We start from the raw sequence: 219,070 nt of genomic DNA, 5'->3' as shown, positions 1-219,070 counted from the left end.
ATTCCCACGGTATTTTTGGGGGGGTGCCCCTTAATATGCCCAGCCTGCGCCAGCGAATCCTGGGCATAGGCTAACCCCCTCCGTTGCTCCCGAAGGCTGCGATCTTTTGGCATTCTGACTGGCAAAAAAAATCCCCCGCAACCAACCATTGCGGGGGATTTTTTATGCCCGAAAAACCTTAACGCTGATGCACCAGATTCCCCGCCGCGTACGTCTGCAGAACAGTCCGGTCATCCCCCAGCGTCATCAACACAAACAACGTCTCGGCAATGTTATTGGCCTGCTTCAGGCGATAGCTCAGCAGCGGCGTCGCGTTGTAGTCCAGCACCAGGAAGTCCGCGTCGGTACCCGGTTGCAGGGTGCCGATCTGGTCTTCCAGCCTCAGTGCGCGGGCGCCGCCGAGGGTGGCGAGGTACAGCGACTTGAACGGGCTCAGCCGTGCGCCTTGCAGCTGCATGACCTTGTACGCTTCGTTCAGGGTTTGCAGCAGCGAGAAACTGGTGCCGCCACCGACGTCCGTGCCCAGTCCGACATTCAGTTTGTGCTTCTCGGCCATCGGCAGGTTGAACAAGCCGCTGCCGAGGAAGAAGTTCGAGGTCGGGCAGAAGGCGATGGCCGATCCGGTCTGTGCCAGGCGCGCGCATTCGTCGTCGCACAGGTGCACGCCGTGGGCGAACACCGAGCGTTCGCCGAGCAGTTGGTAGTGATCGTAGACGTCCAGGTAGCCCTTGCGCTCCGGGAACAGTTCCTTGACCCACTCGACTTCCTTGAGGTTTTCGCTGATGTGGGTCTGCATGTACAGATCCGGGTATTCGCTGAGCAACTGCCCCGCCAGTGCAAGCTGTTCCGGGGTGCTGGTCGGGGCGAAGCGCGGCGTGACCGCGTAGTGCAGGCGGCCCTTGCCATGCCAGCGCTCGATCAGCGCCTTGCTTTCGACGTAGCTCGATTCGGCAGTGTCAGTCAGGTAGTCCGGCGCGTTGCGATCCATCATCACCTTGCCGGCGATCATCCGCAGATCCAGTTGCTCGGCAGCCTCGAAAAACGAGTTCACCGATTGCGGATGCACGCTGCCGAAGACCAGGGCGGTGGTGGTGCCGTTGCGCAGCAGTTCCTTGATGAAAATATCTGCCACTTCATCGGCGTGAACCTTGTCGGCGAACTGGCTTTCGCACGGAAAGGTGTAGGTGTTCAGCCAGTCCAGCAGTTGCTCGCCGTAGGCGCCGACCATGCCGGTTTGCGGCAGGTGAATGTGGGTGTCGATGAAACCAGGGGTGATCAGTGCGTCCTGGTAATGGGTGATCTCGATGTCGGCTGGCAGCGTCGGCAGCAAATCGCTGGCGTGGCCGATGGCGTTGATCTGGCCGTTCTCGACCACCAGCAGGCCGTCTTCGAAATACTCATACGAGGCTTCGATACCCACTTCGGCAGGGTCGGCGATGCTGTGCAAAATGGCGGCGCGGTAGGCTTTGCGAGTCATTGGCATGGGGTTCTCAATTAGTTCAAAGCTTTTCAGTTAGAAGCTTGGCTGCGGCGTGAAGCAGGCAGCAGTTTGGCGATCGATGATCCGGCGCTGGCGGTGTGCTGGCCGAAATTCGCGTTATAGGTGGCGATGATCTCGCCGGCGATGGAGATGGCGATTTCCACAGGCAACTTGCCTTTGACTTCGCCCAGCCCCATCGGGCAGCGCATGCGTTGCAGCACGGCGCTATCGAAACCACGATCACGCAGGCGGTGTTCGAACTTCACCCGTTTGGTCTTCGAACCGATCAGGCCGAAGTAGGCGAAGTCGTTGCGCTTGAGGATCGCGGTGGTGAGTTCGAGGTCGAGCTGGTGATTGTGGGTCATGACAATGCAGTAGCTGCCAGCGGGCAGGTCATCGACTTCATCCAGCGGTTCTTCGGTGACGATTTTGCGCACGCCGTGGGGGATCTGTTCGGGGAATTCGGCTTCCCGCGAATCGATCCAGCGCACCCGGCAGGGCAGGCTGGCGAGCAGCGGCACCAGCGCCCGACCGACGTGGCCGGCGCCGAATACAGCAATCTGCGCTTGCACCTGGCCCATCGGTTCGAACAGCAGCACGGTCACGCCGCCGCAGCACTGGCCCAGGCTGGCGCCGAGGCTGAAGCGCTCCAGATGGGTGTCCTGCCGACCGCTGGCAAGCATCTCGCGGCCGATCTGCATGGCCTTGTATTCCAGATGCCCGCCACCAATGGTGTCGAATGTTTGCGTGGCGCTGATGACCATCTTCGAGCCGGCATTGCGCGGCGTCGAGCCGAGCTCTTCGATGATGGTCACCAACACACAGGGTTCACCCCGGTTTTTCAGGTCGGCGAGGGCGTCGATCCAGTTGTACATGGTTCACCTCAACATCTCTGTTGTCTGTTCGGGCCTCATCGCGGGCAAGCCACGCTCCCACAAGGAATGCATCGTACCTGTGGGAGCTGGCTTGCTTGCGATGGCCACGCCTAGGTCTTACAGCGAAGCCAACTCGGCTTCAGCCTCAACAGGCTTCAAAGCCTTTAACCGGCGCATCTGCTCACAGCCCCACAACACCCGCTCCGGCGTCGCCGGCGCGTCGATTTTCGGTTGATGCCGGTAGTCGCCCAAACTCGCCACGGCGTCCTTGATCGCGCACCAGACGGCGATGCCAAGCATGAACGGCGGCTCACCCACAGCCTTGGAATGGAACACCGTGTCTTCCGGGTTCTTGCGGTTTTCCACCAGCTTCACCCGCAGGTCCAACGGCATGTCCGCCACGGCCGGGATCTTGTAGCTGGCCGGGCCGTTGGTCATCAGTTTGCCTTTGTCGTTCCACACCAGTTCTTCCATGGTCAGCCAACCCATGCCCTGGATGAAACCACCCTCGACCTGACCGATGTCGATGGCCGGGTTCAACGAGGCGCCGACGTCGTGGAGGATGTCGGTGCGCAGCATCTTGTACTCGCCCGTCAGGGTGTCGACGATCACCTCGGCGCAGGCCGCGCCGAAGGCGTAGTAGTAGAACGGCCGACCGCGAGCCTGGCTGCGGTCGTAGTAGATTTTCGGAGTCTTGTAGAAGCCGGTGCTCGACAGCGACACCTGGGCGAAATACGCCTGCTGGATCAGCGCTTCGAACGTCAGGATGTGATCGCGAACCCGCACATGACCGTTGTGGAATTCCACGTCTTCTTCGCTGACCTTGTATTGCCGCGCGGCAAATTCCACCAGGCGTTTCTTGATGATTTCCGCGGCATTCTGTGCGGCTTTACCGTTGAGGTCGGCACCGCTGGAAGCGGCGGTTGGCGAGGTGTTCGGCACTTTGTCGGTGTTGGTCGCGGTGATCTGCACCCGGTCCATTTCCACCTGGAATACTTCAGCCACCACTTGTGCAACCTTGGTGTTCAGGCCCTGGCCCATTTCGGTGCCGCCGTGGTTCAGGTGGATGCTGCCGTCGGTGTAGACATGCACCAGCGCACCGGCCTGGTTGAGGAAACTGGCGGTGAAGGAAATACCGAATTTGACCGGGGTCAGCGCCAGGCCTTTTTTCAGGACCGGGCTGTTGGCGTTGTAGCGGCGGATCGCTTCGCGGCGTTCGGCGTACTGGCTGCTGGCTTCCAGTTCGGCGGTCATTTCCTCGAGCATGTTGTGCTCGACGGTCTGGTAGTAATGGGTGACGTTGCGCTCGGTCTTGCCGTAGTAGTTGGCCTTGCGCACCGCCAGCGGATCGAGGCACAGATGGCGGGCAATGGCGTCCATCACTTCTTCGATGGCGACCATACCTTGCGGGCCGCCGAAACCACGGTAAGCGGTGTTCGACGCGGTGTTGGTCTTGCAGCGGTGACCGTTGATGGTCGCATCGCCGAGGTAGTACGAGTTGTCGGCATGGAACATCGCGCGGTCGACAATCGACGCTGACAAGTCCGGCGAGCAACCGCAGTTACCGGCCAGCTCCAGGGCGATGCCGTGCAGGCGGCCGGTGCTGTCGAAGCCCACGTCGTACTCGACGTAGAACGGGTGACGCTTACCGGTCATCAGCATGTCTTCAACACGCGGCAGACGCATTTTGGTCGGTTGACCGGTCAGGTGCGCGATCACCGCGCACAGGCACGCCGGGCTTGCCGCCTGGGTTTCCTTGCCGCCGAAACCACCGCCCATGCGGCGCATGTCGACGACGATCTTGTTCATCGACACGTCCAGCACTTCCGCCACCAGTTTCTGCACTTCGGTGGGGTTCTGGGTCGAGCAGTAAACGATCATCCCGCCGTCTTCGGTCGGCATCACCGAAGAGATCTGGGTTTCCAGATAAAAGTGTTCCTGGCCGCCGATGTGCAGCGTGCCCTGGATGCGATGCTCGGCAGTGGCCAAGGCATTGGCCGAATCGCCGCGCTGGTGGGTATGGCTGTCGAGCACGAAATGGCGTTTGCGCAGGGCTTCGACCACGTCCAGAACCGGTTCGAGGTCTTCGTATTCGATGATCGCCGCCATCGCGGCTTTGCGCGCGGTTTCCAGGTCTTTCGCGGCGACGGCGAGCACCGGTTGGCCGACGAACTGCACATCTTCGATGGCCAGCAGCGGATCGCCCGGCAACAGCGGGCCGATGTCTTTCAGGCCCGGCACGTCTTCGTGGGTGATGGCGATGCGCACGCCTTCAAAGGCGTAGCAGGGCTGGGTGTCGATGCTGATGATCTTCGCGTGTGCGCGGTCCGACAGCCGTGCATAAACGTGCAGCTGATTGGGGAATTCCAGCCGATCGTCAATGTACTGTGCTTCACCGGACACATGCTTGGCGGCGCTGTCGTGCTTGACGCTGCGGCCGACTCCGGTGGTCAGGTCCTTGGCGAACAATTCAGCCAGTTCGGCTTGGGTCTTCTCTACGGCGTGATGATTAGACATAAGCGGTCACCCGAGTCTCGATGTGCGGTGTTTGCAGTTCGATGAAGTATTTGCGCAGCAGGTTCTGCGCGCTGAGCAGGCGGTATTCCTTGCTGGCGCGGAAGTCCGAGAGCGGTGTGAAATCTTCGGCCAGTGCGGCGCAGGCGCGTTCAATGGTGGCGTTGTTGAACGGTGCGCCAACCAGCGCGGCTTCGCAGTTTTTCGCGCGTTTGGGGATGGCCGCCATGCCGCCGAAAGCAACGCGGGCGTCGGCGACTACGCCATTGTCGATGCGCAGGTTGAATGCTGCGCAGACTGCGGAAATGTCGTCGTCCAGACGCTTCGACACCTTGTAGGCGCGGAACAGTTGTTCAACGCTGGCGCGGGGCACGATGATCTTCTCGATGAACTCGCTTTCCTGGCGCGCGGTGACCCGGTAATCGATGAAGTAATCTTCCAGGGCCAGGGTGCGGCGAGTCTCGCCTTTGCACAGCACGATCTGCGCGCCAAGGGCGATCAGCAGCGGTGGCGAGTCACCGATCGGCGAGGCGTTGCCGATATTGCCGCCTAGGGTGCCCTGGTTGCGAATCTGCAACGAAGCGAAGCGCTGCAGCAATTCGCCGAAGTCCGGGTACTCGGCCTTCAAAGCGTCGTAACAGTCGGAGAGGGCGGTGGCGGCGCCGATTTCCAGGCGATCGTCGAAGCATTCGATGCGCTTCATTTCGGCGACGTTGCCGACGTAGATCATCACCGGCAAGGTGCGGTGGAATTGCGTGACTTCCAGCGCCAGGTCGGTACCGCCGGCCAGCAGGCGGGCCTGTGGATAAGCGTCGTAGAGGTCGGCCAGATCGGCCACGGTCAGCGGCACCAGGCAGCGTTTGTCGCCACTGTTGAGTTCACCGATGTCGGTGGGGGCGATGGCTTTCAGGCGAGCGATGGTGTCAGCCTCACGGGCATCGAACTGATCCGGTTGCTTGGCGCAGCAGGATTGCTCGGCAGCGGCCAGGATCGGCCGATAACCGGTGCAGCGGCAGAGGTTGCCGGCCAGGGCTTCGTGGGCCTTGTGGGAGTCCGGTTGATCGCTGTTCTTTTGCAGGGCGAACAGCGACATGACAAAGCCCGGGGTGCAGAAACCGCATTGCGAGCCATGGCACTCGACCATGGCTTTTTGCACGCTGTGCAGTTGGCCTTGGTGCTTGAGGTCTTCGACGCTGATCAGTTGCTTGCCGTGCAGCGACGAAACAAAGGTCAGGCAAGAGTTGAGACTGCGATAGCGAATGTGTTCGCGGCCATCGTCATCCGTCTGCAGCTCGCCGACCACCACAGTGCACGCGCCACAGTCACCGCTGGCGCAGCCTTCTTTGGTGCCGGGTTTGCCCACATGTTCGCGCAAGTAATTGAGCACAGTCAGGTTCGGGTCCAGGGCGTGCTCGCTACGGAGTTCCTGGTTGAGTAAAAACTGGATCACGGATGGCCTCGCAGACTCATTATTGTTGTTAACCGACATGAACCGAATTTATCAGGTCTGACTTTCCGGTCAATGATTTTCTGACTTAAAGGTCAGGAAATAGCGTTTTGTCGATCAACGACTCGTTCCTTCATTATTGACCCTCACGGGATAGCCTGCTTTTTGCTTGAATCGTGCCAAAAACCGCTGGGTGGGCACTCCGCCATGACCCCTCAATTGCGCTACACTGCGCCGCTTGTGCAGATCGAAGAGTTTGAAGGACAACCATGACGTTCAAGGCGCCGGACAGCCTCGCCGAGCAAATCGCTCACCACCTCGCCGAACGTATCATTCGCGGCGAAATGAAGCCGGGGGAGCGCATCCAGGAACAGAAGGTCACGCTGGCCCTCAATGTCAGCCGCGGTTCAGTCCGTGAGGCCTTGCTGATCCTCGAGCGCCGCCACTTGATCGCGATTTTGCCGCGACGTGGCGCCCACGTGACCGAACTGACGGCGCACAAGGTGCAGAGCCTGTGCACGCTGATGAGCGAGTTGTACATATTGCTCGGCAACGCCGTGGCCAGCGGTTGGCAAGTCCAGGCCGACATGGCGCCATTCCTGCAGATCCAGCAGCGCCTGACCGCCAGCTACGAACGCCAGGACATCCGCACGTTCGTCGACGACAGCTTCAGCGTGATGCGCGCCGCGTATCCGTTCGCCAACAACCTGTACCTGCAGGAAACCGTCGAGAATCTGCAGCCGGCCATGAGCCGTGCGTATTTCCTGGCGTTGGAGCAGCGCAAGGCCTCGATGAGCGAGTTCCTGGAACTGTTCGAACGCCTGCTGGCCGCCGTGCTGGCCCGTGACTTTGCGCAGATCCGCGTGGTGCTGACGGCGTATGCCCAGCGCAGTTGCGATCTGGTGGTTTCTGCCTTGACGGTCGCTTAAGCGTGCGGCTCAAGTGCATTAAACTGGCGGGGTTCAAATCCTTCGTCGACCCGACCACGGTGAACTTCCCCAGTAACATGGCGGCGGTGGTCGGGCCCAATGGTTGCGGCAAGTCGAACATCATCGACGCCGTGCGTTGGGTGATGGGCGAGAGCTCGGCCAAGAACTTGCGCGGCGAGTCGATGACCGACGTCATCTTCAACGGCTCCACCAGCCGTAAACCGGTGAGCCAGGCGAGCATCGAACTGGTGTTCGATAACTCCGACGGCACCCTGCTCGGCGAATGGGCTGCCTATGCGGAAATTTCCATTCGCCGCAAAGTGACTCGCGACAGCCAGACCACCTACTACCTCAACGGCACCAAATGCCGCCGCCGCGATATTACCGACATCTTTCTTGGTACCGGCCTCGGTCCGCGCAGCTATTCGATTATCGAGCAGGGGATGATCTCCAAGCTGATCGAGTCCAAGCCCGAAGACCTGCGTAATTTCATCGAAGAAGCCGCCGGTATTTCCAAGTACAAGGAGCGTCGACGCGAAACCGAAAACCGCATCCGCCGCACCCACGAAAACCTGGCCCGCCTGACCGACCTGCGCGAAGAGCTCGAGCGTCAGCTTGAACGCTTGCACCGCCAGGCCGAGGCCGCCAAGAAGTATCAGGAATACAAGGGCGAAGAGCGTCAGCTCAAGGCCCAGCTGTCGGCCCTGCGCTGGCAGGCGCTGAACGAGCAGGTCGGCCAGCGCGAAGCGATCATCGGCACCCAGGAAATCACCTTCGAAGCCCTGGTGGCTGAGCAGCGCAATGCCGACGCGGCCATTGAACGCCTGCGTGACGGGCATCACGACCTGTCCGAGCGCTTCAATCTGGTGCAGGGGCGCTTCTATTCGGTCGGCGGCGACATCGCCCGGGTCGAGCAGAGCATCCAGCACGGCCAGCAGCGCTTGCGTCAATTGCAGGACGATCTGAAAGAAGCCGAGCGCGCGCGGTTGGAAACCGAATCGCACTTGGGCCATGACCGCACCTTGCTGCTGACCCTGGGCGAAGAGCTGGACATGCTCACGCCGGAACAGGAAGTCACCAGCGCCGCCGCCGAAGAAGCCGCCGCCGCACTGGAAGAATCCGAAACCACCATGCACGGCTGGCAGGAGCAGTGGGACACTTTCAACCTCACCGCCGCCGAGCCGCGTCGCCAGGCTGAAGTTCAGCAGTCGCGGATCCAGCAGCTGGAAACCAGCATGGAGCGATTGGCCGATCGCCAGAAGCGTCTGGCCGAAGAGCGCGCGCTGCTCTCGGCAGACCCGGAAGACGCGGCGATCATGGAACTCAGCGAGCAGTTGGCCGCATCCGAGGCGACGCTGGAAGACTTGCAGGCCAGTGAAGAGGCGCAAGTCGAGCGTCTTGAGCAACTGCGCCAAGAGTTGCAGCAAGCGTTGTCGGCGCAGCAGCAAGCCCAAGGTGATTTGCAGCGGCTCAACGGTCGGCTGGCGTCGCTGGAGGCCTTGCAGCAAGCCGCGCTCGATCCGGGCACCGGCACCGCCGAATGGCTGCGCGAACAGCATCTGGCGGATCGTCCGCGTTTGGCCGAAGGCCTGAAAGTTGAAGCGGGTTGGGAGCTGGCGGTGGAAACCGTGCTCGGCGCCGACCTGCAAGCGGTGCTGGTGGACGACTTCGGTGATTTCGATCTGGCCGGGTTTGCCCAAGGCGATCTGCGCCTGCTCAGCCCGGCCAGCGATGGCGTGCGCATGCCCGGCAGTTTGCTCGACAAGGTCGAGGCGCAGATCGATCTGTCGCCTTGGCTGGGGCAGGTCAAGCCGGTCGACAGCCTTGAACAGGCCTTGGCCTTGCGCGGGCAATTGGCTGCCGGCCAAAGCCTGATCAGCCGCGACGGTTACTGGGTCGGCAGGCACTTTTTACGCGTGCGTCGGGCCAGTGAAGCGGAAAGTGGCGTGCTCGCCCGTGGCCAGGAAATCCAGCGGCTGGGCCTGGAGCGCGAAGAGCGCGAAGCCACGGTTGAAACTCTGGAAACCCAGCTTCAGAATCTCAGGGCGCAACAGCGTCAGCAGGAAAACGGCCGCGAACACTTGCGCCGTCTGCTGCAAGACGAAGCGCGTCAGCAGGGCGAATTGAAAGCCCAGTTGTCGGCTGGTAAAGCCAAGGTCGAACAGTTGACCCTGCGCCGCAGCCGTCTCGATGAAGAACTCACCGAGCTCAGCGAACAGCGCGCCCTGGAACACGAAAACATCGGCGAAGCGCGCCTGCAATTGCAGGAAGCGCTCGACAGCATGGCGGTGGATACCGAGCAGCGCGAGTTGCTGCTGGCCCAGCGCGACAGCCTGCGCGAACGCCTCGACCGGGTGCGCCAGGAAGCCCGGCAGCACAAGGACCATGCGCATCAATTGGCGGTACGCCTGGGGTCGCTGAAGGCGCAACACGATTCCACCCGTCAGGCTCTTGAGCGGCTGGAAATGCAGGCAGAGCGCCTGACCGAGAAGCGCGAACAGCTGAGCCTCAATCTGGAAGAGGGCGAGGCGCCGCTGGAAGAGCTGCGGCTGAAGCTCGAAGAGTTGCTCGACAAGCGCATGACCGTCGACGAAGAGCTCAAGACCGCGCAAATCGCCATGGAAGACGCCGACCGTGAACTGCGCGATGCTGAAAAGCGCCGGACTCAGGCCGAGCAGCAATCCCAGTTGATTCGCAGTCAGCTCGAACAGCAGCGCATGGAATGGCAAGCGTTGACGGTGCGGCGCAAGACCTTGCAGGATCAATTGCTCGAAGACGGCTACGATCTCAATGGCGTGCTCGCCACACTGGTGGCCGGGGTCAGCGAGAAAGACGCCGAAGAAGAACTCGAGCGTATTGCCGCGCGGATTCAGCGCCTCGGCGCGATCAACCTCGCGGCCATCGACGAATACCAGCAACAATCCGAGCGTAAACGTTATCTGGATGCCCAGAACGACGATCTGGTGGAAGCACTGGACACTCTCGAGAACGTGATTCGCAAGATCGACAAGGAAACCCGGAACCGCTTCAAAGATACCTTTGATCAGATCAATGGCGGTTTACAGGCCCTTTTCCCAAAAGTTTTCGGTGGAGGCAGCGCCTATTTGGAACTGACGGGCGAAGATCTACTCGATACAGGGGTGACGATCATGGCGCGGCCGCCAGGAAAGAAGAACAGCACCATCCATTTGCTCTCCGGTGGCGAAAAAGCCCTGACCGCATTGGCCCTGGTATTTGCCATCTTCAAGTTGAATCCGGCGCCGTTCTGCATGCTCGATGAAGTTGACGCGCCATTGGATGACGCTAACGTTGGACGCTACGCGCGGCTGGTCAAAGAGATGTCGCAGACGGTGCAGTTTATCTATATCACCCACAACAAGATCGCCATGGAAATGGCCGATCAATTGATGGGGGTGACGATGCACGAACCGGGTTGCTCGCGTCTGGTGGCAGTGGATGTGGAGGAGGCGATGGCCATGGTGGACGCCTGAGTCATTGCATGTAGGGCAGGTAATTTTGAGCTGTAGGGCTTTTTTACCTGGCTTGACTTGCTGGCCAATCGACATATTCGCGCAAGCCAATGTGACAGACGGTGTAAAGTTATCTTTGGTCGTGCTAGTTTAATGTCAATTTTTCGTATGCGTGGGCAAAACGCCTGTCAGAACATAGAGTTGGCGCCACGTTTTAAAGCGGTTTACACAATGTAAACCCCTTATTTTTCAGCATTTTTTATAGAGGCACGGGATTACATGGAAATCGGTCTGCGCGAGTGGCTGATCGTCATCGGCATTATTGTCATTGCCGGTATTCTTTTCGATGGCTGGCGTCGCATGCGCGGCGGCAAGGGAAAACTGAAATTCCGTCTTGACCGAAGTCTGTCCAACCTGCCGGACGAGGACACCAGCGCCGAGCTGTTGGGCCCGCCCCGCGTGCTGGACACCCAGAAAGAACCGCAGCTGGACGAGCACGACTTGCCGTCGGTGAGCATGCCTGCCCGTGAACCGCGCGAATCGGGTTCCAAGCGTGGCAAGCGTGGCCATGGCGAGCCGTCGCAAGGCGATATGAACCTCAGCCTGGACCTGGACGGCGGCCCGAGCTTCAGCAGCCGTGACAACGATTTCCCGGATGACAGCAAGTCCGCCAGCTCGCCTGAAAAAGATCAGCCACAAGCCGAAGAAGTGCTGGTGATCAGTGTGATCTGCCGCGACCCGGCCGGCTTCAAGGGCCCGGCGCTGTTGCAGAACATTCTGGAAAGCGGTCTGCGTTTCGGCGAGATGGACATTTTTCACCGCCACGAAAGCATGGCTGGTAACGGCGAAGTGCTGTTCTCGATGGCCAACGCGGTCAAGCCGGGCGTTTTCGATCTGGATGATATCGACCACTTCAGCACCCCGGCGGTGAGCTTCTTCCTCGGCCTGCCAGGCCCGCGTCATCCGAAGCAAGCCTTCGACGTGATGGTAGCGGCGGCGCGCAAGCTGTCCCAGGAGCTGAACGGCGAACTGAAGGATGACCAGCGCAGCGTGCTGACTGCCCAAACGATTGAGCACTACCGTCAGCGCATCGTCGAGTTCGAACGCCGCGCGTTGACCCAGAAGCGCTGAGGTCAAAGGATCGCAGCCTCGTTTCACTCGACAGCTCCTACAGAAAGTCGCGAACCCTGTAGGAGCTGTCGAGTGAAACGAGGCTGCGATCCCTTGATCTTGATGAAATGAGATTGAGCAGCCTCGGCTGCTCTTTTGCTTTATGAGAGAACACCCATGACTGCCGCCGAAACCCGCATTCTAGAGCTGCGCGCCGAGCTCGATCAGCACAACTATCGCTACCATGTGCTGGATGAGCCGAGCATTCCGGACGCCGAATACGATCGCTTGTTCCATGAACTCAAGGCCCTTGAAGCGGCCCATCCCGAGCTGATCACCAGTGACTCGCCGACCCAGCGTGTCGGCAGTGCGGCGCTGTCGGCGTTCACTCAGGTGCGTCATGAAGTGCCGATGCTCAGCCTTGGCAACGCCTTCGAAGAAACCGACATGCGCGAATTCGATCGCCGGGTGACGGAAGGGCTGGACCTGCCGGTTGGCGACCTGTTCGGTGGCGGCGCAGCGGTGGAGTACAGCTGCGAACCCAAGCTCGATGGCCTGGCGGTCAGCCTGCTGTATCAGGACGGTATGCTGGTGCGCGGCGCCACTCGCGGCGATGGCACCACGGGCGAAGACATCAGCGTCAACGTGCGCACCGTACGCAATATCCCGCTCAAGCTGCATGGCAGCGGCTGGCCGGCGACCCTGGAAGTGCGCGGCGAAGTGTTTATGTCCAAGGCCGGTTTCGAGCGGCTCAACGCCACGCAACTGGAAGTCGGCGGCAAGACCTTCGCCAACCCGCGTAACGCGGCGGCGGGCAGCTTGCGACAGCTGGATTCGAAGATCACCGCCAACCGTCCGCTGGAATTCTGCTGCTACGGCATCGGCCAGGTTTCCGCCGATATCGCCGACACGCACATTGGCAATCTGCAGCAACTCAAAGCCTGGGGTATGCCGATCAGTCATGAGTTGAAGTCGGCTCGTGGCATCGATGAGTGCCTGGATTACTACCGCGACATCGGCGAACGCCGCAATGCGCTGCCCTATGAAATCGACGGCGTGGTGTTCAAGGTCAACAGCATTGCCTCCCAGCGCGAGTTGGGTTTCCGTGCTCGCGAACCGCGTTGGGCCATCGCGCATAAATTCCCGGCGATGGAAGAGCTCACTGAGTTGCTCGATGTGGAGTTTCAGGTCGGTCGCACCGGTGCCGTGACGCCGGTGGCACGCTTGAAACCGGTCAAGGTCGCCGGCGTTACCGTGGCCAATGCGACGCTGCACAACATGGATGAGGTTGCGCGGTTGGGGCTGATGATCGGCGACACCGTGATCATCCGTCGCGCCGGTGACGTGATTCCGCAAGTGGTGCAAGTGGTCATCGAGCGTCGTCCTGAGGATGCTCGACCGGTACAGATACCCGAGCAGTGCCCGGTCTGCGGTTCGCATGTCGAGCGTACGCAGCTGGTCAAGCGCAGCAAGGGTCGCGAGACTGTCAGCGAAGGCGCGGTGTATCGCTGCGTCGGCCGTCTGGCCTGCGGTGCGCAACTCAAGCAGGCGATCATTCACTTCGTTTCGCGTCGCGCCATGGACATCGAAGGGCTGGGCGAGAAGAGCGTCGAGCAACTGGTGGATGAAGGTCTGGTGAATTCGCCAGCCGATTTGTACGCATTGACCTTCGAACAAATCGTCGACCTTGAAGGCTTTGCCGAGCTGTCGAGCAAGAACCTGCTCGGCGCTATCGAAGACAGCAAGCGGCCGAGTCTGGCGCGGTTCATCTATGCCTTGGGTATCCCTGATGTCGGCGAAGAGACGGCCAAGGTGCTTGCGCGGTCTCTCGGCTCGCTGGAGCGTGTTCAGCAGGCGTTGCCGCAAGTGCTCACGTACCTGCCGGATGTCGGGCTGGAAGTGGCTCACGAGATTCACAGCTTCTTTGAAGACCCGCATAACCAGCAGGTGATCGCCAATCTGTTGAAGCACGGCCTGCAGATTCAGGATCAGGGAGCGTTGGCTGCCGAATTCGCTGCAAGCACCACGCTTGGCGGTTTTCTCGACAAGCTGAACATTCCTTCGGTCGGGCCGGGCGGGGCGCAGAAGCTTGCCGACAAATTCGGCTCGCTTGAAGCGGTGATGAATGCTGACTGGCTGGACATGCGTCAGACGCTGCCGGAGAAACAGGCAAATTCGGTGCGTGAGTTTTTTGCGGTCGCAGAAAATTGTCAGCTCGCCGAGTCCGCTGAAAAGCAGCTGCGCGATTTTGGCATGCATTGGCAGAGCGAGAAAAAAGTCGTCGAAGGATTGCCGCTGGCTGGGCAGACCTGGGTGCTGACCGGTTCGCTGGAACTGATGAGTCGCGACGTTGCCAAGGACAAACTTGAAAGCCTCGGTGCCAAGGTGGCCGGTTCGGTATCGGCCAAGACCCATTGCGTGGTCGCCGGGCCGGGCGCAGGTTCGAAGCTGGCCAAGGCCAATGAGCTGGGGTTGAAGGTGCTTGATGAAGAGGCGTTTGTCGAGTTTCTGAAGAAGCACGGTATCGACGTTTAAGATCGCCAAAAGATCGCAGCCTTCGACAGCTCCTACGGGTGTACGCCTTTCCACTGTAGGAGCTGCCGAAGGCTGCGATCTTTTGATTTTACCCAGGCAGAGCGTGGGAACGATCATTGCTGAGCAATGATCTAGTCTTGGCAGTCCCCAAAGAGAGATCGCCATGTACCGCTTCTTCGAACAGCTCAGCTCGCGCATCGCCGCGCCTTTCATGGGTGAGCATTCGCGCAACAGCAAGGTCTGGCATTGTCGCTGCGGGCAGTCGCTGTTCTTTCGCAACAGCCAGTGCCTGGCCTGTTCGGCGGCGCTGGGCTATCAGCCGCAGCAAAGTCGCTTGTCGTCGCTGCAACCCGGCCCGCAAGCGGATACCTGGTTGCTTGACGCCGACCCTGACGCCGGTATTTTCCGCCGTTGCGCCAATCTCGACTCCCCGGCTGCGTGCAACTGGTTATTGCCGGCCAATCATCACGATGGGTTGTGCATCGCCTGTAGCCTGAATCGCACCATCCCCGACCTGTCGATTCCCGAGAACCACGAGCGCTGGGGCAAAGTGGAAACCGCCAAGCGTCGTCTGGTGGCGCAGTTGCTCAGCCTGGGCTTGCAGGTCATTCCCAAAACAGTAGACGAAGAGACTGGTCTGGCCTTCGATTTCATCGGTATCGACCTCGAAGGCAAGCCGCCGACCACCGGGCACGCCAACGGTCTGATCACCCTCGATATCAAAGAAGCCGACGACGCCCACCGCGAGCAGGTTCGCGTGCAGATGCACGAACCCTATCGCACGCTGCTCGGTCACTTTCGGCACGAGACAGGGCATTACTACTGGGACCGACTGATCGCCAACAGTGCCTGGCTGGAACCGTTCCGCGGCCTGTTCGGCGATGAGCGTGCCAGCTACGCCGAGGCCCTTGAACAGCATTATCAACAAGGTGCGCCGCTCGACTGGCAGCAACATTACGTCAGCGCCTACGCCACCATGCACCCTTGGGAAGACTGGGCGGAAACCTGGGCGCGTTACCTGCACATGATGGATGCGGTGGACACCGCCCTGTGTTTTGGCATGAGTGCGCGGGAAATGGATTTCGACTATCAGCCGTTTCCACCTAGCACGCTGTTTGATCCGCAGCACCCCGGCGGTCCGGCGTTCCTGTCGTTCGTCAATGCGTGGATCGAGCTGGCCGGCATGCTTAACGAGCTGTCACGCAGCATGGGGCAGCCGGATTTCTATCCGTTCGTCTTGCCGCCGGCGGTGATCGCCAGGCTGCACTTCATTCACCTGGTGATCCAGCAAGAGGGCGGCCGGGCAGATGAAGTGTTGGTGCAATAGGATCAAAGGGTCGCGGCCTGGTCGCGATCTTTTGAAGGTCGGCGCATGTCCTTGAAGCGGCTCATGTTTTTTAATCTGCCCGAACGGTTGTAACTTCGTCTCAGATAGGTACAATGGCGCGGCTCGCCGTCAGGTGAGCGTCGTTATGGTGACCCCATCGGTCCCCCCGCAACGATTACCCGTGAACCTGGTCAGATCCGGAAGGAAGCAGCCACAGCGGGAACATTGTGTGCCGGGGTGTGGCTGGTGGGGTTGCCTCCATAACGCAACACGAACCCTCTTTCGTGTGTTCTATCTAAAAATACTGTTTTGCTTTCCCTGCCATGGAGCTCATCCAGGGCGGTTTATCGCGTTTCCGAATGAAACAGCGGGATATAAAAAAGGAGGCCGATCTGTCGCATTCGACAGGTCGGCCTCCTTTTTTTGTTTGTTAGCATCAAGGCTTGGACAAGGCCTGGTCAACCGCTGCGATCAGCTTTCCCAGATCCTTCGGGGTGGCTTTGTGTATGACGCTGAACAGGTACGCTCGCTGTTCATCTTCGTCGCCTAGATCTGCGAAAAAGGCTTTCAGCTTCACACCCAGCACGTCGGCAAGCAGGAACAATGCTTCCACGCTGGGGGTATAGGTGCCAGTTTCGAAGCGGCTGATGGTTTTGGGGTCAAAACCGGTTTTTTCGCCGAGTTCAGCCTGAGTAAGCCCTGCGACCTTGCGGTAGCGTCGGATGGCTGGACCCAAACTTGAAATTTGCATCGCTCAATTCCCATTTAGAATCAAGAACTTAACGATAGATTTTTGCATTAGGCAACTGCATGATCCATCACCTTGCTTTGCAAAATGTGATGCATTTCGTAGAATCGCCGCTTCGGAGGGGGTTTTGATGATCTGCTGTCTGAAGTTTAGGCGATATGAAACAGCCAGCATTGTCTTCCCTTGCCGGGTGTGCAGAGAAGCCGTTGGCGGTCTGAAACCCTCGCGAAATGTTACCAGAGTCGGTGTTGCTACCTTGCCCGAGACTAGTTGATCTTCGGCGGTCCGGGGGCCATCAAATGCTGTTCATGGAGTGATAACGTGTCTCTGCGCTGTACGTCTCAAAACATCTCTTCCGGGCATCCTGCACTGGTCGAGCGGTACCTCCGCTAGCGACAGTGAGCCTCACTCATGGATGAGAAATACCGCAGGGCCGTGGATGCCGCCGCAATTTTTTCCGAGACTGATCTGAACGGCCGGATTACTTACGTCAACGATCAATTCTGCGTCGTGTCCGGCTACAGCCGCGAGGAATTGCTGGGGCAAAACCATCGCCTGCTGAACTCCGGCCTGCATTCCACCGATTTCTTCGCTGCCATGTGGCGCACCATTGCACTGGGCAATATCTGGAAGGGCGAAATCTGTAATCGCGCCAAGGATGGCAGGTTGTATTGGGTCGACAGCACCATGGTGCCGGTGCTCGACGACACCACCGGGCTCGTTGATCGATACCTGTCGATTCGTTTCGACATCAGCGAAAAACGCCAATTGCTGCAATCCCTGCAATGGCGGGTCGGGCATGACGTGCTGACCGGGCTGCCCAATCGCGCGTTCCTGTCGGATTTGCTGGATCAGGCGCTGGAATTTTCCCGGCAGGAAAACATTCCGCTGGCAGTGTGCATGCTTGATCTCGACGGGTTCAAAGCGGTCAACGACGGCTACGGTCACGCCAGTGGCGATATGTTGCTGGTGGAAGTGGCCAAGCGTCTGCGTGACATTGTGCGCGGCGAAGATGTGGTGGCGCGATTGGCCGGTGACGAGTTCGTGCTGGTGTTGCGTTACGTGCGTGATCTGCCGGAATTGCGCGCGGCGTTGAGTCGCGTGCTCGGGGCGATCTCGGCGCCATACACATTGCACGGCAAGGACATCAATGTGTTTGCCAGTATCGGCGTCACCCTGTTTCCCCATGACAACGAAGATGCCGAAACCCTGCTGCGCCACGCCGACCAGGCGATGTATGTGGCCAAGCAGCGCGGGCGAAACCGCTTTCATCTGTTCGATGTGTCCCGGGATCAAGAGGTCAAGGCCACGCACCAGACCGTCGAGCGGGTGCGTCAGGCGCTGGTCGCCGGTGAATTTCGCCTGCACTTTCAGCCCAAGGTGAACATGCGTCGTGGCGAGGTCGTCGGTTTCGAGGCCTTGTTGCGTTGGCAGCACCCGCAAAACGGCATGGTGCCGCCTCGGGAGTTTTTGCCGCTGGTTGAGGATACCGACCTGATCATCGATATCGGCGAATGGGTGATGGACCAGGTGCTGGCGCAGTTGCACCGCTGGCAGCAAGCGGGGCAGGGCTGGCCGATCAGTATCAACATCGCGGCGCGACATTTTCAGCGCGCGGATTTCGTCGACCGGCTCAGAGAGGTACTCGCTCGGCATGCTCAGGTTGCCCCGCGGATGCTCGACCTGGAAATCGTCGAGTCGGTGGCGATCGAGAATATCCAGCATGTCAGCGCCTGTTTGCAGGCCTGTCAGGCGTTGGGGGTGCAGTTTTCCCTGGGTGATTTCGGCACCGGCTATTCGTCCCTGAGTTATCTCAAGCGTTTACGCACCCAGACTATCAAGATCGATAAGTCATTTGTGCGTGACATTCTGAATGACCGGGATGACCTGGCCCTGACCACGGCGGTGATTGGCCTGGCCCGCGCATTCGGTCGGCAGGTGATTGCCGAGGGGCTGGAAAGCCTTGAGCACGGTGAGTTGTTGTTGCGGCTGGGGTGCGAAGTCGCTCAAGGCTATTTCATCGCCCGTCCGATGCCGCCCTCCGAGGTACCGGCCTGGGTGGCGGGGTTTGTTGCCCCGTCGCAATGGCAGGCACTCGATCAAATAGCCTGACTCGCTCTATATAGCAGCCTTCGGCAGCTGCTACGGGGTCGGGTTACCGGTATAGAGCCGGATGATGTCATTGATCTCCCCCGACGTTTTCATTTGCTGCAACGTACGCAAAATGCGTTGTACCGGCACTTTGGGGTCATTGCGCACGTAACAACTGATAGGCTGTTCCTGCACCAGCGCTACGCTTTTCAGTTGCTGGTCGGGCAGCAGGCGCTGGTTGAACCAGTCCAGGGTCCATTGGTTGCTCACCGCATAGCGATAGCGTCCAGCCAGCAGCTTTTCCAGCACCTGTTCCTGATTGCGTGCGTCCTCGCGGTGCAGCCGGTCGGCGTCGAACAGCGGTTGCAGGGTCGGGTAGCTATAGCCGAGGACGGTGCCGATCGACTGTTGTGGCAGTTCCGCTGGATTGACAGAATCGGGTGGGCCTTGCCGGCCAATCAGCATGTCGCGCTGAACCAGCAGCGGAACGCTCCAGATATAGTCGCCGGACGGGGTCGGCAACCAGTCTTGTGAGACGAAACAGCGCACATCGGCCTCGCCGTGTTCCATGGCGTTCTGTACTCGCGGCCGAGGCAACACGTGAAATTGCGCCGGCGCGCCGACCTGAGTCGCCAGGCTAAGCATGATGTCGTGCAGAATGCCCTGGGTCGGCCGGTCGCGCTCGATTTGCACCAAGGGCATGGCCCAGCTGTCCGGCACGACAAAGCGCAACGGTACTTCGGCGGCCGCGACGCTCAGGCTGACTAATAGCAGTGCCCCCAAGGCAAAGTGCATAAATGCTCCGGTACGGCTCAAGCCTGAGCTGATAAAAGCTCCTCAAAGTGCAGCTTAGCCAGAATAGACGAGCGCACCGGATGCAATTTTGGCCTTGCTCCGCTAGCATTAGCCGCTTCTGCTTCCTTCGCTGCGACGGTTTTCGATGAGTTATCAGGTTCTTGCACGTAAATGGCGTCCGCGCTCGTTCCGCGAAATGGTCGGCCAGACCCATGTGCTCAAGGCTCTGATCAATGCCTTGGACAGCCAGCGGCTGCACCACGCCTACCTGTTTACCGGTACCCGCGGGGTCGGCAAGACCACCATCGCGCGGATCATCGCCAAATGCCTGAATTGTGAAACAGGTATCACTTCGACGCCCTGTGGCGAGTGCTCGGTGTGCCGCGAAATCGATGAAGGCCGCTTCGTCGACCTGATCGAGATCGACGCCGCGAGCCGGACCAAGGTCGAAGACACCCGCGAGCTGCTCGACAACGTGCAGTACGCGCCGAGCCGCGGGCGCTTCAAGGTCTACCTGATCGACGAAGTGCACATGCTTTCCAGCCATTCCTTCAATGCGCTGTTGAAAACCCTCGAAGAGCCGCCGCCCTACGTCAAGTTCATCCTGGCTACCACCGATCCGCAGAAACTTCCTGCAACGATTCTCTCGCGGTGCCTGCAGTTCTCCCTGAAGAACATGACCCCTGAGCGGGTGGTCGAGCATCTGAGCCATGTGCTGAGCGTCGAGAACGTGCCGTTCGAAGACGATGCGCTGTGGCTGCTGGGTCGCGCCGCCGACGGTTCGATGCGCGATGCCATGAGCCTGACCGACCAGGCCATCGCCTTCGGTGAAGGCAAGGTTCTGGCCGCCGACGTGCGGGCGATGCTCGGCACCCTCGATCACGGCCAGGTCTACGACGTCCTGCATGCGCTGATCGAAGGCGATGCCAAGGCGTTGCTCGAAGCCGTGCGCCATCTGGCCGAGCAAGGCCCGGACTGGAACGGCGTGCTCTCGGAAATTCTCAACGTGTTGCACCGTGTTGCCATCGCCCAGGCCCTGCCTGAAGGTGTCGACAACGGCCATGGCGACCGTGATCGCGTATTGGCACTGGCTCAGGCACTGCCGGCCGAAGATGTGCAGTTCTATTACCAGATGGGCCTGATCGGTCGCCGGGATTTGCCGCTGGCACCGGATCCGCGCGGCGGCTTCGAAATGGTCCTGCTGCGAATGCTCGCATTCAGGCCAGCAGACACCGAGGACGCTCCGAGGCAACCGCTAAAGCCAGTGGGGATCAGCCAGGCCACAGTTGATTCCGCAAACTCAGTGGCTGCCGCGCCGATTGTTGCGCCGGTAGTCGCTGCGGCCGTGGCACCGGTTCCAGTGGCGCCCGTGGTTGCACCAGCACCAGCACCTGTCCCGGCCGTTGCGCCTGAACCTGTTGCGCTGGTGGCGGTGCCTGAGCCCGAGCCCGTAGCGGTCGAAGAAGTCGTCGATCTGCCCTGGAACGATCCGGTAGAGCCCGAGGTTGTCCAGCAGCCCGCCGTCGAGCCGGTGCTGGAGACGGCCGGTGAACAACCCGAATTACCGCCGATGCCCATGCCGACGCCCGACAGCGTGGTGCCGGATGCGCCTGAGTGGGCCGCTGCGCCGATTCCGGAACCGTCCGTGGCCGAAGTCGATGCCGCCACGCCAGGCATCGACCTGGATGACGAACCGCCGCTGGACGAGGACTACATCGAGCCGGACATGGATTCGGCCTACAGCTACCTCGACGATCTGGCCAGTGAGCATACCGCCGAACCTGCGGCGCAGCCCGAGCCTGAACCGGCCGCGATGCCGGCCACCGGCCTGGCCCTGCAATGGCTGGAGTTGTTCCCGAAATTGCCGGTGTCTGGCATGACCGGCAGCATCGCCGCCAACTGCACGCTGATCGCCGTCGATGGCGACAATTGGCTGTTGCACCTGGACCCGGCTCACAGCGCCCTGTTCAACGCGACGCAACAACGTCGCCTCAACGATGCGCTGAACCAGCACCACGGGCGTACGCTGACCCTGAGCATCGAGCTGATCAAGCCCGAGCAGGAAACCCCGGCCCAGGCGGCGTCCCGGCGTCGTGCCGACCGTCAGCGCGAGGCCGAGGAATCGATCCATGGCGATCCGTTCATCCAGCAAATGATGCAGCAGTTCGGGGCGGTGGTCCGTCACGATACTATTGAACCTGTCGAGGCCCTGGTCAGTCAGGGCTAATAACTGAAGGCGCCTGGCCGCACTCGCCGGGCGCTGTTTTTATCCAAGTACTTTTGAGGTGATTCCCATGATGAAAGGTGGCATGGCCGGCCTGATGAAGCAGGCGCAGCAGATGCAGGAAAAAATGGCCAAGATGCAGGAAGAGCTGGCCAACGCCGAAGTCACCGGTAAGGCCGGTGGCGATATGGTCACCGTGGTAATGACCGGTCGTCACGACGTCAAGCGCGTGACCATCGACCCAAGCCTGGTCGAAGGCCTGAGCGAAGACGACAAAGAGATGCTGGAGGCTGTATTCGCCGCCGCCGTCAACGATGCCGTGCGCAAGATCGAAGCCAACAGCCAGGACAAAATGGGCAGCATGACCGCTGGCATGCAACTGCCATCGGGTATGAAATTGCCATTCTGATTCGCCAACGGGCGTCGGATGGGTTAAAAAAAATGCCAGGCATCGCGCCTGGCATTTTTGTTTCTGCCTGGTTTTTGCTAATCCCTGTGGCGAGGGAGCTTGCTCCCGCTGGACTGCGCAGCAGTCCCCCTCTTTTCAGGTAGAGAGTGGGGCCGCTTCGCGACCCAGCGGGAGCAAGCTCCCTCGCCACAATGAAAGGTATAAACATCGAACGCCATACCACCACAAAGGTCTGCTCCCTATACATCCGGATTCATCGATCAAGGGGGCGCTGCTATTTGACGCTAAACAGAGGCGCGGGTATAAACCGCGTCTCGTTGTTATGTCGGACTTTTCCCCATGAGCTTCAGCCCTTTGATTCGCCAACTGATCGATGCCCTGCGAATTTTGCCGGGTGTGGGTCAGAAAACTGCCCAGCGCATGGCGTTGCAACTGCTTGAGCGCGATCGCAGCGGCGGTTCGCGACTGGCCCAGGCGCTGAGCCAGGCCATGGAAGGGGTGGGCCACTGCCGTTTGTGCCGCACGCTGACCGAAGACGATCTGTGCCCGCAATGCGCCGATCCACGCCGCGACGACACCTTGCTGTGTGTGGTGGAAGGTCCGATGGACGTGTACGCGGTGGAGCAGACCGGTTTCCGCGGTCGCTACTTTGTGCTCAAGGGCCACCTGTCGCCTCTGGACGGCTTGGGGCCGGAAGCCATCGGCATCCCACAACTGATGGCGCGGATCGAAGAGGCGGGCACATTTACCGAAGTCATCCTCGCCACCAACCCGACGGTGGAAGGCGAAGCCACGGCGCATTACATCGCCCAACTGCTCAGCAACAAAGGCCTGGTTGCCTCGCGTATTGCCCATGGCGTGCCGTTGGGTGGCGAGCTGGAACTGGTGGATGGCGGGACATTGGCGCATTCGTTTGCCGGGCGTAAGCCGATTTCGCTGTAACCGCATCTTCAATCCTCACTTGAATACCAAGCAAGCGCTCGGTTAACTTCGCTGAACCTTCAGTGGAGTTCGCCGATGCCTGCCTTCCAGGAATACTTCGACCCCGGCCACCAATTGGTCCGCGACAGCGTCAGACGTTTCGTCGAGCGCGAGATTCTTCCGGACATCGATCAGTGGGAAGAAGCTGAAAGCTTCCCTCGTGAGCTCTACCTCAAGGCCGGCGCTGCGGGGATTCTGGGCATCGGCTATCCCGAAGCCTTGGGCGGTAGCCACGAAGGGGATGTGTTCGCCAAGATCGCCGCCAGTGAGGAACTGATGCGCTGCGGTTCCGGTGGTCTGGTCGCGGGGCTGGGCTCGCTGGACATCGGCCTGCCGCCGATCCTCAAGTGGGCCAGCCCCGAGGTCCGCGATCGCGTAGTGCCTCAGGTGCTGGCGGGCGAGAAAATCAGCGCCTTGGCCGTCACCGAGCCCAGCGGCGGCTCCGACGTCGCTAACCTGCAAACCCGCGCCGTGCGTGATGGCGACTTTTACCGGGTCAGCGGTAGCAAAACCTTCATTACCAGCGGCGTTCGCGCGGATGTCTACACCGTGGCGGTGCGCACCGGCGAGCCGGGATTCGGCGGCATCAGTTTGCTGCTGATCGAGAAGGGCACGCCGGGTTTCACCGTCGGTCGTCAGTTGAAGAAAATGGGCTGGTGGGCGTCCGACACTGCCGAGCTGTTTTTCGATGATTGCCGGGTACCGGCCAGCCATTTGATCGGTGCCGAAAACGGGGGCTTTGCCTGCATCATGGGCAATTTCCAGAGCGAGCGTCTGGCTCTGGCGCTGATGGCCAACATGACCGCACAGTTGGCGCTGGAGGAGAGCCTGAAATGGGCTGGTCAGCGTGAAGCCTTCGGCAAACTCATCGGCAAGTTCCAGGTGCTCAAGCACCGCCTCGCGGAAATGGCCAGGGCATTGGAGGTGTCTCGGGAATTCACCTACCGCCAGGCGGCGAAAATGGCAGCCGGGCAGAGTGTGATCAAAGAGATTTCCATGGCGAAGAATTTCGCTACAGACACGGCAGATCGCATTACCACCGACGCGGTGCAGATTCTGGGTGGTATGGGTTACATGCGTGAAAGTCTGGTGGAGCGGCTGTACCGCGATAACCGGATTCTGTCGATTGGCGGCGGGACACGGGAAGTGATGAACGAGATTATCAGCAAGCAGATGGGGCTGTAGTTGGTGGTGTGGCAACTGACGCCGCTTACTTATCGCTCAACGCAAACTGCGTCAGACAGAAAGTCGCAATCCCCATGTCTTCCAGCCGTTGCGAACCACCCAGCTCCGGCAAGTCAATGATCGCCGCCGCTTCATGCACCCGCGCGCCCATGCGCCGAACCAGGTTGGCCGCCGCAATCAGCGTGCCGCCGGTGGCGATCAGGTCATCGAACAGCACCACCGAATCCCCCTCGCACAGGCTGTCGGCGTGGACTTCAAGGAAGGCTTCGCCGTATTCGGTCGCGTAACCTTCGGCCAGCACGTCGGCAGGCAATTTGCCCTGCTTGCGGAACAACACCAATGGCTTGTTCAACTGATACGCCAATATCGAACCGATCAGGAACCCGCGCGCGTCCATGGCGCCGATGTGGGTGAAGTCGGCCTCGACGTAGCGATGGGCAAAGCTGTCCATCACCAGGCGCAGGGCCGTGGGCGACTGGAACAGCGGGGTGATGTCGCGAAAGATTACGCCCGGCTTGGGAAAGTCGATCACGGGGCGGATCAGGGATTTGATGTCGAAGGAGTCGAAGACCATCGTCGAAGTGTCCTGGCGGGCTGCAAACGTCGCAGTATAACGGCGGCTGAACCGTTTCGCTCAGCCACCGTTAAAGGATCAACCTTCGATCGAGCCACCGGCCAGGGCGCAGAGCTGGATCGGGTCGAGGATGTGCACTTCCTTGCCCTCGGCGGCGATCAGTTCGTTTTGCTGGAAGCGGGTGAACACCCGGGACACGGTTTCCACCGCCAAGCCCAGGTAATTGCCGATTTCGTTGCGCGACATGCTCAACCGGAACTGGTTGGCCGAGAACCCCCGGGCGCGGAAACGGGCCGACAGGTTGACCAGAAAGGTGGCAATGCGCTCGTCGGCGGTCTTCTTCGACAGCAGCAACATCATTTGCTGATCGTCACGAATCTCGCGGCTCATCACGCGCATCAACTGACGGCGCAGTTGTGGCAGTTGCAGGGCCAGTTCGTCGAGGCGCTCGAACGGGATCTCGCACACCGAAGTGGTTTCCAGGGCTTGCGCCGAGACCGGGTGCTTTTCGGTGTCCATGCCTGACAGGCCGACCAGTTCACTCGGCAAATGGAAGCCGGTGAGTTGCTCTTCGCCGCCATCGCTCAGGCTGAAAGTCTTCAGGGCACCGGAGCGGACTGCATAAACAGAATCGAACGTGTCGCCCTGGCGAAACAGAAACTCGCCTTTTTTCAGCGGGCGACCACGTTTGACGATTTCGTCCAGCGCATCCATGTCTTCCAGATTCAGAGAAAGTGGCAGGCAGAGAGGGGCCAGGCTGCAATCCTTGCAATGGGCCTGGCTATGAGCGCGCAGCTTTACTGGCTCGGACATTTCTTTAATCCTTGTGGGAAAACACGCATAAGACGTAAGGGTACCCCACGGGAGGACATTCGGGCCAGCCTGCGACAATTTAACCTCATACTCTAAATTACGCGTGAGAAACGCTGGCGATTGCTGTGTTCCAGATAAGCATCGAACACCATGCACACCGAACGCACCAGCAGCCGGCCTGCGGGCAGCACGGTGATTCTTTCATTGTCCAACACGATCAGTCCGTCCTCGGCCATGTCCTGCAGTTGTGGCCAAAGCTCGCCGAAGTAACCACGAAAATCGATATTGAAGGCCTGTTCGATTTCCGCGAATTCCAGGTTGAAATGGCAAATCAGTTGCTGAATCACCGCCCTGCGCAAGCGATCGTCGGCGTTGCACAGCAGGCCGCGGTTGGTGGCCAGTTGTGCGGACGCCAAAGCGTTCTGGTACTGGTTCAGGTCGCTGCTGTTCTGGCAGTACAGGTCGCCGATCTGGCTGATGGCCGATACCCCCAGGCCGATCAGATCGCAATGACCGTGGGTGGTGTAGCCCTGGAAGTTGCGTTGCAAGGTCGACTCTTCCTGGGCAATCGCCAGTTCATCATCGGGCAGGGCGAAGTGGTCCATGCCGATGTAGCGGTAACCGGCGGCCGTCAGTTGTTCGATGGTGCGCTGGAGCATTTCCAGCTTCTGCGCCGGCACCGGCAGATCGTTGCTGTTGATCCGCCGTTGCGGCATGAAGCGCTCTGGCAGATGGGCGTAGTTGAACACCGAGAGCCGGTCCGGTTGCAGGCTGATGACTTCGTCGACGGTGCGGGCGAAGTTCTCGGGCGTCTGCTTCGGCAAGCCGTAGATCAGATCGATGTTGATCGAGCGATATTGCAGGGTCCGGGCGGCGTCGATCACCGCACGGGTTTCTTCCAGGCTTTGCAGGCGATTGACCGCCCGTTGTACCGCCGGGTCGAGGTCTTGCAGGCCGATGCTGACCCGGTTGAAGCCCAGTTCCCGGAGCAGGCCCATGGTCGACCAGTCGGCCTCGCGCGGGTCGATCTCGATGCCGTAGTCACCGGAATCGTCGTCCAGCAGATTGAAATACTTGCGCAGCCGGGCCATCAGCTGACGCAGTTCATCGTGGCTGAGAAAGGTCGGTGTGCCGCCGCCGAAATGCAGTTGCTCGACTTTTTGCATGGGGTCGAGGTGGCAGGCGATCAGCTGGATTTCCTGTTCCAGGCGCTGCAAATAGGGCAGGGCACGGCCTCGGTCCTTGGTGATGACTTTGTTGCAGGCGCAGTAGTAGCAGATGTTCGCGCAGAACGGCACGTGCACATACAGGGATAACGGTCGCAGCGCCTTGCGGCTGTCGCGCAGGGCATGAAACAGGTCGAAAGTGCCGACCTGGCTGTCGAATTGCACGGCCGTCGGATACGAGGTGTAGCGTGGCCCCGCCAGGTCGTAACGGCGGATCAGATCTGTGTCCCAACGAATGGCGTCGAGCATGCGGGCATTCCCCCGGATAGGCTGGCAGTGTCGGCGAGTCTAGGGGGTGCGGCGTTGCGGCATCTTGATTTGCATCAACGGGTGTCAAGATCAAGAGATCGCAGCCTCGTTTCACTCGACAGCTCCTACATGGAGCGCGTATCCCTTGTAGGAGCTGTCGAGTGAAACGAGGCTGCGATCTTTTGCCCTTTAATGCCCCATCAACCAATGCTGATGCGGCCCCGGCAAGGTCCAGATGCCGAACACCATCACCAGCAAACCACCGGCCATACGCACGCTGCGTTTGCGCAATAACGCCGTGACCCGTTCGGCGGCCAGGCCTGTGGCGAGCAGCACCGGCCAGGTGCCCAACCCGAACGCCAGCATCAGCAACGCACTGTCCAGCGCATTACCCTGACTCGCCGACCACAGCAATGTGCTGTAAACCAGCCCGCACGGCAGCCAGCCCCACAGCGCGCCGAGCAGCAAGGCGCGGGGCAGGTTCGACACTGGCAACAGTGTGTTGGCCACCGGCTGGATATGCCGCCACAGGCCGCGACCGAGGCTTTCGATACGGGTCAAGCCGCTCCACCAGCCGGCCAGGTACAGCCCCATGGCGATCAGCAGCAGTCCGGCGAGGATGCGCATGAACATCGCCGCCGGGCTATTGGCCACGGCCCAGCCAGCCAGGCCGATCAGCAGGCCGGCCGCGGCGTAGCTGAGAATCCGCCCCAGGTTGTAGGCCAGCAACAATCGGAAGCGTCGGCTGCGTTGTTCCTTGGGGATCGCCAGGGTCAACGCGCCCATCAAGCCGCCGCACATGCCCAGGCAATGGCCGCCACCGAGCAAGCCGAGGATCAGCGCAGAGACCAGAAGCGGTGCCAACTCAAGCATGGGGTGGCGCCTTGTCGTCCGGTTTGACCGGATGGCCGCTGGCCTCGTCGACCGCTGCCGTGTGCTTCGGGTCCTGGTCGTCGAACAGGATGCTGTGGGCCGGGCCGTCGAGGTCGTCGTACTGACCGCTGTCGACCGCCCAGAAGAAGATGTAGATAGCGATGGCCACGATCAGCAGCGCGGCCGGGATCATCACGTAGAGAGCTGGCATCTGGACTCCATGCCCGCGCGGCTCAGGCCGGCAGCGGGCGGGTTTCTGGCGCGGCGCTGGTGGCTGGCGCGCTCGGCAGGCGAGTCAGGCGCAAAGCATTCAACACCACGGTCAACGAACTGATGGACATGCCGACCGCGGCCCACACCGGAGTGATCCAGCCGAGGGCGGCGAATGGCAACATGAGGCCATTGTACAGCGCTGCCCACAGCAAGTTCTCGATGATGACCCGACGGGTGCGGCGGGCCAGGCTGAAGGCTTGCACCAGCGCGTCGAGGCGGTTCGACAGCAACACCGCGTCGGCACTGGTTTTCGCCAGATCGGTGGCCGAGCCCATCGCCACGCTGATGTCGGCGGCGGCCAGCACCGGCACGTCGTTGACTCCGTCGCCGAGCATCAACACTTTGCGACCTTCCTGGTGCAGCTGTTGCAGCACCTGCAATTTATCGTCCGGGCGCAAACCGCCACGGGCCTCGTCGATACCCAGTTCGGCGGCGACGCTGGCGACCATCGGCGAGCTGTCGCCGGACAGCAGCAAGGTGCGCCAGCCGCGTGCCTTGCATGCCGCCAGCAGGGCGGGGGCGTCGGCGCGCAAACGGTCATCGAGGACAAACCACGCCAGTGGTCCCTGGCTGTCGCCGAGCAGCAGCCATTGGCCGGGTTCATCGGGCATCATCGGCACTTGAGCACCGCTGAGCTCGCAGACAAAACCCGGTTGGCCAATGCGCAGGCGTTGCGCGCCGACCAAGCCTTCGAGACCCAGGCCCGGCGTGCTGTGGACCTCTTCGGCGGCCAGCGGCGCGCGGCCAAAAGCCCGGGCGATTGGGTGTTCGGAGCGGTTTTCCAGGGCGGCGGCGAGGCTCAGGCATTGATCGCTCGCCAGAGCCCCAAGCGGCCGGATCGAACGCAAGGCCAGACGACCTTCGGTGAGGGTGCCGGTCTTGTCGAAAATCACCGTATCGATCTGGTTCAGGCCTTCCAGTACATGGCCGCGCGTCAGCAGCAAACCGAGTTTGTGCAGTGTGCCGGTGGCGGCGGTGAGGGCGGTCGGCGTGGCCAGGGACAATGCGCACGGGCAGGTCGCAACCAGCATCGCCAGGACAATCCAGAACGCTCGCGATGAATCCAGCTCCCACCAGAGCAGGCCGATGGCGGCCACTGCGATAAGCGTCAGCAGCAAGAACCACTGCGCGGCGCGGTCGGCGATTTCCGCCAGCCGCGGCTTTTCGGCCTGGGCGCGATCCAGCAGGCGGACGATGGCCGACAGGCGCGTGTCCTGACCCAGCGCCAGGACTTCTACGGTCAACGCACCCTCGACGTTCAAGGTGCCGGCGGTGACCGCGTCGCCCAGGGTCCGTGGTTGCGGCAGGTATTCGCCGGTGAGCAGGGATTCGTCGATGCTCGACTGACCGTCGAGGATTTTGCCGTCGGCCGGCAGGATCGCGCCGGGGTGCACCAGCACCTGATCGCCCACGCGCAGCTCGCTGAGCAGAATTCGCTCGCTCTGGCCGTCGGCACTCAGCCGCAGGCAGGAGGCAGGCAACAGATTGACCAGTTGTGCGGTCGCGGCGGCGGTGCGTTCCCGGGCGCGGCGTTCCAGATAACGCCCGGCCAGCAGGAACAGCGCAAACATCCCCACCGCATCGAAATACAGCTCGCCAACCCCGGTGATCGAGGTCCAGATCCCGGCAATATAGGCACTGCCGATTGCCAGTGACACCGAGACGTCCATGGTCAGGTGCCGGGTGCGCAGATCGCGCATTGCCCCTTTGAAGAACGGCGCGCAGCTGTAAAACACGATCGGCGTAGTGAGAAACAATGCGACCCAGCGCAGGATGGTGTGCAACTCGGGGCTGAGGTCGATGTTGAATTCCGGCCACGTGGCCATGGTCGCCATCATTGCCTGGAACCACAGCAGTCCGGCAACGCCGAGTTGGCGCAGGGCCAGGCGGTTTTCGCTGGCCAGTTGTTCGCTGGCACGGTCGGCCTGATAAGGGTGAGCGGCGTAACCGATGTGGCGCAATTCGCTGAGCACCTGGCTCAACGGCAATTGCGCGTCGGCCCAGCGCACGTGCAGGCGATGGTTGGACAGGTTCAGGCGTGCTTCGGCCACCGCCGGCAGGCTGCGAAGATGCTTTTCGATCAGCCAGCCGCAGGCGGCGCAGCTGATGCCTTCCATCAACAGGGTGGTTTCGGCGAGTTCGCCTTCGTGACGGACAAAGGGTTGCTGCACGTCGGCGCGATCATACAGCGCCAACTCGTCGACCAACTGCACCGGCAAGGCTTCGGGGTTGGCCGAGGCTTCGCTGCGATGCTGGTAATAACTTTCCAGCCCACCGGCCACGATGGCCTCGGCCACCGCCTGGCAACCCGGGCAGCAGAATTCGCGGGTATCCCCGAGGACGGCGGCGGTAAAGCGGCTACCGGCCGGGACGGGCAGGGCGCAGTGGTAGCAGGGGGTTGGAGTGGTCATGTTTGTTGCCATGGAAACCATTGTGGCAGGCCCAAAGGCCTCTGTGGCGAGGGGGCTTGCCCCCGTTGGACCGCGCAGCGGTCCCAAAGACAGTCAGCGCGAACTTCTCGATAGATCGAGTAGACAACCTGCGGCTGCTGCGCAACCGAACGCGGGCAAGCCCGCTCGCCACAGGAGATCGTTGTGACTATTTTTTCAGGTCTTCAGCACCTTGCAACGGCTCATCACCGAGCAGCAGATCCTTGGCATGGCTGACCTGTTCTTCTTCGAACATGCGCCAGATCTTGTCATCCTGCACACCCAACAATTCAACGAAACGCCGGCCTTCGACCTTGTCGCTCAACTGGCCGATGTAGCGGCCCTGTTCGGTTTCGCTGCGGGCCAGGGTGATCTTGCGATCCTTCTCCGGCTGGGTCGGCGAAATCAGGTTCAGCTCAAGGGTTTTCGGTTGGCTGTTGCCGCTCAGGCGCAGGTCGACTTCGCCGGTCAGCTCATCCAGGTGCACGCTGGCTCGCAGTTGCAGGGTCTGGGCCAGCAGTTCCCGGTCCAGGGAGCGGTTGATGCCTTTGCCCGCCTCGTAATAGTTGTCGTTGACCAGGTTGTCCGGGTGATTCACCGCGATGGTCACCATCGACAGGGTCAAGGTCACCGAGCAGGCCAGGATGGCGATGATGATCCACGGCCAAAGGTGCTTGTACCAGGGACTTGCGGCAGTTGCTGCGGGCATGATCACTTCTCTCAACGAATTTGTGGGCCGATGAATCGGCTCTTGGCTTCAACGTGGACGCTGGCGTCATCGGCATCCTTGAGGATGAATTTCACCTCGTTGGTGCTTGACGGCAGTTGCTCCGGTGAGCTGGACAACTCGACCGGCTGGCTGAAAATTTCCCCGGCCGCGACTTTGATCTCGCGCTTGCCTTGCAGCTTGAGGTCCGGCAGGCCGGTGGCTTCGAGCACGTAGGTGTGGTCGCGCTGATCCTTGTTCATGATCTTCAGGCTGTAGACGTTTTCGATCCGGCCTTCGGCGTTCTCGCGGTACAGCACGCGGTCCTTGCTGACATCGAAACCGACCAGCGAGCGCATGAAGAACGCGGTCACCAGCAACGCGATCATGGTCAGCAACACCAAGGCGTAGCCGATCAGGCGCGGGCGCAGTTTATGGGTTTTTTGCCCCGACAGGTTGTGCTCGGTGGTGTAGCTGATCAGGCCGCGCGGGTAATCCATCTTGTCCATGATGCTGTCGCAGGCGTCAATGCAGGCCGCGCAGCCGATGCATTCGATTTGCAGGCCGTCGCGGATGTCGATGCCGGTGGGGCAGACCTGGACGCACATGGTGCAGTCGATGCAATCGCCCAGGCCCTGAGCCTTGTAGTCGATGCCTTTCTTGCGCGGACCACGGCTTTCGCCACGGCGCGGGTCGTAGGAGACGATCAGCGTATCCTTGTCGAACATTACGCTCTGGAAGCGTGCATAAGGGCACATGTAAATGCACACCTGTTCGCGTAACCAGCCGGCGTTGCCGTAGGTGGCGAGGGTGAAGAAACCGACCCAGAAATACGACCAGCCATCGGCTTCACCGGTGAAGAAGTCGATCACCAGTTCACGAATCGGCGAGAAGTAGCCGACGAAGGTCATGCCGGTCACGAAACCGATCAGCAGCCACATCGTGTGTTTGCTGAATTTGCGCAGGAATTTGTTGGCGCTCATCGGCGCCTTGTCGAGCTTGATGCGCTGGTTGCGGTCGCCTTCGGTGACCTTTTCGCACCACATGAAGATCCAGGTCCAGACGCTTTGCGGGCAGGTGTAGCCGCACCAGACCCGACCGGCATACACGGTAATGAAGAACAGGCCGAAGGCACTGATGATCAGAATGCCCGAGAGCAGGATGAAATCCTGGGGCCAGAAGGTCGCGCCAAAAATGAAGAACTTACGCTCCGGCAGGTTCCACCAGACGGCCTGATGACCGCCCCAGCTCAGCCACACCGTGCCGAAATACAGCAGAAACAGTGCGGCACCACCCGTCATCCGCAGGTTGCGGAACAGACCGGTGAAGGCGCGGGTGTAGATCTTTTCTCGAGAGGCGTAGAGGTCGACGCTGTTGTTCGCGTTCTTGGCAGGTGGAGTGACGTCGTGTACCGGAATCTGATTGCTCATCATTGCATCCCACGGCAGTGGAAAAATGCCTCGGTCAGTACGTGCCGACCGCGGTCAAAAAGAGGTGTTGCAGTGGCGCAATGATACGCCTGTAGCTCTAACTCAAGGGTGCGACCTTTGGTCACGTTGGTGGAAATCAACTGACAGTGTAATGACTTGAATCAATTGACTTGTGAATTATGGACGGTTACGCGAGTGTTGGCGCTCAATCGGCCCATGGATTGATCAGGGCAACACCACTGGATTGAAAATCGCTGATGTTACGGGTGACCACTGTAAGGCCATGAACCAGCGCGGTCGCTGCGATCAGGGCGTCGCTTTCGTTGGCGCGGTCCGGAACATGCAGGCTGGCACAGCGTAGCGCCACAGCGGCGTCGACCGGCAAGATTCTGGCATCGAAAGCCGGAATGACATGTCGCTTCAGCCACGCACGCAAAACCTTCCCTTGCGCGGGGTCACGTCGCTCCATTCGTAATACCCCTGTCTCCAGTTCCTTCAAGGTAATGGCCGAAATAAACATACGTGGTGCGATGACACTTTTGGCCCAGGCGACGACGTTTACATCGGCCTGGGGTTTGCGTAGTTCAGAAATCACGTTGGTGTCGAGTAGAAACATCAGGACAGGTCCACGGGGCGATGAATGATCACGGCACGCTCGGTTTCGAATTCGATGTCGGCTGCTTCTGGCATCACCAACAGATCGACGATGTTGGCGTTTATGCCAGTCAGTTTTTGGTACTCCTCAATGCTTAGCAGTACGTGAGCGGGCTTGCCACGGTCGGTGATGATAACCGGCCCCTGACGCGTGGCTTTTTTGGCACTACTTGTGTCCTGATTGAATTCACGGCTGGAAATGGTGGTGATGGCCATCATGGTTGACCCTCTTGAAAGTACTTTGTAGAAACGTTACTACTCGGCAGGTCGTATCGCAACCTCATGGGTGACGGGTCCGCTACCACTGGTCGGTAGGGGGCAGGCAGAGTGTGTCTAAAACAAAACGGCCCCGCCAATTCTCATTGGCGGGGCCGTTTGTTTGCATCAAGCGTTTGCCTTACTGGGCGTCTGCCACCGGCGCTTTCTCACCGTGAGAGAGGCTGTAGACGTAAGCGGCCAGCAGGTGAACCTTGTCGTTGCCTTGCAGCTGTTCTTGCGCAGGCATCTGGCCCTGACGGCCGTAACGGATGGTCTGCTGCAGTTGAGCGAAGCTCGAACCGTAGATGAACGCTGCTGGGTGAGTCAGGTTAGGGGCGCCCATGGCCGGGGTGCCTTTGCCTTCCGGACCATGGCAAGCCACGCAGTTGGCAGCGAACAGCTTCTGGCCGGCAACCGGGTCAGCCTTGGCGCCTTCCGGCAGTTTGCGGCCATCGAGGCTGGTCAGCACGTAAGCGGCAACGTCGCTGACGCCTTGTTCGCCGATCACTTCGGCCCAGGCCGGCATCACGGCGTGACGACCGCCCATGATGGTGGTCTTGATGGTTGCCGCTTCACCGCCCCAGCGCCAGTCGGCGTCGGTCAGGTTAGGGAAGCCATAAGCGCCCTTGGCGTCGGAACCGTGGCAGACCGAGCAGTTGGAGGCGAACAGGCGGCCACCCATCTTCAGGGCTTGCGGGTCCTTGGCGACTTCTTCGATTGGCATGGAAGCGAACTTGGCGAAGATCGGGCCGAACTTGGCGTCCGACCTGGCCATTTCCTTTTCCCACTCGTGGACGCCGGTCCAGCCGGTCTGGCCGTTGGCGAACGCGGTCTGCTTGTCGTTATCGAGGTAGCTGTAACCCGGCAGCAGGCCTTTCCAGTTACCCAGGCCCGGGTACAGGACCAGATAGCCAAGGGCGAAGATGATGGTGCCCACGAACAGCATGAACCACCATTTTGGCAGTGGGTTGTCGTACTCCTCGATCCCGTCGAAGGAGTGGCCGACCGTCTCGTCGGTCTGCTCGGCGCGCTGGCCCTTGCGGGTGGACAGCAGCAGCCAGGTCAGGGCGAAGATGGTGCCGAGACTGAGGACTGTGACGTACAGACTCCAGAACGTAGTCATTCTTTGTTACTCCTAGAAGCTTGCTCGACGTGCTTGATGGCTTCGGGATCATCCGCGAAAGGCAGCAAGGTCGCGTCTTCAAACTCCGACTTGCGCTTGGGGCTGAATACCCACAACGCCAGACCGATGAAGGCCACCATCACAACAACGGTGCCCAGGCCACGAATCATCCCGATATCCATCTAAATCACCGTTTGCTTTTGATGATGGTGCCCAGGCCTTGCAGATAGGCCACCAGCGCGTCCATTTCGGTTTTGCCCTTCACAGCATCCTTGGCGCCGGCGATGTCTTCGTCGGTGTAAGGGACGCCGAGCGTGCGCAAGACTTCCATTTTCTTGGCGGTGTCTTTGCCGTCGAGCTTGTTTTCCACGAGGAACGGGTAAGCCGGCATTTTCGACTCGGGCACCACGTTGCGCGGGTTGTACAAGTGCGCACGCTGCCAGTCATCGGAGTAACGACCGCCGACACGGGCCAGGTCCGGACCGGTACGCTTGGAACCCCACAGGAACGGGTGGTCCCAGACGCTTTCACCGGCGACCGAGTAGTGGCCGTAGCGTTCGGTTTCAGCGCGGAACGGGCGGATCATCTGCGAGTGGCAGCCGACACAACCGTTGGCGATGTAGATGTCGCGGCCTTCCAGTTCAAGGGCGGTACGAGGCTTCATGCCCTCGACCGGCTTGTTGGTAACGTCCTGGAAAAACAGCGGAACGATCTGGGTCAGGCCGCCGATGCTGACGGCGATAACCATGAAGAAGGCCAGCAGGCCAATATTCTTCTCGACTGCTTCATGCTTCATCAGTGAGCTCCAACTACAGCAATCTTGGCGGCGGCTTCAGCTTCAGCCGGGTCCGAGGCACGAACGGTACGGAACACGTTGTAGGCCATCAACAGCATGCCGCTGGCAAAGAACGCGCCGCCCAGGGCACGAACGATGAAACCAGGGTGGCTGGCTTGCAGCGCTTCCACGAACGAGTAGGTGAGGGTGCCGTCGTCGTTGATTGCACGCCACATCAGGCCCTGGGTGATGCCGTTGACCCACATCGAGGCGATGTACAGCACGGTACCGATGGTCGCGAGCCAGAAGTGCGCGTTGATCAGGCCGGTGCTGTGCATTTGTGCACGGCCGAACAGTTTCGGGATCATGTGGTAGATGGCGCCGATCGAGATCATCGCTACCCAGCCCAAGGCGCCGGCGTGTACGTGGCCGATGGTCCAGTCGGTGTAGTGCGAGAGCGAGTTGACGGTCTTGATGGCCATCATCGGGCCTTCGAAGGTCGACATGCCGTAGAACGCCAGCGACACGACCAGGAAACGCAGGATCGGGTCGGTGCGCAGCTTATGCCAGGCGCCCGACAGGGTCATCATGCCGTTGATCATGCCGCCCCAGCTCGGAGCCAGCAGGATGATCGACATCGCCATGCCCAGCGACTGTGCCCAGTCCGGCAGTGCGGTGTAGTGCAGGTGGTGCGGACCGGCCCAGATGTACAGGGTGATCAGCGCCCAGAAGTGCACGATCGACAGGCGATAGGAGTAGATCGGACGCTCGGCCTGTTTCGGCACGAAGTAGTACATCATCCCCAGGAAGCCAGTGGTCAGGAAGAAGCCCACGGCGTTGTGGCCGTACCACCACTGGATCATCGCGTCGGTCGCACCCGAGTAGGCCGAGTAGGACTTGAACAGGCTGACCGGCAGCGACATGTGGTTGACGATGTGCAGCATCGCGGTCACGACGATGAAGGCACCGTAGAACCAGTTACCGACATAGATGTGCTTGGTCTTGCGCTTGACGATGGTGCCGAAGAACACCAGACCGTAGGTGACCCAGACGATGGCCAGCAGAATAGCCAGGGGCCATTCCAGTTCCGCGTATTCCTTGGTGGTGGTGAAACCCATCGGCAAGGTCACGATCGCGCCGACGATCACCGCTTGCCAACCCCAGAAGGTGAAGGCCGCGAGGCTGTCGGAGATCAGTCGCGTTTGGCAGGTTCGCTGCACGACGTAATAAGAAGTGGCAAACAGAGCACAACCACCGAAGGCGAAAATCACCAGGTTGGTGTGCAACGGGCGTAAGCGTCCAAAAGTCGTCCACGGCAGACCGAAGTTCAATTCCGGCCATACGAGCTGTGAGGCGATGAAGACACCAAGCCCCATGCCAAGGATCCCCCAGACCACCGTCATGATGGCGAACTGGCGGACTACCTTATAGTTATAAGCAGTCGGACTGATTGCTGTGCTCATTCTAAGGTTCCACGGTTTGGGTGTTTTATTAGGAGTAAAAATCGGCCGCAAGTATGGAGAAAGCGGGGGGTCATTGCAACGCGCCATGACCTGGGTCAATGCTTTCAAAACCTGATTCTGCGGCCTTTCCATGCGCCGCGTAAGGACAAAATTGCCCTCTGACAAAATGTCGCAGCGGATGAAAAAGGCGAGGGGTTCAAGTCAGATGTAACGGGGTGTGTTCAAACGCAACGATCGAGGGACAGACGGCAATTTGCGCGACAGCCGGTATCTACCAGCCTTTGCGGCCTGTCATCGAACAGAATCGTCGAACACATCGGGTAAAATCGACCTGGAACCGGCTCATGCCAGTCCGCACCGAGGAAGCTTAGACCCGAATCTGGTGAACCGAAAGGAAGGGGAACGGCAGGGTGCGACAATGGGTCGCAAAGAGGCAGGGAACTGCCGCATTCCGCAGAATGCGGCAGCAGAGCGGTCAAAAATTATTCGTTTTTGCCTTGTGCCTGCAAACGCTCGGTGCCGACTCCGTGGGACAAGCTGTACACATAAGCGGCCAGCAATTGCACCTTGTCGTTGCCCAGCAGTTCGTTTTGCGCCGGCATATGGCCCTGGCGGCCATGGCGAATAGTCTGTTGCAGTTGCGCCAGGCTGGTACCGTAGATAAAACCGGCCGGGTGCGTCAGATTCGGCGCGCCCATGGCTTCAGTGCCCTGGCCGTTTGCCCCATGACAGGCTACGCAGGTGGTGCTGAACAGTTGCTGTCCGGCTTGCACGTCGGCACCACTGTCGGCCGGCAGCGGCAGGCCGGCCAATTCGTGACGCACGTACGCGGCGACGTTCTTCACCCCGGTTTCACCCAACACTTCACCCCAGGCCGGCATGGCCGCCATCCGGCCACCCATGATGGTGGTCTTGATGGTCTCGGCACTGCCACCCCAGCGCCAATCGCTGTCGGCCAGGTTGGGGAAGCCGAACGCGCCCTTGGCATCTGAGCCGTGGCACACCGAGCAGTTGGAGGCGAACAGGCGGCCGCCCATTTTCAGCGCTTGCGGGTCTTTCGCTACTTCTTCCACCGGCATTGCTGCGAATTTGGCGAAGATCGGCCCGAATCTGGCGTCCGCCTTGCTCATCTCCTTTTCCCATTCGTGCACGCCGGTCCAGCCGTTTTCATAACCGGGCAGGATGCCTTTCCAGTTGCCCAGGCCCGGATAAAGAATCAGGTAGCCGACCGAGAACACCAGGGTGCCGGCGAACAGCATGAACCACCACTGCGGCAGCGGGTTGTCGTACTCCTCGATGCCGTCGAAGCTGTGGCCCATGGTCTGGTCGACGCTGCCCTTGGTTTCGCCCCGGCGGGTGCCGATCAGCAGCCAGGTCAGGCCGATCAGGCTGCCGATGGTCAGTACGCAGATCCACGCACTCCAGAAGGTGGTCATGGCCGGGCACTCCTTGTTGTTGCAGATTCTTGGGTAGTTTCGGGTTGCGGCTCGTCAGCGAACGGCAGCAGGCGCGCTTCGGCGAATTGCGGATTGCGCTTGCTGTTGAACACCCACAGTGTCAGGCCGACGAAGGCCACGAACACCACGACTGTGCCGAGGCCGCGGATCAAGCCTGTGCTCATATCAATGACCATGACTCACCTCTTGCTCTTGATGGCAGTGCCGAGCACTTGCAGGTAGGCGACCAGCGCGTCCATCTCGGTCTTGCCCTTGAGCGAAGCGACTGAGCCTGCAATGTCTTCGTCGGTGTACGGCACGCCGAGGGTGCGCATGGCGCGGATCTTGGTTTCGGTGTGGCTGCTGTCGAGCGGGTTGGCCACCAGCCATGGATACGCCGGCATCTTCGATTCCGGCACCACGTTGCGCGGGTTGTACAAGTGCGCGCGGTGCCAGTCTTCGGAGTAGCGCCCGCCGACTCGCGCCAGGTCCGGCCCGGTGCGCTTGGAGCCCCAGAGGAACGGGTGATCCCACACGCTTTCTCCGGCCACCGAGTAATGGCCGTAGCGTTCGGTTTCGGCGCGGAACGGGCGGATCATCTGCGAGTGGCAACCGACGCAGCCTTCGCGGATGTAAATGTCGCGACCTTCCAGTTGCAGCGCGGTGTAGGGCTTCATGCCTTCCACCGGTTTGTTGGTCACGTCCTGGAAGAACAGCGGGACGATCTGGGTCAGGCCGCCGATGCTCACGGCGAACACCATCAGCAACATCAGCAGGCCGACGTTTTTCTCGATTGTTTCGTGTTTCATGGCGGACTCCTCAGGCGATCTGCGCGGCAGCGACGGCTTCGGCAGGCTGCGAGGCCCGCACGGTGCGCCAGGTGTTGTAAGCCATCAGCAGCATGCCGCTGAGGAAGATCGCGCCGCCCACCAGTCGCACGATGAAGCCAGGATGGCTGGCCACCAGGGTTTCGACGAAGGAGTAGGTCAGCGTGCCGTCCTCGTTGACTGCGCGCCACATCAGGCCCTGGGCGATGCCGTTGACCCACATCGAGGCGATGTACAGCACGGTGCCGATGGTGGCGAGCCAGAAGTGCGCGTTGATCAGGCCGATGCTGTGCATCTGCTCGCGGCCGAAGACTTTCGGGATCATGTGGTACAGCGCACCAATGGAAATCATCGCCACCCAGCCGAGCGCGCCGGCGTGAACGTGGCCAATGGTCCAGTCGGTGTAGTGGGAGAGGGCGTTGACCGTTTTGATCGCCATCATCGGCCCTTCGAAGGTCGACATGCCGTAGAACGCCAGGGACACCACGAGGAAACGCAGGATCGGGTCGCTACGCAACTTATGCCAGGCCCCCGACAGGGTCATCATGCCGTTGATCATCCCGCCCCAGCTCGGCGCCAGCAGGATCAACGACATCACCATGCCCAGCGACTGTGCCCAGTCCGGCAGCGCGGTGTAGTGCAAGTGGTGGGGACCGGCCCAGATGTACAGGGTGATCAGCGCCCAGAAGTGCACGATCGACAAGCGATAGGAATACACCGGGCGTTCGGCCTGTTTCGGCACGAAGTAGTACATCATCCCGAGGAAACCAGCGGTGAGGAAAAAGCCTACGGCGTTGTGGCCGTACCACCACTGCACCATGGCATCGGTCGCTCCGGAGTACAGCGAGTAGGACTTGGTCAGACTCACCGGCAATTCCAGGTTGTTGACGATATGCAGGATCGCCACGGTGATGATGAATCCACCGAAGAACCAGTTACCGACATAGATGTGCTTGGTCTTGCGCTGCATGATCGTGCCGAAGAACACGATGGCGTAAGCCACCCAGACGATGGTGATCAGGATGTCGATCGGCCATTCCAGTTCGGCGTATTCCTTGGAACTGGTGTAACCCAGCGGCAGGCTGATGGCCGCCAGCAGGATCACCAGTTGCCAACCCCAGAAGCAGAACGCGGCGATCTTCGGCGCGAACAGCCGAGTCTGGCAAGTACGCTGCACCGAGTAAAAAGAACTGGCGAACAACGCGCAGCCGCCGAAGGCAAAGATCACCGCATTAGTGTGCAACGGGCGCAACCGGCCGAAACTGGTCCATGGCAGATTGAAGTTGAGTTCGGGCCAGACCAACTGGGCGGCGAGAAAAACCCCGAGCCCCATGCCGACGATGCCCCACACCACCGTCATAATGGCGAATTGGCGGACCACCTTGTAGTTGTAGGCGGTACTGATAGAAGTGTTCATGGTTCCCCATCCACGGTTCAGCCGAAGTGAGGGCCTGTCTTTGCGAGTAAGCCGCAAGGCAGACGCTCCCTTCGCCTGGAGTTATAGGCAGACTAAAAGCGAGGCAAGCATGGACAAACAGCACAAGGCCAGTATTGACGGGGATCAATGGGCGCAGTGCGTGCGGGATCACGGATGGCTGTGGAATGCCGCCTCGGTGCCGGCCTCGGCGACGCTGATTCTCGCCCATGGCGCCGGAGCGCCGATGGACAGCGGCTGGATGAGCGACATGGCTGCACGCCTCGCCGATCAAGGCGTCAATGTATTGCGCTTCGAGTTTCCGTACATGGCGCAACGGCGAGTGGACGGTGGCAAGCGCCCACCGAACCCGGCGCCGAAACTGCTGGAATGCTGGCGTGAGGTGTACGCCGTGGTGCGACGCCATGTCACTGGGCGTCTGGCCATTGGCGGCAAGTCCATGGGCGGGCGGATGGCCAGTCTTTTGGCCGATGAGCTGGAAGCGGATGCGCTGGTGTGTCTCGGTTATCCGTTTTATGCCGTCGGTAAACCGGAAAAACCTCGAGTTGAGCATTTGGCTGCGCTAAAGACACGGACGTTGATTGTGCAGGGCGAGCGCGATGCGCTGGGCAATCGTGAAGCCGTTGAGGTTTATACGTTGGCGCCGGGTATCGAGGTGTTCTGGCTGGAGGCAGCGGACCATGATTTGAAGCCGTTGAAGGCTTCGGGGTTTAGCCATGAGCAGCATTTGGATGCGACAGCGAAGAAAGTCGCCGGGTTTCTGTGAGAAGCAAGATCAAAAGATCGCAGCCTTCGGCAGCTCCTACGGGGTGTACGCCGTTCAAATGTAGGAGCCGGCGCAGCCTGCGATCTTTTGACTTTGTTGTCAGCGGTTAAACCGCTCCACCAACGAATACTGGGTATTCGCGGTTTTGGTCAGTTCTTCACTCAGCAGCGCCGAGTTCTGTGCCTGTTCCGAGGTCTGGTCAGCCAGTTGTGAGATGTTGCTGATGTTGCGGCTGATTTCTTCGGCCACCGAACTTTGCTCTTCGGTCGCGGCAGCGATTTGGGTGGTCATGTCGGTGATGTGGGCCACTGCTTCGCTGATGCCCACCAGCGCCTGATCCGCTTCCAATACCCGCGCCACACCTTCTTCGGCCTGGCGATGGCCGGTCTCCATGGTTTGCACCGCCGAGCTGGCGGTTTGTTGCAGCTTGGCGATCAGGGCGTGGATCTGCCCGGTGGATTCGCTGGTGCGCTGCGCCAATTGGCGCACTTCGTCGGCCACCACCGCAAAACCACGGCCCATCTCACCGGCACGTGCGGCTTCGATCGCAGCGTTCAAAGCGAGCAGGTTGGTCTGGTCGGCAATACCTTTGATCACATCGACCACGCCACCGATTTCGTCGCTGTCCTTGGCCAGTTGCGTAACGGTCAGGCCGGTTTCACCGACCACCACCGACAGGCGTTGGATGGCTTCGCGGGTTTCGCCGGCAATGTCGCGACCGCGACCGGTCAGGCGATTGGCTTCCTGAGTGGCGTCGGCGGTGCGCTGCACGTGACTGGCGACTTCCTGAGTGGTAGCGGCCATCTGATTGACGGCGGTCGCCACTTGTTCGGTTTCGACGCGCTGACGTTCCAGGCCGGTGGAGCTGTTGTGAGCCAGCGTGTCGGACTGTTTCGCTTGTTCGTTCAGATGCTCGGCGGTGTCTTGCAGGCGCGTCAGGCAGGTTTTCAGGCGAGCTTCCTGGCTGAGAATGGACATTTCCAAGCGTGCCTGGGCACCGCGGCTGTCGGTGTACATCTGCGCGATCAGCGGGTCGGACGTGGTCTGTTCGGCCAGGCGCAGCAAGCGCTTGATGCCGCGCTGTTGCCAGCTCAAGCCCATCAAGCCCAACGGCACCGAAAGACCGGCGGCGAGGGCGAAGCCCCATTGCGACGTCAGGGTGGCGCCGATCATGAAGCTCAACTGGCTGACCAGAATGAACGGCAGCCAGTCCTGAAGTACTGGCAACCACTTATCTCTTTGAGGAACGGCGGACTTGCCCTGGTTGATGCGTTGGTAGAGCGCTTCGGCACGGCGGATCTGCTCGGCGGTGGGCTTGACCCGCACCGACTCGTAACCGATCACCTGATTGCCTTCGAACACCGGTGTGACATAGGCGTTAACCCAGTAGTGGTCACCGGTCTTGCAGCGATTCTTGACAATGCCCATCCATGGCAAGCCTTGTTTCAGTGTGCCCCACATGTGCGCGAACACCGCAGCCGGGACGTCGGGGTGACGAACCAGGTTATGCGGCGCACGGATCAGTTCCTCACGCGAAAACCCGCTGATTTCGATGAAAGCATCGTTGCAGTAGGTGATCACGCCTTTGGCATCAGTGGTGGAAATCAACCGTTGCTGAGCCGGGAAGGTCCGTTCGCGTTGTGTAATGGGCTGGTTGTTACGCATGGCTTTTTCAATCCGCAAGGCTTTGAAGGGGTATCGGCATCGTCAGGCATTTATTGAAGTTTTTTTTCAATAAATCAGTAACGCGTCGCAAAACGACCGCTGCGTCATCATCCCGCGAGCATCGGATACGTGAACAAGCCGAAATGCAGCAGATTCAAACCAAAATGGGTGGCGATGGCCGCGGCCAACCCACCGAAACGGTAAGCCAGGCCATAGCCGACACCGGCCAGGCTGGCCAGTAACACCCATTGCCAGCCAGCGCCCAGATGAACGAGGCCAAATAGCAATGATGCGAGCACCAGCGCGAGGCTTTCGCCATAAGGCAGGTGTTTGAACTGCCGGCTCAGACCGCCCTGGATGTAGCCGCGAAACAGCGCTTCTTCCACCAGCGTCACCAGCAACAGATTGTTCAGCATCCACAGCCAGGCCTGATCCGGCCATTTCGGTGCCCAACTGATCACGCCCAGCAATAGCGCACCACCCAGAGCCAGTACGGCACTCACGGTCAGGGCGAGGGCGGTGGCATATACCGACAGGCGCAGTGAGCGCCGGCCGATAATCCACGGACAAACCAGCAACAGCCAAAAGCCGATCAGGGGTTTGTCCTGATTCAGGTACATGGCGAACCGCACGGCATCGTCGGTGAAACGCAGGGGATCGATAGCGCGACCGTTGTAGAAACCGGGAAGCCAGTGTGTCGCCAGCGCCACCGCCAGGACGATGAACAAGCCGTGGCCGAGGTGGCGGCCGAGGGGAATCTGTTGTTGGCGAACGGCGAAACCGGCGATCAGCAGTAACCCGAAAGAAATGGCAGCCAGCCAGCCGAGATGGCCGTAGATCAAAGCCAGGCTGTAGCCGAGCGAGAGAAGTGCCAGATAGATCCATGGCAGAGCGATCATTTGAAGTCCTTGAGGGCGGAGGTGCCTGTTTTCTTGGGGCACGCGATTATAGAGACATACACCGCCCAAACAAAAACACCGCCCGAAGGCGGTGTCGTTGTCAGCTGGCTGTTACGAGGCAATCAATTGCCGCAACACGTAATGCAAAATCCCTCCGGCCTTGAAGTACTCCACCTCGTTAAGCGTATCAATCCGGCACAGCACCTCGACCTTTTCCTTACTGCCGTCTTCACGGGTGATGACCAGTGTCAGGTTCATCCGTGGAGTCAGTTCGACGCCCGTCAGGCCAAGAATGTCCAGGGTTTCCTTGCCGGTGAGGTTCAGGCTTTTGCGGTTCTGATCCAGCTTGAACTGCAGCGGCAACACGCCCATGCCCACCAGATTTGAACGGTGAATCCGCTCGAAGCTTTCAGCGATGACGGCTTTGACCCCCAGCAAGTTGGTGCCCTTGGCCGCCCAGTCACGGCTCGAGCCGGTGCCGTATTCTTGCCCAGCGATCACCACCAGCGGCGTGCCCGATGCCTGGTAACGCATGGCCGCGTCGTAGATCGGCAGCTTCTCCCCGGTCGGAATGTAAATCGTGTTGCCGCCTTCTTCACCGCCGAGCATTTCGTTGCGAATGCGGATGTTGGCGAAGGTGCCGCGCATCATCACTTGGTGGTTGCCTCGACGCGAGCCGTAGGAGTTGAAGTCCCGCGGTTCCACCCCTTGCTCGCGCAGGTAACGGCCGGCAGGGCTGTCCGTCTTGATGTTACCGGCGGGGGAGATGTGGTCGGTGGTTACCGAATCGCCGAGCAGCGCGAGGACTTTCGCCCCTTCGACATCCTTGACCACCGGCGCAGGGCCGCCAATGTCATCGAAGAAGGGCGGATGCTGGATATAGGTCGAATCGTTGTTCCAGACATAAGTCGCTGCCTGCGGCACTTCGATGGCTTGCCACTGCTCGTCGCCGGCGAACACTTCGGCGTACTCCTTGTGGAACATCGCGGTGTTCACCTGAGTCACCGCGTCTGCGATTTCCTTGGTGCTCGGCCAGATGTCTCGAAGGTAAACCGGGTGGCCGTCCTTGTCGTGACCCAAGGGCTCGCTGCTGATGTCGATGCGCACCGTGCCGGCCAATGCATAGGCGACGACCAGGGGCGGGGAGGCCAGCCAGTTGGTTTTCACCAGCGGATGCACGCGGCCTTCGAAGTTGCGGTTGCCCGACAGCACTGAGGCGACGGTCAGGTCAGCTTTCTGGATGGCTTTTTCGATCGGCTCCGGCAACGGCCCGGAGTTGCCGATGCAGGTGGTGCAGCCATAACCGACCAGGGCAAAGCCGAGTTGGTCGAGGTAGTGGGTCAGGCCGGCTGCCTTGTAGTAGTCGGTGACCACTTTCGAACCGGGGGCCAGCGAACTCTTGACCCAGGGTTTGCGCTTGAGGCCTTTTTCCACGGCTTTTTTTGCCAATAGTCCAGCCGCCATCATCACGCTGGGGTTGGAGGTGTTGGTGCAGGAGGTGATCGCGGCAATCACCACCGCACCGTTTTTCAGCCGATGCGTATGGCCTTCGTGGGCGTAGTCCGCTTCACCGATCAGATCGGCGTTGCCTACCGCGACGCCACCGCCGCCCTCACTTTCGAGGCGACCTTCTTCCTTGCTGGTCGGTTTGATTTGCAGGCCGAGAAAGTCAGTGAACGCTTGCGCGACATCCGGCAACGAGACACGGTCTTGTGGACGCTTCGGTCCGGCGAGGCTGGCTTCGACGCTGCCCATGTCCAGGGCCAGGCTGTCGGTGAACACCGGCTCCTTGCCGGGCAGGCGCCACAGGCCTTGAGTCTTGCTATAGGCCTCCACCAGTTTCACGGTTTCCGTGGTGCGGCCGGACAGGCGCAAGTATTCCAGGGTCACCTCGTCCACCGGGAAGAAGCCGCAGGTGGCGCCATATTCCGGGGCCATGTTGGCAATGGTCGCGCGGTCGGCCAGCGGCAGGTCGGCGAGGCCGTCGCCATAGAACTCGACGAATTTGCCGACCACACCTTTCTTGCGCAGCATCTGGGTGACGGTCAGCACCAGGTCGGTGGCGGTGATGCCTTCCTTGAGCTTGCCAGTGAGTTTGAAGCCGATCACTTCCGGAATCAGCATCGACACCGGTTGGCCAAGCATCGCCGCTTCCGCTTCGATCCCGCCGACGCCCCAGCCGAGTACGCCGAGGCCGTTGATCATGGTGGTGTGGGAATCGGTGCCGACCAATGTGTCGGGGAAGGCATAGGTGCGGCCGTCCTCGTCCTTGGTCCAGACGGTGCGACCCAGATACTCAAGGTTGACCTGGTGACAGATGCCGGTGCCCGGCGGCACCACGCTGAAGTTGTCGAAGGCGCTCTGGCCCCAGCGCAGGAAGGCGTAACGCTCGTGGTTGCGCTGCATTTCGATGTCGACGTTCTGTTCGAAGGCGCTACTGCTGGCGAATTTGTCGACCATCACCGAGTGGTCGATCACCAGGTCCACCGGCGACAGCGGATTAATGCGCTGCGGGTCGCCACCGGCCTTGGCCATGGCGGCGCGCATGGCGGCCAGGTCGACTACGGCCGGGACACCGGTAAAGTCCTGCATCAATACCCGCGCGGGGCGGTATTGGATTTCGCGGTCGGAGCGACGCTCCTTGAGCCAGGCGGCAATCGCCTTGAGGTCGGCGCCGGTGACGGTTTTCTCGTCCTCCCAGCGCAACAGGTTTTCCAGCAACACTTTCAACGACATGGGCAGCTTGTCGAGATCACCCAGGCTCTTGGCGGCTTCGGGCAGGCTGAAATAGTGATAGGTCTTGTCGTCGACTTGTAAGGTTTTAAGGGTTTTCAGGCTATCGAGGGACGGCATTGAAATGACTCCTTTAAGTCCACACGGCTACGGACTGAGGGAAGGGCAGAGGTTTAAACCTAGTCCTGTTTGGTGCTTAAGGCTAATAACTGGACCCTAAGGGCAAGTCCAAGGTTCCGAACTCGGCTATCATGCGCCGGTTTTCGTGACAGGCTTTGCTTCAACGCAAGTCTGGGCATCGCGCAGTGGCGCAATTTTTCCGCCAACTGCCCAGGAGTAAGAATGAACACCCTCTTTATGCATTGCCGACCGGGCTTCGAAGGCGAAGTCTGTTCCGAGATTTCCGAACATGCCGCGCGGCTGAACGTGGCCGGTTATGCGAAGGCCAAGACCGCCAGCGCCTATGCCGAATTCATCTGCACCGAAGAAGACGGTGCCGAGCGCCTGATGCGTGGCCAGCGTTTCGCCGAGCTGATCTTCCCGCGCCAGTGGGCCCGCGGGATCTTTATTGATCTGCCGGAAACCGACCGCATCAGCGTGATCCTCGCCCACATGGCGGACTTCCCGCTGTGCGGCAGCCTGTGGCTGGAAATGGTCGACACCAACGATGGCAAAGAGCTGTCGAACTTCTGCAAGAAGTTTGAAGTGCACCTGCGCAAGGCGTTGATGGCGGCCGGCAAGCTGGTGGAAGACCCCAACAAGCCGCGTCTGCTGCTGACCTTCAAGAGCGGCCGCGAAGTGTTCATGGGGCTGGCGGAGTCGAACAATTCGGCGATGTGGCCGATGGGCATTCCACGCCTGAAGTTCCCCCGTGAAGCGCCGAGCCGTTCGACATTGAAGCTGGAAGAGGCCTGGCATCACTTCATTCCCCGCGACCAGTGGGATGAGCGTCTGCACAGCGACATGACCGGTGTCGACCTCGGCGCCGCCCCAGGCGGCTGGACCTGGCAACTGGTCAACCGCGGCATGCTGGTGACCGCCATCGACAACGGCCCGATGGCCGAAAGCCTGATGGATACCGGTCTGGTGCAGCACTTGATGGCCGACGGTTTCACCTTCAAGCCCAAGCAGCCGGTGGACTGGATGGTCTGTGACATCGTCGAGAAGCCGGCGCGCAACGCGGCGATGCTGGAAGAATGGATTGGCGAGGGGCATTGCCGGGAAGCGGTGGTCAACCTCAAGCTGCCGATGAAACAGCGTTATGCCGAAGTGAAGCGCTTGCTGGAGCGTATTGCCGAGGGATTCAAGGCGCGGGGCATTCGGGTTGAAATCGGCTGCAAGCAGCTGTATCACGACCGTGAAGAAGTGACCTGCCATTTGCGCCGGCTTGACGTGAAAAAACCGAAATCCCGCTGATTCACCCGAATTAATGTGCGGGCTTGTGTGGCGAGGGAGCTTGCTCCCGCTGGGTCGCGAAGCGGCCCCAATTCTAGCCATACGGTCTATCAGAAAGATCTCGGTGGCCGGTTTTAGGGCCGCTGCGCAGCCCAGCGGGAGCAAGCTCCCTCGCCACATACCCGGCAATGCGCGACAATGCCGGCAAGTTTCAGGAGTAAACCATGAGTGAAATGATCGATACGCCGGTTGACGGCACCCTCGACGCCACCGGCCTCAATTGCCCGGAACCGGTGATGATGCTGCACCAGCACATCCGTGACCTGGTGCCTGGCGGCCTGCTGAAGGTGATCGCCACCGACCCGTCGACCCGTCGCGACATTCCCAAGTTCTGCGTGTTCCTTGACCACGAGTTGGTGGCGCAGCACGAAGAGGCAGGCACCTACCTGTACTGGATCCGCAAGAAGCTCGCTTAACGGGTACAAAAAAATGGCCTGCATAGCCAGCTGCATAGCCAGGCCCTTTTTTGCGCTCGCTTAACCGGCCGAACGGCTGGTGCGGATCCGCTTGCGTGCGCTGCGCGTCAGGCGGATCGACAGCATCAGCGCCGCGCAACTCAAGCCGACGATCAAACCCTGCCACAGCCCGCTCGGGCCGCTCGGCGCACCGAACCAATCGGTCAGGCCCAAGGCGTAACCCACCGGCAAACCGATGCCCCAATAAGCGAACAGCGTCAGGATCATCGTCACTCGCGTGTCTTGATAGCCGCGCAGTGCACCGGCCGCCGTCACCTGGATCGCATCGGAAAACTGGAACAGCGCCGAATACACAATCAGCATCGCGGCCACGTGAATCACCGTCGGGTCGGCGGTGTAGATCGCAGCGATGGGTTCACGCAGCAACAGCATCATGCTTGCGGAAATGCACGCATAAGCCAGCGCCGTGCCCATACCGACCCCGGCGGCGAAGCGTGCTTCGCGTGGTTCTTCACGGCCAAGTGCCTGGCCGACCCGCACGGTCACGGCCATGCCCAGGGAGTAGGGGATCATGAACACCAGTGAGCTGAAATTCAGGGCGATCTGGTGCCCGGCGACCACCGTGGCGCCGAGGCTGCCGATCAGCAGGGCGATTACGGCAAAGATGCTCGACTCGGCGAACACCGCGATGCCGATCGGCAGGCCGATGCCCAGCAAGCGTTTGATCACCGCCCACTGGGGCCAGTCGAAACGGCTGAACAACTGGCTCGACTGATAGGCCGGCGCCCACCGTTCCCAGCCGGCCATCCCCAGCGCCATCACCCACATCACGATTGCCGTGGCCCAGCCGCAGCCGACACCACCCATCGCCGGCACACCAAAGTGACCATAGATGAAGATGTAATTGAGCGGAATGTTCAGCGCCAACCCGCACAAACCAAGGACCATGGCCGGACGCGTGCGACCCAGGCCATCACTGAAGCAGCGCAATACGTGATAGAACGCGACGGCGGGCAGTCCGCTGGCGATGCCGTGCAGGTACTGCATGCACGGGCCGATCAGCTCGGGATCGACCTTCATGATGTGCAGGATCGGTTCGGCGCTGAACAGCAGGCCGGTCGCCATCAAACCCACCACCAGTGCCAGCCACAAGGCCTGACGCACGATCGGGCCGATCTCGCTGTGAGTGCCGGCACCGAAGCGCTGGGCGACTTTCGGGGTAGTGGCCAGCAGCGTACCGGTCATCAACAGAAACACCGGCACCCAGATCGAGTTGCCGAGCGCGACGGCCGCGAGATCGCGAGGCCCGACCCGACCCGCCATCACCGCATCGACGAAGCCCATGGCGGTGGTCGCCAGTTGCGCGATCATGATCGGCAACGCCAGGCCGAGCAGGTTTTTCAGCTCCAGGCGAACCCGGGCCGGGCGGTTGAGGGAAATAGCGGCGGTGGGGTCAGTCACGGAATTCAAGGCGAAACGTCCAAAGGATTTTGATGCGCGAGGCGGCGCATTCTACGCCTTGACGCAATGGTCAGGAAAAATCCTGTGTTGCGGATTTGTAATCAGTTTTACGGGCATCCCCCACTCCGTGTGGCGAGGGAGCTTGCTCCCGCTGGGCTGCGCAGCAGCCCCAAAAGCAGCTGTCCAGTTCCTTCAGACACACCGCGGCATCTGTCTTTGCGACTGCTTCGCCCGGGCGCGGATCGGCCGGCGGGAGCAAGCGCCCTCGCCACAGGGGCGCAACTAAGGCGCGTAATACCTGCTGGCCCATCACCTCCATCTGCGCCTAAACTGCCGGTCCGCCAAAGGAGCCTGCCATGTTGATTGTTGCCGACGAAAATACCCCGCTGCTCGATGCCTTCTTCGAAGGTTTCGGTGAAATCCGCCGAGTGCCGGGACGTTCCATCGACCGCGCCACCGTTGAGCAGGCCGATGTACTGCTGGTGCGCTCAGTGACCAACGTCAACCGTGCATTGCTCGAAGGCAGCAGCGTGCGCTTTGTTGGCACGTGCACCATCGGCACCGATCATTTGGACCTGGACTACTTTCAGCAGGCCGGCATCACCTGGTCCAGCGCGCCAGGCTGCAATGCCCGGGGTGTGGTCGATTACGTGCTGGGCAGTCTGCTGACCCTGGCCGAAATCGAAGGAGTCGACCTGGCTCAGCGCACTTACGGCGTGGTCGGCGCTGGCGAGGTGGGCGGGCGGCTGGTCAAGGTTCTGCAAGGCCTGGGTTGGAACGTGCTGGTTTGCGATCCGCCACGGCAAGCCGCTGAGGGGGGCGATTACGTCAGTCTCGAGCAGATCATCGAGCAATGCGATGTCGTCAGCCTGCACACGCCGCTGGACAAACAGGGCCCTCAGGCAACCTGGCATCTGTTCGACAAGAACCGTTTGAACCAACTCAAACCCGGCACCTGGTTGATCAACGCCAGTCGTGGCCCGGTGATCGATAATCCCGCCCTGCGCCAAGTACTGTTGCAACGTGAAGATCTGCAAGCGGTGCTGGATGTCTGGGAGGCTGAGCCTGAAGTCGATGTAGCGCTGGCGGAGTTGTGTGTCATCGCGACGCCGCACATTGCCGGCTACAGCCTCGACGGCAAACAGCGCGGGACGGCGCAGATCTATCAGGCGTTTTGCAAATTTCTTGGGCAACCGGAACAGGTCAGCCTGAACGATTTGCTGCCAGCGCCATGGCTGTCGGCTGTTACGTTGAATGCTGACACTGATCCGGCCTGGGCGCTGGCGATGTTGTGCCGTGGCGTGTACGACCCGCGCCGTGATGACGCGGATTTCCGTCGCAGCCTTGTAGGCAGTGTGAGTGAACAGCGTGCGGCGTTCGATGCGCTGCGCAAGCATTACCCGCTGCGGCGTGAGATCGATGGATTGAAAGTGCGGATTGACGGGGATTCGCCGGCGTTGCAGCAGATCGTGGCGGCCTTGGGCGCAACCTCGGCCTAGCAAACTGACCGGATCCCTACAAAAGCCACACAAAACAGGCACCCATAAAAAACCCGGCCAACAGGGCCGGGTCAAGAAGACGGTGGCTATATCACTTTTGTTCGGCAGGCTTGACCAATCGCTTTTCCAGTTCGCGACAAGCGTCCTGGATCATGCTTTCAGTGATCGGTACTTCGCGTCCTTCCTCATCGATAATCGAGCAACCCAGAGACTGGTCTGGCTGTGTGCGGATCACTTGAATCTTGTCATCGCTGCTGTTTTGCAAGGACATGGCCTGTCTCCTCATCAGGTTGTGCGCTTACTGTAAAACCGCCAGGTGACCGGGCTGTGACAATTCCCTGCGATCTTTCAGGTCGGCCTCTTCAGTCCATCAGAAATACCCTGATGTTTCCACCCGGACTTTAGACCAATAATCTCTAGCCACTAGTCTAGGCGGTCATAATTAACCCGACTCATTGTGATTTACAGCGTTCAATCCGATTGAGCAGTGTAGGCTTGATCGGGTCAAAACCATGGGTTACGCCTTCGGATGATCTTCATGCTTTCTGCCCGTCACCGCCGCGCCATTCGCCTGGCCAGCCGTTTCATCACGCCTTATCGCTGGCCGGCCTTCGGCGCCTTGCTGGCGTTGATTGTCACTGCCGGCATCACCTTGTCCATGGGGCAGGGGATTCGCCTGTTGGTGGATCAGGGCTTCATGACCCAGTCGACGCATTTGCTCAATCAATCCATCGGCCTGTTCATGTTGCTGGTGATCGGTCTGGCGATCGGCACCTTTGTGCGCTTTTACCTGGTGTCGTGGATCGGTGAGCGCGTTGTCGCGGACATCCGCCGTCGGGTGTTCAACCACCTGGTCTATCTGCATCCGGGTTTTTATGAAGACAACCGCAGCTCCGAGATCCAGTCACGACTGACTGCCGACACCACGCTGCTGCAATCGGTGATCGGCTCTTCGCTATCGCTGTTCCTGCGCAACGGGCTGATGGTGATCGGCGGGATTGTCTTGCTGTTTATCACCAACCCCAAGCTGACCAGCATCGTAGTGGTCGCATTGCCGTTGGTGGTCGCGCCGATCCTGATTTTTGGCCGCCGGGTGCGCACCCTATCGCGACAGAGCCAGGATCGGGTTGCCGATATCGGCAGTTATGTGTCCGAAACCCTGAGTCAGATCAAAACCGTGCAGGCCTACAACCATCAGGTGCAGGACGAGCAGCGTTTTGCCGCGACCGTGGAAGAGGCTTTCAATACCGCCCGCAAACGCATTTTTCAGCGAGCCTGGTTGATCACCCTGGTGATCCTGCTGGTGTTGGGCGCGGTCGGGGTGATGCTCTGGGTCGGCGGAATGGACGTCATCGCCGGGCGGATTTCCGCGGGTGAGTTGGCAGCGTTCGTCTTTTACAGCCTGATCGTCGGTGGCGCCTTCGGCACACTGAGTGAAGTGATCGGCGAACTGCAGCGAGCAGCAGGAGCGGCGGAACGGATTGCCGAGCTGTTGCGTTCGGAAAACATCATCCAGCCACCGACCCATGGGCTGGTGACCTTGCCTGAACGGGTGAAGGGCGATCTGGTGTTGCAAGATGTGCGCTTTTCCTACCCGTCGCGTCCTGAGAGCTATGCCGTCGATGGTTTGAGTCTGACGATCAACGCCGGCGAAACCCTCGCCCTGGTCGGGCCATCAGGTGCCGGCAAATCGACGGTGTATGACCTGCTGCTGCGCTTTTACGACCCCGCTGAAGGACGCATCCTGCTGGACGGTGTGCCGCTGACCCAACTCGACCCTCTGGACCTGCGTCGCTGCTTCGCCCTCGTCTCGCAAACCCCGGCGCTGTTCTTCGGTAGCATCGAAGAGAACATTCGCTACGGCCACCCGACGGCGACTTTGGCCCAGGTCCAGGAAGCCGCGAAAATTGCCTACGCCCACGACTTCATCGAGCAAATGCCCAACGGCTACCAGACCCACCTCGGCGACGCGGGTCTCGGTTTGTCCGGCGGTCAACGCCAACGCTTGGCCATCGCCCGGGCACTGTTGGTGGACGCGCCGATCCTGCTGCTCGACGAAGCCACCAGCGCCCTCGATGCCCAGAGCGAGCACCTGATCCAGCAAGCCCTGCCCAGCCTGATGAAAAACCGCACCACACTGGTCATCGCCCATCGACTGGCGACAGTGAAAAACGCTGACCGAATCGCGGTGATGGACCAAGGGAAACTGGTGGCGGTGGGGACGCATCAGGAGTTGATTGCGAGCAATGCGTTGTATGCGCGGTTGGCGGCGTTGCAGTTCAACGATGGCAAGCTTGAAACTTCAATCGTAGGAGCTGCCGAGTGAAACGAGGCTGCGATCTTTTGATCTTGCTTTGAGACCACAACAAAAAATGCCCGCATCGATTGATGTGGGCATTTTTTTTAAAGCAAGATCAAAGGATCGCAGCCTCGTTTCACTCGACAGCTCCTACGTAGCTCCTACGCAGCTCTTACGTAATCGGCATTTTATTGATCGTCGAAGTAGCGTTCATGCCAATCCACTAACGGCTGCGGTGAATTGAGCTTCTGGCCGTAGATCACCGAATACGACAGCACGTTCTGCACGTACTGGCGGGTTTCGTCGAACGGGATGCTTTCCACCCACACATCGAAGCTCAGGTGGTCGGCGCCGCGCAGCCATTGACGCACGCGGCCGGGGCCGGCGTTGTAGGCAGCGGAGGCGAGCACGCGGTTGCCGTTGAACTGGCTATGGACCTGGCTCAGATAAGCGGCGCCGAGCTGGATATTCTTGTCCGGATCGAGCACTTGCTGCGGCGAGGCCAGGGGAATGCTGAACTTGCGTGCGGTTTCCTTGGCGGTGCCGGGCATCAGTTGCATCAGGCCGCTGGCGCCGACGCCGGAGCGGGCGTCGTCCATGAAGGCGCTTTCCTGACGAGTGATGGCGAACACCCAGCTCGAGTGCAGGCCACGGACCTTGGCTTCACGCACCAGGGTATCGCGGTGAGCCATCGGGAAGCGGATGTCCAGGTCGTCCCAGTACTGCGCCTTGCTGATGGTGCGGATTGCCGGGAAATACCATTTCAGGTCATAGGCCAGTTTCGCCTGGGCGACCATTTCGTCTCGGCTGAAGTGCTGGCTGACGTGGTACCACTCGCGTCGGCCATCGACGATCTGCCCGCGGGCATGGAACTCCAGCGCGCGGCGCACACCTGGGGTATTGCGCACCTTGTTGATCAGCGCCTGGCTGAGCACCAGCGGTTTGTTGATCAGCGAATAGGGAGACTGCGAGCGATCGGCTGCCAGGAAACCGTAGAAGTCGCGTTCGCGAGCCAAGCCCTTGTAAAGCGTTTGTGCTTGCGGATTCTGTGGCTGCGCCAGTTCCAGGGTGCGAGCCTGCCAGTAACGCCAGCGGTTGGTGGTGGCCAGGTCCTGAGGCAGGCGGCGGGTCAACTGATAGGCGTCGTCCCAACGGGCCAGACGCAACAGCAGGCGCAAGCGCCATTCCGAAACGGTGTTGTCCCGCAGCTCCGGGTCGTATTTGGTCATCACGTCCAGCGCGCGACTGTCGAAACGTCGAGCGAGGGTCAGCCCGATTTCCCGGGCGATCGCGACTTTTTCATCACGGGAGAAGTGCATGCTGCTGGCGTAACCGTCGAGCAGGGCCATAGCCCTGTCCGGATCCTGACGGGCCAGGCGGCGCAGGCCAAGGCTGACGATATCGGACATCGGCTCATCGGCCGGGATAAAGCGCGACGGCTGATTCAGCAGTTCGGGTTTCTGCGCCACATCCACCAGCAGGCGACCGCGCGGGGCGAGGGTCGTCAGGCCATTGATCAGGCTGTTGGCCAGCGGGTAGTTGCTGGCCTGGGCGGCGAGCTTGGTGCGTTCCCAGCGTTTCTGTTCAGTCAGTTGACCATCGGCGGCCCACATGCCGAACGCTGCATCGCATGCCTCGGGCCGGGTTTTGCCGCTCAACCAGAGCTTGTCGGCGCTGGCGTAGCCTTCGGCCTTACGGTTATGGCTGATCAGATACTGCGCGTTCAGGCAGTCCAGTTCGGTGAAATTGAGCTTGGGGTCATAATATTTGACGAAGGTCGCCCAATCGCCGCGTTCGGCCAGCCAGCGCAGCCAGCGCAATTTCATCCAGTTGGCTTGCGGCAGGTCACCGTGTTCGGCGAGGAAGTTCTCGATTTCGGCATTGCTCGCAGTTTTCAGCCGCGCGGTCAGTTCGTCATAAGCCAGGTAGGGGGTCAGCGGATAATCGCTGAGCGCCTGGCTATAACGGAAATAAGGGCCGGAATCGCCCTTGGCCAAGGCTCGCTTGGCTTCGTCGTAATACTGGCGTTGGGTAGACAGGTCTACCGCCTGGGCGGATTGAACGGCAGCGGCTGTAAGAAGCAAACACGAAAAAAGACTGAAAAGGCGACTGCGCATGAGACGTCCGGGCAGAGAAATCATGACAAGTGCCAGCAGGAGCGGCACTGAATTGTCTGTAGCTTAGCCTTTTGCCAGCAACGGGCGAAAGCTTTGCAGAGCTGTCGGCACAAGTTCGCAACAATTGTTGTGCAGAGTGCTTCGACATTGAAATTGCCGGCCTTCTGTAGCCTCAAGTCAGGTAGAATGCGCGCCCGGTTTTTGGAGAAGCTCATGACCCTGCTCAAATTCAGCGATGTGTCCCTTGCTTTCGGCGCTATGCCGTTGTTGGACAAGGTGTCCTGGCAGATCGCCCGTGGTGAGCGGGTGTGCATCATCGGCCGCAACGGCACTGGCAAGTCCAGCATGATGAAGCTCGTCAAGGGCGACCAGAAGCCTGACGATGGCTCCGTTTGGCGCGCGCCCGGCCTCAAGATTGGCGAATTGCCGCAAGAATTGCCGGTAGCCGACGAGCGGACTGTGTTCGACGTGGTTGCCGAAGGCCTCGACGGCGTTGGCGCGTTGCTTGCCGAATATCATCACCTGAGCCAGAACATCGTCACCGACGCCGATCTGGACAAGCTGATGCACGTCCAGCACGACCTCGAAGCCCGCGATGGCTGGCGCTTGCAGCAACTGGTCGACAGCACCTTGAGCCGTCTGCAGTTGCCTGCCGACAAGACCCTCGCCGAATTGTCCGGCGGCTGGCGTCGTCGCGTCCTGCTGGCTCAGGCGCTGGTTTCCGAACCGGACCTGCTGCTGCTCGACGAACCGACCAACCACCTGGACATCGGTGCCATCGCCTGGCTTGAAGAAGCGCTGAAGGATTTCCAGGGCGCCGTGCTGTTCATCACGCACGACCGTTCATTCCTGCAGAACCTTGCAACCCGTATCCTGGAACTGGATCGCGGCGGCTTGATCGACTGGAACGGCGATTACGCCAGCTTCCTCGTGCACAAAGAGGCCACACTGGCCGCTGAAGAAACCGCCAACGCGCTGTTCGATAAGAAACTGGCCCAGGAAGAAGTCTGGATCCGCCAGGGCATCAAGGCGCGTCGCACCCGTAACGAAGGCCGTGTCCGTGCACTGAAAGCCCTGCGCGTCGAGCGTAGCGAGCGTCGTGAGCGTACCGGCAAGGCCAACATTCAGCTGGATACCGCCGACAAGTCTGGCAAGCAGGTGATGGTGCTCGAGAACGTGAGCTTCGCTCACCCGGGCGGCCCGTTCCTGATCAAGGATTTCTCGATGGTCCTGCAGCGCGGCGACCGCATCGGTCTGCTCGGCGCCAACGGTACCGGCAAGACCACGCTGTTGAAGCTGATGCTCAACGGTCTGCAACCGACCAGCGGCACAGTGGAAGAGGGGACGCGCATCGACGTGGCCTATTTCGACCAGTTGCGCCATCAGTTGGATCTGGAAAAGACCGTGATTGACAACGTCGCTGAAGGTCGCGACTTCATCGATATCGATGGCCAGAGCCGTCACGTGCTGAGCTACCTTGGCGACTTCCTGTTCAGCCCGCAGCGTGCCCGCACGCCGGTCAAGGCGCTGTCCGGTGGTGAGCGAGCGCGTCTGCTGCTGGCGAAACTGTTCAGCAAGCCGGCGAACCTGCTGGTGCTCGACGAACCGACCAACGACCTCGACGTGGAAACCCTCGAACTGCTGGAAGAGGTCTTGCTGACCTTCAACGGCACTGTGCTGATGGTCAGCCACGACCGGGCATTCCTCGACAACGTGGTCACCAGCACCCTGGTCTTCGAAGGCGAAGGCAAGGTTCGCGAGTACGTCGGCGGTTATCAGGACTGGCTGCGTCAGGGCGGCTCGCCGCGCCTGCTGGGCGTGACCGAGAGCAAGTCCGGCAAGGCCGACCTGAACTCGGCTGTCGTGACGGCCGAACCTGCGCCGGTGGCTGCAGTGGAAACGCCAGCGCCGGTGGCGAAAAAGAAACTCAGCTACAAGTTGCAGCGTGAGCTGGAAGCCTTGCCTGGCCAGATCGAAGCCATGGAGCAGCAGATCGCGGTGGTTGAGGCGCAGATGGCGGACGCCGGCTTCTATCAGCGTCCTCCTGCCGAGACGGCTGCTGTGATCGCTCAGCTTGAGCAGTTACAGGCTGAACTCGACGTGATGGTCGAGCGCTGGGCCGAACTGGATGCCTGATTGATCCGGCTATAAAAAAGCCCGGCTTCACTCGTGTGAATGCCGGGCTTTTCGTAACGGTTTAATTGTTGCTTGTTGTCAGCTTTTTTGCAGGCGCACGGCAAGTACATCGCAAGGCGCGCCGTGCAGCACGTCATTGGCAGTGGAGCCGAGCAACAGTGCCAGGCCATGCCGGCCATGACTGCCCACCACGATCAGGTCGCACGTTTGCTCCTTGGCGAGATGGTGAATCTCCTGTCGCGGCTGGCCGTAGGTCAGGTGGCTGTATTCCTTGGAGAGCTCCGGGTATTTCAGGATCAATCGCTCAAGGCGCTCCTTGGCCTGATCGAACTGTTGCTGTTGCAACTGGGAAAGGTCCATCGGCACGTCGCCGCCAAAGGCCATGGCCATCGGCTCGACGATATGCACCAGGGACAGCTTTGCGCCATTGCTCACCGAAAGTTCGCGGGCGCGGTGGATTACAGGATCGCACTCTTCGGTTAGATCTACAGCGACCAGAATATGGTGGTAGGGCATGAGGTGCTCCTCCTGAGGATTGCAATATTGGTAAGTATGGCTGGTTTCAAGCGCATTGGTTTCAACGTGACTCAATGGGCTCATCAAGAATCGGGAGTACAGATATGACGGTCTGGATAGTGGTGTCAATCCTGCTGGTGGTGCTGAGCCCGCTGGCCTGGTTGCGACCGTCTCGTGTCCAGAGCGGTCGCATGGCCCTGCGCATGGAGGCGCGGCGCATCGGCCTTGCCATGCAATTGTCGCCCCAGGAGTGGCCGCACTGGCTGAGCCAGGAGCCGCCAAGCCCTTGCGCCCAGTACCACCGACCGCGCCGTGGCACTCAGCCGGCGTGCTGGAGCTATTGGCAGAAGGCGCCGGGTGTATGGGTCAATCAGTGGCAGGAAGTCTGCGAGGATGGAGTGCTGCTGAATCATTTCGAAAAATTGCCTGCCAACGTCTACAAGGTCGAGGCAGACAAGCAAATGATTGCCCTGTATTGGGGCGAGAAGGGCGAAGCCGAGGTTCTGCAACAGATCGACGCTACGCTCAAGGCACTCGCCTGAACCCGATCTCCCCCCGGTAGGAGCTGCCGCAGGCTGCGATCTTTTGATCTTGCTTTTAACAGGCAACATCAAAAGATCGCAGCCTTCGGCAGCTCCTACGCAGTCGTGCGTCGTCGTCTGGCAGGCAATAAAAAGCCCGACATCATCATCGGGCTGAGGTTGGCCAGGCAGGCCGGTAATTCTTTGTGGCACAGATCTTACGCTTGGCATTCGTCAAAAGCGTTCAATTTTTTCTTCAGGGTCCCGCCAGCGTAGCCTGTTAAACACAGGTTGCCGCGAATTAGGGCGACTTTTCTAACTATTGATTCTATGAATGGCCTCACATGCATCAGCGTGTTGCAGGGCTTCGTGGTACGGAAGTGACCGGAAAGTCGCGTTTCAACCAGTATTTTGGGCGATTGACAATTGCCGGAAATTCCGTGAAGGTGACATACCCAAATCAAACGGGCGTATGAATTGAGCGTTTGTATTACAGACTGCTCCTACAGAATCCCGACTATCGCGTTGGCGGGTGTGCCGGGTGAGTTGGCGTTAGCATTGACGATAAACGTCCCTGCCGAGCCAGCCGCCTGCGTCCGACGTGTACTGTTCAGCTTCCATATCGTGGAGATCAGTTGATGATTTACGAAGGTAAAGCCATCACGGTTAAGGCTCTTGAAAGTGGCATCGTCGAACTGAAGTTCGACCTCAAGGGTGAGTCCGTCAACAAGTTCAACCGTCTTACCCTGAACGAACTGCGTCAGGCTGTAGACACCATCAAGGCAGATGCTTCGATCAAGGGTGTGATCGTCAGCAGTGGCAAGGACGTATTCATCGTCGGCGCCGACATCACCGAATTCGTCGACAACTTCAAGCTGCCGGATGCCGAGCTTGTTGCTGGCAACCTCGAAGCCAACAAGATTTTCAGCGATTTCGAAGACCTCAACGTCCCGACTGTTGCCGCGATCAATGGCATCGCACTGGGTGGCGGTCTGGAAATGTGCCTGGCGGCGGATTTCCGCGTCATGGCCAGCACCGCCAAAATCGGTCTGCCGGAAGTCAAGCTGGGCATCTACCCAGGCTTCGGCGGTACCGTGCGCCTGCCGCGCATCATCGGTGCCGACAACGCCATCGAGTGGATTGCCGCCGGTAAGGAAAACCGCGCTGAAGACGCACTGAAAGTCGGTGCCGTCGATGCGGTGGTCGACTCGCAGAAGTTGCACGAAGCGGCGCTGAACCTGATCAAGGGCGCCATCTCCGGCACGTTTGACTACAAGGCCAAGCGTCAGCCGAAGCTCGAAAAGCTCAAGCTCAACGCCATCGAACAAATGATGTCGTTCGAAACCGCCAAAGGTTTCGTGGCCGGCCAGGCGGGCCCGAACTACCCGGCGCCGGTCGAAGCGATCAAGACCATCCAGAAAGCCGCGAACTTCGGTCGCGACAAGGCCCTGGAAGTTGAAGCCGCCGGTTTCGTCAAACTGGCCAAGACCTCTGCCGCGCAGAGCTTGATCGGTCTGTTCCTGAACGATCAGGAGCTTAAGAAAAAGGCCAAGGCCTACGACGAAATCGCCAAGGAAGTGAAGCAGGCCGCCGTATTGGGCGCCGGCATCATGGGTGGCGGTATCGCTTATCAGTCGGCCTCCAAAGGCACGCCGATCCTGATGAAGGACATCAACGAGCACGGTATCGAGCAAGGTTTGGCCGAAGCCGCCAAGCTGCTGGTTGGCCGCGTTGATAAAGGTCGCATGACCCCGGCGAAGATGGCCGAAGTGCTCAACGGTATTCGTCCAACCCTGTCCTACGGCGATTTCGGTCACGTCGATCTGGTGGTCGAAGCCGTGGTCGAGAACCCGAAGGTCAAGCAAGCCGTTCTGGCCGAAGTCGAAGACAAGGTCAAAGAGGACACCATTCTGGCGTCCAACACCTCGACCATTTCCATCACCTTGCTGGCCAAAGCCCTCAAGCGTCCAGAAAACTTCGTCGGCATGCACTTCTTCAACCCGGTGCACATGATGCCGCTGGTTGAAGTGATCCGTGGCGAGAAGTCCAGCGAAGTGGCCGTTGCCACCACCGTTGCCTACGCCAAGAAAATGGGCAAGAACCCGATCGTCGTCAACGACTGCCCGGGCTTCCTGGTCAACCGTGTGCTGTTCCCGTACTTCGGCGGTTTCGCCAAGCTGGTCAGCGCCGGCGTGGACTTCGTCCGCATCGACAAGGTCATGGAGAAGTTCGGCTGGCCAATGGGCCCGGCATACCTGATGGACGTGGTCGGCATCGACACCGGCCACCATGGTCGTGACGTCATGGCTGAAGGCTTCCCGGATCGCATGAAGGACGATCGCCGTTCGGCCGTCGACGTGCTCTATGAAGCCAAGCGCCTGGGCCAGAAAAATGGCAAGGGCTTCTACGCCTACGAGACCGACAAGCGCGGCAAGCAGAAGAAAGTCGCCGATCCGTCGGTGCTGGAAGTGCTCAAGCCGATCGTGTTCGAACAGCTCGAAGTCACTGACGAAGACATCATCAACTGGATGATGATCCCGCTGTGCCTGGAAACCGTGCGCTGCCTGGAAGACGGCATCGTCGAAACCGCCGCCGAAGCCGACATGGGTCTGGTCTACGGTATTGGTTTCCCTCCATTCCGTGGCGGTGCGCTGCGCTACATCGATTCGATCGGTGTTGCAGAGTTCGTTGCCCTGGCTGACCAGTACGCTGATTTGGGCGCGCTGTACCACCCGACCGCGAAGCTGCGTGCAATGGCCAAGAACGGTCAGAGCTTCTTCGGTTAAGCGCCCACACTAGAGCGAGAGTGAAAGTATATGAGCTTGAATCCTAGAGACGTCGTGATTGTCGACTTCGGTCGTACGCCGATGGGCCGCTCCAAGGGCGGCATGCACCGCAACACCCGCGCCGAAGACATGTCGGCACACCTGATCAGCAAATTGCTGGAACGCAACGTCAAGGTCGACCCGAGCGAAGTCGAAGACGTGATCTGGGGTTGCGTTAACCAGACCCTGGAGCAGGGCTGGAACATCGCCCGCATGGCGTCCCTGATGACTCAGATTCCACACACCTCGGCCGGCCAGACCGTCAGCCGTCTGTGTGGCTCGTCGATGAGTGCGCTGCACACTGCCGCGCAAGCGATCATGACCGGCAACGGTGACGTGTTCGTCGTTGGCGGCGTCGAGCATATGGGTCATGTGAGCATGATGCACGGTGTCGATCCGAACCCGCACATGTCCCTGTATGCGGCGAAAGCCTCGGGCATGATGGGCCTGACCGCAGAAATGCTCGGCAAAATGCACGGCATTACTCGTGAACAGCAGGACGCCTTTGGCGTGCGCTCCCACCAACTCGCCCACAAGGCGACCGTGGAAGGCAAGTTCAAGGACGAAATCATCCCGATGCAGGGCTACGACGAGAACGGTTTCCTGAAACTGTTCGACTACGACGAAACCATTCGTCCGGAAACCACCCTGGAAAGCCTGGCGGCTCTGAAACCAGCGTTTAATCCGAAGGGCGGCACCGTGACCGCTGGTACTTCGTCGCAGATCACCGACGGTGCTTCGTGCATGATCGTGATGTCGGCACAGCGTGCCCAGGACCTGGGCATCCAGCCGCTGGCGGTGATTCGCTCGATGGCAGTGGCAGGTGTGGACCCGGCGATCATGGGCTATGGTCCAGTACCGGCAACGCAGAAAGCATTGAAGCGCGCGGGCCTTGGCATCAACGATATCGACTTCTTCGAGCTCAACGAAGCTTTCGCTGCACAGGCCCTGCCAGTGCTGAAAGATTTGAAAGTGCTCGACAAGATGAACGAGAAGGTTAACCTGCACGGCGGCGCGATCGCCCTGGGTCACCCGTTCGGTTGCTCCGGTGCACGTATTTCGGGCACCTTGCTGAACGTGATGAAGCAGAATGGCGGCACCTTCGGGGTGGCCACCATGTGCATTGGTCTCGGCCAAGGTATCTCCACCGTCTTCGAACGCGTTTAAGCGTTTCGTCGATGGAAGCCGGGGCCAAGTGCCCCGGTTTTTGTTTTTCCGGATTTATTTTTGTTTTTATTTTGAAAAAATTTGAGTGAGGGCCAAAGCATGCCGATACAACCTGGGCTCTACCAACATTACAAAGGTCCGCAGTACCGCGTATTCAGTGTTGCGCGGCATTCGGAGACCGAAGAAGAAGTGGTCTTCTACCAAGCCCTGTATGGCGATTACGGCTTTTGGGTGCGCCCCTTGAGCATGTTCCTGGAGTCGGTCGAGGTTGACGGCGAACAGGTGCCACGCTTTGCTTTGGTGCAAGCCGAACCGAGCATTTTTCCGCAGCCATAAGGGGAGTGCGCGCAGAACCCTGCGCTTGACCTCACCTTGTAGCCACTATATATAGCGGTGCCGCGTCAGGCGCCAACCGCCTTTCACTTCTAGAATTCAGGAATTTTCTGATCCATGGGCAAATCGCTGGTCATTGTGGAATCCCCGGCTAAGGCCAAGACCATCAACAAGTATCTGGGTAACCAATACGTGGTGAAGTCGAGTATCGGCCATATCCGAGACCTGCCCACCAGCGGTTCGGCTAGCGCCAGCAAAGAGCCTGCCGCCAAGCGTGGCAAGGCCGCCGCAGGCGAAGGTCCGGTGCTCACGCCGAAAGAGAAAGCGCGCAAGCAGCTGGTCTCGCGCATGGGTGTCGATCCCGATCATGGCTGGAAAGCCAAGTACGAGATCCTCCCGGGCAAGGAAAAGGTTATCGAAGAGCTGCGCCGGCTCGCCAAAGATGCTGACACCATCTATCTCGCAACCGACTTGGATCGCGAGGGGGAAGCCATTGCCTGGCACCTGCGCGAAGCCATCGGTGGTGACGACAGCCGCTACAAGCGCGTGGTGTTCAACGAAATCACCAAAAAAGCGATCCAGGAAGCTTTCTCCCAACCGGGCGAGCTGGACATCGATCGCGTAAACGCGCAGCAGGCGCGTCGCTTCCTCGACCGCGTGGTGGGTTACATGGTTTCGCCGCTGCTGTGGGCCAAGGTTGCTCGTGGCCTGTCCGCCGGTCGCGTGCAATCGGTTGCCGTGAAGCTGGTGGTTGAGCGTGAGCGCGAAATCCGCGCGTTCAACCCGGAAGAGTACTGGGAAGTTCACGCTGACCTCGGCACCGCCAAGGGCGCGACTGTGCGGTTCGACGTGGCTCGCGAGAAAGGCGAAGCCTTCAAGCCGCTCAACGAAGCCCAGGCCATGGCCGCGCTGGAGAAGCTCAAGGCTTCCAGCTACAGCATCGTCAAGCGCGAAGACAAACCGACCAGCAGCAAGCCGTCGGCACCGTTCATCACCTCCACCCTGCAGCAGGCCGCGAGCAACCGCCTGGGCTTCGGTGTGAAGAAAACCATGATGATGGCCCAGCGTCTGTACGAAGCCGGCTACATCACTTATATGCGTACCGACTCCACCAACCTCTCGGCCGATGCCGTGACGATGGCGCGTACTTATATTGAAGGCGAATTCGGCAAGAAGTACCTGCCGGAAACCCCGAACGTCTACAGCAGCAAGGAAGGCGCACAAGAGGCTCACGAAGCGATTCGTCCGTCTGACGCCAATACCGAGCCAAGCAAGCTGTCGGGCATGGAGCGTGATGCCGAGCGGCTTTACGAGCTGATCTGGCGCCAGTTCCTCGCCTGCCAGATGCTGCCGGCCCAATACCTGTCGACCACGGTCACCGTCGGTGCCGGTGACTTCGAGTTGCGCGCCAAGGGCCGCATCCTGAAGTTCGACGGTTACACTCGCGTCATGCCGCAAATCACCAAGCCTGGCGATGACGACGTGCTGCCGGACATGGCCCAGGGCGATGCGATGAAGCTGATCAAGCTTGATCCGACCCAGCACTTCACCAAGCCGCCGGCGCGTTACTCGGAAGCGAGCCTGGTAAAGGAAATGGAAAAACGCGGCATCGGTCGTCCTTCGACCTACGCGGCGATCATTTCGACCATCCAGGACCGCGGCTACGTGGCGCTGCACAACCGTCGTTTCTATTCGGAAAAGATGGGCGACATCGTCACCGAGCGTCTGGCCGAGAGCTTCTCCAATCTCATGGACTACGGCTTCACCGCCGGCATGGAAGAGAATCTCGATGACGTGGCCCAGGGCGAGCGCGACTGGAAAAACGTGCTCGACGAGTTCTATGGCGACTTCAAGAAGAAGCTCGAAGTGGCCGAAAGCGCCGAAGGCGGCATGCGCGCCAACCAGCCGGTGATGACTGATATTCCTTGTGTGGTGTGCGGTCGTCCGATGCAGATTCGTACTGCATCGACCGGCGTGTTCCTCGGTTGCTCGGGCTACAGCCTGCCGCCGAAAGAACGCTGCAAGGCCACCGTCAATCTGGTGCCGGGCGACGAAATCGCTGCGGACGACGAGGGTGAGTCGGAGTCGCTGGTTCTGCGCGGCAAGCACCGTTGCCCGATCTGCAGCACGGCGATGGACGCTTACCTGCTCGACGAGAAGCGCAAGCTGCACATCTGCGGTAATAACCCGGATTGCGCAGGCTACGAGATCGAAGAGGGCGCTTACCGCATCAAGGGCTACGAAGGTCCGAGCCTGGAATGCGACAAGTGCGGCAGCGAGATGCAGCTCAAGACCGGCCGTTTCGGCAAATTCTTCGGTTGCACCAACACAACCTGCAAGAACACCCGCAAGCTGCTGAAGAGCGGTGATGCGGCGCCGCCGAAGATGGATCCGGTGAAGATGCCTGAGCTCAAATGCGAAAAGGTCAACGACACCTACATCCTGCGTGACGGTGCTTCCGGCCTGTTCCTGGCGGCCAGCCAGTTCCCGAAAAACCGCGAGACCCGTGCGCCATTGGTCGTCGAGATCGTGCCGCACAAGGATGAGATCGATCCGAAGTACCACTTCCTCTGCGAAGCGCCGAAGAAAGATCCTGACGGTCTGCCAGCAGTGATCCGTTATAGCCGCAAGACCAAAGAGCAATACGTGCAGACAGAAGTCGACGGTAAGCCGACTGGTTGGAAAGCGTATTACGATGGCGGCAAGTGGACGGTTGAAGACAAGCGTCCAGCAGCCAAGGCTTAAAAGCCGCTGTACATAAAAGGCCGCATGACAACCCTCGGGTTTTCATGCGGCCTTTTTGTTTTGGGCTTGCGGTGAGCTTGGGTGATCCACGACACTGTCAGACCTGCGTGAAGCAATTATTTCGCTGTGGAGGCTGCCGTCATGGCCCACGAACTCTATACCCGTACCAACCAGAAGATTTATTTCGCCGGCCTTTCGCTGGAAGCGCTCGCCAAGGCTGAAGAGGGGCGGGCGATGAACTCCCTGGCGCTGATTCAGGCCGGGCGCGAATCGGTGTTGTTTCACCTGTACGGAGCGCTGTTGGGGCTGTGCCATGAAATCGCCGGTTTCTATCGCTTGCCTCAGGCCAATGCACCGCGGGCAGAGATGCTGCTGACCCGCGAAGTACTCGAAACCATCGCTATTCCGGAAATGGCCGAGATGGTCGAGTTGGCGCAAAACCCTGAAACCTGGCTGGCCAAGCTGCTGTCGGCTTATGCCGCACTGTTTCAGCCGCCTCGTGCGCCGCACAAGCCCAAGGGTGATGTGACGCAACCGCTCATTCTGGCGGTTAATCTGGACGAAGAAGAGGCGCCTGAAGAGCTGAGCCGAGAAGAACTGGAGAGCTGGCGCCAGAGTCTGAAAAGCTTGGCGATCCGGTTTCGCGAAGGGCTGAACGAGTGCTGAAAGATTGAGTGCTCGGCGAATGGTCCGCTCAAAGAAGCGTGATGTCAGAAATTTCTCTTCGTGATGGCATCTGGTCAAGATCCCGAGCGAAGCTTGGCCGATGCCTATATAATCCCTGCCTTTCGTGGAGAACAGTCCTTTATGCCAACGTCCTTTCTAGAAATTGTCGAGTTACCAGACGGCCGAATCGAGCTGCGTAGGGCCGAGGACGAGGGTTCCCTGGTTACTTTGGATTTCTCCGAGGATGCCAAGGCTTTCCTGCAAGGCCAGCACGTGGAAGTCGCCAAGGCGATGTTGAGCGTCGGTGTTCAGATGGCAGGACGCCTGGTTGAAGGCGAATTTGATAAGGAAGAGGGGCCACGGGTTCTTCATTGATCCCGCCCGTCGGATTTTGCGGATACCTCTACAGACCGGCTTCTCTATCCTTGGAGAAGCCCCGCGCTGTTCAGTGCAAACACTGTTTTGTCAGTTAACCCAGCCGAATATTCAGACTTTGCGCATCCCCGGTACGGGCGGCGCTGATCAGCTGTTGCCGCGACGATGTGTTCAACGGGCTTAGCCAGCTGACGACCGTATGGCTGCGGCCAAGTCGCAAAGCTTCACAGGTCAGCTGTTGAGCGCTCTGAGTGCCGCGTGGTTGCAGCAGCAGAATGCGTTCACGGTTCAGGCCGGCGTCTCGCAGCCAGGCTTGGGTCAGGCTGGCGGGCGGGGCGATCAGAGTCAGCCAGCGAGCGTCCTGGTCCTGACTCAGTTCCCTGAGGATGGGGGCCAGAAGGTTCAGGCAGTTCCCGGCCGCGCCACGCAATGACAGCTCGCTGAAGACTTCGGGCTCGGCGCTCCAGGGCGACTCGACCACGTCTTTCAGGATCGGCGCCAGCGGCTGCGCCATGAATGCCTCGAACAGCGGCAGTTGGGCTTGCTGTGAAGTGTGTGGGAACTGCATAAAGCCTCCTTTAGCGGCGAATCACGCCGACGCTCAAGCCTTCGATCACCAGTTCCTGATCTTTCAGGTTGACTTCGATAGGGGCGAATTCAGGGTTTTCGGCAATCAGCCAGACTTTGCTGCCGTCGCGTTTGAAGCGCTTGACGGTCACTTCATCGCCAATCCGCGCCACCACGATCTGACCGTTACGGGCTTCGCGGGTGGTATGGACGGCCAGCAGGTCTCCGTCGAAAATGCCGACGTCCTTCATGCTCATGCCATGGACCCGCAACAGATAGTCAGCGCGAGGGTGGAAGAACGAAGGGTTGATGTTGCAGGATTCTTCGATGTGCTGCTGGGCGAGGATCGGAGCGCCCGCTGCCACTCGGCCGATGATCGGCAGGGTAGATTCGTCGGCCTTGGCTTCGAAGCCGGGGATGCGAATGCCGCGGGAGGCGCCCGGGGTCATCTCGATCGCGCCCTTGCGGGCCAGTGCCTTGAGGTGTTCTTCCGCCGCGTTGGGCGACTTGAAGCCCAGTTCCTGAGCGATTTCCGCGCGGGTTGGCGGGTAGCCGTTGTCTTCGAGGCAGCGTTTGATGAAGGCCAGAATCTCTGCTTGGCGTGGCGTCAGCTTTAGCATATTGATCGCTCTGTCTTTTTATACAGTGACTGGGATTATATACAGTGAACCGGTCTTGGCAATGCCCCTTTTTTTGCCGGCCGCTGGACGGTCATTCAGCTCGCCGATTGAAGCGCCAGTGTTGTATGGTTAAATAGCTGACCGACCATTCCCAAAACGAACCCGCCAGACTTGACAAGGCCTGGGCTGAAACGTATGTTTCAAACAAGTGTTTGTCAGGCGGAGTAGCCATGGCCCAGTCGGAAACCGTTGAACGCATTCTCGATGCTGCCGAGCAATTGTTCGCGGAAAAAGGTTTCGCTGAAACCTCGTTGCGTCTGATCACCAGCAAGGCCGGTGTCAATCTGGCGGCGGTGAACTATCACTTCGGATCGAAGAAGGCGCTGATTCAAGCGGTCTTCTCGCGTTTTCTCGGGCCGTTCTGCCTCAGTCTCGATAAAGAGCTGGAGCGCCGTCAGGCCAAACCCGAGAACAAACCGACCCTCGAAGAATTGCTGGAGATCCTCGTCGAGCAAGCCCTGGTGGTGCAACCACGCAGCGGCAACGACTTGTCCATCTTCATGCGTTTGCTGGGGCTGGCTTTCAGTCAGAGCCAAGGGCACTTGCGTCGTTATCTGGAAGACATGTACGGCAAGGTTTTCCGCCGCTACATGCTGCTGGTCAACGAAGCCGCGCCACGCATTCCTCCGATCGAACTGTTCTGGCGCGTGCACTTCATGCTCGGTGCCGCGGCATTCAGCATGTCGGGGATCAAGGCCTTGCGCGCGATTGCCGAAACCGATTTCGGCGTCAACACTTCCATCGAGCAAGTGATGCGTCTGATGGTGCCATTCCTGGCTGCGGGCATGCGTGCCGAAACCGGCGTCACCGACACCGCCATGGCCGCCGCGCAGTTGCGTCCGCGCAGTAAATCGACTCCGGTAGCCGCCAAGGTTTAACCGCACACGGGTGGGCGCGGTGGCGGACATCCGCTAAGCTAGGCGCCCATGCCGACTCTCGTTTTGAACCCCCTCATTGATATCGCCGACCTGCCGGGCTCAGCCCATGGCGGCGAATTCGTGCGAGCCGGGTTTATCGTATTCAAGGAATTTCCATGACTGCTGGCCTGCAAGGCTCGTTGATGGTGGACGTCGCCGGTACCTGGCTGACGTCTGAAGATCGCCAATTGTTGCGCCAGCCCGAAGTGGGCGGCCTGATCATTTTTGCCCGCAACATCGAACACCCGCGTCAGGTGCGCGAATTGAGCGCCGCGATCCGCGCCATTCGTCCCGATCTGCTGCTGGCGGTCGACCAGGAGGGCGGTCGGGTTCAGCGGCTGCGTCAGGGCTTCGTGCGACTGCCCGCCATGCGCGCCATCGCCGACAACCCGAATGCCGAATACCTGGCCGAACAGTGCGGCTGGATCATGGCGACCGAAGTGCTCGCGGTCGGTCTCGACCTGAGCTTCGCCCCGGTGCTGGATCTGGATTACCAGCGCAGTGCGGTGGTCGGTACCCGTTCGTTCGAAGGTGATCCCGAGCGCGCAGCCTTGCTCGCCGGTGCATTCATCCGCGGCATGAACAGCGCCGGGATGGCTGCCACCGGCAAGCATTTCCCCGGTCATGGCTGGGCCGAGGCCGATTCCCACGTTGCGATTCCCAACGACGAGCGCAGCCTCGAAGAGATCCGCGCCAACGACCTGGTGCCATTCGCGCGATTAAGCAAGCAATTGGCCGCCGTCATGCCGGCCCACGTTATTTATCCACAAGTCGATTCCCAGCCTGCCGGCTTCTCCCGTCGCTGGTTGCAGGACATCCTGCGCGGCGAGCTGCAGTTTGATGGCGTGATCTTCAGTGACGACCTGTCGATGGCCGGTGCGCACGTGGTGGGCGATGCCGCCAGTCGCATCGAAGCGGCATTGACCGCCGGTTGCGACATGGGCCTGGTGTGCAACGACCGTGCGGCTGCCGAGTTGGCTTTGAGTGCCGCCCAGCGGTTGAAGGTCAAGCCTTCGGCGCGTATCGCGCGGATGCGTGGGCAGGCGTACGCCAGCACCGAATACCGTCAAGACCCGCGCTGGCTGACGGCCGTCGGCGCGCTCAAAGAAGCTCAATTGATTGATTAAGGACTTTTCGTTATGACGGTTTACGCGATTATCGGTGGCACCGGCCTGACTCAACTCGAAGGCTTGAGCATTCGTCAGTCATTGGCGGTGGACACCCCTTACGGTGCGCCTTCGGCCGAGGTGCAGATCGGTGAGTACGCCGGCAAGGAAGTGCTGTTTCTCGCACGTCACGGTCACCCGCACCGCTTCCCGCCGCATCAGGTGAACTACCGCGCCAATCTGTGGGCCTTGAAGCAGGCCGGAGCTGAAGCGATTCTCGCGGTCAACGCCGTGGGCGGGATTCATGCCGCGATGGGCACCGGGCATTTCTGCGTGCCGCATCAATTGATCGACTACACCAGCGGTCGCGAACACACCTATTTCGCCGATGACCTGGAACACGTTACACACATCGACTTCAGCTATCCCTACAGCGAACCCCTGCGTCAGCGATTAATCGCGGCGTTGGCGGCTGAAGGCGTCGGCTATAGCAGCCATGGCGTGTACGCCTGCACTCAAGGGCCACGTCTGGAAACAGTTGCTGAAATCGCGAGGCTGGAACGTGACGGTTGCGACATCGTCGGCATGACCGGTATGCCGGAAGCCGCATTGGCGCGTGAACTGGAACTGGACTATGCCTGTCTGGCGCTGGTGGTGAACCCGGCGGCGGGCAAATCGACGGCGGTCATTACCATGGCCGAGATTGAACAGGCACTGCATGATGGCATGGGCAAAGTGAAGTCGACGTTGGCGCGGGTATTGAAAGGCTAAGCTCGACACTCTCTGGTTTCAGTCATTATCGGATCGTGAAACACAAGCGCCGTAAGGCACTTGCCATCGCCCTGACGTTAACGTAAAGATTGCGGCAGGGCGCTGATCTTCAAAAAGCGCAGGGCGGACCGATCCGGAGCGCTTGATGACGCTAATAAAAACAACCCATCCCACGTTGCACCGCGAAGCCAGGCTGGCCCGGGAGAAGCTGCATCTCGAAGGCGCCGTCCCCGATGGAGTGTTGCGTGCGGAAATCGATGCGTCGTGGCGGCGCAGCCTCAGCCACGGCGTGCATTTCAATGCCAAGCATGAGCTGGCGCTGGAATCGAGCGCCAGCCTCGACGTGCTGCTGGCGAGCAATCGGTTGTTGATCGATGCAGCGATGCCGGCCATCGACTATCTGGCCGAGCGTCAGGGCAAGGAAGGGCTGATCATCCTCGCCAATTCCGACGCCACCATCCTCGCCGTCGAAGGGCGCGCCGACCGTCTCAAGGGTAGCGGCCTGCAAGACATTACCCTTGGCGCCTGCTGGAGCGAAGCCGCTCGCGGCACCAATGCGCTGGGCACCGCGCTGGTGGAAGCCCGGCCAACCATGATCGATTGCGGCGAACATTACCTCGATCGCCTGACCGATTTTTCCTGCACCTCAGTGCCGATTTATTGCCCGCAAGGCGACATCCTCGGCGTGCTCGACCTGACCCGCGAAGGCCCGCTCGGCCGCGTTCACGACAGCACCGCGCTGCTGGCCATGGCTGTCAGCCAGATCGAAAGTCGCGTGTTCAACGCCAGTTATCCGGACCAGATCGTGCTGGCCTTCCACAGCCGTCGGCAATACCTCGAATCCCCTTGGCAGGGCTTGCTGGCGGTGAGCCTCGGCGGGCAGATTCTCGCCGTCAGTGCCCAGGCCTGCCAGTTGCTGCATGCAGAACGCTCTGCGCTGGTCGGTCGGCGCTGCGAAGAGTTTCTGGGTGTCGATGGCCTGCAACTGTTGTCGCGTTTGCATCAGGGTGGCGTCGGCAGTTTGCAAACCGCCAAAGGCGAATTCTTCTACAAAACCCTGCGCGCACCGCAGCGGTCGATCAACGTCAGCACCCCGGCGCGCACCCCAGCCAAAACCGCCAAGCCCCACCCCGATCTTGAATCCCTGGCTGGCAGTAACACCCGTTATGCCCGGGCCTTGCGTATGGCCCGCCAAGGCCTGGCCAATGAACTGCCGGTGTTGCTGCTGGGCGAAACCGGCACGGGTAAAGAAGTCGTTGCCCGGGCGCTGCACATGGCTGGAGCGCGGTGCGACAAACCTTTCGTTGCGGTGAACTGCGCGGCCATTCCCGAAGGCCTGATCGAGTCGGAGCTGTTCGGTTACCGCGAAGGCGCTTTCACCGGCTCCCGTCGCGGCGGCATGATCGGTCGCCTGCAACAGGCCCACGGCGGCACCTTGTTTCTCGACGAAATCGGCGACATGCCGCTGGTCCTGCAAGCGCGGCTCTTGCGCGTGCTACAGGACCGCAAAGTCGCCCCGCTGGGTGCCGGCGAAGAGCAAGACATCGACGTCGCACTGATCTGCGCCACCCACCGCGACCTCAAGCGTCTGGTGGAAGACAAACACTTCCGTGAAGACTTGTTCTACCGGGTCAACGGCATCAGCGTGATGCTCCCGGCCCTGCGCGAGCGCGATGACTTCAGCGGCCTGGTCGGTCGTTTGCTGGCCAGGCTCGATGCGCCGGCGGTGGTCCTGCATGACGATCTGAGTCGCTTGCTCGGTGGCTATCACTGGCCGGGCAACATCCGCCAACTGGAGATGGTGTTGCGCACCGCACTGGCCATGCGCGAGCCGGGAGACACAGTGCTCACTCTCGACCATTTGCCCGACAGCATGCTCGACGAATTGACTGCCGGCGAACGTTCCCAGAGCGGCAGTATTCGTGAACATGAATTGGAGCTGATTCGCCAGTCCCTGGAGACGCACCAAGGCAACGTCTCGGCCGCTGCCGATGCCTTGGGCATCAGCCGCGCGACCCTGTACCGCAAGCTCAAACAGTTGCGCTCGTGATGCAGCGCTTGATCGTGCGGCTTATCGACAGCCAGAACCCCGCCGCCCTGCAAGCGGCGTTGCGCTGGCTGTACAGTTTCGTGCGCCCCCATCGGCTGGCGATTGCCGGGCTGCTCGGGTTGTCGGTCTGTGCTTCGTCGCTGGTACTGGTGCAGCCCTGGCTGACCAAACTGCTGATCGACGACGGCCTGCTGGCACGCAACTTTCCAATGCTGGTGCTGATCGCCGGGTTGATGATCGTCGCCGGGTTGTTGGGCACGGCGCTGTCGGGCATCAATCGTTACCTGCACACGCGACTGTCCGGACGGATTCTGTTTGCCCTGCGCGATGACCTTTACCGGCATTTGCAGAGGCTCTCGCCGAGTTTCTACGGCCAACGGCGCATCGGCGATTTGATGTCGCGCCTTGATGGCGATGTCGCGGAGATCCAGCGTTTTGCCGTGGACTCGCTGTTCTCTGCGGTGTCGAGCGTGATTGGTCTGGTGGTCGCCGTGGCAATGTTGGTGACCCTGTCGTGGAAACTCTCGCTGCTGGCTTTGGTGCTGATTCCGCTCGACGTACTCTGGCTGCGCTGGATGCGGCGCAAGGTCGAGCGCGATGTGCGGCAGTTGCGCGAGCGTTCGGCGGACATGTCGTCGTTCATGGTCGAGACCTTGCCGGTGATGAAATTCATCCAGTCCGCCGGTCAGCAACAGCGAGAAGCGCGGCGGCTGGAGGGGTTGGGCCAAGGGTATATGAGCCAATTGTTGCGCCTGCAAGTCACCGAGTTTTTCACCCAAGCGGTGCCCGGCACACTGACCTCGCTGTCGCGGGCCTGTGCGTTTTTGATTGGCGGTTACTGGGTGGTGCAAGGGACTTGGCAGCTGGGCGCGCTGATCGCGTTTTCGACCTATCTGGGCATGGCGGTCGGCCCGGTGCAGAGCCTGCTCGGGCTTTACGTCGCGATTCAACGGATGACCGTCAGCCTCGGGCGGGTCATGGAGTTGCGCGGTGAAGAACCGACCGTCCTCACGCCGGTTACGCCGCAACCGATGCCGACCTCCGGCGAGTTGCGCTTCGACGACGTGCACTTCAGCCATCCTGGCCGCCCGACGACCTTGCGTGGTATCGAGGCGCGCATTCCCTACGGTTTGAAAGTCGCCCTGAGCGGCGGCTCCGGTGTTGGTAAATCGACTCTGATCGACCTGTTGCAGCGGCACCACGATCCGCAGTCCGGTCGGGTGTTGCTCGGTGAGGTCGATCTGCGGGAACTGGATCTGTTCCAGCTGCGTCGGCGGATTGCCGTGGTCAGTCAGGACATCGTCTTGTTTCGCGGCAGCCTCGCCGACAACCTGGCCTACGCCGTGCCGGATGCCAGTCGCGAAGCGATTGCCGAAGTCGCGCGTCTGGCGCAACTCGACAGCCTGATCGAGTCGTTGCCCGAAGGCCTCGACAGCCCTTTGGGCGAACGTGGCCAGCAGCTGTCCGGTGGGCAGAAACAACGCATTGCCATTGCCCGGGCACTGTTGCAGGATCCGTTGATTCTGGTGCTGGACGAAGCGACCTCGGCGGTCGACGAAGCCACCGAGCGCGAAGTGATCGAGGCGATCGACCGACTGTTCGCCGGGCGTACGCGGATTCTGATCAGCCATCGTCCCTCGACCCTGGCCGATGCCGATCTGCGCTTTGAATTGCTGGATGGCGTGCTCACCTCAAAAACGGTGCAGCATGAAGCCTGAGTTGCGGATTGGCGTGGTGGACAGCGGTCACTCGGCAGCACAACGGGTGCAAGTGGTTGCCGGTCGGCGGTTCTCGCTTCTGGAGGATGGGCTGGCGGAAAGTGAGTTACGCGATGATCCGCTTGGCCACGGTAGCGCGGTGATCGAGGCCATCGGCCGACGGGCGCCTTCGGCGGTTTTCTGCGTGGCCCAGGTATTCGACCAGCGCGGGGTCACCAGCGCCTTGCAGATCGCCACCGCGATTGACTGGCTGGTGGCGCAGGATGTGCGATTGATCAACCTGAGCCTCGGTTTGCGGCAGGATCGCAGCCTGTTGCGTGAAGCCTGTGCGGCAGCGGTGGCGCGTGGCGCGCTGCTCTGTGCATCCAGCCCGGCTCAGGGCGAAGGGGTGTTTCCGGCCAATTATCCACAGGTGCTGCGGGTCACCGGTGATGCGCGTTGCGCCGAGCAGGAATGGTCGTGGCTCAATAGCGCCCAGGCGGACTTCGCCGCGTGTGTTCACGGCACCTACCCGGGGCAGTCCGGCGCGAGCCTCGGCTGTGCGGCATTGAGCGGGCACATTGCGAGCTTCCTCGTGGCAAACCCCGAGGCGAGCAACGAACAGGTAGTCGATTGGCTGCGGGAGAATGCCCGTTATCGCGGCCCTGAACGGCGCTCTGGCGCATGAACGCGATTGTCATTCTTGGCGCCGGGCCAGCGGGGGCGGCGGTGGCCCTGGGGCTGCGACGGCTCGGGTACGCCGTGACGCTGGTCAGTGAGTGGCGGCGGTTTGCGGCGCTGGAAGGAGTTTCCGTACGGGTGCTGGATGCGTTGCGTGGTGCGGGGCTGCATCAAGCGTTGGCGGATGCGACGGTGCCTTCCCAACGGCAGGTGTCCTGGAACGGTCAGCAGCATGCGCAGAACATCGAATTTTTACTGGATCGCCCGAGCTTTGATCGAGGCTTGCGCGAGGATTTGCGGCTGGCCGGTGTCGAGCTGATCGAAGGCCGGGTGCTGACGGTGCAGTCGTCGGCTGCGGGGCATCGAATCGACATTGAAGGGCGCGAAGCGCTGGTCGCGGATTTTCTGGTGGAAGCCCGCGGACGCCAGGCACCGGCCCTCGGCAAAGGTCGGCGCGGGCCGGAGACGCTCAGCTTGCTCAATCGCTGGCAAGGTGCGCCGGGTACCACCGCCAGCGCCGTGGAAAGCCTTGAGGACGGTTGGGCCTGGATGGCGCGGCGGGCCGACGGTCAATGCTATTGGCAATGGACGATCGACGTGGCCAGTGCCGAGTTGCCGGGCAAGGCGCTGTTGCTCGATTACTGCCGCCAGCGGCGCCAGGCTTCGGCGGTGGCTCGGGCGTTTTTTGCCAGCGAGGCGGAAACCGATTTGCAGCTGCATGCGCGTAGCAGCACGGCGATTTTGTCGTCGCAGGTGTGCGGCGATCACTGGATTCGGGTCGGTGATGCGGCCATGGCGGTGGATCCGCTGTCGGGCAACGGCATCTTCCAATCATTGTCTTCGGCGTTGCAGGCACCGACGGTGATCAACACGTTGTTGCGCAAGCCAGAGCGGGCATTGCTGGCACAGCGTTTTCATCAGCAGCGAGTCGAGCAGTTGTTTTTGCGTTTTGCGCGGATTGGCCGGGACTTTTATGCCGATGAGCAGCGCTGGCCGGATCAGCCGTTCTGGCAGGCGCGACGGCAATGGCCGGATGCGCAAGTGGCCCACGCCGAGGCGGATTTTTCCTCAGTGAGGATTGTGCGAGCGCCGGTGTTGCGCGATGGTTTTGTGGATGAGGCCGAGGTGGTGATCACGGCGGATCAGCCGCTGGGGATCTGGCATGTGCAAGGGGTTGAGCTGGCGCCGTTGGTGCGACGGTTGCGCAGCGAGCCGGCCGAGCAGGTGTTGGCCGGGCTGACGGTGGAGCAGGGGAGGATGGTTCGCAGTTGGTTGTTGGCTCAGGGGTTCAAGCCCTGACATTTGGGTTGTCCGGGCTTGCCTGTTCGCGATGGCGCCCGGGAGGGCGCCGCTATTACAGCTTGATCAACACCGACTTCAACTCGGTGTAATGCTCGATCGCCGCATACCCCATCTCACGCCCGACCCCCGACATCTTGTAGCCGCCAAACGGCAGCGCCGGGTCCAGGGCGCTGTGGCAGTTGACCCAAACCGAACCTGATTTAATCCGCGGAATCATCCGGTGCACCGCCGCCAGATCATTCGACCAGATACTCGCCCCAAGGCCATAAGGGCTGTCATTGGCCATGCGCAAGGCATCGGCCTCATCATCGAACGGAATCGCCACCAGCACCGGTCCGAAGATTTCCTCCTGGACCAATGAATGCCGCTGATCGACATCGACAATCACCGTTGGTTTGACGAAATACCCCGGTCCGAATTGCTCGCCGCCGCAGGCGATGGTCGCGCCGCTTTCCCGGCCCATCTCGATGTAGCGGTAAACCCGTTCCTGTTGACGCGCCGAGATCAGCGGGCCCATTTCGACACTCGGGTCCAGGCCGTTGCCCAGCTTCATGGCGTTGGCAATGTCGCTGATGTCCGCGACCACATTGTCGAAATGCTTGCGCTGTACATACAGCCGGGAGCCGGCGCAGCAGACCTGGCCCTGGTTGAAGAAAATCGCGCTGGCCGCACCCGCGGCGGCGGTCTTCAGGTCGGCATCGGCCATGACGATGGTTGGCGACTTGCCGCCCAGTTCCAGGGTGACCCGGGTCATGGAGTCCATGGCGATTTTGCCGATCTGCTTGCCCACGGCGGTGGAACCGGTGAAGGTCAGTTTGTCGACCAGCGGGTTGTGGGTCAGGGCGGAACCCGCCGTGATGCCGGTGCCGGTGACCACGTTGAACACGCCCTCGGGGTAGCCGGCTTCGAGCACCAGTTCGGCGAGTTTCAGTGCGGTCAGCGGGGTTTCGTCGGCGGGTTTGAGCACCACGGTGCAACCGGTGGCGAGGGCCGGGCCGAGTTTCCAGCAGGCCAGCAACAGCGGGAAGTTCCAGGCGACGATGGCGCCGACCACGCCCACCGCTTCGCGACGGATGAAACTGTGGAACTGATCGTTGGGCATCAGCGGCAGCGACACGTCAACGCTGGAACCTTCGATCTTGGTCGCCCAACCGGCCATGTAGCGCAGGAAATCGATGGACAACTGCACGTCCATCACTTGGGCCACGGCCGCGCTTTTGCCGTTGTTCAGGCATTCGAGTTGCGCCAGCAGTTCGGCGTCGCGCTGCATCAGATCCGCGAGTTTCCACAGCAGGTTTTGCCGCTCTCGGGGGCGAGTGCGGGTCCAGGACGAATCGTCGAAAGCCTGACGGGCGGCAAGTACCGCGCGGTCGACATCCTCGGGCGTGGCCCGTGGCACCGAGCACAGCACCTCGCCGGTGGCCGGGTTGTGCAGGGGCATGGTCTGGCCGTCGGCGGCCTCGACCCAGTCACCGCCAATGAGCATGCGCGGTGCGCGCTGGATGAACGCCGAGGTGGCGGGAAGCAGATAAGGGAGGGGCATGGCAAGACCTCTTGTTGTGCGTGAAAACGGGGGCTTGCTCAATGTTTGGCAATGGCTGTGCCAAGTGCCGGGAAGGGGCTGATAGCCCAGTGTCGGCGGGGTTTTGAGTGATGTGAGGAGGCGGACGACTCGCTTGGAGGTGTCGCAAATCGCGACAGCCCGATGAGACGACGAGCAACCTGCCACGGTCTTGAGAGGTCCGCTATTGAGGATTAGAATTTTCAGGCTAAAGGGTGAAATGACGGAGCATTTGCCCGGCATCCATCTGGCGTGAGGGAGGTAGCGATGTTCCTATCACCCCTGGAAATCCAAAACATCATCGAGCAAAGTTTTCTGCCCGCCGTGTGCACCTGCAGCATGGAGGCGGACCAGTCCCTGACGATTCGGGTCTGCGATTGCATGACCGGCAAAGTGGATCTGGTGGCCACTCACATTCCGGTGTGGACACTGGACAGCCCCCATGCAATTGCTTCGCTGGTGGCTGATATGCGGTTGGAAATCGAGGCTCACAAAGGCGTTCACCCGACGTTCTACAGCTGAACCGATGTCACGCCGCACCCGTTGGTGGTGCGGCGTGCGTCCGTCATTTCATGACGGGATTTTTTGAGAAATCTCCTCGAACGTGTCGCTATCTACAGCTGCCAGCAACTTTCTTCCATCCTTGAGTGTGGCCAGAAAGGTTACCTCGGTTTCCTTGCCTGCCAACATGAAACCGGCAATCGCGCCGATCGGTCCCAGCAACATGGCCCCCGCCACGCCGAAGCCGATGACATCCTTGATGTTGTTGATCGAGTCCTCATTAGCCACTTCTACGCTCTTGAACAATGAGAGCGGGAGGGTGATGCCGGGCCACGGGTGCAGCGACGTCCTGAGCGTGAAAACGCCGTCCCTGTACTCTCCATCACCCTGCAGAAAGTCCCCCGCCAGGACCGTTATGCTTGCCATGTTCTTACCCTCTGACTGGCAATCGGTGAACCCTCATTTCGCGCCTGCACTGGAGCATCGTCAATCGCCGGGCGATGAAGTGTTCCGGTCGGGGACATCTATGCTTGTCTCACACTGCAACAGGTGTCGCGATATTAGACGCGGGCGATCTCGTTCAGGCGCGCTCAATAGCCAGTGTTTTCACGTAACTGATTGAATTTTATGGTGATCGTCAAGCTGGCACGCTCCGTGTATTGCTCATCGCAGACGTTTCGCTTGCCTCCGTCAGCGGATCAAAGCCGACGGCAGAAACCATAAAAACGATAAGCCACAAAAATAAGAAAGCACCGTGCGAGGTTCGACGTTGATGAAGAGAAAACTCCGATCAGGCATGAGCGCCAGTCTGCTGGTAGTAGCCGCCTGTATGGCGCTGCACTCACCCCATAGCCTGGCAGCCCGCGACGCCCAGACCATCCTCAAGGAAACCTGTCAGGGCTGTCACACCCCCGAAGCCGATAACGCCCTGAGCCGCATCAGCCACCAGCGCAAAACCCCGGAAGGCTGGCTGATGAGTATCGCCCGGATGCAGACCATGCACGGTTTGCAGATCAGCGATGACGACCGCCGGACACTCGTCAAATACCTGGCCGACACCCAGGGCCTTGCGCCGAGCGAGACCGATGGTGTGCGTTACGCGCTGGAGCGGCGGCTCAATACCGTCGAGAAGTTTGACGACCAGACCAGCCAGATGTGCGGTCGTTGCCACTCCGGCGCGCGGGTTGCCCTGCAACGGCGTCCGGCGCAGGAATGGGAGCGCCTGGTGAACTTCCACCTCGGCCAATGGCCGTCGCTGGAATACCAGGCGCTGGCCCGTGATCGTGACTGGTTTGATATCGCCCGCAAAGACATGGTGCCGCTGTTGGCCAAGCGTTATCCGCTGGACAACCCGGCCTGGAAAAAATGGCTGGGCAGCGCACCGAAAAGCGCTGCGCTGGTGGGTGACTGGAGCTTCAGCGGCCACTTGCCGGGCAAAGGTGAATTGGCCGGCGTGATGAGCGTGACCGCTGATGGCAGCGACACCTTCAAGGTCGGCGTCAAAGGCCAATATGCCGACGGCACGCCCTTCAATGGCGACGGCAGCGCGATTCTCTATACCGGCTACGAATGGCGCGGCAACGTGACCATTGATGGTGTGATCATGCGCCAGGTGTTCGCCGCCCAAGGCAATGCCATGCAGGGGCGGATGTTCGAAGCCGAGCACGACGAGCGCGGTCTGGACTTCGTCGCCGCCAAACAGGGTTCCCAGCGTTTGTTGGCGGTGCAGCCGGGTTATCTGAAGGCGGGCGCCGAGACAGAGGTGACGCTGGTCGGCAGTGGCCTCACCGGCAAACCAAACTTCGGCAAGGGCGTGGAAGTGCTCGAAGTCGTCGAGCAAAGCGCGGACCGAATCAAGGTCAAACTCAAGGCCGCCGCCAATGCCCAGCCGGGCCTGCGCGCGGTGACGGTTGGCAGCCTGAAAGGCCCGAGCCTGTCGGTCTACAGCAAGATCGACTCGGTCAAAGTGGTGCCGGAATTCTCGGTGGCGCGGATCGGCGAGGGCGGTGGTTCCACGCCGAAAGTCCAGGGCCGCTTCGATGCCGAAGCCTGGGGCAAAGGCGCCGACGGCAAGCCATATCGCATCGGCGTGTTCCCGGCGCAGTGGAAAGTCGAAGCCTTCGACGACCGCGCCAGGGAAGACGAAGACGTCAAGTTCGCCGGCACCATGCAGGCCGACGCTGGCGTGTTCACCCCGGGCGATGCCGGGCCGAACCCTGCGCGCAAGATGTCCACCAACAATGCCGGCAACCTCAAGGTGATCGCCGCCGTCGACGACGCAGGGAAATCCCTGACCGGCGAAGGCCACATGATCGTCACTGTGCAACGCTGGAACAATCCACCCATTCCGTGATGTTGAAAACCTGACTTTTACGGTTTCAGACACTTTTCGGAATGACCGCAAGACCCCGCAAGAAGGGGCTTGCACAGGAGGTTTGCCATGGGCGCTATCTTGAATCTGGTCGAGCGTAATCTGCACGAAGTGCACGTCGATGCCGACCGCATGCTGTTTCACATTCCCAGCAGTTCGCTGTTCGCCAGCGATGAGCTGACCGGCACCATCATCGATACCTTGCGCGGTCCCGGCTGTTCCTCGGAAGACCTGATCCAGCGCTTGGCCGCACGTTTCAACGGCGAAGAAATCACCGAGACCCTGCGCGAGCTGATCTCGCTGGAACTGGTCAGCGACGGCTCGCCACTGACGCCGGACATCGGCACCAAACGGGTCGAACGCACCGCGATCAATACTGTGGTGCTCAACGTCAACACCGGCTGCAATCTGAGCTGCACCTACTGCTACAAGGAAGACCTCGACAAGCCGTCGGCCGGCAAGAAAATGGACGTCGAAACCGCGGTCGCGTCGGTGGAAATGCTGCTGCGCGAATCCCCGGACGAAGAACGCTTCACCGTGGTGTTCTTCGGTGGTGAGCCGCTGAGCAATCGCAAGTTGATCGAGTACATGGTCGACTACTGTGAAAAGCGCTTTGCCGAGGCGGGCAAGTTCGTCGAGTTCGTCATGACCACCAACGCCACGCTGCTCACCGAAGAGACCGTGGACTACCTCAATGCCCATCGCTTCGGGCTCTCGGTCAGTATCGACGGGCCGAAAACCGTGCACGACCGCAACCGCATCACCGTGGGCGGGCAGGGCACTTACGATGTGGTGCGACGCAAGGCCGAAATGCTGCTGTCGCGCTACAACAGCCGTCCGGTGGGTGCGCGGGTAACCCTGACCACCGGCGTCACCGACGTCGAGACCATCTGGGATCACCTGTTCAACGAACTGGGATTTGCCGAGGTCGGTTTTGCTCCCGTGACTTCGGGCGATATCAGCAGTTTCAACCTGTCCAGCGATGAACTGATCGAAGTTTTCGCCAACATGAAAAAACTCGGTCGGCGGTATCTGGAAGCGGCGCTGGAGCACCGCAACATCGGTTTCTCCAACCTGCACCAGTTGATCACCGACATCCATGAAGGCCACAAAAAAGCCCTGCCATGCGGTGCGGGCCTGAAGATGCTGGCGGTGGATCACAAGGGCGAATTGAACCTGTGCCATCGCTTCACCGGTTCGAGCCTGCCGACCTTCGGCAACGTCCACAGCGGCGTGAAACAGGTCGAGTTGAACGACTTCCTCTCACAACGCCTGGACCGCACCAACACCGGTTGCGAGGACTGCCAGATCCGCAATCTCTGCTCCGGCGGCTGCTACCACGAGAGCTACGCCCGATACGGCGACCCGACCCATCCGACCTATCACTACTGCGAGCTGATGCGTGACTGGGTCGACTTCGGCATCGAGGTCTACACCCGGATCATGGCTCACAACCCTGCGTTTATCAGCAGCTACATCACTCCGCGCAAGGCTCACTGATATGAAACATCTCAAGGCAATCAATAACAAAGCGTTGAAGCTGGATCAGGCCGCGGATGAAAACCGCATCGAAGAAGTGGTGGCGATGAGTTCCGTCGCCGGCTGCGCCTCGACCACCGACCCGGGTTGGGAAATCGACGCCTTTGGTGGTGTGTCTTCGCTGTGCCAGCCGATGGAGGCCGATCTTTATGGCTGCTCCGACCCGTGCTGGTGGCCGGCCCAGGTGCCGGACATGATGAGCACCTACCCGGACTGGAACAAGGATGCCCAGGCGTCCAACGAAAACTGGCGCAACCTCGGCACTGTCTTTCCAAAAGACAAGTAATCGGACAGAGAAGGATTCCAGCATGCCTAGCATCAAAGCCTGCGGCCTGGCCGCGTTCGCCGTCCTGAGCGCTTGTTCGCTCACTGTTCTGGCCGATGAAAACACTGCACTCGAAACCGGTCACGAGTACATGTTGACCACCAATTACCCGAACAACCTGCACGTCATCGACCTGGCGACGGACACGTTGTTCAAGACCTGCAAAATGCCGGACGCCTTCGGCCCTGGCACCGTGCAGCTGTCGCCGGATCGCAAGACCGCTTACGTATTGAACAACCACTATGCGGATGTCTACGGCGTTGAGCTGGACAGCTGCAAGCAGGTATTCCACGCCAGCATCACCCAGAAACCGGGGGAGAAAGCACGTTCGATGTTCGCGTTCACCCTCAGCCATGACGGCAAGGAGCTGTACACCGTCGCCAACCCGACGTTGATGCTCAACGATCGCTACGAAGTGCAGCAACCGCGCCTCGATGTGTACGCGACCGACGCCGGCATGGACGCCAAACCCGTGCGCAGTTTCCCGGCACCACGGCAGTTGACCATCATGCAGAGCGGTGACGACGGCACGTTGTATGTGGCAGGCGCGGATGTTTACAAGGTTAATGTGAACACCGGCAAGTTCGACGTGCTGATCCCCAACCGTCACTGGAAACGGGCCAACTACAGCGCACCGGACGTGCTCTACGTGTGGAACCAGCAGACCTATCGTCATGATTTCTCGCTGCTCTACACCGCCGCGAAATTCAAGGACAAGAAGCAGGACCCGGCCACCGCCGAGTACCTCTACGGGCTGTTCAGCATCGACCTGAAAACCGGCAAGACCGAAACCACCGACTTCGGTCCGCTGACGGAAATCTACTTCAGCGGCATGCGCTCGCCCAAGGATCCGAACCTGATGTTCGGCGTGCTCAATCGCTTGGCCAAGTACGACATCAAGCAGAAGAAAATGCTGCAGGCGGCGACGCTCGATCACTCCTACTACTGCATTTCCTTCAACAAGGACGGCAGCAAGATCTACCTGGCCGGGACGTTCAACGATGTGGCGATTTTCGATGCCGATAGCCTGAAGCAAATTGGCAGCATCAAGATGCCGGGTGGGGATATGGCGATTACCACGGCGCAGGTTTTTGTTCGGTAATTGTGGTGCCTGAGCGGGTGCCTTCGCGGGCAAGTGCGGCGATCCGACTTGTCCCGCGAAGAGGCCCTCAAGAACGCCGCAGCATCAAGCCTCAGGCACCGGGCAACTCAAATCCCCTTCCTTACACTTCAAGTAAGTCTTGAACGCTTCGACCCGCGCCTTGGTCAGCTCCGTGGTGCAGTTGCTGTAGATCAGCGGATAAACACTGCCTCCCTCCACACCGGATGCCGAGAACTTGCATTCGGCATCGCGAAACGCAATCCATGAGCGCTGGGCACCGACCAACAGCTTCTTGGCGTCAGGGCTGTCCTTCAATCGCGTGGTGATCTGCTGGTAAAGCGCATTCAACTCCTTGTCGGCCGCTTTGTTCTGCTGCGCCGCGCACTGATTCATCGTTGTCTGGTCGGTGGCGTTGTCGCAGTCGACGGCATGCGCAAGAGGGGTGAACAGAAGTGGCGTCAGTGCCAGGAGCAAGCGTGGGTGCATGGGGATTCTCGCTGTGACAATTGAAAAGAGGAGGTTGCAGTGTAGCGAAGACGCAGGCTTCAGCTTGTAGAAAGGGCGCCTGAAGCCGCGAGTAACTGGTCCGCACAAGCCTGGATGTCAGCGCGCCTGTGCAACTTCGCCAACCAGCCTTCAGGGATGGCCTGCACACCATAGTGAGCCCCGGCCAACTGACCGACGATGGCGGCAGTGGTATCGGCGTCGTCACCCAGGTTCGCGGCTTCGAGGATGGCGGCTGCAAAACTGTCAGTGTGGTGAAAGCACCACAAGGCCGCTTCCAGTGATGCAACGCAGTAGCCGCTGCCCCGGATATCGTCTTTGGACTTGTCGAGGTAGTCGCCTCGGGCGATGGCCATGACTTTCGGTTCCAGGAATATTGTCTCTGGCAGGCGCTGCAAATCCGGCTTGGTGGCGCCTAGCAATGCCTTGTGGAGCAGTTCGGCAAGCAGCTGACAGCATTCAAGTGCTTCCGGCGCGGCATGGGTAGTACGCGAACTGTCTACGGAAAACGTCCTGATCCGGTCGCGGTCGGGAAAGTAGTACAAGACTACCGGCGCCAGCCGCATCAGCGAACCGTTGCCCGCCGTGTCGGGATCGGAGGAGCCTGCGAATGGCTGACCGGTTTTCTGATAACGAGCCAGCGCTTCACGTACGGTCATGCCAATGTCGAAGCATTCGCCGGTCGAACTCAGGTAACCCGATTGCCACCAGTTGAGGTAACGGCCCATCTGGTCAGCCGCATCAAAACCTTTTTTGTTCAGCAGACTTTCAGCCAGGCAAAGTGCCATGGATGTGTCATCGGTCCATTGCCCCGGCTTCAGATTGAACGGGCCGCCGCCAACCATATCGGTCAGGGGCTCGAACGAGCCGCGTGGCTGGAATTCGACACTGGTGCCGATAGCATCTGCACAAGCAAGCCCTAACAGGGTTGCGCGATAACGCTCCGTGAGTGAAGGCTGCATGAATCTTCCTTGTAAGGTTGCACGTCGTTGCAAACGTTAGCAGTTTCAATCCGTTGACTGTGCCTTTCAAACCAGAACTTATGGCCAAAATCGAGGCCGAATATTTCAGGTACGGTTGATTGCATCAGCCGTTTGATACAACTTTTAGGTTGGTCTTCTGGTCTTTACGGGCCTACTGTTCAATACAGGAGGTGACTTATGAACCCAGCATCAGATCGCATCGAAAGAAAGATCCTGCTCAAGGCGCCGCGCTCGCGGGTCTGGCGCATGCTGGCCAATGCCGAAATGTTCGGGCAATGGTTCGGCGTGGCACTCGAAGGCAAGCGCTTTGTCGCCGGCGAGTGGACCCAGGGGCAGATCACTTATCCTGGTTATGAGCACTTGTTGTGGAATGTACTGGTGGAACGGGTCGAGCCGGAGCGGGTGTTCTCGTTTCGCTGGCACCCGTATGCGGTGGAACCGGAAGTCGATTACTCCCAGGAGCCCACCACGCTGGTGAAATTCGAACTCCAGGACATGGACGAAGGCACGCTGTTGACGGTCGTCGAGTCCGGTTTCGATCACGTTCCTCAGTCGCGCAGGCTCAAGGCGTTCCGCATGGACAGCCGTGGCTGGGATGAGCAGATGAACAATATCGAACAGTTTCTGGCAGAAAACACCAAGGCCCACGAGCGTCAGGGAAGTTGATGGCTGCAAGCCGCGAAATTCGCGGCTTCGGCCAGTGATGGTTGATACGTCTAAGGGTTTTCGGAAGGGCGGCTATAGCGAATGTCTTACACGTGGTAGTAGCTATATCGTCTATTGCTGATTGGATCCGAAGCGTAATCTAGCCCCATCAACTGAAGCACAGGAAGTGCTCAGGGTCACGGATGATCGACCATAAGCAAGGATTGCTGCCGACAGGGAGTCGATATGGTCTTGGGAAAACCCGCTTCGGCGGGTTTTTTTTCGTCTGCAGGAAACTGCGACCGATCTCCCGTACCTGTACCCGTACTAGTAGCAGCTGCCGACCGCAGCCTTCGGCAGCTGCTACAAGGGCTGCTTTCAGGCGCTGAATGGTCAATGGCTTACACGCAGCCGCTGTTATGTCGTCTTTTGAAGCTTCATCGATGTGTTTAATCTGGATCCATCAACTGAACACAGGACGTGTTCAGGATCACGGATGATCGACCATACGCCAGGATGGCTACCGACAGGATGTCGTAATGGTCTTGAGAAACCCGCTTAGGCGGGTTTTTTTATGGGCGTCAGAAAAGTCCGTCAGATGTCCACGACTTCACGCAGAGTCTCCAGGGCGCGCTTCAACACGTCGAGGCTGATCGACCCCATGGCCACCCGCAGTGCAGGAGGCACATGAGTGGTCGTGGCAAAGGGATCGGCGCTGGTCACCTGCACACCTTTACGTTCCAGCTCGGCAACCACCGTTTCGGCCCGCAAGCCTTCGGGCAATCTGAGCCAGAGGTAGTAGGACGCGGGATGCGCCACCAGTTCGCAATTGTTCAGGATTTGCCGAGCCAGGTTCTGTCGCTGCCGGGCGTCCAGGCGCTTTTGCTCTTCGAGGTTGTCGACTTCGCCGCTATCGATCCAGCGGCAGGCCAGCGCGACGGTCAGCGACGGGGTGCTCCATGTCGACACGCGAATGGCTTGTTCCAGCGCCGGCATCATCGCTTTCGGTGCAACGATGAAACCGATGCGCAGGCCCGAGGCAACGCTTTTCGACAGGCCGCTGATGTACAGCGTGCGCTGCGGGGCCAGGGTAAACAGCGGTTTGGGTGCCGGTTCTGCGAGGAAGGCATAGGCGCCGTCTTCGATGATCAGAAAGTCGTAGCGTTCGGCCAATTGCACCAGGCGCTCACGGTCGGCGATGGACATCACCGTCCCCAGCGGATTGTGCATCGTCGGCATGCTGTAGAGCGCCCGCACGGGGCGCCGCTTGCACAGCGCTTCCAGGGCGTCGAGGTCGGTGTGTCCGGCGATTTGCGGCAGGGCTTCGAGGTCCAGCCGATGGGCCTGGGCCAGGGTTTTCAGGCCGGGGTACGTGAGGGCGTCGAGGGCCAGAATATCTCCCGGCTTGAGCAGTGCCATCAGCGTCACGGCAAGACCTTGCTGGGCGCCGTTGACGATCAGCACCTGATCGCCCCCCACCCGAATGTCCCGATTGCGTAAATGCCGGGCCGCCGTCTGCCGTTCATGCGGCCGCCCGCCCTGAGGCGCGGAATGCAATAGCGCATCGATATCCCCGGAGGCGGCAATCGCTCGCAAACCCTCGCGCAATAATTCGTCCTGACCGGGTACCGACGGGTAATTGAAGGTCAGGTCCACCATGCCGACGCCCAGTGGTTGCTGTTCCAGCCCCAGTCCGCGTGGCAAGGACGTGTCGCGCACAAAGGTGCCACGGCCGGTCTCGCCGACCACCAGGCCGATCGCTTCCAGCTCGTGATAGACCCGCAATGCCGTGGCCAGGGCGATCCGTTCGCGCTGCATCAACGCGCGAATGGTCGGCAATTGCGTGGCGGGTGGCAGTTCACCGCTGCGAATCTTCCCGGCGAACTGATCCACCAGGCGTTTGTAGCGAATACGGGTCATGGGTGAGCGCTCTTTGTATCTGGATCAATTTTTTGTTTGTATCAGATTGGCGCTTTAATCTACAGGCAATCTACAGGCTTTCCAGGACGGAGACTGCGCTGTGATTGACCTTGCGACCTTATCGATTTTCGTCGGCGCGGTGATGTTGTTGCTGCTGTCACCCGGACCGAACATGGCCTTCGTGATCAGCCATGGCGCCAGTTATGGCTGGCGCGGTGGCGTGGCGTCGGGATTGGGCATTGGCCTGGCCGATCTGATCCTGACGGCGCTGACCGCGATGGGCGTTACGGCACTGGTTGCCAGTTGGCCGCCGGCCTTCGACCTGATCCGTTATGCCGGTGTCTTGTACCTGCTGTGGCTGGCGCTCAAGGCGTTGCAAAAGCCATCGGCCGGCGGCATGTCGGATGTTGCGCAGGTGCCGCTCAAGACCCTGCTGATCCGGGCGATGCTCAACAGCCTGTTGAACCCCAAGGCCTTGCTGTTTTTCATGGTGTTCCTGCCGCAATTCGTTAACACGCAGCGAGGCTCGATTGCCATGCAGCTGGTGCTGCTGGGCATGGTGCTGACCCTGGTCAGTGGCGTGTTTCACACCCTGCTCGGGGTTTTCGGCAGCACGGTCAGCCGGCGTATTTCCAGCACGTCGACATTCGCCAAATGGCAGTCATTGGGGCTGGCCGCGGTATTGCTGTTGCTCGCCGTCCGGCTGGCCCTGATGACACGTCCGGCCTGACTCATTCACTGAAAAGGAACCTCTGCATGTACATCGCATCGTTTATCTACAAACCCGGGCAACGAGACGAGGAGTTCAACCGGTTGAGCACGTTGATCGACGAAGTCGCGATCAGCATCGAAGGGTTCGTCGGTACCCAGTCCTGGTGCTCGGCCGATGGCGAACTGGTCAACGCCAGTTACTACTGGCAGGACGAAGCTTCTATCCGGGAATTCGCCAGCCATCCCAGGCACCTGGAGGCCAAGCGTCAGTACCGCAAGTGGTATGCGGGTTATCAAGTGGTGATTGCCAAAGTGGAGCGGGCTTATGGCGATGACTCGTTCGAGCTGTTTGTGCCGAATGGCCGGCGTGCGGCGAATGCTTGAGCGAGGTTTTCCGCGACGGATTCCCGGCCTGAATGACTGGCTGCGGGGGGATAGCCCCCCGCGGCCATCTCTTTCACTGGAGATCGAGTTTCGCCGCTGCACGTTCGGTGATTTCCGTGCGCAATTTCAACGACCCGGCAGCGCGTTTACGGGCTTCCTCCAGCACGCTGGCTGGCGCTGTCTCGGGGCTGCCCGACGCAAACGGCGGTGCCGGGGCGTATTCCAGCTGCAATTGCACCAGTTGCGCGGTGTCCTTATCGAACAATTCAGCGGCCAGGGTCAGGGCAAAATCGATCCCTGCGGTGATCCCGCCACCGGTCAGCAGATTGCCGTCGCGCACCACCCGATCCTTCACCGGGATCGCCCCCAACAGCCCGAGCAACTCGTGATACGCCCAGTGCGTGGTGGCGCGCTTGCCCTTGAGCAGCCCTGCCGCGCCAAGCACCAGGGCACCGGTGCAGACCGAGGTGACATACCGCGCCGTGGCGGCCTGAGTCTTAATGAAGGCCAGGGTTTGTTCATCCTCCATCAACGGGCCGACGCCGCCACCACCGGGAACGCAGATCACATCCAGCGGAGGGCAATCGTCGAAGGTGATGGTCGGTTTCAACACCAGCCCGGTACTCGCGGTGACGGGCACCAGGTCCTTCCAGATCAGGTGCACCTTCACGTCCGGCAGCGAGGCCAGCACGTCATAAGGGCCGGTCAGGTCCAGTTGTTGAACCTGTGGAAACAACAGTAAACCGATCTGCAACGTCATGGCGTTTTTCTCCTGATTGGGGTGGACGGCTTCACTGTAGGCTCGTAGGATTTGGCGAATACGCCAATAACCCCACGAATTACGCCAAACATGCCAAGCCACCCGAAAACCATTCATGTGCTGGCTTTTGCCAACGTGCAAGTGCTCGATGTCACCGGGCCGTTGCAGGTGTTTGCCTCGGCCAACGACATTGCCCGCCAGCGAGGTTTGCCGCCGCCCTATGCGCCGTCGGTGATTGCCAGCGGTGGCGGGGCGGTGATGTCGTCGGCGGGGTTGGCGCTATTGGCGGAGCCGCTGCCGGATCGGGGCAGCGACACCTTGATCATTGCCGGTGGCTGGGGCGTTTACGCGGCGGCGCAGGACGCGTCGCTGGTGGCGTGGGTGCGTGAGCATGCGCGAGATTGCCGGCGAGTGTCGTCGGTGTGCACCGGGGCGTTTCTGCTGGCAGCCAGCGGCTGGCTTGATGGTCGACGAGTGGTGACGCACTGGACCCGTTGCGAGCAATTGGCACAGCAACATCCCAAACTGCAGGTCGAACCCAACCCGATCTTCATCAATGACGGCCCGGTCTGGACCTCGGCCGGGGTCACGGCGGGTATTGATCTGGCGCTGGCCATGGTCGAACAGGATCTCGGCCGAACCATGGCCCTCGAAGTCGCTCGGCAACTGGTGGTGTTTCTCAAGCGTCCGGGGGGCCAGTCGCAGTTCAGCGTGACCCTGTCGTTGCAGAAAGAAGGCAACCGATTCGACGAGCTCCACGCCTGGATTAGCGAAAACCTCACCAAGGACCTCGGCATCCCGACCTTGGCCTTGCAGGCCGGGATGAGCGAGCGCAGCTTCGTCCGTCACTACCGCGCCGACACCGGCCAGACCCCGGCACGAGCCATCGAGCTGATTCGGGTCGAGACAGCGCGACGGCTGCTCAGCGACACCGGCGTACCGATCAAACGGGTCGCGGTGCAATGCGGGTTTGGCAGCGAAGAAACCTTGCGTCGCAGTTTTCTGCGAGCCATGGGCGTGACACCGCAGGCTTATCGCGAGCGGTTTTCCGTCAGCCCTCCAGCAGATCCAGTAATGCCTTGAGCGTCGCCTCGGGCGCTTCCTCGGGAATGTTGTCAGATCGATCTGAGGCCTTACTTCTCAGGCTTCCACGTCCGCCACCTGATTGAAGTACTTCGACCGGTCCGGTGTAAACGTCACCACCATTTTGGTCCTGGAACAGGTCAACGCCCGTTCTGCGCTCAGATCAATATCCAGATCTTCCCCGCGTAATCCTTGCCATTGGGCGAGGTATTTCAGGGATCCGTATTTTTCGAGTTTCTTCAGGCTGCGGCTGACGCCACCTTTCCAGCCCAGCACCGGGAGTTCGCCGGTGAGGCATTGGTTGGCGAGGTCGGGGAAGCGGGCGGCGCGTTGGCGGCCGATCTCCCAGCATTTGATCAGGCCTTTGTCGTGGCCCTCCCACAGTTCAGTCCGGTTCAGGCCTGATCGGAGTGGGGTATCGATGCTGCGATGGATGCGCTGGGTCATTCTGGTTCCTTGAATTCGGGTTTTGTTGGACAGCTCCGCTGTGCCCGTTGAGCGTGGATGGTAGGGATGGATGTAGGTGCTGGCAACAAGGTATTTCCGGATGTAGGAATGAGTAACTGCGTGTTGATTGGGCAGGTTTGTTTAGTAAATGTAGGTGTTTGCCCTACACGATCCTGTGGCGAGGGGGCTTGCCCCCGTTCGGCTGCGTAGCAGTCGCTAAGCCAGTAAATACGGTGCTTCTGGAGGAATGTGGTTGCAGATTTCAGGGCCGCTGCGCGCCCCAACGGGAGCAAGCTCCCTCGCCACAGGAGGTCATTCCTGTCAGGCGGAGTGTGTTTAAGTTCATCGCGGGTAGGCCTTGATCCTACAAAAAGTGTCGTAAATGTGGATATTTCCGACGAGTTTTGGCGGTTGTTGATTAGGAAAGGGAGCCGATAGGCTTTGGGGGTCGTTGCAAATTCAGCGACCGGGTTTGGTCACCCGTGCAATGTCAGGCGTGCAAGCGCCAACGTGAGCATGTCGGCGCTTTTTCTTGTGCTTGTCGGTATGCTTCGCGGTGGGCTGTGCGCGGGGCACTTTCGAGTGCGCCGGGTGCCTGACTTCCCGGTTGACCAACCTGCGTACCGCCCACCACCCATCGTTTGGTCACGACGGCGGTGAGCTTCATGAATGTCAGGAGTTACACCATGATAAAAGACAGTCCCAATCCCCCAGAAACCGACAACGTTTCTCCCTACGAATCCCTCGATTCGAAAAAACTCCACGACGCCGCCGAACGTGCGCTCGACCACTACCTCAAACCCACCCCGAAAAAAACCGAAGGCCGTAAGCCAAGCAAGATGTTTCTGGTTGCGCCGGATATGGATAACGAAAGTCTGCTGGCCCATGTCTGCGAATCACTGGCCTCAGCTAGCGTAATGACCAGCGACATTGCCGCGTATGTCGATGCTCCGCAACGGCATACGCTCCTGGCGATTCAGCAGGTCATCATGCTGGCCGAGCTGGCGGTGAATCGAGTGCTGGATAACGTCGACGTACCGAAGCCCGCGCCACACAGCTGACCCTCTGTAGGAGCGAGCGGTGCGGCGATCCGACTTGCCCGCGAAGGCGATCTCACATTCAACATGGATGTCGCCTGACACACCGTCTTCGCGGGCAAGCCTCGCTCCTACAGACTCACGCTGGACCTGTGGGAGCGAGGCTTGCCTACGAAGAAGACAACTCGGTCTCAAGGCTGCCAGAAGTTCTTCTCCCCACTCAACTTCCGATCCAGAAAGCTCGCCGCGCTGATCAGCGCCAGGTGCGTCAGTGCTTGCGGTGTGTTGCCCAGGTGTCGGGCGTGGCTGTCGAGTTCTTCGGCGTACAGTCCCAGTGGGTTGGCGTACCGCATCAATTGTTCGAACTCCAGGTGCGCCTTTTCTATCTGGCCGGCGCGGGCCAGGCATTCGACGTACCAGAACGAGCACGCGGCGAAAGCGCCTTCGATGCCGGGCAGGCCGTCGATCTGGCTGTCGTCGTTGCGGTAGCGGTAGACCATGCCCGCGCGCACCAGGGTTTTCTCGATGGCTTCAAGGGTCGCGATCCAGCGTGGATCCTTGGCGCTGACGAAGCGCACCAGCGGCATCAGCAGCATCGAGCCGTCGAGGCCGGTGCCGCCGATGTGCTGGACGAAATGCCCGCGTTCTTCGTTCCAGAAGTTGCTCCAGATGTCGGCGTAGATCGCTTGACGGGTCTGGTCCCAGCGGGCGAACGGGGCGGGCAGCGAGCGTTTGGAGGCCAGCCGGATGGCCCGATCCAGCGCCACCCAGCACATCAGTCGCGAGTGCAGGAAATGATGCTGCTCGCCGCGCATTTCCCAGATGCCAACGTCCTTTTGCTGCCAGGTTTCGCAGACCTGATCGACCACTTCCACGGTGTGTTTCCAGCCCTCATGGGAGATCGCTTCACCGTACTTGTTGACCAGGTACACCGCGTCCATCAGCTCGCCGAAGATGTCGAGCTGGATTTGTTCGTAGGCCTGATTGCCGATGCGCACCGGCGTCGCACCGCCATGGCCGGACAGGTGCGAAAGTTCGGTTTCCGGCAGTTCCTGGCGGCCGTCGATGGCGTAGAGAATATTGAGTTTCATCGGCTTGCCGCGGCAATCGCTGACCCTGCCGCGCAGCCAGCGCATGTAGGCGTTGGCTTCCTCGACGAAGCCCAGGCGCATGAAGGCGTAGACGGTGAACGAGGCGTCGCGGATCCAGGTGTAGCGGTAGTCCCAGTTGCGTGTGCCGCCAGGTGTTTCCGGCAAACCGAAGGTGGCAGCGGCGAGGATGGCGCCGTGTTTGCGCGAGGTCAGCAGTTTCAGCGCCAGGGCCGAGCGATTGACCATTTCCCGCCAGCGCCCGCGGTAATTGGACTGGCCGATCCAGTCGCGCCAGAACTTCAGGGTGCGCTCCAGGCACAGATCGGCGGCGCCTTTCTTGAAGCGCGGATCGTCAACGCCGCCGAGCAAAAATTCGGCGCTCTGGCCCTGTTCGAGGGTGAATTCGGCAATCGCTGCGTTGCCCTCGACGCGCAAGGGCTGATCCGCACGCAGCTGCATGGGCGGCTGACCGGAGGCCTCGAAATACACACTGCGGCCGCGCGCCCGCGCCTTGGTGTGAGCTCGGGCATAGTCATGACGCAGGTTGCAGAGCATCTGTATCGTCGCTTGACCGCTGACCACGCGCACCCGGCGCATCAACAGCGGCAAATCATCCTCGCTGTCGCCGATCGGCAGCAGATCGATGACTTCGACCACTGCGTTATCGCTGAGCCAGCGGGTTTGCAAGACGTTGGTGTCGGGCAGGTAAATCTGCTCGCGGCGGGCGTCGGGCAGGTCCGGAGCCAGTTGGAAGATGCCGGCTTCGGGGCTGTCCAGCAGCGAGCAGAAGATCGACGGGCTGTCGAATTCCGGCCAGCAGAAAAAGTCCACGCTGCCCTTGTCGTTGACCAGCGCCGCGCTGCGCATGTCGCCAATGATGCCGTGGGCGTCGATCGCGCTTTGTCGTTCGGAATGATCAGCCATTGCCGCAGAACTCCGGGAATCGAGGGCCTTACCAGCTGACTGGTTTAAGCCACAGAGAGTTCATTTGGCGACGAACCGGCCTTCACACTCAACCAATAATTCGACGCTTTCTCCCTGGCGGGATTTACCGGCGCCGACTAATTTTCGCCCCTCGTGGGTCGTCTTCCCATACAGACGACTTTTTGAGGTAAACGTGGTGACCGAGTTGACCCTGCTGTGCCTGCCGTATTCTGGCGCCAGTGCCATGGTCTACAGCCGTTGGCGGCGCAAGTTGCCGCAGTGGCTGCAGTTGCAACCGGTGGAGCTGCCGGGGCGGGGCGCACGGTTCGGCGAACCGTTGCACACCGACATGCGCGTGCTGGCGATGCAATTGGCCCGGGAGCTGCGTTCGACGCTCAAGGCGCCTTACGCCTTGTTTGGTCATAGCCTGGGCGCCTTGCTCGCGTGCGAGCTGGCCCACGCCTTTCGTGTGTTGGGTTGCCCGGAACCGGTGGCGCTATTTGCCTCGGGAACGGCGGCGCCGACGATGCGGGCCGACTACGATCGCGGCTTTGCCGAGCCGAAAACCGATGCGCAGTTGATCGAGCAACTACGCACGCTCAATGGCACCAGCGAAGAGGTGCTGGCCAATGAAGAGCTGATGAGCCTGACACTGCCGATTCTGCGCGCGGATTTTTTGCTGTGCGGACGTTTTCAGCCAGTGCAGCGGCCATTGCTCAAGTGCCCGGTGCATGTGCTGGGTGGCAAGGCCGACAAGGCCACCACTGAGCAGTTGATCGGCTGGAGCAGGGAAACCCACGGCAGCTTTTCGGTGGACATGTTGGCCGGTGGGCACTTCTTCATTCATGAGCACGAAGCCAAGGTGCTGCGGGTGATCAAGGATCAGCTGGGGGTTCATCATCGGCGGCATGCCTTGGCGGCTGTCGGTTAACACGATGCTTCAGTTTGGTGATCTCTGTGGCGAGGGAGCTTGCTCCCGCTGGGTTGCGAAGCGACCCTAAAACCTGCGACCTCGCTGTGTCAGGAATACCGCATTCGCCGGTTTACGACTGTTGCGCAGCCGAGCGGGACGGTGCGGCGATCCGACAAGCTACCTCGCCACAGGTCTGTGTTCGGCCGTCATTTCTTCGCCGCACCGCCGATTCCAGCCGCTTCGACCTCCCTTCCTGATACTTGTTCTCAAACGCTAATTTTTCCGGTCTGCATTCGTTTCATAGGGACGACGTGCCTTTGTGCTTCCTGCCTACTGATCCGGATGCTAAGAAATGAATGCTGAAGACTCCTTGAAACTTGCTCGCCGGTTTATCGGGTTGCCCCTGGAAAAGCGCCAGATGTTCCTTGCGGCCTTGCACAAGGAGGGCGTGGACTTCGCCCGTTTTCCGATTCCGCAAGGGGTCGAGGCCGAAGACCGGCAAGCGCTGTCCTACGCCCAGCAGCGCATGTGGTTCCTCTGGCAACTGGACCCGCACAGCGGCGCCTACAACTTGCCGGGCGCAGTGCGCCTGACCGGGCAACTGAACCTGCCGGCCCTGGAGCAGGCGTTCGCCAGCCTGGTGGCGCGTCATGAAACCCTGCGCACGGTGTTCCAGCGCCAGGCCGACGAGTCCCTGCAACAAGCGCCGACCCATGCGCCGCTGGTGATCGAGCAGGTCGATTTCAGCGCGTTGCCAACCCTTGAGCGCGAACAGGCCGTGACCGAGGCCGCCCAGCAGCAATCGTTGCTGCCGTTCGATTTGGCCGTCGGGCCACTGCTGCGGGTCAAGCTGCTCAAACTCACCGAGCAGGAGCACGTGCTGCTGCTGACCCTGCACCACATCGTTTCCGATGGCTGGTCGATGAACGTGTTGATCGACGAGTTCATCCGCTGCTACGACGCCCATGATGCGGGTGCGCAACCGCAGCTCGCGCCGTTGCCGATTCAGTACAACGACTATGCCTTGTGGCAACGCCGCTGGCTGGAAGCCGGGGAGCAGGCGCGGCAACTGGAGTACTGGCAAGCCCAATTGGGCGATGAGCATCCGGTGCTGGAACTGCCCACCGATCATCCGCGCCCGGCGATGCCCAGCTATCGCGGCACGCGTTATGAGTTCGGCGTCGACGGCCAACTGGCCGAGCAACTGCGTGCCACCGCGCAGAAACACAACATCACCTTGTTCATGCTGTTGCTCGGCGCGTTCAACGCGTTGCTGCACCGCTACACCGGGCAGACCGACATCCGCGTCGGCGTTCCGATCGCCAACCGCAACCGTGGTGAAATCGAAGGCCTGATCGGTTTTTTCGTCAACACCCAAGTGCTGCGCACCCGGCTCGACGGCCAGACCCGTGTGGCGGATTTGCTCAGTGACATCAAGGAAACCGCCCTCGGCGCCCAGGCCCATCAGGACTTGCCGTTCGAGCGGTTGGTGGAAGCGTTGAAACTGGAGCGCAGCCTCAGCCACACGCCGTTGTTCCAGGTGATGTACAACCATCAGCCGCAGGTGGCGGACATTTCCACGGTGACCACCGCCTCGGGCCTGGAACTGGGCGTGATCGAATGGGAAGGGCGCACCACCCAATTCGACCTGACCCTGGATACCTATGAAAAGGCCGGCACACTGCACGCCGCGCTGACCTACGCCAACGACCTGTTCGATGCGCCGACCATTGCTCGCATGGCGCGGCACTGGACCCATTTGCTGCAAGGCATGGTCAACGACAGCCAGCAGCGCATCAGCGATTTGCCGCTGCTTGAAGCCGAGGAATACCAACGCATCGTCCATGACTGGAACCGCGCTGACGAAGGTTTCGCCGATGATCTGTGCATCCATCAGCTGATCGCCAGACAGGTCGCGGCCACGCCGGACGCGCTGGCGGTGACTTTCTCTGAGAAGCAGCTGACTTACGCCGAACTCGACAGCCGCGCCAATCAACTCGCCCACAAGCTGATCGAGTTGGGCGTGGGTCCGGAAGTGCGGGTCGGCGTGGCGATGCAGCGTTCCGACAGTCTGTTGGTGGCGTTGCTCGCGGTGCTCAAGGCCGGCGGCGCCTATGTGCCGCTGGATCCGGATTACCCGGCCGACCGCGTGGCCTACATGCTCGAAGACAGCCGCGCTTTGGTGCTGCTGACCGAGCAGGCTGTTGCGGCAACATTGAACGTCACGGCGGGCACTCAAGTGCTGTTGATGGACAACGCCGAGTCGTGGCTGGCCACTTACTCAAGCAGCGCACCGGTGACCGGCGTCACGCCGGATAACCTGGCCTACGTGATCTACACCTCCGGCTCCACCGGCAAACCCAAAGGCGTGGCCATCGCCCATCGCAACGTGCTGGCGCTGATCGACTGGTCGCAATCGGTGTACAGCTGCGACGACATTCAAGGTGTGCTGGCCTCGACCTCGGTGTGTTTCGACCTGTCGGTATGGGAGCTGTTTGTCACCCTGGCCAACGGCGGTTCGGTGATCATCGCCCGTAACGCCCTGGAGCTGCCGCAACTGCCGGCCCGCGATCAGGTGCGCCTGATCAACACTGTGCCCTCGGCGATCAATGCATTGCAGCGCGACGGGCAGATCCCGCCGAGTGTGCGCATCATCAATCTGGCCGGTGAGCCGCTGAAGCAGAGCCTGGTGGAGGCGCTGTATCAGCAGCCGACCATCGAGCACGTCTATGACCTCTACGGTCCATCGGAAGACACCACCTATTCCACCTGGACCCGCCGCCAGTCCGGCGGCAGCGCCAACATCGGCCGGCCGCTCAAACATACTGCCAGCTATTTGCTCGATGCCGATCTGCAACCGGTGCCACAGGGCGTATCGGCCGAGTTGTACCTGGCCGGCGCGGGCATCACCCGGGGTTACCTGGCGCGACCGGGCATGACCGCCGAGAAGTACGTGCCGAACCCGTTTGCCAGCAACGGCGAGCGTCTGTATCGCACCGGTGATTTGACCCGCTATCAGGTCGACGGCGCGTTGCAATACGTCGGTCGCATCGACCATCAGGTCAAGGTTCGTGGTTTCCGGATCGAGCTGGGTGAAATCGAAGCGCGGCTGTTGCAGCAGGATGCGGTACGCGAACTGGCGGTGTTGGCTCAGGATGGCGCCAGCGGTCAGCAACTGGTTGCCTATATCGTGCCGACCGATGCCGCGGTGTTGGCGAACGATGCCGATGCTCAAGCGAACCTGCGCGAAATCCTGAAAGCCGCGCTGCGCCAACATTTACCGGACTACATGGTCCCGGCTTATCTGCTGTTCCTCGAACAATTGCCGTTGACCCCCAATGGCAAGTTCGACCGCAAGGCCTTGCCTGCGGTCGACGGCACCCAGCAGCAACGTGAACACGTGGCGCCGCGCTCGGCCCTGGAAAAGTCGCTGGCGGCGATCTGGCAGGACGTTCTGGCCATCGACAACATCGGCCTGGAAGACAACTTCTTCGAGCTGGGCGGCGACTCCATTGTGTCGATGCAAGTGGTCAGCCGTGCGCGTCAGGCGGGTATCGTGCTGAGCCCCAAAGACTTGTTCCAGTACCAGACCCTCCGCAGCCTGGCGCAAGTGGCCCGCAGCGGCGAACAGAACCTGATCGATCAAGGTCCGGCCCTTGGCGCGGTGGCCCTGAGCCCGGTGCAGCATTGGTTCTTCGAGCAAGCCATTCCTGAACGCCAACACTGGAACCAGTCGTTGCTGCTGGTCCCGCGCGAAACGCTGGATGCCGGGGCGCTGGATCAAGCGTTGGCGCAGTTGCTCACCCATCACGACGGCTTGCGTCTGCGTTATGAACAGACCGACGCCGGTTGGCAGCAGGCCTATGGCGCAATGTCCGGTGAGTCGGTGCTGTGGCAACGCTCGGCGCAATCGCTCGAAGAGCTGAATGCGTTGTGCGACGAAGCCCAGCGCAGTCTTGATCTGGGCAACGGCCCGTTGCTGCGAGCGTTGTCGGTGCAGATGGCCGATGGCACTCAGCGGCTGCTGCTGGTGATTCACCATTTGGCGGTGGACGGTGTGTCTTGGCGGGTGTTGCTGGAGGATCTGCAGCAGTTCTATCGCCAGGCACGCGACGGCTCGACGCTGACGACGGCGACGAAAACCAGTTCATACCAGCGCTGGGTGGCGCGTCTACAAAGCCACCTGCCAACGTTCCACAGCAGTGTCGATTATTGGCAGTCGCAACTGCGCGATGCAGCGCAACACGACTTGCCGTGCGACCGCCCAGACGGTGCACTGCAAAACCGTTTCGAGCAGAAAGTCGAACTGACCTTCGATGCCGAACAAACCCGCAAACTGCTGCAACAGGCGCCGGCGGCTTATCGCACTCAGGTCAATGATCTGCTGCTGACCGCCTTGGCGCGGGCCGTGTGCCGCTGGACCGGGCAGGGCAGCACGCTGATCCAGCTCGAAGGCCACGGCCGCGAGGACCTGTTCGACGACATCGATTTGACCCGCACTGTCGGCTGGTTCACCAGTCTGTTCCCGGTCAACCTGAGCCCGTCCGGCGACCTCGGCGTGTCGATCAAAACGGTCAAGGAGCAACTGCGCGCGGTGCCGGACAAAGGACTGGGCTACGGCGTGCTGCGCTATCTGGGCGACTCGCAGGTTGGCGCCGCACTGGCAGCCATGCCGCAACCGCGCATCACCTTCAACTACCTGGGGCAGTTCGACCGTCAGTTCGACGAAGCGGCGTTGTTTGTGCCGTCCAGCGAAGGCAGCGGTGTGGCCCAGGATCCGTCGGCGCCGTTGGCCAACTGGCTGACGGTCGAAGGCCAGGTGTACGGCGGCGAGTTGTCGATGAGCTGGGGCTTCAGCCGCGAGATGTTCGACACCACGACCATCCAGCAGCTGGTTGATCAATACGCTGTCGAACTCAACGCATTGATCGAGCATTGCTGCACCCTTGAGGTGCCACAGGCCACGCCATCGGACTTCCCGCTGGCGCGCATCACCCAGGCACAACTCGATGCGTTGCCGGTGGCCGTCGGCCAACTCGACGACCTCTATCCGCTGTCGCCGATGCAGCAGGGGCTGTTGTTCCATACCCTGTACGAGCAGGCGGCGGGTGAATACATCAATCAGCTGCGGGTGGATGTGCAAGGCCTCGAGCCGGAGCGTTTCCGCGCCGCTTGGCAGGCCACGGTCGATGCACAGGACATCTTGCGCACAGGTTTTGTCTGGCAAGGCGAACTGGAACAACCGGTGCAGATCGTCCACAAGCAGGTGCAGTTGCCGTTCACAGTGCTCGACTGGCGTGAGCGTGACGATCAGCTTCAGGCCCTGAATGAACTGGCCAATGCCGAGCGCCAACAAGGATTCGACCTGAGTCAGGCGCCGTTGCTACGACTGGTGCTGGTGCACACCGCAGCCGATCGCTGGCAGCTGATTTACACCCATCACCACATCCTGATGGACGGCTGGAGCAACTCGCAGTTGCTCGGCGAAGTCTTGCAGCGTTACAGCGGTCGCCCGCCGATAGCTACCGGCGGACGCTATCGCGATTACATCGCTTGGTTGCAGCGTCAGGATGCGCAACTGAGCCAGGACTTCTGGCGCGAGCCATTGGCCTCCTTGCAAGAGCCGACCCGACTGGCGCGGGTGGCGTCCGGCAACGAAACCTTGAGCGGGCACGGCGACCACTTCCAGACCCTGGACATCAGTCGCACCCAAGGCCTTGAAGCCTTTGCCCGGCAACAGAAAGTCACCCTCAACACGTTGGTGCAAGCCGCGTGGCTGCTGTTGTTGCAACGCTACACCGGTCACCCAACCGTGGCGTTCGGCGCCACGGTGGCCGGGCGACCGGCAGACTTGCCCGGCATCGAGCAAGCGGTCGGCTTGTTTATCAACACCTTGCCGGTGATCGGCGCGCCGCGTCCGGACCAAAGCGTCGGCCATTGGTTGCAAGCGGTACAGGCGCAAAACCTCAGCCTGCGCGAGTTCGAACACACACCGCTGGCGGACATTCAACGCTGGGCCGGGCAGGGCGGCGAAGCGCTGTTCGACAACATTCTGGTGTTCGAGAACTACCCGATTGCCCAGGCGCTGCAACAGGGCGCGGAGCAAGGCGTGGTATTCGGCGACGTCGCCAACCTTGAGCAAACCCATTATCCGTTGAGCGTTGCCGTGACATTGGGCCAGACCCTGGCGCTGCATTACAGCTTCGACCGGGCGCATTTCGCAACGCCGGCGATCGAACGCATCGGTGCGCACCTGCTGCAACTGCTGGAGCAGTTCGCCGAGTCGGCCGAACGCAATCTTGGTGAAATTGCCTTGGCCAGCGCCGCCGAACTGGCGCAGCAACAGGCCGATAACCAGCCGCAGCCGTACCCGGTGAACGTCGCCGTGCACCAGCGCATCGCCGCCCAGCGCCCCGAGCGCACAGCGGTGATCTTCGCCGGCCAGCGGTTCAGCTATGGCGACATCGACCAACGCGCTAATCAGTTGGCCCACGCCCTGATCGCCCGGGGTGTCCGCCCGGAAAGCCGGGTCGGCGTGGCCTTGCCGCGCAGCGAAGGGGTGATCGTCGCGCTGCTGGCGGTGCTCAAGGCCGGCGGTGCCTACGTGCCGCTGGACACCAGCTACCCGCGCGAACGCCTGGCCTATCTGATCGAGGATTCGGGGCTGGCGTTGTTGCTCACCGACTCGTCGGTTTCTGCGCAGTTGCCGGTGGATGATTCGGTCCCGGTGCTGGAACTCGACCGTCTCGATCTGCGCAGCCAATCCCTCACTGCGCCCAAGGTGCAGCTCGATCCGCAGAACCTCGCTTACGTCATTTACACCTCCGGCTCCACCGGTAACCCCAAAGGCGTGAGCGTCGCCCATGGCCCGCTGGCGATGCATTGCCAGGCCATCGGCGAACGCTATGAAATGCGTGACAGCGACTGCGAATTCCACTTCATGTCCTTCGCCTTCGACGGTGCCCATGAGCGTTGGCTGACCAGCCTGACCCACGGCGCCTCGCTGCTGATTCGCGACGACAGCCTGTGGACCCCGGAACAGACCTACAACGCCATGCGCGAACACGGCGTGACGGTGGTGGCGTTTCCGCCGGTCTACCTGCAACAACTGGCCGAACACGCCGAGCGTGAAGGCCACCCGCCGAAGGTGCGGATCTACTGCTTCGGCGGCGATGCCGTGCCCAACGCCAGTTTCGAGCGGGTCAAGCGTGCGCTCGATCCGGACTACATCATCAACGGCTACGGCCCGACCGAAACCGTGGTCACGCCGCTGATCTGGAAGGCCGGGCGCGACGTACAGTGCGGCGCGGCCTACGCGCCGATCGGCAGTCGCATCGGTGACCGCAGCGCTTACGTGCTGGACGCCGACCTGAATCTGCTGCCCCAAGGCATGGCCGGTGAGCTGTACCTGGGCGGCACCGGCCTGGCCCGGGGTTACCTGAACCGCCCTGGTCTGACGGCAGAGCGGTTTGTCGCCGACCCGTTCAGCACGGTCGGTGGCTTGCTGTACCGCACCGGCGACCTGGTGCGGCAGCGAGCCGATGGCACGTTCGACTATCTGGATCGCATCGACAATCAGGTGAAAATTCGCGGTTTCCGCATCGAACTGGGGGAAATCGAAGCGCGCCTGCAAGCCCTCGATGGCGTGCGCGAAGCGGTGGTGGTCGCTCAGGAAGGCACCGCCGGCAGCGGCAAGCGCCTGGTGGCTTATGTGGTCGCCGATGTGTTCAATGCCGAACGGGCTGATTTCGCCGACAGCCTGCGCGAGCAACTTAAAGTCGCGCTGCCGGCGCACATGGTCCCGGCGTATTTGCTGCTGCTTGAGCGCCTGCCGCTGACCCCCAACGGCAAACTCGACCGCAAGAACCTGCCCAAGCCGGACGTCAGCCAATTGCAGCAAGCTTATGTGGCGCCGAAAAGTGCTCTGGAGCAGCAACTGGCGGCGATCTGGCAGGACGTACTGAAACTCGATCAGGTCGGTTTGAGCGACAACTTCTTCGAACTAGGCGGCGATTCGATCATCTCGATTCAAGTGGTCAGCCGTGCTCGTCAGGCTGGAATCCGCTTTACGCCAAAAGACCTGTTCCAACACCAGACCATCCAGGCACTGGCCACGGTGGCGCGGTTGGGTGAGCAGGCCCAGGTCATCGATCAAGGGCCGGTGACCGGCGAATTGGCGTTGTTGCCGGTGCAACAGGCGTTCTTCGAACAGGCCATCCCCGAGCGTCAGCACTGGAACCAGGCAGTGATGCTCAAGCCGACGCAAATCCTCGACGCTGCGGTGCTTGAGCAGGCGTTGGGCGCGCTGGTTACGCACCACGATGGTTTGCGCTTGAGCTTCGTCGAACAGGCTGAGGGCTGGCAGGCGCAATACCGCGCGCCGGGTGGCCAGACCGAGGCGTTGCTCTGGGCGGTCGACGTTGCCGACGCCACGGCGCTGGAAGCGGTGGCCAACGAAGCGCAACGCAGCCTGAACCTGCAACACGGGCCGCTGCTGCGCGCGGTGCTGGCGAACCTCGATGACGGCACTCAGCGCCTGTTGCTGGCAATCCATCATCTGGTGGTGGACGGCGTGTCGTGGCGGATTCTGTTTGACGATCTGCAAACCGCTTACCGTCAGCTGTTGAGCGGCGAGCCCCTGCAATTACCGGCCAAAACCAGTGCGGCCAAGGTCTGGGCCGAGCACCTGCAAACCTACGCCCGCAGTGCTGAATTGCGCAGCGAACTGGCCTGGTGGCAACAGCAGTTGCACGGCGCCGACGTGGCGTTGCCGGCGGACAATCCCGAGGGCGGGCAGCAGAACAAGCATGCACTGACGGTGCGCACGCAACTGAACAAGGAAATGACCCGGCAACTGCTGCAAGACGCCCCGGCGGCGTATCGCACGCAGGTCAACGACCTGCTGCTGACCGCTCTGGCCCGCGTCATGGTGCGCTGGACCGGGGCCGACAGCGCGTTGATCCAGCTCGAAGGTCATGGCCGTGAAGAGCTGTTCGACGGCGTTGACCTGACCCGCACCGTCGGCTGGTTCACCAGCCTGTACCCGGCCAAACTGACGCCGGTCGCTGACCTCGGCGGTTCGCTGAAACAGATCAAGGAACAGCTGCGCGCGATCCCGAACAAGGGTCTCGGTTTTGGCGCGCTGGCCAATCTGGGTGACGACGCTGCACGTCAAATCCTCAGCCAATTGCCGGTGCCGTGCCTGACCTTCAATTACCTGGGCCAGTTCGACGGCAGCTTCACCGAAGCCGACGGCGCCTTGTTCGTACCGTGCAGTGACGCGGCTGGCGATGAGCTGGATGCCAACGCGCCATTGGCTAACCAGTTGGCCCTCAACGGTCAGGTGTATGGCGGCGAACTGAATCTCGGCTGGACCTTCAGCCGCGAACGGTTCAATGAGTCGACCATTCAGGCGCTGGCCGACGATTACGCCCAGGAACTGCAAGCGCTGATCGCCCATTGCTGCCGGGCCGGGCAGCACGGCGTCACCCCGTCGGACTTCCCGCTGGCGCGCTTGAGCCAGGCCCAACTGGACGGCTTGCCGCTGGCACCGCAATCGATCGAAGACCTGTATCCGCTGTCGCCGATGCAACAGGGCATGTTGTTCCATGCCGTGTACCAGGAAACCACCGGCGATTACATCAACCAGATTCGCCTGGACGTCGACGGGCTCGACCCCGAGCGTTTCCATCAGGCCTGGCAAGCGGCGGTGGATGCCCACGACATTCTGCGCACGCGCTTTGTCTGGCAGGGCGAACTGGAAAACCCGGTGCAGGTGGTCAGCAAACACGCGCAGATGCCTTACAGCCTGCACGATTTACGCGCTCATCCGCAGCGCGATCAGGCGTTGCAGACGCTTGCCGACACGGAACGCCAACACCTCAACTTGAGCGCGCCGACCTTGTTGCGGCTGGTGATTGCGCGCATCGACGACCACCGTCATCACCTGATCTACACCAACCATCACATCCTGATGGATGGCTGGAGCAACTCGCAGTTGCTCGGCGAAGTGCTGCAGCGTTACAGCGGCCAGTTCCACGCCGCTCACAACGGACGTTACCGCGATTACATCGCCTGGCTGCAACGCCAGGATACGGCAGCCAGCGAAGCGTTCTGGACCCCGGCGCTGCTGGCGCTGGACGAGCCGACGCGCTTGGCCCAGACCGTCGCGAAACCTCAAGCGTCTATCGACAGCCAAGGTTATGGCGATCATTTCCAGATGCTGGAGGCCGATCTGACCCTGCGTCTGGGCGAGTTCGCCCGGGCCGCGAAAGTCACGGTCAACACGCTGGTGCAGGCGGCCTGGTTGCTGTTGCTGCAACGCTACACCGGTAAAACTACCGTGGCCTTCGGCGCGACGGTCGCCGGTCGTCCGGCAGACTTGCCGGGTGTCGAGCAACAGATCGGGCTGTTCATCAACACCTTGCCGGTGATCGCCAGCCCAAGGGCCGAGCAATCGCTCACTGGTTGGCTGCAAGCGGTGCAAGAGCAAAACCTGGCCTTGCGCGAGTTCGAACACACCGCGCTGTTCGATATTCAGCGCTGGGCCGGGCAGGGCGGTGAAGCGCTGTTCGACAACATTGTGGTGTTCGAGAACTACCCGATTGCCCAGGCCCTGGAGCAGGGCGCCCCGCAAGGGCTGCGCTTTGGTCCGGTGGCTAGTCAGGAGCAAACCAACTATCCGCTGACCCTGCTGGTGAGCCTCGACGCGCAACTGTCGATGCATTTCAGTTATCAACGCGGCAGTTTTGCGCCGGCGACAGTGACGCGACTGGCGGCTCATTTGCAGCACCTGTTGAGCCAGATGATCGACGGTGGTGAACGCTGCCTCGGCGAGTTGGTGCTACTGGATGAAACCGAGCAGCAACAAGTGTTGCTGGACTGGAATCATGCTGACGAAGGTTTCGCCGATGATCTGTGCATCCATGAGCTGATCGCCAGACAGGTCGAGGCCATGCCGGACGCGCTGGCGGTGACCTTCGCGGCCAGACAACTGACTTACGCCGAGCTCGACGCCCAGGCCAACCGTCTGGCCCACAAGCTGATCGAGTTGGGCGTGGGCCCGGAAGCGCGGGTCGGCGTGGCGATGCAGCGTTCCGACAGTCTGCTGGTGGCGCTGCTGGCGGTGCTCAAGGCCGGCGGCGCCTACGTGCCGCTGGACCCGGATTACCCGGCCGACCGCGTGGCCTACATGCTCGAGGACAGCCGCGCTTTGGTGCTGCTGACCGAGCAGGCTGTTGCGGCAACATTGAACGTCACGGCGGGCACTCAAGTGCTGTTGATGGACAGCGCCGAGTCGTGGCTGGCCACTTACCCAAGCAGCGCACCGGTCACCCGTATCACGCCGGATAACCTCGCTTATGTGATCTACACCTCCGGCTCCACCGGCAAGCCCAAAGGCGTGGCCATCGCCCATCGCAACGTATTGGCGCTGATCGACTGGTCGCAATCGGTGTACAGCCGCGACGATATTCAGGGTGTGCTGGCTTCGACTTCGGTGTGTTTCGACCTGTCGGTGTGGGAGTTGTTTGTCACCCTGGCAAACGGCGGCTCGCTGATCATCGCCCGCAATGCCATGGAGTTGCCGCAATTGCCAGCGCGGGATCAGGTGCGCCTGATCAATACCGTACCGTCGGCGATCAATGCGCTGCACAGTGCCGGGCAGATTCCGCCGGGCGTACGCATCATCAACCTCGCCGGTGAGCCGCTGAAGCAGTCGCTGGTCGACGCGCTTTATGGGCAGCCGACCGTTGAGCATGTCTACGACCTTTACGGCCCGTCGGAAGACACCACCTATTCCACCTGGACCCGTCGCGAGGCGGGTGGCACGGCGAACATTGGCCGGCCGCTCAAACACACCGCCAGTTACCTGCTGGATGCCGACTTGCAACCGGTGCCTCTGGGCGTATCGGCCGAGCTGTACCTGGCCGGTGCCGGCATCACCCGGGGTTACTTGGGGCGGCCGGGCATGACCGCCGAGAAGTACGTGCCGAATCCGTTCGCCAGCAACGGCGAGCGCCTGTACCGCACCGGCGATTTGACCCGTTATCAGGCCGATGGCGTGCTCGAGTACCGAGGGCGAATCGACCATCAAGTGAAGATCCGCGGTTTCCGCATCGAACTGGGTGAAATCGAAGCGCGCCTGCTGGAGCAGCCAGCGGTCCGCGAAGTGGCGGTGCTGGCGCAGGAAGCCCTGGGCAATCAGCAATTGGTGGCCTACGTCGTTGCGCCGCAACTGGACCTCGATGCCGCCGACGATCAGCAATCCCTGCGCGATGAACTCAAGGCACGGCTCAGGGCGTCCCTGCCGGAATTCATGGTTCCGGCGCACCTGTTGTTCCTCGAACAATTGCCGCTGACACCCAACGGCAAACTCGACCGCAAGGCGTTGCCGACGGTGGAGGGCGGTCATTGGCAGGTGCGTTATGTCGCCCCGCAGAGCGAGCGCGAGCAGCAGGTCGCGGCGATCTGGCAGCACGTACTGCAAGTCGAGCGTGTCGGCTTGCTGGATCACTTTTTCGAACTGGGCGGCCACTCGTTGCTGGCCGTCAATGTGGTTTCACGCCTGCAACTGGAACTGGGCCTGAAACTGACCCCACAACTGATTTTTCAACACCCCGTACTCACGGATTTCGTCAGCAGTCTGGCAACCGCAGGTGAGCAGGTCGATACGTTGAAACTGAGCAAGCTGGACGCCCTGCTTGACGAAATGGAGGAAGCTTGATGGATACCAATGTCGCTTTGAAGATCGCCCGGCGCTTCATTACTTTGCCGCTCGACAAGCGCAGGGTCTATCTGCAGAAGATGTTGGAGGAAGGTGTTTCGCCGGCGAACCTGCCGATTCCCGAGACACAGTCGCAGTTCGATCCGGTACCGCTGTCCTTTGCTCAGGAACGCCAGTGGTTCCTCTGGCAGATGGACCCCGACAGCGCCGCCTACAACATCCCCAGCGCCATGCACTTGCAGGGCGAACTTGACGTAGCAGCACTCGAACGGGGGTTCAATGCGCTGATTGCCCGTCATCAAAGCCTGCGCACCACGTTCCGGCAGCAGGATGAGCAAGCGGTGCAGGTGATTCATCCGCACATGAACCTGACCGTCGCCGTGCATGAACTGGATGAAAGCCCCGATGCCCTGCCGCCAGAGGCGCAGATTCAAGCGTTCGTCGCCGAACAGACCGGGCAGCCGTTCGACCTGATCAACGGGCCGCTGCTGCGCGTCAGCCTGCTGCGCCTTGGTGCGCAGGAGCACGTGCTGACCCTGACCCAGCACCACATCGCCTCGGATGGCGCGTCGATGCGGGTCATGGTCGATGAATTGCTGCAACTGTACGGCGCTTACCGCCAGGGCCAGGAACTCGCTTTGCCGGCGCTGTCGATCCAGTACGCTGACTATGGCATCTGGCAACGGCACTGGATGGAAGCCGGGGAGCGCGAGCGGCAGCTGGAGTATTGGCAGGCGCACTTGGGCGGCGAACATCCGCTGCTGGAATTGCCCACCGATTACCCGCGTCCGGCGGTGCAGAGCCTGCGTGGCGCCCGTCATGAGCTGGCGTTGCCGCCGGCACTGGGCGAGCGCCTGAGGGCGTTGGCCAAAAGCGAAAACGTCACCCTGTTCATGCTGTTGCTGGCGTCGTTCCAGACCTTGTTGCATCGCTACAGTGGCCAGGCCGAGATTCGCGTCGGCGTGCCCACCGCTAACCGCAACCGGGTCGAGACCGAGCGGCTGATCGGCTTCTTCGTCAACACCCAGGTGCTCAAGACCGAGTTCGATGCTCAGGCCACGTTCAGTACGCTGCTGGCCCAAGTCAAGCAGACCGCGATGGCCGCCCAGGCGCATCAGGACCTGCCTTTCGAGCAATTGGTCGAGGCCTTGCAGCCGGAACGCAGCCTGAGCTACAGCCCGCTGTTCCAGGTCATGTACAACCACCAGAGCACCGGCGCCAGCCAAAGCCGCCAGGGCACCGGCGAGTCAGCGCTGACGATCCGCCACTTGCATCAGCCCTCGCGCACCGCGCAATTCGATCTGACCCTGGAAACCTTCGACGGCCCCGAGGGCCTCGGCGCACAACTGACCTACGCCACCGACCTGTTTGACGGCGCGACCATCGAACGGCTGGCACGGCATTGGCAAAATCTGCTGGGTAGTATCGTTGCCAATCCGCAGCAGCGTGTAGGCGAACTAGGCCTGCTCGACGAAACCGAACAACAGCAGGTGCTGGTCGACTGGAACCGCAGCGCCGCCGAATACCCGACTGACCGCTGCATCCATCAATTGATCGAAGCCCAGACGCTGCGCACGCCAGAGGCCACGGCGTTGGTGTTCGAAGGGCAGTCTCTGAGCTACGCACAACTCAATCGCCAGGCCAACCAGTTGGCCCATCGACTGATCGAACTGGGCGTCGGCCCGGATCAATTGGTCGGTATCGCCATCGACCGCAGCCTGGAAATGCTGATCGGGCTGTTGGCGATTCTCAAGGCGGGCGGTGCCTACGTGCCGCTGGACCCGCAATACCCTGAAGACCGTCTGGCGCACATGATCGAGGACAGCGGTCTGCAACTGCTGCTGACCCAGGCGCATTTGACCGGGCAACTGCCGATTCCGGCCGGCGTGCAGACCCTGTTGCTCGACCCGCAAGGCGAGCACGCTCGCGGTTACAGCGAGGCCGATCCGCAGGTATCGCTCAGCGGAGAAAACCTAGCGTACGCGATTTACACCTCCGGCTCCACCGGCAAGCCCAAAGGGGTGATGGTGCGCCATCAGGCGCTGGTGAACTTCGTGGTGAGCATGGTCAAGGAGCCGGGCATCGAGGCCCGGGACCGCATGCTGTCACTGACTACGTTCTCGTTCGATATATTCGGCCTGGAAATCTACGGCCCGCTGCTCAGCGGTGCCCGTGTGGTGTTGGTGGACAAGCAAACCGCCCAGGATCCGCAAGCGCTGCTGGAGATGATCCGGCAACAGGAGGTCACGGTGGTGCAAGCCACGCCGTCGACCTGGCGCATGTTGCTCGACCACGAACAGGCTCCCATCCTGCAAGGCTGTAAATTCCTCTGCGGTGGTGAAGCGCTGGCCGATGACCTGGCCCAGCGCATGCTCGGTCTGGCGGGGCAGGTCTGGAACCTTTATGGCCCGACCGAAACCACCATCTGGTCGGCGGCCTGGCAGTTGACCCGCGAGCAGCGCCAGCCGTACCTCGGCAAACCGATTGCCAACACCACGCTGTACATTTTGGGCGATGACCTGGCACCGAACCCGGCGGGCTCGATTGGTGAACTGCTGATCGGCGGCGACGGCCTGGCCCGTGGGTATCACCACCGTGCGGCGATGACCGCCGAGCGCTTCCTGCCCGACCCGTTCGGCAACGGCGCGCGGCTGTACCGCACCGGCGACCTGGCGCGCCATCGTCACGACGGCGTGCTCGAATACATGGGTCGCATCGACCATCAAGTGAAGATCCGCGGCTTCCGCATCGAACTGGGTGAAATCGAAGCGCGTCTGCTGGAGCAGCCAGCGGTTCGCGAAGTGGCGGTGCTGGCGCAGGAAGCCCTGGGCAGCCAGCAACTGGTGGCCTATGTGGTCGCGCCGCAACTGGACCTCGATGCCGCCGACGAGCAACTGCGTCTGCGCGATGAACTCAAGGCGCGGCTCAAGGAATGCCTGCCGGAATTCATGGTCCCGGCGCACCTGCTGTTTCTCGCCAGCCTGCCGCTGACACCTAACGGCAAACTCAACCGCAAGGCGTTGCCAGCGTTGGACGCGAGCCAGTTGCAGGCGCGTTATGTCGCGCCGCAGAGCGAACGACAACAGCAAGTCGCCGCCATCTGGCAGGACGTGCTGAAACTGGATCGCGTGGGCCTGACCGACAACTTCTTCGAGCTGGGCGGGCACTCCCTGCTGGTGACCCAAGTGGTGTCGCGGGTGCGGCGGGTGCTGGACATCCAGGTGCCGTTGCGCAGCCTGTTCGAGCACAGCACCCTGGAAGATTTCGTCCAGGCACTGGGCGCCGAACCGGGCGAGCAGTCACCGCCGATGACCCGGGTCGACCGTGACCAACCGCTGGCGCTGTCCTTTGCCCAGGAGCGGCAATGGTTCCTGTGGAAGATGGACCCCGACAGCGCCGCCTACAACATTCCGACCGCGCTGCGGATGCGCGGCGCGCTGGACAAAAACGCCCTGCAACGCAGCTTCGAGGCGCTGGTGGAGAGCCACGAAAGCCTGCGCACGGCGTTCGTCGAGGAAGACGGCCGGACCTGGCAGGTGATCCGCCCGCAAGGTCGCGTGAGCTTTGTCGAACAACGTCTGGCTGCCAGCGATGAAGCGAGCATCAAGGCCTTCGTCGAACAGGAGACGCAACGCCCGTTCGATGTGCTCGACGGCTCGTTGGTGCGCTTCGTTCTGCTGCAGGTGGGCGAGCAGGATCATGTACTGATTCTGACGCTGCACCACATCGTCTCCGACGCCTGGTCGTTGCAGGTGATGATTGATGATTTGATGGCCCTGTATGCGGCGATCAGCCAGGGCCGGCCGGCCGAACTGCCGCCATTGCCGGTGCAGTACGCCGACTACGCGGTGTGGCAGCGTCAGTGGATGGCCGCCGGCGAACGGGATCGGCAGTTGGCCTACTGGTGCGAAAAACTGGGCAGCGAACAGCCGCTGCTGGAGCTGCCACTGGATCATCCGCGCCCGGCGCAACAAAGTTTCCGTGGCGCACGTCTGCCGATCATCCTCGACGAATCCCTGAGCAATGCCCTGAAGGCCTTGGCCCGGCGCGAAAACGTCACGCTGTTCATGCTGTTGCTCGGCTCGTTCCAGACCTTGCTGCATCGCTACAGCGGCCAGGCCGATATCCGCGTCGGTGTGCCGATTGCCAACCGCAACCGCCTGGAAACCGAGCGTCTGATCGGCTTCTTCGTTAACACCCAAGTGCTGCGCGCCGAGTTCGACGGCCAGCTGACGGGTGCTCAATTGCTGCAACAGGTGAAGCAGACGGCCATGGCGGCGCAGATGCATCAGGACCTGCCGTTCGAGCAACTGGTCGATGCCTTGCAACCGCAACGCAACCTGAGCCACAGTCCGCTGTTCCAGGCGATGTTCAACCATCGCAGCGAAGCGGCCTCAACGCTGGCCGAGTCGTTGCCGGGCATCGAGCTGGCAAACCTCAGTTGGGAACACCGCACCGCGCAGTTCGACCTGACCCTGGACACCAGTGATAACCCGCAAGGCCTGCACGCGTCGCTGACCTACGCCACTGATTTGTTCGAGCCATCGACCATCGAGCGCATGGGCCGGCACTGGCTGAATCTGTTGCAGGGCCTGGTCGAGGACATCCACCGTCCGGTCGGGCAATTGGCATTGCTCGATGAGCGGGAGCGGCAACTGACGGTCGTCGACTGGAACGCCACCGCCGTCGTCTACCCGTTGCATCGCAGCGTGCAGGCGCTGATCGAAGAGCAGGTCGGTAAAACCCCGCAGGCGTGTGCGCTGGTGTTTGCCGAGCAACGCTTGAGCTACGCCGAACTCAATGGCCGCGCCAACCAACTGGCTCACGTGCTGATCGAGCAGGGTGTCGGCCCGGATGTGCTGGTGGGCATCGCGGTCGAGCGGTCGGTGGAAATGGTCGTGGGCCTGTTGGCGATTCTCAAGGCCGGCGGTGCTTATTTGCCGCTGGACCCGGAATACCCGCAGGAACGTTTGGCCTACATGTTTGAAGACAGCGGCATCCAATTGTTGCTGACCCAAAGTCACTTGCTTGAGCAGTTACCGATCCCGGCCGGCATTCGCAGCCTGGTGCTGGATCAGGACGGCGACTGGCTGGAAGGCCGCAGCGACGGCAACCCGAGCATTGATATTGACGGGGAAAACCTTGCCTATGTGATCTACACCTCGGGCTCCACCGGCAAACCCAAAGGCGCGGGCAACCGTCATTCGGCACTGGTCAATCGCCTGTGCTGGATGCAACAGGCCTATCGGCTCGACGCCACGGACAGCGTGTTGCAAAAAACGCCGTTCAGTTTCGACGTGTCGGTCTGGGAGTTCTTCTGGCCGCTGTTGACCGGCTCGACGCTGGTGGTGGCCGCGCCGGGTATTCATCGTGATCCGGCGCAGTTGATCGAGCTGATCACCGCGCAACGCATCACCACGCTGCACTTTGTACCGTCGATGTTGCAGGCGTTCCTGCAAGACCCTGCGGTGGGCCAGTGCAGCAGCCTGACCCGGATTGTCTGCAGTGGCGAAGCCCTGCAAGTGGACGCGCAGCAGCAAGTGTTTGCCAAGCTGCCGAATGCCGGGCTGTACAACCTCTACGGCCCGACCGAAGCGGCCATCGACGTCACGCACTGGACGTGCATCGAGGAAGGGCGCGACAGCGTGCCGATCGGCCAGCCGATCGCCAACCTGGGCACTTACATTCTCGATCACGAGTTGTCGCCGGTGCCGGTGGGCGTGATTGGTGAGTTGTACCTGGGCGGCGAAGGCCTGGCCCGGGGTTATCACCGTCGCCCGTCGCTGACGGCGGAGCGCTTCGCGACCAGCCCGTTCGGTGACGGCCAGCGTCTGTACCGCACCGGCGACCTGGCGCGTTATCGCGCCGACGGGGTGATCGAATACGCCGGACGCATGGACCATCAGGTGAAAATCCGTGGCTTGCGCATCGAGTTGGGCGAGATCGAAGCGCGCCTGGCCGAACACGCCGAAGTCCGTGAAACCGTGGTGATCGCCCAGGACGGCACGCTGCTGGTGGCGTATGTGGTGCCGGCCCGCGACGCATTGCTGCACGCCGACGACGAAACTCGCAACGCCTTGCAGCGCAGCCTCAAGGAACACCTGAGCCAGACATTGCCGGACTACATGGTCCCGCAGCATTGGCTGTGGCTGGAAAAAATGCCGGTCAGCCCCAACGGCAAACTGGAACGCAAGGCGTTGCCCAAGGCCGACACCACGGCCAGCAGCAAGGCTTACACGGCACCGACCAGCGCTATCGAACAAGCGCTGGTGGAGATCTGGCAAAGCGTGCTGGGTCGGCCGCAGGTGGGAATCAGCGACAACTTCTTCGAGCTGGGCGGCGATTCGATCATCTCGATCCAGGTGGTCAGCCGGGCGCGTCAGGCGGGGATTCATTTCAGCCCCAAAGACCTGTTTCTGCACCAGAACGTACAAAGCCTCGCGGCGGTGGCGAAGGTCGGCGACAGCGACTTGCGCATCGACCAGGGCCCGGTCACTGGCGATACGCGGTTGCTGCCATTCCAGCAGTTGTTCTTTGAACGCGAGATGGCCGAGCCGCACCACTGGAACCAGTCGGTGCTGCTCAAGTCCGCCAAACCGCTGCACGCCCAGCACCTGGAGCGTGCGTTGCAGGCGCTGGTCAGCCATCACGACGCGTTGCGCCTGGCCTTCACCCGTCAGGGCGACCACTGGACCGCGCAGCATCGCTCCCTGGCCGAGCAACAGGCGCTCTGGCAACAGTCGCCGCTGCTGTGGACCGCTGAAGTCGCGGATGCCGAGGCACTCGAACAGTTGGGCGAACAGGCCCAGCGCAGCCTCGAACTGGCCAACGGTAATTTGCTGCGCGCGGTGCTGGCGAACATGGCCGATGGCAGTCAGCGTCTGCTGTTGGTGATCCATCACCTGGTGGTCGACGGCGTGTCCTGGCGGATTCTGCTCGAAGACCTGCAACAGGCCTACGAGCAGTTGCAGGCCGGCCAAACGCTCAAATTGCCGGCCAAGACCAGCGCCACCCAAACCTGGGCGCGACGTTTGCAACAACACGCCGACAGCCCGGCGATGCAGGCTCAGCTGGCGTTCTGGCAAGAGCAATTGCAGGGTTCACGCAATGACTTGCCCTGCGATCGACCCCAGGGCGAGTTGCATAACCGCCACGCCTTGCATGCGCACACCCGTCTGGACAAACAGCAAACCCGCCAGCTGCTGCAGGAGGCACCGGCGGCCTATCGCACGCAGGTCAACGACCTGTTGCTGACGGCGCTGGCGCGGGTGATCGCCGACTGGACGGGCGACGCCTCGACCCTGATCCAGCTCGAAGGCCATGGCCGAGAAGCACTGTTCGACGAACTCGATTTGAGCCGCAGCGTGGGCTGGTTCACCAGTCTGTTCCCGGTCCGGTTGACCCCGGCGAGCACGCCGCAGGACTCGATCAAGACGATCAAAGAACAACTGCGGGCGATCCCTGATAAAGGCCTGGGTTTTGGCGCGCTGCGCTATCTGGGCAACGACCGCACCCGCCAGGCGCTGCAAGCCTTGCCCGTGCCGCGCATTACCTTCAACTACCTCGGCCAGTTCGATGCCGGGTTCGGCGACGAGGCGGGCGCACTGTTCACCCCGGCCAGCGAATCGGCGGGCGCGGAGCAAAGTCCGCTGGCACCGCTGGACAATTGGCTGACCCTCAATGGCCGGGTGTATGGCGGCGAATTGAGTATCGGCTGGACGTTCAGCGGGCAGATGTTCGATCAGTCGACCATCGCCCGATTGGCGCAGGCTTATGCGCAGGAACTGGGGCTGTTGATCGAGCACTGCTGTGAGGCTCGGCATCAGGGCCTGACGCCGTCGGACTTCCCGCTGGCCGGGTTGACGCAACGCCAGCTCGATGCGTTGCCCGTGAGGCCACGCCAGGTCGAAGACATTTACCCGCTGTCACCGATGCAGCAAGGCATGCTGTTCCACACCCTCTACGAGCAGCAGGCCGGCGATTACATCAATCAGCTGTGCGTGGATGTCGAAGGCTTGAACGTCGAGCGTTTCCGCGAGGCCTGGCAAGCGGCAATGGATGCGCACGATGTGCTGCGCAGCAGTTTTGTCTGGGACGGTGAGTTCAAGCGTCCGTTGCAGGTGATTCACAAGCAACTGGCCGTGCCGTTCACCTTCCATGACTGGCGCGACCAGAGCGATGTGGCCCTGGTGCTCAGCGAACTGGCGGCCGCGCAGCGCCAGCAGGGTTTTGACCTTGCCGCCGCACCGTTGCTGAACCTGACGGTGGTGCGTCTCGACACCACGCGTTTTCACCTGATCTACACCAGCCATCACATCTTGATGGACGGCTGGAGCAATTCGCAGCTGCTCGGTGAGGTGCTGCAACGCTATAGCGGCCAGGTGCCGGCGAACACGGCGGGGCGTTATCGCGACTACATCGAATGGCTGACGCAACAGGACGCGCAGGTCACCGAAGGTTTCTGGAAGGGCCAGTTGGCCGGGTTCGATGAGCCGACCCGGTTGGCCGAGGCGCTGGTGTGGACCGGCAGCGATGCGGCCAACACCGCTCAAGGCGAGCACTTCCTGACCCTGGACCAAGCGCAGACCGCCGGGCTCAATGGCTTTGCGCGGGAACAGAAAGTCACCCTCAACACCCTGGTGCAAGCAGCCTGGCTGCTGCTGTTGCAACGCTATACCGGGCTGGACACAGTCAGCTTCGGTGCCACGGTGTCCGGACGTCCGGCGCAACTGATCGGTGTCGAGCAGCAGATCGGCCTGTTCATCAACACCTTGCCGGTGGTCGCCAGCCCACGGGCCGAACAGCCGTTGGCGCAGTGGCTGCAACAGGTGCAGGCGCAGAACCTGGCCTTGCGTGAGCAAGAACACACCGCACTGTTCGACATCCAGCGTTGGGCCGGGCAGGGCGGCGAAGCCCTGTTCGACAACATTCTGGTGTTCGAGAACTACCCGATCTCCGAAGCCCTGCAACAGGGCGCACCGCAAGATCTGCGCTTCGGTGAAGTGGGTAACTTCGAGCAAACCAATTACCCGTTGACCCTGTCGGTCAACCTCGGCGCCGAGTTGTCGTTTCAACTGAGTTTCGATCGTCAGCAGTTCGATGACGCCGCGATTGAGCAACTGGCCGGGCATCTCGCGCACCTGCTGTTGCAGATGGTCGAGGCACTTGCCGCCAGTGCCGTGGGCGATCTGGCGCTGGTCTCGACCGCTGTGCGCGAGCCGCTGGCGCTGCCGGTCGATGAGGTGTGCGTGCAGCGTTTGTTTGAACTGCAGGCCGAACGCACGCCGGACGCATTGGCGTTGATTTTCGACGAGCAACGCCTGAGCTATGCCCAGCTCAATGCCCAGGCCAACCAATTGGCCCGCGTGCTGCTGCAACACGGCGTCGGCCCCGAAGTGCTGGTGGGCATTGCGGTCGAGCGTTCGACGCAGATGATCATCAGCCTGCTGGCGGTGCTCAAGGCCGGTGGCGCCTACGTGCCGCTGGACCCGGAATACCCGGCCGAGCGACTCGGCGCGATGATCGAGGACAGCGGTCTGCGTGTGCTGTTGACCCAAAGCCACCTCGCGCCGAAGTTGCCAGAAGCTGCGGGTGTGACCGTCCTGCGCCTGGATCAACTGGATTACCCGACCCGGACCGACAATCTGCCGCAGCGCAGCGGCCCGCAAAACCTGGCGTATGTGATGTTCACCTCGGGCTCCACCGGGCGGCCGAAAGGGGTCGGCATCACTCAATCGGCGCTGACCCGTCATGCCCGGGTGGCCCTGGATTTCCTCGGCCTCACACCGCAGGACCGCTCGCTGCAATTTGCCACGTTCAACTTCGATGCCTTTGTCGAGCAGCTTTACCCGGCGCTGATTTGCGGTGCCTCGGTGGTGCTGCGCGGGCCGGACATCTGGGACAGCGAAACCTGGTATCGCGAATTGCTCGACAAGCAGTTCAGCGTCAGCGACCTGACCACTGCCTACTGGAATATGTTGGCCAAGGACCTCGCGGCGGCGGGTCATCGTGACTATGGCGCGTTGCGCCAGGTGATCGTCGGTGGCGAAGCCATGCCGCCGGAAGGTGTTGCCGCCTGGGGCCGGGCCGGGCTGGGTCATGTGCGCCTGCTGAACACCTACGGCCCGACCGAAGCCACGGTCAGCGCCACGCTGCTCGATTGCAGCGACTACGTGTCCGGCCGCAACCCGTTGCCGGTGACCATGCCGATTGGCCGGGCGTTGGGCGGCCGGGCGATTCATGTGCTCGACACCCAGGGCCAACCGGCGCCGGTCGGTGTGGTCGGCGAATTGGTGATTGGCGGTGAGCTGCTCGCACGGGGCTACTTCCAGCGCCCGGAATTGACCGCCGAACGCTTCATTCCCGACCCGTTCGATCCACTGGGCGGTGGCCGCGTGTACCGCACCGGCGACCTCGCGCGTTATCGCGCCGACGGCGTGATTGAGTACGTCGGGCGGGTCGATCACCAAGTGAAGATTCGTGGTTTGCGCATCGAGCTCGGTGAAATAGAAACCCATCTGCTGAAGGTTCCTGCGGTGCGTCAGGCACTGGTGGTGGCGCAACCGGGCGCCATCGGTCAGCAATTGGTGGCGTACGTGGTGTTCGACGATCCGGCGCAAGCCAGTGCCGATTCGTCCACGCTGGCGGCGTTGCGCGGTGACATCAAGGCACGCCTGAAGGCCAGCCTGCCGGATTACATGGTTCCGGCCCATGTACTGTTCCTCGAATGCCTGCCCCTGAGCCCGAATGGCAAGATCGATCGCAAGGCCTTGCCGGGCGTCGATGCCAGTCTGCTGGCGTCGGACTTTGTCGCGCCTGAAGGTGCATTGGAACAGCAGATCGCTACGGTCTGGCAGGACGTGCTGGAACTGCAACAGGTCGGCCGCGACGATCACTTTTTCGAACTGGGCGGGCATTCCCTGCTCGCGACGCAAGCGGTCTCGCGCCTGCGCAAACTCACGGCTTGTACGTTGAGCCTGCGCGACCTGTTCAGCCATCCGCGACTCAAGGACCTGGCGGCGTGGATCGCGCAGCAGCAGGGCACACCTGAGCCGAGCGGCCACGGTGTGGTGCTCAAGGCCCATGGCAGCCGGCACAGCGCACCGTTGTCGCTGGTGCAGCGTCGCTTGTGGATCGCCGAGCAATTGTCCGGCGGCACCGCGGCCTATGGCATGCCGATGGCCCTGCGTTTGCGCGGTGAGTTGTCGGTGGATCGGCTGATCAGCAGTTTCGCCGAGGTGGTGCGCCGCCATGAAGTGCTGCGTACCGCGTATACCCAGGACGATGAAGGTGACCCGATTGCCGTGATCGCCGAGCAGGTTGAACTGGATTTCCCGGTGATCGATTTGTCCGGTCTGTCCCGCAGTGCCCAGGAAGAATGGGTGGCACAAGCGGCACTGGAAAACGCGCGCACGCCGATTGATATGGAACACGCACCGCTGTTGCGTGGGCGGATCCTGCACCTGGGGCCGACCGAGCATGTGATGCTTTATGCGATGCACCACATCATCTCCGACGGCTGGTCGATGGGCTTGCTGGTCAACGAACTGGTGCAGATTTACCACCGCATCAAGGCCGGTGACCTGACCCCGTTGCCGGCGCTGGAGGTGCAGTATTCCGACTTCGCGCTGTGGCAGCAGGAGCTGGAGCGGCAAGGCGTGCTGGCGCGTCAGGCCGAGTACTGGAAAGCGCGGCTCGCGGGCTATGACGGGCAACTGAAGTTGCCATCGGACAACCCCCGTGGTTTGACACCGTCCTATGCGGGTGACTCGGTGCAGTTCCAGCTCACCACGCCACTCAGCACGGCCTTGCGCCAGTTGTCGATGGACGCGGGCGTCACGCTGTACAGCACGCTGCTGGCCTCGTTCCAGGTGTTGTTGCACCAGGTCAGCGGCGTTGCGGATGTGTTGGTCGGTGCCGACGTGGCCGGGCGTGAACAGCCGGAGCTTGAACGGTTGATCGGCTTCTTCGTCAACGTCTTGCCGTTGCGTTCGCAGTTCGACGCCACCACGCCGTTCGCCCGGTTCCTGGGCCAGACCCAGGAATCCCTGCTGAGTGCCATGGAGCATCAGGACCTGCCGTTCGACATGATCGTCGACGCCTCGGACGTGCCGCGGCACAAGGGCATGAACCCGCTGGTGCAAGTGTTGTTCGTGATGAACAACCTGCCCGGACGCACCCAGGCCATGGGCGGTTTGAGCGTGGAATCGCTGCCGGCGCTGGAGACCCATTCTAAATTCGACATGGCGTTGTTCGTTGACGATGAAGCAGGGCAATTGCTGGGTAATTGGCAATTCGCCACAACCTTGTTCGGACACGAGCGCATCCAGCACCTGGTGAAGGCCTGGATAGCCCTGTTGGAACAGATCGTCGCTGATCAGGACATTCAATTGGGAGCTATCAGCATGCCAGTCGACAATTTAGCGGTGGCCGCCAAGCCTGCCGTCCCCGGACCCAAGGCCGACAAACTCGGCAAGTTCCTCAAGCGCGGTGCCGCCCCGGCGGCCAAGGCCCGACCGGCGCCGATACGCGAGTCGCTGATCGCCGCGCCTCAGCCGTTCCCGCTGCTGCTGGAACCGAACGAGCCGCATCTGGACTTGATCGAGTGGATCAACAACAACCGGCCGCTGATCGAAGAAAAACTCGCCAGGCATGCCGGGATTCTGTTCCGTGGTTTCGAGCTGGATGGCATTCAGGGCTTCGAGGCGTTTGCCGAAGCGATCCAGCCGGGGCTTTACGGCCAGTACGGCGATCTGCCGAAGAAAGAGGGCGGCAAGAACACCTACCGCTCCACGCCGTACCCGGAACGCAAGATGATCCTGTTCCACAACGAGAGCTCCCATCAGGACCGCTGGCCGCGCAAGCAGATGTTCTATTGCGAGCAAGCCGCGCCCATTGGCGGTGCGACTCCGGTGGTGGATTGCCGGTTGATGTACGAAAAACTGCCGGCGGACCTGCGCGACAAGTTCGAGGAGAAAGGCCTGCTTTACGTGCGCACCTTCACCGACAACCTCGATGTGTCCTGGCAGCATTTCTTCAAGACTGAAGACCGTGCCGAGGTGGAGGCCCGTTGCCGGGCCGGCGGCATCGAATGGCGCTGGCTCGACAACAACGAATTGCAAACCCGCACCCCAGGGCCGGCCATCATTCGTCACCCGGTGACCGGCGCCAAATCGTTCTTCAACCAGGTGCAACTGCATCATATCTATTGGCTGGAGCCGGACGTGCGGGAAGACCTGTTGTCGATGTTCGGCCTGGACCGCTTGCCGCGCCACGTGTTCTACGGCGACGGCACGCCGATCGAAGACGAAGTGATGCAACGCATCGGTGACTTGTACGAAGAATGCGCGGTGCGTTTCGACTGGCAAAAAGGCGACGCCATCCTGCTCGACAACATGCTGGTGGCCCACGCCCGTGATCCGTTCGAAGGCCCGCGCAAGATCGTCGTGGCCATGGGCGACATGTTCGACCGCAGCGCCCTTGAGCGCGTAATGACCACCGAGGAAACCGGAGCATGAACGAGGTATCGATGGACCAGCAGGACCTGGGTTACGCCTTGACGCCTGAACAGCAACGGTTGCTGGAGCAGTTGCCCAAGTCCCCGGCCTGTGGTGATGCGCTGCATTTCCTGGAGATCGAGATCCGCGGCGCCCTCAATCCACAGCGGGTGCAGGGCGCGCTGGATAGCGTGCTGGCGCAACAGCCGATGCTGGTTGCGCGGCTGGGCAAGGCGCCGGGATTCCATGGTGTCCGGCAGTTCGTCGGCGGTGCGGAGCGCTTCCCGCTGAGCGTGCAGGCGCGGGTCGATACCCCGGCCGGTATTCAGGCTCAGCTCAGCGAATGGGCGGAACGTGCTTTTGTCGTCGGTGAGTCCGAGGGCGCGCAAGCGGTGCTCTATCGCCTGGCCGATGATCAATGGAAATTGGTGTTGGGCATGGCCCGGCACAGCCTCGATCAAAGCGGCGTGCGGTTGCTGTATCAGCAGTTGGTGCGGGCCTATGGGCAACCAACGGCGACGGACGATGATGAAGAGACCGGTGAATTCACCCAGTACCTGGAATGGCGCAGTGAAGTGGTGCTCGACGAAGACGCGGCCGGCGCACGTACTTACTGGCAGGAACACCTGCAAGGCGCCGATCCTGATCTGAGTACTCCGTGGCTGGCCTATCGCAACGGGAATCCTGGATTGTCGTCGGCCACTGAGTCGCTGGCGCTCACGCTCGATCCGGCACTGCGCAGCGGTTTGCAGCAAGTGGCCGGGGCGTTGGAGCAATCGCCGAGTGTGGTGCTGCAAGCGGCCTGGTGGCTGTTGCTGGGTCGGCTCAGCGGGCATCAACAGGTGCTGGTCGGTGTGCGGCATGACAGTCGCGAAGATTACCAGTACTTCAGCGATGCCGTGGGCGTGTTCGAGAAAACCCTGCCGCTGAACCTGTCACTGACGGCAAATGCAGCGTTTAGCACTTGGGTGGTGGAGTTGGCGGCGCGTCTGGATGAGCACCGTACGTGGCAGGAATACTGGTCGCCTGAACTTGTTCCGACGGCGGCTCGCCCGGCGTATGGTTTTGCCGTGTGCCGGGCCATGCAAGCCGCGACGTCCGCAGATCTGCAATGGACTCCGCGTTCAGCGGTGCGCGAAGCACTGTTTGAATTAATGCTTGAACTGGAAACGGACGAGGCGGGCAACGCCCACGCGTTCCACCTGCATTACACCCCGTCCCGTTACTCGGTTCAGGCGATGGAAGGGTTGCTGGAGCAGTTGCGCGTATTGCTCGAAAACATCGTTGCCAATCTTCACGCCGAACTCGGTCAACTGAACGTGTTGGGAGCCGCCGAACAGCAGCGCTTGCTGGCGATCAACCCGCCAGCGCGAGCACTGGTCGATAGCCGGTTCTTGCCGCAGCGCATTGCCGATTGGGCCCGGACCACACCGCAAGCCATCGCCCTGACTGACGGCGATCAACGCCTGAGTTACGGGCAGTTGCAGGCGAAGGTCGAGGTGTTGGCCCAGGCATTAAAGGCCCAGGGCATGGCGCCGGGGGCTATCGTCGCTCTGGCCTTGCCACGCTCGGCGGAGCTGGTGATCGCCATGCTCGCGGCGTGGCGCATCGGCGCGGCGTACCTGCCGCTGGACCCGCAATGGCCGCAAGCCCGTCAAGCCTTGATGCTGGAACAGGCCGGCGCTGGGTTGCTGCTGGTCGACGCCGGGTACATCGCGCAATGGCACGATTATCCGTTGCCTCTGGCGACCGTGGATCGTGTGCTGCAATCGGCCCCGGCGAGCACGTCGGTCATCACCCTCGACACACAGGGCGATCAGGCGGCGTACGTGCTGTTCACCTCCGGCTCCACCGGTATGCCGAAAGGCGTGGTCATCGAGCACCGGCAATTGCTCAATTACACCGCTCACGTCAGCCAGGCCCTGGGGCTGGAGCAGTGCCAGCAGTTCGGCTTCACCTCCACGGTGGCGGCAGACCTGGGCAACACGGCGCTGTTCGGCGCCTTGTTCAACGGTGCCGCGCTGCATGTGGCCAGCGATGAGCAGATGCAGGACGGCAATTTGTTTGCCGATTTCCTGCAACGGCAGGCCATCGATTGCCTGAAGATCGTTCCGTCGCACCTGGCCGCGCTGCTCGACAGCGAACGCGCGCAACTGCCGCGCACGCTGGTGCTGGGCGGCGAGCCGATTGCCCAGGGATTGGTGCAACGGATCGCCGGTTTGCGCAGTGATTGCCGGGTGTTCAATCACTACGGCCCGACCGAGGCCACGGTCGGCGTGCTGGTTCATCCGCTGGATCTGGAGGCGGCGGTGCCTGACGCCGGCGTTCTGTCCAGGGTGTTGGGCAACAATCAGGTGTTTGTACTCGACGATAACCTGCAACTGGCGCCGGTCGGTGTGCTGGGCGAGTTGTACCTCGGCGGCGCGCAGTTGTGTCGTGGCTACGTGAATGTCGAGGCCGATTCGCAAGTGTTCATCCAGAGCCCGTTTAATCCGCAGGAGCGCCTGTACCGCACTGGCGATTTGGCCCGCTATCGCCCGGATCTGGCGATTGCGTTGCACGGTCGGCGCGATCAGCAAATCAAGGTGCGGGGTTTCCGCATCGAACTGGCAGAGATCGAAGCCGAGTTACTGCGTTTGCCGCAGGTCGCGCAAGCACTGGTGTTGCCGGGGCCGTCCGCGCAAGAAGGGATGCTCGCGTTCATCGTGCCGCATCAGGCGCCTTCGGCGACTTTGCTCGATGCCGTTCGCGACGAACTGGCGCTGCGCCTGCCCAGTGCGATGCTGCCGCAGCACTTGCAGTTGATCGACAGCTTCCCGCGACTGGTCAACGGCAAGGTTGACCGCAAGGCCTTGCAACAACTCGTGTCCACTTCGGCTGACGATGAAGGCATGCAGCCCCGCGATGCTCTTGAGCAATTGCTGGTGACACGCATGGCGCAGTTGCTGGGGGTTGGGCGTTTGGGCATCGACCGGGACTTTTTCGCCGCCGGGGGCCATTCCTTGCTGGTGATCAAACTGGTGGCCGGCATTCGCAAGTTGTTGCAGTGCGAAATTCAGCCGGGCGTGGTGTTTGACCATCCGACCGTGGCGGGTCTGGCGGCGGCGTTGCGCTCCCGGGAAAGCAGTCCGGGTCAGTTGGAGAAAATCGCCCAGGCGCGGTTGCGTCTGGACAACATGAGCCCCGAAGAAAAAGCGTTGCTCACCGAAAAAGCCCAGCAACTGCAAAACGCCAAGGCTGCACAAAACGGTTGAAGTAGCAGGAAAAAAGGCCGACGCCCAACGCGTCGGCCTTTTTTTTGAATTTTTTCGCAAATGATAAATAAACTCATTCCGGTTTTTGCGTGGTGCTGCGTCTTACCTACGTAAGCAGATAAATCGAGCCGGGCAGGGTAGCCACAGGGTTCAGTTTTTCCCAGCCGTACACATTTTTACCGCTGCCCGGACAAACGATCGTGCCCGGGGAGGGGCCGGTCATCGACTTGCGACGTGTTGCCCGAGATGGCAGCCGATCCAGGCGGTTCACAGGTCCAGGCAGCGGCAGGGCACTCGGTTGCCCATGGATCCTATCCATTTCAACTAAAAAATAGAGAGCACGATGTCAGCAATTCATGAGTTGAAACCTCTGTTCAAGGCTTTGGTCATTGCCCGAACCCTGCGCTCGCGTCGCTCGTTGGCCGGCCTGGGCATGGCTTGCCTGCTGCCGCTCAGCGCGCAGGTCCACGCCGAAGACTTCACCCTCGATATTCCTGCCCAGCCTTTGCCCCAGGCGCTGCAGGCGTTTGGTACGCAGACCAATCAGCAGGTGATCTACAGCGCCGATGACATGGCCGGCCTGCGCAGCACACGCGTCAGCGGCAAGTTGAGCAGCGAAGCGGCGATTGCCCAATTGCTCAAGGGCACGGGCGTGCACTACAGCTTTGAAGGCAACACGCTGATGGTGGTACGCGGCAGTTCGACCGAGGGTCTGGAACTGGGCGCCACCACCATCAACGCGCAACAGGTGGGCGCGACCACCGAAGGCTCGAATTCCTACACCTCGAATGCCGTGACCATCGGCAAGGGCACCCACACCCTCAAGGAAATTCCGCAGTCGGTCACGGTGATGACCCGCAAGCAAATGGATGATCAGGATATCGTCGATCTCAAGGACGCGGCCAACAAGACCACCGGACTGGTTGGTGCCCAAGGCGTTGGCAGAGGTTTGATCCTCTCTTCGCGCGGTTTCCAGATCGATGACTGGCAGTACGACGGTGTGCCGATCCCGCGCAACACTTACGCGCTGGGCAACTGGGCCACGCAGGACTTGATTTTCTTCGACCGCATGGAAGTGCTGCGCGGTGCGTCGGGCTTGCTGCAAGGCACCGGCAGCCCGGGTGGCGCGGTCAATCTGGTGCGCAAGCGCGGTCAGGCCACACCGACCGTGACCCTGACTGGCAAGGCTGGCTCCTGGGATCACTACGGTCTGCAACTGGACGCCGGCGGGCCGTTGAACCAGAACGGCACCATTCGTGGACGCTTCGTGGCCGACCAGGACGACACCCACACATTCGTTGATTCCGAATGGTACAAGACCACCTCGCTGTACGGCGCGCTGGACTTCGATCTGAGCGATGCCACTACCGTGGGCGTGGCGATCAGCCAGTCCGACGGCGAATCGCGCTCGAATGTCCGCGGCTTCCCGCGTTACTCCGACAGTAAACCCATCGACCTGCCGCGCAGCACGTACACCGGGGCGAAGTGGAACCATTCGGATATCGACGTCACCACGCTCTACACCGATCTGGAACACCGTTTCAACGACGACTGGGCCTTCAAGATCGGCGCCGTGCGCATGACGGAAACCAACAAGGCGAAGAACCAGCGGGTGCAATCCACCGGCGATGGCATCAATCCCGATGGCAGCGGCGTGCAATACGCTGACTTCGTGACGGACATGGACTCCACCAAAGTCGCTCTGGACATGAACCTCACCGGCAAGTTCGAAGCCTTGTCCATGCCGCAGGAAATCATGGTGGGCGGCAACTATTCCAAATACACCTCGGACGACAAATACGCCCGAACCTTCAATGACAGCTCCGACAATATCTTCGACATTGATCACAACCGTCCGGAGATCAGCTACGAAGGCTTGATCAATAGCCCCGGTGGTCGTGGGACTCCCAGCCAATACGACATCCGCCAGAAAGGTCTGTACGGCAGCTGGCGGGTCAAGCCTGTTGAAGACCTGACCCTGGTGCTCGGCTCGCGCGTCAGTTGGTACGACTACAATTACAAGTCTTCGACCCAGACCGCGAGCGGCATTACAGAAGATCCAAAAAGTACCGCCACCGAAACCGGGGAAGTCACGCCCTATGCCGGTATCGTCTATGACCTGAGCCGCGAATGGGCGGTCTACGCCAGTTACACCGACGTATATACACCGCAGACCGAACGCGATACCGCCGGCGCGGTACTCAAACCGATTGTCGGCAGTAACTACGAGATTGGTCTCAAGGGCGAGTTGATGGATGGCCGGATCAATACCTCCGTGGCCCTGTTCCGTTACGACCAGGAAAACCGTGCCGTTCTCGATACGCAGGGTGCGCAAACCTGCGACGGTTGGTTCTGCTCGACGGCATCGGGCAAAGTGCGCAGCCAGGGTCTGGACGCCGAAATCAGCGGCGAAGTGATCGACAATCTGCAACTGTTTGCCGGCTACACCTACAACACCACGAAATACCTCGACGACCCTGACAACGAAGGCAAAATCTTCAGCTGGTGGACGCCTAAACACATGCTGCGTGTGTGGGGCAATTATCAGCTGAGCGGCGACTGGAGTCGTGTGAGTACTGGTCTGGGCTTTACCGCACAAACCCACACGGTAGGTTTCGACCACTCCGTCAATGTTCCGGGTTACACCGTGTGGAATGCCCGTGTCGGTTACCAGCTCACCCCTGAAATCGAGCTGGCGATGAACGCCAACAACCTGTTTGACAAGACCTACTTCGCAGCGGCCTACAACCAGATCAACGGCAACAACAACTACGGTGATCCACGCAACGTGATGTTCAGCGTGAAATACACACCGGAGTTCTGAGTCCTTTGCACTAGCGTCAAAGTCCCGTCCCGCGCCCTTTTACCAGGGGCGCGGGCTAATCTTGTAGCAGCTGCTACGGGAGCTGCTACGGCATTATCTGAAGCACAAACGAAAACGCAGAAGCCATGGCTTCTGCGTTTTTTTTTGCCGTCGCTCGGTCAGCTACATGACTCGCCCTGGCAACCGAGGAACACTTCGGTAAACGACTCCAGTAGCGACTCGCTGTAGATCATGCTGCGGTGCGGCAGTGGTGAGTGGATCGAGGTGTGCAATTGGCCTGTCACGTTGTGGGCCCTGAGCAGTTGTTCCGAATACAGCACTTGCTCCAGGGTTTTATGCGACAGCGACCACCAGCAACTGGCCTTGACCTTGAGCAGCGGCAGCGAGAAGGCATTGAACGCGTCCACCAGGCGATCGTGAATCGCATAGGCCTGGGCATTCATGATTTCCTGCTTGATGCCCTCTAGGGTCGCGATCATCTCTTGCTCGCCGGTGGCCGTCTGTTCACTGGCCCAGCGATAGAAACCCTTGAGGTCGGCCGTCGGGTTCCGGGCGATGAAGCTCGCCGCCGCCGGTTCCAGATGCGCGAACATCAGGTTGAATACTTCCAGTGCCGCCAGCAGTTCGTTTTCCACGCTGAGGTGGTTCGGGTTGTCTTCTTCCAGAGGCTTGCGCGGCAGATCCGCGGGCAAGGCATGTTCGGGCAATGTGCTGTCGACGAGGCCGAGGAAGGTCACTTCCTTGCCCTGGCGCTCCAGGTGGGTGGCGACGTCCATGGCAATCGCGCCCCCCAATGACCAGCCCATCAATCGGTAGGGGCCGTGGGGCTGCTTCTCGACGATCTGTGCGCTGTAGTCGCCAATCATCTCGGCCCATGTCTGAGCGTTCGAGTCTTTGTCGGCAAAGCCCTTGTGCATCACGCCGAAGGTCCGGGCATGGGCACTGAGTTTTTTCGCCAGCGGCTGATAACAGAACACGATACCGCCGCTGGGGTGCAGGCAGAACAGTGGTGGTGCCGACGCTGTCGAGGCATTGAGTTCGACCACGCATTGCACATGCTGCTGATGCTCCCGTGCGATGAATCTGGCCAGTGCCTGGACATTGGGGTGAGCCAGCATGTGTTGCAGCGCCAGTTTGATACCCAGGCGCGCGTTAAGGGTCGAGATGAATTGAATGGCCAGAATCGAGTGGCCACCGAGTTCGAAAAAGTTGTCGTCCAGGCTGACACGCTCGACCTGCAACGCTTCTTGCCAGAGTTCGACGAGCGCCTTTTCCAGGGGCGTTTCGGCAGCAACGAAGTGCCGCTGTGTCTGGCTGAGGTCGGGCTGCGGCAGGGCCTTGCGGTCGAGCTTGCCGTTGGGGCTCAACGGCATGGCGGCCAGTACCAGCAGATGGCTGGGCACCATGTAGTCCGGCAGATTGGCCTTGAGCTCAGTCTTGAGGGTTTCGCGCAGGTCGAGTTGTTGCTGCTCGCTCAGCGAGTCGCTTTGGGCCACGACATAGCCGACCAGTTGCAAACCCACCGCGCCTTCCCGGGCAACCACCAACGCCTCGCGGACCTGCGGCGATTGCAGCAGGCATGACTCGATTTCCCCGAGTTCGATGCGGAAGCCGCGAATCTTCACCTGGTGATCCAGCCGGCCTGCATACTCGATCACACCATCGGCGCGGTAGCGCGCCAGATCGCCGGTGCGGTAGAGACGACCGCCGCCCTGAACATCGAACGGGTCGGGGATGAAACGTTCGGCCGTGAGCTCAGGTCGCTTGAAGTAGCCGCGTGCGAGCAGGTCGCCGGCAATCACCAGTTCACCGACGACACCCACCGGCACTGGCTGGCCGCCGGCATCGAGCAGGTAAATCGCCCGTCCGGCCAGAGGCTGGCCGATCGGCATGCTTTTGGGCAGGGCGATTTGCCCTGTCACGTAGTCGCTGCAATCCAGCACCGTGGCGCTGACGGTCGTTTCCGTCGGCCCGTAGGTGTTCAGCAGCTTCACGTGCCCGAGGCCGGCCTTGCCCCAGGCCGCCACGCCCTCCGGTGGCATCGCTTCGCCACCGACGATCACTTGCCGCAGTGCACCGTAGTCGCGCTGCCCGGCGGCGGCGAAGTCCTTGGCCAGCATGTTCCAGTAGGTGGTGGTCAGGTCGCTGACGCTGAACTGTTTGTCGAGCAGTTCGCGGTACCAGGTTTCACTGTCCCAGATATCCGGCCCGCGCAGCACCACCGAGGCGCCACAGATCAACGCCGGGTAAAGCTGCTCGACAAAGGCATCGAAGTTGAACGTGGCGAACTGCAGGGACCGGTCCTGTGCGCTCAGGCCGAGAAACTCCAGCGCCACCTGAGCGTGACGGGTCAACGCCGCCTGGGTGATGCCGACCCCTTTGGGGCGACCGGTAGAGCCGGACGTGAACATCACATAGGCGAGGTTTTGGCCGGTGGTGCGGCAGGGCGGGTCAAGTGCGGGCAGCGTCCCCCGGACATCGATGTCGTCGACGCAGCGTCGCTGGACGCCGGGCATCGAGGGCAGCCGATCCAGCAGCGAACGCTGGCTCAGCAACACGCTCAGGCCACTGTCTTCAATCATCCAGGCCAAGCGTTCCTGCGGATAATCGGGGTCCAGTGGCACATAAGCGCCGCCGGCCTTGAGCACCGCCAACAGGCTAATGATCATCTGCGCCGAACGCTCCACGGCAATGCCCACCAGCACCTCGGGGCCGACCCCGCATTCAATCAGGGTGTGGGCCAGGCCGTTGGCCGCATGGTTGAGCTGCGCATAACTGAGCTCAAGGTCGTTGAAGATCAGGGCCACCGAGTCGGGGGTTGCCAGCGCCTGGCGTTCGAACAATTGATGCACGCAGTCCTCGGGTTGGGCCGACACGGGCGGGTTCCACTGCTGCAACTGCACCTGTCGCTCATCCTCGCCCAGCAACGGCAGTTCGCCGAGCGCGCGATCAGGATCATCGACCAGTGCCTGTAGCAGATTCTGCCAGTGCCGGGCCAGACGCTCGATGGTTACAGGGGTGTAGAGATCGCGGCTGTATTCCAGGCTCGCTGCCACGCCGTGTGGCGAGTACGTGACGTCCAGTGACACATCGAATTTGGCCTGGCTCGACCCCGCGTCAAGGAACTCCAGCGTCAGTCCGTCCAGATCGATGTGCGCCGGCTCTGCGCTGTCGGCACGCCAGTTGAACAGCACCTGGAACAGCGGATTGGCTTGCGCGCTGGCCTGCAATTGCAGGGCATCGAAACTCAACTCCAGCGGGTAATCCGCATGGTCCAGCGCCGCCAGGGATTCACGGCGCAGGCGCTGCAGGAAATCGCTGCCGGACAGCAACGGATCGAGGCGTACGCGATACACCTGACTGCTGACAAAGAAGCCGACCAGCGCTTGGGTTTCGCTGCGATTACGCGTGGCATTCGGCACGCCGACGGTAAAGTCCTGCTGACCGCTGTAGCGGCTCAACAACAGTTGCCAGGCCCCGAGCGCGACTACGAACGGCGTCAGGCCCTGTTGCAGGCAGAAGCGGTTCAGGTCAGCCGAAAGTGACCCCGGCAGTTCGAAATCATGCTTGCCGGCCGGATGGCGGTGTTGCGCGCTGCGGGGGAAATCCACCGGCATATCCAGGGTCGGCAACGGAGTGCCCAGGTAGTTTTGCCAGTAGTCGGCGCTGTTGGCGCAGGTCGCGCTATGCAGGTAGTCACCGCGTTGCCAGGTGGCGTAGTCGGCGTATTGAATCGCCGGACGTGGCAGCGGCGGGGCGTCTGCGTCGCGGGCCTCGGCGAAGGCACGGTTCAGGTCCTGCATCAGGATCGCGTTGGACCAGGCATCGGAGACGATGTGGTGCATGTTCATCAGCAACAGCTGTTCTTCGGTGCCGACCTTGAGCAAGGTCGCGCGCATCAGCGGTGCCTGGCGCAGGTCGAACGGCGTGCCCGCCTGGGCCTCGATACGTAGCGCGATCCGGTTGGCGCGGGCCTCGTCCGACAGGCCTGACAGGTCTTCATGGCCGAGCACCAGTGTTGCCTGCGCATCGACCACCTGCATGGCGCAACCATCGATTTCGACGAAGGCACTGCGCAAAATATCGTGACGCTCAAGTACCTTGTTCAGGGCTGTTTCCAGCCGCCGGGGTGCCAGGGGGCCGGTGATGCGCATGACACGGGGCAGGTTGTAGGCGGCGTTGTCCGGTGACAGTTGCTGGAGAAACCACAGCCGCTGCTGGGCGAAAGACAGCGGCGCCGGGCGCTGGTTGACGCGGGCGGTTATCCCTTGGGGGTGATCACCGGCATCGGCCAGCAACAGCGCCAGTACATCATCATCGATCAAGTCGTTCATCGGGGCTCTCGTAGTCGGCGGTGGATCGTTCAGGCGGTCGCCAACGGTTTTTTTTGCGCGACGAGCTTGCCGCCTTCCATTCGCACCAATTGGTCGGCGACATCGAAGTAACGGTCGTCGTGGGAAATGACGATGATGGTCTTGCCCAGGTATTTGAGTTCCGGCAACAGCTCGGTGTAGAAGATGCGCCGGAAGGCCGGGTCCTGGTCGGCCGCCCACTCGTCGAACACCAGCACCGGGCGTTCTTCCAGCCAGGCGTTCAACAGGGCCAGGCGTTTGCGCTGGCCGGTGGAGAGGTCGGTGGTGCTGAAGGCGCCATCGCGGATACTGACCTTGTGCGAGATTTCCAGGCGTTCCAGGTAACGGTTGGCGTCTTCGGGAACGTTCTGCTCGCCTTGTACCAATTCGTCGAACAGGTAGTAGTCGGCGAAAATCGTGGTGAACAACTGGCGATAGTCGTCGCGGTTATGCGCCAGGACCGGCTTACCGTTAAGGATGATTTCCCCGCCCTGCGGCGCATACAGCCCCAGCAACAGTTTGATCAGTGTGGTCTTGCCGCCGCCATTCTCGCCGACGATAAACACGATCTCGCCCTGGGCGATGGACAGGTTGACCGGCCCGAGGGCGAAGGGCTTGCTGCCGTCCACCGCCGGGAAGGCGAAATGCACGTCGCGCATTTCAAGGTGTTCGACCACCGGTTTCGGCGCGTCTTTGTCACTCAGCAGTAGGTGCGGTTCCGGCGAGGAAAACTGCTCCGCCAGGTCGGCGATGCGCTTGAATGCAATGTTGGCGCGGCTGACCACCGGCAGGGTGGTGACCAGGTATTCCATCGGGCCCTTCATGTACAGCAGCACCAGCACGAACCCGCTGAGCACCGCTTTATCAGTGCCCAGCCAGAGCGATTGCAAGGCCAGCGCCAGGCCGATCACCACGAAAAACAGCATCGAGCCAAGGGTCTTGGCCACCACGAAGGTGTTGACCGCGCGGATGTGCGTGTTGCAGATGAAATCAGCGGTGCCTTCGATGCGTTGGCTGAACATGCGTTGGCGGCGCGGACGATGGATACGCAGTTCCTTGGCGCCGGCGGCAATCGCGCTGTAGTGCTTTTGCAGTTCGTCCTCGGCTTCGCGAGCCGCCTGGAAACCCTTGATGCCCTTGGTCCGGGCCACGTATTGCAGCGCGGTGCCGATCACCAGGGCCACCAGCAGCAAGGCAAACATCGGCAACGACAGGTAGGCCAGGTAGCTCAGGCAGCCCAGGGTGACGGTGAATGCAATGGCCAGCGGCGCGAAGGAAAAGGCGAAATCACTGACGGTGTCGACGTCATGGGTCAGCACCGGAATCAGTCGATAACTGCGGAAGCGCTCGATCTGTTCGATCGGTGCCAGCAGGACTTTTTCCCCGAGGGATTTACGCAGCCCGGCAATGATGTGCTGCCCGACATGGTTGGTGCCGATGTCCGACAGGATCGACGTCAGCAACGCCACCGCGCACAGGCCGATAAACGTTGCCAACACTCGGGTCGACGGGGTGCCGGCGGCGTTCAGCGCGTCATTGATGGTTGCCAGTAACGCGGTGATGCTGAGGCCACCGAGCATGCCGAGCATGATCGACACCACAACGATGACCCGGAAAGGCCTGAGCAGGCCGAGGACTTCACTGAAGGCTCCGCGGGATTTTGAGGTCATGGAAGTTTCCGCTTCAAGTGCCGCTAAAGGGCAAAGGTTCAAGAGTTTGGCTGCTTAAAAGACGAAACCCGTGGGCGGCGATTTAGCCGCGCACGGGTTTGTTGCAGGTCATGCGACAGGAGGTGGGAGCCTCAAAGATCCCGCGCGACGCGAAAACCGAGCCAGTCGCCACGGGTGTCGGGGTAGGTGGCATTACGGTTGCCCGAACGCGAGAACACCGGTGCTTCACCCCAGTCATTGCCGCGAATGCGCCGGGCCGTGCATTCGCCGGTCAACCAGGCGCTGCCATCGCTCGGTGCGCCGACGTAGTTGTCGTTGTAGCAATCGGCGGTCCACTCATAGACGTTGCCGTGCATGTCGTACACGCCGAAGGCGTTGGCCGGGAAACTGCCCGCCGGTGAGGTGAAGTTGTAGCCATCGGCGGCGCCGTAGGTGTTGGCGTGTTTGGCGATGCTGTATTCCTTGCCTTCATCGAACGGGAAGGGGAACGGGCCGCTGCTGCCCGCGCGGGCGGCATACTCGCGCAGCGATTCGCTGACCAGCCGATAGTGCTTGCCGGTCTTCTTCGAGAGCCAGGCCACGTAGGCATTGACCTCGGGGAAGTTCATGCACACCGCCGGGTGCCTGGCCGTGCGTTCATAGCGCGGCACGCCAGCCTTGCACTCGCGGCCTGGCCGGGTGTCGCCGTCGGGCATGACGTAACCGCTGTCGCGCAGGTACGCGTCCCACTCGCCGGCCAGCACCTGAAAGCGACTGATGGCCAGTGGTTTGGCGAAGGTCACCGGGTGCAACGGACCTTCGTCGGGCTCGCGACCCACCTCATTGTCCGGGGTGCCCATGGTGAAGGTCCCGGTGGGCAGCGCGACCATCTCCGGGCAGTCCTTGCAGTCCTTGAACACCTTGCCGGGCTGGGCGGGTGCGGCAGCCTGAGCGGCGCCGGGCAGCAGGCCTGCAACCACGGCGGCGAAGGCCAGTGCGGGGAGCGTCTTCAGGGACAAGCTACGCAGCTCACTGTTCATCATTGCTCTCGATAAAAAGTTGAAAGGAATCAGGGGGGCTGGCGATCAGAGCTGTTTGCCGAGCAACGCGATGAAGCGGTCGACTTCAGCTTCGGTGTTGAGCAGCCCCGGCGCTGTACGGATCACCGGGCCGACGTCGCGCTCCACGGCATCGGCGATCACGCGGTGTTGCATCAACCAGGCGGCGATCTTGTCGCTGTCCTGGCCCTTGACCCGGAAGAAGCTGAAGCCGGACGACAGCTCGGGGCTCAGGGGCGTGACCAGTTCGATCTGCGGGTGCGCTTGCAGGCGTTTTTTCATATAGCTGTTCAGCGCATGGATACGCGCCTGAACATCGGCCTTGCCCAATTGCAAATGCAGCTTGAAGGCTTCGTTCAGTGCCCAGCGGTGCTCGAACGAGTGGTAGCCGCCCGGTGTCATGGTGGTGGAGAACGCCGTGGCTTCGGAGAAGGTCGGGATGATCGGCGTGACGTATTTGACCTGTTCAATGCGGCTGCAAACGATGCCGGTGCCACGGGGGCCGAACAGCCATTTGTGGGTGCCGGCGATGAAGAAGTCGCAGTTCATGGCGGGAAAACTCAAGTCCTCGACACCAAAACCGTGCACGCCGTCGACCAGGTAAATAATACGGTCCTGGTCGGCGCGGCCGCGGTTGTGCTTGTCCACCAGCGCGCCGATGTCGGCGATCGGCAGTTTCACGCCACTGCCGGAGTGCACCCAGGTCATGCCGAGCACACGGGTTTCGGGTTTTATGTTCTGCTCGATCGAGGCCAGGATCTCGGCTTTGGAGACCGTCTGCGGATCCTTGAACAACCTGATCTTGCGCACCCGGGTGCCGTCCCGCTGAGTGCGCAAGTCGAGAATGGTGTGGGTCGCGTAATGCTCGTGGGCCGTGGTGAGGATTTCCTGGTCCGGACGCACATGAACGCCGCCGTAAATCATCGCCAGGCCTTCGGTGGTGCTGCCGGTCAAGGCGATCTGTCTGGCATTGGCTTGCAGGTAGCGACCGGCCCAGACACGCACCTCTTCTTCACGCTGCTCGATCACGCCCAGGTCCCAGTCCATCGCCAGCCCGGGGTTTTTATCGAGGGCGGCACGGTGCATCTCGATCGCTTCACGCACAGGCTTTGGGTGCGAGGTGATCAGGAAATTGGAGAAATGCAGGTAATCCGGATCCTGGTCGAACAGCTGCCGCAGTTGCGCCCATTTGTCCCCAGGCAGCGAGGGCACTGGCGTGGCGTTGGCGACGTTGTTCAGACCGGCAGTCAACGGCAGGCCGGCGGCGAGGATCCCGGCCTGCTTCAGAAAAGTGCGACGATCGCTCATGGTGTGCTCGTGCCTTGTTGTGAAATCAGCGCCGGCTTGGCGGCTTTCTGCACCTGATCCCAGATTCGCAGGAAGTTGCCGCCCCAGAGCTTGGCGATGTCTGCTTCGGAGTAGCCGCGCGAGATCAGTTCCGCCGTGACATTGCGAATGTCACCGACGTTTTCCCAGCCTTTGACGCCGCCTCCTTCGTTGAAGTCGGAGCTGATGCCGACATGGTCAATGCCGATTTTTCGCACCGTGTAGTCGATGGCGTCACCGAGGTCCTTGAGGCTGGCTTTGGGTTCTTCTTCGAGAATTGCGTAGAGACGGCTGGCGTACTGGCCGAATTTTTTCTCCGACCAGGCAGTGATGACCGGATCGCCCGGCATCAATGCCATGGCGAGGTTTGGCAGGGGCGGCAGGTCGAACTCTTTGCGCAGTTTGTTGAGTTTGTCCTGGGTGGTTTGGGTCAGCGGGCGCAGGTATTGGGAGAAGCCGACCACCTGCACCACGCCACCGCTGTTCTTGATCAGCTGCATTTCCTTGTCGCTGAGATTGCGCGGGATATCGACCATCGCCCGTGGCGCCGAGTGCGAAGCGACCATCGGCGTGCGGCTCAATTGCGCGACTTGCTCCAGGGCCTTGGTCGACATTTGCGACACGTCGATGATCACGCCCAGGTCATTCAGGCGATGCACCGCTTGCTTGCCCAGGTCCGAGAGGCCGTCGAGGGCATCCGGCGAATCGTTGAAAAACGGCAAGGGGCGCGAAGAGTCGGCCCAGTCGTTATTGCCGATGTAGCTGAAGCCGAACATGCGCATGCCGCGTGCCGTCCACAGGTCCAGCAGGTTCAGGTCGTGGCCCAGCGGGTAGGCATTGAGCATGCTGATGAAAATCGCGAACTTGCCTTCGCCGTGCAAGCGACGGAAATCGTCGGGGGTGTAGGCAATGGCGACCTGATTGGGATAGTCGCGGACCATCCCGGAAATAATCTTGTAGCGGATCTCCTGTTGGTTGCGCGCCTCTTCGACGAAACCGGCGGTGGGCTTGTGCGGCGCGTTGGCGCCATTCCACAGTTCCGGCCAGCCGAAAATCGTCAGGGCCGCACCGGACAGGCGTCCGCGGTTGGCCTTGACCAGGTCGAACTGGCCCTCGCCATCCTTGTCGGCTTCGTTGCCCTGGGTGCCGAAGTTCTGCATCAGGGTGATGTGGCTGTCGAAGGAGAGCATGCGCTCGTGCAACTCGTCGGCCTGTTGCATGACCTTGATCGGGTAACCGGGGTTGTCCTTGAACCCGTAATACCAGACCGCGAAGCTGGCGCCGGCGCTGATCGCCAGGGCTAGCGGCAGGCCGATGTAAAGAGCCTTTTTCGAACGTGGTTTTGTCATTGCCATCTCTGTCAGGTTCGCCGCCCCGGTGCAGGCGCAGGGGCCTTTGCTATCTGGGAGGAACGAGTGGCTGGCAGAAAAAATTAGGAGACAGCGAGATACCCTGTGGCGAGGGAGCTTGCTCCCGTTGGACTGCGAAGCAGTCCTGAAACCTGCAGCCTCGTACTGCCAGGCACACCGCATGCACCGGATTTACGACTGCTTCGCAGCCGAGCGGGAGCAAGCTCCCTCGCCACAGGGGATTGTGTTTGGCACGCTTAAATTTCCCCGCACAACAAACGTTCTAGCTTGGATAAAGCCTGCTTCATGGCTGACACAGGTAGGGCAATGACGATTTCTCGACGATGGTTCATGGCAGGCCTGGCGCTGACTGGCGCTGCCGTGCCTGCGGCTTATTATGGGCATCGCGAATGGACGAAGCCGGACCCGACGATCACCCCCGGCGAAGCGACGGTCGACCTCGCGGACACCGCGGGTCAGCAGTTGGCCAACTCGCTGCGGGGCATCTGGGAAATCCGCTTCGAAGGTTCGCAAGCGGGCCTCGACGGTTTACCGCAGCACGGGCTGGAGCTGTTTCTCGACATCGCTCAGCGCGGCCGTGGCCTGCGTGGCTGCCTCGATACCGCGCAGCAGTTACGCGGTGAAGCCGAGCCGCGTTACCGGGTGATCGGCGACCTGGTATCGCCTGACGCCAGCCAGCTGTACTGGCGCCTGATCGATCGGCAATCGGCCAACGGCGCGCCGGCTTATGAGCTGGCGGTCACGCTCGATGAGGTCTGGGCCGATTTCGGCAATGCCGGCAGTGGCACGCTCAGCGGGCGGATTCTGCGTCCGGATCGCCCGCTCGGTTTGCCGGAACTGGACAATCGCTTTGTCGCGCGCAAACGGCTGTTTCCCGAAGCCCGTGAGCGTGTCGGTCTGAATCCGCCGTTGCTGGCGTGGCTGATATCCGCCGAACACCGCTTGTTCCACCAGCTCTGGCACGCCTCGCGGGACAAATGGCACAAACTCTCCAAGGACCAACAGGGCGCCTTGCGCGGCATCGGCTGGCAGCCGGGCCCGCGGGGCAATGAGCGCGATGCCCGGGGGGCGCGCAAAGACCGTAATGGCTCGGGGATCGACTTTTTCTTCATGCACCGGCACATGCTCGGCACGGCGCGTTCGATGCAGGACCTGCCGTCCTGGTCGAGCTTCCCGATGCCGCAGCCGGAGCTTGAACGCGACCGTCAGGGCTTCGCCCGCTATTTCGACAATCACGATGGCACGGCGCTGCCGCCTACCTGGCTGGCCGCCGAAGACACCGAGTACACCCAGTGGGTCAGCGACATCAAAACTGCCGAGACCTACCACAGCAATTTTCAGGTGTGGGAATCCCGTTACCGCGACCCGCGTTATCTGTCGAAGCTGACCCTGGGGCAGTTCGGTTCGGAGATCGAGCTGGGGCTGCACGACTGGCTGCACATGCGCTGGGCCTCGGTGCCACGCGATCCTTCCAACGGTCAGCCGGTGCCTTTCGCCAGGGATCCGGCGGACTTTGCCGCGCGTTGGTATGCGCCGGAAAACGACTTCCTCGGTGACCCGTTTTCATCCCATGTGAACCCGGTGTTCTGGCACTTCCACGGCTGGATCGACGATCGTCTGGAAGACTGGTTCCGCGCCCACGAGCGTTTCCATCCGGGTGAACTCAGTCGGCTTGAGGTCAATGGCGTGCCCTGGTTCGCCCCGGGACGCTGGGTTGAAGTCGATGATCCATGGCTCGGCCCGAGCACCCACGGTTGCAGCACCACGCCGGGATTGCAGGTCGGCAAGTCGGTGGAAATGGACCCGGAAACCATGAAGCTGGCGCTGCGCATCACCTTCGGCACTGACGAAAAGAAACTCGCGGATTTGTTCCGGCGAGTGCCGCAACGGCCATGGTATGCGCGGAATCTGAAGGTCAAGCCGCTGAGGTCGTAAGCCAGGCACTTGTGGCAAGGGAGCAAGCCCCCTCGCCACATGGTTTTTGGTGACAGATAACCTCGATCAAAGCACCTGCCACCCTCCACCCAACGCCTTGTACAGCGCAATGCTCGCCTGCACCCTCGACAACCGCAGTTGCACATTCGCATCCTGCGCCGCATACAGCGTGCGCTGCGTTTCCAGCACCGTCAGCCAATCCTCGGCTCCGGCCTGATAGCGGCTTTGCGCAATGTTGAACGCGGTTTGGGCCTGGTTCAGTTCTTCGCGTTGCCACTGCCGCTGCTCATCCAGGCCGCGAATGCTGTTGAGGGCTTTTTCGACATCGGCAAAAGCATTGATGATTGCGCCTCGGTAGGCTTCCAGCAGTTCTTGTTGGCGGGCCGTGGCCTTGTCGCGCTCGGCGCCGAGGCGGCCGTTGTTGAAGATCGGCGCGACCAGCCCGGCGGTGAGGTTGTAGAACGGGCTGCGCAGAATATCGCTGGCCGTGTTGGCGCCCGAGCCGATGTTGGCGCTGAGGGTTACGGCGGGCAACATGGCGGCGCGTGCGACCGTGACGTTGGCCTGGGCGGCGGCCAGTTGCGCTTCGGCGCGGGCGATATCCGGGCGGCGGCTGAGCAGTTCGCTGGGCAGCCCGGCGCCGATGGCGGGCCACTGCAGTTGCTCGAAGGACTCCTGGCTGGTCGGCAGTTGCTGAACCGGCCGGCCAAGCAGGGCAGCGAGGCTGATCCGGGCGTCTTCGGCTTGCTGGCGAATCAGCGGCAGTTGCCGTTGTTGCGCCGCCACCAGGCTTTTCTGTTGCGCCAGTTCCAGTGCGGTGGCCGAGCCTGAGTCGAAACGGGTCTGCACCAGTTTCAAAACGTTCTGTGCGTTGGCCAGGTTCAGCCCGGCAATGCGACTTTGTTCATCCAGCGACAAGGCTTGCGCGTAGCTGTTGGCCACGCCGCTGAGCAAGGTCAATTCAACCGTGGCCTGATCGAACTCGCTGGCGCGCAGCCCGAACTGCGCACTGTCTCGGGACGCGCGTTTGCCGCCCCAGAAGTCGATCTCGTAACTGGCGCTGAGGTTGGCGTCAAAGTAGTCCACGGCTTTGTTACTGCTGTCGGCATCGAGTTGGCTATAGCCGTTGCCGCGCAGCAATTTCTGGCGGTTGGCGTTCATGCCGGCCTTGACCTCCGGCAGCTGCGAGCCGCCGGCAATCACCGTGTCGGCCCGGGCCTGATGCACCCGAGCGATGGCGGCGGCCAGGTCATAACTGCCGACGCGGGCCTGTTCGATCAGGCGATCAAGCTGCGGGCTGCCGAACTGCGTCCACCATTGTCGACTCGTCCGGGAGGCACTTTCATCGTGTGGCGATTGCCACGCCGGCGGTGGTTGTATGCCGCTGTCCGGGCGCGCAGCCGGGTGGCTGCACGCGCCGAGTAACAGGCAAAGGGTCAACAGGCTCAGTTGCGGTTTCATAGATCGATCATTCACTGGTAAGGGCCGTGACCGGGTCGAGCCGGGCAGCTTTGCGGGCCGGCATGAAGCCGAAGACAACGCCGGTGATCAGTGCGCAGGCGAAGGCGCCGATGACTGCCACCAGGGAAAAGGCCACCGCGACTTTGCTGAGCACCAATACGCCGCCGACGATCAGCGCCAGGGCAATGCCGGCGATCCCGCCGACCACCGAGAGCATCACTGCTTCGGTGAGAAACTGGCGCAAAATGTCGCGTTGACGGGCGCCGGTGGCCATGCGGATACCGATCTCGCGGGTCCGTTCGCGCACAGTCATGAGCATGATGTTCATCACGCCGATGCCGCCCACCAGCAGCGAGATCGCCGCAATCGAGCCGAGCATCAGCGACAGCGTATTTTGCGTGCGCGCCTCGGCCTGAATCATCGCGGCGTTGTTGGTCAGTTCGAAATCGTGTTTGCCATCGTGCAGGCGCAACATCAATTGCTCGATGGCCTTTTCGGTCTCTTTGACTTTGCGCGCATCGGCCGCGGCAATGGCCACGTATTCGGGGTTGTGGGTGCCGAACAACCGGACACTGGCGGCCGAGTAGGGCACGGCAATCCGGTTGTCGCTGTCGGAGTCGCCGGAGCTGGCGCCTTTTTCCGCGAGCACACCGACGACCTGGAAGGGCACGTTTTCGATCAAGATATATTGGCCGATGGGGTTGGCGACATCCTTGAGCAACTTGCTGCGCACCTTATGGCCGATCACCGCGACCGCCGCTGCGTTGCGTTCATCGGCCTCGGTGAAGTAGCTGCCTTCGACCACCGGCCAGTTGAAGATCGCCGGGAAATTGGTGTCATTGCCGCCGACGTAGCTCAAATGGTCGAGGTTGCCGAAGCGCACCCCGGCTTCGGCGCCGTTGACCGGCATGATTCGCATGACCTGCGGCAGGCTGGCCAGGGCCGCGACGTCATCCAGGGTCACGATGCCCGGCGGCGTGCGCGGGTTGGGGGCGGAGCCGCTGAGGTAAATGATGTTCGAGCCGAACGCGCCCATCTGCGCCATGACCTGACGCTTGCTGCCTTCGCCGACGGCCAGCATCACCACCACCGAGGCGACGCCGATGATGATCCCCAACAGCGTCAGGGCGGTGCGGAAGCGGTTGATCCACATCACCCGCCAGGCCGCATGTACCGCATCCACAAGTTCGCCTTTCCAGGCACCGGTGGCCTCGCTGCCTTCGCTCAGCCGCTTGCGCAAATCCACCGCTTGCAGCGCACCGGGATTGGCCGAGTCCTGCTCGGCGGGGTTGTCGCGGGCGCTGTCGCTGATGATCAGGCCGTCACGGATTTCGATCACGCGTTTGGCTCGCGCCGCCACGTCGCGGTCGTGGGTGATGAGGATCACTACATGACCCTGGCTCGCCAGTTCGTCGAGCAGTGCCATGACCTCGGCGCCGCTGTGGCTGTCGAGGGCACCGGTAGGTTCGTCGGCGAGGATGATGTGGCCGCCATTCATTAATGCGCGGGCGATGGACACCCGTTGCTGCTGGCCGCCGGAGAGCTGGTGCGGACGGTTGCCGGTGCGTGATGCCAGGCCGAGACGGTCGAGCAGGGCGGCGGCGCGGGCGTGGCGTTCGGCCGCCGGAGTGCCGGCGTAGATCGCCGGCATCTCGACGTTTTCCTGGGCCGAGCCGGACGGAATCAGGTGGTAGCCCTGAAACACGAAACCGAAGGCCTCGCGGCGCAGCCAGGCCAGTTCATCGCTGTCGAGTGCCGCGACGTTTTCGCCGGCGAACAGGTACTCGCCGGACGTTGGCCGGTCGAGGCAGCCGAGGATGTTCATCAGCGTCGATTTGCCGGAGCCGGAAGCGCCGACGATCGCCACGAACTCCCCGGCGTGGATCGACAGGTCGATGCCGCGCAAGACGTGAACTTCAGGCGCGTCGCCGCCACCGTAGGATTTACGAATGTCCTGCAGGTCGATCAGAGGCGTTTGCATTCAACCTCCGCTGCCGTCGGCGGGGCCGATCAACAGGTGATCGCCTTCGACCAGTCCGTCGAGGATCTGCACCTTCAGGCGATCGCTGATGCCGGTGCGCACAGTCCGTTGTTCGATGCTGCCGTTCTGGGCGACCACCCGAGCGGTTTGACTGTCCGCCTGCGGGCCGCTCTGCAACGCCGCGACAGGCGCGGTAAGGACGTTGTTTGCCTGATTGGAAACGAAGAACACTTGGGTGGTCATTTCCGCCATCAGCGCATTGTCGGCGTTGTCGACATCCAGCAGCACCGTGTACAGCACCACGCGGGCCGTCCCGCTTTTACTGGAACTGGCCGGGCTGCCGCCGCCCCGGCTGGTCTGATCCAGCGGTTTGGGCGGTATCGGCAAAATCTGCCGCACCGTGCTGCTCCAGCGCCGGTTACCGCCGCTGAGCGTGGTGAACCAGGCGCTCATGCCGGGTTTGACGTGGCCGATGTCAGCCTCCGAGACCTCGGCCCAGGCCGTCATCGGCGACAGTTTGGCGATGCGCAGGATCAGCGGCGTTTGCTGCTGGGCGTTGAGGGTCTGGCCTTCTCGGGCATCGAGGGCCACGACCGTTCCGCTCATCGGTGCGTAAATGCGCGTATAGCCGAGTTCGGCCTGATCGCTGCGCAGGCTGGCCTGGGCCTGACGGATCTGCGCCTCGAACATGTCGATGCGCGCCTGGGTGGTGCGCAGTTCGGCTTGGGCCGTTTGCACGTCTTCGTCGCGTGTCGCGCCGCCGGCGGCGAGGTTCTGTTGACGCTGATATTTCTGCCGGGCCAGGTCGTGCTGTGCCCGTTGCTCCTGCAGCTGCGCCTTGAGGTTGTCGATGGAGAAACGCCCGGCGTCGAGTTTGGCCTGTTGGGTGGAAGGGTCTATCTCCACCAGCAACTGGCCTTCCTTGACCACGTCACCGACTTCCACATGGATCTTGTGGATCTGCCCGGAGGCCTGGGCGCCGACATCGACATACCGCCTCGGTTGCAGGGTTCCCAATGCCGTAACGCTGCTTTCGATGTCGCCGCGCGCGACCTGGACCGTGGCGAACCGGTCACGACCCGCAGGCAAAACCTGCCAGGCAGCGACAGCGATAACGGGGATCAGACAAAGGGCTACAAGCAGGGCGCGTCGGGTGTGACGGGGACGTTTCATGCAGGGTTCCGGCCAATAGGATTCGGCCCGTCATTCAGCTGGCGCGCAAAAACCTGGCGACAGCTGAACGCTGTCGGAGGGCCGACAGACACGGGGAGCTGTCCTGTAAACGAGGGAAGAGGCGGGGAATTTAAGTGTTGAGGCTTTGAGTGACAGACAAATTTACAGGTATAGGACAGCACTATTTAGCAGGCAAATAGAAACAGCGCTTTAAATCTATATGAGAATTACTATAAATTACACACTCGAAATCGCCATCATCGTGCCACTGCCTATTTGGGCGATGGCGGATCTGGTTCAAGGATAGAAACCGCACCCCGTGCGGCCGGGAGTCATGTTGGAAAACTACTATCGCGAGCTGGTGTGTTTCCTGAACGCCAGGCTAGGCAACCGCCAGGTGGCCGAAGATGTGGTGCATGACGCGTATCTGCGGGTACTGGAGCGTTCCAGCGACACGCCGATCGAGCAACCCCGGGCGTTCCTTTATCGCACCGCGCTCAACCTGGTGATCGACGACCATCGACGCAATGCCTTGCGACAGGTCGAGTCCCTGGACGTGCTCGACAGCGAAGAACGCTACTTCATCCCTTCGCCCCACAACAGCCTCGATCACGGTCAGCGCCTGGACATGCTCCAGCGCGCGCTGGCGGAATTGCCACGGCTGTGTCGCGAGAGCTTTCTGTTGCGCAAGATCGAAGGCCTGTCGCACCCGCAAATCGCCGAGCACCTGGGCATTTCCAAGGCGCTGGTGGAAAAGCACATCGTCAATGCCATGAAGCATTGCCGGGTGCGGATGCGCCAGTGGGATGTCGCTTAAATCAGGCCTCGTTAAATTTTTTTTCATTGTCCTCGTTCCTATTCAACAGACGATCTGCTGCCGCCAAAGGCCGGTCAGGTCACCCAGGCTTTATCCCCGCAGCTGCGGGGTTTATCCAGAGGACACTGGAAATGACACAGGCAATTGCATCGCCCATCGTTCACGACCTGATCGGCGTCGGTTTCGGCCCTTCGAACCTGGCCCTGGCCATCGCCCTGCAAGAGCGCGGGCCGAGTCAGGGCGAGCTGGATGTGCTGTTTCTCGACAAGCAGGCGGACTACCGCTGGCACGGCAACACCCTGGTCACCCAGAGCGAACTGCAGATTTCGTTTCTCAAGGACCTGGTGACGCTGCGCAACCCGACCAGCCCGTATTCCTTCGTCAACTACCTCAAGCACCACGGTCGTCTGGTGGACTTCATCAACCTCGGCACCTTCTATCCGTGCCGCATGGAGTACAACGACTACCTGCGCTGGGTCGCCGGGCAATTTACCGGGCAGAGCCGCTACGGCGAGGAAGTGCTGACCATCGAGCCGGTGCTGCACAACCAGCAGGTCGAGGCGTTGCGGGTGATCTCGCGTGATACTCAGGGGTTGCAGCATGTGCGCACCACCCGTTCGGTGGTGGTCAGCGCCGGTGGTACACCGCGCATTCCCGAAGCGTTCAAGGCACTGAAGAATGACGGTCGGGTGTTCCACCATTCCCAGTACCTGGAGCGTATGGCCAAGCAGCCATGCTTGAACAACCAACCGATGAACATCGCGATCATCGGCGGCGGGCAGAGCGCGGCGGAGGCCTTCATCGACCTCAATGACAGCTTCCCGTCGGTGCAGGTGGACATGATCCTGCGCGGCTCGGCCCTGAAACCGGCCGATGACAGCCCCTTCGTCAACGAGGTGTTCTCGCCGGAGTTCACCGACCTGGTGTTCCAGCAGGCCAGCAGTGAACGCGAGCGTCTGGTCAACGAGTACCACAACACCAACTATTCGGTGGTGGACATCGACCTGATCGAACGCATCTACGGGATCTTCTACCGGCAGAAAGTCTCGGGCATCGCGCGCCATGCGTTCCGTACCCTGACCACCATCGAAAAAGCCACCGCCACCGAACGCGGTATCGAGCTGGCGATGCGCAACAACGCCACCGGCGAAATCACGGTTCACCGTTACGACGCCGTGGTGCTGGCCACCGGTTACGAGCGGCAGATGCACCGCAAACTGTTGGCTCCGTTGGAGCAGTACCTGGGTGATTTCGAGGTCGATCGCAACTACAGACTGATCACGGACGAGCGTTGCAAGGCCGGTATCTACATGCAGGGCTTCTGCCAGGCCAGCCACGGCTTGAGCGACACATTGCTGTCGATCCTGCCGATCCGCGCCGATGAAATCGCCGGCTCGTTGTATGACCATGGCAAATCCCGTGGGCATGGGCGCTCGGTTAGGGACTTGTTGTTGGCTACCGCCAGCTGACATTGAGTTGTTCCTGAAAAGATCGCAGCCTTCGGCAGCTCCTACATGGAATCGTGTACACCCATGAAATATCGGGCGGACACAAATTCTGTAGGAGCTGCCGCAGGCTGCGATCTTTTGATCTTCATGGCTGACGGAAACCCAATCCTGAACCCTTCCTGAAGAACCCTGCGATTCCCCCCATCACACCCCCGTGCAGCGTTTACTCTCTAGGTATCGCGGCGTAAGCTTCGCGCGTTTTCATCAATTAGCGGAGACCCACAGTGGGTACTTGTTCGAGTGACAGTTGTCGGCCGGTCTCGGTAACCGGCATTTTCCCGGCAAGATAACGCGCAGCCTTTTTGTGCCGTTGTCTCGCCGTAAAGCGAGCAGCGGCATCCCGATCGTGGCCGGTTTTGGCCCGACTCCCGACGTCCTCTCATCGACGCTGAACAGCGTGTGATGTTCGACCCCGTGTCGTCATCGCAGCGCCTCGACACGCCTGCTCGACGGTTTCCCGGCTGACCCTGGGGGGCACTGCCATGAACCTGACCTGGCTGAAAGAATTCTTCGCCGGATTCCTGCGAAACCGTCACATCGCCCGGCACTTCCGTCGACTGGCGTTGCTGGAAAGCTTCACCGACACCACGGTCAGCCGTGAAGTCCCGCCGACGCTCGCGCAAACCCTGGTCGCCGCCGCCAACAGCGACACCGGCCAATTGCTGGATAACCTCGGCAGCCACCCTGACGGCCTGACTGAACCCGAGGCCGATGCGCTGCGCGAACAGTACGGCCTCAACGAAGTCGAGCACGAGCAACCGCTGCCGTGGTGGACGCACCTGTGGCACTGCTACAAAAACCCGTTCAACCTGCTGCTGACGTTGCTGGCGGTGATCTCCTGGCTGACCGAAGACATGAAAGCCGCCATCGTGATTTTCTCGATGGTGGTGCTCTCGACCTTGCTGCGTTTCTGGCAGGAAACCAAATCCAACCAAGCCGCCGACGCGCTCAAGGCGATGGTCAGCAACACCGCCACGGTGATGCGTCGGGAGGAGGCGAACAACGGTGCGCAACGCCTTGAATTGCCGATCAAGCAACTGGTGCCGGGCGACCTGATCGTGCTCTCGGCCGGTGACATGATTCCTGCCGATTGCCGAGTGCTCAACGCCAAGGACCTGTTCGTCAGCCAGGCTGCGATGACCGGTGAATCGATGCCGGTGGAAAAATTCCCACGTCAGCAGGACAACCACACCCACAACCCGCTGGACCTCGACAACATCCTGTTCATGGGCACCAACGTGGTGTCCGGCACGGCCATGGCGCTGATTCTCACCACTGGCAACAACACCTATTTCGGCGCGCTGGCGCAGCGGGTCGGTGCCACCGATCGTGCGCCAACCTCGTTCCAGACCGGGGTCAACAAAGTCAGTTGGTTGCTGATTCGCTTCATGTTTGTCATGGCGCCGCTGGTGTTGTTCATCAACGGTTTCACCAAGGGTGACTGGACCGAAGCGTTGCTGTTCGCGCTGTCGATCGCCGTGGGCCTGACCCCGGAAATGCTGCCGATGATTGTCACCTCGACCCTGGCCAAGGGCGCGGTGTTCCTGTCGCGCAAAAAAGTCATCGTCAAACGCCTCGACGCGATCCAGAACTTCGGCGCCATGGACGTGCTCTGCACCGACAAGACCGGCACCCTGACCCAGGACAAAATCTTCCTCGCGCGCAACGTCGATGTCTGGGGCAACGATTCCGATGACGTGCTGGAAATGGCCTACCTCAACAGCTACTACCAGACCGGCCTGAAAAACCTGCTGGACGTGGCCGTGCTGGAGCACGTGGAAATCCACCGTGAGCTGAAAGTCGGCACGGCGTTTCGCAAGGTCGACGAGATTCCGTTCGACTTCACCCGGCGGCGCATGTCGGTGGTGGTGGCCGAGCGTGATCAACCACATCTGCTGATCTGCAAAGGCGCGGTGGAAGAAGTGCTGGCGGTGTGCACCCGGGTACGCCACGGCGATGCCGACGAGGCGCTGAGCGATGAATTGCTGGCGCGGATTCGCCAGGTCACCGCCGCCTTCAATGCCGAAGGCCTGCGGGTAGTGGCGGTGGCGGCGCGGCCGATGATCGAGGGCCGCGACACTTACAGCCTGGCCGATGAACAGGCGCTGACGCTGATCGGTTACGTGGCTTTCCTCGATCCACCGAAGGAAAGCACCGCGCCGGCACTCAAGGCCCTGGCCGCGCACGGTGTGGCGGTGAAAGTGCTGACTGGCGACAACGAACTGGTGACCGCGAAAATCTGCCGCGAAGTCGGGCTGGAGCAGCAAGGCCTGCTGATGGGCAACGACATCGAGCGCATGAGCGACGCCGAGCTGGCGGTGGCGGTGGAGACCACCAACGTCTTCGCCAAACTCACGCCGTCGCACAAGGAACGCATCGTCCGCCTGCTCAAGGGCAACGGCCATGTGGTCGGTTTCATGGGCGACGGCATCAACGATGCGCCAGCCCTGCGCACTGCCGACATCGGCATTTCGGTGGACAGCGCGGTGGACATCGCCAAGGAAGCGGCGGACATCATCCTTCTGGAAAAGAGCCTGATGGTGCTGGAGGAGGGCGTGCTGGAAGGGCGGCGGACCTTCGCCAACATGCTCAAGTACATCAAAATGACCGCCAGCTCGAACTTCGGCAATGTGTTCTCGGTGCTGGTGGCCAGTGCGTTCATTCCGTTCCTGCCCATGCTGCCGATGCACCTGCTGGTGCAGAACCTGCTCTACGACATTTCGCAGATCGCCATCCCGTTCGATAACGTCGATGAAGAGATGCTGAAACAACCACAACGCTGGCAGCCGGCGGACGTCGGGCGCTTCATGCTGTTTTTCGGCCCGATCAGTTCGATCTTCGACATCAGCACCTTTGCCTTGATGTGGTACGTGTTCGATGCCAACACCCCGGACCACCAGACCCTGTTCCAGTCTGGCTGGTTCGTGGTCGGGCTGCTGACCCAGACGCTGATCGTGCACATGATCCGCACGCCGAAGCTCCCGTTCCTGCAAAGCCGCGCCGCCATGCCGCTGCTGGTGATGACCGGCATCATCATGGCCGTGGGGATTTTCCTGCCGATGGGGCCGCTGGCGCACTACTTCAAACTGCAGGCGCTGCCGTCGCTGTATTTCGTGTTCCTGCCGGTGATTCTGTTGGCGTACATGGCGCTGACCCAGGCGGTGAAAGGCTTCTATATTCGGCGGTTTGGTTGGCAGTAATGCTGCCAAATTGTAGGAGCTGCCGAAGGCTCGGGCCGCGTTCGGACGATCTCTTGATCCTGCTTTGAAAAAATCAAAAGATCGCAGGCTGCGCCAGCTCCTACACAGGCTGCGATCTTTTAATCTTTAAGTCGGATAGAGCCCTCGATTTTTAGGAAAAGTCCTACAGAACGCTTCCCGAGTCTTCCGTAGCCTTGCCGCCTCACTTATCAGCCATTGACGTGGAGGCCCGCGATGACCAACAAAGCCTTGCGCATCCTGATCGCCGACGAACAGCATTTTCACCGGCTGAAAACCGAGCGGTTGTTCAATCAGCTCGGTTATTACCGGGTGGCACCGGTGCACAGCCTTGCAGATATGCTGAACCTGGTGGAGTACGGTTGCGAGCCGTTCGACCTGGTGGTCGTCAATGCCGCTCTGGCGGCAGGGGCATTGGATCTGTCCGGGTTCTTCCGCGATAACCATCAGGTTCATCACGCCTTGATCTACAACGACCACGCGGCGCTGCCGGATTTGGCAGCCATCCGACGGCTGATGGCGCGCATCGATCTGTCTATGTGTGAAGCTGCGCCGCTTCTGGATCATGAGCGGAGTCGCCGACGAATTGGTTGAACTCAGGGTTACCGTCCGTCGGTACTATCATTTCTGACAGGTACATTTCTCCTGCTTTCCGTGCAAAAGTCATCGCGCAGCCGCTGCGTCTATCCCGGCGGTTAGCGGCGGGCAATCGTTGAGTTTTTGCAAAGGAATTGCCATGAAGAAAGCGCTGCTTGTGGACGATCATCCGGTGATACGCGCCGCAGTCAGACTTGTACTTGAGCGGGAAGGTTTCAAACACTTCTATGAGGCGTCCAGTGTTGGCGAGGCCTTGTCGATACTTCGTGAGCATGCAGTCGATCTGGTGGTACTGGATCTGGTGATGCCCGGTGGTGATGGGCTGGAGCTGCTGGGCCGGATCAAGGCCAGTGATTGGTTATGTCTGGTACTGGTTTTCACCTCCCTGGATCCGCTGTTTTTTCAAGAGCGTTGCATGCGCGCCGGGGCCATGGCGTACGTCGCCAAGACCAACGACTTGAATCAATTGCAAAAAGCCGCGCATGCAGTCATGGCCAACTACACCTTTTTCGTCCGACTGCCTTCGGTGTCGCAGGACCCCCGGCAACGCAGCGAAAAAGAGATGATCGACAAACTCTCCAACCGCGAACTGACGATCCTGCGGTATTTGGCTCAGGGTATGAGTAACAAGGCTATCGCCGAGCTTATGCACCTGAGTCACAAGACCGTCAGCACCTACAAGACCCGCTTGATCGAAAAACTGGGGGTGAATGCAGCAGTGCACCTGCGCGATTTCGCCGTGCGCAATCATCTGATCTGAATGAGCCCGACCGTGCGCATCTTCCTGTGGGTCTTGATGCTATGTCTTGCATCGCAGGCCCTGGTCGCGGTAGCCGACGAGCCTAAGTCATTGCGCCTGCTGGGGCGCTCCACGGTGGAGAGCAACGCTGTCCAGCTGGATGTGGATGATCGCAATTGGCTGATCAGCAAGCGGGTGTTGCGCGTCGGAGTAACGGGGCCGGACTACCCGCCCTTCGAATTGACGCGCAATCACGATGAACTGGAGGGCATTACCGCCGATTATGTCGGGCTGCTTGCGCAACTGCTGCACGTCAACGTCGAGGTGCTGCGCTATGGCACACGCGAGTCAGCGATGGCGGCACTCAAACGCAAAGACCTGGATCTGCTGGGAACCTCCAACAGCTTCGAGGCCGCCGATCCCGAACTGAATCGAACCAGCGCCTATGCCGAAGATCAGCCGATGCTGGTCACCAGACTGGACGAGCGCATGCCCGAGGATCTGGCTGGTAAACGCATTGCCATGGTCGCCGACTATCTGCCGGAGCAGACCGTCAAAGCCTTCTATCCCAAGGCTGATCTGCAACGTTACTCATCGCCGCTCGATGCACTCGGAGCCGTGGCATATGGGCAGGATGATGTGTATCTCGGGGATCTTATCAGTGCCAATTACCTGATCAACAACAACTACCACAATAACGTTCAGTTGATGGGGCCATCCGGCCTTGACGCCAACCCGTTCGGTTTCGCATTGGCGCGGGACAATACGCGCCTGAAAAACATTGTCGACAAGGCACTGGCGGCGATCCCTATGGAGCAACGATTTGCCATCGAGCAACGATGGAGTGCCGGCCGCGCCAATCGTCTGGGTCTGCAGCGGGTGAGTCTGAGCGCCAGTGAACAGCAATGGCGGGCTCGGCATCCGACGGTGAGCGTCGGAGTGGTCGGGGACTTTGCGCCTTTGACTTTCTATGATGCCGAAAGGCGATTCAGCGGGTTGACCGCGCAATTGTTGACGCTGATCAGCCAGCGTAGCGGTTTGAACTTCAACGTGCTGCGGGGCCAATCCCTGGACGAGCAGATCCAGCGACTCAAGGCCGGCGAGATCGACATATTGCCGGCGCTCATCCCCACGACTGAAGGTGTGGCCGGGCTGCGTTTTACCAGCCCTTACGTCACCAATCCATACACGCTGGTCAGTGCAGTCACCCCCGGCAGCCCGAGAACTCTGGAGGATCTGGCCGGCAAACGCCTGGCGATCTATCACAGTCATCCAATGCGCGCATTCATTCTTGCCAGGGCACCGCAGGTGCGGATGCTGGATGTGCAAAGCCCGGCCCAAGGCCTGGAAATGGTCATGAAGGGGGAAGCTGATGCCGCGCTCAGTTCATTGTTCATGACCCGCTACCTGATTGCCCGGTATTACGGCGGGCGTCTGCGCATCAGCAGTACTGTGGGCGATGAACCGGCACGCATCGCTCTGGCGACCGGAAATGATGCGCTGGAGCTGCACTCGATACTGAACAAGGCATTGCTGAGCATCTCGCCCCAGGAGATGGACGATCTGGTGGCCCGCTGGAGCAATGACGTGGTGGTGGATGACAGCTATTGGCTGCGTCATCGCCAAGGCATTCTTCAGGCATTTGCCGTGGCTGGCGCCTTGCTGTTACTCGCCCTGGGCTGGATCGCCTGGCAGCGCCGGCAGATCCGCCAGCGCCAGCAATGGTTGCAGCAATTGCAGGACGCCAAGGACGCGGCGGACGACGCCAATCGCGCCAAAACCACCTTTCTGGCGACCATGAGTCATGAGATCCGCACGCCGATGAACGCGCTGATCGGCATGCTCGAGCTGACCTTGATGCGCGCGGATGAAGGCGTCATCGACCGTTCTGCCGTTGAGGTGGCGTCCAGTGCCGGCCAACAATTGCTGGCGCTGATCGGCGACATTCTGGATATCGCGCGGATCGAGTCAGGGCATTTATCCCTGAGCCCTGAGCGCGCCAATCTGCGGGGGCTGGTGGAATCGGTGTGTCGGGTTTTCGAAGGCCTTGCACGGCAGAAAGCGCTGGCGTGGCGAATCGATCTGGACGAATACAGTGACTGTGATGTGTTGATCGATCCCATCCGTTTCAAGCAGGTGCTGTCCAATCTGCTGAGCAATGCCATCAAGTTCACCCATGAGGGGGAGGTGAGCCTGACGCTGCGGGTAGCGCCCGTTACGGCGGGGCATCTGGCGGTCAGCGTACGCATTGAAGACACCGGCATTGGCATCAGCACTGTCGACCGCCAACGATTGTTCAGCCCGTTTATCCAGGCCGATAACGGCCGACAGTCAGCCCGAAGCGGTTCTGGCCTGGGGTTGGTGATCAGCCGCACGCTGTGCGAAATGATGGGCGGGCGGTTGCAACTCGACAGCGTTCCTGGGCAAGGCACGCGGATCGACATCAACCTTGAGCTGATCGCATTGCAACCGTTGCCTTCTAGTGTGGGGGGGGATATCGGGTTGCAGGCGCCGACGCGGTCACTGACGATTCTGGTGGTCGACGATCACTCGGCCAATCGATTGTTGCTTTCACGACAACTGAGCCACCTGGGGCATCATGTTCTGGAGGCCGAAGAGGGCGCTCGGGGGCTTGAGCTGTGGCGCGAGCATGGCTTCGATCTGGTCGTTACCGACTGCAATATGCCGAGGCTCAGTGGTTATGAACTGACCGGTGCCATACGCGATGAAGAGCGCGCCAAGGGATTGCCGCCGACGCTGATTCTGGGGTTTACCGCCAATGCGCAGCCCGAGGAGAAGTTGCGCTGTCTGGAGGCAGGCATGGACGACTGCCTGTTCAAACCCATCCTGCTGGCGGATTTGCACGCTTGGCTGGCGTCGAGGTTTGCCAGTCAGGCGCCAGAGCACATCGACGAACCATCAACGCCCGAGATGGACCTGAGTGGCCTGGAGCAATACGTCGGTGCAGACCGCACACTCCTTAATCGCCTTTTGCATGAAGTGACGCAGACCAACCGGACGGACCTGGATGATTTGCTCCAGGCGCACGCCAATGGCAATCACCGTGTGCTGCTCGACCTGGCGCACCGCATCAAGGGCGGTGCGCGCATGGTTCGGGCACAGCGCTTGATCGAGGGCTGCGAGCAACTGGAGCTTGTCATCAACGGGGGAGATCCGGTGCTGCTCAAGGAAGCTGTCGATCAGTTGCAGCGCGCGATGTCATCGCTGGATAAACGCTTGAGCCAAGATTTAAGTCAGGGCTGAAACTCAATCCCACTGCGGCGCAATGCCGTTGGGGCTGGTCAGCCGCTGGCCGCGATCCAGGCCCGCGATCAGCGCCATGTCGGCGTCGTTCAGGGTCAGGGTGCAGGCGTGCAAATTGCTTTGCAGGTTGGTGCGTTTGGTGGAAGAGGGGATCACCGCGTACCCCAGTTGCATGGCCCAGGCCAGGGTGACTTGGGCCGGTGTCGCCTGCAGGCGATCGGCGATCTGCTGGATGAGCGGATCTTTCAGCACTTCGCCATAGGCCAGGGTCATGTAAGAGGTGATCTGGATGCCCTGGCTTTGCGCAAATTCGACGACCTTGCGGTTTTGCAGGTACGGGTGCAGCTCGATCTGGTTGGTGGCGATGTTCTCGGCACCGACCGCAGCGATGGCTTGCTTCATCAGGTCGACCGTGAAGTTGGACACGCCGATCCGACGGGTCAGGCCCAGTCGTTTGGCTTCGAGCAGCGCCCCCATGAATTCTTCGACCGGCACCTGGTCTTCCGGCGACGGCCAGTGGATCAGCGTCAGGTCCAGATAGTCGGTTTGCAGCTTATCCAGGCTCTCTTTGAGGCTGTCGATCAACCGGTCTTTGGCAAAATTGGCGACCCAGATTTTGCTGGTGATGAACAACTCTTCACGGGCAATGCCGCTGGCGACGATGGCCTGGCCGACCTCGGCTTCGTTTTCGTAGATTTGCGCGGTGTCGATGACCCGGTAACCCAGCTCAAGACCGGTGCTTACCGAATCGATGACCACTTGGCCTTGCAGGCGAAACGTACCAAGACCGAATGCGGGAATAGACATCAATGACTCCAGGGGTTGCAGTGGGAATGGGCGGGAGTATCCCCGGCTGCACCCTTGAGAAAAACCGCTGGTTTGGCAAAGCACTGTTTACCGCAAGTCATGAATGGGCTGTTGGAAGATCAAAAAATCTTCCTCCATCGTTCTCCAGATAGAACGATGAGGCTGATTTTTGCAGTCTAGTGCGCCAAAGGTCATGGTTTTAAGCTTTATCCATCGCGTCACACAACAGATTCAGAGGCCAAGATGAAAAACATCATCGGTATCTACACCAGTCCACGACCTCATTGGGTCGGCGACGGTTTTCCGGTTCGCACGCTGTTTTCCTACGACAACCTGGGCAAACACATCAGCCCGTTCTTGCTGCTGGATCACGCAGGTCCCGCCGAATTCACTCCGACCACCGAGCGTCGTGGCGTGGGTCAGCATCCGCACCGCGGGTTCGAGACCGTGACGATCGTCTACAAGGGCGAGCTGGAACACCGTGACTCCACTGGCAGCGGCGGCAAGATCGGCCCCGGCGATGTGCAATGGATGACCGCGGCCTCGGGGATCATTCATGAGGAGTTTCACTCCGAAGGTTTCGCCAAAACCGGCGGCACCCTGGAAATGGTACAGCTGTGGGTTAACTTGCCGGCCAGGGACAAGATGGCCGAGCCCGGTTACCAGACGATTCTCGACGGCGACATTGCGCGTATCCCGCTGGAAAACAATGCCGGCAGCCTGCGCTTGATTGCCGGTGAGTTCGACGGCCACAAAGGCCCGGCGCGGACCTTCACGCCGATCGACGTGTGGGATGTGCGCTTGAACGCCGGCAAGTTGCTGACCCTGGATCTGCATGAAGGACGCAACACCGCACTGGTGGTGCTGCGCGGTACGGTTCAGGTCAATGGTCAGGAACTGGTGCGTGACGGGCAGTTGGCGTTGTTCGAACGCAACGGTGATCAGCTCAGCCTCGAAGCCGACAACGATGCAGTCGTGCTGCTGCTCAGCGGCGAGCCGATCGACGAGCCCATCGTCGGCCACGGCCCGTTTGTAATGAACACCGAGCAGGAAATCCATCAGGCCTTCAGCGACTTCCAGTCGGGCCGGTTCGGCCGGATGAGCGGTTGAATACGACGCAGTAGTGGGTTGCTCTGCAACCTGGTATCTCCCACATCGGCTTTGTGGTGTTTTGCAGATCGCAGGCTTCGCCAGCTCCTACAATCTGTGAGATCTTCACGCCATTGGCCTTTGTTGGAGTTGCTTGATGCTGTCACTGCTCACCAATCACCCGTTGCTTAGCGCGCTGATCCTGATCCTGATCGATCTGGTGTTGTGGCGTTTGATCACGGCCAGCGGCAGCAACTGGAAACTGGCAGTGCGGCTGGTGATTTTCTCGCTGTTCAGCGTGCTGCTGTTCAACGAAGGCTTGAACCCCATGGCGCCGGCGCCCTGGGCCGATAATGTGCCGTTGCACCTGGCGGCAACCGGTTTGCAGATCGGTTGGTGGCTGTACGCGGCGCGCACCCTGACGGTGTTGCTCGGTGCGGTGATGATGCAACGGGTCGGGCACACCGGGCGCTTGTTGCAGGACCTGCTCGGCGCGGTGATTTTCCTGATCGCGGTCATCGCCGCACTGGCATACGTGCTCGAGTTGCCGGTCAAGGGCGTGCTGGCGACGTCCGGTGCGTTGGCGATCGTCGTCGGCCTGGCCTTGCAAAGTACCCTCAGCGACGTGTTCTCCGGGATCGTCCTGAACACCACCAAACCCTATCAACTGGATGACTGGATCTCCATCGATGGCACCGAAGGCCGGGTCACCGACATTGACTGGCGCGCCACGCGCCTGCAAACCGCGCAAGGCAGCATGGCGGTGATTCCCAACTCCCTGGCGGCCAAGGCCAAGATCGTCAACTTCAGCCGCCCAAGCGACATTTTCGGTGTCTCGATCAGCCTGCAAGTGAGCCCCCATGCTCGTCCGCAAAAAGTGGTCGATGCATTGGAGCGGGCCATGCAGGGGTGCCGTTTTCTGTTGAGCAAACCAGCGCCGAACGTGGCGTTGAAAAGCTCCGGCAGCACTGGCGTGGAATACGAAATCAGCGGTTTCGTGGTGTCCATGGATCAGAAACGCATGGTGCGTAATCAGTTGTTCGACCTGGCGTTCCGGCATTTGCAGGCATCCGGTATCAGCCTGTTGTCGAGCGTCGAGCCTAACGCGCCTGCTGCCTTGTCTCGGCCGCGGGCGCTGCTGGACAGCTCGAACATTTTCTCGACTCTGCGTCAGGAAGAGAAAGAAACCTTCAGCCAGAACATGACGCTACAAACCTTCCGCGCCGGCGAAATGATCCTGCCGGCGGGGGAGGTCAGCGATCACCTGTTCATCATCGAGTCCGGCGTGGTGTCGGTAGCCCTGAACCGCGGTGGCACCAAGTTCGAAGCCGCGCGCATGGGGCCGGGAGAGGTGATTGGCGAGGCCGGGGTTCTTTCCGATGAATCGGCGCTCGCCGACTTTACGGCCAAGACCTTTTGCACGCTTTATCGCATCGAGAAGGAATACCTCAAGCCTTGCCTCGATGCTCGTCATGACATCAATGAGGCGATGAAAGCCTTGCTGGATTTCCGTATGCATACGGCTCAGACGCTGATGCAGGAAACACCCAAGGTGGTGGCGAAGAAGGGGTTTTTGCAGTGGTTGCGCAGCCGTAGCCACTGATAGGTTGATTGCCTGTACCGACGCCTTCGCGAGCCTGTTCGCGAAGGCGTCGGTACCATCACTGAAGTCTTCTGGTCTATTGGCATCCTCAACTTCCCAATAATTGGCTATTTGTTCAACCGCAGGTCCGCATTAACGTAGCGCCAACACCCATTGTGATTGGAGCTCGCCATGCAAACCCGTATCGATTTCTACACCGCCTCCCCAGACGCCCTCAAGGCCATGATGGCCCTGGAAACCGCGGTCTCGAAACTACCGCTGGAAAAGTCGCTGATCGAACTGGTCAAGCTGCGCGCGTCGCAGATCAACGGTTGTGCCTTCTGCATCGACATGCACACTGCCGATGCCATCAAGGACGGGGAAACGCCACGTCGGCTGTTCGCCGTGACAGCCTGGCGCGAGGCGCCGTTCTTCACCAATCGTGAGCGCGCCGCACTGGCCTGGACCGAGTCCATGACCCAAGTGAGCCTGACCCACGCGCCGGACGAAGACTATGCGCTACTCAGCGCCGAGTTCAGCCCCAAGGAAATGGTCGACCTGACCGTGGCGATTTCCACCATCAACAGCTGGAACCGCCTGGCCGTGGGTTTCCGCAAGATGCCTCAGGCCTGATTTTTTGAAGTGCCGCCAGGCTCAATGAGCATCGGCACTCGGCGCGGCTGGTGGTTGCACCTTGCGCATCAAGGGCACCATCGCCGTGGCGAGAATGAAGCAGACCATGATCATCAAAAAGGCGTCACCGTAAGTTTGCGTCTGCGCTTCGCGGTAGGTCAGCAGCCACAGTTGATGCAGGCTGGCGGTGACGCCGATGTCACCGCTCTGGCCGAGGGCGGCGAAGTTGTGGCCGACCTGGGACAGCCACTGATTCAGAGCTTCGTTGGTGCTGTTGAGGTTCTCCGCCAGCCGGGTGAAGTGCAGGTTGGTGCGGTCATTGAGAATCGTCGCGCACGCGGCGATCCCCATTGCGCCGCCGAGGTTACGCATCAGGTTGAATAATCCCGAAGCATGTTTGAGCCGCGCCGGTGCCAACCCGCCAAGGGTCAGGGTCACCGCCGGCGGCACCGCCAGTTGCTGCGCGATCCCGCGCAAGGCTTGCGGCAGAATCAATTCTCTAGCCCCCCAGTCATGGGTGATCGGGCTGAAATCCCACATCGACAGGGCGAACAGCCCAAGGCCGGTCATCATGATCCAGCGCAGGTCGATGCGATTGGCCAGAAAGGCGTACAGCGGAATCGCCATAATCTGGAACACCCCGGTGGAAAAAACCGCCAGGCCAATGTCCAGCGCGCTGTAGCCGCGCACCCGGCCGAGAAACAGCGGCGTCAGGTAAATCGTCGCGAACAGGCCGATCCCGGTGACGAACGAAAAGAAACAACCGAGGGCGAAGTTGCGGTCCTTCAAGGCGCGCAGATCGACGATCGGGTTGGCCACGTGCAAGGTTCGACCAATGAAGGCCAATCCGGCCAGGCCGCTGATCCAAGCGGTGGTCAGAATCGTGCTGTCGCTGAACCAGTTCCAGCGTGGACCTTCTTCGAGGGTGTATTCCAGGCAGCCGAGAAACCCCGCCATGAACAGCATGCTCAGGTAGTCGGCGCCCTTGAGCAGCGACAATTCCGGCTGGTCGATTTTCACCAGCATCGGCACTGCCACCGCGACGAAAATCCCCGGCACCAGGTTGATGTAGAACAGCCAGTGCCAGGACGAAATGTCAGTGATCCAGCCACCGATTACCGGCCCCAGCGTCGGCGCCAGCGAGGCCACTGCGCCGATGGTTGCGGCGGCGATCACCCGTTGCTTGCCGGTGAAGAAAAAGAAGGCGGTGGTGAACACCAGCGGAATCATCGAGCCACCGAGAAACCCTTGCAGGGCGCGGAAGGCGATCATGCTCTGGATGTTCCAGGCCACGCCGCAGAGCAGGCTGGCCAGAGTGAAGCCAATCGCCGAAGCGCAGAACAGCCAACGGGTCGAGAACACCCGGGACAACCAGCCCGACAGCGGGATCACGATGATTTCGGCGATCAGGTAACTGGTCTGCACCCAGGCGGTTTCGTCGGTGCCGGCCGAGAGCCCGCCGCCGATGTCACGCAGCGACGCCGAGACGATCTGGATATCCAGCAGCGCAATGAACATGCCGATGCACATCGTGGCGAAGGCGAACACCTTGGTCGCCGTCGCCATGTTGGCGGCGTTGAACGGTTGCGCGGGGGCGCGGCTCATGGCGCGCGGGCCACGGTTGGGGTTTGCGCTTCAGGCTCGGCGCGGGTGTCCACTTCGGCCGTCACCGACAGGCCTGGACGCAGATGACCGAGTACGCCATCCGCCGGGTCGAGCAGGATCCGCACCGGCACCCGCTGGACGATTTTGGTGAAGTTACCGGTGGCGTTTTCCGGTGGCAGCACGCTGAACTGCGAACCGCTGGCCGGCGCCAGGCTGTCCAGATGCCCGTGGAACTCACGCCCCTTGAGCACGTCGGCATGCACGATCACACGTTGGCCCGGCGTCATCCGCGCTAGCTGATCCTCCTTGAAATTGGCATCGACCCACAATCCGCTGGCCGGCACCAACGACAACAGTTGCGAACCGGCCTGGGCATAAGCACCGACCCGCGCCCGACGATTGCCGATCACACCATCGACGGGGGCTTTCAACTCGGTGTAGCCGACGTTCAACTGCGCCAGATCACGCTCGGCCCGCGCCTGTATCAACGCCGCGCGGGCTTGTTGTTTCTGGGTTTCGATCACGTTCAACTGGCGTTGCGCGGCCAGCAATTCGGCCTGGGCCCGGGCACTTTGTGCCTGGGCCGTCTTGAAGGTGGCATCGGCCCGTTGTGCGCTTTCCACCGAGACGGCATTGCTGCCCACCAGGCGTTTGTAGCGTGCATTGTCGTCCCGCGAGCGCGCGGTTTCGGCGCCCGCGGCATCGATGCCGGCGCGGGCCTGGCCGATCACCGCGTATTGCAGTTGTTCGGTGGCGTCGAGGTTGGCGAGCAGCGCTTCTTCAGCGGCCACCGCGCCTTCAGCCTTGGCCAGGTTGGCGCGATAGTCACGGGCGTCGATCCGGATCAGCACATCGCCGGCCTTGACCCTCTGGTTGTCGGTCACCAGCACTTCTTCGATATAGCCGGCAACCTTCGGGCCGATTACCGTGACGTCGCCACCAATGTAGGCATCGTCGGTTTCTTCGATGAAGCGCCCGGCAGTCCACCAATGGCTCGCGTACAGCCCGATAAACACCAGGGCTGCGATGGCCGCCGTCAGCAATACCAGCCGTTTCAGCAGGGGAGGCTTGGGTGGGTTCACTGCGACAGCAAGGTCGGGTTCAAGGCTGGGCATGCTGGTCATGGACAAATACCTGTGGGAAACGGCGCTTTATTACAAGTGTAATATGATGCAAGTAATATTTTGTGGCAATGGATTTTTGCTACCGGTCGTCTGGCACTTCCACGAACCAATCTGGGGAGTCGATGTGGGGGAGGAATGATTTGCCGACATTAATAGGAAGCATTACTATTCGCACCTCCTCCCCACAGCACGCCGCAATGACCCCCAAGCTGCCCCGCAGACCCGGCTTTTTCGAGTATTACGAAGAGTTGATCGGCACCTGGACCCGTCGCCTGAGAAATCGTCAGCAGGCCGAGGACCTGGCCCATGACACCTTCGTGCGGGTGCTCGAGTCCGATTCGGCGGCGGTGCAGCAACCTCGGGCGTATTTGCACCAGACCGCGCGCAACATCGCGGTGGACGGTTATCGGCGTGAGGATCGGCGGGGCGCCATGGAGTCGGAGGCGATCGATCACAGTGTGTCGTCGTCCGGCGACCCGGAGCATTTCATGCACGCGATCCAGTTGGCGGATTCCATCGAGCGGGCGCTCGCCGAGTTGCCGCTCAACTGCCGCAAGGTGTTCGTCTGGCAGAAGATCGAAGGCCTGACCCAGGCCGAAATCGCCGAACGCCTGGGGCTGTCCAGGAACATGGTGGAAAAGTATATGATCCGCACCCTGCGGCATCTGCGTGATCGTCTGGACGGGTCACAACCATGATGTTGCGTTGTCCCGAACAGATCGCCGGCTTCTCGTCCCCAGCCAAGCAGGACTTTCCATGATGGATACTCGTGATTGTGCGTGCGGGCAAACAACGGTTCGCGACGACGCGGCGCGGTGGTTTGTGCGTTTGCAGGAACCTGCCGTCAGCGCTGAAGAACAGCGCAGCTTTGAGAGCTGGCTGGACGAACACCCTCAGCATCGCAACGAATATCAGATACTCCAGGACCTGTGGGTGGCGGCCGATCGGTTGCCGGCCAAGCGTCTGCACGCCTTGTGTGAAACTCCGGCGGCGCGCAGTAAACGTCGTCCGCTGGTGCGTTACGCGGTGGCCGCCAGCGTGTTGGCGGTGGCGCTCGGCCTGGGGCTGTTCAGCGGCTTGAACCCTCCGGCGACCTACACGGCTGAATATTCCACGGCCCTTGGCGTACGTCGTCATGTGGCGCTGCCGGACGGTTCGGTGATTGATCTGAACAGCCGCAGCCGGGTGCAGGTGCGCTATGAAAAGGACCGTCGCGGCATCGAGTTGATGCAAGGCGAGGTGATGTTCAGCGTCGAGCACGACAGCAGTCGACCGTTCGTGGTCGAGGCGGGCAGCGGCAAGGTCACGGTCACCGGCACCCGGTTCGATGTGCGCCGCGACAGCGCCGAAACCCGGGTCGCGGTGGAGCAGGGCACGGTCAGGGTTCAAGGGAGCGGCGACGATTTCGTCAGCCTTACCGCCGGCTTCGGCACTCGCATCAATGCCCAGGGCAAAGTGACCGCTGCTTATGCGGTCAATCCTGCGGAGCTGACCGCATGGCGCAGCGGCAAACTGGTGTTCAACAACGCCAGCCTCAGCGAAGTGGCCGAAGAAGTGTCGCGTTATCGGGAGAAACCGCTGACAGTCGGCAGCGCCAACGTAGGCAACCTGCGCCTGACCAGCGTGTTCAAATCCGACAACACCGACGCGCTGCTCAAGGCCTTGCCGAGCATTCTGCCGGTGGCCATCCGTACCCTCGATGACGGCAGCCAGGAAATAATTTCCCGATAGATTCAGGTTTTTTTCGAGTTCTTCGTCTTCTTGTCCAACTGCAACTAGTTTGCATTAACAGACGCACACTCTTGCGATCCACAGGACAACGTTCGACGTGAAGAAAACCACCGCTAAGAATAACCAACCATCCTGGCTGCCCCTCGCTCTCGCCCTGGCGGTCAGCTCGGCGCTGCCCCAGGCGTTTGCTGCCGATGCCATTCATATTCAGGCGCAGCCACTGGGCCGGGCCTTGAGTCAGTTGGGCCAGCAAACCTCGCTGCAGGTTTTTTTCAGCCCGGAACTGGTGGCCGGCAAACAGGCTCCGGCAGTCGATGGCAACCTCTCGCCGGAACAGGCCTTGCGCCAATTGCTGCAAGGCAGTGGTCTGCAATACCAGATCGATGAAGGTTCGGTCACGCTGATGCCGGCCCCGACTTCCGCCTCAAATGGCCCGCTGGAATTGGGCGTGACCGACATCAAGGTTGTTGGTGACTGGCTCGGCGATGCCAATGCCGCTGTGGTGCAAAACCATCCCGGCGCGCGCACGGTGATCCGCCGTGAAGCGATGGTCGAGCAGGGCGCGATGAACGTCGGCGACGTATTGCGGCGTGTACCCGGCGTGCAAGTGCAGGACGCCAACGGCACCGGCGGCAGCGACATTTCCCTGAACGTCGGTGTGCGCGGCCTGACCTCGCGCCTGTCGCCACGCTCCACCGTGCTGATCGACGGCGTGCCGGCTGCCTTCGCCCCTTACGGCCAGCCACAGCTGTCGATGGCGCCGATTTCCTCCGGCAACCTCGACAGCATCGACGTGGTGCGTGGCGCCGGTTCCGTGCGTTATGGGCCACAGAACGTCGGTGGCGTGATCAACTTCGTCACCCGCGCGATCCCGGAGAAAGCCACCGGTGAAATCGGCACCACCCTGGAAACCACCCAGCGCGGTGGCTGGAAACACATCGACACCGCGTTTCTCGGCGGCACCGCCGATAACGGCTTGGGCGTGGCGCTGTTGTATTCCGGGGTGAACGGCAACGGTTATCGCAAAAGCAACAACGGCAATGACATCGACGACGTGATCCTCAAGACCCACTGGGCGCCCACCGATCAGGACGATTTCAGCCTCAACTTCCATTACTACGACGCCAGCGCCGACATGCCCGGCGGCCTGACGCAGAAGCAGTACGACGCCGATCCGTTCCAGTCCGACCGCGACCATGACAACTTCAGCGGCCGCCGCAAGGACGTGTCGTTCAAGTGGGCGCGGCAGATCGACGACCGTACCCAGGCCGAAGTGCTGACCTACTATTCCGACAGCTTCCGTGGCAGCACCATCGCCGCGCGCGACCAGAAAACCCTCAGCTCTTATCCACGCACTTACTACACCTTCGGCATCGAACCGCGAGTGTCCCATGTGTTCGACCTGGGCCCGACCACGCAGGAAGCCAGCGTCGGTTATCGCTACCTGAAAGAAGGCATGCACGAAGAGTCGAGCCGTCTGGCGCTGGTGAACAATCAGCCGGTGGTCAGCAAAACGTCCGATGGCCATGTGTTCCAGGACCGCACCGGCGGCACCGAAGCCCACGCCGTTTACATCGATGACAAGATCGACGTCGGCAACTGGACCGTGACCCCCGGCATCCGTTTTGAAAGCATCAGCACCGAATGGCACGACAGGCCGGTTCTCGACACCGCTGGCAAACGCGTGCAGGAAAAACGCCGCAGCATCGACAGCAACGAACCGCTGCCGGCCTTGAGCGTGATGTATCACCTGTCTGACGCCTGGAAACTGTTCGCCAACTACGAAACCTCGTTCGGCAGCCTGCAATATTTCCAGCTCGGCCAGGGTGGTTCGGGTGACAACACCGCCAACGGCTTGAGCCCGGAAAAGGCCAAGACCTACGAGATCGGTACGCGCTACAACGATGACGTGTGGGGCGGGGAAGTGACGCTGTTCTACATCGACTTCGATGATGAACTGCAATACATCAGCAACGACGTGGGCTGGACCAACCTCGGCGCGACCAAGCACCAGGGCCTTGAAGCGTCGGTGCATTACGACCTGTCGGCGCTCAACCCGATGCTCGATGGCCTGACCGCCAACGCCGGTTTCACCTACACCCGCGCCACGTATGAAGGCGAGATCCCGGGCTTCAAGGGCCGTGATCTGCCGTTCTACTCGCGTCAGGTGGCCACCGCCGGGCTGCGTTACGACATCAACCGCTGGACCTACAACTTCGATGCCTTTGCCCAGTCCAGGCAGCGTTCACCGGGGACCGGAGTGAATGCCGATGGCAGCTTCAGCGGCAACTACATCACCGAAGGTTCCGCAGACGGGCAGTACGGTGACATTCCGGGTTACGTGACCTGGAACGTGCGCGGTGGTTATGACTTCGGCTCGCAGTTGTCGAACCTGAAAGTCGGCGCCGGGGTGAAAAACATCTTCGACAAGCAGTATTTCACCCGTTCCAGCGACAACAACTCGGGGATGTACGTCGGCGCACCACGCACGTTCTTTGTGCAGGCCAGCGTCGGCTTTTAACGACTGAAGATCAAAAGATCGCAGCCTGCGGCAGCTCCTACGCGGAACATGCGTTTCCCCTGGAGCTGCCGCAGGCTGCGATCTTTTCGCTTTAAACCTTCAACACCTTCCCGCCAATGGCCACGGCCACCAGCAACATCGCCATTAACCCAAAGGCAAAACTCAAACTGCTGCCATGGGCGATAAAGCCGATCACTGCAGGCCCGGCGAGAATCCCGGCATAGCCCAACGTGGTAATGGCCGGCACGGCAATGCTTTCGGGCATGACGGTCTGTTTGCCGACGGCGGTGTACAACACTGGCACAATGTTCGAGCAGCCAGCCCCCAGCAACGCATAACCCACCAGCGCCGCTTGCCACGCTGGTGCGAATGTCGCCAGCGCCAGGCCCGTCGCGGCCGTCAGCCCACCGAACACAATCACTCGCGTATAACCAAGACGTCGGACAATCCTGTCGCCGGTCAAGCGCCCGAGCGTCATGGTCAGCGCAAATGCCGCATAACCCAGCCCGGCATACGCGGTGTCGATCCCGCGTTCCTGCGTCAGGAACACCGCGCTCCAGTCGAGCGCCGCACCTTCGGCCAGGAACACGATGAAGCACATCCCGCCGATAAACAGCACGATGCCATGGGGCACGGCAAATGCCGGGCCGGAGCTTTCACTGCCGTAAGGCAGCAGGTGCGGCGCGGCTTTAAGCAATGCCAGCACTAGAATCACGATCACCACCAACATCGCCCCCAGCGGTGAAAAGCCCAAACCGAGCAGGGCGCTGACACCCGCCGCGCCAACGATCCCGCCGAGGCTGAACAGCCCATGAAAACCCGACATCATGGTCTTGCCGCTGGCCCGCTCGACGATCACCGCTTGCAGGTTCACCGTCGAATCCACCGTGCCCAGGCCGGCGCCGAACATGAACAACGCCGCGATCAATGCCGGAATCGAAGACACCGTCGCCAACAGCGGCAGCGCCGCGCAGATCAACAAGGTGCCGCCGCTCAACACCCGACGGCAGCCGAAACGCGTCGCCAGAATCCCGGCCATGGGCATCGCCAGAATCGAACCCACCCCCAGACACAACAGCAACAGCCCGAGGGTGCCTTCATCCAGCCCGGCCCGCGCCTTGGCGTAAGGCACCAGCGGCGCCCAGGCCGCGATGCCGAAACCGGCGATGAAGAAGGCGATGCGCGTGGACATCTGTTCCAGGCGTCCGGGGACGAAGGCGGCTTGGGTGTTGAGGCTGGTCATATCGATCCTTGGCAAAAAACGTCGCGTCCCCAAAGGACAGTGAACAACCGCAAAGGGTTCGATCACCACGTTCAGGTGGGGGCAGCAGTCAGGCAGGGTGACATCCTTGCACAGCCAGCCGCTGTTTCGCGATATTGTCGACGCATCAATTGTTCATAGGGGGGGCGCCATGACGCGGATGTACGATGCTCGAGGCAATATCTACGTGGTCGTGGCGCCTGACGCCCTGCGCCGCAGCGGTATCGACCTGCCTGAACAGGCCAGCCAGGCGGCGCAAACCCGTGAGGCCTGGGCGTTGTCGGCCATCGAGGCATTCTGCGGCTGGGCTCCCGGGACACAACCGCCCGGCAGCAAGGCGCATCGTTGCGATGGCTTGCTGGTGGGGCCGTTTCAATCTTCGCCGCCGTTTGACCTGCTGATCGTCAACACCGACGGCAGCCTGGCCGAGCGCAGTGGCAATGGCCTGACGATTTTTTCCCAAGCCCTGAGTGAACAAGGGCTGATGCCGAGGGAGGAGGCTTGCTTGCTCAGGGTTCATCACGACAAGCGCGATGCGCTCTCGCCAGTGGCGACTTCGGTGAAACCCGCCGAAATCGATGGCGTGCAAGGGTTCTGGCTGGACTTGGGGCAGCCTTCGTTCGGGCCTGAAGCGGTGGGTGCGCAAGGGGTCGAAACCGTGGTGTTGAACGGGCGTGATGTCAGTCACGTGCGGCCGTTGTCGACGCTCGACCCTGCCTGGAACCGCAGCCAGTTCGTGCGCATCGGTAATCCCCATTGTGTGACGTTAGTGACAGGCACCGATGCCTTGCCGAGCAACGCGCAAATGCGTGAGCCGGAGTTGTCTGGAGGGTTGACCCGCATCGCTTACGCCACGCCAGCCGGGGCAGGGCAGCCGTGTGCGGCCGGGGTGAACCTGCAATGGGCGATGCTTGAGTCCGAAGGGCGAATCGTTGCGCGGGTGTTCGAGCGTGGCGAAGGGCCGACCGCGTCGTCGGGCACCAGCGCCAGTGCGGTGGCGTGCGCGGCGTGGCGAGTGGGTTGGGTGGCGGCCGGGGAAGTGAAGGTGGTCATGCCCGGCGGCACGGCACCGATTCTGCTGGAAGAACGGGAGGGCGAATTGAGTCGGGTCAGGTTGTTTGGGACGGCGCGGTTGATGGGGTGATTTTGAGACCGTCATCGCGAGCCTGCTCGCGATGACGCCCAAACGGTCAGCGAAGATTCAGAGCCGATCCGCCCACTCAACCACCGGCATCTGCCGCTTCATCAACACCTTGCCCCCGCGAATCGAATACAGCGGCAGACCCTGGCTGCGGATCACCTCGTAATCGCTGTCCGCCGACAGAATCAGCAGATTCGCCGGCCGGCCCCGTTCCAGACCATAGCGATCGCCCAGGTTCATCGCCTTGGCACTGTTGTCCGTGACCAGGTCCAGCGCACTCTGCAAATTGCGATAACCGAGCATGTGGCAGATGTGCAAACCGGCCTCGAGCACCCGCAGGATGTTGCCATTGCCCAGTGGATACCACGGGTCGACGATCGAGTCCTGACCGAAACACACGTTCATCCCCGCTTCGAGCAACTCATTCACGCGAGTCACGCCACGGCGTTTCGGGAAGTTGTCGAAGCGGCCTTGCAGGTGAATGCTTTCGGTGGGGCAGGAGACAAAACTGATCCCCGAATGCCCGAGCAAGCGAAACAGTTTCGCGCAGTAAGCGTTGTCGTAGGAGCCCATCGCCGTGGTGTGGCTGGCGGTGACGCGCGAACCCATGTCGCGGCTGCGGGCCTCTTCGGCCAGCACTTCAAGGAAGCGTGAGTGCGGGTCGTCGGTTTCGTCGCAATGCACGTCCACCAGACAGCCCGTGCGTTCGGCCAGGTCCATCAGGAACTTCACCGAGCTCACGCCCTGGTCCCGGGTGTATTCGAAATGCGGAATGCCCCCGACCACATCGGCACCCAGGCGGATCGCTTCTTCCATCAGCTCGCGCCCGTTGCGGTACGACTCGATGCCTTCCTGGGGGAATGCGACGATTTGCAGGTCGATCAGGTGGCGGCTTTCCTCGCGGACTTCGAGCATCGCCTTGAGCGCGATCAGTTCCGGGTCGGTGACATCGACGTGGGTGCGCACGTGCTGAATGCCGTGGGCGGCGAGGGTCTGGATGGTTTTTTTGGCGCGGGTCTTGGTGTCTTCCTGAGTGATGGTGGCCTTGCGCTCGCCCCAACACTCGATGCCTTCGAACAGCGTGCCGCTCATGTTCCAGCGCGGCTCGCCGGCAGTCAGGGTGGCGTCGAGGTGAATGTGTGGTTCGACGAAGGGCGGCACCACCAGATTACCGTCGGCGTCCAGGTCATCCGGCCCCAGTGACGGCGCTTCGGTTTGCCGGGCGATGCTGTGAATCAGGCCGTTTTCCAGGTGCAACTCATGCAGGCCTTCTTGGTTGCGCAGGCGGGCGTTGATGATGTGCATCAGGCGAGTCCTTTTAGAGATCTTGTAGTGGCGCTTCGGCGGTACGGGCACCCAGTACGCCGGTCAATAACACATACGTTAGCGCGGCAGTGGCAATCCCTACCAGCGGCGCGACCCACGGGGAGCTGAAGGCCGCGACGGTGCCGACCGCATAAGCGCTCAGGCCAGGCCAGTTGAACGCCGGCAACCGGGCATCGGCCAGGCGTGGATATTGTCCACGGTAACGGAAGAAAAAGTCCGCCATGATCACCCCGCCAATCGGCGGAATCACCGTGCCCAGCAGAATCAGGTAAGGCACCAGCATGTCGTACATGCCCAGCAGCGCCAGCAGCGTGCCGATCACCGCGCCGGCCAGGGTCACGGTTTTGCGCCGGCCGGTGCGCAACAGATTGCAGCCGGCGACGGCGAAGTTGTAGATGGTGTTGTCCTGGGTGCTCCAGATGTTGAGCAGCAACATCGCCATCGCGGCCATGGCGAAACCTTGCAGCAACAGCACTTCGACCACGTCCGGTTGCTGATAGACGATCGCGCCGTAGGCACCGATCAACACCATCAGGCCGTTGCCGATGAAAAAGCCGATCAGGCTCGCCAGCACTGCGACTCGCGCCGAACGGGAGAAACGTGTCCAGTTGGTCGCCTGGGTCGCGCCACTGACGAAGGTGCCGAACACCAGGGTAATCGCGGTCGACCAGTCCAGTGTTGCCGTCGGCACCACCGCAAGTAAACCCTCGAGCCCGCCGACTTTCACCGTCGCGACCCACATCGACAGCATCAGCAGCAACATCATGGCGGGGACGGCGATGTAAGACAGAATCTCCAGCCCGCGATAGCCGATATACGCCGTGGCGCAAAAGCCCAGGCCGAACAGCACCATCAGCCCCAGAACGGTGCTTTCGCTCAGTTCGAAATATTTGCCGAGTACGACGGCTGCGGTCGCGGTGCCCCAGGCGTACCAGCCGATCTGGGTGAAGCCGAGGATCAGGTCGCTGAGTTTGCTGCCCACTTCGCCGAAGCAGAAACGGCCCATCAACACCGAATTGAGGCCGCTTTTGAAGGCGATGTAGCCAAGCCCGGCTGCGTAGATTCCCAACAGCAGGTTGCCGGCGATGATCACCGCCAGCATCTCGCTGAAACTGAATGCCACCCCAAGCTTGCCGCCGGCAAACATGGTCGCCGTGAAGAAGGTAAAACCCAGCAGTACCATGGCCGTGGAGGCGAGCCCCTTGCGGGCATGCATCGGGACTTCGCTTAAAGGGTAATCGTTGCCCGGATCGTTCTGCGTCATGTGGCATTCCTTGCTGGATGGAGGACGCGAGGGTGTTGCAGTGCTCGTGCCAATGGCGCGAGGGTGTTGTTCTTTATAGCCGAGCCGGCGGATTTAGCCTGAAGAGGGGCACGAAAGCAGTGCGGCTGTGGTTCAAATTGGAACGCAGCAATCAGACAGTCACAAAACCTTGTGGCGAGGGGGCTTGCCCCCGTTCGGCTGCGCAGCAGTCGCTAATCCAGGCAACCCGGTGTGTCTGTAGGCATATAGGGGGCTGCTTCGCAACCCAACGGGGGCAAGCCCCCTCGCCACAGGGGCTCCGTCGATCAGGCGTTCTGTGCCAACGGCAAAAACCGCAATATCGCCGCCATGATCGCCTCCGGTGCATCCTCCTGCACCAGATGCCCGGCATTCGCAACGGGATGAAACTGCGACCCCGCAATCATCTGATGCAACGCCCGCCCGCGCTCAATGGGAATCCATTGATCGTCTTCCCCCCAAAGAATCTGCACCGGGCAGCGAATCGTCGGGTACAGCGCTTCGACCTCGTGGGTATAACGCTCATCCATCTGCGCGATCTGCCGATAGAACGCCGCTTGCCCCGAATCACCCAGCCAGGGCTGCACGTAAGGCGCCAGCTCCTGATCGGAAATCTCGCGCTTGATCGCGCCACGAATATAGGTCGGCACAATCGCCCGTTGAATGTAATCAGGCAGCCCGCTGAACGCCGCTTCATGCTGACGCACATGTTGCACGAACGGTGAACCCCAGGGCGACAGCGCCACCGGGTCAATCAGCGTCAGGCTGCGGTAATCCTTGCCATTGAGCAGATGCGCGCGCAACACAGTGGCGCCGCCGAAATCGTGTGCCACCACGTCTGGCCGTTCCAGGCCCCAGTGCTCCAGCAATTGCGCCAACAGTTGGTTTTGTACGCCCAGCGATACATCGTCGTCCGGCTGTGCGGACTGCCCGTAACCCAGCAAGTCGAAGTAATACACCCGGTGCGTGGTGATGAAGTGCGGCGCAATCCGGTGCCACACATGAGAAGAGAAGGGCGTGCCATGCACGAACACCAGCGGCGGGCCGTCACCTCGCACGGCGTAGCGAACGGAGTGCCCGTTGAAACGATAGGTCTGAGCCAGCGGCCAGTCAGTCATGGGTGCGTCCTCTTGGCGTGTGCGAGCCCAAAAGCATAGGCATAAAAAAACAGCCATTGAAGGCTGTTTCTCTATTCACTGACGAAACGCATTTCCCTTTGCGGGAGTGTCCGTGCCTGGGATCGGCTTACTCACCGCGATAGATGCAACCGCTGGTGCAGGTCTCGTGGATGCGGATCGCGCTGAGTTCCGGCAACAACGGCTTCAACTCATTCCAGATCCACTTGGCCAGCACTTCGCTGGTCGGGTTTTCCAGGCCGGGAATGTCGTTCAGGTAGTTGTGGTCGAGGCGCTCGTAGAGCGGCTTGAAGATCTCTTTGATTTCCGAGAAATCGCGGATCCAGCCGGTGTGCGGATCGAGGTCGCCGCTCAGGTGAATCGCCACTTTGAACGAATGACCGTGCAGGCGGCCGCACTTGTGGCCGTCCGGTACGTGGGGCAGGCGATGGGCGGATTCGAAGGTAAATTCTTTGAAGATTTCCACAGTGATGTTCAGCTCTTTCAGGTGGCGATCGCCGCGGCGATGTGGGCAGGTGGCGAGTTTACCAGAGCTCCGGGCAAAACACTGACTAAAGGGTCAGCAAGCGCTCGCCGAGGCGACCGTTGGCGGTCAGTTCGAGGAACTCATCGCCCAGGCGACGGCTTTCATCCATCGTCGCGCGCCAGTACTTCTGCCGGCTCGGGGCATCGCCCATGAAGCGTTTGAAGTCGTTGCGGTCCGGCAGTTTGCCGTAGGGCAGGCGTGCCAGGTATTCCTTCGACGGTGCCAGCAGCAGAACGTCCTGCAAGCGCTCGGGGCAGGCGCGGCGCCATGGCAGCGTCTTGTCGAACCAGCCGGGGATCACCCGGTCGGTGAAATGCGGATACAGCACGATGTCGTTGCCGCTGTAGGGCAGGTCGAGGTGATAGTCCAGCAGGCCACCATCGCGGAACGTCCCTGAGCCTGCGCCCGGCAAGTCGCGCACGCCTTGCATGACCATCGGGATCGAACCCGAGGCGAGCAGGGCCTGGCGCAGGTTGCCGGCATTCAGTGAGATGAAGCGTGACGGGAAGTCATTCAGCACATTGACCGGTGGCGCCTGGCGCGGGTCGTGGATGATCAGCCGCTCGAAGTGCCGCGACAGCCGTGCGCGACCGCGCAGGTTGTCGGCGATCACTGACGACAGGCCCAGCCCCAACCGGCCGCGATGATCGTCCGCCAACAGGCCGTGGCTTTTGACCACCATGATGTTCAGGCGGTAGTGGGCGTTATCCAGAATCGCGGCATCGCGGCCGTCGAGCAAGTCATCGAGCATGCGCCGGGAGCTCTGGCTGATCTGCGCCATGGTCACGCCCTTGGCGAAGTTCTGCTCGGTGTACAGCTGACCGAGGCGGCGGATGCCTTCGGCGGCATCCGGCAGGCAGGCACTGGCGAACCGCCAGGAACCCACCGAGGCGCCGATCAGCGAACGCTCCCGGGGCGCCGCCGGCAGCCATTCGCCAAACAGCGCCAGGTCCAGACCCTGAATCCCCAGCGCTTTCGGGCCACCGGCGGCGCCCGGCAACGTGCCCACATCGGCAGCGCTCAAGCCGTTGGCACGGATGCGCGCCAGAGCACGCGGGCCGGCCTTGAGGGTCAGGGAAGGGAACTTGATGTGGATAGCGGTCATACCGGTCTCGATGTCTGGCAAGCAGGGATTATAAGCACCTCTTGGGCTGCGATTGTCCCCGATCAATGCAGGAGCTGCCGAAGGCTGCGATCTTTTGATTTTGATTTTTGGCGTTTATGACGCAGCCAAAGATCAAAAGATCGTCCGATCGCGGCCCGAGCCTTCGGCAGCTCCTACGGGGAATGCATCAACTATTCCCAATGATGGCAATTCAGTTTCAGTTAAGTTCGAATCGCTAAGGTCGCTCCGTAGGCAATACATAAGAAAATATGGAGCCACCCCATGAAAATCCTGACTGCCCTGTTCACCGCGTCCCTCATCTGCCTGACCGCCAGCCTCGCTCATGCCCGCGACCTGGGCCCCGACGAAACCCTGAGACTGCGCGACGCTGGTACCATTGTGTCTTTCGAGAAGCTCAACGCCACCGCTCTGGCCAAACACCCCGGCTCGACCATCACCGGCACCGAGCTTGCAGAAGAGTACGGCAAGTACAAATACCAGGTGGAACTGCGTGACCCGCAGGGCATTGAGTGGGACCTGGAACTGGATGCGGTCAACGGGCAGGTCCTCAAGGATCATCAGGATACGTAATGAAGGTGCTTTTTTTGAATCGGCGCGCCAGCAGTCGCATGGTGCTGATGCTTCTGGCTTTTTGCTCGGTGGCCGTGGCCCGCGACCTGGATCAGGACGAAGCCCTGCGCCTGCGCCAACAGGGCGTGATCCTGCCGCTGGAGCAGCTCTTGCAGCAAGCACTGGACCGCTATCCCGGGGCCAAGTTGCTGGAAGCCGAGCTTGAAGAAAAACACGATGTCTATGTTTATGAAGTCGAGCTGCTGACCGCCGAAGGCGTGGTGCGCGAGCTGGACGTCGATGCCACCACCGGCCACCTGCTGAAAGACAAGGAAGATTGATCGATGCGTTTGCTCCTGGTGGAAGACCATGTGCCGCTGGCCGACGAATTGATGGCCGGCCTCAACCGTCAGGGTTACGCCGTGGACTGGCTGGCCGACGGCCGCGATGCGGTGTACCAGGGCAGCAGCGAGCCTTATGACCTGATCATCCTCGACCTCGGCCTGCCGGGTTTGCCGGGGCTCGAGGTGCTGGCGCAATGGCGGGCCGGTGGCCTGGCGACGCCGGTGTTGATCCTCACGGCGCGCGATTCCTGGGCCGAGCGGATCGAAGGCCTCAAGGCCGGCGCCGACGATTACCTGAGCAAACCCTTCCACCCGGAAGAGCTGCACCTGCGCATTCAGGCATTGCTGCGCCGCTCCCACGGCCAGGCCAATCAGCCGACACTCAAGGCTGCCGGGCTGAACCTGGATGAAGGTCGTCAGTGCGTGACCCGCGACGGCGCCGACATCCAGCTCACCGCCGCCGAATTTCGCCTGTTGCGCTATTTCATGCTGCACCCCGAACAGATCCTTTCCAAAAGCCACCTCGCCGAACACCTCTACGACGGTGAAACCGAGCGCGATTCCAACGTGCTCGAAGTCCACGTCAACCACCTGCGCCGCAAGCTCGGCCGCAGCGTGATCGAAACCCGTCGCGGTCAGGGTTACCTGTTCGGCGGGCAAGCCCAGTGAGGTCGATCCAGCGTCGCTTGAGCCTGGGCCTGATCAGCGTGATGGTGATCGTCGGCCTGGTGCTGGCGCAAACCAGCCTGTGGCTGTTCGAAATGGGTTTGCAGCGCTACCTCGAAGCCGGGTTGCGCAACGACAGTGAAAACCTGCTGGTGGCGCTGGTGCGTGGCCCGCAGGGGTTGCAGCTGGATGAGCGACATCTGTCGCCGGCCTATCAGCGCCCGTTTTCCGGGCACTATTTTCGTATCGACTTTGCCGACAGCCATTGGCGCTCCCGCTCGTTATGGGATCAGGACCTGCCGCGGCTCGAACACCCGGGCCTGAACAGCAACCTGCAACTGGGGCCGGAAGGGCAACAGTTGCTGGTGCTGCGTTCGGACTACCGACGGCTGGGCCAGGCGATTTCCATCAGCGTCGCCCAGGACTACACGCCGGTGCGTGAGAGTTTCTGTCGCATGCAACAAGTCGGCCTCGGGTTGGGGCTGGCGGGGCTATTGCTGATTTTGCTGTTGCAACGGATCACCGTGCGCCGCGCCTTGCGCCCGCTGGAAAAGGCCCGCGAGCAAATCGCCCAGTTGCAGCAGGGCCAGCGTTCGCAACTCGACGAAGCCGTGCCGGTGGAGCTGGAACCGCTGGTGGCGCAGATCAACCATTTGCTGGCCCACACCGAAGATAGCCTCAAACGCTCGCGCAATGCCTTGGGTAACCTGGGGCATGCGTTGAAAACCCCGCTGGCGGTGTTGTTGAGCCTGGCTTCCAGCGAGAAGCTCGATGCGCACCCGCAGCTGCGCAAGGTGATTCAAGCGCAACTGGAGCAGGTCCAGCAGCGACTCAATCGCGAACTCAACCGCGCCCGGTTGTCCGGCGATGCGCTGCCGGGGGCGTTGTTTGATTGCGATGCCGAGCTGCCGGGGTTACTGGCCACGCTGAGCATGATTCACGGTGAACACCTCGACCTGAGCTACCGCGCACCGGCCGGTTTGCAACTGCCGTGGGATCGCGAAGATCTGCTGGAGTTGCTGGGCAACCTGCTGGACAACGCCTGCAAATGGGCGGATGCCGAGGTTCGGTTAAGCGTGGTTGAAACGGCTGAAAGTTTTCAGTTGAGCGTGGAAGACGATGGGCCGGGGATTCCCGAAGACCAGCGCGACCAAGTGTTCAGCCGCGGTACACGGCTTGATGAACAGACCGATGGGCATGGATTGGGATTGGGCATCGTGCGCGACATCGTCGACACGTGGGGCGGGGTGTTGAGGCTGGAGGAAAGCGCGTGGGGCGGGTTGAAAGTGACTATCGAACTGCCCAAACGCTGACCCCGCACTCAGGGGTGTAGGTTACCTGTGGCGAGGGAGCTTGCTCCCGCTGGGGGGCGAAGCCCCCCCCAAAAACCTGATTGCGGTCTGTCAATTACACCGCGTGTACCGGGTTTACGACTGCTGCGCAGCCGAGCGGGAGCAAGCTCCCTCGCCACAGGTGTCAGGTCACACGCGAAACTGGTCCATCAAGCTCTGCTGCTGATTCGCCAGGCTGTTAAGCGACTGACTCACCCGCGCCGATTCATTGGCTTGCCCCGACAGCGATTCGGTCACGTCCCGAATGGTCGCCACGTTGTTATTGATTTCCTCGGCCACCGCGCTTTGCTCTTCCGCCGCACTGGCAATCTGCAGGTTCATGTCGCTGATCACCGTCACCGCATCACCAATCTGCCGCAACGCCGTCACCGCCTGACCCACCTGCTCGACACTGCCCTGAGCCTGGCGATGGCTGTTGTTCATCGAACTCACCACCTCCTGAGTACCGCCCTGCAACTGCTCGATCACCTGACGGGTTTCCTCCACGGACTCCTGAGTGCGTCGCGCCAGGTTGCGCACTTCATCGGCGACCACGGCGAAACCGCGTCCGGCCTCACCGGCGCGGGCGGCTTCGATGGCAGCGTTCAGCGCCAGCAGGTTGGTCTGCTCGGCAATGGCGCGTATCACCTCCAGCACCGAACCGATTTTCTCGCTGTTCGCTGCCAAGCCTTCAACCTGCACCATGGCTGCGCTCATGTCGGCGGCGAGATGGTCGATGCTGGTGGTGGTGCGGTCGATCACGGTCAAACCCTGACGGGTGGCCTGATCGGCATCGCGTGCTGCTTGTGCCGCCTGCGCGGCGCTGCGGGCGACGTCCTGGGCGGTGGCGCTCATTTCGTGGGACGCGGTGGCCACTTGGTCGACCTGGCGGTATTGCTGTTCCATGCCGGCGCTGGTCTGGGTGGCGATGGCGGACGATTGGTCTGCCGTGCTGCGGGCGTCCTGCACCGAGCGTTTCACTTGGGCGATGATCGGTTGCAGCTTGTCGAGGAAGCGGTTGAACCAACCGGCCAACTGGCCCAGCTCATCCTTTTTGTCGTAAGCCAGACGCCGGGTCAGGTCGCCTTCGCCGCTGGCAATGTCTTCCAGCATGCGGGCCACGCCGAGGATCGGTTTGGTCACACTGCGGGCCATCAGCCACACCAGTAACAAACCGACGAGCGCCGCCAGTACACCCAGGCACAGTTCCACCAGCGTGCCGGCGGTGTTGCTGTCGTCGAGTTGTTTCTTCAACGCTTCGGCGGGGCCGACCAGCACCTTCTCCGGCACGTCGAGCAACACGCCCCAGGATTTGCCACCGGGAATCGGCTGGAACGGCGACAGCACTTTCAGTTGCTGGTTGCTGTGCAGGCTCTCGGTCTTGCTGCTGGCAGTGAGCCGGCGCAGCAGTTCGGCGCCGTTGGTGGTGTCCACGGCGTCGAGGCGCTGGCTGAGCTTGCTGGCGTCCGGGCTGTAGCCGGCCAGCAAACCGACCGGGCTGACGATGCTGACGCTGGTCTGGCCGTCATAGAGTTTCTTGCTGGCGCTCTGACTGATCGCTTGCAGGCTGTTGAGGTTGATGTCCACCGACAGCGAGGCGATGACTTTGCCGTTGACCATCAACGGGAACACGATGCTGGTCATCAGCACGTTCTGGCCGTCGATCACATAGAAGTAGGGTTCGATCACGCAAGGCTTGAGCGTGGTGCGCGGGCAGGTGAACCAGGCGTTGGCCGGCTCGCCGCTGGGGCCGGTGCTGGTGTCGGCCATGTCGCTTTCCGGCAGGGCCATGGAGGTCACTTTGCCGGGCGTCGGTTGCGACCAGTACAGGGCGAAACGGCCCTTGTCGTTACTGCCCAGCTCCGCCTGGCCGGCGAACAGATTGTCCTTGCCGTCCAGCGCATTGGCCTCGAACACCAGCGACAGGCCAAGCAGGTCCGGGTTGGCCTGCAGGGCCGACTTGACCTGCCGGGTCAGGTCTTCACGCAGGTCGAAGGCATCGAGAAAACGTTTCTCGGCCTGATCGCGCAAAAACAGCACTTGCCGCGAAAAGCCATGGCCATATTGATAGGCGTCCATGAACTGCTGGCGAATCCCCAGCGCCTGGACCTCACCCTGGGACTCGATGCGCGCCTGGGCGGCTTCGGTGAGCATTTCCATGCTCGAGGCTTTCACCAGTGCCGAGCTGTGCTCCATGCGATACAGCGAAAGCCCTACCAGCAGGGTCACGATGCCCGCCAGGCACAGCCCGGCCAACAGGGTGATTTTCCATTGAATGGAAAGGTGTCTGAGCGACATGGGAACGTCCTTTTATTCGATAAATATCTGAGACTTTGCACTGTAGCGGCCGTGATTTGGCTTTCTTTATGTCGCAGGCTGAATAACCAATCCCGATCACTGCAACCTATGTGGTGAAGGGGCCTGTGGCGAGGGAGCTTGCTCCCGCTGGGTCGCGAAGCGGCCCCCCAGCATTTAGTCAGACAGCCCGCATCGGCAGGTTTTACGACTGCTTCGCAGCCGAACGGGAGCAAGCTCCCTCGCCACAGGAGAGACGCAATCAATGGGTGTGCGCTTTGACAAGGGGACGATGCTGCGGCACAGTGCGCGCCCTCTAATAAAACCCTCTCTTCAATCCGCTGGCGGCGCTTGTGCGCACTGCCGGACGGACTCTTTCCGCTTGCCTTGAGGTAACGATGATTAATGCAGTAATTGCCGCGGTCGGCATCATGCTGATACTCAGCCTGTCCCGCGTGCATGTGGTAATCGCGCTGATTGTGGGCGCGCTGGTCGGTGGTTTGACCGGTGGCCTGGGGATCGATGCGACCCTCAAAGCCTTCAACAGCGGCCTCGGCGGCGGGGCGACGGTGGCGTTGTCCTACGCCTTGCTCGGCGCGTTCGCCGTGGCCATTGCCAAGTCCGGCCTGGCCCACGCCTTGGCGGACAAAGCCTTGGCAATGGTCGATCGCCAGCACGCCAACGGTGGCGGCAATGTCAAATGGCTGCTGATCGGCCTGCTATGGGTGGTGGCCATCGCCTCGCAGAACATTTTGCCGATTCATATCGCCTTTATCCCGTTGCTGGTACCGCCTCTTTTATATGTGCTGACCAAGCTGCAACTGGACCGGCGGTTGATCGCCTGCGTGATGACCTTCGGGCTGATCACGCCGTACATGTTCCTGCCGGTGGGCTTCGGCAACATCTTCCTCAATGAAATCCTGTTGGCCAACGTTGCCCGTAGCGGGGTGGACATCAGCGGCATCAACGTCACCCATGCCATGGGCATTCCGGCGCTGGGCATGGTGTTTGGCCTCGCGGCAGCCTTCATCAGCTACCGCAAGAAGCGCGTTTACGACCTGGAAAAGATCGAGCAAGTCGAACAGGTCGCGGTGCAGTACAACCCCTTGAGCCTGATGGTCGCCGGTCTGGCGATTGTCGTGGCGTTCATTATTCAGCTGTTGCTGGACTCGATGATTATCGGGGCGCTGGTGGGCTTCCTGATCTTTTCGGCGTCGGGCATCGTCAAGTGGCGTGAAACCGACGACCTGTTCACCGAAGGCATGAAGATGATGGCGATGATCGGCTTCATCATGATCGCCGCGTCCGGGTTTGCCGAAGTGATGAAAGCCACCGGTCATGTGCAGACACTGGTGGAGTCCTCGGCCTCGTGGATCGACCACAGCAAAGGCATCGGGGCGCTGTTGATGCTGCTGGTGGGCCTGTTGGTGACCATGGGCATCGGCTCGTCGTTTTCCACGGTACCGATTCTGGCGGCGATTTTCGTGCCGTTGTGCGTGCAACTGGGCTTTAGCCCGATCGCCATCGTGTGCATCGTCGGCACGGCCGGCGCGTTGGGCGATGCCGGTTCACCGGCGTCGGACTCGACCCTGGGCCCGACCTCCGGTCTGAATATCGACGGCCAGCATCACCACATCTGGGACACCGTGGTCCCGACCTTCCTGCACTACAACCTGCCGTTGCTGGCGTTCGGTTGGGTGGCGGCGATGGTTCTGTAACCACTTTACCTTGTGGGACCGCGTTCAACTTTTGATCTGGCGTGCCGTTATAGCCTTTAACCACGCCAAAAAAATCAAAAGAGTGAACGTCATGCGCATGAGCCTGAAGGCCAAAGTCCTGTCCCTTGCCGTCCTCCCGGTGTTGCTCTTTGCGCTGGTCATCAGCCTGACCACGCTGTTCATCCTGCAGGAACAGGCCCGCAAGGAAGTCGAGGAAACCCGTCAGCGCCTGCTCAGCGACGCCAAAGCGACCCTACAAAGCTACGTTACCGTGGCCATGACCACGATCAAGCCGCTCTACGACGCGGCCGCTCCCGGCGATGACGCGGCGCGGGCGCAGGTGATCAAGTTGCTGTCGAGCATCAGCTACGGCAAGGACGGCTACTTCTTCGGCTACGACTCCAACACTGTGCGCCTGTTCAAGGCCAACAGCCCCGAAGGCGTGGGCCAGAGCTTCAAGGACAACCGCGACCCGAACGGCGTCTACGTCAACCGTGACCTGGTGAAAGTCGCCAAGGACGGGACCCACTACCTGCAATACAGCTCGCCACTGCCGGGCAACAGTCAAGTGCTGGTGCCCAAGCTCGGCTACACCGAATACCTGCCGAAGTGGGACATGGCGGTCGGCACCTCGGTCAATCTCGACGGCATCGAAGCGCAAGTGGCGCTGGTCGAGATCAAGGTCCAGGAACGCATGCAGGGCGTGGTGCTGAGCATTGTCGGGATTGCCGTGGTGGTGCTGCTGGTGATCGCCGCGGCCGGGATGTTGCTGGCCAATACCATTCTGCGTCCGCTGAACCTGATGAAGGCCAACCTCGACGACATCGCGGCGGGCGAGGGCGACCTGACCCGGCGCTTGACCATCACCAGCCAGGATGAACTCGGCGAACTGGCCGGCTCGTTCAACCGTTTCGTCGACAAGATCCACGGCCTGGTGCGGCAGATCACTGAAATGACCTCGCAACTGACCGGGCTGGTGAATCAGGTTTCCGATCAGGCCCAACGCTCGGATCAGGCCATGGAGCGCCAGCGTCACGAGACCGATCAGGTGGCCACGGCGATCAACCAAATGTCGGCGGCAGCCCAGGAAGTGGCCAAGAGCGCGCAAAACGCCGCGGTCGCTGCCCAGCAGACCGACGAAGAAGGCCAGGCCGCCAAGCGCGTGGTGGCCGGCAGCATCGTGAAGATTCATGCACTGGTGAACGACATTCGCAGCAGCGGCGTGTCCCTCGACAGCCTGCAAAAAGACGTGTCGTCGATTGTCAGCGTGCTCGGGGTGATCCGTTCGATTGCCGAGCAGACCAACCTGCTGGCGCTCAACGCCGCCATTGAAGCTGCCCGTGCCGGTGAGGCCGGACGTGGTTTTGCGGTGGTTGCCGACGAAGTGCGGGCGCTGGCCAGTCGCACGCAAATCAGTACCCAGGAAATCCAGGGCATGATCGACCGCTTGCAGGCCGGCACCCAATCGGCGGTCGAGTCCATGCGCCGCTCCAGCGAGGCCGGCGACGGTACGTCGGCCCAGGCCAATGAGGCCGGAGCGTCGCTGGACGCCATGGCCCAACTGATTGGCACCATCAACTCGATGAACGCGCAGATTGCCAGCGCCGCCGAAGAGCAAACCGCCGTGGCCGAAGAGATCAACCGCAGCGTGCATCAGATCGCCGTGGCAGTAGACAGCGTCGCTGACGAAACCCAGCGCGGCGCACAAACCTCGCGCAGCCTGGCCGATCTCGGTCAGCGCCTGGGGCAATTGGTCGGGCAATTCCGCATTTGATGCGGTGAGCGGGGCAGGGCTGGCTCCAACTCCTACACTGGTATTACGGTGCGCATCCGTCGCACCCGGACGACCCTAACCATGGAGTCAGACTCATGAACGACGGTACCTGCGACTGCCCGAAATGCTCCTGCAAACTGGGTGATCACCCCATCGTGCGTCACGGCAAGCACTATTGCTGCGAAGGCTGCGCCAAACATCACCAACACGGCGAAGAATGTTCCACCAAAGGCTGCAAGTGCGCTAAGCACTGACCGTTCACCCAAAAAAAGTGGAGCCGCTGCGGCTCCACTTTCAGTTTGAATATTCACTCTCCCTTTCAAAGCTCAACTCGTCGGCCGCCAGGTCACATTCTCGACGCCGAATTTTTCCGCCACAGGTTTGCTGGTCTTTTGCACCCGCTCACGGCCAAAACGCGGGATCCGGCCTATGCCTGCGTCGCAACTTGCCCAGTGCCAGGCTTCTGTATTGTCCATTTTGTCCTGGCGGATGATGAAAGACTTGGGCTTGCCATGAAGTGTGTATTCAATGACGAAAAGTTTTGCGTTGTTCATAAAACCTGTATTCCTCCCTGTTGTAATAGAAGGATCGCCAGGCGCGCGAAAAATTCAGTCGGATTGTCAGTCGGTTACAGCGACTGGCGACACATCGCAGGCCTCGCTACCATGGAGCCTTTCTGCCCCTCAATGATCCTAGCCTATGGCCAAGGCCGCACCCCCTGATTTAAGCGATACCGATGTGCCGGTGCAACCGCTGGCACGTACTTACCCGCGTGGGTTGTATATCGAGCCTCACGAACATGTGTGGGGCCAGTTGCTGTACGCAATGAGCGGCGTGATGTGGGTCGAGACACCCCATGAAGCACTGGTGGTGCCGCCGCAACGGGCGGTCTGGCTGCCGCCGGGTGTGCCGCACGGGATTCGCGTGGTCTCTGACTTGCAGATGCGCAACATCTACCTGCGGCCGTCATTGGCGGCGACACTGGACGACAGTGTGCAAGTGATTGAAGTCGGCGGCTTGCTGCGCGAACTGATCGTCGGGCTGGTGGAGCAGGGCGACGACGGTGCCCCGGATTACTACGACGCGCTGGTCGGCCTGGCCTTGCTGGAGCTCAAGCGCGCCCGACGTTCATTACTGAAAATACCGCTACCGGACGATTCCGACCGGCGGCTGATGAACCTGTGCCAGGCGGTCATGGCGTCACCGTCGCTGGATATTTCCTTCGAGCAACACGCCGAAAATACCGGTGCCAGCGTGCGTACCCTGGCGCGGTTGTTCAAGGACGGTTTGGGCATGGGCTTCGCCGAATGGCGGCGGCAGGTGCAACTGGCGACCGCGGCGGCCGAATTGATTCAGGGCGTGCCGGTCAGCGCGATAGCCCGGGAACTGGGTTATTCGCCGAGCAGTTTCAGCGACATGTTCCGCCGGGAACTGGGCGTCGCGCCTTCGCAGTTTTGCGTGAGCCAGCAACGGGGCGGCGCTGCGTAAAAAGCGCTTTGGCCGACATTCAGAAGTACTTGGCCGATGCCCGTGGCGACCTCTCTCTAGACTCTGCGCATACCCCCTTATGCCACGGAGTCTGTCATGAACTACCTTATCTCGTTGGGTATCGGTCTGGGCGTCGGCCTGCTCTATGGCGCGCTGGATTTTCGTTCCCCCGCACCACCGGCCATCGCGCTGGTGGGTCTGCTGGGCATGCTCGCCGGTGAGCAGTTGTGGCCCTTGGGCCGGCAACTGGTGGCGGGCTGGATCTCCTGAAACCTCTTATCCATTTGGTGGAAATGCCCATGAAAGCACTGCAATTCGACAAAACCGGCGACCTCTCGGCCCTGCGCTACGTTGAGGTTCCCACCCCCGTTCCCGGTGCTGACGAAGTGCTGGTCCAGATCAAGGCGGCGGGGCTCAATCCCAGCGATGTGAAAAACGTACTGGGGCGCTTTCCCTACACCACATTGCCGCGGATTCCCGGGCGTGATTTCGCTGGCGTCGTCGTCGAAGGCCCGCAGGCGCTGATCGGCCAGGAAGTCTGGGGCACCGGCCGGGAGCTGGGCTTCTTTGCCGACGGTTCCCACGCGCAATTCGTCAAACTGCCGGCCAATGGCGTGGCGCTGAAGCCGACGCATCTGAGCTTTGCCCAGGCCGCCAGCCTTGGCGTGCCGTACACCACGGCGTGGGATGCGCTGGAACGCAGCCTTGTCACCACCGGAACGCGGCTGTTGGTGATCGGCGGCGGGGCGGTGGGCAGCGCAGCATTGGCGCTGGCCAAAGTCCGGGGCGCCCAGGTGCTGGCGGCGGCGCGGCGGCCGGAACAGGTCAAGGATTTGCAGGCTCAGGGTTATCAGACGCTGCAACTGGATAAGCCTGAGGACCTGGGCGCACAGGTCAACGCTGTGTATGCCGGCGGCGCCGACGTGATCTTCGACACCACCGGTTTCTGGCTACCGGCCTCGGTCCCGGCGCTGGCCGCGTTCGGCCGAATCGCAATCATCGCCGCACCGGCGGATGGGCATGTGCAATTGCCGGCCCTGGCGCTGTATCGCAAGGGCGGTTCGGTGGTAGGGATCAATTCGTTGCTGTACGGGGTTCAGGCGTGTGCGGCGATGCTCGAACAGTTCGGAAGCTTTTTCGATCAGGGCCTGTTGCCGTTGCCGGAAGGGCTGGTTGAATCGCCGTTGGCCGAGGGGCTGGAACGGTATGCCGAGGTGAATCAGGGCAGTGGCGACAAGGTGATTTTGTTGCCTTGAAATGGATGCAACTGGAAATACACCCCGGATCAAGTGTGGGAGCGGGCAAGCCCGCTCCCACCTATCAGATCAGGCTTCAGGCACGCCTTTCTCCCAAGCCGACCAATTCTTTAAGATCTCCTGCACCAACGGATTCCCCGTGCGGTACAGGTTCTCCAGTGCCGGCACAAACCCGCCCTGATCGGCGTATTTGAGTAGGTTATCCACCTCGCTCTGGCCCGGCGCCGGCCGGTCGAAGTCGGAACCGGCGCGTACCACCGCCAAACGACGGACATCCACCAGACCTTCGCGACTGGCCCGCAGCAGTGCCTCGTAGGTGGAGTTGTCTTCCTGCTGAGTGGTGCAGTAGACACCTTCATTGTTGGTCAGCAATTTTGTCCAGACTTCCGCCCGTTCACTCAAGCGCGTCCCGGAAAACCAGGTATTGCCCGCCAGCGTGTCGCACTGCGTCACCACCGGCGGTTGATTGGCCGGGGCCGACGGATACTTCAAGCGCCACGCCGCCGATTCCTTGCTCTCGCTCAGTTCGACCTTGTGGCTCAGGGCGAAGGCCTTGGCTTGCAGCTTTGGATTGAGTTCGAAGACTTCGGTCTTGTAATCCAGCGGCGGTTTTTCGTTCGGGCCTTTGGTGTTGATGCCCAAGTAACCGGTCGGCCAGTCTTTCGGCGCGTCCCGGGAGTCCAGTTCCCACTGGGTGCCAAACTCCACCAGGTAGTGCGCCCACGCGGTGGTGCCGATGGTCCCGTGTTTCGGGTTGATGCCGGCAATCCCGGCGATCAGGAAGTAACTTTTGCGCAGGTCGAATTTCGGCGACAGCGCCAGGGCCAGGGTCGAGGCCGCCGCATTGGTCTGGCCCATGCCGGTGACCATCAGGCACACCTGTTCGGTGTTGCAGCGAATGTTCGGGTACTCGGCGGACAGGCCCGGTACTCGCACTTCCTGCTTGAGTTCCAGGCGATCGATCCAGTTCTGCGCCTCGGGAGCGAACATGGTGATCAGCATCACTTTCGGCTGGATCGGCGCTTCTACCGCCCAGGCAGAGGAAGAGAGCAGGGTGCTTGCCGCAAAACCGACAGACAGGGAAAGACGCGTCATTGCCTTCATAAAACCTCCTGATTCAAATGAGCCTTAAAACTGATAGCCGACACCGGCGTAGTAACCCCAGCCGTTGGAACGGGCGCGGAAGTCGCCGTCGCCGAAATTCAACTCACCGCCGTCCTCCCAGTTGCCGCCGTTGTGGAAGTAACGGCCGACCAGGGTGAAACGCAAGTGGGTGAAGGCGTAGAGCAACACGTTGGTGGCCACGGTGGCATTGGCGGTGCGGGCCGGGTTGTCTTTGTGCAGATCGGAGCCGAAGTCGAAGTTGGTGAAACCGATGTAGGTCAACGAAGCGCCGTTGCTGAAACTGCTGATGGGCACGATGTATTTGAGCTGGGCGCGGTAGCCGTCCCACGAATATTCGTTGCTGGCGCCGTAGTTTTCCCACTGGTAGCGACCGTAGAAGTTGGCCGACAGGTTGACCCGCGAATGGGTGTCGATGTCGGTGCCGAGGCCGCTGTACAGCGTGTTGGCACGATTGGCGCTGTTGCTGCCGTGGTCGTAGATCCAGTCGAACGCCACGTACCATTCCTTGAACGGCCCGACGGCCAGGCTGCGGCCGGCGAGGTAGTCGATGGAAATCCGCGGTTCGTGCTCCATGAACACTGGCGAGCCGTGATCCCACACGCCTTTGTCATGGCTGTTGCCGATGTCGAAGATCTTCGGAATGTCGATGTAGCCGTACAACTCGAACGGCCCCTTGCGGCCGAAGTATTCGTACTCCAGGTAAATATCGTCGGCCGGTTGCGGGCCGAAACTGATGTCCTTGCTGCCGATGACGGTCAGGTCCTGATTGAACCAGTCCGACAGGTACGCGCCTTTTTTCGGTGGGTTGGCTTCAGGGCTGAGGGCTTCGCCCTGGGCGGATTCTTCGGTGGTGGCCGGTTGGGCCAACGCGGAGCTGCTGAGTAGTCCTGTAACGCTGGCCAACAGCAAGGAAACAGCAAACGTGCGCGAGCAAGTCACGCGACTGGAGGTGCAATGCATTAAAAGTCCCTTTTCGTGCGTATCGAAGGCCCGATGGTGCGGGCTTGTGCGGTTTAAGTGGCGAACAGGCCGGTATCGGCGACTCGCAAACGTTTGCACAAGCTATACCAATTTTCTCAAAGCGCTGAAAAGCCGGAGGAATTGGCGGTTTTGCTGTCCTTTCGGTCAAGGATTTCGGGAGGATAGGTAAAACGAATGGAACTCGGGGCGAAGGGGATCTGGACAGGACATGCACCAAAGTGGTGTCACCTGATCTGTGGCCTGAGCTTTTGTGGCGAGGGAGTTTGCTCCCGCTGGGTTGCGCAGCAGCCCCAAAACCTTGCATGCGGTGTTTCTGGGAATCCCTGTCCGCCAGGTTTGCGGGTGCTTCGCACCCGAGCGGGAGCAAGCTCCCTCGCCACAATGGATCACTTATTGCGGCTCCTACAAATGGGGGTTGCTGTAGAATCCTGGGCATTGACTTCACAAGGTGCATCCCATGAGCGAGCCGATTCGTCTGACCCAATACAGCCACGGCGCAGGTTGCGGCTGCAAGATTTCGCCCCAGGTACTGGAGGTGATTCTGGCCGGTAGCGGGGCGCAGAACCTGGACCCGAAACTCTGGGTTGGCAATGCCTCGCGCGATGACGCGGCGGTGTATGCCATCGATGAAGAGCGCGGCGTGGTATCGACTACTGACTTCTTTATGCCGATTGTCGACGACCCGTTCGATTTCGGCCGTATCGCCGCCACCAACGCCATCAGCGACATTTACGCCATGGGCGGCGATCCGTTGATGGCGATTGCGATCCTCGGCTGGCCGGTCAATGTGCTGGCGCCGGAGATTGCCCGGGAAGTGATTCGCGGCGGTCGGTCGGTCTGCGATGAAGCGGGAATTCCCTTGGCCGGTGGCCATTCCATCGACGCACCTGAGCCGATCTTCGGCCTGGCCGTGACCGGACTGGTGGAAAAGCGCCACATGAAGCGCAACGACACCGCCACCGCCGGATGCCTGCTCTACCTCACCAAACCCTTGGGCATCGGCATCCTCACCACCGCCGAGAAGAAGGGTAAGTTGCGCAATGCCGACATCGGCCTGGCCTGCGACTGGATGTGCACCCTGAACAAACCCGGCAGCCGTTTCGGCAAGCTCGACGGCGTAACCGCAATGACTGACGTCACCGGATTCGGCCTGCTCGGGCATCTGGTGGAAATGGCCGATGGCAGCAACGTGACCGCTCGCATCGGCTATGACCGTGTGCCGCGCCTGCCGGGCGTCGAGTATTACCTTGATCAGGGCTGCGTGCCCGGCGGCACGCTGCGCAATTTCGACAGCTACGCCAGCAAGGTCGGCCGGCTCCAGGAGTTGCATAAACGCGTGCTCTGCGACCCGCAGACCAGCGGCGGTTTGCTGATTGCAGTCACGCCCGAAGGCGACGCAGCGTTCCTGGCGGTGGCGGCCGAACTTGGGCTGGCCCTTCAGCCGATCGGCGAACTGGTTGAACGACAGACCCACGCGGTTGAGGTGGTTTGATGTCCAGAGACTTCACCGATTACCGCGACATCTTCCTCAACGACCGGTCGATGATGGATGTGCGCGCGCCGATCGAATTCCTCAAAGGCTCATTCCCCGGCGTGGTCAACCTGCCGCTGATGAATGACCACGAGCGGCAACGGGTCGGCACTTGCTACAAGCAACACGGTCAGCAAGCGGCCATCACGCTGGGGCATCAATTGGTGGCCGGCGCGATCAAGGCCGAGCGCATCCAGGCCTGGGCCGATTTTGCCCGGGCGCATCCGGATGGTTATTTGTATTGTTTTCGCGGCGGACTGCGTTCGCAGATCACCCAGCAGTGGCTCAAGGACGAAGCGGGCATCGACTATCCGCGGGTCGGTGGCGGCTACAAGGCCATGCGCACCTTCTTGCTCGACACGCTCGACCAGGCCGTAGCCCAGTGCGATTTCGTTTTGCTGGGCGGCATGACCGGCACCGGCAAGACCGAGGTGCTCACGCAATTGAGCAACGCGCTGGACCTTGAAGGTCACGCCCATCATCGCGGCTCCAGCTTCGGCAAACGCGCCACCGGCCAACCCTCCAACATCGACTTTGAAAACCGCCTGACCGTGGACGTGCTGAAAAAGCGTGCCAGCGGTATCGAGCAGTTTGTGCTCGAAGACGAGAGCCGCGCGATCGGCAGTTGCGCGCTGCCGTTGCCGCTGTATCAGGGCATGCAGCAGTTTCCGATGGTCTGGCTGGAAGACAGCCTGGAAGGGCGCGTCGAGCGGATCCTGCGCGATTACGTGGTGGATTTATGCGCCGAGTTCATCGAGGTGTATGGCGATGAAGGCTTCACGCTGTTTTCCGAACGGATGTTGGCGAGCCTGAACAATGTCCAGAAACGCCTGGGCGGCGAACGTCATTGGCGGATGCTGACCTTGATGGAAGATGCGCTGGCGGAACAGGCCAATAGCGGCGCGGTGGACTTGCACCGGGGCTGGATCGAAGGGTTGCTGCGTGAGTATTACGACCCGATGTATGTGTTTCAGCGGGAGAAAAAGGGCGCGCGGATCGAGTTTGTCGGGGATCGGGGGGCGGTTCTCGAATATTTGCGGGAGCGGGGTAAGCAGCGGGGGTGATGTTGTTTTTGCTGGCCCCATCGCGGGCTTGCTCGCGATGGGGCCAGCAGGTGCCCGACCGCTTACGTCGGACAACTCTCCGGGCCGTTATTGAGCCCTTGCTTGTAGCTGTGGCTCTGCAGGCTGGCCTTGCCGTTGTGCCAGGTCAGCGTGAGCACGTACAGCGAGTCATAGTCGCTGGATGCCCAGTCATCGGTGATGCGCTGTTCTGAGCCGACGGCTTCCCCGGCGACCTTGTTGATCAGCTCAGGCAGGTAGCCATGGGACCAGGCGGTATAGATGATCGAGTTGTGATACTTGTCGCGAAGCAGTTCATCGGCCAGGTCGCTGGTGTCGTTGGCCGAAAATTCGATGTTCACCGGTAAGCCGAGCTTGATCGCGCTGGGGCTGATGGTCATCAGGGGGCGGATGTAACTGTAGGAGTTATCCAGTTCGCCTTCCTCGACATTGCGCGTCGGGTTGGCGGCAAACACGTAGTTGGCCTTGCCGAATTTTTCCGGCAGCAAGGTGGCCAGGTCGATGGCGCGGTTCAGTCCCTGGCAATTGAGCTGACCCAGGCCGCCGGCCGGTTTCTCCGCGTGACGCAAAAACACCAGCGTCTGTGTACCGTCCACCGGTTGGGCGCGGCTTACACTGGACTCCAGCGACAAAAGCAACGCGCTGGCCGCCAACAGAGCAGGCAGGAAGATATAAGCACGATGTTTGAAGCGGTTGGTGAATTTCAAAGGATTCATCATCGAATAGGTGATCTTCAGCGCATTTGGTTAAGGCTGACAAACATTGACACCTCAAGCTCCTAGCATAGGGTGTTTTCCATGTCGTTGACCCGGTCCATTTCTAACAGGGCAATGCTCAGAGTCCGATGAAGCCCTTTTGGTTCGATTCGAGCTTCGATCCGAGCGAGGTGCCTGGCACTTTAGCGGCAACCTCGGACGGATTGGGGGGAAGGTTATCGACAGGATGTTTCGGATTCATGGACACAGTACACATCTTGGCCCCGTCCCCCTTATGATCTTCACTCCGATTTTCCCGTGGAAGCTCCCGATGACCGATTTGTCTGCATTCCCCATCACTCGAAAATGGCCGGCCCAGTACCCGGAGTGGATCCAGCTCTATTCCTTGCCAACGCCCAATGGCGTCAAGGTTTCGATCATGCTCGAAGAGATCGGGCTGCCCTATGAGCCGCATCGTGTGGGCTTCGACACCCAGGATCAGCTGTCCCCTGAGTTTCTGTCGCTGAACCCCAACAACAAGATCCCGGCGATCCTCGACCCCCACGGCCCGGGCGACCAACCGCTGGCGCTGTTCGAGTCCGGGGCGATTCTGATTTACCTCGCCGACAAGAGCGGGCAACTGCTGGCCCAGGAGTCGGCAGCGCGTTACGAGACCCTTCAGTGGCTGATGTTTCAGATGGGCGGTATCGGGCCGATGTTCGGCCAGCTCGGTTTTTTCAACAAATTCGCCGGCAAGGACTACGAAGACAAGCGTCCGCGTGATCGCTACGTCGACGAAAGCAAGCGCTTGCTCAAGGTCCTCGATGGCCGTCTGCAAGGGCGCGACTGGATCATGGGCGAGCGCTACACCATTGCCGACATCGCGACTTTTCCGTGGGTGCGCAACCTGATCGGCTTCTACGAGGCCGGCGACCTGGTCGGCATCCAGGATTTCCCCAACGTCACCCGCGTGCTGGAGCGTTTCCTGGCAAGACCGGCGGTAATTCGCGGTCTGGAAATCCCCAGGCAATCCCTTTGAATCCTTCATCACCAAGGCAGGCAATGAGCGCATTCGATTTCAAGCAAGTAGATGTTTTCAGCCCCGTCGCGCTCAAGGGCAACCCGTTGGCGGTGGTGTTTGGCGCAGACAGGCTCAGCGATGAACGCATGGCGGCATTCGCGAACTGGACCAACCTCAGCGAAACCACGTTCGTGCTCGAACCTCGAGACCCCCGGGCCGACTATCGAGTACGTATCTTCACCACCCTGCAAGAGTTGCCGTTCGCCGGTCATCCGACACTGGGCACGTGCCATGCCTGGCTCGAGGCCGGTGGGGTGCCCAAGGGTGAGGAGATTATTCAGGAGTGTGGTGTCGGCCTGGTGCGGGTGCGTCGGCAGGGGACGGAGCTGGCGTTTCTCGCGCCACCGCTGCTCAGGTCCGGCCCGGTGGACGCCGGGCTGGTCGAGCGCGTACGGCAGGGGCTCGGGTTGGCGCCGGGGGCGATTGTGCGCACGCAATGGGTCGACAACGGTGCCGGTTGGCTGGCGGTGATGGTCGCGGACCGCCAGCAGATTCTGGACTTGCAGCCGGATCATGCACAGATGCTCGGCCTCGCCGTCGGTGTCATCGCGCCATGGCACCCCGAGAATGATGGTGCTGACGCGCAGTTCGAAGTGCGTGCATTCATCTCCGGCGACGGCATGCCGGAAGACCCGGCTACCGGCAGCCTGAACGCCGGGATCGCTCAATGGTTGCTCAGCGAAGGGCTGGCTCCGGCGTCTTATGTCGTCAGTCAGGGCCTGACCATGGGCCGCGCCGGGCGGATTCGGGTGGAGCAGGTGGGGGATGAGATCTGGATTGGTGGTGCTGTAGTGACGTGTATTACCGGAACGCTGACGATCTAACCTGTGAGAGCAGGCGGTATTCGATGCGGGCGATTGTTGCCGCCGCGGTAACGTTGTCTTGAGCGATCGAGGTTTGTGTCCCGCACCTTGCAGGGCATAAGCTTTGCGCCCTACGAATTTCGTCTCTTCAGGAAGGTCCATGTCCAGTCAGTTCCCCGAAGCACGTCCACGCCGTCTGCGCCGCAATGCGAGCCTGCGCAGCCTGTTCCAGGAAACCGAGTTCAGCTTGAACGATCTGGTGCTGCCGATTTTCGTCGAGGAAGAAATCGACGATTTCGTGCCGATCAAGAGCATGCCCGGGGTGATGCGCATTCCCGAGTCGAAACTGGCCGGCGAGATCGAGCGTTACGCCCGGGCGGGGATCAAGTCGGTGATGACGTTCGGCGTGTCTCATCATCTGGACAGCAACGGCAGCGACACCTGGAACGATAACGGCCTGGTGTCGCGCATGTCGCGCATCGCCAAAAACGCCGTGCCGGAAATGATCGTGATGTCCGACACCTGTTTTTGTGAGTACACCGACCACGGCCATTGCGGCGTGTTGCACCAGCACGAAGTTGATAACGACCAGACCCTGATCAATCTCGGCAAACAAGCCGTGGCCGCCGCCCGGGCCGGCGCCGATGTGATCGCGCCGTCGGCTGCGATGGACGGGCAGGTCCAGGCGATTCGCCGGGCGCTCGATACAGCGGGTTTCAGCCAGACCGCGATCATGGCCTATTCGACCAAATTCGCCTCGGCGCTTTATGGCCCGTTCCGCGAAGCCGGCGGCAGTGCGCTCAAGGGTGACCGCAAAAGCTATCAGATGAATCCGATGAACCGTCGTGAAGCGGTGCGTGAGTCGTTGCTGGACGAACAGGAAGGCGCCGACGCGCTGATGGTCAAGCCGGCCGGCGCGTACCTGGACATCATCCGCGACATCCGCGAAGCCTCGCGTCTGCCGTTGTCGGCGTATCAGGTGAGCGGTGAATACGCGATGATCAAATTCGCCGCCCAGGCTGGGGCGATCGATGAAGATCGCGTCGTGCGTGAGAGTCTGGGGGCGATCAAAAGGGCGGGGGCGGATTTGATTTTCACCTACTTCGCAATGGACCTGGCCCTGGCCGGGATCTAAACAATCAAAAGATCGCAGCCTTCGGCAGCTCCTACATTGAATGCGTTCGCCGCAATATTGCGGGTAAACATCGATCCTGTAGGAGCTGCCGCAGGCTGCGATCTTTGATCTTCAGACGATAAAAGGCCGTATCCCATGATCGCGGAAATACCGTTCGATCACCTTCGGATCGGCGCTGTAATCGGCGATCGCCACATAGGTATCCGGGCGCAGCAGGTAAAACCCGTTGCGCGCCAGTCCCACGGTTTCAAACACCGGTCGCCAGTCGAACACCTGCAACGGCAGGTGATGCGCGCTGCACCAGGCGATCATCTCGTCGCTGGTTTCGCCATACACATGCACCTGCCAGGTCAGGTATTTCAGCGATTCGAAGTTGTCCCCTTCATCGTCGTGGGCCCAGGGCAGGCGATCACCGCCGTGAATATGGCCGGTAACGCCCTCACTCAACGGCATACCGCGATAGTTGAGGGTGGTCTGTGACACCGTGCGAAACATGAACTCCCGGACGGCCTCGAACGAGATCATTTTCGGGATCAAAAAGGGCGCCACGCGCATGCGCATTACGTCGGCAATTGGCCCATCGGCCGTGACGAAATTGAACACCCGATCAGTGGTGGCCACCAGGCGCTGGGCAAAGGCGATGCGTTCGGTTTCATAACTGTCGAGCAGTTTGGCCGTGGCGCTGCCGCTCAACACCGCCGCGAGCTTCCAGGCCAGATTGATCGCATCGCCAATCCCGGTGTTCATGCCCTGGCCACCCGCCGGGCTGTGGACATGGGCAGCGTCACCCAACAGAAACGCGCGTCCGGTACGAAAGTGATCCGCTACCCGGTGATGCACGCGGTAGGTCGAGAACCAGTTCACCTGATCGATCTGCACCTTTAAATTCTCGATGGCCCGTCTGCTGACGTCTGCAAACTGGAGGGTTTCGGCGCGCTCGGCGCGTTCGTCGCGAACCGTGCCAATCAGTCGGGCGCGACCTTCGCTGGACAAAGGAAAAATGGCGAGAAAGTCGGCTTCGTCGAGGTCCACATGCAATTCACCGTTGAACGTCTGGCCGCGGGCCTGCACATCCGCCACGTAGAAAATCTGCTGGTAGGTGCCCCCCGGAAAATCGGTGTCCAGGGATTTGCGCACGATCGAGCGGGCGCCGTCGCAGCCAGCGAGGTAACAGGCCTGACAGGTTTGCTGTTGGCCATCGGGCAAGCGCAGTGTTGCGGTGATGCCGTCGCCGGTTTCCTCGAAACTTTGCAATTCGGTGTTGCGCTCCACCGTAATGCCAAAGGTCTCCAGGCGTTCGATCAGCAGTTGTTCGTGCTCGTCTTGCGGATAGATTTCCAGGAACGCATAGGGCGTCAAACCCTCGCCGATGGCGCTCAGCGGCAGGTGTGCGACCGGTTCGCCCTTGACCCAGAAATTCGCGGCGCACACTTTATGGCCGTGCTGCACCACGGCGTCGCTGAGGTCGAGCTGGCGATACAGCTCCAGCGTTCGGGCCTGTACTGCCAACGCGCGTGAGGTAGTACCGGGGGCCGAGGTCTTGTCGATAATCCGCACCCCAATCCCCAGCTTGCTCAGCCACAGTGCCAGGACCAGCCCGGTCGGGCCGGCACCGATGATCAGCACATCGCTACGGTTCATGAGCCTGTCCTCCTCGGTGTGTGGATCAAGTATGGTTCAACCGGGGGGCACTCGCAGGCTCGACAGCGGCTACGGCGAACGAGTTGCTACGGAACAGGGAGAGGGCGGCATAGTCATAGCCTGCGCCATGCCATTGATCGTATGGTTAACCCGGCTCAACGGATTTGATGGAGCACCATGCAAGCCAATCGATTGATCATGAGCGTGGCCGCGCTGTTGGTACTGGCCGGTTGCGGCACTCAGCGCCCTCAGGAACCGCCGGCCCGCAAGCCTGCCGAGGTCAAGGCCGAAATCGTCAGCCTGCTGCCGGCCAAAACGGTCGACCGCCAGGGCTGGGCCACGGATATCTACGCAGCGTTTGCCGCGCAAAAGATTTCGCCGACCACGCAAAACCTGTGTTCGGTACTTGCGGTCGCTGAGCAGGAGTCGACGTTTCAGGCTGACCCGCTGGTGCCAGGCCTGGGCAAGATCGCCCGGGATGAAATCGACCGCCGCGCCGATAAGGCCCACATTCCCAGCTTGCTGGTCAGCGGTGCCTTGCAGGTGCGTTCACCCAACGGCAAAAGCTACAGCGACCGACTGAGTGCCGCGCGCAGCGAAAAAGAGCTCAGCGCGATTTTCGATGACTTCATCGGCATGGTGCCCATGGGCCGGACCTTGTTCGGCGGCTTCAACCCGGTACACACTGGCGGGCCGATGCAGGTCAGCATCGACTTTGCCGAGCAGCATGTGCGGGATTATCCCTACCCGGTGAACGGCTCGATTCGTCACGAAGTGTTCACCCGTCGCGGTGGCCTGTATTTCGGTATCGCCCACTTGCTCGGTTATCCGGTGAGCTATAAGCAGCCGCTGTATCGCTTCGCCGATTTCAATGCCGGTTGGTACGCCAGCCGCAATGCGGCGTTTCAGAACGCGGTCAGTCGTGCGACGGGTATCCCGCTGGCGCTGGATGGTGATCTGGTGCGCTACGACTCGATCATGCCCGGCACCACGGAACTGGCGGTGCGCACCCTCGGCAAGCAATTGGACATGCGCAACCCGACCATTCGGGATCAGCTGGAGGAGGGTAAAAGTCTTCAGTTTGAGGACACCACGCTCTATCAACGCGTCTTCGCTTTGGCCGAACAGGCCGAAGGCCGGCCATTACCCCGGGCGGTGTTGCCGGGGATCGTGCTGCAAAGCCCGAAAATCACCCGAAAACTCACCACGGCGTGGTTTGCCAAGCGGGTCGACGAGCGCTATCAGCGCTGTATGAAACGCGCGGGAGGGTAACCGGGCAAGCTCGCACCCACAGGGTTCGCGCGCAGTCTTTGGCATCTGCTACAAAGAGAGAGTCGCAGAGGAGATTTAGTCATGTACCAGCTCTATGGGTATCAGAATTCGGGTGCAGCCGCCATCGAAGCCGCGCTGGAACTGTGCGAGGTTCCTTATCGCTTCATCGACGTATCATCGTCCCCGGAGGCGGTGCATGCGCTGGAGAAGCTCAACCCGCTCAAGCAGGTTCCCACTCTGCAACTGCCCGATGGCGGCGTTCTTGCCGAGAGTGCGGCCATCCTGATTCACCTGGGCCTTACGTTCCCGGAGTCGAACCTGTTGCCGGAAAATCCGATCAAGCGCGATCAGGTGATTCATGGTCTGGTGTACATCGTCAGCAATTGCTACAGCGCCATCGGCATCATCGATTACCCCGAGCGCTGGCTGGGCGAGGCGGACGAGTCGTCCCGGCAAAACCTCATGGCCGGTGCCCGCCGGCGCCTGCACTGGAATTGGGAGGTGTTTGCCGATCAATTCGCCGGCAAGTTGTACCTGGGCGATGGCAAGCCGGGCGCGCTGGATATTCTGGCGGCGGTGGTGACGCGGTGGGCGGGCACCCGGGAACACTTGCGCGTTGCGCGGCCGGGGTTCTTCGCCTGGCTCGAACGCTTCGACCGCCACCCGGTATTGGCGCCGGTCTTCTCGCGGCATTGGCCATAGGAACACATCAAACCAATGTGGGAACGAGCCTTTGTGGGAGTGGGGCTTGTCTGTGGCGAGGGAGCTTGCTCCCGCTGGACTGCGCAGCAGTCCCCTTCTTTTTAAGTAGAGAGTGGGGCCGCTTCGCAACCCAGCGGGAGCAAGCTCCCTCGCCACAAAAGCCCCCTCGCACAGTGTGAAATCACTCCCCGCGAATGTACTGCTCCAGCTGCCGAATCAGTTCAGCCTGTTCGGCAATGGCTTCCTTGACCAGGTCGCCGATCGACAGCAAGCCCATCAGCTTACCGTCCTCCACCACCGGCAAGTGCCGCAGGCGTTTGTCGGACATGATGCCCATGCAGGTTTCGACGGTTTGATGGGTGTCCACGGTGATCACCGGCGACACCATGATGTCGCTGACCGGTGTGCCGACGGAGGAGCGTCCCTTGAGCACCAGTTTGCGTGCATAGTCCCGCTCACTGATGATGCCGACCACCTTGCCATCTTTCAGGACCGGCAACGCACCGACGTTTTTTGCGGCCATCACCATCAGCGCTTCCAGCACCATTTGATGAGGCGCAATGGTGTGGACTTCCTGATTCTGTTCGGCCTTTAACTTGAGCAACTGGGCGACGGTTTTCATGACGGCTTCTCGGGTGTTGTCGTTGTCCTTGAAGAATCGTAGAGACAGGCTCACAGAGCAAGGTGCAAAGCGGCAGATAACACGCAAATAGCGTCATTCAGTGATTTTTCTTTGTAAACGCCCGCAACCCTCCCGGGCACCCTGCGCAATTGTGGCGAGGGAGCTTGCTCCCGTTCGGCTGCGTAGCAGTCGCAATCCGATAAACGCGGTGTGCCTGAGAGACCGTGTTGGCAGGTTTGAGGCCCGCTTCGCAGGCCAACGGGGCGGTGCGGCGTTCCGACAAGCCCCCTCGCCACACCGGCGATCACGCGTAGAATCACCACTTGAATCAGATCGTTGAGGTTGCAGTGGTGGATTTACAGCAGGGCTTCGTCCTGACCCGGCATTGGCGCGATACCCCGGCCGGCACCGAAGTCGAGTTCTGGCTGGCGACCGATGCCGGTCCTCGGCGCATCCGCCTGCCGCATCAACCGTCGGTCGCGTTCATTCCACAGGCCATGCGCGAGCAAGCCGAAACGGTGTTGCGCGGCGAAAAGAATGTTGAACTGCGGCCATTGGCGCTTCTGGACTTCGAGCACCGCCCGGTGCAGGGCTTGTATTGCCAGCAGCACGGCCAGTTGATGCGCCTGGAAACCGCACTGCGTAAATCAGGCGTCGAGGTATTCGAAGCCGACATCCGTCCGCCGGAACGCTACATGATGGAGCGGTTCATCACCGCGCCGGTTTTGTTCGGCGGCACACCCGGTGCCGACGGCCTGCTGCTCGACGCGCAAATGAAACCCGCCCCCGGCTACCGGCCGAACCTGCGGCTGGTCTCGCTGGACATCGAAACCACCGCCCAGGGCGAGTTGTACTCCATCGCCCTGGAAGGCTGCGGCGAGCGTCAGGTGTATATGCTCGGGTCGCCCAATGGTGATGACAACGGGGTGGATTTCCAGCTCGAATACTGCGATTCGCGAACCCTGCTGCTGAAAAAACTCAATGAGTGGTTCGCCCGGCACGACCCCGACGCCATCATCGGCTGGAACGTCGTGCAGTTCGACCTGCGGGTACTGCACGAACATGCTCGCCGCCTGGCGGTGCCGTTGAAGCTGGGGCGTGGCGGCGAAGAAATGCAGTGGCGCGAGCACGGCAACGGCAATCACTATTTCGCCTCGGCTGCAGGGCGGTTGATCATCGACGGCATCGAGTCGCTGCGTTCGGCGACCTGGAGCTTCCCCTCGTTCAGTCTGGAAAACGTCGCGCAAACCTTGTTGGGCGAAGGCAAGTCGATCGACAACCCGTACCAACGCATGGACGAAATCAACCGCATGTTCGCCGAGGACAAACCGGCCCTGGCCAAGTACAACCTCAAGGACTGCGAACTGGTAACACGGATCTTCGCCAAGACCGAGTTGCTGACCTTCCTGCTGGAGCGCGCCAGCGTCACCGGTTTGCCGGCGGATCGCAGCGGTGGTTCGGTGGCGGCCTTCACTCACCTGTATATGCCGCTGATGCACCGCCAAGGCTTCGTCGCACCAAACCTTGGCAATAAACCACCGCAGGCCAGCCCCGGTGGTTTTGTCATGGACTCGCAACCGGGGCTGTACGAATCGGTGCTGGTGCTCGACTACAAAAGCCTCTATCCGTCGATCATCCGCACCTTCCTGATCGACCCGGTGGGCTTGATCGAAGGGCTCAAGCACCCCGAAGATAGTGAATCGGTGCCGGGTTTTCGCGGTGCCCGTTTCTCACGGACCCGGCATTGCCTGCCGGCCATCGTCGCCCGGGTCGCCGAAGGCCGTGAAACCGCCAAGCGCGAACACAACGCGCCGCTGTCCCAGGCCCTGAAGATCATCATGAATGCCTTCTATGGCGTCCTCGGTTCCAGTGGTTGCCGCTTCTTCGATACGCGACTGGCCTCATCCATCACCTTGCGCGGGCACGAGATCATGTTGCGTACCCGCCAACTGATCGAAGCTCAGGGCCATGCGGTGATCTATGGCGACACCGACTCGACCTTCGTCTGGCTGCGTCGCCCCCATGGTCAGGCCGAAGCGGCGCAGATCGGCCACGCGCTGGTGGACCACGTCAACCAATGGTGGCGCGAGCATGTGAAGCAGGAGTACGGGTTGGAAAGTGCCCTGGAGTTGCAGTTCGAAACCCACTACAAACGCTTTCTGATGCCGACCATTCGCGGTGCCGAGGAGGGCAGCAAGAAGCGCTATGCCGGGTTGGTTACCCGTGCCGATGGCACCGACGAGATGGTCTACAAAGGCCTGGAAACCGTGCGCACCGACTGGTCGCCGCTGGCCCGGCAATTCCAGCAGGAGCTGTACCTGCGCATCTTCAAACGCAAGCCCTATCAGGATTACGTGCGTGACTATGTGCGCAAGACGTTGGCCGGTGAGTTCGATGAGCGCCTGATCTACCGCAAACGCCTGCGTCGGCCCCTGGATGACTATCAACGCAATGTGCCGCCCCATGTGCGGGCCGCGCGGATCGCCGATGACTACAACGATCAACAGGGGCGGCCACGGCAATATCACAACGGCGGCTGGATCAGCTACGTGATCACGGTCGCCGGCCCCGAGCCGCTGGAAGTGCGCAGCGCGCCGATCGACTACGACCATTACATCACCCGGCAGCTGCAACCGGTGGCGGATGCCATCCTGCCGTTCGTCGATGACGATTTCTCAACGCTGATTGGGGGGCAGTTGGGCCTGTTTTGAGTCCAGCAGCGACAGCGTCCAGTCATCCGGTATGCCGTGAAAGTACTGATCCAGCGCCTGATGAAACAGGCTGCCTTTTGGCGAAACCTGGGCGAACAGCGTCATCGATGAATGAAACTTGAGGTTGTCGGGGTGCCCGAAAATCTTGGTGATCGAACGTTGAGGAACGTCCAGCACCAATTGCGTGCAGGTACGCAAGCGCGGCCCCAGCAGCGGATGCTCCAGGTACGCCGCGGCTTCTTCACTGGAGTGAATGGCAAAGTAGCGGGACATTTCGCTGTCACCCAACCCGGCAAACTGCGGAAAGATGAACCACATCCAGTGCCGGCGCTTCTGGCCGGCGCGCAGTTCATCCTGAACCCACTCGAACACAGGATCCTGCGCCTGGATGAAGCGTGGCAAATTGAAAGAGTCGAGCTGATCGGTACTTCTCATGCCGATGCCCTCTGATAGATCCGCGATGGCTCAGACCATGGCCAACCGCTGCTTGCGTTGTGGCGCGCGAAACGCTTGGTCCAGCGCCTCCAGATCCCCGACTTCAAGCTGCAATTGTGCCGCTTGCGCGTTGAGCTGCACATGCTCGGGGTGGACCGCTTTGGGGATGGCGATCACCCCGTTCTGACGCAGAATCCATGCCAGCGCTACCTGCGCAGGTGTCGCCTGGTGACGGGCGGCAACCTGCTTGAGCGTCGGATTGGCCAGCATATGCCCGCCCTGGCCGATTGGACAGTAAGCCATCACCGGCATTTGTCGCTGTTGGCTCCAGGGCAGCAGATCGAATTCGATGCCGCGTTCTTCCAGGTTATACAGCACCTGATTGGTGGCGCAGGCCGGTGAGGCCAGTTCCTCCAGGTCGTCCAGATCGAAGTTGGATACGCCCCAACGGCCAATCTTGCCGTCTTCGCGCAGACGTTCGAAGGCTTCGACGGTTTCCTCGAGGGGATACTCGCCGCGCCAGTGCAACAGATAAAGATCGATGTAATCGGTATTCAACCGCCGCAGGCTGCGTTCACAAGCCTGGGGGATGCCTTTGCGGCTGGCGTTGAAGGGGTAGACCTTGCTGACCAGAAAAACCTGGTCGCGCAGGCCTGTGATGGCTTCACCCACCACCTCTTCGGCGCCCCCTTCGGCGTACATCTCAGCGGTGTCGATCAGGGTCATGCCCAACTCGATACCCAGGCGCAGCGCTGCAACTTCCTTGGTGTGTCGGGAGCGTTCCTCTCCCATGTGCCAGGTGCCTTGGCCGATGACCGGCACAGCGCGGCCGGCCAGCTCAAGAGTCCGCATGAATCCTCCTTGTCGAAGCCCGATCGATACTACAGTTGGCAGCAAAATAGCAGGGTGGTTCCGTCGTCATCATGAAAGATCGCAGCCCGCGGGGGCGGGGTGTACCCGCGATATCGGAGCTGCCGCAGGCTGCGATCTTTTGATCTACCGGGCGGAGAACCTGAACACCGTGGTCTGGGCATAAGTTTTGCCCGGATCCAGCCGCGTGGACGGGAAGGCCGGCTGGTTCGGCGAGTCCGGATAATGCTGGGTTTCCAGAGTAAAGGCACCCCAATGCGGGTAAATCTTGCCGGCCTTGCCCTTGACCGAGCCGTCGAGGAAGTTGCTGGTGTAGAACTGTACGCCAGGTTCGGTGGTGTAGAGCTGCAAGCGACGGCCGGATTGCGGATCGCTGACATCGGCGGCGAGTTTGCCCAGGTCGCCCTTGGCATCCAGCACCCAGTTGAAGTCAAAACCGCCGTGTTTCGGTTCGGCGAATTTCAACTGCGGGTGATCGGCCTTGATGTGTTGACCGATGGCGGTCGGTTGAGTGAAGTCCATCGGCGTGCCGGCGACCGGGGCCAGCTCACCGGTGGGGATCAGTTTGCCGGTGACTGGCGTGTAACGGGCGGCGTGCAAGGTCGCCAGCTGCTTCAGCACATCGCCGTTACCCGCGCCGGCCAGGTTGAAATAGCTGTGGTTGGTCAGGTTCAGCACTGTGGGTTTATCGGTGCTGGCCTTGTAGTCGATGCGCAGCTCATTGTTCTCGGTGAGGCTGTAGGTGACCTCGGTTTTCAGGTTGCCGGGGAAACCCATTTCGCCATCCGAGGACAGGTACGTCAGCGTCACACCCACCGAATCCTTGCCCTTGCTCGGTTCGGCTTTCCACACCCGCTTGTCGAAACCTTGAGCCCCGCCGTGCAGCGAATTGCTGCCGTCGTTGAGCGGCACTTGAAAGCGCTTGCCATCCAGCTCGAAGGCGCCGTTGGCCAGGCGATTGCCGAAGCGGCCGATGGTCGCGCCGAAGAACGCCTTGCCGCTTTGATAGCTCTGTACGTCATCGAAGCCGAGCACCACATCGTCGAGCTTGCCGTTTTTGTCCGGCACTTTCAGCGACTGGAGAATCCCGCCGTAGGTAATGACCGTGGCCTGCAGGCCATGGCTGTTGCGCAAAATGTATTGCTCGACGGGTGTGCCGTCATTGGTTTTGCCGAAGGCTTTTTGTTCGCTGGACAAACCAGTGGCGTGAGCGGAGAGGGTGGCGATCATCAGGGAGAGTCCGAGGCCGGAGAGCAGGTGTCGGGATTGAAGCATGGTTGACCTTCCTTTTTGTTGTTTTTAAGAAGTAGTCATACTAATGATCGTGCTTTAGCGCGATCAAGGAAGGATTTATAGCCTATGTCTTGAGTATTGCAATTAAAAAGTATTACTAATGAGTGGTCGCTTTCAGAGTGACCAGCGCTTACGGACCACCGGCACTGCACTTTTCCAGCTTTCACGGTTCTATCCTTGGGCAGCCTGCGGCGATCCCCACCGCCGGCCCATGCCCAAGTTCAAGAACCCATGGCTCGAGTTTTACCCCGTTTTACCCTGCACATTCGCCGTCATTGCTTGCTGCTGATAAGCCTGTCGATGCTCCTCGCCAGTGGTTGCAGCCATCAGCCGGGCAACGATGTCATCAGCCAGTTTCGCGATGGCAAACCCCAGGAATTCCTCCAGACCAGCGTCGACCGCATGGCGACCCTGACGATGCGCGACAACCTCGAAAGCCTCTACCGGCTGATGAACAAGCTCTACCTGCGCAACCCGCAGGAGCTGAAAAAATCCGGCTTCCTCGATGTCGGCACCGCAGAAAAGCAGGTGCGCATGGCCATCGAACAGCAAGAGCCGCTGCCCACCCTCGGCGGCAAAAAAGACCTCGCGGCGCTGAGCTTTGCCATGAGCCCGGAATTCCTCGGTGACCGGGTCGGCGCGTTCATCTATGCCATCGGCAGCATGCTGGTGACGGCCCATGGCAATCGACTGGAGTTCTACATGACGGATGCGCTCAACCCGACCTTCGTCAGCAATGCTGCGCGCAACATCGAAAAAGCCACCTGGATCTTGAGCCAGCGGCAAAACAGGCAAGGCGAGCCCTTGCTGTTTTCCAACGAAATCTCGGAGGAGGGCAGCAACCTGAGCTTTGCCGTGGAGTTCGGCAAAATCGTCGCGCGACTGGACCTGCTGACCCAGATGCTCGACGAGCGGTACCGGCGGATCGGCCTGAACTACGCCCAGAGTCTGCTGTTCCTGAATTTTTTGCCGGTGCAGTGAGATGTCGGATAAAGCGCAATTCTTGTGGGGTTGGTATTGAGGGGGAAGTCGCTGTTTCAAATCGGTGAATTGGCATAACGATAGACCGCATCGATATATGTGGTTATAAGAAAAATCGCTATGCTGCTGACCGGTTTGTTTCCTGCGAATTTCTGGGCGTATTAATGGATTTCGGTAATTTCGGGTTGGTCGTGGCGGGTCTGGTGGTCGGCTTTATTGTCGGCATGACCGGTGTTGGGGGCGGTTCGTTGATGACGCCGATCCTGCTGTGGTTCGGCGTTAACCCGGCCACGGCGGTGGGCACGGACTTGCTGTACGCGGCCATTACCAAATCCAGTGGTGTACTGGTTCATCGCAAGAACAAGAACATCGACTGGGCGATCACCGGTTGGCTGACCCTCGGCAGTGTGCCGGCGGTAGCCCTGACGCTGTGGTTCCTGAGCACTTTGCAAACCTCGCCCGAGGCGATGAACGCCGTCATCAAACAGGCGCTGGGCTTCGTATTGTTCGCCACGGCGCTGGCGATTTTCTTCAAGAAACGCTTGCTCGATTTCGCTCACAAACGGGCGGGTGGCCAATACAACCCCAGCGGCTCCCGGTTGAATGTGCTGACCGTGATCACCGGCCTGGTGCTCGGTACCATGGTGGCCCTGACTTCCATCGGCGCCGGCGCCCTGGGCACCGTTGCGCTGTTCATCCTGTACCCGCTGCTACCCACTCGTCGCCTGGTCGGCACCGAAATCGCCCACGCGGTGCCCCTGACCCTGGTCGCCGGCCTCGGCCATGCGAGCATGGGTAACATGGACTGGCACGTCCTGGGTTTCTTGCTGGTCGGTTCGTTGCCTGGGATTTACCTGGGCAGCCATTTGACCGGGCGCATCTCCGACGAACTGCTGCGTCCGTGCCTGGCGACGATGCTGGTGCTGATCGGCTACAAACTGGCGTTCTGATCCGATACCGCTTCCCGAGTAAAAATCTCCAGCAGATGCCCGTCCGGGTCATCGAAATACACCCGCCGGCCACCGGCGTAATCGTTGATCTCGTTGGGCCGCTGCTTACCGGGGTCGGCCCACCACGGCTGCTTGATCGCCTGCAGGCGAGCGAAGGCCGCATCGAAGTCGTCGTCACCAATCAAGAATGCATAGTGCTGGGACGCGATGGGCGGGTCGTTGTTGTAGAAATCCAGCGACACCCCGTTATCGAACTTGACCACCAGCATCGGCCCGAACGGCTCGGGATCGGGCAGGCCGAGGAGGTCGGTCAGGTAGCGTGCCGAAACCTGTTTGTCACGGCACCAGACGATGGTGTGGTTCAGCTGAGCGCTCATGGATAAACCCTCACGATGAATCAGCTATGAGATTAGCTCAGGCTGTTGCGCAATGACCGCCCTGACCTAAGCTTGGGCAAGGCGGAACACAATCGCGGTGCATCGCCCGGAACGATCACCGCGATGCGCAATCATTAGAGCGTGGATATCAAAAGGAGATGCGCATGCTCATCAGGTCTTTGACCCTGGCTACCCTGTTGGCTTTCGTCGGTCCTTCATTCGCCGCCGATGACGATTCCCCTCTGGTTAAAGACGTGGGCCGGGCTCGACCCCTGATTGTCATCGCGCCCAGTTCGGTGGACCCGGTTTGGCTCAACCTGAAAAAATCACTGGACGACTCTGCCAACCGCAAGGGCTTCACCGATCGAAACATGGTGCTGTACACCGTGATCAATACGATGGGCCAACGGGACGGCAAAGACCTCGACCCGCAATCGACGATGGCGCTGATCCGCTCGCTCAAACTAGGCGCCGGCGCGAAGAGCAAAATCATCCTGATCGGCAAGGATGGCGAAAAGAAGCTTGAGCAGTCGGATGCGGTCGAGTTGAAAGAGATATTCAACACCGTCGACCAGCTGCCGACGGCCGAGAAGGAAGCAACGGTACCGGTGCCAGCGCCGGTGGCTGAAGTCGCACCGGTCAAAGGTGCTAAAGGCAAACCGGCGAAGCCTGCCAAACCGGCTGAGCAACCGGATGATTGAATTGCGCTGAGTCCTTGTGGTGAGAGGGCTTGCCCCATTGGGCGACCTCAACAGGTCGCCCATTTTTCTGCCAACGGAAATCTGAAACTTGGTGATCCATTGTGGCGAGGGAGCTTGCTCCCGTTCGGCTGCGTAGCAGTCGTAAACCCTGCACCCTAGGCCTACCTGATGTACCGCGGTGACTGGTTTGGGGCCGCTGCGCAGCCCAGCGGGAGCAAGCTCCCTCGCCACAGGTTCTGTGCCAATCCGGCCAATGATTTCCAGGCTCGGCGGCTGCTACGGGGCGTCGCCCTCGGCTATTTGGTCAGCGCACTCAAAATCTGGTGAGCGATTTTGATCCGCTCCGGATTCGGGTAGTTTTTGTTGGCCAGGATCACGATGCCGATGTCCTTCGCCGGGATAAAAGCAACGTAGGCGCCGAAGCCGCCGGTTGAGCCGGTTTTGTTGATCAGCACAGTGTCGCGTTGAGGTTGTGGCGGGGTCAGCCACTGGACTTCATGAGCCTCCATCGCCATCTGCGACGAGTTGCCAGCCAGCAATGTATCGAGCTTCACCGGGTAGTTGTAGAGCTCCCATCCCAACCCTTGAGTCATCTCGCCAACCCGGTAATAACCGGTGTGAGTGCTGGCGATGGCTTGCTGCAAAGGCTTTTCCAGCGACGCGGGATTCATGTTCGCCTCAACATAGCGAAGCAAATCTGCGGCGCTGGTTTTCACGCCATATGCTTCAGAATCCAGTGCCCCCGGCTCGACCCGCACAGGTTTGTCATCCTTGCTGTAACCCTGGGCGTAAAGCCCCATCTGATCCTGCGGCACTTTGAGGTAGCTGTGCTTGAGGCCGAGTTTCGGCAGCAAGGTTTTTTCCATCAGATCATCGAACGGCGCCCCCATGCTGTGGGCCGCCAGATAGCCGAACAACCCAAGGCTGGGGTTTGAATACTGGCGATGAGTGCCGGCGGCGTAAGTTGGTTTCCACTGCTTGAAATAGCCGAGCATTTTGTCCTGATGGTCTGCCTCGCTGGGGAATTGCAGGGGCAGGCCGCCGGCAGTGTAGGTGCCGAGTTGCAGCACGCTGATGTTATCGAACGCGCTGCCGTGCAAGGCCGGGAGTACCTGGCTGGCGTTGTCCGACAAGGACAGTTTGCCGCTCGCCTGGGCATAGGCGGCGAGGGTGGCGGTGAAGGTTTTGCTCACCGAACCGATCTCGAACAAGGTGTTTTCGGTGACGGCTTTACCGTTTTCTTTCGAGGCCACGCCGTAGTTAAAGTAATGCGGCTGACCATGGACGGTGATTGCGACCGCGAGGCCAGGGATCTGCTGTTGCTGCATCACCGGTTCGACGGCGGCCTTCACGATGGTTTCGATGCGCTCGTCAGCAAAGCTGTGGCTGGCACCGAGGAGAACTGCGAAAGCGCTGCAAGATATGAGTTTCTTCTGATTTTTTTTAAGCATGATTGAGACACTGTCCATGATTATTCGTGGTGTTAACCGCTACACTCCGAGCGGTTTTTCAAGGCGGTCCGCTGTTGGGCGAGCCAAATCTAGGCAGTTTGGCGAAGACCGGCAAACGACGATATTTCAGATGAGCCATTAGAAAATTTTGGGGGCTGGCATGATTCGACCTCATTTGCCGCTGAATGCGCTGCGCGCTTTCGAGGCTTCGGCGCGCCATTTGAGTTTCACCCGGGCGGCCGTGGAGTTGTGCGTCACGCAGGCGGCGGTGAGTCATCAGGTCAAAAGCCTTGAGGCTCAGCTTAACGTAACCTTGTTCAAACGCCTGCCTCGCGGCCTGATGCTGACCAGCGAAGGGGAAACGCTGTTGCCGGTATTGCGCGAATCCTTCGACCGGATCGCCGAAACCCTGGGGCGTTTCGAGGGTGGGCATTTTCGTGAGGTGTTGACGGTGGGCGCCGTGGGGACGTTCGCGGTCGGTTGGCTGTTGCCGCGATTGGCGGATTTTCAGCAGAAACATCCGTACATAGATTTGCGCCTGTCGACTAATAACAACCGGGTGGACGTGGCCGCTGAAGGTCTGGATTACGCCATTCGCTTTGGCGCGGGGGCGTGGCATGGGATTGAAGCGGTGCGGTTGATTGAGGCACCACTGTCGGTGCTCTGCGTGCCGGAGATCGCTCGGCAATTGCACACGCCAGAGGATCTGTTGCAACAAACACTGTTGCGCTCCTATCGCACGGATGAGTGGCCGGAGTGGTTTCAGGCGACCGGTCTTTCGGCCCATGCCGTGCTGCCCCGAAGCATCGTCTTCGATTCGTCGTTGGCGATGATGGAGGCTGCGTTGCAAGGTGCAGGTGTGGCATTGGCGCCGCCGCTGATGTTTGCCCGGCAACTGGCGGCGGGCGCAATCGAGCAACCGTTCGCCATCGGGATCACCACCGGCAGCTACTGGCTGACCCGCTTGCAGTCGCGCCCCGAAACGTCGGCGATGGCGGTGTTCCGGGGCTGGCTGCTGCAAGCAGCCCAGATGAAATAGTGTGAACACCACTCTTTGTGGGAGCGGTGTTTCCAGAGGTTTAGCGCACCAGGCACGGCCGCTTGTTATCGAACTTCCATCCCGGAATCAGAAACTGCATCGCCACGCTGTCATCCCGCGCGCCGAGCCCCATGCCTTTGTACAGCTCATGGGCCTTGGCCAGTTGATCCGTGTCCAGCTCAACCCCCAGGCCAGGCTTTTTCGGTACTTGCACGCAGCCGTCGACGATTTGCAGCGGCGCCTTGGTCAGGCGCTGGCCGTCCTGCCAGATCCAGTGGGTGTCGATGGCGGTGATCTCGCCCGGCGCGGCGGCCGCGACGTGGGTGAACATGGCCAGGGAAATATCGAAGTGGTTGTTGGAATGCGAACCCCAGGTCAGGCCCCATTCATGGCACATCTGCGCCACCCGCACCGAGCCCTGCATCGTCCAGAAGTGCGGGTCGGCCAAGGGAATGTCCACCGACTGCAACTGGATCGCGTGGCCCATTTCCCGCCAGTCGGTGGCGATCATGTTGGTCGCGGTTTTCAGGCCCGTGGCCCGACGAAACTCGGCCATGACTTCACGGCCCGAGTAACCGTTTTCCGCCCCGCACGGGTCTTCGGCGTAAGCCAGAACGTGATGCTGATCCCGGCACAGGCGGATCGCTTCCTTGAGCGACCACGCGCCATTCGGATCGAGGGTGATGCGCGCATCTGGAAAGCGCTCGGCGAGGGCCGTGACCGCTTCGATTTCCTCGTCGCCGCTCAACACGCCGCCCTTGAGTTTGAAGTCCTTGAAGCCATAGCGGGCGTGAGCGGCGACCGCCAGGCGCACCACGGCGTCGGCGCTCATGGCTTTTTCGTGACGTACGCGGAACCAGTCATTGTCGGCATCCGGCTCATTGCGATAAGCCAGATTGGTTTCGTTGCGATCACCGACATAAAACAGGTAGCCGAGCATCTTCACTTCATCACGCTGCTGACCTTCGCCGAGTAAAGCGGCGACCGGCACGTCCAGGTGCTGGCCAAGCAAGTCGAGCAGGGCGGCTTCCAGGCCGGTGACCGCGTGAATGGTGATGCGCAGGTCGAACGTCTGCAAACCGCGACCGCCGGCATCGCGATCGGCGAAGGTCTGGCGCACTTGATTGAGGATCTTCTGGTAGGTGCCGATCGGGCTGCCGACCACCAATGAACGCGCGTCTTCCAGGGTCTGGCGAATGCGCTCGCCACCAGGCACTTCGCCGACGCCTGTGTGGCCGGCGTTGTCTTTGAGGATCACGATATTGCGGGTGAAGAACGGGCCGTGGGCGCCGCTCAGGTTGAGCAGCATGCCATCGTGGCCGGCCACCGGCACAACCTGCATGCTGGTGATGATCGGGGCTTTTGCGGCTTCTTGTGGGTTCATTTTTTTGTCCTTTAAACCAATGTTCAAGCGTGATTCGGCGCTGGTTTGCCCAGTGCAACGGCCGGTGCGGGTTTCGGTTTATTGCGCGCGGCGAAGACGATGATCGCGGCGATGATCGAGGTGGCGGCCAGGCCGTAGAGCCCGCCCTGGATTGAACCGGTGTGCTCTTCCAGCAAACCGAAAGTGGTCGGCGCCACGAAGCCGCCGAGGTTGCCCACCGAGTTGATCAGCGCGATCACGCCGGCAGCGATCCGCGCATCCAGGTACGCCTGGGGAATCGGCCAGAACAGTGACGAAGCCGATTTGAAACCCAATGCGGCGAAGCAGATCGCAACAAAGGCGAAGATCGGCCCGCCGGTGGTGGACATGAACATCCCTGCCGCAGCGATCAGCAGGGCAGTGGCGACCCAGGCTTGCTGGTGCTTCCATTTGCCCGACAGCGAGGCAAAGGCGTACATGCCGACGATCGACAGCAACCACGGAATCGAGTTGAACAGGCCGACCTGGATGTCGCTCAGGTCGCCCATTTTCTTGATGATGCTCGGCAGCCAGAAAGTCGCGGCATAGATAGTCAATTGAATGAAGAAGTAGATCAGGCAGAACAGAATGATCTGGCGGTCCTTGAGCAGTGTGCCCAGCGACGGTTTGATCGGCGTCGCGGCTTCGCGGGCCAGTTGTTCGTCATCGATGGCTTTGACCAGCGCGTCCTGTTCAGCCAGGGTCAACCATTTGGCGTCGTGGGGTTTGGAGTCCAGCCAGCACCAGACGAACACGCACAGCCCGACCGAGAACATGCCCTCGATGAAGTACATCCACTGCCAGCCGTGCATGCCCCAACCGTTGATTTGCAGCAGCAGCCCCGACAACGGGCCGGAGATCAGCGACGCAATCGCCGAACCGCTGAGGAAGATCGCAATCGCCTTGCCGCGTTCCACGCCGGGCAACCAGCGGGTGAAGTAATAAATCACCCCGGGAAAGAATCCGGCTTCGGCCACACCGAGTAGAAAGCGCAGGATGTAGAAGTGGGTTTCGTTCTGGATGAATGCCATGCAGGCGGCCACCAAGCCCCAGGTCAGCATGATGCGGGTCAGCCAGATTCGCGCGCCGACTTTTTGCAGGAGGATGTTTGAGGGGACTTCGAACAGCGCGTAACCGATGAAGAACAGACCGGCACCGAGGCCGTAGGCGGCAGCGCCAATCCCTAAGTCATGTTCCATGTGGGCGCGGACGAAGCCGATGTTCACGCGGTCGATGTAGTTGACGATGAACATGATCACGAAAAGCGGCAGGACGTGGCGTTTCACTTTCGAGATGGCGGACTTCAGGACCGAATCAGCGCCATCGTGCATCCCTGGTATGGATGTATTCACTTGTTTTTCTCCCACTCGTTATTTTTATGCGGGGTGTGGCTGGATGTTGCGTTGTTGATAGACATCATACAACTGGTTTTTTTGATTCGACAAGCGCTCCGGTCCAATAAAATGGCTATTTGTTTGGTGTTTTCTATGCTTTTTGTGGTCGGGCGCGGGGCTTTGATGGTGTTGGAGTGGTCAATTTGTTGAGTGTTGTCATACAAGTTTGGTGCTGTTTTCTGAAGATTCCAGGCGATCCCGGTGCTACGATCCGGGTAGCCCTGCTTTACGGATAATCACCATGCGAGAAGACATCGACGCACCCGCCCGCAAGCGTGCCCACAACCTGGCCCATGACCTGGTGGCCAAGCTGACCCAGAGCATCCTGCTCGGCCAGATGCTGCCGGGGGACAAGCTGCCGTCGGAGAACTCGATTGTTCAGGAGCATGGGGTCAGCCGCACGGTGGTGCGCGAGGCGATTTCGAAATTGCAGGCTTCAGGGCTGGTGGAAACCCGTCACGGCATCGGCACCTTTGTCATCGAGCGCGCACCGGAGCAGGGGTTACGGCTGAATGTCGATACCGCGCTGGGCGTGCGCAGTATTCTGGAGTTGCGCATGGGCCTGGAAACCCAGGCCGCCGCGCTGGCAGCGGTGCGTCGTACCGATCAGCAATTGGCGCAGATGCGTGAAGCGCTGGATGACTATCAAAGTTTGCTGGCCAACAACGACAGCTGCGTCGAGGCCGACAAACGTTTCCACCTGCTGATTGCCGAAGCCACCGGCAATGTATGCTTCACAGAGATCATGCAGCACTTGGGCAATGCGATGATTCCCCGCACCCGCGTCAATGCCGCCGAGCGCGGGTCAGCGGACTTGAGCAAGCTGGGGCAACTCGCCAACCTTGAACACGAGGCGATTCTCAACGCCATCAAGCGCCAGGATCCGGATGCTGCGCGGGCGGCGATGTGGTTGCACCTGACCAGCAGCCGCGACCGCTTTTCGGCGGGTGGCAGCTGATTCGTCAGTGACCTGTGGGAGCGGACTCGATGATTTTCAGCTCACACCAACATCGCGCATCAGCAATCCATAACGCAAATCCACCGCATCCGGAATCGGCAAATACACCGTGTGCCCATCCCCAGGCGCCACTTCAATCGCCTCGCCCCTGAGGTTCTGCAGTTGATGCAGGTCGAAGTGGAAGTTGCCCTTGGGCGTCATCAGTTCCATGTGATCGCCCAGGCCAAAACGATTCTTCACCCGCACCTCGGCCAGCCGATCACGGCGTTCGCCGGTCAACTCCCCAACGAACTGTTGGCGCTCTGAAACCGAGCTGCCGTTCTGGTAGTTCTGGTATTCGTCATGCACGTGCCGGCGCAGAAAACCTTCGGTGTAGCCGCGCTGAGCGAGGGACTCCAGATCAGTCATCAAGCTGCGATCGAACGTCCGGCCTGCCACCGCGTCATCAATCGCGCGGCGGTACACCTGGGTGGTGCGCGCGCAATAGAAATGCGATTTGGTCCGGCCTTCGATCTTCAGTGAATGCACGCCCATCTGTGTCAGGCGCTCGACGTGCTGGACGGCACGCAGGTCCTTCGCGTTCATGATGTAGGTGCCGTGTTCATCTTCGAATGCCGGCATCAGTTCGTCAGGGCGATTGGCCTCTTGCAACAGGAACACCTGATCGGTCGGCGTGCCGAGGCCCAGGGTGGGTTCGGGTGAGTGGTGCTGGACGATTTCACCCAGTTGATTTTCGCTGGCCGGTGTCGCCGAGTATTTCCAGCGGCAGGCATTGGTGCAGCTGCCCTGATTGGCGTCACGCTTGTTCATGTAGCCCGACAACAGGCAGCGCCCGGAATAGGCCATGCACAACGCGCCGTGTACGAACACTTCCAGCTCCATCGCCGGGACGTGCTGGCGGATTTCGGCGATTTCTTCCAGCGACAGTTCGCGGGACAGGATGATTCGGCTCAAGCCCTGTTGCTGCCAGAACTCGACGCTGGCCCAGTTCACCGTGTTGGCTTGCACCGACAGGTGGATCGGCATCTGCGGGAAGTGCCGGCGCACCAGCATGATCAGGCCGGGATCGGACATGATCAGCGCGTCCGGCGCCATGCCGATCACCGGTTCCAGATCCTTGAGGAACGTTTTCAGCTTGGCATTGTGCGGGGCGATGTTCACCACTACATAGAAGCGCTTGCCTTGAGCCTGGGCTTCGCTGATGCCGAGCGCGAGGTTGGCGTGATCGAATTCGTTATTGCGCACCCGCAGGCTGTAGCGCGGCTGGCCGGCGTATACCGCATCGGCACCGTAGGCGAAGGCATAACGCATGTTTTTCAGGGTGCCGGCAGGGGCGAGCAGTTCCGGGGGGATGAGTGGCATGGCGCAAGTCATGGCAGTGTCGATCGCAAAAGCCGGCAAGGGTAAGCGGCCTGCACGCGGGGTTTATTGATCTGGATCTATGCTTGACCAACAAACAGATGGCACTCGCGCCAACCGTGGCGGACTAAACATAAGGACGCGAATTTTCGCCTCTGCGCATTGGCATGGACCGGACATGAACGAAACGAAGCTCCAGAACACTTCGCTGATGGTCTTGCTGGCTGTGGTGACCGTTGCCTTCGTCTGGATTCTGCTGCCGTTCTACGGTGCGGTGTTCTGGGCGGCCATCCTCGGCATTCTGTTTGCGCCCTTGCAGCATCAATTGCAGCTGAAGTTTGGTTGGTCACGCAACCTGACGGCCCTGTGCACCTTGAGTCTATGTGTGCTGATTGCGATCCTGCCGGTAATCATCATCAGTACCTTGCTGGTTCAGGAGGGCGCGGCGCTTTATGGCCGAATCGAAAGCGGCGAACTGGACATTGCCGGGCATGTGTCGCAGTTCAAGCACAGCCTGCCGCTGTACTTTCAGCACTTGCTCGATCGTTTCGGCATGGGTGAGCTGAGCGGGCTTCGCGAGAAAATCATCAAGAGCATGATGCAAGGCAGTCAGTTTCTGGCGTCCCAGGCGTTCAGTTTTGGCCAGGGGACGTTCGATTTCGTGGTGTGTTTTTTCATCATGCTCTATCTGCTGTTTTTCTTTCTGCGGGACGGGTCTGAACTGGCGCGCAAAGTACGCGCGGCGATACCGCTGGAAGATAACCAGAAGCGTCGCTTGCAACTCAAATTCAATCGGGTGGTGCGGGCCACGGTGAAGGGCAGTTTGCTGGTGTCGATCACGCAAGGGGCGTTGGGCGGGTTGATTTTCTGGTTTCTGGATATCCCGAGCGTGCTGCTCTGGGCGGTGTTGATGGCATTCCTGTCGTTGTTGCCGGCGGTGGGGGCGGGCATCGTCTGGGTGCCGGTGGCGGCGTACTTCCTGCTCAGCGGTGCGATCTGGCAGGGCACGGTGCTCGCGTTGTTCGGGGTGTTCGTGATCGGGTTGGTGGACAATGTCCTGCGACCGATCCTGGTGGGCAAGGACACCAAAATGCCCGACTACCTGATTCTCATCTCGACCCTCGGCGGCCTGGCGATTTTCGGCCTGAACGGTTTTGTCATCGGCCCGTTGATTGCCGCATTGTTCATGTCGAGCTGGGCGATTTTCGTCGATACCAAACAGCGGGTTCAGCTGCCTTAAGCGCTGAGCTGGCCTGAACCGATGCGTTGCGACAGGGCCTGGGCGTCGGGAAGCGAAGTGAGCGGACCGCTGATCGGTTCGCCGTCCTGCACCAGATACCAGCAGGCGAGCAATCCCAGCGCTCTGAGTTGTGCGGGAACGGCGCTGCCGATAACGGACATAATCTGAACCTGAGCCATAAGTACCTCCATCAATCTATGGGGCTACCTTACGGATCGGACGCTTGAACGGACAATCAACGCTTTCGATAGTCGTCATTGATGCCGGTGAGTGTTGGCGGTCAGTCCACGACTTGATCGAGCATATGCATGACTTCCTGTTCATTGAGCAGGCCTTTGCGCACCAGGTTTTGCGTCAGCAGCGAGAGAAACTTGGCGCTGCGATGGCCTTCCAGGTGCTTGAGCTCGGTCAGTGCGTTGTACACCTTGCTGGAAGTGCACAAGCCGACAATGCGGTGCGGGTTTTGTGTGGGCATGGCGTCGTCCTTGTTTTTATCAAACTGTTGTTTATGGACAGATCAAGCTTGCGGGCCTGTGATGACATAAATATGACCAACTTTACCTGCCGGTACTGTCCCGACAGCGACCTTGACGAGATTTATTCAGACTTCGCTCACCCTGCGGCCACAAAAAAGGCCCCGCTGTTGAGGCGGGGCCTGATGAGTCTTGTTACCAGCGGTCGTCACGGTAATAACCATGGGGATGGCCATAGTAACCGCGCGGTGGGCCATAGTAGCCGCGTGGTGGACCGTAATAAATCGGTGCCGGGCGGTAGTACATCGGTTGTTGGACGTAGACCGGCGCCGGTTGATAGTAGACAGGCGGTGGCTGTACGTAGACCGGTTGAGGTTGAACATAAACCGGTTGTTCTACATACACCGGCCGGTCGCGACCAATGATTGCCGAGCCGATGATTGCCGAGCCGACGATCGCACCAAACACAGCCGGACCTTCCCAGCCACGACCACCTGCTTCTGCCTGCCCTGCGATAGCGAGAGCACCGATCAGCAAGGCTACTGTGGGGATTTTACGGATCATGATAAGTCCTCGGTTCTTCGACCCGGCGCTCGCGTCTGCAATAGACACAAGTTGTCGCGGGGATACTTCTAAGACAGCGTTTTTTTGAAAATCAGCACAGCCGTTGGGTAAATTTTGTGTAAGGTCTGTACCGGTTTCTTTACGGTGCTGTCTGGTACAGACATACCCTTATGATCGACCACAATCGGGTGGAATTGTTAATTCCGTCCATCTGAAAGTGCTATTGAAGGAGAGATTCGGATGCAGATGAACCCCAACAAAGACACCCAGTTGTGCATGTCACTCTCGGGGCGCCCCGGCAATTTCGGCCTGCGGTTTCACAATCATCTGTACGAACAACTGGGGCTGAATTTTTACTACAAAGCCTTCAGCAGCCAAGACCTGACGGGGGCTGTCAGCGGTATTCGTGCGTTGGGCATTCGCGGTTGCGGCGTGTCGATGCCGTTCAAGGAGGCCTGCATCGCGCTGGTCGATGAGCTGGATGCATCGGCCGAGGCCATTCAATCGATCAACACTATCGTCAACACCAATGGCCACCTCAAGGCCTACAACACTGATTACATCGCCGTCGCCCAGTTGCTCGAAACCCACCAGGTGCCCAAGGATTCGACCTTTGCCCTGCGCGGCAGCGGCGGCATGGCCAAGGCCGTGGCCAGCGCCTTGCGCGATGGCGGCTACAAAAACGGCCTGATCGTGGCCCGCAACGAAAGCGCCGGGCGTGCCCTGGCCGAATCGCTGGGTTACCAATGGCAGGCGGAACTGGGTGCTCAACGCCCGCAGATGCTGATCAACGTCACGCCGATCGGCATGACCGGTGGCCCGGAAGCCGATCAACTGGCGTTTCCCCCTGAAGCCATCGCTGCTGCTGAAACTGTCTTCGATGTAGTGGCAATCCCCTCGGAAACACCGTTGATTGTGCGTGCTCGTGCTGAAGGCAAACGAGTCATCACCGGGCTCGAAGTGATTGCGATCCAGGCGCTGGAACAGTTCGTGTTGTACACCGGCGTGCGACCGACCGATGAGCAGTTTCAGAAGGCCGTGGCGTTTGCCTGGAGCTGATCATCCCCAAATGTGTTGGCTGTACTGGCCCCTTCGCGGGCAAGCCACGCTCTGCGCTGACCTTGTGGGAGCGTGGCTTGCCCGCGATTGCCGCTACTCGGTCACCCGCCATTGCCGTGAAAATCCCGGCCTATACTGCTCGCCAGCAAGCGAAGACTTGCTCTCCCGTCACCGAGACCGAGGTTCTCATGCATCCCGCCATTCTCAACCTGGATCAGGTCGAACTTGTACCGCTGCCCGAAGGTTTTGCCCCCACCGGTGAAGCCGCCAACCGCTATCAGCAACGCCAGGCCCGCATCGGCCAGCAACTGGGCGCGCAAAAGCTGGGTTATCGGTTGTACGCCCTGGAGCCAGGCATGCGCGGCAGTCCGTTTCATAGCCATCGGGTCAACGAAGAGATGTTCTACATCGTGGCCGGGGAAGGGGAGGTTCGCCTTGGCGCCGAACGCTTTCCGATCCGCGCCGGGGACGTGATCGCCTGCCCGGCGGGAGGGCCTGAAACCGCGCATCAGATCATCAACAACAGCCAGGGCGAGTTGCGCTATCTGGCGGTCAGCAGCCAGCAATCACCGGACATTTGCGAATACCCGGACTCCGGCAAATACGTGGTGATGGACGACTTCAAAGTCGATGCCAAGGGCAATGCGTCAGGCTTCGTTGCCGTCGCGAGGCAGGCCGATGGCGTGGATTACTGGGACGGGGAGTAGCATTTCAGACTGTGGCGAGGGAGCTTGCTCCCGTTCGGCTGCGAAGCAGTCGCGAACCCGGCGAACCCGGCGAACCCGGTGTGCCAGATGTGATGCGTTGACTGCTTTGGGGCCGTTTCGCGACCCACCGGGAGCAAGCTCCCTCGCCACAGGGAGCTCGGCACATCGGGAGCACGGCTTTATTCGAGGCGCGCCAGGCGTTCTTCCAGTGCCGCGATTCGCGCTTCAAGCTCTTCGATTCGCTCAACCGACACGCCGCCACCGGTGCCACGTTCCGCCGGGTTCTGTCGGGCCGCAAGGATCGCTTCGATATCCGCCGGATCGCCCAGCGCATGCATGTAACGATCTTCGCGCTGGCCGGCCTGGCGCGGAATCAACAGCGCCAGGCCTCGGGCGATCAAGCGCTCCAGTTGATGCACCACCTGTTCGGCATCTTCGAAGTCATGCATGCGGCCGCTGCGGGTCAGCAGTTCGTTGACCGTCTGCGGGCCGCGCAGGAACAACAGCCCCGTCAGAATCACCTGGGCCGGCACCAGTTCCAGCGCCTTGTCGACCCGATGTTCCCAGCGGTCGGCACGGCTGCCCATCACCAGCCGGGTGAAGCCGCGACCTTCAAGGGCCCGCAGGCTCTGGCCAACCTGGCCCTGGCTGAGGTTCATCACCGGTTCGCGGCTGGTTTTCTGGTTGCAGGCAATCACCAGGGCATTGAGGGTCAGCGGATAGGTTTCCGGGCTGGTGGCCTGTTTCTCGATCAACGAGCCCAGAATGCGGATTTCCGTGCTGTTGAGCCGCGGTTCGTCGAAGGTCGTCTCTTGTTCAGTGCTCATCGCGCTTTTCCCTAGGCAGTCGAGCCGCCTAGCCTAATCCTTGCTGGATAAAAGACAAGTCGCAGGGCGCGCCGGCATGGCTATAATCGCTCCACGTTTTTTACTCCCGTCACCACACGAGACTGCCATGACTATTTCCCTGTACGCCGCTTCCGTTCCGGTTTTCCAGCAAATGCTCAACGCCCTGAGCAACAACCTGAGCAAGGCTGAATCCCACGCTACCGCGAAAAACATCGACCCGAACGCGTTCCTGCAGGCCCGTCTGTACCCGGACATGTTCCCGCTGGTGCGTCAGGTGCAGATCGCCGTTGATTTCGCCAAGGGCGTTTCGGCGCGTCTGGCTGAAGTCGAACTGCCGAAATACGACGACACAGAAACCACCTTCGCCGAACTGCAAGCATTGATCGCCAAGGTCCTGGCCTTCATCGGCGAGATCAAACCCGAGCAGATCGACGGCAAGGAAGGCATCGAAATCGTGACCCGTCCTGGCACTCCTAAAGAGAAGCGCTTCACTGGCCAGGCTTACCTGCTGAGCTACGGTCTGCCACAGTTCTTCTTCCACGTCACCACCGCTTACGCGCTGCTGCGTCACAACGGTGTGGAAGTGGGCAAGCGCGATTACATGGGCGCGTTCTAAACCACCCATGTCTAGTCCTGAAATAGGTTTACACCTGTTTCACCCCAACGCCCGATGCACCGCATCGGGCGTTTTGTATTTCAGG

Annotated in this window: 162 protein-coding genes, 1 other RNA gene and 3 pseudogenes; 88 read left to right on the top strand and 78 right to left on the bottom strand. The window is 60.9% G+C overall.

Going from position 1 to position 219,070, the window contains the following annotated elements:
* Positions 1 to 178 precede the first annotated feature (178 nt).
* The 4 genes from guaD to xdhA all read right to left on the bottom strand — a co-directional run bounded on the left by guaD (position 179) and on the right by xdhA (position 6,319).
* Positions 179 to 1,477 carry a guanine deaminase gene (gene guaD, locus ACCC96_RS09490; RefSeq protein ID WP_413695664.1) on the bottom strand — a complete coding sequence of 433 codons (1,299 nt, stop codon included), beginning with the start codon at positions 1,475 to 1,477 and terminating at the stop codon, positions 179 to 181.
* Between the two features lie 32 nt (positions 1,478 to 1,509).
* On the bottom strand, positions 1,510 to 2,355 hold the full coding sequence (gene xdhC / locus ACCC96_RS09485; protein WP_413695662.1) for a xanthine dehydrogenase accessory protein XdhC: 846 nt from the start codon (positions 2,353 to 2,355) through the stop codon (positions 1,510 to 1,512).
* 117 nt (positions 2,356 to 2,472) lie between these two features.
* Positions 2,473 to 4,872: a xanthine dehydrogenase molybdopterin binding subunit gene (gene xdhB / locus ACCC96_RS09480; RefSeq protein WP_413695661.1), complete on the bottom strand. Its 2,400-nt coding sequence runs from the start codon at positions 4,870 to 4,872 to the stop codon at positions 2,473 to 2,475.
* Positions 4,865 to 6,319 carry a xanthine dehydrogenase small subunit gene (xdhA, locus tag ACCC96_RS09475; protein WP_413695660.1) on the bottom strand — a complete coding sequence of 485 codons (1,455 nt, stop codon included), beginning with the start codon at positions 6,317 to 6,319 and terminating at the stop codon, positions 4,865 to 4,867. The genes xdhB and xdhA overlap by 8 nt, the downstream gene beginning before the upstream one ends.
* Before the next feature lie 266 nt (positions 6,320 to 6,585).
* Here xdhA and ACCC96_RS09470 point away from each other — a divergent pair, with 266 nt between their 5' ends.
* From ACCC96_RS09470 to ffs, 6 genes are all read left to right on the top strand, one after another.
* Positions 6,586 to 7,245: a GntR family transcriptional regulator gene (locus tag ACCC96_RS09470; protein WP_413695659.1), complete on the top strand. Its 660-nt coding sequence runs from the start codon at positions 6,586 to 6,588 to the stop codon at positions 7,243 to 7,245.
* A 2-nt stretch (positions 7,246 to 7,247) separates the two neighbouring features.
* Positions 7,248 to 10,736 (top strand): chromosome segregation protein SMC, encoded by a 3,489-nt coding sequence (gene smc, locus ACCC96_RS09465; protein WP_413695658.1) that lies wholly within the window; start codon positions 7,248 to 7,250, stop codon positions 10,734 to 10,736.
* Between the two features lie 258 nt (positions 10,737 to 10,994).
* Complete coding sequence (zipA, locus tag ACCC96_RS09460; protein WP_019579886.1) at positions 10,995 to 11,846, top strand: cell division protein ZipA; 852 nt, start codon at positions 10,995 to 10,997, stop codon at positions 11,844 to 11,846.
* 156 nt (positions 11,847 to 12,002) lie between these two features.
* The gene (gene ligA, locus ACCC96_RS09455; protein WP_413695657.1) at positions 12,003 to 14,360 is read left to right on the top strand and encodes an NAD-dependent DNA ligase LigA; all 2,358 of its coding nucleotides are present in this window, start codon (positions 12,003 to 12,005) and stop codon (positions 14,358 to 14,360) included.
* A 163-nt stretch (positions 14,361 to 14,523) separates the two neighbouring features.
* A complete protein-coding gene (locus tag ACCC96_RS09450) occupies positions 14,524 to 15,687 on the top strand; it encodes a putative zinc-binding metallopeptidase (protein ID WP_413695656.1) in 1,164 nt (387 codons plus the stop codon).
* A gap of 155 nt (positions 15,688 to 15,842) precedes the next feature.
* An RNA gene (gene ffs / locus ACCC96_RS09445) (signal recognition particle sRNA small type) lies at positions 15,843 to 15,939 on the top strand.
* Positions 15,940 to 16,123: 184 nt separating this feature from the next.
* Here the strand turns inward: ffs and ACCC96_RS09440 are convergent.
* On the bottom strand, positions 16,124 to 16,438 hold the full coding sequence (locus tag ACCC96_RS09440; RefSeq protein WP_007933342.1) for a helix-turn-helix domain-containing protein: 315 nt from the start codon (positions 16,436 to 16,438) through the stop codon (positions 16,124 to 16,126).
* A gap of 408 nt (positions 16,439 to 16,846) precedes the next feature.
* Between ACCC96_RS09440 and ACCC96_RS09435 the strand changes: the two genes are divergently transcribed.
* Positions 16,847 to 18,547: a putative bifunctional diguanylate cyclase/phosphodiesterase gene (locus ACCC96_RS09435; protein WP_413695655.1), complete on the top strand. Its 1,701-nt coding sequence runs from the start codon at positions 16,847 to 16,849 to the stop codon at positions 18,545 to 18,547.
* Between the two features lie 30 nt (positions 18,548 to 18,577).
* Here ACCC96_RS09435 and ACCC96_RS09430 read toward each other — a convergent pair whose 3' ends face one another.
* Positions 18,578 to 19,321, bottom strand: a complete 744-nt coding sequence (locus tag ACCC96_RS09430) for a substrate-binding periplasmic protein (protein WP_413695654.1) — start codon at positions 19,319 to 19,321, stop codon at positions 18,578 to 18,580.
* A 145-nt stretch (positions 19,322 to 19,466) separates the two neighbouring features.
* On the opposite strand from ACCC96_RS09430, the gene dnaX reads away from it, so the two are divergent.
* The 4 genes from dnaX to ACCC96_RS09410 all read left to right on the top strand — a co-directional run bounded on the left by dnaX (position 19,467) and on the right by ACCC96_RS09410 (position 24,120).
* Positions 19,467 to 21,548, top strand: coding sequence for a DNA polymerase III subunit gamma/tau (gene dnaX / locus ACCC96_RS09425; RefSeq protein ID WP_413695653.1), 2,082 nt, complete (start codon positions 19,467 to 19,469; stop codon positions 21,546 to 21,548).
* Positions 21,549 to 21,615: 67 nt separating this feature from the next.
* Positions 21,616 to 21,954: a YbaB/EbfC family nucleoid-associated protein gene (locus ACCC96_RS09420; RefSeq protein WP_413695652.1), complete on the top strand. Its 339-nt coding sequence runs from the start codon at positions 21,616 to 21,618 to the stop codon at positions 21,952 to 21,954.
* A 339-nt stretch (positions 21,955 to 22,293) separates the two neighbouring features.
* Positions 22,294 to 22,896: a recombination mediator RecR gene (recR, locus tag ACCC96_RS09415; RefSeq protein ID WP_019648283.1), complete on the top strand. Its 603-nt coding sequence runs from the start codon at positions 22,294 to 22,296 to the stop codon at positions 22,894 to 22,896.
* A 75-nt stretch (positions 22,897 to 22,971) separates the two neighbouring features.
* The gene (locus tag ACCC96_RS09410; RefSeq protein ID WP_413695651.1) at positions 22,972 to 24,120 is read left to right on the top strand and encodes an acyl-CoA dehydrogenase family protein; all 1,149 of its coding nucleotides are present in this window, start codon (positions 22,972 to 22,974) and stop codon (positions 24,118 to 24,120) included.
* A gap of 25 nt (positions 24,121 to 24,145) precedes the next feature.
* Here ACCC96_RS09410 and ACCC96_RS09405 read toward each other — a convergent pair whose 3' ends face one another.
* The 18 genes from ACCC96_RS09405 to ccoN (ACCC96_RS09320) all read right to left on the bottom strand — a co-directional run bounded on the left by ACCC96_RS09405 (position 24,146) and on the right by ccoN (ACCC96_RS09320) (position 40,646).
* Positions 24,146 to 24,694, bottom strand: a complete 549-nt coding sequence (locus tag ACCC96_RS09405; protein ID WP_019579893.1) for an adenine phosphoribosyltransferase — start codon at positions 24,692 to 24,694, stop codon at positions 24,146 to 24,148.
* Positions 24,695 to 24,772: 78 nt separating this feature from the next.
* Complete coding sequence (gene fnr, locus ACCC96_RS09400; protein ID WP_019648285.1) at positions 24,773 to 25,507, bottom strand: fumarate/nitrate reduction transcriptional regulator Fnr; 735 nt, start codon at positions 25,505 to 25,507, stop codon at positions 24,773 to 24,775.
* Between the two features lie 92 nt (positions 25,508 to 25,599).
* Entirely contained in the window at positions 25,600 to 26,982 is a 1,383-nt protein-coding gene (gene hemN / locus ACCC96_RS09395; RefSeq protein ID WP_413695650.1) for an oxygen-independent coproporphyrinogen III oxidase, read from the bottom strand.
* A 189-nt stretch (positions 26,983 to 27,171) separates the two neighbouring features.
* Positions 27,172 to 27,855 (bottom strand): sulfite exporter TauE/SafE family protein, encoded by a 684-nt coding sequence (locus ACCC96_RS09390; RefSeq protein ID WP_019648287.1) that lies wholly within the window; start codon positions 27,853 to 27,855, stop codon positions 27,172 to 27,174.
* A complete protein-coding gene (ccoS, locus tag ACCC96_RS09385) occupies positions 27,848 to 28,066 on the bottom strand; it encodes a cbb3-type cytochrome oxidase assembly protein CcoS (RefSeq protein ID WP_019648288.1) in 219 nt (72 codons plus the stop codon). Before ccoS ends, ACCC96_RS09390 begins: the two co-directional genes overlap by 8 nt.
* A gap of 22 nt (positions 28,067 to 28,088) precedes the next feature.
* Complete coding sequence (locus ACCC96_RS09380; RefSeq protein WP_413695649.1) at positions 28,089 to 30,539, bottom strand: heavy metal translocating P-type ATPase; 2,451 nt, start codon at positions 30,537 to 30,539, stop codon at positions 28,089 to 28,091.
* 187 nt (positions 30,540 to 30,726) lie between these two features.
* Positions 30,727 to 31,266 (bottom strand): FixH family protein, encoded by a 540-nt coding sequence (locus ACCC96_RS09375; RefSeq protein ID WP_413695648.1) that lies wholly within the window; start codon positions 31,264 to 31,266, stop codon positions 30,727 to 30,729.
* Positions 31,267 to 31,277: 11 nt separating this feature from the next.
* Positions 31,278 to 32,693, bottom strand: coding sequence for a cytochrome c oxidase accessory protein CcoG (gene ccoG, locus ACCC96_RS09370; protein WP_007933370.1), 1,416 nt, complete (start codon positions 32,691 to 32,693; stop codon positions 31,278 to 31,280).
* A 205-nt stretch (positions 32,694 to 32,898) separates the two neighbouring features.
* Entirely contained in the window at positions 32,899 to 33,309 is a 411-nt protein-coding gene (locus ACCC96_RS09365) for a type II toxin-antitoxin system VapC family toxin (protein ID WP_258670152.1), read from the bottom strand.
* On the bottom strand, positions 33,309 to 33,563 hold the full coding sequence (locus tag ACCC96_RS09360; RefSeq protein ID WP_026331761.1) for a type II toxin-antitoxin system Phd/YefM family antitoxin: 255 nt from the start codon (positions 33,561 to 33,563) through the stop codon (positions 33,309 to 33,311). The genes ACCC96_RS09365 and ACCC96_RS09360 overlap by 1 nt, the downstream gene beginning before the upstream one ends.
* A 181-nt stretch (positions 33,564 to 33,744) precedes the next feature.
* Complete coding sequence (gene ccoP, locus ACCC96_RS09355; protein WP_258670150.1) at positions 33,745 to 34,728, bottom strand: cytochrome-c oxidase, cbb3-type subunit III; 984 nt, start codon at positions 34,726 to 34,728, stop codon at positions 33,745 to 33,747.
* Positions 34,725 to 34,910, bottom strand: coding sequence for a CcoQ/FixQ family Cbb3-type cytochrome c oxidase assembly chaperone (locus ACCC96_RS09350; RefSeq protein WP_003175465.1), 186 nt, complete (start codon positions 34,908 to 34,910; stop codon positions 34,725 to 34,727). Before ACCC96_RS09350 ends, ccoP (ACCC96_RS09355) begins: the two co-directional genes overlap by 4 nt.
* Before the next feature lie 5 nt (positions 34,911 to 34,915).
* Positions 34,916 to 35,524, bottom strand: a complete 609-nt coding sequence (gene ccoO / locus ACCC96_RS09345; RefSeq protein WP_018925301.1) for a cytochrome-c oxidase, cbb3-type subunit II — start codon at positions 35,522 to 35,524, stop codon at positions 34,916 to 34,918.
* Positions 35,524 to 36,966 (bottom strand): cytochrome-c oxidase, cbb3-type subunit I, encoded by a 1,443-nt coding sequence (gene ccoN, locus ACCC96_RS09340; RefSeq protein WP_019579901.1) that lies wholly within the window; start codon positions 36,964 to 36,966, stop codon positions 35,524 to 35,526. Before ccoN (ACCC96_RS09340) ends, ccoO (ACCC96_RS09345) begins: the two co-directional genes overlap by 1 nt.
* Positions 36,967 to 37,448: 482 nt before the next feature.
* On the bottom strand, positions 37,449 to 38,402 hold the full coding sequence (gene ccoP / locus ACCC96_RS09335; protein WP_413695647.1) for a cytochrome-c oxidase, cbb3-type subunit III: 954 nt from the start codon (positions 38,400 to 38,402) through the stop codon (positions 37,449 to 37,451).
* Positions 38,399 to 38,599 carry a cbb3-type cytochrome oxidase subunit 3 gene (locus tag ACCC96_RS09330; protein ID WP_018925303.1) on the bottom strand — a complete coding sequence of 67 codons (201 nt, stop codon included), beginning with the start codon at positions 38,597 to 38,599 and terminating at the stop codon, positions 38,399 to 38,401. The genes ccoP (ACCC96_RS09335) and ACCC96_RS09330 overlap by 4 nt, the downstream gene beginning before the upstream one ends.
* A 3-nt stretch (positions 38,600 to 38,602) precedes the next feature.
* Positions 38,603 to 39,211 (bottom strand): cytochrome-c oxidase, cbb3-type subunit II, encoded by a 609-nt coding sequence (ccoO, locus tag ACCC96_RS09325; protein ID WP_007942211.1) that lies wholly within the window; start codon positions 39,209 to 39,211, stop codon positions 38,603 to 38,605.
* A gap of 10 nt (positions 39,212 to 39,221) precedes the next feature.
* Complete coding sequence (gene ccoN, locus ACCC96_RS09320) at positions 39,222 to 40,646, bottom strand: cytochrome-c oxidase, cbb3-type subunit I (RefSeq protein WP_007942213.1); 1,425 nt, start codon at positions 40,644 to 40,646, stop codon at positions 39,222 to 39,224.
* 109 nt (positions 40,647 to 40,755) lie between these two features.
* On the opposite strand from ccoN (ACCC96_RS09320), the gene ACCC96_RS09315 reads away from it, so the two are divergent.
* Positions 40,756 to 41,430 (top strand): alpha/beta family hydrolase, encoded by a 675-nt coding sequence (locus ACCC96_RS09315; protein ID WP_413695646.1) that lies wholly within the window; start codon positions 40,756 to 40,758, stop codon positions 41,428 to 41,430.
* Positions 41,431 to 41,529: 99 nt separating this feature from the next.
* On the opposite strand, the gene ACCC96_RS09310 is transcribed toward ACCC96_RS09315, so the two are convergent.
* The 3 genes from ACCC96_RS09310 to acnA form a co-directional block, all read right to left on the bottom strand.
* Positions 41,530 to 43,095: a methyl-accepting chemotaxis protein gene (locus ACCC96_RS09310; protein WP_413695645.1), complete on the bottom strand. Its 1,566-nt coding sequence runs from the start codon at positions 43,093 to 43,095 to the stop codon at positions 41,530 to 41,532.
* Between the two features lie 107 nt (positions 43,096 to 43,202).
* Positions 43,203 to 43,994 carry a CPBP family intramembrane glutamic endopeptidase gene (locus ACCC96_RS09305; RefSeq protein WP_019648296.1) on the bottom strand — a complete coding sequence of 264 codons (792 nt, stop codon included), beginning with the start codon at positions 43,992 to 43,994 and terminating at the stop codon, positions 43,203 to 43,205.
* A gap of 111 nt (positions 43,995 to 44,105) precedes the next feature.
* Positions 44,106 to 46,847, bottom strand: coding sequence for an aconitate hydratase AcnA (gene acnA / locus ACCC96_RS09300; RefSeq protein WP_413695644.1), 2,742 nt, complete (start codon positions 46,845 to 46,847; stop codon positions 44,106 to 44,108).
* A 222-nt stretch (positions 46,848 to 47,069) separates the two neighbouring features.
* Between acnA and rlmM the strand changes: the two genes are divergently transcribed.
* Positions 47,070 to 48,143 (top strand): 23S rRNA (cytidine(2498)-2'-O)-methyltransferase RlmM, encoded by a 1,074-nt coding sequence (gene rlmM, locus ACCC96_RS09295; RefSeq protein ID WP_413695643.1) that lies wholly within the window; start codon positions 47,070 to 47,072, stop codon positions 48,141 to 48,143.
* Between the two features lie 203 nt (positions 48,144 to 48,346).
* Entirely contained in the window at positions 48,347 to 48,598 is a 252-nt protein-coding gene (tusA, locus tag ACCC96_RS09290; RefSeq protein WP_007907805.1) for a sulfurtransferase TusA, read from the top strand.
* A 60-nt stretch (positions 48,599 to 48,658) separates the two neighbouring features.
* On the opposite strand, the gene ACCC96_RS09285 is transcribed toward tusA, so the two are convergent.
* Positions 48,659 to 50,068, bottom strand: a complete 1,410-nt coding sequence (locus ACCC96_RS09285) for an MATE family efflux transporter (RefSeq protein WP_413695642.1) — start codon at positions 50,066 to 50,068, stop codon at positions 48,659 to 48,661.
* A 347-nt stretch (positions 50,069 to 50,415) separates the two neighbouring features.
* Here ACCC96_RS09285 and pdxB point away from each other — a divergent pair, with 347 nt between their 5' ends.
* On the top strand, positions 50,416 to 51,558 hold the full coding sequence (pdxB, locus tag ACCC96_RS09280; RefSeq protein ID WP_413695641.1) for a 4-phosphoerythronate dehydrogenase PdxB: 1,143 nt from the start codon (positions 50,416 to 50,418) through the stop codon (positions 51,556 to 51,558).
* A 91-nt stretch (positions 51,559 to 51,649) separates the two neighbouring features.
* On the opposite strand, the gene ACCC96_RS09275 is transcribed toward pdxB, so the two are convergent.
* The gene (locus tag ACCC96_RS09275; RefSeq protein WP_019648301.1) at positions 51,650 to 51,829 is read right to left on the bottom strand and encodes a PA1571 family protein; all 180 of its coding nucleotides are present in this window, start codon (positions 51,827 to 51,829) and stop codon (positions 51,650 to 51,652) included.
* Positions 51,830 to 52,096: 267 nt separating this feature from the next.
* Here ACCC96_RS09275 and ACCC96_RS09270 point away from each other — a divergent pair, with 267 nt between their 5' ends.
* Positions 52,097 to 53,884 (top strand): ABC transporter transmembrane domain-containing protein, encoded by a 1,788-nt coding sequence (locus ACCC96_RS09270; protein ID WP_413695640.1) that lies wholly within the window; start codon positions 52,097 to 52,099, stop codon positions 53,882 to 53,884.
* Positions 53,885 to 54,045: 161 nt separating this feature from the next.
* On the opposite strand, the gene ACCC96_RS09265 is transcribed toward ACCC96_RS09270, so the two are convergent.
* The gene (locus tag ACCC96_RS09265; protein ID WP_413695639.1) at positions 54,046 to 55,974 is read right to left on the bottom strand and encodes a transglycosylase SLT domain-containing protein; all 1,929 of its coding nucleotides are present in this window, start codon (positions 55,972 to 55,974) and stop codon (positions 54,046 to 54,048) included.
* Between the two features lie 213 nt (positions 55,975 to 56,187).
* Here ACCC96_RS09265 and ACCC96_RS09260 point away from each other — a divergent pair, with 213 nt between their 5' ends.
* Complete coding sequence (locus ACCC96_RS09260) at positions 56,188 to 58,110, top strand: ATP-binding cassette domain-containing protein (protein ID WP_018925314.1); 1,923 nt, start codon at positions 56,188 to 56,190, stop codon at positions 58,108 to 58,110.
* Between the two features lie 78 nt (positions 58,111 to 58,188).
* Here ACCC96_RS09260 and ACCC96_RS09255 read toward each other — a convergent pair whose 3' ends face one another.
* Positions 58,189 to 58,626 carry a universal stress protein gene (locus ACCC96_RS09255; protein ID WP_007933196.1) on the bottom strand — a complete coding sequence of 146 codons (438 nt, stop codon included), beginning with the start codon at positions 58,624 to 58,626 and terminating at the stop codon, positions 58,189 to 58,191.
* A gap of 104 nt (positions 58,627 to 58,730) precedes the next feature.
* On the opposite strand from ACCC96_RS09255, the gene ACCC96_RS09250 reads away from it, so the two are divergent.
* From ACCC96_RS09250 to ACCC96_RS09220, 7 genes are all read left to right on the top strand, one after another.
* On the top strand, positions 58,731 to 59,168 hold the full coding sequence (locus ACCC96_RS09250) for a hypothetical protein (RefSeq protein WP_019579914.1): 438 nt from the start codon (positions 58,731 to 58,733) through the stop codon (positions 59,166 to 59,168).
* Between the two features lie 617 nt (positions 59,169 to 59,785).
* The gene (gene fadB, locus ACCC96_RS09245; protein WP_413695638.1) at positions 59,786 to 61,933 is read left to right on the top strand and encodes a fatty acid oxidation complex subunit alpha FadB; all 2,148 of its coding nucleotides are present in this window, start codon (positions 59,786 to 59,788) and stop codon (positions 61,931 to 61,933) included.
* Between the two features lie 30 nt (positions 61,934 to 61,963).
* Positions 61,964 to 63,139 (top strand): acetyl-CoA C-acyltransferase FadA, encoded by a 1,176-nt coding sequence (gene fadA, locus ACCC96_RS09240; protein ID WP_007933190.1) that lies wholly within the window; start codon positions 61,964 to 61,966, stop codon positions 63,137 to 63,139.
* Between the two features lie 99 nt (positions 63,140 to 63,238).
* On the top strand, positions 63,239 to 63,475 hold the full coding sequence (locus tag ACCC96_RS09235) for a DUF1653 domain-containing protein (RefSeq protein WP_007933188.1): 237 nt from the start codon (positions 63,239 to 63,241) through the stop codon (positions 63,473 to 63,475).
* Between the two features lie 114 nt (positions 63,476 to 63,589).
* The gene (topA, locus tag ACCC96_RS09230; protein WP_413695637.1) at positions 63,590 to 66,217 is read left to right on the top strand and encodes a type I DNA topoisomerase; all 2,628 of its coding nucleotides are present in this window, start codon (positions 63,590 to 63,592) and stop codon (positions 66,215 to 66,217) included.
* 141 nt (positions 66,218 to 66,358) lie between these two features.
* Positions 66,359 to 66,883 (top strand): DUF6586 family protein, encoded by a 525-nt coding sequence (locus ACCC96_RS09225; RefSeq protein ID WP_413695636.1) that lies wholly within the window; start codon positions 66,359 to 66,361, stop codon positions 66,881 to 66,883.
* Between the two features lie 141 nt (positions 66,884 to 67,024).
* Entirely contained in the window at positions 67,025 to 67,258 is a 234-nt protein-coding gene (locus tag ACCC96_RS09220; RefSeq protein ID WP_007933173.1) for a hypothetical protein, read from the top strand.
* 94 nt (positions 67,259 to 67,352) lie between these two features.
* Here the strand turns inward: ACCC96_RS09220 and sulA are convergent, their stop codons facing one another.
* Together sulA and lexA are read right to left on the bottom strand one after the other, a co-directional pair.
* The gene (gene sulA / locus ACCC96_RS09215; RefSeq protein ID WP_413695635.1) at positions 67,353 to 67,826 is read right to left on the bottom strand and encodes an SOS-induced cell division inhibitor SulA; all 474 of its coding nucleotides are present in this window, start codon (positions 67,824 to 67,826) and stop codon (positions 67,353 to 67,355) included.
* Positions 67,827 to 67,836: 10 nt separating this feature from the next.
* A complete protein-coding gene (gene lexA, locus ACCC96_RS09210) occupies positions 67,837 to 68,445 on the bottom strand; it encodes a transcriptional repressor LexA (RefSeq protein ID WP_007933171.1) in 609 nt (202 codons plus the stop codon).
* 230 nt (positions 68,446 to 68,675) lie between these two features.
* On the opposite strand from lexA, the gene ACCC96_RS09205 reads away from it, so the two are divergent.
* The 7 genes from ACCC96_RS09205 (at position 68,676) to ACCC96_RS09175 (ending at position 77,026) form a co-directional block, all read left to right on the top strand.
* Complete coding sequence (locus tag ACCC96_RS09205; protein ID WP_018925321.1) at positions 68,676 to 69,383, top strand: TetR/AcrR family transcriptional regulator; 708 nt, start codon at positions 68,676 to 68,678, stop codon at positions 69,381 to 69,383.
* Between the two features lie 155 nt (positions 69,384 to 69,538).
* The gene (gene nagZ, locus ACCC96_RS09200; RefSeq protein WP_019579917.1) at positions 69,539 to 70,549 is read left to right on the top strand and encodes a beta-N-acetylhexosaminidase; all 1,011 of its coding nucleotides are present in this window, start codon (positions 69,539 to 69,541) and stop codon (positions 70,547 to 70,549) included.
* A gap of 12 nt (positions 70,550 to 70,561) precedes the next feature.
* Positions 70,562 to 71,299, top strand: coding sequence for an S-methyl-5'-thioinosine phosphorylase (locus tag ACCC96_RS09195; RefSeq protein WP_019579918.1), 738 nt, complete (start codon positions 70,562 to 70,564; stop codon positions 71,297 to 71,299).
* 145 nt (positions 71,300 to 71,444) lie between these two features.
* Positions 71,445 to 73,349, top strand: a complete 1,905-nt coding sequence (locus tag ACCC96_RS09190) for a sigma-54-dependent Fis family transcriptional regulator (protein WP_413695634.1) — start codon at positions 71,445 to 71,447, stop codon at positions 73,347 to 73,349.
* Positions 73,349 to 75,067: an ABC transporter ATP-binding protein gene (locus ACCC96_RS09185; RefSeq protein ID WP_413695633.1), complete on the top strand. Its 1,719-nt coding sequence runs from the start codon at positions 73,349 to 73,351 to the stop codon at positions 75,065 to 75,067. Before ACCC96_RS09190 ends, ACCC96_RS09185 begins: the two co-directional genes overlap by 1 nt.
* Positions 75,057 to 75,734 (top strand): S8 family serine peptidase, encoded by a 678-nt coding sequence (locus ACCC96_RS09180; protein ID WP_413695632.1) that lies wholly within the window; start codon positions 75,057 to 75,059, stop codon positions 75,732 to 75,734. Before ACCC96_RS09185 ends, ACCC96_RS09180 begins: the two co-directional genes overlap by 11 nt.
* The gene (locus ACCC96_RS09175; RefSeq protein ID WP_413695631.1) at positions 75,731 to 77,026 is read left to right on the top strand and encodes an FAD-dependent monooxygenase; all 1,296 of its coding nucleotides are present in this window, start codon (positions 75,731 to 75,733) and stop codon (positions 77,024 to 77,026) included. Before ACCC96_RS09180 ends, ACCC96_RS09175 begins: the two co-directional genes overlap by 4 nt.
* A 55-nt stretch (positions 77,027 to 77,081) precedes the next feature.
* Here ACCC96_RS09175 and ACCC96_RS09170 read toward each other — a convergent pair whose 3' ends face one another.
* Positions 77,082 to 78,572: an aldehyde dehydrogenase family protein gene (locus ACCC96_RS09170; protein WP_413695630.1), complete on the bottom strand. Its 1,491-nt coding sequence runs from the start codon at positions 78,570 to 78,572 to the stop codon at positions 77,082 to 77,084.
* 285 nt (positions 78,573 to 78,857) lie between these two features.
* Here ACCC96_RS09170 and ACCC96_RS09165 point away from each other — a divergent pair, with 285 nt between their 5' ends.
* Positions 78,858 to 79,112 carry a DUF1652 domain-containing protein gene (locus tag ACCC96_RS09165; RefSeq protein ID WP_007933158.1) on the top strand — a complete coding sequence of 85 codons (255 nt, stop codon included), beginning with the start codon at positions 78,858 to 78,860 and terminating at the stop codon, positions 79,110 to 79,112.
* Between the two features lie 48 nt (positions 79,113 to 79,160).
* Here the strand turns inward: ACCC96_RS09165 and ACCC96_RS09160 are convergent, their stop codons facing one another.
* Positions 79,161 to 79,517 (bottom strand): hypothetical protein, encoded by a 357-nt coding sequence (locus ACCC96_RS09160; protein WP_007933156.1) that lies wholly within the window; start codon positions 79,515 to 79,517, stop codon positions 79,161 to 79,163.
* Between the two features lie 346 nt (positions 79,518 to 79,863).
* Here ACCC96_RS09160 and peaA point away from each other — a divergent pair, with 346 nt between their 5' ends.
* From peaA to peaD, 4 genes are all read left to right on the top strand, one after another.
* Positions 79,864 to 81,444 (top strand): quinohemoprotein amine dehydrogenase subunit alpha, encoded by a 1,581-nt coding sequence (peaA, locus tag ACCC96_RS09155; protein ID WP_413695629.1) that lies wholly within the window; start codon positions 79,864 to 79,866, stop codon positions 81,442 to 81,444.
* Positions 81,445 to 81,531: 87 nt separating this feature from the next.
* On the top strand, positions 81,532 to 82,962 hold the full coding sequence (gene peaB / locus ACCC96_RS09150; RefSeq protein ID WP_413695628.1) for a quinohemoprotein amine dehydrogenase maturation protein: 1,431 nt from the start codon (positions 81,532 to 81,534) through the stop codon (positions 82,960 to 82,962).
* 1 nt (position 82,963) lies between these two features.
* Entirely contained in the window at positions 82,964 to 83,287 is a 324-nt protein-coding gene (gene qhpC / locus ACCC96_RS09145; protein ID WP_007971075.1) for a quinohemoprotein amine dehydrogenase subunit gamma, read from the top strand.
* A 22-nt stretch (positions 83,288 to 83,309) separates the two neighbouring features.
* Positions 83,310 to 84,428, top strand: coding sequence for a quinohemoprotein amine dehydrogenase subunit beta (gene peaD / locus ACCC96_RS09140; RefSeq protein WP_413695627.1), 1,119 nt, complete (start codon positions 83,310 to 83,312; stop codon positions 84,426 to 84,428).
* An 84-nt stretch (positions 84,429 to 84,512) separates the two neighbouring features.
* On the opposite strand, the gene ACCC96_RS09135 is transcribed toward peaD, so the two are convergent.
* Positions 84,513 to 84,914 (bottom strand): lysozyme inhibitor LprI family protein, encoded by a 402-nt coding sequence (locus ACCC96_RS09135; RefSeq protein ID WP_019648317.1) that lies wholly within the window; start codon positions 84,912 to 84,914, stop codon positions 84,513 to 84,515.
* 59 nt (positions 84,915 to 84,973) lie between these two features.
* Positions 84,974 to 85,894 carry an ADP-ribosylglycohydrolase family protein gene (locus ACCC96_RS09130; protein WP_019648318.1) on the bottom strand — a complete coding sequence of 307 codons (921 nt, stop codon included), beginning with the start codon at positions 85,892 to 85,894 and terminating at the stop codon, positions 84,974 to 84,976.
* A 198-nt stretch (positions 85,895 to 86,092) separates the two neighbouring features.
* On the opposite strand from ACCC96_RS09130, the gene ACCC96_RS09125 reads away from it, so the two are divergent.
* Complete coding sequence (locus ACCC96_RS09125) at positions 86,093 to 86,581, top strand: SRPBCC family protein (protein WP_018925328.1); 489 nt, start codon at positions 86,093 to 86,095, stop codon at positions 86,579 to 86,581.
* A 573-nt stretch (positions 86,582 to 87,154) separates the two neighbouring features.
* Here the strand turns inward: ACCC96_RS09125 and ACCC96_RS09120 are convergent.
* Entirely contained in the window at positions 87,155 to 88,480 is a 1,326-nt protein-coding gene (locus ACCC96_RS09120; protein ID WP_413695626.1) for a PLP-dependent aminotransferase family protein, read from the bottom strand.
* Positions 88,481 to 88,580: 100 nt separating this feature from the next.
* Here ACCC96_RS09120 and ACCC96_RS09115 point away from each other — a divergent pair, with 100 nt between their 5' ends.
* Together ACCC96_RS09115 and ACCC96_RS09110 are read left to right on the top strand one after the other, a co-directional pair.
* On the top strand, positions 88,581 to 89,210 hold the full coding sequence (locus tag ACCC96_RS09115; RefSeq protein WP_413695625.1) for a LysE family translocator: 630 nt from the start codon (positions 88,581 to 88,583) through the stop codon (positions 89,208 to 89,210).
* 26 nt (positions 89,211 to 89,236) lie between these two features.
* Positions 89,237 to 89,575 carry an antibiotic biosynthesis monooxygenase family protein gene (locus ACCC96_RS09110; RefSeq protein ID WP_019648322.1) on the top strand — a complete coding sequence of 113 codons (339 nt, stop codon included), beginning with the start codon at positions 89,237 to 89,239 and terminating at the stop codon, positions 89,573 to 89,575.
* Positions 89,576 to 89,648: 73 nt separating this feature from the next.
* Here the strand turns inward: ACCC96_RS09110 and inhA are convergent, their stop codons facing one another.
* Positions 89,649 to 90,335: an isonitrile hydratase gene (gene inhA, locus ACCC96_RS09105; protein WP_413695624.1), complete on the bottom strand. Its 687-nt coding sequence runs from the start codon at positions 90,333 to 90,335 to the stop codon at positions 89,649 to 89,651.
* Between the two features lie 90 nt (positions 90,336 to 90,425).
* Here inhA and ACCC96_RS09100 point away from each other — a divergent pair, with 90 nt between their 5' ends.
* A complete protein-coding gene (locus tag ACCC96_RS09100; RefSeq protein WP_413695623.1) occupies positions 90,426 to 91,418 on the top strand; it encodes a GlxA family transcriptional regulator in 993 nt (330 codons plus the stop codon).
* 57 nt (positions 91,419 to 91,475) lie between these two features.
* On the opposite strand, the gene ACCC96_RS09095 is transcribed toward ACCC96_RS09100, so the two are convergent.
* Complete coding sequence (locus tag ACCC96_RS09095) at positions 91,476 to 91,865, bottom strand: hypothetical protein (protein ID WP_413695622.1); 390 nt, start codon at positions 91,863 to 91,865, stop codon at positions 91,476 to 91,478.
* Between the two features lie 686 nt (positions 91,866 to 92,551).
* Here ACCC96_RS09095 and ACCC96_RS09090 point away from each other — a divergent pair.
* A complete protein-coding gene (locus ACCC96_RS09090; RefSeq protein ID WP_401174581.1) occupies positions 92,552 to 92,926 on the top strand; it encodes a DUF6124 family protein in 375 nt (124 codons plus the stop codon).
* Between the two features lie 167 nt (positions 92,927 to 93,093).
* Here ACCC96_RS09090 and ACCC96_RS09085 read toward each other — a convergent pair whose 3' ends face one another.
* On the bottom strand, positions 93,094 to 94,917 hold the full coding sequence (locus ACCC96_RS09085; protein WP_413695621.1) for a glycoside hydrolase family 15 protein: 1,824 nt from the start codon (positions 94,915 to 94,917) through the stop codon (positions 93,094 to 93,096).
* A gap of 193 nt (positions 94,918 to 95,110) precedes the next feature.
* On the opposite strand from ACCC96_RS09085, the gene ACCC96_RS09080 reads away from it, so the two are divergent.
* The 5 genes from ACCC96_RS09080 (at position 95,111) to ACCC96_RS09060 (ending at position 128,128) form a co-directional block, all read left to right on the top strand.
* Positions 95,111 to 95,848: a thioesterase II family protein gene (locus ACCC96_RS09080; protein ID WP_413695620.1), complete on the top strand. Its 738-nt coding sequence runs from the start codon at positions 95,111 to 95,113 to the stop codon at positions 95,846 to 95,848.
* Positions 95,849 to 96,182: 334 nt separating this feature from the next.
* A complete protein-coding gene (locus ACCC96_RS09075; protein WP_413695619.1) occupies positions 96,183 to 108,554 on the top strand; it encodes a non-ribosomal peptide synthase/polyketide synthase in 12,372 nt (4,123 codons plus the stop codon).
* On the top strand, positions 108,554 to 122,071 hold the full coding sequence (locus ACCC96_RS09070; protein WP_413695618.1) for a non-ribosomal peptide synthase/polyketide synthase: 13,518 nt from the start codon (positions 108,554 to 108,556) through the stop codon (positions 122,069 to 122,071). Before ACCC96_RS09075 ends, ACCC96_RS09070 begins: the two co-directional genes overlap by 1 nt.
* Positions 122,068 to 125,304: a non-ribosomal peptide synthetase gene (locus ACCC96_RS09065; protein WP_413695617.1), complete on the top strand. Its 3,237-nt coding sequence runs from the start codon at positions 122,068 to 122,070 to the stop codon at positions 125,302 to 125,304. Before ACCC96_RS09070 ends, ACCC96_RS09065 begins: the two co-directional genes overlap by 4 nt.
* A gap of 343 nt (positions 125,305 to 125,647) precedes the next feature.
* A complete protein-coding gene (locus ACCC96_RS09060) occupies positions 125,648 to 128,128 on the top strand; it encodes a TonB-dependent siderophore receptor (RefSeq protein ID WP_413695616.1) in 2,481 nt (826 codons plus the stop codon).
* Positions 128,129 to 128,286: 158 nt separating this feature from the next.
* Here the strand turns inward: ACCC96_RS09060 and ACCC96_RS09055 are convergent, their stop codons facing one another.
* The 5 genes from ACCC96_RS09055 to pvdM form a co-directional block, all read right to left on the bottom strand.
* Entirely contained in the window at positions 128,287 to 132,462 is a 4,176-nt protein-coding gene (locus tag ACCC96_RS09055; protein WP_413695615.1) for an amino acid adenylation domain-containing protein, read from the bottom strand.
* Between the two features lie 29 nt (positions 132,463 to 132,491).
* Positions 132,492 to 134,150 carry a cyclic peptide export ABC transporter gene (locus ACCC96_RS09050; protein WP_413695614.1) on the bottom strand — a complete coding sequence of 553 codons (1,659 nt, stop codon included), beginning with the start codon at positions 134,148 to 134,150 and terminating at the stop codon, positions 132,492 to 132,494.
* Between the two features lie 131 nt (positions 134,151 to 134,281).
* Complete coding sequence (locus tag ACCC96_RS09045; protein WP_413695613.1) at positions 134,282 to 135,169, bottom strand: formylglycine-generating enzyme family protein; 888 nt, start codon at positions 135,167 to 135,169, stop codon at positions 134,282 to 134,284.
* A gap of 45 nt (positions 135,170 to 135,214) precedes the next feature.
* Positions 135,215 to 136,495 (bottom strand): aminotransferase class V-fold PLP-dependent enzyme, encoded by a 1,281-nt coding sequence (locus ACCC96_RS09040; RefSeq protein WP_413695612.1) that lies wholly within the window; start codon positions 136,493 to 136,495, stop codon positions 135,215 to 135,217.
* Positions 136,492 to 137,862 (bottom strand): pyoverdine-tailoring dipeptidase-like protein PvdM, encoded by a 1,371-nt coding sequence (gene pvdM, locus ACCC96_RS09035; protein ID WP_413695611.1) that lies wholly within the window; start codon positions 137,860 to 137,862, stop codon positions 136,492 to 136,494. Before pvdM ends, ACCC96_RS09040 begins: the two co-directional genes overlap by 4 nt.
* Positions 137,863 to 138,189: 327 nt before the next feature.
* On the opposite strand from pvdM, the gene ACCC96_RS09030 reads away from it, so the two are divergent.
* On the top strand, positions 138,190 to 139,818 hold the full coding sequence (locus ACCC96_RS09030; RefSeq protein WP_413695610.1) for a PvdJ/PvdD/PvdP-like protein: 1,629 nt from the start codon (positions 138,190 to 138,192) through the stop codon (positions 139,816 to 139,818).
* 66 nt (positions 139,819 to 139,884) lie between these two features.
* On the opposite strand, the gene ACCC96_RS09025 is transcribed toward ACCC96_RS09030, so the two are convergent.
* The 3 genes from ACCC96_RS09025 to ACCC96_RS09015 are packed head-to-tail and all read right to left on the bottom strand — an operon-like array spanning position 139,885 to position 144,433.
* Positions 139,885 to 141,279, bottom strand: coding sequence for an efflux transporter outer membrane subunit (locus ACCC96_RS09025; RefSeq protein ID WP_413695609.1), 1,395 nt, complete (start codon positions 141,277 to 141,279; stop codon positions 139,885 to 139,887).
* 7 nt (positions 141,280 to 141,286) lie between these two features.
* On the bottom strand, positions 141,287 to 143,260 hold the full coding sequence (locus tag ACCC96_RS09020) for a MacB family efflux pump subunit (RefSeq protein WP_413695608.1): 1,974 nt from the start codon (positions 143,258 to 143,260) through the stop codon (positions 141,287 to 141,289).
* A complete protein-coding gene (locus ACCC96_RS09015; protein WP_413695607.1) occupies positions 143,261 to 144,433 on the bottom strand; it encodes an efflux RND transporter periplasmic adaptor subunit in 1,173 nt (390 codons plus the stop codon).
* A 334-nt stretch (positions 144,434 to 144,767) separates the two neighbouring features.
* Here ACCC96_RS09015 and ACCC96_RS09010 point away from each other — a divergent pair, with 334 nt between their 5' ends.
* The 6 genes from ACCC96_RS09010 (at position 144,768) to ACCC96_RS08985 (ending at position 154,576) form a co-directional block, all read left to right on the top strand.
* Positions 144,768 to 145,250: a sigma-70 family RNA polymerase sigma factor gene (locus tag ACCC96_RS09010; protein ID WP_018925353.1), complete on the top strand. Its 483-nt coding sequence runs from the start codon at positions 144,768 to 144,770 to the stop codon at positions 145,248 to 145,250.
* 131 nt (positions 145,251 to 145,381) lie between these two features.
* The gene (locus ACCC96_RS09005; protein ID WP_413695606.1) at positions 145,382 to 146,719 is read left to right on the top strand and encodes a lysine N(6)-hydroxylase/L-ornithine N(5)-oxygenase family protein; all 1,338 of its coding nucleotides are present in this window, start codon (positions 145,382 to 145,384) and stop codon (positions 146,717 to 146,719) included.
* Positions 146,720 to 147,240: 521 nt separating this feature from the next.
* Positions 147,241 to 149,958 (top strand): magnesium-translocating P-type ATPase, encoded by a 2,718-nt coding sequence (mgtA, locus tag ACCC96_RS09000; RefSeq protein ID WP_413695605.1) that lies wholly within the window; start codon positions 147,241 to 147,243, stop codon positions 149,956 to 149,958.
* A 234-nt stretch (positions 149,959 to 150,192) separates the two neighbouring features.
* Entirely contained in the window at positions 150,193 to 150,570 is a 378-nt protein-coding gene (locus tag ACCC96_RS08995) for a response regulator (RefSeq protein ID WP_413695604.1), read from the top strand.
* Positions 150,571 to 150,712: 142 nt separating this feature from the next.
* Positions 150,713 to 151,333, top strand: coding sequence for a response regulator (locus ACCC96_RS08990; RefSeq protein WP_413695603.1), 621 nt, complete (start codon positions 150,713 to 150,715; stop codon positions 151,331 to 151,333).
* A complete protein-coding gene (locus tag ACCC96_RS08985; protein WP_413695602.1) occupies positions 151,334 to 154,576 on the top strand; it encodes an ATP-binding protein in 3,243 nt (1,080 codons plus the stop codon).
* 3 nt (positions 154,577 to 154,579) lie between these two features.
* Here ACCC96_RS08985 and dkgB read toward each other — a convergent pair whose 3' ends face one another.
* Positions 154,580 to 155,383 (bottom strand): 2,5-didehydrogluconate reductase DkgB, encoded by an 804-nt coding sequence (gene dkgB / locus ACCC96_RS08980; RefSeq protein WP_413695601.1) that lies wholly within the window; start codon positions 155,381 to 155,383, stop codon positions 154,580 to 154,582.
* A 243-nt stretch (positions 155,384 to 155,626) separates the two neighbouring features.
* Here dkgB and ACCC96_RS08975 point away from each other — a divergent pair, with 243 nt between their 5' ends.
* The 3 genes from ACCC96_RS08975 (at position 155,627) to ACCC96_RS08965 (ending at position 158,687) form a co-directional block, all read left to right on the top strand.
* Positions 155,627 to 156,493, top strand: a complete 867-nt coding sequence (locus ACCC96_RS08975) for a pirin family protein (RefSeq protein ID WP_413695600.1) — start codon at positions 155,627 to 155,629, stop codon at positions 156,491 to 156,493.
* 136 nt (positions 156,494 to 156,629) lie between these two features.
* The gene (locus tag ACCC96_RS08970; protein ID WP_019648349.1) at positions 156,630 to 158,075 is read left to right on the top strand and encodes a mechanosensitive ion channel domain-containing protein; all 1,446 of its coding nucleotides are present in this window, start codon (positions 156,630 to 156,632) and stop codon (positions 158,073 to 158,075) included.
* A 171-nt stretch (positions 158,076 to 158,246) separates the two neighbouring features.
* Positions 158,247 to 158,687, top strand: coding sequence for a carboxymuconolactone decarboxylase family protein (locus ACCC96_RS08965; RefSeq protein WP_413695599.1), 441 nt, complete (start codon positions 158,247 to 158,249; stop codon positions 158,685 to 158,687).
* Between the two features lie 21 nt (positions 158,688 to 158,708).
* Here the strand turns inward: ACCC96_RS08965 and ACCC96_RS08960 are convergent, their stop codons facing one another.
* On the bottom strand, positions 158,709 to 160,292 hold the full coding sequence (locus tag ACCC96_RS08960; RefSeq protein ID WP_413695598.1) for a DHA2 family efflux MFS transporter permease subunit: 1,584 nt from the start codon (positions 160,290 to 160,292) through the stop codon (positions 158,709 to 158,711).
* A complete protein-coding gene (locus ACCC96_RS08955; protein WP_413695597.1) occupies positions 160,289 to 161,416 on the bottom strand; it encodes an HlyD family secretion protein in 1,128 nt (375 codons plus the stop codon). Before ACCC96_RS08955 ends, ACCC96_RS08960 begins: the two co-directional genes overlap by 4 nt.
* Positions 161,417 to 161,613: 197 nt before the next feature.
* On the opposite strand from ACCC96_RS08955, the gene ACCC96_RS08950 reads away from it, so the two are divergent.
* The 3 genes from ACCC96_RS08950 (at position 161,614) to ACCC96_RS08940 (ending at position 165,668) form a co-directional block, all read left to right on the top strand.
* On the top strand, positions 161,614 to 162,114 hold the full coding sequence (locus tag ACCC96_RS08950; protein ID WP_413695596.1) for a sigma-70 family RNA polymerase sigma factor: 501 nt from the start codon (positions 161,614 to 161,616) through the stop codon (positions 162,112 to 162,114).
* Between the two features lie 58 nt (positions 162,115 to 162,172).
* A complete protein-coding gene (locus ACCC96_RS08945; protein ID WP_413695595.1) occupies positions 162,173 to 163,147 on the top strand; it encodes a FecR family protein in 975 nt (324 codons plus the stop codon).
* Positions 163,148 to 163,244: 97 nt separating this feature from the next.
* Positions 163,245 to 165,668, top strand: coding sequence for a TonB-dependent siderophore receptor (locus ACCC96_RS08940; RefSeq protein ID WP_413695594.1), 2,424 nt, complete (start codon positions 163,245 to 163,247; stop codon positions 165,666 to 165,668).
* Positions 165,669 to 165,759: 91 nt separating this feature from the next.
* Here the strand turns inward: ACCC96_RS08940 and ACCC96_RS08935 are convergent, their stop codons facing one another.
* The gene (locus ACCC96_RS08935; RefSeq protein WP_413695593.1) at positions 165,760 to 166,911 is read right to left on the bottom strand and encodes an MFS transporter; all 1,152 of its coding nucleotides are present in this window, start codon (positions 166,909 to 166,911) and stop codon (positions 165,760 to 165,762) included.
* A gap of 169 nt (positions 166,912 to 167,080) precedes the next feature.
* On the opposite strand from ACCC96_RS08935, the gene ACCC96_RS08930 reads away from it, so the two are divergent.
* Positions 167,081 to 168,073, top strand: coding sequence for a diaminopimelate epimerase (locus ACCC96_RS08930; RefSeq protein WP_413695592.1), 993 nt, complete (start codon positions 167,081 to 167,083; stop codon positions 168,071 to 168,073).
* 57 nt (positions 168,074 to 168,130) lie between these two features.
* On the opposite strand, the gene codA is transcribed toward ACCC96_RS08930, so the two are convergent.
* From codA to ACCC96_RS08905, 5 genes are all read right to left on the bottom strand, one after another.
* Entirely contained in the window at positions 168,131 to 169,375 is a 1,245-nt protein-coding gene (gene codA / locus ACCC96_RS08925; protein ID WP_413695591.1) for a cytosine deaminase, read from the bottom strand.
* 13 nt (positions 169,376 to 169,388) lie between these two features.
* On the bottom strand, positions 169,389 to 170,660 hold the full coding sequence (gene codB, locus ACCC96_RS08920) for a cytosine permease (RefSeq protein WP_413695590.1): 1,272 nt from the start codon (positions 170,658 to 170,660) through the stop codon (positions 169,389 to 169,391).
* 305 nt (positions 170,661 to 170,965) lie between these two features.
* A complete protein-coding gene (locus tag ACCC96_RS08915) occupies positions 170,966 to 171,796 on the bottom strand; it encodes an alpha/beta fold hydrolase (RefSeq protein ID WP_019648361.1) in 831 nt (276 codons plus the stop codon).
* 127 nt (positions 171,797 to 171,923) lie between these two features.
* On the bottom strand, positions 171,924 to 172,280 hold the full coding sequence (gene queD, locus ACCC96_RS08910) for a 6-carboxytetrahydropterin synthase QueD (protein ID WP_007933061.1): 357 nt from the start codon (positions 172,278 to 172,280) through the stop codon (positions 171,924 to 171,926).
* 85 nt (positions 172,281 to 172,365) lie between these two features.
* Positions 172,366 to 173,445, bottom strand: coding sequence for a patatin-like phospholipase family protein (locus tag ACCC96_RS08905; RefSeq protein WP_413695589.1), 1,080 nt, complete (start codon positions 173,443 to 173,445; stop codon positions 172,366 to 172,368).
* Between the two features lie 282 nt (positions 173,446 to 173,727).
* On the opposite strand from ACCC96_RS08905, the gene ACCC96_RS08900 reads away from it, so the two are divergent.
* From ACCC96_RS08900 to ACCC96_RS08885, 4 genes are read left to right on the top strand one after another with little or no spacing between them, the layout of a single operon-like run.
* A complete protein-coding gene (locus tag ACCC96_RS08900; protein ID WP_258669926.1) occupies positions 173,728 to 174,036 on the top strand; it encodes a PepSY domain-containing protein in 309 nt (102 codons plus the stop codon).
* Positions 174,036 to 174,356, top strand: a complete 321-nt coding sequence (locus ACCC96_RS08895; RefSeq protein WP_258669921.1) for a PepSY domain-containing protein — start codon at positions 174,036 to 174,038, stop codon at positions 174,354 to 174,356. Before ACCC96_RS08900 ends, ACCC96_RS08895 begins: the two co-directional genes overlap by 1 nt.
* A gap of 3 nt (positions 174,357 to 174,359) precedes the next feature.
* Entirely contained in the window at positions 174,360 to 175,028 is a 669-nt protein-coding gene (locus ACCC96_RS08890; RefSeq protein ID WP_019648365.1) for a response regulator transcription factor, read from the top strand.
* Positions 175,025 to 176,338 carry a sensor histidine kinase gene (locus ACCC96_RS08885; protein ID WP_413695588.1) on the top strand — a complete coding sequence of 438 codons (1,314 nt, stop codon included), beginning with the start codon at positions 175,025 to 175,027 and terminating at the stop codon, positions 176,336 to 176,338. The genes ACCC96_RS08890 and ACCC96_RS08885 overlap by 4 nt, the downstream gene beginning before the upstream one ends.
* A gap of 168 nt (positions 176,339 to 176,506) precedes the next feature.
* On the opposite strand, the pseudogene ACCC96_RS08880 reads toward ACCC96_RS08885, so the two are convergent.
* Both ACCC96_RS08880 and ACCC96_RS08875 read right to left on the bottom strand, forming a co-directional pair.
* Positions 176,507 to 177,097 (bottom strand): annotated as a pseudogene (locus ACCC96_RS08880) (methyl-accepting chemotaxis protein); the annotation flags it as partial.
* 267 nt (positions 177,098 to 177,364) lie between these two features.
* Positions 177,365 to 178,435 (bottom strand): annotated as a pseudogene (locus tag ACCC96_RS08875) (HAMP domain-containing protein); the annotation flags it as partial.
* A gap of 617 nt (positions 178,436 to 179,052) precedes the next feature.
* On the opposite strand from ACCC96_RS08875, the gene ACCC96_RS08870 reads away from it, so the two are divergent.
* The 4 genes and pseudogenes from ACCC96_RS08870 (at position 179,053) to ACCC96_RS08855 (ending at position 182,397) form a co-directional block, all read left to right on the top strand.
* Positions 179,053 to 180,369, top strand: a complete 1,317-nt coding sequence (locus tag ACCC96_RS08870) for a Na+/H+ antiporter family protein (RefSeq protein ID WP_167331173.1) — start codon at positions 179,053 to 179,055, stop codon at positions 180,367 to 180,369.
* 91 nt (positions 180,370 to 180,460) lie between these two features.
* A pseudogene (locus ACCC96_RS08865) lies at positions 180,461 to 181,285 on the top strand (cache domain-containing protein); the annotation flags it as partial.
* Between the two features lie 36 nt (positions 181,286 to 181,321).
* Complete coding sequence (locus ACCC96_RS08860) at positions 181,322 to 182,143, top strand: methyl-accepting chemotaxis protein (RefSeq protein WP_370695268.1); 822 nt, start codon at positions 181,322 to 181,324, stop codon at positions 182,141 to 182,143.
* 95 nt (positions 182,144 to 182,238) lie between these two features.
* A complete protein-coding gene (locus ACCC96_RS08855; RefSeq protein WP_413695587.1) occupies positions 182,239 to 182,397 on the top strand; it encodes a metallothionein in 159 nt (52 codons plus the stop codon).
* 72 nt (positions 182,398 to 182,469) lie between these two features.
* On the opposite strand, the gene ACCC96_RS08850 is transcribed toward ACCC96_RS08855, so the two are convergent.
* A complete protein-coding gene (locus tag ACCC96_RS08850; RefSeq protein WP_413695586.1) occupies positions 182,470 to 182,697 on the bottom strand; it encodes a DUF6555 family protein in 228 nt (75 codons plus the stop codon).
* 145 nt (positions 182,698 to 182,842) lie between these two features.
* Between ACCC96_RS08850 and ACCC96_RS08845 the strand changes: the two genes are divergently transcribed.
* The 3 genes from ACCC96_RS08845 (at position 182,843) to ACCC96_RS08835 (ending at position 184,887) form a co-directional block, all read left to right on the top strand.
* Positions 182,843 to 183,631 carry an AraC family transcriptional regulator gene (locus ACCC96_RS08845; protein WP_413695585.1) on the top strand — a complete coding sequence of 263 codons (789 nt, stop codon included), beginning with the start codon at positions 182,843 to 182,845 and terminating at the stop codon, positions 183,629 to 183,631.
* 96 nt (positions 183,632 to 183,727) lie between these two features.
* Positions 183,728 to 183,901, top strand: coding sequence for a DUF1427 family protein (locus ACCC96_RS08840; RefSeq protein WP_007933035.1), 174 nt, complete (start codon positions 183,728 to 183,730; stop codon positions 183,899 to 183,901).
* A 29-nt stretch (positions 183,902 to 183,930) separates the two neighbouring features.
* Entirely contained in the window at positions 183,931 to 184,887 is a 957-nt protein-coding gene (locus ACCC96_RS08835; RefSeq protein WP_413695584.1) for a quinone oxidoreductase family protein, read from the top strand.
* A gap of 69 nt (positions 184,888 to 184,956) precedes the next feature.
* Here ACCC96_RS08835 and ACCC96_RS08830 read toward each other — a convergent pair whose 3' ends face one another.
* A complete protein-coding gene (locus tag ACCC96_RS08830; RefSeq protein ID WP_413695583.1) occupies positions 184,957 to 185,991 on the bottom strand; it encodes a purine-nucleoside phosphorylase in 1,035 nt (344 codons plus the stop codon).
* Between the two features lie 24 nt (positions 185,992 to 186,015).
* Positions 186,016 to 186,972, bottom strand: a complete 957-nt coding sequence (locus ACCC96_RS08825) for a nucleoside-specific channel-forming protein Tsx (RefSeq protein WP_413695582.1) — start codon at positions 186,970 to 186,972, stop codon at positions 186,016 to 186,018.
* A gap of 478 nt (positions 186,973 to 187,450) precedes the next feature.
* Between ACCC96_RS08825 and selD the strand changes: the two genes are divergently transcribed.
* Both selD and mnmH read left to right on the top strand, forming a co-directional pair.
* On the top strand, positions 187,451 to 188,485 hold the full coding sequence (gene selD, locus ACCC96_RS08820; protein ID WP_413695581.1) for a selenide, water dikinase SelD: 1,035 nt from the start codon (positions 187,451 to 187,453) through the stop codon (positions 188,483 to 188,485).
* A complete protein-coding gene (gene mnmH, locus ACCC96_RS08815) occupies positions 188,485 to 189,588 on the top strand; it encodes a tRNA 2-selenouridine(34) synthase MnmH (protein WP_413695580.1) in 1,104 nt (367 codons plus the stop codon). Before selD ends, mnmH begins: the two co-directional genes overlap by 1 nt.
* A 62-nt stretch (positions 189,589 to 189,650) precedes the next feature.
* Here the strand turns inward: mnmH and ACCC96_RS08810 are convergent, their stop codons facing one another.
* Positions 189,651 to 190,325 carry a hypothetical protein gene (locus tag ACCC96_RS08810; protein WP_019648374.1) on the bottom strand — a complete coding sequence of 225 codons (675 nt, stop codon included), beginning with the start codon at positions 190,323 to 190,325 and terminating at the stop codon, positions 189,651 to 189,653.
* A 307-nt stretch (positions 190,326 to 190,632) separates the two neighbouring features.
* Here ACCC96_RS08810 and ACCC96_RS08805 point away from each other — a divergent pair, with 307 nt between their 5' ends.
* From ACCC96_RS08805 to hemB, 3 genes are all read left to right on the top strand, one after another.
* Positions 190,633 to 191,340 carry a glutathione binding-like protein gene (locus tag ACCC96_RS08805; protein WP_019648375.1) on the top strand — a complete coding sequence of 236 codons (708 nt, stop codon included), beginning with the start codon at positions 190,633 to 190,635 and terminating at the stop codon, positions 191,338 to 191,340.
* A 23-nt stretch (positions 191,341 to 191,363) separates the two neighbouring features.
* Positions 191,364 to 192,206: a PhzF family phenazine biosynthesis protein gene (locus ACCC96_RS08800; RefSeq protein WP_413695579.1), complete on the top strand. Its 843-nt coding sequence runs from the start codon at positions 191,364 to 191,366 to the stop codon at positions 192,204 to 192,206.
* A gap of 139 nt (positions 192,207 to 192,345) precedes the next feature.
* Entirely contained in the window at positions 192,346 to 193,320 is a 975-nt protein-coding gene (gene hemB / locus ACCC96_RS08795; protein WP_413695578.1) for a porphobilinogen synthase, read from the top strand.
* 111 nt (positions 193,321 to 193,431) lie between these two features.
* Here hemB and ACCC96_RS08790 read toward each other — a convergent pair whose 3' ends face one another.
* Entirely contained in the window at positions 193,432 to 194,961 is a 1,530-nt protein-coding gene (locus ACCC96_RS08790; RefSeq protein WP_413695577.1) for an FAD-dependent monooxygenase, read from the bottom strand.
* 177 nt (positions 194,962 to 195,138) lie between these two features.
* Between ACCC96_RS08790 and ACCC96_RS08785 the strand changes: the two genes are divergently transcribed.
* Complete coding sequence (locus ACCC96_RS08785) at positions 195,139 to 196,233, top strand: DUF1615 domain-containing protein (protein ID WP_258669856.1); 1,095 nt, start codon at positions 195,139 to 195,141, stop codon at positions 196,231 to 196,233.
* Between the two features lie 81 nt (positions 196,234 to 196,314).
* Positions 196,315 to 196,935 (top strand): glutathione S-transferase N-terminal domain-containing protein, encoded by a 621-nt coding sequence (locus ACCC96_RS08780; RefSeq protein WP_019648379.1) that lies wholly within the window; start codon positions 196,315 to 196,317, stop codon positions 196,933 to 196,935.
* 181 nt (positions 196,936 to 197,116) lie between these two features.
* Here the strand turns inward: ACCC96_RS08780 and ACCC96_RS08775 are convergent, their stop codons facing one another.
* The gene (locus tag ACCC96_RS08775; RefSeq protein ID WP_413695576.1) at positions 197,117 to 197,557 is read right to left on the bottom strand and encodes a CBS domain-containing protein; all 441 of its coding nucleotides are present in this window, start codon (positions 197,555 to 197,557) and stop codon (positions 197,117 to 197,119) included.
* Between the two features lie 350 nt (positions 197,558 to 197,907).
* On the opposite strand from ACCC96_RS08775, the gene ACCC96_RS08770 reads away from it, so the two are divergent.
* The gene (locus tag ACCC96_RS08770; RefSeq protein ID WP_413695663.1) at positions 197,908 to 200,268 is read left to right on the top strand and encodes a DNA polymerase II; all 2,361 of its coding nucleotides are present in this window, start codon (positions 197,908 to 197,910) and stop codon (positions 200,266 to 200,268) included.
* Here ACCC96_RS08770 and ACCC96_RS08765 read toward each other — a convergent pair.
* The 3 genes from ACCC96_RS08765 to ACCC96_RS08755 form a co-directional block, all read right to left on the bottom strand.
* The gene (locus tag ACCC96_RS08765; RefSeq protein ID WP_413695575.1) at positions 200,233 to 200,703 is read right to left on the bottom strand and encodes a DUF1810 domain-containing protein; all 471 of its coding nucleotides are present in this window, start codon (positions 200,701 to 200,703) and stop codon (positions 200,233 to 200,235) included. The genes ACCC96_RS08770 and ACCC96_RS08765 overlap by 36 nt on opposite strands.
* 30 nt (positions 200,704 to 200,733) lie before the next feature.
* On the bottom strand, positions 200,734 to 201,555 hold the full coding sequence (locus ACCC96_RS08760; RefSeq protein WP_413695574.1) for an aldo/keto reductase: 822 nt from the start codon (positions 201,553 to 201,555) through the stop codon (positions 200,734 to 200,736).
* Between the two features lie 144 nt (positions 201,556 to 201,699).
* Positions 201,700 to 202,848, bottom strand: a complete 1,149-nt coding sequence (locus tag ACCC96_RS08755; RefSeq protein WP_413695573.1) for an aldose epimerase family protein — start codon at positions 202,846 to 202,848, stop codon at positions 201,700 to 201,702.
* A gap of 249 nt (positions 202,849 to 203,097) precedes the next feature.
* Here ACCC96_RS08755 and ACCC96_RS08750 point away from each other — a divergent pair, with 249 nt between their 5' ends.
* Positions 203,098 to 203,847 carry a hypothetical protein gene (locus ACCC96_RS08750; RefSeq protein ID WP_413695572.1) on the top strand — a complete coding sequence of 250 codons (750 nt, stop codon included), beginning with the start codon at positions 203,098 to 203,100 and terminating at the stop codon, positions 203,845 to 203,847.
* Positions 203,848 to 204,011: 164 nt separating this feature from the next.
* Positions 204,012 to 204,797, top strand: coding sequence for a sulfite exporter TauE/SafE family protein (locus ACCC96_RS08745; RefSeq protein WP_413695571.1), 786 nt, complete (start codon positions 204,012 to 204,014; stop codon positions 204,795 to 204,797).
* Here the strand turns inward: ACCC96_RS08745 and ACCC96_RS08740 are convergent.
* Entirely contained in the window at positions 204,779 to 205,174 is a 396-nt protein-coding gene (locus ACCC96_RS08740) for a VOC family protein (RefSeq protein ID WP_007939410.1), read from the bottom strand. The two genes, ACCC96_RS08745 and ACCC96_RS08740, sit on opposite strands and share 19 nt — an antisense overlap.
* 164 nt (positions 205,175 to 205,338) lie before the next feature.
* Between ACCC96_RS08740 and ACCC96_RS08735 the strand changes: the two genes are divergently transcribed.
* Complete coding sequence (locus ACCC96_RS08735; protein ID WP_413695570.1) at positions 205,339 to 205,875, top strand: DUF4174 domain-containing protein; 537 nt, start codon at positions 205,339 to 205,341, stop codon at positions 205,873 to 205,875.
* A 296-nt stretch (positions 205,876 to 206,171) separates the two neighbouring features.
* Here the strand turns inward: ACCC96_RS08735 and ampC are convergent, their stop codons facing one another.
* Entirely contained in the window at positions 206,172 to 207,326 is a 1,155-nt protein-coding gene (gene ampC, locus ACCC96_RS08730) for a class C beta-lactamase (protein WP_413695569.1), read from the bottom strand.
* Between the two features lie 160 nt (positions 207,327 to 207,486).
* Here ampC and ACCC96_RS08725 point away from each other — a divergent pair, with 160 nt between their 5' ends.
* Entirely contained in the window at positions 207,487 to 208,365 is an 879-nt protein-coding gene (locus ACCC96_RS08725) for a LysR family transcriptional regulator (protein WP_413695568.1), read from the top strand.
* Between the two features lie 40 nt (positions 208,366 to 208,405).
* On the opposite strand, the gene gudD is transcribed toward ACCC96_RS08725, so the two are convergent.
* Together gudD and ACCC96_RS08715 are read right to left on the bottom strand one after the other, a co-directional pair.
* Entirely contained in the window at positions 208,406 to 209,749 is a 1,344-nt protein-coding gene (gene gudD / locus ACCC96_RS08720) for a glucarate dehydratase (protein WP_413695567.1), read from the bottom strand.
* 23 nt (positions 209,750 to 209,772) lie between these two features.
* Positions 209,773 to 211,119 carry an MFS transporter gene (locus ACCC96_RS08715; protein ID WP_413695566.1) on the bottom strand — a complete coding sequence of 449 codons (1,347 nt, stop codon included), beginning with the start codon at positions 211,117 to 211,119 and terminating at the stop codon, positions 209,773 to 209,775.
* A 283-nt stretch (positions 211,120 to 211,402) separates the two neighbouring features.
* Between ACCC96_RS08715 and ACCC96_RS08710 the strand changes: the two genes are divergently transcribed.
* Positions 211,403 to 212,119 (top strand): FadR/GntR family transcriptional regulator, encoded by a 717-nt coding sequence (locus ACCC96_RS08710; protein WP_413695565.1) that lies wholly within the window; start codon positions 211,403 to 211,405, stop codon positions 212,117 to 212,119.
* 36 nt (positions 212,120 to 212,155) lie between these two features.
* Here ACCC96_RS08710 and yegQ read toward each other — a convergent pair whose 3' ends face one another.
* Positions 212,156 to 213,481 (bottom strand): tRNA 5-hydroxyuridine modification protein YegQ, encoded by a 1,326-nt coding sequence (gene yegQ / locus ACCC96_RS08705; RefSeq protein ID WP_413695564.1) that lies wholly within the window; start codon positions 213,479 to 213,481, stop codon positions 212,156 to 212,158.
* A 175-nt stretch (positions 213,482 to 213,656) separates the two neighbouring features.
* Here yegQ and ACCC96_RS08700 point away from each other — a divergent pair, with 175 nt between their 5' ends.
* A complete protein-coding gene (locus ACCC96_RS08700) occupies positions 213,657 to 214,718 on the top strand; it encodes an AI-2E family transporter (RefSeq protein WP_413695563.1) in 1,062 nt (353 codons plus the stop codon).
* On the opposite strand, the gene ACCC96_RS08695 is transcribed toward ACCC96_RS08700, so the two are convergent.
* The 3 genes from ACCC96_RS08695 to ACCC96_RS08685 form a co-directional block, all read right to left on the bottom strand.
* Positions 214,715 to 214,897, bottom strand: a complete 183-nt coding sequence (locus ACCC96_RS08695) for a hypothetical protein (protein WP_258669746.1) — start codon at positions 214,895 to 214,897, stop codon at positions 214,715 to 214,717. The two genes, ACCC96_RS08700 and ACCC96_RS08695, sit on opposite strands and share 4 nt — an antisense overlap.
* Positions 214,898 to 214,998: 101 nt before the next feature.
* Entirely contained in the window at positions 214,999 to 215,193 is a 195-nt protein-coding gene (locus tag ACCC96_RS08690; protein WP_007940421.1) for a hypothetical protein, read from the bottom strand.
* A gap of 193 nt (positions 215,194 to 215,386) precedes the next feature.
* On the bottom strand, positions 215,387 to 215,755 hold the full coding sequence (locus ACCC96_RS08685; RefSeq protein ID WP_019579997.1) for a hypothetical protein: 369 nt from the start codon (positions 215,753 to 215,755) through the stop codon (positions 215,387 to 215,389).
* 240 nt (positions 215,756 to 215,995) lie between these two features.
* Between ACCC96_RS08685 and ACCC96_RS08680 the strand changes: the two genes are divergently transcribed.
* Entirely contained in the window at positions 215,996 to 216,814 is an 819-nt protein-coding gene (locus tag ACCC96_RS08680) for a shikimate 5-dehydrogenase (RefSeq protein ID WP_413695562.1), read from the top strand.
* 188 nt (positions 216,815 to 217,002) lie between these two features.
* On the top strand, positions 217,003 to 217,521 hold the full coding sequence (locus ACCC96_RS08675) for a cupin domain-containing protein (protein WP_019648396.1): 519 nt from the start codon (positions 217,003 to 217,005) through the stop codon (positions 217,519 to 217,521).
* Between the two features lie 179 nt (positions 217,522 to 217,700).
* Here the strand turns inward: ACCC96_RS08675 and ACCC96_RS08670 are convergent, their stop codons facing one another.
* Positions 217,701 to 218,348, bottom strand: coding sequence for a YceH family protein (locus ACCC96_RS08670; RefSeq protein WP_019648397.1), 648 nt, complete (start codon positions 218,346 to 218,348; stop codon positions 217,701 to 217,703).
* Between the two features lie 127 nt (positions 218,349 to 218,475).
* On the opposite strand from ACCC96_RS08670, the gene ACCC96_RS08665 reads away from it, so the two are divergent.
* Complete coding sequence (locus ACCC96_RS08665) at positions 218,476 to 218,985, top strand: DUF1993 domain-containing protein (RefSeq protein ID WP_413695561.1); 510 nt, start codon at positions 218,476 to 218,478, stop codon at positions 218,983 to 218,985.
* The last annotated feature ends 85 nt before the right edge of the window (positions 218,986 to 219,070 follow it).

The sequence above is a fragment of the Pseudomonas sp. Pseusp11 genome (genome assembly GCF_047304405.1).
Classification (GTDB): Bacteria; Pseudomonadota; Gammaproteobacteria; order Pseudomonadales; family Pseudomonadaceae; genus Aquipseudomonas.
Note: the sequence above shows the minus strand (reverse complement) of the source record. Positions and strands in the feature narration are given on the sequence as shown.

Bases quoted from the DNA above. Each gene is read 5' to 3' on its own strand.
- guaD (WP_413695664.1), bottom strand. From the start codon at position 1,477: ATGACTCGCAAAGCCTACCGCGCCGCCATTTTGCACAGCATCGCCGAC.
- xdhC (WP_413695662.1), bottom strand. From the start codon at position 2,355: ATGTACAACTGGATCGACGCCCTCGCCGACCTGAAAAACCGGGGTGAA.
- xdhB (WP_413695661.1), bottom strand. From the start codon at position 4,872: ATGTCTAATCATCACGCCGTAGAGAAGACCCAAGCCGAACTGGCTGAA.
- ACCC96_RS09470 (WP_413695659.1), top strand. From the start codon at position 6,586: ATGACGTTCAAGGCGCCGGACAGCCTCGCCGAGCAAATCGCTCACCAC.
- zipA (WP_019579886.1), top strand. From the start codon at position 10,995: ATGGAAATCGGTCTGCGCGAGTGGCTGATCGTCATCGGCATTATTGTC.
- ligA (WP_413695657.1), top strand. From the start codon at position 12,003: ATGACTGCCGCCGAAACCCGCATTCTAGAGCTGCGCGCCGAGCTCGAT.
- ACCC96_RS09450 (WP_413695656.1), top strand. From the start codon at position 14,524: ATGTACCGCTTCTTCGAACAGCTCAGCTCGCGCATCGCCGCGCCTTTC.
- ACCC96_RS09440 (WP_007933342.1), bottom strand. From the start codon at position 16,438: ATGCAAATTTCAAGTTTGGGTCCAGCCATCCGACGCTACCGCAAGGTC.
- ACCC96_RS09435 (WP_413695655.1), top strand. From the start codon at position 16,847: ATGGATGAGAAATACCGCAGGGCCGTGGATGCCGCCGCAATTTTTTCC.
- ACCC96_RS09430 (WP_413695654.1), bottom strand. From the start codon at position 19,321: ATGCACTTTGCCTTGGGGGCACTGCTATTAGTCAGCCTGAGCGTCGCG.
- dnaX (WP_413695653.1), top strand. From the start codon at position 19,467: ATGAGTTATCAGGTTCTTGCACGTAAATGGCGTCCGCGCTCGTTCCGC.
- ACCC96_RS09420 (WP_413695652.1), top strand. From the start codon at position 21,616: ATGATGAAAGGTGGCATGGCCGGCCTGATGAAGCAGGCGCAGCAGATG.
- recR (WP_019648283.1), top strand. From the start codon at position 22,294: ATGAGCTTCAGCCCTTTGATTCGCCAACTGATCGATGCCCTGCGAATT.
- ACCC96_RS09410 (WP_413695651.1), top strand. From the start codon at position 22,972: ATGCCTGCCTTCCAGGAATACTTCGACCCCGGCCACCAATTGGTCCGC.
- ACCC96_RS09405 (WP_019579893.1), bottom strand. From the start codon at position 24,694: ATGGTCTTCGACTCCTTCGACATCAAATCCCTGATCCGCCCCGTGATC.
- fnr (WP_019648285.1), bottom strand. From the start codon at position 25,507: ATGTCCGAGCCAGTAAAGCTGCGCGCTCATAGCCAGGCCCATTGCAAG.
- hemN (WP_413695650.1), bottom strand. From the start codon at position 26,982: ATGCTCGACGCCATTCGTTGGGACACAGATCTGATCCGCCGTTACGAC.
- ACCC96_RS09390 (WP_019648287.1), bottom strand. From the start codon at position 27,855: ATGCTTGAGTTGGCACCGCTTCTGGTCTCTGCGCTGATCCTCGGCTTG.
- ccoS (WP_019648288.1), bottom strand. From the start codon at position 28,066: ATGCCAGCTCTCTACGTGATGATCCCGGCCGCGCTGCTGATCGTGGCC.
- ACCC96_RS09380 (WP_413695649.1), bottom strand. From the start codon at position 30,539: ATGACCACTCCAACCCCCTGCTACCACTGCGCCCTGCCCGTCCCGGCC.
- ACCC96_RS09375 (WP_413695648.1), bottom strand. From the start codon at position 31,266: ATGCCCGCAGCAACTGCCGCAAGTCCCTGGTACAAGCACCTTTGGCCG.
- ccoG (WP_007933370.1), bottom strand. From the start codon at position 32,693: ATGAGCAATCAGATTCCGGTACACGACGTCACTCCACCTGCCAAGAAC.
- ACCC96_RS09365 (WP_258670152.1), bottom strand. From the start codon at position 33,309: ATGTTTCTACTCGACACCAACGTGATTTCTGAACTACGCAAACCCCAG.
- ACCC96_RS09360 (WP_026331761.1), bottom strand. From the start codon at position 33,563: ATGGCCATCACCACCATTTCCAGCCGTGAATTCAATCAGGACACAAGT.
- ccoP (WP_258670150.1), bottom strand. From the start codon at position 34,728: ATGACTACGTTCTGGAGTCTGTACGTCACAGTCCTCAGTCTCGGCACC.
- ACCC96_RS09350 (WP_003175465.1), bottom strand. From the start codon at position 34,910: ATGGATATCGGGATGATTCGTGGCCTGGGCACCGTTGTTGTGATGGTG.
- ccoO (WP_018925301.1), bottom strand. From the start codon at position 35,524: ATGAAGCATGAAGCAGTCGAGAAGAATATTGGCCTGCTGGCCTTCTTC.
- ccoN (WP_019579901.1), bottom strand. From the start codon at position 36,966: ATGAGCACAGCAATCAGTCCGACTGCTTATAACTATAAGGTAGTCCGC.
- ccoP (WP_413695647.1), bottom strand. From the start codon at position 38,402: ATGACCACCTTCTGGAGTGCGTGGATCTGCGTACTGACCATCGGCAGC.
- ACCC96_RS09330 (WP_018925303.1), bottom strand. From the start codon at position 38,599: ATGGTCATTGATATGAGCACAGGCTTGATCCGCGGCCTCGGCACAGTC.
- ccoO (WP_007942211.1), bottom strand. From the start codon at position 39,211: ATGAAACACGAAACAATCGAGAAAAACGTCGGCCTGCTGATGTTGCTG.
- ccoN (WP_007942213.1), bottom strand. From the start codon at position 40,646: ATGAACACTTCTATCAGTACCGCCTACAACTACAAGGTGGTCCGCCAA.
- ACCC96_RS09315 (WP_413695646.1), top strand. From the start codon at position 40,756: ATGGACAAACAGCACAAGGCCAGTATTGACGGGGATCAATGGGCGCAG.
- ACCC96_RS09310 (WP_413695645.1), bottom strand. From the start codon at position 43,095: ATGCGTAACAACCAGCCCATTACACAACGCGAACGGACCTTCCCGGCT.
- ACCC96_RS09305 (WP_019648296.1), bottom strand. From the start codon at position 43,994: ATGATCGCTCTGCCATGGATCTATCTGGCACTTCTCTCGCTCGGCTAC.
- acnA (WP_413695644.1), bottom strand. From the start codon at position 46,847: ATGCCGTCCCTCGATAGCCTGAAAACCCTTAAAACCTTACAAGTCGAC.
- rlmM (WP_413695643.1), top strand. From the start codon at position 47,070: ATGAACACCCTCTTTATGCATTGCCGACCGGGCTTCGAAGGCGAAGTC.
- tusA (WP_007907805.1), top strand. From the start codon at position 48,347: ATGAGTGAAATGATCGATACGCCGGTTGACGGCACCCTCGACGCCACC.
- pdxB (WP_413695641.1), top strand. From the start codon at position 50,416: ATGTTGATTGTTGCCGACGAAAATACCCCGCTGCTCGATGCCTTCTTC.
- ACCC96_RS09275 (WP_019648301.1), bottom strand. From the start codon at position 51,829: ATGTCCTTGCAAAACAGCAGCGATGACAAGATTCAAGTGATCCGCACA.
- ACCC96_RS09270 (WP_413695640.1), top strand. From the start codon at position 52,097: ATGCTTTCTGCCCGTCACCGCCGCGCCATTCGCCTGGCCAGCCGTTTC.
- ACCC96_RS09265 (WP_413695639.1), bottom strand. From the start codon at position 55,974: ATGCGCAGTCGCCTTTTCAGTCTTTTTTCGTGTTTGCTTCTTACAGCC.
- ACCC96_RS09260 (WP_018925314.1), top strand. From the start codon at position 56,188: ATGACCCTGCTCAAATTCAGCGATGTGTCCCTTGCTTTCGGCGCTATG.
- ACCC96_RS09255 (WP_007933196.1), bottom strand. From the start codon at position 58,626: ATGCCCTACCACCATATTCTGGTCGCTGTAGATCTAACCGAAGAGTGC.
- ACCC96_RS09250 (WP_019579914.1), top strand. From the start codon at position 58,731: ATGACGGTCTGGATAGTGGTGTCAATCCTGCTGGTGGTGCTGAGCCCG.
- fadB (WP_413695638.1), top strand. From the start codon at position 59,786: ATGATTTACGAAGGTAAAGCCATCACGGTTAAGGCTCTTGAAAGTGGC.
- fadA (WP_007933190.1), top strand. From the start codon at position 61,964: ATGAGCTTGAATCCTAGAGACGTCGTGATTGTCGACTTCGGTCGTACG.
- ACCC96_RS09235 (WP_007933188.1), top strand. From the start codon at position 63,239: ATGCCGATACAACCTGGGCTCTACCAACATTACAAAGGTCCGCAGTAC.
- topA (WP_413695637.1), top strand. From the start codon at position 63,590: ATGGGCAAATCGCTGGTCATTGTGGAATCCCCGGCTAAGGCCAAGACC.
- ACCC96_RS09225 (WP_413695636.1), top strand. From the start codon at position 66,359: ATGGCCCACGAACTCTATACCCGTACCAACCAGAAGATTTATTTCGCC.
- ACCC96_RS09220 (WP_007933173.1), top strand. From the start codon at position 67,025: ATGCCAACGTCCTTTCTAGAAATTGTCGAGTTACCAGACGGCCGAATC.
- sulA (WP_413695635.1), bottom strand. From the start codon at position 67,826: ATGCAGTTCCCACACACTTCACAGCAAGCCCAACTGCCGCTGTTCGAG.
- lexA (WP_007933171.1), bottom strand. From the start codon at position 68,445: ATGCTAAAGCTGACGCCACGCCAAGCAGAGATTCTGGCCTTCATCAAA.
- ACCC96_RS09205 (WP_018925321.1), top strand. From the start codon at position 68,676: ATGGCCCAGTCGGAAACCGTTGAACGCATTCTCGATGCTGCCGAGCAA.
- nagZ (WP_019579917.1), top strand. From the start codon at position 69,539: ATGACTGCTGGCCTGCAAGGCTCGTTGATGGTGGACGTCGCCGGTACC.
- ACCC96_RS09195 (WP_019579918.1), top strand. From the start codon at position 70,562: ATGACGGTTTACGCGATTATCGGTGGCACCGGCCTGACTCAACTCGAA.
- ACCC96_RS09190 (WP_413695634.1), top strand. From the start codon at position 71,445: ATGACGCTAATAAAAACAACCCATCCCACGTTGCACCGCGAAGCCAGG.
- ACCC96_RS09185 (WP_413695633.1), top strand. From the start codon at position 73,349: ATGCAGCGCTTGATCGTGCGGCTTATCGACAGCCAGAACCCCGCCGCC.
- ACCC96_RS09180 (WP_413695632.1), top strand. From the start codon at position 75,057: ATGAAGCCTGAGTTGCGGATTGGCGTGGTGGACAGCGGTCACTCGGCA.
- ACCC96_RS09175 (WP_413695631.1), top strand. From the start codon at position 75,731: ATGAACGCGATTGTCATTCTTGGCGCCGGGCCAGCGGGGGCGGCGGTG.
- ACCC96_RS09170 (WP_413695630.1), bottom strand. From the start codon at position 78,572: ATGCCCCTCCCTTATCTGCTTCCCGCCACCTCGGCGTTCATCCAGCGC.
- ACCC96_RS09165 (WP_007933158.1), top strand. From the start codon at position 78,858: ATGTTCCTATCACCCCTGGAAATCCAAAACATCATCGAGCAAAGTTTT.
- ACCC96_RS09160 (WP_007933156.1), bottom strand. From the start codon at position 79,517: ATGGCAAGCATAACGGTCCTGGCGGGGGACTTTCTGCAGGGTGATGGA.
- peaA (WP_413695629.1), top strand. From the start codon at position 79,864: ATGAAGAGAAAACTCCGATCAGGCATGAGCGCCAGTCTGCTGGTAGTA.
- peaB (WP_413695628.1), top strand. From the start codon at position 81,532: ATGGGCGCTATCTTGAATCTGGTCGAGCGTAATCTGCACGAAGTGCAC.
- qhpC (WP_007971075.1), top strand. From the start codon at position 82,964: ATGAAACATCTCAAGGCAATCAATAACAAAGCGTTGAAGCTGGATCAG.
- peaD (WP_413695627.1), top strand. From the start codon at position 83,310: ATGCCTAGCATCAAAGCCTGCGGCCTGGCCGCGTTCGCCGTCCTGAGC.
- ACCC96_RS09135 (WP_019648317.1), bottom strand. From the start codon at position 84,914: ATGCACCCACGCTTGCTCCTGGCACTGACGCCACTTCTGTTCACCCCT.
- ACCC96_RS09130 (WP_019648318.1), bottom strand. From the start codon at position 85,894: ATGCAGCCTTCACTCACGGAGCGTTATCGCGCAACCCTGTTAGGGCTT.
- ACCC96_RS09125 (WP_018925328.1), top strand. From the start codon at position 86,093: ATGAACCCAGCATCAGATCGCATCGAAAGAAAGATCCTGCTCAAGGCG.
- ACCC96_RS09120 (WP_413695626.1), bottom strand. From the start codon at position 88,480: ATGACCCGTATTCGCTACAAACGCCTGGTGGATCAGTTCGCCGGGAAG.
- ACCC96_RS09110 (WP_019648322.1), top strand. From the start codon at position 89,237: ATGTACATCGCATCGTTTATCTACAAACCCGGGCAACGAGACGAGGAG.
- inhA (WP_413695624.1), bottom strand. From the start codon at position 90,335: ATGACGTTGCAGATCGGTTTACTGTTGTTTCCACAGGTTCAACAACTG.
- ACCC96_RS09100 (WP_413695623.1), top strand. From the start codon at position 90,426: ATGCCAAGCCACCCGAAAACCATTCATGTGCTGGCTTTTGCCAACGTG.
- ACCC96_RS09095 (WP_413695622.1), bottom strand. From the start codon at position 91,865: ATGACCCAGCGCATCCATCGCAGCATCGATACCCCACTCCGATCAGGC.
- ACCC96_RS09090 (WP_401174581.1), top strand. From the start codon at position 92,552: ATGATAAAAGACAGTCCCAATCCCCCAGAAACCGACAACGTTTCTCCC.
- ACCC96_RS09085 (WP_413695621.1), bottom strand. From the start codon at position 94,917: ATGGCTGATCATTCCGAACGACAAAGCGCGATCGACGCCCACGGCATC.
- ACCC96_RS09075 (WP_413695619.1), top strand. From the start codon at position 96,183: ATGAATGCTGAAGACTCCTTGAAACTTGCTCGCCGGTTTATCGGGTTG.
- ACCC96_RS09070 (WP_413695618.1), top strand. From the start codon at position 108,554: ATGGATACCAATGTCGCTTTGAAGATCGCCCGGCGCTTCATTACTTTG.
- ACCC96_RS09065 (WP_413695617.1), top strand. From the start codon at position 122,068: ATGAACGAGGTATCGATGGACCAGCAGGACCTGGGTTACGCCTTGACG.
- ACCC96_RS09060 (WP_413695616.1), top strand. From the start codon at position 125,648: ATGTCAGCAATTCATGAGTTGAAACCTCTGTTCAAGGCTTTGGTCATT.
- ACCC96_RS09055 (WP_413695615.1), bottom strand. From the start codon at position 132,462: ATGAACGACTTGATCGATGATGATGTACTGGCGCTGTTGCTGGCCGAT.
- ACCC96_RS09050 (WP_413695614.1), bottom strand. From the start codon at position 134,150: ATGACCTCAAAATCCCGCGGAGCCTTCAGTGAAGTCCTCGGCCTGCTC.
- ACCC96_RS09045 (WP_413695613.1), bottom strand. From the start codon at position 135,169: ATGAACAGTGAGCTGCGTAGCTTGTCCCTGAAGACGCTCCCCGCACTG.
- ACCC96_RS09040 (WP_413695612.1), bottom strand. From the start codon at position 136,495: ATGAGCGATCGTCGCACTTTTCTGAAGCAGGCCGGGATCCTCGCCGCC.
- pvdM (WP_413695611.1), bottom strand. From the start codon at position 137,862: ATGACAAAACCACGTTCGAAAAAGGCTCTTTACATCGGCCTGCCGCTA.
- ACCC96_RS09030 (WP_413695610.1), top strand. From the start codon at position 138,190: ATGACGATTTCTCGACGATGGTTCATGGCAGGCCTGGCGCTGACTGGC.
- ACCC96_RS09025 (WP_413695609.1), bottom strand. From the start codon at position 141,279: ATGAAACCGCAACTGAGCCTGTTGACCCTTTGCCTGTTACTCGGCGCG.
- ACCC96_RS09020 (WP_413695608.1), bottom strand. From the start codon at position 143,260: ATGCAAACGCCTCTGATCGACCTGCAGGACATTCGTAAATCCTACGGT.
- ACCC96_RS09015 (WP_413695607.1), bottom strand. From the start codon at position 144,433: ATGAAACGTCCCCGTCACACCCGACGCGCCCTGCTTGTAGCCCTTTGT.
- ACCC96_RS09010 (WP_018925353.1), top strand. From the start codon at position 144,768: ATGTTGGAAAACTACTATCGCGAGCTGGTGTGTTTCCTGAACGCCAGG.
- ACCC96_RS09005 (WP_413695606.1), top strand. From the start codon at position 145,382: ATGACACAGGCAATTGCATCGCCCATCGTTCACGACCTGATCGGCGTC.
- mgtA (WP_413695605.1), top strand. From the start codon at position 147,241: ATGAACCTGACCTGGCTGAAAGAATTCTTCGCCGGATTCCTGCGAAAC.
- ACCC96_RS08995 (WP_413695604.1), top strand. From the start codon at position 150,193: ATGACCAACAAAGCCTTGCGCATCCTGATCGCCGACGAACAGCATTTT.
- ACCC96_RS08990 (WP_413695603.1), top strand. From the start codon at position 150,713: ATGAAGAAAGCGCTGCTTGTGGACGATCATCCGGTGATACGCGCCGCA.
- ACCC96_RS08985 (WP_413695602.1), top strand. From the start codon at position 151,334: ATGAGCCCGACCGTGCGCATCTTCCTGTGGGTCTTGATGCTATGTCTT.
- dkgB (WP_413695601.1), bottom strand. From the start codon at position 155,383: ATGTCTATTCCCGCATTCGGTCTTGGTACGTTTCGCCTGCAAGGCCAA.
- ACCC96_RS08975 (WP_413695600.1), top strand. From the start codon at position 155,627: ATGAAAAACATCATCGGTATCTACACCAGTCCACGACCTCATTGGGTC.
- ACCC96_RS08970 (WP_019648349.1), top strand. From the start codon at position 156,630: ATGCTGTCACTGCTCACCAATCACCCGTTGCTTAGCGCGCTGATCCTG.
- ACCC96_RS08965 (WP_413695599.1), top strand. From the start codon at position 158,247: ATGCAAACCCGTATCGATTTCTACACCGCCTCCCCAGACGCCCTCAAG.
- ACCC96_RS08960 (WP_413695598.1), bottom strand. From the start codon at position 160,292: ATGAGCCGCGCCCCCGCGCAACCGTTCAACGCCGCCAACATGGCGACG.
- ACCC96_RS08955 (WP_413695597.1), bottom strand. From the start codon at position 161,416: ATGACCAGCATGCCCAGCCTTGAACCCGACCTTGCTGTCGCAGTGAAC.
- ACCC96_RS08950 (WP_413695596.1), top strand. From the start codon at position 161,614: ATGACCCCCAAGCTGCCCCGCAGACCCGGCTTTTTCGAGTATTACGAA.
- ACCC96_RS08945 (WP_413695595.1), top strand. From the start codon at position 162,173: ATGATGGATACTCGTGATTGTGCGTGCGGGCAAACAACGGTTCGCGAC.
- ACCC96_RS08935 (WP_413695593.1), bottom strand. From the start codon at position 166,911: ATGACCAGCCTCAACACCCAAGCCGCCTTCGTCCCCGGACGCCTGGAA.
- ACCC96_RS08930 (WP_413695592.1), top strand. From the start codon at position 167,081: ATGACGCGGATGTACGATGCTCGAGGCAATATCTACGTGGTCGTGGCG.
- codA (WP_413695591.1), bottom strand. From the start codon at position 169,375: ATGCACATCATCAACGCCCGCCTGCGCAACCAAGAAGGCCTGCATGAG.
- codB (WP_413695590.1), bottom strand. From the start codon at position 170,660: ATGACGCAGAACGATCCGGGCAACGATTACCCTTTAAGCGAAGTCCCG.
- ACCC96_RS08915 (WP_019648361.1), bottom strand. From the start codon at position 171,796: ATGACTGACTGGCCGCTGGCTCAGACCTATCGTTTCAACGGGCACTCC.
- ACCC96_RS08905 (WP_413695589.1), bottom strand. From the start codon at position 173,445: ATGACCGCTATCCACATCAAGTTCCCTTCCCTGACCCTCAAGGCCGGC.
- ACCC96_RS08900 (WP_258669926.1), top strand. From the start codon at position 173,728: ATGAAAATCCTGACTGCCCTGTTCACCGCGTCCCTCATCTGCCTGACC.
- ACCC96_RS08895 (WP_258669921.1), top strand. From the start codon at position 174,036: ATGAAGGTGCTTTTTTTGAATCGGCGCGCCAGCAGTCGCATGGTGCTG.
- ACCC96_RS08890 (WP_019648365.1), top strand. From the start codon at position 174,360: ATGCGTTTGCTCCTGGTGGAAGACCATGTGCCGCTGGCCGACGAATTG.
- ACCC96_RS08860 (WP_370695268.1), top strand. From the start codon at position 181,322: ATGACCTCGCAACTGACCGGGCTGGTGAATCAGGTTTCCGATCAGGCC.
- ACCC96_RS08855 (WP_413695587.1), top strand. From the start codon at position 182,239: ATGAACGACGGTACCTGCGACTGCCCGAAATGCTCCTGCAAACTGGGT.
- ACCC96_RS08850 (WP_413695586.1), bottom strand. From the start codon at position 182,697: ATGAACAACGCAAAACTTTTCGTCATTGAATACACACTTCATGGCAAG.
- ACCC96_RS08845 (WP_413695585.1), top strand. From the start codon at position 182,843: ATGGCCAAGGCCGCACCCCCTGATTTAAGCGATACCGATGTGCCGGTG.
- ACCC96_RS08840 (WP_007933035.1), top strand. From the start codon at position 183,728: ATGAACTACCTTATCTCGTTGGGTATCGGTCTGGGCGTCGGCCTGCTC.
- ACCC96_RS08835 (WP_413695584.1), top strand. From the start codon at position 183,931: ATGAAAGCACTGCAATTCGACAAAACCGGCGACCTCTCGGCCCTGCGC.
- ACCC96_RS08830 (WP_413695583.1), bottom strand. From the start codon at position 185,991: ATGAAGGCAATGACGCGTCTTTCCCTGTCTGTCGGTTTTGCGGCAAGC.
- ACCC96_RS08825 (WP_413695582.1), bottom strand. From the start codon at position 186,972: ATGCATTGCACCTCCAGTCGCGTGACTTGCTCGCGCACGTTTGCTGTT.
- selD (WP_413695581.1), top strand. From the start codon at position 187,451: ATGAGCGAGCCGATTCGTCTGACCCAATACAGCCACGGCGCAGGTTGC.
- mnmH (WP_413695580.1), top strand. From the start codon at position 188,485: ATGTCCAGAGACTTCACCGATTACCGCGACATCTTCCTCAACGACCGG.
- ACCC96_RS08810 (WP_019648374.1), bottom strand. From the start codon at position 190,325: ATGATGAATCCTTTGAAATTCACCAACCGCTTCAAACATCGTGCTTAT.
- ACCC96_RS08805 (WP_019648375.1), top strand. From the start codon at position 190,633: ATGACCGATTTGTCTGCATTCCCCATCACTCGAAAATGGCCGGCCCAG.
- ACCC96_RS08800 (WP_413695579.1), top strand. From the start codon at position 191,364: ATGAGCGCATTCGATTTCAAGCAAGTAGATGTTTTCAGCCCCGTCGCG.
- hemB (WP_413695578.1), top strand. From the start codon at position 192,346: ATGTCCAGTCAGTTCCCCGAAGCACGTCCACGCCGTCTGCGCCGCAAT.
- ACCC96_RS08790 (WP_413695577.1), bottom strand. From the start codon at position 194,961: ATGAACCGTAGCGATGTGCTGATCATCGGTGCCGGCCCGACCGGGCTG.
- ACCC96_RS08785 (WP_258669856.1), top strand. From the start codon at position 195,139: ATGCAAGCCAATCGATTGATCATGAGCGTGGCCGCGCTGTTGGTACTG.
- ACCC96_RS08780 (WP_019648379.1), top strand. From the start codon at position 196,315: ATGTACCAGCTCTATGGGTATCAGAATTCGGGTGCAGCCGCCATCGAA.
- ACCC96_RS08775 (WP_413695576.1), bottom strand. From the start codon at position 197,557: ATGAAAACCGTCGCCCAGTTGCTCAAGTTAAAGGCCGAACAGAATCAG.
- ACCC96_RS08765 (WP_413695575.1), bottom strand. From the start codon at position 200,703: ATGAGAAGTACCGATCAGCTCGACTCTTTCAATTTGCCACGCTTCATC.
- ACCC96_RS08760 (WP_413695574.1), bottom strand. From the start codon at position 201,555: ATGCGGACTCTTGAGCTGGCCGGCCGCGCTGTGCCGGTCATCGGCCAA.
- ACCC96_RS08755 (WP_413695573.1), bottom strand. From the start codon at position 202,848: ATGCTTCAATCCCGACACCTGCTCTCCGGCCTCGGACTCTCCCTGATG.
- ACCC96_RS08750 (WP_413695572.1), top strand. From the start codon at position 203,098: ATGGCTCGAGTTTTACCCCGTTTTACCCTGCACATTCGCCGTCATTGC.
- ACCC96_RS08745 (WP_413695571.1), top strand. From the start codon at position 204,012: ATGGATTTCGGTAATTTCGGGTTGGTCGTGGCGGGTCTGGTGGTCGGC.
- ACCC96_RS08740 (WP_007939410.1), bottom strand. From the start codon at position 205,174: ATGAGCGCTCAGCTGAACCACACCATCGTCTGGTGCCGTGACAAACAG.
- ACCC96_RS08735 (WP_413695570.1), top strand. From the start codon at position 205,339: ATGCTCATCAGGTCTTTGACCCTGGCTACCCTGTTGGCTTTCGTCGGT.
- ampC (WP_413695569.1), bottom strand. From the start codon at position 207,326: ATGCTTAAAAAAAATCAGAAGAAACTCATATCTTGCAGCGCTTTCGCA.
- ACCC96_RS08725 (WP_413695568.1), top strand. From the start codon at position 207,487: ATGATTCGACCTCATTTGCCGCTGAATGCGCTGCGCGCTTTCGAGGCT.
- gudD (WP_413695567.1), bottom strand. From the start codon at position 209,749: ATGAACCCACAAGAAGCCGCAAAAGCCCCGATCATCACCAGCATGCAG.
- ACCC96_RS08710 (WP_413695565.1), top strand. From the start codon at position 211,403: ATGCGAGAAGACATCGACGCACCCGCCCGCAAGCGTGCCCACAACCTG.
- yegQ (WP_413695564.1), bottom strand. From the start codon at position 213,481: ATGCCACTCATCCCCCCGGAACTGCTCGCCCCTGCCGGCACCCTGAAA.
- ACCC96_RS08700 (WP_413695563.1), top strand. From the start codon at position 213,657: ATGAACGAAACGAAGCTCCAGAACACTTCGCTGATGGTCTTGCTGGCT.
- ACCC96_RS08695 (WP_258669746.1), bottom strand. From the start codon at position 214,897: ATGGCTCAGGTTCAGATTATGTCCGTTATCGGCAGCGCCGTTCCCGCA.
- ACCC96_RS08690 (WP_007940421.1), bottom strand. From the start codon at position 215,193: ATGCCCACACAAAACCCGCACCGCATTGTCGGCTTGTGCACTTCCAGC.
- ACCC96_RS08685 (WP_019579997.1), bottom strand. From the start codon at position 215,755: ATGATCCGTAAAATCCCCACAGTAGCCTTGCTGATCGGTGCTCTCGCT.
- ACCC96_RS08680 (WP_413695562.1), top strand. From the start codon at position 215,996: ATGCAGATGAACCCCAACAAAGACACCCAGTTGTGCATGTCACTCTCG.
- ACCC96_RS08675 (WP_019648396.1), top strand. From the start codon at position 217,003: ATGCATCCCGCCATTCTCAACCTGGATCAGGTCGAACTTGTACCGCTG.
- ACCC96_RS08670 (WP_019648397.1), bottom strand. From the start codon at position 218,348: ATGAGCACTGAACAAGAGACGACCTTCGACGAACCGCGGCTCAACAGC.
- ACCC96_RS08665 (WP_413695561.1), top strand. From the start codon at position 218,476: ATGACTATTTCCCTGTACGCCGCTTCCGTTCCGGTTTTCCAGCAAATG.